Genomic DNA, 230,686 nt, shown 5'->3' on the forward strand with positions numbered 1-230,686 from the left:
AAACCCGACAGACAAATCTGCCGGGTTTTTTCATATTTTATATGCTGGAGATAAACACATCTTATAAGTCAGGATGTTCGTGTTTTGCCTTGAGACGATTCCAACGGCGCTCAACTTCTTCTTCGAAGCTGTGCAAAGCTGGCTCATTCTCAGGTTTCAACAAGTGACGAGTTTTACCCATTGTCTTCAGCCATGCTGAGAGCTCGACACGTTTGCCCTTGTCTTCGGGATTATATGTGATATTCGTAGAACCATGCTCTACTTCATATAACGGGAAGAAGCAAGACTCAACAGCTAATGAAACGATGTTAGTGCCTTCCTTATCATCAGACATCCAGTTTAGCGGACATGCGATCAGGATTTTACCATACACCAAACCTTCGTTTTGTGCGTACCACTGTGCTTTTGCCGCTTTTTTCACCAGATCCTGCGGATAAGCCTCCGAACCCGTGAAGACATAAGGAATGTTAGTAGCCGCCATAATTTGTGCTGTATCTTTATGCTGAGTCACTTTACCTTGCTGCTGCTTGCCGATACTGGAGGTTGAAGTACGGTGACCCAGTGGTGTCGAATAGGACTGCTGTGCTCCAGTATTCATGTAACCCTCGTTATCGTACTCTACAATAATCATTTTGTGACCACGCAGTGCAGCTCCAATTGCCGGTCCCATCCCGATGTCCATGCCGCCATCTCCGGTTACCATAACAAACGTAAAGTCCTCTTTAAGCCCTAGTCCATCCAGCTCACCGCGACGTTTGCGTTCCCAGAACATCTCTACGACACCGGACAAGGTAGCCGCTCCATTTTGGAAAAGATTATGGATAAACGTTGATTTATGGGAGGAATACGGGTACCCCGTAGTCGTTACCATGGCACAGCCTGTATGATAAAGTGCGACGATATCCCCTTCAATCCCTTTGAAGAAAGTCTCTAGTCCTGAGAAAATCCCACAACCCGGACACGCACCATGCCCTGGGGAGAGCCGTTTAGGTTTCTTCGTCAAGCTGCGTAGCGGCGGAATCCGTACGCTTAATTTGCCCGTTGCTTCATCCTGTTTCACAGTGATCAAGCCTGTCTTCAGTGAGTCAAAGTCCATTGGCTTCAGAAGACGTTGTGGAGCTTTATCTGGTGTACCCGGATTGTGGCCGTAATAATCAAATGGTATGTCTACTCGATCTGCAGCAACAGCATCAATTGCTAATTGGAAAAATGCATGACCATCTTCTGCGTAGAAGTCCTTACCACCCAAACCGTAAATACGGCTTATTACTTTAGTCGTAGTGTTGCCATATGTGAACAGGGCTGCCTTGATTTCATTGACCATGTTACCACCGTGTCCGCCAACAGAATCTGCGCGGTCACCAACGGTGATTGCTTTAACGTTTTTCAGCGCTTCAGCAATTTGCTTCTGCGGGAAAGGACGGATCATATTCGGCGAGATTGCACCGGCTTTGATTCCTTGCGAACGAAGCTGATCTACAACATCCTTAATAATCTCAGAGGCAGAATTCATCAAGAATACTGCTACTTCAGCATCTTCCATCCGATATTCCTCGATCATTGGATAATAACGTCCGGTTAACTCAGCAAATTCCTTCGCGATTTCTTCAAAAACTTCACCCGCATTGTACATAGCTACGGACTGTTGATAACGGTTGTTAATATAGTCAGGTTCGTTCATATAAGGGCCAACGGTTACCGGATTATTGCGGTCTAAAGTATCGGTGAAACCTGTTGGAGGTTGTGCTCCAACAAATTTATGAACATCCTCCCGATGAGTAAAGGCCTGTACGCGGCGCTTCTGGTGGGAAGTGAAATATCCATCTGAGGCCACCATTACCGGAAGACGAACTTTAGCATGTTCAGCAAGCTTCAATGCCATTAGATTCATATCATAAACAGATTGTGGATCCCGGCACATTAAAATTGGCCAACCTGTATTCAGGGCAAAATACAAATCAGAATGATCCCCGTGAATATTCAGCGGTCCAGAGATCGAACGGCAGATTAGATTCATAACCATAGGCATACGCGTACCAGCTTGTACAGGCAATTGCTCAAGCATGAACATATAACCTTGGGCACTGGTAGCATTAAATACACGTCCGCCAGCCGTTGAAGCGCCATAACAGATTCCAGCAGAGCTATGCTCGCCATCTGACGGAATCAGCATAATATCATGCTGGCCGTTCGCTTTCATCGTATCAAGAAATTGCGCTACTTCTGTCGATGGAGAAATCGGAAAATACCCCATTACATGATAATTAATCTGATGAGCAGCATAAGCTGCCATTTCATTGCCGGATTCATATAGGAATTTCTGCTCTACTTTAGCAGAGCCTACTTCTTTTTCATAATCTATTGCCACGTGTATTCCACCTTTCCTCCGTTAATTAGGCCTCAGTAACGAGATCAAAAATATGCCGGACCGTATGACTCTCTGCGTAGCCTTCTTCCTCACGTTCGCCAGACAAGGCAGTTGTAGGACAAGCTTCTACACATTTTAAACAGCCTTTACAGTATTGGTAATCAATACCTTGCAGGAACATTTGTGGACGCCCCTTCTTATCAGGCTGCTCATCCCAAACAAAACAGAGATCAGGACACACCGTATCGCACTGCGCACAATGAATACAATCCTCCTGCTTAAAATGAGGCAGCAAACCGGAGCGAGAAATGCTCAAGTTCTTTAAAAAGCTACTGCCAGGATTCGTAATGGTACCGCCGATAGGCTGTGTTTCATAACCCAATGCGGAAATATCAGACCGCACGAATTCAGGCATTGTCACGCCCGCAGGCAGTGGAAAATGCATAAACTTAACTTCATTAAATCCACGGTCGAAAGTAGTCAGCGCTGACTGTACTGCCTGTGGATACTTTTTGCCTAGTGATTTCTCTATAACGCCTTTCATAATTTCAGGGTCCAAGAAATCACACATCCGGAACAACGCGCCCAGCATCGCCATATTAACGCGGTTTTTCTCATCTAAGGCGATAGTTGTAGCATCAACGACTGCAATAGTTCCTGCCATCATATTCAGGGAGGATTTCAATTCCTCCGGCGATTTTGCTGAGTTTACCAATACTGTGCTATGTTCATAAATTCCGCTAATTACGTTAACTGTCTTTGCTAGTGCTTCGTGAAATACCCCAACAACATGCGGGCGCTCAACCGGAGACGTGTCACGAATAGGTGTGTTCAAATCACAAAACCGGATATGCGCTTTTACCGCTGATCCCTTCTTCTCCGAACCATATGACGAAAAGCTGACCCCATTCATTCCAGCACCGACAACGCCTGCTTCCGCAAGCATTTTACCAGCCAGGTTCGCACCCAACCCTCCAATTGACTCCAGACGAATCTCAAAAAATCCGAGCTCGTTCACTTTTGGTAACTGTACCACCGACATAGCCCCTTTCAGAATGTCATCTAGTATAATATCCTTTTGACTTTTTCAACGATTGTAACTTGATTTCGCAAGACGCGAAGTGACAAATCTTGCATTTTCCAAGTGTTGCCTAAGCTTATTTATCTACTTTCATTTAGCAATAAAATTAAAAATTAAGATGTTAAATTCATCACATTGTTCATGATAAATATCACACACCGATGAAAAATCACCTCTATTTCTGCAAATGTGTATCATTTATACTTTTCAACTAGTCCATTTCAGGATAAACTGATTCTTGGTGTAATTTTTTGAACCTACTTAGGAGGCATTAAATGTGAAGTCAAACGAAGCATCATTACAGAAAAAATTGCTTCCACGGCATATCAGCTTTATGGCGATGGGCGGCGTAATCGGTACGGGGATTTTCAAAGGAAGCTCTGAGACGATAAGCATTGCTGGACCAGGGGTTGTTCTCTCCTATGTATTGGCAGGCTTGCTGCTACTAGTCGTTATGGGTGCAATTGCCGAAATGGCCACGGTATACCCGAACAAAAATATGAAGGAATTCATTCGCGAGGCTTTTGGAGAACGGCTCTCCTTTATCGTGGGTTGGCTATATTGCTTCATGTGGTTGACTGTCTGCGTGATCGAAGTGCTGGCGGCAGGAAGCTTCTTGCAATACTGGTTACCGGATGTTCCGTTATGGCTACTGAGTCTAGCAAGTGGTGCTTTAATTATTGGCATCAATATGATGAGTGTAAGCGGTTATGGAGAGACGGAGTTTTGGTTAGCAGGAATCAAAATAGCTATGATTATCATCTTTATTATTCTGGGAGCTGCATTATTGTTTGGGCTATTGCCTATGTCTGAAGGGACACCCTATTTAAGTAATTTTACGGATTATGGCGGATTATTCCCACAAGGCTGGACACCTATCTTCTCTGCCCTTCTGGTCGTCATGTTCTCATATGGCGGATCTGAGCTGATTGGACTAACTTTAACAGAAACTCAAGATGCAGAAAAAGTGTTGCCTAGAGTTGTCAAAAGCTTCATTTTGCGCGTTATTCTGTTCTATACGATTCCAATTCTGATCATCTGTGGGTTAATTCCTTGGAATCAGCTTAACGAGCATACCAGCCCCTTTGTGCAGGTTTTAGCAGCTACAGGACTTAAGGGTGCTGACCATGTTATGAACTTCATACTGATTACAGCTGTGCTCTCTGCTGCTAACTCCGGTATCTATGGCGCCACACGGATGTTGCACTCTTTGGCTTCACAGGGTGAAGCTCCACGTAGCTTAGCAAAGACCTCAGCAAAAGGTGTGCCGATCAACAGTCTTAAACTTTGCGCTATAGTTCTTTTTGTTGGTTCTATGTTAGCGTACTTCGCACAGGATGGACTTTTCCGGCTGCTGATGGCTGTTCCCGGCTTCGTAGTAAGCTTGGTATGGATCAGCATCTGTCTATCACAGCTGAAGCTGCGGAAAACCTATCCTAAAGAGCCAAGCTTTAAAGTCTGGGGCTTTCCTTATATAACGATTTTGACACTTATCTGTTTGTCGGTTATTACGATTTCCTTCCTTTTCGACACTCAGAACCGGATCAGCATAGGCACATGTCTGGGCTTCCTGCTGATGCTTACCATCTGGTCATTCGCGAAATTCCGGAAGAAGAACTAAACTAAATTGCTCGCATTGACATGTAAAAAGGTGTATCCATTGTTCTACGCGATCGCGTAGAATGGGGATACACCTTTTCTTATGGGAACGGTGATTCGCCTACTCGCACCGGATTCGTCCCGTTCTGCGGTATATATACCGTTGATATGCCCACTCACACCGGATTCGGCTCATTCTACGGGATTTATACCGTAGATTTGCCCACTCGCAACGGATTCGGCTCATTCTACGGGATTTATACCGTAGATTTGCCCACTCGTACCGGATTCGCCTCATTCTACGGGATTTATACCGTAGATTTGCCTAATCGCACCGGATGCGCTCCATTCTACGGGATTTATACCGTTGATATATCTACTCGCAACGGATTCACCACATTCTACGGGATTTAAACCGTAGATTTACCTACTCGCAACGGATTCGCCACATTCTGCGGGAGATATACCGTTGATTCGCCTACTCGCAACGGATTCGTCCCGTTCTACGGTATATATACCGTTGATATGCCCACTCACACCGGATTCGGCTCATTCTACGGGATTTATACCGTAGATTTGCCTCCTCGCACCGGATTCGCCCCATTCTGCGGGATTTATACCGTTGATTTGCCCACTCACACCGGGTTCGGCTCATTGTACGGGATTTATACCGTTGATTTGCCCACTCACACCGGATTCGCCTCATTGTACGGGATTTATACCGTTGATTTGCCCCCTCACACCGGATTCGCCTCATTCTACGGGATTTATACCGTTGATTCGCCTACTCGCACCGGACGAGCCACATTCTGCGGGATTTATACCGTAGATTTGCCTACTCGTTCCGCATTCGCCCCGTTCTACGGGATTTATACCGTAGATTTGCTCACTCGCACCGGGTTCGGCTCATTGTACGGGATTTATACCGTTGATTTGCCCACTCAACACCGGATTCGCCTCATTCTGCGGGAGATATACCGTTGATTCGCCCACTCGCACTGGATTCGCCTCATTCTACGGGATTTATACCGTTGATTTGCCTACTCGCACCGGATTCGGCTCATTCTACGGGATTTATACCGTTGATTTGCCTACTCACACGGATTCGCCACATTCTGCGGGAGATATACCGTAGATTTGCCTACTCACACCGGATTCGCCTCATTCTACGGGATTTATACCGTAGATTTGCTCACTCGCACCGGGTTCGGCTCATTGTACGGGATTTATACCGTTGATTCGCCTACTCGCACCGGATGCGCCTCATTCTGCGGGATTTACTTATTCTTTTGGGTTTATGGTAATTTGTCGATATACTTTAACTAGTGTTCTGCTGCACAAAATGCAACGAAAGCCAAATCAGATATACGCAGACAAGCTGGCTTAATATACTTTCAGAAATAAACTCGCGGCGTTCGAAGTTAACAAACGCAAGCTTCACCCAAACGTCGGCTTCATCCAAACGCAAAAAAGCACGGGAATCTAATCCTCCCATGCTTCTTTCCATCGAAACTACAAAATCTACTCGATCTCCGGCTGAATATGCTCCGCGATCAATTGTTGCTTGTTGGTCCAGACCTTCTCACTCAGATTCACCCGGTACACCTCAGGATTGAGCTTACGCAGATATTCCGGCCAGAACAGATCCTTCTGCTCCCGATGGTAACGGCGAACTTCATTCAGATCCGGCAAAGTATAGACCTGGAAGCCGTTCACATAGATCGGCTCAAGCATAGGCAGCGCTTCATAGCGCTCCACATACTTGTGCATGTATGGATGCAGCGGATTAAACAGCTTCACCCGACCGCCGTTGCGCGGAGCTTCCTCTTCCGGGAAGCAGATATAATCTGCTAGCGCTTTGCCATTTTTCCCGATAATCCGGAATACGTCCTTGCTGCCTGGCGTGGATACTTTTTCAGGGTTAGAAGAAATCTTGATCGTCGGTACCATTTCTCCCGTTGCGGACTCAATTTCTACCAGCTTATAGACCCCACCCAAAGAGGGTTGATCCGAAGCCGTAATCAATTGTGTGCCTACGCCCCACGTGTCGATGGCTGCACCTTGCAGCTTCAGATCCATGATTGTATTCTCATCCAAATCATTGGATGCCACAATCTTCACATAATCGAGCCCAGCTTCATCCAGCATGTTCCGCGCCTGCCGGGATAGATAGGCTAAGTCACCGCTGTCTAAGCGGATACCGATCATCTTTTTACCTTGAGCTTCAAGCTTTTTGGCGGTTCTAATCGCATTCGGCACACCACTGCGCAACGTATCGAAGGTATCAACTAATAGTGTAACTTCATCAGGCATCACCTTGGCATAAGCATCAAAAGCTTCCTGCTCGCTGCTGAAGCTCTGAACCCAAGAATGCGCATGTGTACCTTTGGTAGGGATGCCAAACATTTTACCTGCTAGCATGTTAGAGGTTGCATCAAAGCCGCCGATATAAGCCGCTCTAGCGCCCCAGACCGCCGCATCCGCTTCTTGTGCCCGTCGGGTACCAAACTCCAGCAGAATATCATTCGGAGCCACCTGCTTAATTCGGGAAGCCTTCGTAGCGATCAGCGTCTGGTAGTTCATGAAGTTCAGAATGGCGGTCTCCACCAGCTGCGCTTCCATGATCGTCCCTTCCACACGGATTAGTGGCTCATCCGGAAAAATCAACGCCCCTTCTTTCATCGAATAAACATTGCCCTGAAAATGAAATTGCAGCAGTTCTTCCAAAAAAGCGGGAGCGTAATTTTCTTCTTGCTCCGACAAGTAACGGATATCATCTTCGGTGAAACGCAAACCGCCGATGTACCCAACGATACGCTCTAATCCTGCGAACACGGCATAGCCGTTTCCGAAAGGTAACTTGCGGAAATAAGCTTCAAATACAGCTTTTCGCTTATGGCTTCCATTCACCCAGTGAGCATACATCATATTGATCTGATATTTATCTGTATGTAGCGCAAGTTCTCTCTTCAAGTCCTCATCTCCTAATATCCACGTTGCTGTATGTGTATGTTTTTTATAGTATTATGCCTTAACAACGTCTGCTCCTAAACTTCCCCGGAAATGATTTAGTGCCCATTTATGTCCATCCGCGTTGAAGCTGGCGACCGCATCTTCGTGCAAAGTAATAATAAAACCTTTGTTATATGCATCCACCGCAGTGTGCAAAACACATATATCTGTACATACACCAATCAAATGAAGGTCAGTAATGCCACGTTCCCGCAGCTTGATCTCTAGATCGGTTCCACTAAAAGCGCTATATCGAGTTTTGTCCATCCAATAGATGGAATCCTGGTCAGCTTCATAAACAGTTTTCAGACTTCCATAAAGCTCCCGCCCCTCAGTCCCTCGTACATTGTGAGGTGGAAACAGTTTACTCTCAGGATGATAAGGATCATTGTCTTCATGTAAATCTACAGCCATTACAACATAATCGCCATTTTGGACAAACTCAGATGTTAATTGGCTGATTCTTGGCTCGATGTCGATTGCAGGCTGCCCAACCGGTAAATTCCCATTGACAAAATCATTGGTAAAGTCAATTACTATTAGTGCTCTCATGAGAATCGTCCCTCCCCTGATTTAAGACACTACGTATAAATGGACAACAATGGCTCGTGATCTGTAAACATATACAGCTGAGCCGGGCGTTGTGAGTATTGATTGGAGCTGAGTGCATTGCCCTCTTCATCTCTCACTTCTTTTAATATACCCTGACGGCTGCGTGTTGACGTGATTTTACGAATAAAATTTGGCTCTTTAAATTCCGGCACTACTGTCTGAATCACCTGATAAAGCTCACTTAGCGTAAAATGCCTAGGCAAAAACTGTCTTGCTATCGTTGTCTGCAGCATTTGCTGTTGGATACGTACGTATGCATCCTTGATGATTTCATGGTGGTCAAAAGCGAGCTCCAGTTCTTCTAACGCTTCCTGCAACGTAAATAAACCCACTTCACCCGCATCGTCGGAAGCTTGTCTTTGTTCCAGCATCCACTCTTCTACTAAGGCGAAAAAGGCATGGCTGATTATCCATCCCCGAGGGTCGCGGCCAGGTGTACTATAAACTCCAAGATATTCTAAGTGACCTCCATCGACACCGGTCTCTTCTTTCAGCTCACGAGTTGCAGCATCATAAATAGACTCATCTTCCTGACAGAATCCGCCTGGTAGAGCCCACATGCCTGCACATGGCCATTTTTTCCGTCTAATTAACATTACCTTTAATTCACGTAAAGGCAGCGTCTTAGTGACCGTCTTCCGTTCGCGTTTGGTCAGTGTAAACATTACAATGTCGGCCGGAACACCATCCGGTGTACGATATTTTTTGGCGTTATAGGTTAATTCCCCATTGTCGCTCATAATTGCCCCATCCTTTTCCGAAGCTGTAGTTTTACTTATTCGTATCTTTAAATGTACCAAACATGTTCTTCATAAATCAACAGCTAAATTCCATTATTTTACATCATCCTACAAAAAAGACTATATGAGAAACGACCTTGTCGTTGAATTATAAGGATTATGTATATTCTTGAATCTTACTTCTACCTCTTATATTGAAATAAAGGGACGGATCTGCATCCGCCCCCTGAACTGAGTGTGGGTTATCCGCATGTGGTCGGAGGCGCTTCGGTGCCGGCTTCCACATTTATTTTTTCCGAAACGGTATCTCTAATCACGGAAATTACTAGCTGGAGCAAATAATTAATATCGCTCTGGCTTTGCTGAAATTCATTGACGACAGGAATACCGTCGATCTCATCTTGCAGCACTTCAATTTCACGTTCAATTTTGGCGACCATATCTTTATTATTGAAGCTTTCGAAGGCCACGATTTCTTTTTGTTTTTTCTTAATGGTTGCAATCAGTCCTTGCACACGCTCGTGATTAAGAATTTTTTGCTCCGCCTGCTGAAAATGGCGAACCTCTTCGCTGGTTGAGATTAATGACGCTAATTCTTTAGCTTTGCCCATAATATCCTCGCGAACGATCAGATCACGAGTATTATAAGTCTTCATTCCATATTTATTCAACCGTTGTTCTTCCGTACTCATTAGTCATCTCCCCATTCGTATGTGATTAATGAACAGCTGCGGCCTCAACCACAATATCCCCTTTAATGTACCATGTTTTGGTATCTGTAATTCTCACGTTTACAAATGTGCCGATAAGCTCCTTCGGACCTTCAAAATGGACCAGCTTGTTAGCTCGGGAACGGCCAGAAAGGACTTCGGAGTTATTCTTACTCTCCCCTTCAACCAGCACCTCTACAACTTCACCCAGCATCCGGTCATTAATGATCCGGCTGTTCTCTTTGATGAGATCATTTAATCTTTGCAGACGTTCACTCTTCACCGACATCGGTACGTTATCTTCCATCGCCGCTGCTGGTGTGCCTTCCCGTGGAGAATAAATGAACGTATATGCCATATCATACCCAACCTCACGCACAAGCGATAGGGTATCTTCAAATTGCTCATCAGTCTCCCCAGGGAAACCAACGATAATATCAGTACTTAATACAGCATTCGGCACACTTATCTTAATCTTGCGTACTAATTCCAGATAAGCTTCCCGGGTATATTTACGGCTCATTTTCTTAAGAACGGCAGTACTTCCCGATTGAACCGGCAGATGGATATGCTCCACCAAGTTGCCGCCTTTGCCTAAAACCTCAATCAATTTATCGTCAAAATCTCGCGGATGCGATGTCATAAAGCGAATGCGCGGAATATCAATCAGACGCATATCATCCATCAGGTTACCGAAAGTGTAATCAATGTCTGTAAAATCTTTACCGTAAGCATTTACGTTCTGCCCCAGCAACGTTACTTCCTTGAAGCCTTGGCGGGCAAGCTCTCTCACCTCAGCGATAACGTCCTCTGGACGACGACTGCGTTCTTTACCGCGTGTAAACGGTACGATGCAATACGTGCAGAACTTATCACAGCCATACATAATGTTCACCCAAGCGCGCATGCCTTCCCGCTTCTTCGGCAAGTTCTCAATAATGTCGCCTTCTTTAGACCATACCTCAACCACAAGCTCTTTACTAAATACCGCTTCTTTAATGAGGTGTGGCAATCTGTGAATATTATGCGTACCGAAGATCATATCCACGAAGCCATGCTTTGACATAATCCGGTTGACTACGCCTTCCTCTTGGGACATGCAACCGCATACCCCTAACAACAGACCCGGCTTCTCGATCTTCAGGTTCTTAAGATGTCCTAGCTCTCCAAATACCTTATCCTCGGCGTTCTCCCGAATCGCACAAGTATTCAGCAAAATGAGATCCGCGTCATTACGGTCAGCGACACTGCGGTAGCCCATCTGTTCCAATAGGCCCTTCATCGTTTCCGTGTCATGCTCATTCATTTGGCAGCCATAAGTCGTTATATGATAATATTTGCCCACTCCGAAATTCTGCATCTCTTCAGGAATCTCGAAATCATAATGCACTTCTATTTCTTCCTTGCCGCGCCGTTTTCCTTCTTTATAGTCAGGCTGGCTATTAATTTGCACATTTCTTCCTTTAATCCGGTAAGTAACCTTACCTTCTTCTTCACTAATTACCTTTGCATCACTAAAATCAAAATATTTCGAATAATCCTTAGAACCCTTGCCGGATTTTAAGTCCGGTGAGTTGTGGTTCCCCTTTGTCATGCTGTTTTCACGTCCTCTATTGTTCAACAATTATTTTTATACTTTGCTAATTTAAAATTATAACATAATGCTGGCCTAACATAGAAGTGCCCGATCTATTAATGATGTAAAGGAGCGTTGCATATCGACAAAAAAATACCCCGCCAACGTTTGGCAGGGTCAAGTTCTATCATATTAAGGGGGGTATGCTACTATTATAAGCAGATACACTACTCTTGAAACAGTTATACAACCTCTTACCTAAAAAAATAGTCATTGTATATTCTGCTAGTTTTAGTAAAGAGTATTCGTCGCTTCAGGAGTAAATGGGATGATTTCGTCTATCGCTCCGCTTTGTACTTTGGCAGGCCAAGCTGGATCGCTAATAAGCGCTCTGCCCACTGCTACCAAATCAAACTCCTCCCGAGCGAACCTTTCAGTTAACTCATCGATATTATCCGTAGGCTTCTGAGCTTTATCTTCTGCGAAGAAATCGCTTTGCAGGCCAATAGAGCCCACTGTAATACACGGCTTCCCGGTAAACTTCTTAGTCCACCCAGCTAAATTAAGATCAGAGCCAGCAAATTCAGGTTGACTGAAGCGTCGGGTCGAGCAATGAAAAATATCTACACCCGCTTCGCTAAGCGGTGCCAGGAAACTCGCAAGTTCTTCTGAAGTCTTCGCCAGCTTCTCATCATACGCCCCCAACTTCCACTGGGAAAAGCGCAGCACGATTGGGAAGTCTGGTCCAACCGCTTGACGGCATGCTTTAATGATCTCGACAGCGAATGTTGTTCTTCCTACCAAATCGCCACCGTAACGATCGGTACGTTTATTCGTTCTATCCCAGAAGAACTGGTCTATCAGATACCCATGAGCGCCATGCAGCTCGATGCCATCAAAGCCAACGCTTTTGGCATTTGCCGCCGCTTGAGCGAAGGCTGTTACTAAGCTTTCAACCTCTTCTGTGGTCAGCGGCTCTGTCACCGGCTCACCTGCTAAATTCAGACCCGAAGGGCCTACAGGAAGGGCTTCAACGTTAGGATACTCGCCGATTGTACGCGCCATCCCCACATGCCAAAGCTGCGGGATGATCTTGCCCCCAGCTGCGTGAACCTCTTCCACAACCTTCTTCCAGCCTTCTAAAGATGCTTCTTCATGTATATTAGGAATATCTTGGTGACTGACAGCCGCTGGATGATTTACCGCAGTACCCTCAGTAACAATTAATCCCACTCCACCCTCTGCACGTCTACGATAATAAGCGGCAACATTGCTTCCCGGCACACCATTCGGAGACTGCGCGCGTGTCATCGGCGCCATTACAAATCGGTTCGACAGCGAAAGATTCCCCACTTGAAAAGGTGAAAATAGTTGCTCTGTATTCATATGTTACCTCCAATTTATTAATTGATTACTTTAAGTAAGCTTATTATCTACCCAAAAGATGGGAAATGCAAATTTTAAGAAAAAGACAAATAAAACCGGACCTCGCAGAATCTACGAATGCCCGGTTTTCACCTAATTATAATGACTCTCTAGACTTCAAGAATCCCCGCTTTAGGTGTAACTCCAAATGCTTTAGCTAAATCCCATAGCTGTTGGTCTGTGATCTTTTGTTTGATTTCTCTACCGCCAATCAAGTTGTAGATCGTCGCAGCCTTTTCAACCGTTTCTACTAGACCAAAGGTAGCATCCATGGTGGAGCCCGTGCCAAAAATCCCATGCTGCGGCCAGATGACTAAACGGTGATCCTTCATTTTCTTAGCGGTTTCGCGGCCGATCTCACTGCTGCCCGGAACAATCCACGGAATAACGCTGACCCCATCAGGGAAAACAACAAGGCACTCTGTGCACATTTCCCATAGTGTTTTGGTAAACTTCAGTTCGTCCAGATCATGCGTGAAGGTCATCGCGATAACATTTGTAGCATGTGTATGCAGCACGATACGGTGTGTGGGATCTACTTTCAAGCGTTCAATATGACTCATAAAATGCGAAGCGAGCTCACTCGTAGGAACTGCACCATTCCGCAATCCCCACAATACTTCCACACTTTCGCCATTGCCGCTAACCCTTAACACACCCAGATTCGCTTCAGGGTCTTTAATCACATTTCTGAAATATTTGCCCGAACCTGTTACGATAAAATACTTGCCTGCTAATTCTTTTACCGGAAAGGTGAGTTTGATCGTGCGCAACGGCTCCAGTACATTAATATACTTAGCCACCTCATTCTCATCCAGCAAATAGCTGACATTCCCACCATTCAGTTCATCCCAGCCAAGCTCCCACATATGACGGGTGATCTCTGACATTTCCTGAATAAATGGAGCTTCACTGCTGGCAATATAACCTTTTGACTCTAACAAGGAAGTACTCATAGTCTATTCTCTCCTTTGTATTTGCTGCTCTCCGTATCCACTTTTATCTTAAAGACAAAACGTCCTGTTCATAATTTTTCACTTCAGTAAGCCATTGCTCACGCACCGGTGTACCTTGTGATGCACAGTAGTAATCCCAGACCGCTCCAAACGGATACGATTTGAACTCTTCTACCAGAGCAAGACGTGAAGTATAATCCCCGGACTGCTCGATTTGCTTAAGTTCTTCCACTGGTTCCAGCATCGCACGCAGCAACGCCTTAATAGTGTTGCGGGTGCCAATGACCCATGCCGCGAGATGATTGATACTGCCATCAAAGAAATCCAATCCAATATTCGTACGAGGAAGTAAGTCCCCACGAACTAATTCACGGGCGATTTCCAGCAGCTCATCATCCATCGTTACCACATGGTCACTGTCCCAGCGGACAGGTCTGCTAACATGCAGCAGCAGCTGCTCACTGAACATCAGAATCGAAGATAATTTATTCGAAATCACTTCTGTAGGATGAAAATGTCCCGCATCCAGACAGATTGCTTTTCCATTTGTTAAACCATAACCCATATAGAATTCATGAGAACCTACCACATAGCTTTCAGAGCCAATTCCAAACAGTTTACTTTCCAAGGCATCCATATTATAAAGCGGATCTATTTCCTGACTAAAAATCTCATCCAGCGACTCTTTTAAACGTACTCTTGGAGCTAGCCGATCTACTGGCGTATCTTTATATCCGTCTGGAATCCAAAAATTCGTCACACAAGGCTGACCCAGCTCCCGCCCAAAATGCTCAGCGATCGTACGTGAAGCTTTACAGTGTCTGATCCAGAAATTCCGAATCTCCGCGTCCGAATGACTGAGAGTGAATCCATCGGCTGCTTTCGGATGTGAGAAACAAGTAGGGTTAAAATCAAGCCCTAAGCCCTGCTCCTTCGCCCAATCCACCCAGGATTGAAAATGTCGTGGCTCTAGTTCATCCAAATCTACAGGTTCATCTGTATCTGCGTAAATAGCATGCAGGTTAACCTTATGTTTACCAGGAATAAGAGATAACGACTTTTCTAAATCTTGACGTAGTTCATCTGGTGTACCCGCCCGGCCCGGATAACTTCCCGTTACCGCAATGCCCCCGCTTAGTTCTTTTTCCTTAAAAAGAAAACCTTTTACATCATCACCCTGCCAGCAATGTATGGAAATTTTAATTTGCGCGAGTCGCTCCAGCACTTTATCCACATCAATACCGTGGGTGGCGTATAGTTTTTTGGCTTCGTTATAGCTAGTGATAATGCTCTGATCCATACTGTTTATCCTCCTAAAATAGTGCAATGTCTGTTTCGCTTAGATAAGCTCATTCACTCTGGACAGATGAAGGCTTCTCCAGCGATTTAGAATGTTATCAAAATGCTTGATCGGCTGCGGAATGTATGATGTTATTTCAAAAGATTGTTCGATAATAGCTCTTGCCTCAGTTATGTCTGCAATGGAATCTGTGCTAATCATCTGCACTACTATATTTCCTAGAGCAGTCGCTTCCGTTGGTCCAGCCTTTACTTCCCTGCCAATAACGTCAGCTGTTAGTTGGCATAAAAGCCGGTTGTTCGCCCCGCCGCCGACAATTTGCAATCCCTCGATCCGACCTTCTGTCAGCTCCTCCAACTCTTCCAAATAAGTTAGATAGGATAACGCCAAGCTGTCAAAAACACAACGTGCTAACTGTCCAGGTGTCTCCGGAACGGGCTGCCCACTCTCCATACAGGCACTGCGGATTTCTTCTATCATGTTGGATGGATTTAGAAACCTTGGTGCATTACAAGGGATGAGGCTACGAAACCCCTCTTCTCCCTGCGCAAGCTCTGCAAGCTCCGCAAAACTATAACAATTGTTCAGTAATCTGCGAACCTCTTGGATAAGCCATAAGCCCATTACATTTTTGAGGAATCTATAAGTTCCGTAGGCTCCCCACTCATTGGTGTAGTTAGCCTGCATGGCTTGTAGAGAATTTAGAGGCTCCGTTCTTTCTACACCGAGTAAAGACCAAGTTCCACTGCTGATATAAGCTGAACCTTCTTGAAGTGGAGCACCTAGCACTGCTGAGGCCGTATCATGGGAAGCCACACAAATCAGTTGGCATTCAGGCAGGTCATATTGTTGGATTAAAGCTTCGTCAAGAGGACCAACCACTACACCAGGCTCAGTTAATTTTGAAAATTGATCTTTCCTGATATTCAAGAATTCTAATAGGTCATCGTCAAAATCCCGGTTTTCCAGATTCAACAGCTGTGTTGTAGATGCAATAGTAACCTCATTGATCTTGCGGCCAGTCAGTCGGTAATATAGATAATCTGGTACAAGTAAAATTTGATCCGCTTGCGCTAACTCTTCTTCATTATGAACATATAACTGATTCAAGGTATTGATGGATAACTGCTGGATTCCTGTCTTTTCATAGACGGTTTGTGGTGAAAGCTGCTTTGCCACCAGATCCACAGCCAGATCCGTTCTGCGGTCCCGGTAGGCGTATACTTCCTGAACACGATTCCCGTCCGCATCTACCAGCACATAATCTACACCCCATGTATCGATACCGAGCGTACAGGTAGTAATTCCATCGGTTTTAGCCTTCTGAAGCCCGATCATAATCTGCTCTACTAAATAATCAATGTCCCAGAAACAGGAACCCTCTTGTTCCGTAAAGCTATTGCTAAAGCGATGAAGCTCTTCTAAGGAAAGAATACCTTCTTGCAATATTCCGCGCACCAGCCGCCCACTTGAGGCACCGATGTCAACGGCGATGTGATTATTCATAAACAATCTCCTATGATAAGGGGTGATTTATAATATTTTTTTGAACAGTGTAATAACTTCTTCTTTAGTAGGAATAAAAGGGTTCCCTGGTGCACAAGCATCCTTCATCGAATTTTCAGCCAGAAGATCAAGATCTACTTCTTCTACACCAAGCTCGGATAATTTGGCTGGAATCCCTACTTCTTTAGACAACGCCTTGATCGACTCAATTACGAAATCCGCGCATTGTTTATCCGTTTGGTTCTCTACATTAAGTCCAATCGCTTTAGCAATGGATCTGAATTTCTCAGGCACATATTTGGCATTTTCTTCTTCCACAAAAGGCAGCAGCATCGCGTTACATACGCCGTGCGGCAGATCGTATACGCCGCCCAGCTGATGCGCCATCGCATGCACATAACCAAGCCCCGCATTATTGAAAGCCAATCCGCCAAGGAATATCGCGTATACCATCTGTTCACGCGCTTCGATATCATGGCCATTCTTCACAGTACGAGCCAGGTTAGCAAAAATTAGCTCCACTGCGGCTAGTGCCGTAGCATCAGTTACCGGATAAGCTCCTGGCGTCACCAACGCTTCAATCGCATGAGTCAGTGCATCCATACCCGTGGCCGCGGTAAGTGCAGCTGGTTTATCAACCATAAGCTCAGGATCGTTGACTGAAATCGTCGCAAGGCTGTTTTTATCTACCATAACCATCTTCACTTTGCGATCTTCGTCTGTGATTACATAGTTAATGGTCACTTCAGCCGAAGTACCAGCAGTGGTATTTACGGCGACAATCGGCAGTGATTTATGCTTAGACTTGTGTACACCTTCATATTCTTTGATATGACCGCCATTTGTGGCAATGATACCAATGGCTTTGGCAGTATCCTGTGGTGATCCACCGCCGATGGAAATCAGATAATCACAATTCTGCGACTTGAGATAATCTACGCCATCGTGGACATTTTTACAGGTCGGATTGGGTTTCACTTCATCATAGATGGCATATTCAATCCCCGCTTCGTCCAATACCGCCAGCAATTTACCAGCAATGCCACTTTTCATAAGGAATTTGTCCGTAACTACAAGCGCCTTTTTTAATTTAAGCTCTTGGATGTATGGACCAATCTCCTGCAAGCATCCTTTTCCCATAATATTGATCGATGGAACATAATACACATGCGTGCTCATTGCTTAACCAGCCTCCTAAAGTTAATTTATCAACACCAAAGTTTTACACACTGCTCTGCAAGCTAGAGCGTAGTATTCCGGCTGCAGCGCCTCAGGCTGGCCTCTGAATCGCAACCGGGCCGGCTCTGGTATCTTTCAAATCTAATTACCACTACAGGACTTCTTTTCTCCTTCATCGTATGCCCGTGAATCTTTGTTGTCAACATTTTAAATATTATTTATGTTGTTTTTATTTGTTTTATATCCGTTTTGTGAATATTATTGGAAAACAAACATGATTCTACGTTGATTTTATTGCAAAACACAGATATTTGGAGCTATGATTAAGGAATATACAGATTTCGGAAAGGTGATCCCTATGCTTGCAGCTGAAAGACGCAAAAAAATAATAGATCTTGTTCATCAGGATAAACGAGTATTAGTCTCTGATCTAAGCCGGATGTTTGAAGTTACAGAAGAGACGATACGCAGAGACTTGGAGAAGCTGGAGAAGGATGGCATTCTAAGCCGAACCTATGGCGGGGCCATGCTGAATCGTCACACGAACGAGGATTTGCCTTTTGTTACACGCAATGCGCTGAATACAGATATCAAACGGGGAATCGCCCTTAAGGCGCTCGATTTAATCAATGATGGAGATACGTTAATGGTGGATCCTAGCTCCACAGCCTTTGAGTTTCTAAAACTGCTTGGCAATAAAAACAATCTGACCATTATCACGAACTCGATTAATATTTTGCATGAGTTCTCGAATTCAGGGATGGATATCATCTCTACCGGAGGTTCTTTACGTTACCGATCCATGTCACTCGTGGGTCCTGTAGCACATGACACCATTCAAAGATACAATGTGGATACTGCGGTTATCAGTTGTAAAGGAATAGATATGGAGCGGGGCATCACAGATTCTAATGAACCGGAGTGCGAGCTCAAGAAATATATGCTACGTCAAGCTAACAAGGTCATACTCCTGGCCGATCACACCAAATTCGATAAGACCGCCTTTACGAAGCTGATCGAGCTTGGCCAAATCGACTTTTTGATCACAGACCGCCAGCCTTCTGAGGTTTGGTTGAAGCGCCTGAACAAAGAGAATATTGAAATTCTCTATTAATAAAGCAGAAATGTCTTCGACGCCCTATTAAAAATGCCGCTCCCCAATGAGTAATGGGTGACGGCATTTGTTGTTATGGAGATGATTATCTTTTTGTATAAACCTGAGAGATTGAGACTACGTTGACTGTTGATTTGGGATTTTCGCGTTGCACTTGCGTTGTGGTTTTTTTCCTGCAAATATATACAAGCGCTGGTGGAAAATTCAGCAGCACCCACTTCGTGTGTAGGATCTCAAAATGCTGGCTCAACTCTGTTTTCATCCGCGGAAAATATTCATAGGTTATAAACCACCCTCCTTCTTTTAAAGAAGCAATGATCTGTTCCATAAACCTATTGCGGTCTGGCTTCGAGAAATTCATCAAAGACAAACTACTCACGATACAATCCAGCTTCTCCAGACTGCTGTTATGAAGCGCAAGACGCAGCCGGAGACAATCGTTGTTGCAGAAACATCCGGGGAATTCCTCTCTTAATTGACTGCGAAAATCAGGATCTATTTCAAATAGAAGAACATTCATACCGGTCTTTTCTCCACGCGGAATAAACCTTGTGATTGCACCAGTCCCCGCACCTAACTCAGCCATAGAATGCACTTGGTTCCAAGGCACAGGATCAAGCAACGTCTGGGCCAGCCAATGTGAACTGGGAGTCACACTACTATATTGTCGGGGCGCATGCAGAAATTTATTTAGAAAATGAAGTCGCTCACGAATTCCACTTTGCATGAAATCTCCCCCTTGCTTCCTAACTTACCCTTCTACCCCTAAAATATGTAAAATGAATTAAATTCGTACTCCATCTATACTTCCCATTATCTATTCCCCTTAAAATAAAAAGCCCAAATTTCTCCGCAACATAAATTGCGGGAAATTCGAGCTTGTAAACACTCAATTCAGAGTCAGCCAATCTTATTTAGTTTCCACAGCATGTCCGCCGAATTCGTTACGCAGTGCAGCAACTACTTTGCCAGTGAATGTGTCGGTCTCAAGGGAACGGTAACGCATCAATAACGCCATTGCGATAACCGGAGTCGCCGCTTGTAAATCAAAGGCGGTTTCAAGCGTCCATCTGCCTTCACCAGACGAATGCATAATGCCCTTGATCTCATCTAGTTTAGCGTCTTTCGAGAAGGCACGTTCCACCAGTTCCATCAGCCACGAACGGATTACAGAGCCGTGATTCCACACCCGAGCTACTTCCTCAAAGTTGTAGTCAAATTCACTCTTTTCCAGAACCTCAAAACCTTCACCGATCGCAGCCATCATGCCGTATTCGATACCGTTATGCACCATTTTTAGAAAATGGCCGCTACCTGCTTTACCAGCATATAAAAAGCCGCTTTCTACAGCTGTATCACGGAAAATAGGCTCCACAACCTCCCAAGCTTCGGGATCTCCGCCAACCATGTAACAAGCGCCATTACGCGCCCCTTCCATACCACCAGAGGTACCTGCATCCATAAAGTGAATTCCGTGCTCCTTCAATTCCTCATACCGACGAATCGATTCCTTGTAGTGCGAGTTTCCTGCTTCAATAACGATATCACCTTTAGACAATTGTGGAGTGAGTTCAGCGATTACAGAATCAACGACCTGATGCGGAACCATGATCCAAATGATTCTTGGCGTTTCCAATTGCTGCACCAATTCAGGAAGCGTAACTGCTCCACTAGCGCCTTTAGCTTTCATTTCTTCTACAGCAGGTGCATTCAGATCAAAAGCAACAACCTCATGTCCATGATCCAGCAAATTTTGACCCAAATTAAAACCCATTTTTCCTAACCCAACTAATCCTACTTTCATGTAAATTCCCTCCGATTTATAGATTCTTATGATGTATTTTAGCTAAATTGGCAAAAAAAACAGGCAGGGGCTTAAGCCCCTGGCCGTATAGATTCCTGCGCTGCTGCAACTTCTGCTTGAGCGTCGAGAACATCTGACTCCTGATCTGCATCATCAAACCACCAGCGGTCTTCACCCAAAAGCTCCATAGCCGCATTTGGACCATAAGAACCTGAAGCATAGGTATGAAGTGGCATTAGCCCCTCCTCCATAGCTTCCTGGATTGGTGTAACCCATTGCCATGACAGCTCGACTTCTTTCCAGTGAGCGAAGAAAGTGGCGTCACCACGAAGCGCATCAAAGATCAGATTTTCGTAAGCTTCTGGTACGTCTGAAGTTCCGGCTTCATAAGTAGCGAGGACAGGTTCAAGTTTCCCTTTCTGCAACTGATCCTTCGTATTCAACTGAAGCGTAATGGCTTCATTCGGACCGATCTCGATGATGAGTAGATTTGGAACGTCATTCCCTTTATTTTTGTTATTGTTATCATTAAACGGTTCTTTAAATTCTATAACAATTCTTGTTGATTTCTCTTTCATTCTCTTGCCGGTACGGATATAGAACGGAACTTCATTCCACAATGGATCATCTATAAACAATCGCGCTGCAATAAACGTCTCATTTTGTGAGGATTGGCTAATTTCTGGTTCATCTAAGTATCCTGCAACAGATTTACCTTTAATTTCACCTTCAGCATATTGTCCGCGGATAACGTATTGATTAACCTCGTCTTTACTTAACGGAATGAGGCGCTCCATGACATATCTTTTCTTCCCGCGGATCTCTTCAGGTGTACTGCCTTTTGGAAGCTGCATCGCCATCATCATGAGCAATTGCAGCATATGGTTCTGGAACATATCACGAAGTGCCCCAGCTTTATCATAATAGCCTGCCCGTTCTTCAACGCCGACAATCTCACTCGCCGTAATTTGCACATTTGCGATATAACGATTTTTCCACAGTGCTCTAAGTACAGGATTTGAATATTTTAGAACTTCCAGATTCTGAACCATCGGTTTACCCAAGAAATGGTCAATTCGGAAAATCTCTTCTTCTGCAAATACGGCATTCAAGCTGTCATTTAACTCTCTTGCTGTTTGCAAGTCTGTACCAAAAGGCTTCTCAATAATCAGACGCTTCCAGCCCTTCGTCGATCCCAGACCACTGGAGTGAATATTGGCGGCAATTTCCTTGAAAAACTCAGGACCCACCGATAAATAGAACATCCGATTCTCCGGAATGTTAAGCAATTGCTCACGACGTTTAACATGCTCCAGGAGCTTCAAATAATCCTCTGTATTACCTACATCTAGAACGCTATATTCAAAAGCTTCCAAGAAAACCTGCAACTGTGGAGATTCTACTGCCGGCTGTCTAGAAAATGTCTGCAAAGATTGCAGGACTTGCTTACGGAAAGCTTCAGTTGAAACTTCTCTTCTTCCTAATCCAATCACTGAGAGAGGACCTGAAATTTGACCATCTAAAAAGAGGTTATATAGTGCAGGATAGATTTTACGTTTTGCTAAATCTCCTGTAGCGCCAAAAAGCACAAATGTTGATGATTCCACTTTCATTCCTCCCGCTATTATATATTATTTATTAACTTACTTTTAATTACTAGCATACTCAGTAGAATCAATCATACGACTGATATTTTTATTCGTCAACCTCATTTCGACATTTACGAAAAGTTATTATTTTCACAAAGCTTCAAATTGGTAATTATGATTAATGTCACACCAATTATCTTATTGGATTATTCATATTAAATTACTAGGAAATAATCCGCGAGCAAGTTAACAACCCGCTCCCAGCATGGGTTTAGGTGCTCTAACTTTACACACTCTGATTTAAAATTCTTCATACAAAGCTGTTTATAACATGATCAAAATTCCCAGTCGCCTAAATGTGATCATCCTTCCACTGTGTTTCAAACTAACTTTAAGTAATTGACTGGATTGGTCTGGCGCGCCTCGAAGAAGACTATGCGATTTGATTCCAAGTTTGGGAATTAAGCATAAAAAGTGACTACTTCGAGGAATATTATCAGAGAATACTTCGAAGGAATTTTCACTCAGCATTTCGGAATGACTTGGAGTCTCCCAAGAGGACAATATGTTGTAAAGAGTACCTTTGGGAACGAGTTGAGGTTTGCTAGGTGAACCCTGTGAATGTCTTGAAGTTTGCTAGGTGTGCGCTTTGGGGGATCACTTTAAAGTTCGCATAGAGCGTCTTTAGTTTCTGCTTGGAGTAACATTTATGTTTGCCCGCATCTCCGACTGCTGCGAGATCGGACCTAACAAGACCTTATTCGTCGATTCTCACTCGTCTGCGTTGGCTGCATGTCCACACTATGGAGGGGACGGACTCAGGTGGCCTCAAACGTCGATTCGTTCTCATCAACCGAGGCTGTATGCCCACACTAACTATGGGTTCGGACTCAGGTGACATTATACGTCGATGCTTACTCATCTGCCGAGGCTTTATCTCCACACCATGTATGGTCCGGACTCAGGAGACGCTATTTCGCAGATTTAGGTCATTTCGCCATACTATCGGACTCAGATGCAGCTATTCGACCAAATGTACGCCTCTTTGGAGCAAAAACTTGGCAATAAGAGCTATGCGGTCCGATACTCCTGAAAAATGCTCCAAAAACACCAAATAGCTGCAATACAGTCCGTTACGGCGTGTATTATCGTCAATAGTGGCTAGTCGGACTTAGTTGACCTCAAACGTCGATTCGCACGCGTCTGCCGAGGCTTTATCTCCACACCATGTATGGTCCGGACTCAGGAGACGCTATTTCACAGATTTTGGTCATTTCGCCATACTATCGGACTCAGATGCAGCTATTCGACCAAATGTACGCCTCTTTGGAGCAAGAACTTGCCAATAAGAGCTATGCGGTCCGAAACTTCTGAAAAATGTTCCAATAACACTAAATAGCTGCAATACAGTCCGTTACAGTGTGTATTATCGTCAATCTTGGCTAGTCCGGACTCAGATGACCTCAAACGTCGATTCGTACTCTTCAGTTGAGGCTTTATGTCCACACTAACTATGGGTTCGGACTCAGATGACGCTATACGTCGATCTTAATCGTCTGCTGAGGCTACCGTCCTCGCCATCGAAAGTCCGGACTCAGGAGACGCTATTTCGCAGATTTAGCCCATTTCGCCATGCTATCGGACCCAGATGCAGCTATTCGACCAAATATACTCTTCTTTGGAGCAAAAACTTGGCAATAAGAGCTTTGCGGTCCGATACTCCTGAAAAATGCTCCAAAAACACTAAATAGCTGCAATACAGTCCGTTACGGTGTGTATTATCGTCAATCTTGGCTAGTCCGGACTCAGATGACGCTATATGTCGATTCTTAATCGTCTGCTGAGGCTACTCGTCCTCGCCATCGACGGTCCGGACTCAGGAGACGCTATTTCGCAGATTTAGGCCATGTTGCCCTGCTATCGGACTCGGATGCAGCTATTCGACCAAATCCACTCTTCTTTGGAGCAAAAACTTGGCAATAAGAGCTTTGCGGTCCGATACTTCTGAATAATGCTCCAAAAACACCAAATAGCTGCAATACAGTCCGAACGATGATGTAGTATCGTCTATCTTGGCTAATCCGGACTCAGGTGACATTACGCGTAGATACCTCGTCATCCCCATGGATCAATCAGATCCGGAAGTCCTTATATCGCAGATTCAAATCCCCTCACAATAGACTAGTTACCAGCCGAGTTTACAATACCATTTGTTTAGAGCCGCTACATTAAGTGTTATAGTTAATGAACATAAGAATTTTCATTCAGTTCACGAAAGGAAGGAGAATTTTCATGAATATGGAGCAATGGGAACGAATTCGGACGGGACAGGGATTTATAGCTGCCTTGGATCAAAGTGGTGGCAGTACACCAAAAGCGCTGCTGCAATATGGTGTTGCAGAGGACAGTTACTCTAATGAAGATCAAATGTATGGGTTGGTTCACGAGATGAGAACGCGCATTATCAAGAGCCCTGCATTTGATTCTAAGCATATACTGGGTGCAATCTTATTTGAGAACACAATGGATCGTTCTATAGACGGTCAATATACTGCCGATTTTCTATGGGAGAAAAAAGGTATTGTGCCTTTCCTGAAAATCGATAAAGGGCTTGCCGACCCTGAGGACGGAGTACAACTAATGAAGCCTATTCCCGGCTTGAATGATCTTCTGAAGCGGGCCAACGAACGTAACATCTTCGGTACAAAAATGCGCTCGGTGATTAAAGAGGCTAACCCTGCCGGTATAAAAAAGGTGGTAGAACAGCAGTTTGAAATCGGCAAGCAGATTTTAGCAGCGGGACTCGTTCCTATTATCGAACCGGAAGTTGATATCCACACTGCTGATAAAACAGCTTCAGAGAAGCTGCTAAAAGAAGAACTATCGGCCCAATTGTCTACGCTGGGCAAAGACGTGAAGGTCATGCTTAAGCTCTCCATTCCAACGGAGAATAATTTCTACCGCGAATTAATGGATGATCCTCACGTTTTGCGAATTGTCGCTTTATCAGGCGGTTACACACAAGCAGAAGCAAACGATAAGCTCGCCCATAATCAAGGGCTGATTGCCAGCTTCTCACGTGCGTTATCGCAGGGACTAAGCGCTGGACAATCAGAAGAAGAGTTTAACGCGCTCCTCTCCAAATCTGTAGAAGCGATTTATACAGCATCTATTAAATAAGATCCTCATTTAACCAGCACATAAAAAGAGCTGTTTCCCGACAGGTGATCCCTGCTGGGAAGCAGCTCTTTTTTATGATAAGGTTTTACTTTTAAAGTCTAGAACTTTCAGATTAAACGCCATTTCGTCTACTCTTTCAGCCCACACAAGCATGCAATAGGTTTGCTAAAGTCCCCCTTTCATCTTATCTAAAGGCCGCACCTTTACCTAAAACATATTAATCTACCACTTCTTTGCTGTTTCTTTAGTACACCTATTCATAATTTCTGCATTTAAATCAGCGCATATCCTTTCCCAATAATTTCTTGATCTTACGCAAAAAAGGGCTCCACCACGCATGTACGCGAGGTAGAAACCTAATCGATTACTTCTAAGTTATCTTAAATCGAAACCACGAGGATTAATGCAACTAAGGCTGGAAGACCTTGCATAAACAAAATAGACTTTTTCACCGTCAGTCCGCCATATAATGCCGCCACAATAACTGTTGCCAAGAAGAAGATTTCAATTTGATGGCCGAAATTTACATTCGGATGAACCAATCCCCAAATTAAACCTGCCGCCAAAAATCCATTGTATAACCCTTGATTCGCGGCCAGAGTTTTAGAAGCATCCGCAACTTCCTGTGTCATTCCAAAAACTCGAAGCCCTTTTGGCTTTGACCAAGCGAACATTTCTAAATAAACAATATAGATATGTATTAACGCAACAACACCGACCATAATATTAGCTACCCATACCATCAAAATAACCACCTTTATTTAATTTGTGTACAATTTAATTGTATCATACCAAAGTTAAAAAGTGTATACATAATCCCATAAACAATTCGAAACTAAAAAAGAATAGCCATAATCTTCAAAAAAAGACTATCGCTATTCCATACGTAATGTTTATGAAATTCTAAAATATTTTTGCAGCAATATAAACGGTCACGCTATTGTAAAAACCATAGTGAGAGCCATTGCTCCAGACGAAATTGCTAGGATCTGAAATTGCTGTGTTTTGAGAAGGTTGATGTCCATGTTTCTCTGACCATAAACCTGAGCTATTTTGAAGCATGAAGTGGTAATCAACGTTATCCTCAGGAATATCGACTTTACCATTCCCATTTGAGTCGATCCACCCCACTCTAAGTGCAATGCGATGTTCATCGGAATTAATCGCTGCAGTTCGGCCCGGAAGTATCCGCCAACCCGGCTTAAAATATAAAGGATTCGTATTGCCATCTTGAACCACAAGACCAGCAGTATAATACACATTAGTAAAATAGGCAGGATCTCTGACATTTGAGACCCCGTCTCCATCACCAGGGTTGATTGCCCCTGGAAATCTTAAGGCATAACCATAACAGTTAATTCCATAGCTATTTTCGGCTGTATACGGCCATGCATGACCATAAGCGGAAGATAGGGTTGCTTGCGGAGAATCTGGTTCAAAAGTAGGTGTTATTAGCTCCGGTGCCAACAATTCATTATTTATAAGGTTGTCATCTGCTGGGGGCACAAAGCTTGAAGACTCTTTGAGTTCTCCAACAGTAGTAACATTTCCTTGTGTGTCCACAATAATCGTATCGTCGCCTTTCCATTCTCCAACCCAAGCCTTTTCCGGTCCAGAAGTTTGGACTTCTTTCAAATTACTCACGTCGACGTCGATGGATGCGGCCATTGCAGCAGAGGACAGGGCCAGATTCAGCAAGAGTGTGCAGGTTAGTGCGACTTTATAAGTCTTTTTCAAAATCACAAACATCCCTTTCTATGTAAGATAAGTAAAAATTAACATTTTATCCTAAAATAGAATATGAAGAATGTTATGGTTTTTTCGAACACCTATAAAGCTTTATATTCAAAATAGTCAAAATAAGCCGGCTTCGCTTGCTGATCCAAATCCTGAGCACATACCCCGACATAGGAACCGGTAAAGCCGAGCTTACCGCCATATTCATCCGAAAGCGTGCCAAAATCTAAGGGAGTACAGACAGCTGTCCAATTCACCCCATCTGGAGAGGCATAAAACAACAGATCACGTCCATGAATTTCCGCCTTTAGATAATAACGATCCCAATTCTTCACAGATAGCTGCATAGAGGAAATCTCATCGTATTTGCCACCTCTACACAGCACAACGCCCAAACTAGTTCCACGGATCTCATCTGCGGTAACACGCAAATAATAGTAATCACTGTCATCATAATAGAGGACTAATCCAGCCATTTGCAGGAAGCTATCCGGCTCGAATTCCAGACAGGTTGTCGCTGAGCATTCAAAATGTTGAATCGGCCGGGCAATTAAGCTCTGATCATGCAGTGAAGCTAACGACTCTCTACCGCGCAGACGAAGAAACCCTGGGCGTTCCTTCAAGCTAACCCAAGATTCATCAAAGGGCACACGCAAGCTTTGGTATGGAAATCCAAGAACCTCTCCATCAAAATCATCTCTGTTTGGCAGCTCCTCAAAAGTGAATATAGGCAGTTCAGGAGCCACTGTCTCCAATGCAGGCAGCTTCCCTCCGTGGGCCAATCGCAACCAGCCATCCTCTGTCCATTCACAGCGTTGAATAGCAGTTTCCCGGCCTAACGGATTCATCGTTGACGTTCCCGGAATCGGACGTGTGCATAAATGTGCCATGTACCAGTCCCCATTCTGAGTCTCTACGAGCGATCCATGACCTGCTTGCTGAAACGGGTAGGTCAGATCATGCGCCGTGGTCATAATCGGGAAATCCGGATCAGTCTCATAAGGACCTGTGAGGCTTCGGCTTCTAGCTAAGGTAACCATATGGTTGATGCCGGTGCCCCCTTCAGCTGTCAGTAAGTAATAGTACCCATCCTTCTGGTACAATTGCGGACCTTCGGTCACTCCGATAGGTGTCCCTTTATAAATTTCATGGATAGGTCCCGTTAATTTGCCAGTCTCCGGGTCATATTCCTGCATAATGATGCCAGAGAAGTTATTGTGATTTTTACGGAAATCCCAACGCATATTAAGCAGCCATTTGGTCCCGTCCAGATCATGGAACAAAAATGGATCAAACCCGCTGCCATTAAGTCTAACCGGCTCACTCCACGGACCCATGATATCAGTCGCTGTAATTAAATAGTTATGCAGATCTTTATATACACTTTTGCGAGATTTCACATCTGTAAATAGCAGATAGAACACGCCTTGATCATAAGAAAGCGCTGGTGCCCAAATGGAACCAGAACTTACGTTACCACGCAGATCTACTTGTGAGGCTTCTGTCAGAACACGTGAAATGGAATACCAATGGACTAGATCCTTGGAATGATGGATTTCTACACCTGGAAACCATTCAAAAGTAGATGTTGCGATATAATAATCATCCCCTACTCTAATAAAAGACGGATCTGGATGAAAACCTGCCAACACCGGATTAACAATTTTTCGCGTCATAATGTTACCCTCCACTACCGGATTTTTCATAGTTTAACGTATTTATTGTATCGCTTTCATAATAATTAAAGTTATAATGGGATATAAGAAAATGTTTATATTTTGTCATCTTGGAGGGCCTATGAAGCAGCTGTTCGAACCTGTTGTTTTTGAAGAACACAAGACCTTGATTTGGGATTATAAAATATATACCGACGACTATTACAAAGGTTATTATCACTGGCATCAATGCTGCGAAGTCATGTTCGTGTATGGCGGACAGGGAAACGTTGTTGTGAATCAGCAGATGTACGATATTCGCAGGGGAATGTTATTCTTTTTCCAGCCCTATCAGCTGCACCGGATCTATTCTGAGGTTTCTCCCGAGTGTCCTTTTGAACGAACCATCTTCTACATTGATCCACATGTTGCTGAGCACCTGCTGGAGGGTTTTGCGAAAAGAAAGGCTTTATTCACAGCGCTTTGGCAAGGAAAAAATACACATTGTGCCTTTGATCTTAAGGACCACGTTGAGTCTGTGGAGTGGATTCTGGAGCATTATAATCACAATAAAAAAGTCAGTCTGACTGAGGATACCGAAGACATTTCACTGTTAATTCTTCAATTATTGAGCAGTATAGGAACTGAAGATCAGCATGTATTCCAATCAGGAGAACGGCGAACCTTGCGCTATTCTGAGAAAATCATGAGTTTTATCGAAGAGCATTATCATGAGGAGGTTAATCTGGATCAGTTGGCTGAGGAGATTCACTTGTCCAAATCCTATATCTCCAGAATCTTTCATCAGGAAACCGGAGGAAGGCTTGTTGATTATCTGACTGCCCGCCGGATCAAACAGGCCTGCCGCTTGTTAGGAACGACAGACCTGCCTGTGGAGCAAATCGGAATCACTGTTGGTTTTCCAAATGCCTCTTATTTCAATCAACTGTTCAAAAGAGTCCTAGGGACGACTCCATTAAAATATAGAAAAAGTAATTAGATCTAATCTACACAACCGTATTTTTTTCAGTAACGAAGAGTATATTTTTAGCAAAATGATTAATATCTATCAGCTCTGGGCGGGGGGCGTCCATCAGTTCACCATTGATCCTTAAATTGACAAAGGTCACATTTTCAACAGCTCTCTCTTCGTCATATCCATAAATTCGTGAAGGGTTCGCCCTCCCGCTATAGCTGATGTCTCGAAATGTAATGTCCCGGATGCTTGTCCCCGGCTCTGGATTGTAGTCCTTATTATAGACCACTCGCACATCAATTAGCTGCCCCTGCTCAATACGTTCCACACGTATATTTTCATATAGAACATTACACACCTTATTTCGATCCCCGGCATTAATCGCCAGTGCCCCCCAATAATTCTCTTGCGGTTCGTGATGATTCAAGATATCAATATTCGCAAAAACAATAGACTCAATTACGTCACCATTCCGTTCATGGTCACCATGAGTGCCAATCATCAATGGATGAGCAACATCCGCCCACAGAATAGAATCATGAACGCTAATATTGCGGGTATCCCCATAAAAATCCCATCTTGAGCCATAGATAGCAATACAATCATCAGAATTACGCATAAAAACATCCCGGATTCTAATCTCAGAACTAGACATGATATCAATGCCATCAGACCAACCGCGAGTGCTAAACGATTTGAAATTATCAATCACAATCTGCTCAGACTGCCCGATGAAAATGCTATAATGTGGCGGATCAATCACGGTAATACCTTCCACATTTATAGATCGTGAAAAAACAATTCGTATCCCTCGAAAGGCCGAGAATCGATGAAAATCCGCAAGATAAATTACACCGCGACCACGAATGGATACATCATGAACTCCCTCGCATACCAAGGAACCTACAAGCACAGAACCTCCGGCAAGATACACCGTGGTTTCCGAAGGGACCGGCAATACTGTTTCTTCTATATAATGTGTGCCCGGGGCGAAATAAAGCACCTTCCTCTTTTCACGAGGATCAGCAGCGGCATTTTCCAGCAGACGTAAAAGATCAGGTTTCCGGTGTATACCCGGTTGGACTACTAGGACATTAGCATCCTCTGGTTGAGGGGCATCCTTCTCCTTAGGGTTAGCAAATAAATGCAGATTCCGAAAAATATCACCGTTGATCTCAATCGATAACTTTTGCGGACCCGTTAGCTTAAACAAAATGGTATTTCCATGATGTTCGTAAGTGACCTCTCGCGAAGCCGGAGCAATGTTCACACAATCAATCTCCGTATAAAGACAGGTGACTTCAACTTCTACTGTACCTTCCAGATCAAAATAAGCCATGGATGCAGGACGTACCTCATGCATATCTACCTTAACCTCGTAAATAAACAAGCTATGCCATTCTCCTTCAGGCTGCCGTACTCTGACCTTATAATCCTCACGTCCCGGGAAATCTTTAGGTGCTTTATATACTTGTAAATCATCCACTTTACCATCCTCCTGTTCATTTAGATTGTATCGCTTCTAACACCGATAAAGTTTTAATGTGTTATGCAGAAATGTTTGTATTTTGTCAGGTATAGATTAAAAGCCTGTTACAACATGACAATAATCAAACATTTCCTTATATCAAAACACAACTTTCCTGAGCTTTAGAAAGCTATACTCATAACATCCTAAATACACTGGAGGCAGTAACAATGACAAACCCTTATTGGCAAGAGATCATGGGTAGACTCGATACAAAAGTAGAACGTATGATAGAGCAAATCGGTGATAAGTGCCCGCATTTCGCCGGAAAAGATGGCAAATTTGATGATATCGGTTCAGACTGGTGGACTACAGGGTTCTGGCCTGGACTCCTCTGGATCATGCATGATATGACCGGAAAAGACCTTTACAAGGAGGCCGCTTGGCATTGGGACGGTACCTTGGAGGAATGGTTTATTAAACCAACGGTTGAGATGCATCACGATGTGGGATTCCAATTCCTACCGACAGCTGTAATCAAACATACAATTACAGGTGACGAAGATGCCCTGCGCAGAGGAATTGAAGCGGCGAATTTCCTCGCTGCCCGCTATAATCCTGTAGGCAAATTCATCCGCGCATGGAATGAAGATAAATACGGCTGGGTAATTATCGACTGTATGTTAAATATCTCCCTGCTGTTCTGGGCCAGCAAAGTGACAGGTGATCCCCGCTATAAGCATATTGCAATTAACCACGCCGAGACGACGATGCAATATGGCATACGTGAGGATGGATCCACCAAACATATTATTTCTTTTGATGCAGAGACAGGTGCTTATATTGAGAATTTTGGCGGTCAAGGCTACTCGGCTGAATCCTCTTGGAGCCGTGGAACGGCTTGGGGACTGTACGGCTTCATCAATACTTATCGCCACACTGGAGATGAACGTTTCCTGAACACTGCTAAACGGATCGCACATTATTTCATCTCTGCTTTACCCGAGGATCAAGTCCCTTTTTGGGATTTCCGCCTAGAGGATGACACACGGATGTTTCGAGATAGCTCTGCAGCCTCTATAGCCGCTTCAGGATTATCAGAGCTTGCAGATATCGTACCATTAGGCGAAAAAAGTCTATATGCAAATGCAGCGGAGCGAATTCTGCGCTCACTGACTGAAAATTACGCAACCTGGGAGCAGCCGGAGCATGAAGCGATTTTATTGCACGGAACTGGCAGTGGCGATTCCTTCATTGATGTATCCCTGATCTATGGAGACTACTATTATATTGAGGCTATCGCTAAATTAAATGGCTGGAAGCATCGAATCTTCTAATTGTAGATAGTTATTCAAACAACAAAAAGACACCTCTCTTGAGGTGTCTTTATATTTTATATGCTACTCGTTCGCCAGTGCCGCCGCACCCTCCAGCAGCATCAAGCCGCTGAGTTGAATGCTCAGCTGAACCGGAAGCTCCGGTTTCACTTCCCACGATGAACTGCACAGACCCAGTTGTTTATCCAGACCTTTTTCCCATAACTGCATTGCATTGGCCAATACGACCTCGCGAATACGGATATTTTCAGGAGATTCTTTACAGAGCTGAACCAAATAACGAATCAGAATACCCTTGAACAAACCCGTATCATCAATGCCTTCATCAGGCAGTATCAGATTAACCGGATCACATAACCGATCAATACAAGTATTAGCCGTTCGATTCGCATCTTCTAAGTAATGAACATTACCCGTATTCTTGTAAAGCTCTAGGCCAGCGCCTAGAAACACTCCCTGACAGTACGTAAACTCCCAATCGTAATCGATCTGGCCATCCCCGCGTCTATTCATCCCATCCCACACAAAACCAGTCGCAGAATCCACTAAATATGTCTTGTTCCATTCATAGATACGGAATGCCCACTCCAGATCCTCTTGCTTATGAAAAAGTTCATATAACCGGGCTGCAAGGATAACGGCAGGTGCATTGGCAGGAGTGTTTTTATAATCGAGCTGATCCTTCTTCCACGCCAGACCTCCACCCAACTGTTCATTCCAAGCCGTCTTAATATCCTCCCATAGATCAAGCACAGCACTTAAATAGGCTTCATATCCTGTAACCCGATAAGCACGCAGCAACGCCAATGCTGTCCATTCTATATCATCATAGTAATTATGCCTGAAAGTCCCCCCGTTATAAGCTTGCAGACTTTGACTTAGCTCCTTAATTCTCAAGGAATACACAGGATCTCCACTACGCTCATAACCATCTACTAAAATATCAATGACATGAGCCTGCCACCAATAATAAAAGTTTTCCCCCGCAACGTTGTACTCTCTGGGATACCATTGGTTCATGATCCCAGTCTCAGCATTATAATAATTACGTAGTAGACATTGTTGGAACCACTCGGACTTTTCCTGCCAACTGACCCCTTCTATGGCTTCCTTTGCTTGTGTCATTAAGAACTCACCTCAAACCTGTTCCTTAGTTAATTCAGCCATCTTCTCCAGCAGCTTGATCGCACTAAGCTGGGAGCTGAGCTGAATTACACCAGCAGTGGACGAAGTCCAATCTGTGCCAAACAACACTGTGTCCTCTGACTTTCCTTGTTCCCAGAGACATTCTGCATTCGCACGCAGGAAATCAACAGCATCAACTGCTGCAGAATCAGCTTTAACCCATTCAGCTGTATAGCGAATCAGGATCCCTTTAAACAGTCCCGCATCACCATTCCCTTCATCTGGCAGCACACCTCCCTGAGAGTCAGCAAGTTCATGTGCTGCGGCGGCAAAGGTTAGGTGAGCATCTTCTAAATATTCTTGCTCTTTAGTAATACGGTACAGTTCAACTGCTGCGCCAATGAAGACGCCTTGATTGTAGGAGTATTTCCAATCCTTATCGATCTGGCCATTGCCAGTGCGATTCATGCCATCCCATACAAAACCCGTTGCCGGATCTACCAGATGCTCTTTTTGCCATCTGTATATTTTTAACGCCCATTCAAGATTGCTAGCTTCACCAAAAGCTTGATATAAGCGTGCCGCAAGTATAGCTGCCGGTGCGTTGGCTGGTGTATTTTTATAATCCAACTGTGACTTCTGCCAAGCAATCCCACCGCCCATATGCTCGTTCCAGCCTGTCTGAATGTCATTCCATAAAAGAAGGGCTGTATCTTTATAACCTTCCACTCCTGTTGCTTGATATGCACGAAGCCACGCGAGAGCCATCCATTCCATATCATCATACAACTCGTTTGGCCATACTCCACCATTTCGCTGAAGCAGACCTTCATGAAGTGCGGAAAGCCTTTCGGCATACCAGTTCTCTCTAGTCCGCTGTAGTCCATCTACCAATACATCCACAGCATGAGCCATCCACCAATAATGAAAAATCGTGTTGCATTCTCCATTTGGACAAGGTGTTTCTATATTGTACATTTTGATCGCTTCATTCCAGAAGAATGAATCCAGCGCAGCTTGTGCTTGATTCGCCCGTACCTCCCAAATCCCTATCTCCAATTGGTTCATATAGACTCTCTCCCTGGTTCGATTTTTGTTGCATTAACCCTTAATACCACTAAAGGCTATTCCCTGTACAAAATAACGCTGAAGCGCTAAAAACAACACCAATATCGGCAAGATCGCTACTAGCGCACCAGCCATCATTGGACCGTAGTCTGTTTGAAAATTATAAGAAAAAGCTTGAAGTCCCATTTGAATCGTTGCTTTGTTGGGATCATTCAGCACAATCATTGGCCATAAGAAACTGTTCCAGCCCGCTTGGAAGGTAAAGATACTTAAAGTAGCCAACGCTGGTTTAGTCAACGGCAAATAAATCCGCCAAAATATTTTAAACTCTCCACAGCCTTCGATCCGGGCCATTTCCATCATGTCACTAGGCAAGGTGAGAAAGAATTGCCGCATAAAGAACACAGCAAAGGTTCCTGAAGCACCCGGAAGAATAATCCCCCAGAATGAGTTCATCAGCCCGTTACCCCCGCTACCAAAAATATCATTGCCTCCAAAAAGAGGAATATGGCGCATAACATAAACCGTGGGGATCATCGTCACAATGCCTGGTATCATCATCGCCGCAAGCAGCACGCGGAATATTGGCTTATTGAGCTTAAAATTCAACTTTGCAAACGCGTATCCACTGATGGAACCAAAGAACAGATTCGCCAGTACACCCGCTACTGCAAGTACAAGCGAATTCCAGAAATAGAGCGCAAACGGAACCGTAGTAAATGCCTTACGATAGTGTTCTAAGGTCAAATGTGAAGGAAACCACCGGATGGGCATGGCGAATATCTCTTCGTCAGGCTTCAAGGATGTAAGAACACTCCAATAAAAAGGTAGAAACATTACGATGGCAATAACAATGCACACTATATAATAGATAGTTTTACTTAAGCTTCTTTTTAATAACGAACTTCCGCTAGTATCCATACCTCTATCCCCCTTCTGCATGGCAAGCCCGGCTTATACAATGGACTCCTCCGCCTTTGTGATCCGCATGTTTATAAGTGAGAATATGAGAATCGCCACAGCAAGCACAAATGCTTGTGCAGACGCATACCCCATTTGCAATTGATTAAAGCCCTGCTGATAGATCAGATAAACCGGGGTCTTTGTCATATTCGCCGGACCACCCTGCGTCAGCACAAAAGCTTGGTCGAACAACTGCAACGCACCAATGATTGACATCGTACTGACAAGAAAGGTCGTTGGTCGCAGCTGCGGCCAAGTAATAAACCGGAAACAAGCCAGCTTATTAGCACCGTCCAGCCGTGCAGATTCGTACAAATAGTCAGGCACGCCTTGCAGACCTGCCAAGTAGATAATCATATTAGAACCTACCGACTGCCAGAGGGTAAGCATAATAATGGACAACATCGCCGTTCGTGTCTCGGATAACCAAGCCGGACCTGTAATCCCAACATAAGACAACAATCCGTTAACCAAACCAAATTCAGGATGCAAAAGCCAGATCCATACCGTAGCTGCAGCAACAGCGGATGTAAGGGTAGGCAGATAATTCAGTGTGCGGAACAACTTTACCCCACGCCAGGATCGACTAAGTAGAATCCCGAGGAGAAGCGAAATCAGAATATTAAATGGAACGAAAATGATGGAATACAGAAATACATTTCGGAATGTTTTCCATAACAAACTGTCCTCTATCAAACGGCGATAGTTATCAAAACCGATCCAATCGTTTCTACTAAGTACATCGTAGTTGGTAAAGCTTAAATATAGCGCCATTACCACGGGGATGACCGTGAAAACTGTAAACAGCAATACCGTGGGTGTAATAAACAGATAAGCCGTCCGCGCCTGATGTTTCTCTAGCTTTCTGATGGAAGCCATTTCAGCTACCCCCTCCTAAGCAAAAGGGAGGCGAAACCTCCCTTCACTTCAAATGTCTTACTTATTACTTCACTACTTCATTATCCTTCAGCATTTTGTCGCCCTCTTCTTGTGATTTCTTTAAGGTCTCATCAATGCTCATCTTGTTTTGCTGGTTAAGCTGCAAATTAGGGGCCAAAGCATCAGTCTCCATCACGGAATAACCAGGGTGGTTCGGACGAACCTTAGCGAACTCCAGCGTTTCCAGAAACGGCTGCCACTTTGGATCATCCTTGAAAAATGGATCTTCCATCGATGGCTTATAACCCGGCAGATTTAGACTCGTCTTAGCCCAGAGCAACGCGTTATCCTTGTTCGCTGTCCACCATTTGATGAACTCCCATGCCTCTTCTTTATGTTTGGAGCCTTCTGGAATCACTAGACCAAATCCACCCATGACACTGCCTTTATCACCATTTGGTCCGGCCGGAGGAGGAACGATTCCATAATCCAGATCTTTACCATATTTGTTATAGGTGCTGAGCATCCACGGACCGGAATACAGCATAGCCACTTTACCTGTGACAAAAGCATCTTGCCCTTCACCAAGTCCAAGTTCGAACCCTACTTTATATACCTTATCCTTGTTCATCAATCGATCCCAGAACTCAAGCACTTGCTTGCCCTGCTCATTATTAAAATTGGTCTTTCCATCTTCTGTAAGCATGGTGCCGCCAGCCTGTTGGAGATACATATTAAAAAGTCCCAAATCCCCCATAGAAAAACCTGCGGTCTCCAATTTATTTCCATTCCATTTGGTTAGCTTCGTAGCCGCTGCCTCTAGTTCATCCCAAGTTGTTGGAGGCTGAAGTCCAGCCTCTGCGAGCAGCTTCTTATTATAGAAAAGAGCACGTGCATCTACCGTAAGCGGCAGCCCATATAATTTGTCATCGTATGAAAGCTCCCGTAGCGATTCGCTGTAAAAATCATCTTCGGAAATGCCGTCACGCGTTAAGTATTCATCTACCGGATGCAGTACATTTTTCGGAGCATACAGTGAAGTTCTCCAACGGTCCCAAAACAGTACATCAGGAGTGCCGCCATTGGTCGCAGAAGTTAGGAATTTCGTAATCATATCCTGTTGCAGCACATATTTTACGTGAATTTTATCCTGCGATTTATTAAAAGCATCCACCATGGTCTCGAATTGCTTCTGCCCCTCACCGCCCCAATCTCCCCAGAAGGTAAGCTCTGTCTTTTTCCCGGTACTGCTCCCAGCTTTGCTTGTGTTTCCGGTCTCTTTGTCCGCAGATCCGTTATTACCACCGCAGCCCGCAGCAAGTGTAGTAGTCATTACCAAAACAATGGAGGTAACCAGCCATTTTTTCATGTTCTCTATCCCCTTTAGAGTCGATTATAAAAACCTTGTTGGTCTCAACCGCGCTTAATTTGCCTACCACAGCGCATGAGTACAAGCTCACAGAACATCATGTTTGCCCAAGAGAACCATGGACGTGTAAATTCATCAGGATTATCCACATGAAACCCTTCATGCATAAATCCAGTTCCAGCATCCGTCTTCTCCAGCAGATGAAGTAAGACCTCCTGTTCCTCTATGCTGACAGATGTCATTCCCTGTATCGCTAAAGCTATGGGCCAGATATACCGATTTGGCGTATGCGGACTTCCAATGCCAGCAGCCGCTTTTCCAGCGAAAAAATAGGGATTAGTGCTACTTAAAATAAGTTCACGGGTATTTTTATAGATAGGATCATCAGCAGTCACATAACCCAAATAAGGGATGGAGAGAAGACTCGGTACATTTGCATCATCCATAATATTCACCTGTCCCAGACCATCTACTTCATAGGCATAGACCGTCCCAAACTCTGGATGTTCTACAATTCCATACTCACTTATTCCCTTATTGAGCTGGTCAGATAGTTTCCTAGCTTTCTTTTCCAGCTCCTGATCACCTAAAATCTCACGGGCAATTTCACACACATATCGTAAAACAACCACCGCGAACATATTGGCTGGAACCAAATACCCATATTCACAGGCATCGTCACTAGGACGAAATCCAGACCAAGTCATTCCGGTATAAGCCGTCAACGTCCCTTTGCCTTCTCGAGCTAACGTATCCGTGGGCGGACAGTTCATCCGTTGAAAAAGATATTTTGAATCGCGCTCATGGTTCTGTTCGGTAGTCCATAATGTTATGATTCTTTCTATGCCCGTTACAAATGACTCATTAAACTGACTTGTGCGACCCGAATTCTTCCAGAGCAGATAACTCAGTTGGATTGGATAACATAACGAATCAATTTCATATTTTCTTTCCCAGACTCCCGGGCTCATCTCTGTCAGATCCTCTTGGTGACCATGCCCACTTTCTTCTTCATTGAATGCGTTAGCATAAGGATCAAGCAGGATGTAAGTAAATTGTCTACGTACAAGTCCCTCAATCATGTCTGCAATTTCTTCATCTTCGGAGGCAAGGATTAGGAAAGGTCTGACCTGTGCGGCGGAATCCCGTAGCCACATCGCTGGAATATCCCCGGTAATAACAAAAGTGCTTCCGTTTGGCATTCGTTTTAAGGTTGTGTTCCAGGTGTTAGCCATACATTTCTCGAACATGTCGGCTAATTTCGGACGATCACTCAGCTGTGCTTTTACGCTAGATGCCAGTTTTTGCATCGACTCGGGTATTTCTCTAGTTGCTTTCAGTTATAATACCCCCTTTTTCTTTTGAGCTTTGAAGCGCTTTCATTGATTAGTATATTGTCATGTAATTGGTATGTCAATATGTTTATTTATTATAATAATATATCAATACATCTATAAAGATAAATATATTTCTAAAATAAATAAAAAAACCCATCCATAAAGATAGGTTTTCATAACAACTAATATATGTTTAATTTGGATAATAACCCAAATTTCTATTTAGAGATGGATTGTTTAGCAGAGCTTGTTGATTCACCAGAAATCAACTCAGCTTCCAGCATTATCTTATTGGACACACTTTGCCCGTTCATAATTCGCAATACATTTTCTACTGCGAGTCGCCCCATCTCTTCTTCATTTTGCCGTAAATGGGTAAATGCATAACCCGAACCGAGTGGAGTTGGCGGACTATCAAAGCAAATGATCGAAATATCTTCTGGAATCCGTAGCCCAAGTCGTTGGACCGCAGTTCTAGCCAGCAGCGCAATATTATATTCCACAGCAAAAAGCGCTGTTATTGTTGGATTCTTTTGCAAATGAGAAATAAGCCGTGAAATGTCATGTTCAATATTCTCATCGTTGAAGGAATCCGGTAGTGTTGAGGTCAAATCGCTGACCCACAATCCCTTGTCTACAGCTACCCCCCGCTCCGCATGCGCTTGAATAAATCCTTCTACCCGCTCTTCAAGAGCTGTGGTATCCGCTGGAGGTGGAGAGAGAAAGGAGATGTGAGTATGCCCGAGATCAAATAAATACTCCGTACCTTTGAGTGCAGCCTGCATATTATCAGTACTGATCGATGCTGCTGCCACTCCTTTTAAATGGCGATCTACCAGAACTAGCGGGAAGCGCCCTATCACCAATTTTAGAATCTCAGCATTAAAAAATTCGCCTTGAGCCGGAAAAATGATCAGACCATCTACACCTAAGCTGAGCAACTTCTGAATAGACTTCTCTTCGTTCTCCGGGACCCCAAAGGTTCTTCTTAAAACCAGAAAACAATCATTATCACGTGAAGCCTGCTCCATGCCATAAATCAAGCCTGTGCCATAGCTGTTGCCAAAGTCGGTAATAACCAGACCGATCGTCTTTTCCTCATGGTTAAAGGAATTGAAAACAGTTCCGTCGGAGACCGTCCCCGGAGATATCGCTGATTCCATGTAATCGACTGCTGGATCAGCCACAAATGAACCTCTTCCAGGTTTTCTCACAATTAATTGTTCCGCGGCGAGCATTTCCAGAGCTTTTTTACTCGTAATCCGACTAACATTATAGGCTTCAGCCAGTTCTTTCTCAGAGGGAACCCGTTCGCCTTGTCCATAAGATTTATTAAGGATAAGTTGCTTCACTTCATCAAATATTTTTTCATACATCGGTTTGGATGATGTTGTCTCACTCATGACTTTCGTTATCTCCTGACTCTAATTTTTTCATCTTATACATAATAATATATCATGATATATTAAGTTTGTCGACATTTGTGCTGCTGCTGCAAAAAAAGAGGGAGGAAGGATGTATGGTGTAAAGTGGAAAAATACAAATATTCATATATAAACAGAGATAACCCGTATTCAGCGAATGCGGGTTAAATAAAGGCTAAGTAATCGATAAGCTGTTGAAAGGCAACTGCTCCATGTTCAAATTCGTTCCCAATGATCCCTTTGGTCGGGAATCCTAATCCATCCTTGTAAAAAATAAAAGCCTTCTCCAGATCGTCCACACCTAGTGTTATTACTGTAATCCGGGGTTTCATCTATATCGAGCCTCCTATTTTCGTTTCATTACATTGTACGGATGCGCTCATAAATTGCATTTTTACTATATTCTTAGATAATATCAAACCGTATTTCATCTAACAAGTTTTTACACTTTTGTCCATTTGTTCTTTTTTTATTCAAAAACAGCTAACACAGGTCTATCGTAAATTGCTGTTCAGAATATATAATAGAGACTATCTGGTATAGAAAGGAAGTTGAATAGTTAATGAAATTTAATGATTATCGCTATGAGCGCCCGGATGTAGAGAAGTTCAAACAGGATTTTAACAACCTGCTTAAAGATCTCAATGACACCGAGCCATTAGAAGTGCAAAAGGCTTCCGTTACCGCTATTAACAAGCTTCGCAATGAGTTTGACACGCTGCAGACATTGGTTAGCGTTCGCCATTCGATCAATACAACAGATGAATTCTACAAGGCTGAACAGGAATTCATGGACGAAATTGGGCCTATCGTTCAGGAATACATAACGGACTATTACAAAGCACTCGTCAATTCCAAATACAGAGCCGAATTCGAACAAGAATGGGGCACACAGCTGCTTCAGCTTGCAGAAGTAGCTCTGCGTACTTTTAGTCCAGAAATCATCGAAGATTTACAATTGGAGAACAAACTCTCTACAGAATACGCTCAGCTTATCGCGTCCGCTAAGATTCCATTCGAAGGCGAAGAACGCACACTGACTCAGCTTACTCCTTTTGAATTGTCCACGGACCGTGATATGCGTAAACGTGCTTCACAAGCCAGATATGATTTTATGTCTGAACATGAAAGTGAATTTGATCGAATCTATGACGAGCTAGTTAAAGTCCGTGACCGCATTGCTAAAAAGCTTGGTTACAGCAACTTTGTGGAGCTAGGTTATGACCGGATGATGCGGACCGATTATAACGCCGACATGGTAGCCAACTTCCGCAAACAAGTTCTGGAGCATATCGTACCCGTCTCCCAACAGCTTAAGAAACGGCAGACTGAACGTCTAGGCCTGGATGCCTTGAAATTTTATGACGAGAACTTCAGCTTCAAGACTGGCAACGCCACTCCTAAAGGAGATCCTGACTGGATTGTAGCTAACGGATCAAAGATGTACAAAGAGCTCTCTCCGGAAACTGATGAATTTTTTACTTTTATGTTGGATAACAATCTAGTGGATTTAGTAAGTAAAAAAGGAAAGCAAGGCGGCGGCTATTGTACTTACTTCAGCCAATACCAGGCACCTTTTATTTTCTCGAATTTCAATGGAACCTCAGGGGATATTGATGTCTTGACCCATGAAGTGGGGCATGCCTTCCAGGTGTATGAAAGCCGAAATATTAATGTACCCGAATATGCTTTTCCTACTTATGAAGCCTGTGAGATCCATTCCATGAGCATGGAGTTTTTTGCTTGGCCATGGATGGAATTGTTCTTTGAAGAGGATGCAGACAAATACCGTTTCAATCATTTGGCAGATAGCCTTCAGTTTATTCCTTACGGAGTTACTGTAGATGAATTCCAGCATTTTGTTTACAGCAATCCTGAAGCAACCCCTGCTGAACGTAAGCAAGCATGGCGAGAAATCGAGAAAAAATATTTGCCGCACCGCAATTATGAAGGTAATGCTTATCTGGAACAGGGTGGATTTTGGCATAAGCAAGGCCATATCTTCGCTTCCCCGTTCTATTACATTGACTATACACTAGCACAGCTATGTGCCTTCCAGTTCTGGAAACGCTCAAATGAAGATTTCAAATCCGCTTGGAGTGATTATTTGGAGTTATGTCAAGCCGGAGGAAGCAAATCCTTTATCAAGCTAGTTGAACTTGCGGGCCTGACTTCACCTTTTGAAGATGGCTGCATTAGCTCGGTCATTGGGGAGATTGAAAGCTGGTTAAACAGCATTAATGATAAAGAACTTTAATAATACCTTGCAGTACCGATAAAAAAGCAATCCCTGCTTCTTAGCTGGGATTGCTTTTTTTTGCACATCGAGGTTATTTAGCGATAACGAATCAACAAGTCCAGTGGATAACGACCTGCATTACGGCCATACAAAGCTAGCCCGCCGTCCTCTGCTTGCAGCTCCAAACGAAAAACACGATTGCGATCCAGCTTCGCTGCTAACTGCCCCGGTACACTTGCCTTGCATAGGTAGCCGTAAGATCCAGCCTCATCCAGCTTATTCGCTATTGGCTGATAATGCCAAGACAAAATCCCTCTGCTATCAGCCGGATCATCCGGTAAATAGAAAGAACCAATCCGCTGCCCATCCACCAGAACGTTCACTCGGGAAGGATGACGCTCTTCATCCGTCATATAATACGTATTCGGATTATATTCCACCCTCGCATCTGCCCCATGCATAAGATCAAGGCCCATATCATTAAGCTTCGTACCTTCAACATGCCGCGCCAGCAATCGTTTAGCACTTGCTTCGAACATGATCTCAATCTCACCAATCATCGATTTATCTGCTGCATCTGGCAGTGTAACCTCATATACATAATGACCTTGCCCAGCACCATTAATCTTAGATCCTTGGATAGCATCCCATTGATGCTTAAAGTTATGTTCGGTATAAGCTCCCACTGGAATTTTTATAAATTCTCCTTCACCTTTAAACAATACAGTGTTATTACCGCCTCTTACATCGAAAGTAATGAAATTCCGCGTGATCACTTCACCCTTCTCATTAATCAGAGAAACAGCAAGTATTGCAGCCGCCTCCTGACCAGGCATTGTAATGTTCAAAGAAGGAAGTATAGTGTTTCCAAAGTTATCCCATTTCACAGACATATGTCCACTTTGCGCAGTGACCCGAATCCCCAAATTGTCGTACCACAGTTCCCATTTCAGCTTCAAATTATGACCGTGATAGCTGTCCGCGAAGCTGGAACCTAGCAAAGGTACTTTAACACTCTGCCCTGCTTCTACTGTCTGGCATGGAGGAGCATCTATCACGATAAAATCTGGGGAATGCAGATCCGCAATCGTCATCCCGGGAACAAAATCCCCATATCCAAAATCCTTATCGCTCCCGTCTAGCCGGTAATAACCATTGAACTCATTCGTAACATCACGGAATTCTGTAAATACGAATCCACATAGCTTATCATGCCGCCGGAATTCATTCATCATATAGCGGTAATGCCATGCCAAATCACTGTCCCCTGCACCACCTTCGATCCCCCACACGTTGCCGCATTCGCTGTTCATTAGAGGTGCATCAGACTGTACGTTGCCGCCAATACAGTTAAACTCCGACCCTGGGAATGTTTTATCTACAACCTCATTCATGTGGGCTTGCAGCTGCTCGTAACCATTAATGTAAAAGTGCCATGTATTAATATCCGATTCCACATGATCATAATTACAAGGCGAGTTATCCTCAACAATTCTAGTCGGATCAAGCTGCTTCGCCCAGCGATATTTCTCCCGCACCCATTCCTGTGTCTCTTTAAGATAACTACTCTGCTGCTGTACATCACTTGTGAGGCCAGCCTTCTGAGCATCTGTCTTCAAACCCCAGGTCTCATTGAACATAACCCACGAAAAAATAGATGGATGATTATAATCTCGTTCAATCACCTCAAGGGCTTCACTCTCATAGGAGGCTCTGGCTTTGTCATCTGGATTACCCCAGAAACAAGGCATATCTTCCATAACAAGAATGCCAAGCTTATCCGCCCAATACAGCTTACGGGGTTCTTCGGGCTTGATATGAATTCGCACCATGTTTAGTCCCAAACGTTTCATTAGATAAATTTCATCCCGCATGTCTTCATCCGTTGGATAGGTGAAATAACCTGTCTTGTGATAGGACTGATCAAGAGTGCCGTTCAAATATATCGGCTTGCCATTTAAGGTGATCCACCGATAATCACGATCGTCAAAGCGGGCAGTCTGAATTTCGCGAATTCCGAAATAAGTGCTGACTGTATCTGTACCAAACGATCCACTAAGCTGCAGTTCACCTTCGTATAAATAAGGAGTTTCTGGACTCCACAAATGCGGATTGGGAATATCGATAGACAGCTTACATTCGTTCTCCCCTGCTATAAGCTGCAGCTTCTCTGTATGAACAACGGAATGATCAGCGAATTGCAGCGTAAAATCTGCCGAACCCGTTTCATGCGAATTTATTCTTGTAGTTATAATCACCTGTCCATCTATACTGGTCACAAACTTTGCATCTTTCATATAAGTTTCGGGGCGTGCTTCAAGCCATACTGGCTGCCAAATTCCACGGATTTCTCCATATCCTTGTTTGCCCCGCGCTTGATAAGCATGATCGGAATCCTCAGCTCTTACGACAATATTATTCTCACTGTTAGCTGCCCAGTAAGGTGTAACATCAAATTCAAATGAACCATATCCACCTTGATGTGAACCTACATGTTCTCCATTTATCCACACATCACATGAATAATCTACTGCCCCAAAACGTAAAAACAATCGTGTTTGTTGGTCGATAGCCTGCCCATTCACGGTGCGTCGATACCAGCCGATTCCTTGTTGATCGCAGCCAATTCCGGATAAGGGACTTACCCAAGAAAAAGGTACAGTGATCATTGAATCGTAAGCGATTTCAGGATTGGAGTACCATAACGCCTTCATACCTTCGTTGTTCGGATCAAAGTTAAATGACCATTGCCCATTCAAATTCATCCATTCCTGACGTTGCCAATGTGGATGAGGGTGTTCAGATCGAGGAATCTCAAGTGTCTCAGAAGCTAATATAGAAGTTGTCATTTGGCGAGCACAGCCTTTCAAAATAAGAAGTTGAGCCCATTTTAGCACCAGTATATTATTTTCGCAATGTTTATTATGATTTTACAATACTCACTCTTCATTGTACAATAACCTCAACCCATCCTAAACGAAAAGGAACAAATATGATGAATGATATTTCACAAGAAACGATACGTTATCCCGCGTCACGCATTTTAGATGTAGCTAAAGCACTGTCTGGTGACGTCCGCGTCCGCATTCTTGAAGCCCTTGGCGAAAAGCCTATGAGTGTCAGTCAATTAGCTGAGACGTTAGGTGTAGCTCAGCCAACCATATCTATCAATGTGCAGACATTAGAACAGGTTAATCTTATCTCGTCTACGCAAGGAGCAAATCGCGAAAAAATCTGTGCGGTTACCTGTCGCTCTATTCATCTCGATCTCCCTTCGAAACTAGGGGATGGCCTGCATCAAACCGAGGAAATACATATGCCCATCGGCATGTTCTCCCGCTGCTCCATACAACCGTCCTGTGGGATGGCTGGAAAAGATGGTGGCGTCATTGGCTCCCAGGATGATCCAAGAGCATTCTACATGCCTGAACGAGTCGATGCCTCACTCTTATGGTTCGCGGAAGCGGGTTATGTCGAATACTATTTTGCCAACCCCCTGCCTCCAGGCGTCGAGTTGGATGAAATCCGCATTTCGGCAGAAGTATGCTCAGAAGCCCCTTCGTTCCGAGAGGATTGGGCCAGTGATATCAGCTTATCCATCAATGACCAGTTAGTCGGGACTTGGACTTGCCCCTCCGATTTCGGTAACCGCAAAGGGAAGCTGACCCCTGAACGTTGGAGAAGTGGAACTGAATATGGAGCTCTTACTACATGGAGTGTCTCTAAATCGGGCAGCAGTTGTAATGGTTCTCTCTCATCTTCCACTACAATCAGCTCTTTAAAGCTGGCGTTTAATGAACCTATTCGTGTACGTTTTGAAATTCGGGAGGATGCACTCAATAAAAGAGGATTAAATCTGTTCGGAAGTGGGTTTGGGGACTATGCCCAGGATATTATACTGGCATTCGTACGACGTCCGCAATGAGGATAGAAAGGCAAGAAGTGCCTCGTAAGAGGATCCAAATGTTCACTAGCTTCAAGAAGAAGATCAACAATGGATACACACTTCCAGCCCTAGCCAGACGTACAACTCTATTTCATACCAGTAGACGCCTTATTTTGCTTCAACTTTTTTTAGATTCTCAGAGACTCTGAAGGTTACAATCTTGCTAATTAATTCATAAGGCATAGGCTTATCAATGGGGAATTGAACGGAACCTTTAGCACCTTTATAGCCTGATAATTCATCTTTAAAAGCATTAATTCCACTTGGTGTGGGGTAGAATCCAATATGCTTGGGATAAGCAGCGAAATGCACCAAATTTCCGTGTAATGCAAAAGTAGGCATCTGATAGCTTATTTTTTCCTCTGCTTCCGGTGCCGCCTCTTTTATCACCTTTCTTAACGTATTAAGGATTTCCTGAACCTCAAGCGAAAACCCGGAAATATAGGCATCGATCGATTCATATGTGATTTTACTTTCATCCATGATATATCTCCTCTCAAGATCATCTCCACGATTTGCATAAATGAAGGGCTGCTAAAGCCTCAGCTTCAGTACTTTTGAACAACATCTTATCGCCTTGATTGCATTCGTAAAAAAAATCATTCAGACTTTTGCTGTTATAGCTTGTAAATTCTCCTACGATAGCAACTCTCATCTGATAGTTTGTATATTTTTGAGCAATCTCACCAGCAATTCCAGACTTTAGCTCGAAAAAATCATCCGTAATCTGTTCCTTCCTCAGAAGCATTTTATCGCATCCTTGGTATTTCACATTCATCATTAAGTCTAAGGCATCCCTTACATTATTGATAATGATCTCTTCTCCAGAGATTATAGCTACCGTTGAATCATTCTTATCATCCACTGTGATTTTCATTCAAGACTACTCCTTTTCCGCGGAGAAATTCTGCAACATTATGATTACTCTGCTTAATCGCAACCGACCATGCAGATTCACCACTTTTAATTTTAGCAGAAATGTCGGCGCCATGTTCGATTAACAACTCTATTAGTTCTACATTATCCGTATGAAAAGCAGCAGAATGTAAGGAAGTATAACCATCACTATCAAATATATTGGTCTTGGCCTGATGTTGCAAAAGAACCCGGATCACCTCCATATTTCGCTCACCAGCAATTGCCGCATGTAATGCTGTGTTGGATGGAATATAGCTGATTTGGGAATGTGACATTGCATCAATGTCAGCACCATAGTCTAACAAAACCTGAACAGCTTCCACTTTACCAAAATGCGCGGCATAACCAAGCGGTGTAAGACCCTCGTTATTCTCCATATTCGCAAGGTACGGATGAGCTTCCAGGATTTCTTTCAGCCGTTCTACATGGCCTGATTCTGCTGCCTGAAATACATCATTAATGAGTGGATTTATTTCCATAGATTTCGCCTCTTTTCTAATTATCGTATAAACGATCTAAGTTATTTTTTCTGGATAACTAGCCATTCTCCTGCTTGGCTAACCATAAAAAGAAAAGAGGACTCGTTCAATGTTCTTTGAACGAATCCTCTTTCTTCATCACAATTCTGGAGCTTAGTAGATTAAATTAAATCTGACTTTTCAAGTAGCCGCTTCACGATCTCTGCAACCTCAGCTCTTGTCATATCATCTTTTGGAGCAAGCCCTTTACTGCTTCTTCCCATGATAATGCCTGCCTGCAAAGTGTCAGTAACTCCACTGATCGCCCAGTTAGAAACCTCACTACTATCTGTAAATGGAGCTAACAAAACGTCAGCCGATTGAACAGAAAGCTTAGTCTGTAGCGCTGTAATTTTCATCGCTTTGGCGATAATTAACATCGCTTGTTCGCGGGTAATATGTTCATCAGGGCGGAACATACCATCTTCAAAACCATTGATTAATTGATAAGCAAATGCTGTGTTGATCGCACTGTTATACCAATCCGTGGTCTTTACATCTGAGAATGGTGTTGCAGCTTGTTCCATCTCAAGTCCCAGACCGCGTACAACAATCGCCGCAAACTCTGCACGGGTAATGGCTTGATCCGGAGTAAATTGACCATTACCTGTTCCCTCAATGACTAATCGAGAGCCCATATCGTTCACTGCCTCTTTTGCCCAGTGATTAGCCACATCACTAAATTCAAGCGGATGCCAGATTACGGAGTAAGTACCTCCGCTTAAGCTGTTGATAGTAGCAAAATATTTGCCATCAATTACAACCACTTTAGTAGGTACATGGTGTACCGAACCTTCGGAATCAACATACACTCCAGTTGTAATCTTGTTCGGGTCCATCCCCTCAGGAATGGCTATGGTACGTTTAACATACGTATTGAATTGGGAAAGTTCAATACTCTTATCTCCGTAGATACCTCTGGCCGTAAAATTAACTGGCGCGGAAACTAATGAAAAGGATCCTTTTTGCGCAGCTGCTTCTAAAGCTTTAACTTTATCGGCTGTAGGGGCGCTAATTTCAATCTGTATCTTAATATCTTGCAAAGCTACCGACTTGCCGATTTGCTCGTTCAAAGCGTCAATATTAATTTGCTGAGCAGGCAGTGTAAATGTCGCATTTCCTGTTTTGATCTCAAGAATTGCCTGATTACCCTGCATATTTTTAACCATTTGTCCGTTTAGTTCGCCAACTATAACATCAGATTTACTATTTGCAGCGATAGAAACTACCGTACCTTTACCTTCAGTGGCGAGCTTGTCCTCTAGCTTCTTCTGATCTAACACAATGGTGGTTAACGTTTGCTCATTCCGTTTACCATTCGTTGCGGTTCCCACTGTTTCCGCTTTACCATTGATTAGGATGGAAGCATCATTTACCACAGGTGCCGGAGTTGCTGATGGGGTTGGTTGCCACGGAACAACAACATCACCACCAGATGAAGTGCTAGGAACAACTGCATTGGACTCAGCAGAGGATTCGCTGATGCCAGCTTTATTGATTGCCTGTATCGTGAAGGTATAGCTTGTTCCATTCGTCAAACCACTGATTGTCAGCGGACTTCCAGTTCCCGTAACCGTCAAACCTCCCGGATTAGCAGTTACAATATATCCTATGATTTCGCTGCCTCCATCGTTCACCGGCGGTATAAAGGTGATGATTGCTTGACCATTCTCTGCAGTTGCAGTTACAGATGTTGGAATTCCTGGTGCTGTAACTGGCTTAACAGGAGCCTTCACAGTGACGGTTGTAGAAGCCGTATAACTTCCATCTTTCGTCGTTACCGTAATGATGGCTGTTCCCTCACCAATCGGAGTTACTACTCCATAAACAACCTTAGCTACTGTCTCATCGCTGGAGCTCCAGATCACACCTTTATTTGTCGCATTAGCAGGTGCTACTGTAACTTGTAGATTACCGTCGCCTTCACCCACCGTTAAGTTAAGTTCTGTCTGGTCTAAAGTCACCCCAGTTACGATAACGCTAGGTGGCTTAGGAGCGGCTACATTTACTGTGGTTGAAGCCTTAAAACTTCCATCTTTGGTCGTTACCGTAATAACAGCTGTACCCTCACCAACCGGAGTTACCACTCCGTTTATAACGGTCGCGACTGTCTCATCGCTGGAGCTCCAGATCACGTCTTTATCCGTTGCATTGGCAGGCTCTATTGTTGCTTTTAGGATTCCATCAGCTTCTCCAGCTGTTAATTCCAGTGTCTCCTGATCTAGCTTCACTCCAGTTACGTCCACAATGGGAGGGATTGGGGCACTCACACTAACTGTGGTTGAAGCCGTAAAACTTCCATCTTTGGTCGTTACCGTAATAACTGCTGTACCCTCACCAACCGGAGTTACTACTCCGTTCACAACGGTCGCGACTGTCTCATCGCTAGAGCTCCAGATCACGTCTTTATCCGTTGCATTGGCAGGCTCTATTGTTGCTTTTAGGAGTCCATCAGCTTCTCCAGCTGTTAATTCCAGTGTCTCCTGATCTAGCTTCACTCCAGTTACGTCCACAACCGACGGGATTGGAGCACTTACATTTACTGTGGTTGAAGCCTTAAAACTTCCATCTTTCGTCGTTACCGTAATAACAGCTGTACCCTCACCAACCGGAGTTACCACTCCGTTTACAACGGTCGCAACTGTCTCATCGCTGGAGCTCCAGATCACGTCTTTATCCGTTGCATTGGCAGGCTCTATTGTTGCTTTTAGGAGTCCATCAGCTTCTCCAGCTGTTAATTCCAGTGTCTCCTGATCTAGCTTCACACCAGTTACGTTCACAACCGGCGGGATTGGAGAACTTACATTTACTACAGACGAAGCAGTAAAACTTCCATCAGTAGTCGTTACCGTGATGATCGCTGTTCCAACGCCAACTGGAGTTACCACTCCGTTTACAACGGTTGCAACAGTTTCATCACTAGTGCTCCAATTTACTGTTTTGTTCGTGGCATCAGCAGGTGTTATTACGGCACTAAGTGTGTCCCCTGCTTCTCCTTGTGTTAAACTCAGTGATGGTTTATCCAAAGACACTCCGGTTACGATTACATCCCCCGTATTGTTTACCGTCACATTAAAAGTGTAGGTGTTGTTTAATGTTCCATCACTTACTTTGACTGAAATCACACTGGTGCCAAAAGCATTCGCTGCGGGTGTTATTTCTAAAGTTCGTTGCTCACCACTTCCACTTATTTTCAGTCCATTATTCGGAATTAAGAGCGTATTCGAGGAAGTAGCTGATACTTGTAGGTCATCTCCATCCACATCGAGGACCTTAAAGGATCGTGAGACCGACTTGTTTTTATCGGTTGTAGTATTCCCCATAAAACCTGTGTCCTGCTTCCAGGTTGCCCCAGTAATTGTACCGTTCTTAAGGGGAAGACCAGAAGTATTAATAGCGACATTCCCATCATTGCTATTCGCTAATTTATAGTTTAAAGCCAGATTAGGCTCCGAGCCTGTCAAGTCGACATTCATTTCTCGAACAATATCACTTTGGGTCTTGGCTTTACTCCAGAACCTCACGTCTCTCATTCCACCGTTATAATCTCCGTCCTGTCTCCACGTGCTTTTTCCAAGCCAGTTATTCGGACGTGCAACGTTGCCTACAGTACTTAAATCCATAGCCCCTTCTGCCTTAAGTACACCATCCCAATAAATCCGTCCCTTTTTCTGACTGTGATCATAAACAATCGCGACATGAACCCATTTAGAAATCGGGAAATCCTCAGTGACATTAATATCTCCCTTATTAGTGTAGGCAGTGAAATTCATCCGTTTGCCGTTAAAACCCACAAAAATATTGTGGTTCTGCTCTGCGATCGATGATTCAAAAAATCTCATCCAGGTCTGAAAAGCATCTACCTTCAAAAATCCTTCAACTGTAAAAGAATTCCCATAAATCCGTTGATCCGGGAAGGTCACATAATCCCCGTTGCCGTCAAAACTAAGATAGTCCCCACCATTTAGTTCTGTCAGATAAGGTGCATCGTTCACTGGATTTACAGTAATTACGGCTATACCCGGATCTGAGCTGAACGCGGCAGATACTGTGGTATTCGCATTTTTTTGATAATTTTGATAACCTGATGCTGTTGTATCCCATAGCTTAAAGCTAATGGAAGCAGTTCCGTTCCAGTCTTTAGCCGGGACAAAACGGATTTTCTCCGATTTCAGCAGCAGAAAAGCATTACTGTTCGACACCGGCTCGATATTATACCAAATTCTTCCCACCGTGTTGTAATACTGCCAGGCCCCTTTGGTATTATCTAAAGCTACTACAGCAATCCCTGTTGACGCTGGATCCGATACTTTTCCTGTCAAAAAGCTGGCTACCTCAACCCCTGCGTTGGAATAGTCATCTTCATTGATGGACGTTATTATAGCTGGGCTATTCTCGATCCAACCGAAACTAGCTTTTGCACTTATGATTGGAGTTTGCATAGGACCCACCCCCTGCACCACAAGTCCAGTACATAAAGAAATACTAATGCCTATTTTCATAAATGATGGCTTCAAACTCTATTTCCCCCTCTAGCATAAATCATGTCATTAATTCGACAATAATCGAGAGTATTATACAAAATTAAGATAAACAAAAAATAAACAAAAAAAGAACCCTCGATAACCATCCATTCGAAGGTTCCTTCCATTACAATAACTTCTGTTTCATTAACGCTTTGAGTTTAGGATCAGGTGTTGTTCCGAGCTCTTGCTGCAACATCTCTTCCAATTGGCCAAATTTCCGCTGTGCTTCATTCATTCGCCCTAATTCAATTAATAAGTTGATGATTTCATGATAGATGTCCTCTCGCAAGGAATCTAATTTTAATATTTCTCCAAAATAATGTAGTGCTTGATGCTGCTGATTCTGCTCTAAATGAAATCTTGCAGCCAGCTCCAGCAATCCTATATATTCATGCTCGAGTCTCCGGGTCCTGCTACTAGCCCATTCATAGGCTTTTCCTTTGAGTAATGCTCCTGAGTATAAAACTTCTGCTTGAATCATCCATTCAACATGTCTTTCAGAGGTTTGCCTAATTTGCTTTAACAATCGCTCAAATTCATACAGATCACAATAAATGCTGCTCTCTACTACATGAATTTCGTTCCTGCTTGCTTTTATATAATTGGCGCCGATTGCTTTTCGAATATAATACAGCGTCGAGTTCAGATTCTTCCATGCTTTTTCAGGCTCCAATCCGCTCCACAACGTGTCGATAATTTCCTCCCGGCTAACCGTTCCTTTACTAACCAGAAAAGCAAATAATTCTTCTGTTTTTGGACTTCTCAGCTTGATTAGCTCTCTGTTCTGCGTTCTGCGATACACTTTTAAACCATTAAACAAAAAAACTTCTAACGTAGGCTCAGCCGTTGTATTTCGATTCATTTTTTTGAGTTTCTCTAACGTCTTAGACAACCGCTCCGCAGTTACAGGCTTCAAAAGATAATCCACTGCACTTAGGTCAAAAGCCTGCAGCGCATACTCATCAAATCCGGTTACAAAAACCACATCTATCGATTCATCCAATTCATGCAAAAGGCTAGAAAGCTTCATCCCATTCGTCTCAGGCATAGAAATATCCAAAAAAGCTACATCTATCGGATTGGCCTTCGCAAAAGCATAGGCTTCCGCTGGATCCAAAAACGTCTCATAGACTTCAATCTCTCCGCTCTGCGATAAGATCCGCTTCAGGCGTTTTACCGATAACTCCTCATCATCTACAATAATCGCTCGCAGCATGCCTTAACCTCCCATCCGCTTAAGCTGCTGTATTGGAATTTCAAAAGATACCGTTGTGCCTAATCCTTCAGCACTTTGAATATGAATATTTTTTCCATATAATAGCTTGATGCGCTGACTGATATTCCACAGCCCCACCCCTCTTTTATCTACATCTGACTTCATTACTTCTTTCAATTTATGCTCACTCATTCCAGATCCATTATCCTCCACAATAAAGCTAATCACCGAATTCTCTAATTCTTTTACAGATATATTTACCGTGCCACCCCGCAAATTGGACATTAGGCCATGCCTTATTGCATTTTCGACCAAAGGCTGTAGAATCAGCGGAGGAATCCGGTAATCCGTATTAACTCTCACATCATATTCCACATTTAATCTGGCACCGAAGCGTGCTTTTTCAATATTGATATAAGCCTCTACCAGCTCAATCTCATTCTCCAGACTCGTTAGTGAATCCAGTTGTTTGAAATCAAAGCTGCTTCGCAAATACTGTGACAGCTGCAGTGTCAACTCTTCGGCCTTCTCAGGTTCTTCCACACATAGTTCAGCAATTGAATTCAGAGCATTGTATAAGAAATGAGGTTTGATCTGGGATCGTAAAAAAGCTATTTCGGCGTCTTTGGCAGTCTTCACGGAAGCTCTCAATCGGGTCAGACTTTTAACACGTGCCATTAGCTCTTCAGCTTCAAAAGGTTTTCCCACATAGTCATTTGCACCGTTATCCATGGACATCTTCATATCGCTCACCCTGTTCTTGGCCGTCAACATTAACACAGGCAGCTCAAAAGGAGTAAATCTCTCTCTAATCTTTTGCAGAACCTCGTAACCCGAAATGTCCGGCATGGTAATATCCAGTACCACCAGAAAAAAATCTGTGTTTTTCGCTAGCTCCTCAAGTGCCATCTGCCCGCGATTAACAACCACAATAGAATATTTCTCTAGCTTAAACAGATTGATCATAGATTGCAGATTGGCAAAATCATCGTCCACTACTAAAATGGGCTCATCGATCTCGCCTTTGATATAAAGGGGATAACCACCATGGGAGAAACTTAATTCTTTATAAGAATGTACCGCCTTAAGGGTAGGTCTCGTGATTGGCTTAACCGCTTTATCCCACCGTGGAAGTGTAAAAATAAACACCGAACCTTTTCCCACTGTAGATTCCACAGCTATGTTCCCGCCATGCAGTTCTACTAGCTTCTTAGTAATACTTAATCCGAGTCCTGTTCCACCATGACTATGAATCTCCGCCTCATCCACCTGCTCAAAAGCTTTGAAAATACGCTCCTGCATTTCCGGTGAGATTCCCAAACCTGTGTCTGCCACACGTACTTCCACCCACTCCTGAATAACTCTGGCACTAATCTCTATTTCACCCTGTTCCGTAAATTTAATCGCATTATCAACCAAGTTGTGGAAAATTTGAATCAGGCGATTGCCATCTGCATTCACCATAGGGAAATTCGAAGCGACTCTGTTAACGAGCAGGATCGACTTTTCTCCGAGCAGAAAAGAATGAATGCCAATGACGGAATCAACAACGGCTTTCAAATCCAGTTTGCTTTTGTATAATGTGATGTCTCCGTACTTCATTTTGGAATAATCGAGTAGTTCATTTACCATATGTGTTAATCTTCTGCCGCTCCCGATTACGATCGCTAGATTCTGCGCTTGTTTTTCATTAACTGGACCCTCAACCCCATCCAGCAGCGTAGCTGTAATGTTCACTATGGCATTTAGAGGTGTTTTTAGTTCATGTGAGGTGTTGGAAAGGAATTCATCTTTAATTTTATCCAGCCCAATCAACTGGTTTTTCATCTCGTCTATGGTATGGTAGGCTTCAAAAAAACGTAGAACAATCAGCACGATCATGATGATATTAAAAGCCACAATGTAAAACTGTCCGAGCCAAAGGTTCTCTTTTATAGATAGAGCAAACAGAATAATATCTATGGAATATAGATTAATAGCTAGAATCGCCATAAACATCAGCAGCAATTTGATTCTATTTACTTCTGCGCTTCTGATATACAGGGTGGCCACTCTACATAACATCCAAATTAACATCAGCTCATATAAAATAATCACATACGGATAAATGACCGTGTAAGAACGAATCGGCAGGATGGCGACCAGAATTATAAAGCTGCCTAAAACAATCGTTATGGCTTGAGTAAATTTTAAAGATATTATGCTTTTGTGCATTTGGTAAAAAAATATTGCGAGCACAATAAAGCAGGAGATGGAGCTTATATCCTTTACTTTGTAGAGCATTATGAACGAAAGTTTAGGGAAAAAGAGTAAGAGTGAACGCTCACCGATCAACCCATGATATATCGCAAACAGCAAACAAATAGTCGCAAACACAAGTAAAGAGTAATCCTGCTTACGGTATAAGGACGCTGCCCCAAAGCAGATAAAAAAGATAAGGGCAAGTGTGCCTAAAATAGCAACGGTGCTAAATTCACGGGCCGTACTCTTCTGCTGAACCTCCATCATTGCTGCTTCCTCACCAAAGGATAAAGAAACCGGAATGCCCCCATTTACATAATCGAAGTTGGAGACTTGAATTATGATTTCTACATCTCCCTTATCAGACGAAAAAAGCCCAATCTGCGGGATATTTCCTGACCGATAATCAGCTTCATTAGCAGCAGGATTACCATCCTCAATAACTGACTGTCCATTAACAAAAATCCTGCTTGAAAAGCGGATATTTGTTTTTTTCAAGGCGAATACCCCACTTACGGGCAGGTTTTTTAGAACCATCCGATAGGTGGCAGAACCGAAGGCGGGTAAAGGGCTTCCATTAACGATGTTGCCGTTCCACCGGGAGGGCACCTCCATCCAAGCTGAAGAAGCAGGTATATCTGCGCTACCCGCCCTAAAATGCTCAGGAGTTAATAAGTGATTCCAATAAAACTCCCATTCACCGTCTAACTTGATAATCTTATCCTGTTCGTAATCCCAAGCTGCGAGATCCATGACTCCATGCTGCACTTGCAGGTGACTCCCTTGTTTATCGTGACCCATAAGAATGGATAGAGGAATCGCAGATAATAAAATTAAACCAATCAGATAGATAAGTAATGTCCTTTTGAGCATCGTATCGGCCCCTTTTATGGAAGAGTAAAGCTGCAGCAATCACCAGGGCCATCCTGCAACACGTGTTGAAGAGTAAAAAGTTTAGATGAACATAGATAATTCTATAAAATTTTCTAATTTCCTTCACAATTCGACAAAGTAATGGGCCTTTATTAGGATTTTTTTCTGAAAAAGCGGGACTTGTATGAAAAGATGGTCTGATATGACCATGATGAGTAGGATGACGGTGTGAGCACGATGAGTAGGACGACGGTATGAGCATGATGAGTAGGACGACGGTATGAGCATGATGAGTTTAATTGACGAAATGAAAGGACCAGTTGGGCGACTTGTGCTACTTTGGCAACTCGAATGTATCTGCCGGGCGCATGCGGACTCAGGAGACCTTATTTGCTGAAAAATGAGGGTTTTGCCACGCTATCGGACTCAGTTGCAACAATTCGCTCATAACTACCCCATTTTGAGTCGATTTGCAGCTAATAAGAGCTTTGCAGTCCGTAACTTTTGGAATACGAGCGAAAATGTACGAATAGCTACAATACGGTCCGTTCATCCGGAGTTACATGACTTTGGTGACATAGACAACATGGATAATCTGACGACTTGGACTAGATAGACAATTCTGACGTCGTTGGGAACTCTGAATACTTACACCGCGCGCATGCGGACTTAGGAGACCTTATTTGCTGAAAAATGAGGGTTTTGCCACGCTATCGGACTCAGTTGCAACTATTCGCTCATAACTACCCCATTTTGAGTCGATTTGCAGCTAATAAGAGCTATGCAGTCCGTAACTTTTGGAATACGAGCGAAAATGTACGAATAGCTGCAATACGGTCCGCAACGTTCGAAAATGAATAATGATATTGCGCAGAGCACGTAATCCATTTTTGCGGATCAGTAACCACATGATGATCGTCCTAGAAAAGCCATGCGGCCGCGCGGGGGAAGAATCCGCTTTTAGAGTAACTATTAACTTCAGCAAATTCAGCTCGTTCACCCTGCTAGCTTCCTTCATCTAAAACCTATTTGGATTCGTCATCCTTATACACAGTAACTCATTGAAGAAATCCTCAGCACTCGTTATAATAGCAACTATAGGTCGTGAAGAACACGCCGCTTTTATACAATCTCTATCCTGGGTAAGCTCAGGAGGAATTGTATGGGAGCGGCTTTTTCTTTTTTCAAAAAAAATTACTTAAGGAGGATACACAAAATGTCCAGATTCGAACAGCAACTAGAGGAATGGTTACAGATCAACTTGGATAAGGAGAACAATCCCCGCAGACAGGAGCTTCTTGCAAAAGGGTTGGGCTATGGAACAGTCGAATTTCTACGTGCGGTATGGTTTCCTGCTGTAGGAAACTTCAACTACTTGTTCCCGGAATGGGAAGTGCGCGATTTCAACAATGGTTATCGTTATCTTGATCTGGCCTATATGCCAGGTGGAGCAAAGGGCGGAATTGAGATTCAAGGCTACGGTCCGCATGCTAGAGATCTTGATGTACGACGATTCAAAGATTTATGTAGACGCCATTCCTTATTATCGCTAGACGGTTGGACCTTCCTATCCATCGCCTATCCCTCAATCACGGACGAGCCTCAGCTATGTCAACAACTAGTACTCGCATTCATCGGCAAATTCATGGCTTCAGACGTGCCCTCTTCATTAACATGGTTAGAAGCTGAAACACTTCGTTTCGCAAGACGTCTTCTGCGTCCTTTCACACCTGTTGAACTCACCCATCATCTTAGAGTCACTAATCGTCATGCCCGACGTGTTTTACATGAGTTAGTTGAACAGCAGCTACTAGAGATCGTCGGTGGAAAAGAACGGAATCGAAGCTATCAGCTTAGAATGTGATGATTTGATTTGATTAGTTTGTTTTGATTAGTTTGGTTTGATTAACAAAGTTACGTTCGGACCGTATAGCTCTTATTTCCCAATTATCTTCGTTTTCGCCACGCTATCGGACTCAGTTGCAACTATATGCTCATAACCACCCCATTTTGAGTCGATTTGCAGCTAATAAGAGCTATGCAGTCCCTAACTTTTGGAATACGAGCGGAAATGTACGAATAGCTGCATTACGGTCCGTAATGGCAACTCTAAGGTCATACCAGCAAGGCTCATACAAAAAAATGATCATGAATCTAATCCGTTGCACCCCCGCATTGTCCTTCCAAAATCTAAGTCTTTTTCAATACCACCCATTACTATTACTAATCATTATTTAGAAAAAAAGTGCTCTGCTTATCCCGTATTTTAATCGACGCTTGACCTTAGGTCTGACCTAAGGTTTATAGTTATTTTATCAAATAACTTACAGTTAGGAGCACCGCCCTTGAATCCGTACCTTACAATTGGAGAACTATCAAAACTTATGAATGTATCTATCCACCAGATTCGATATTTTGAAGAAAAAGAAATCCTGTTTCCATCCTATATAGACAATAATCAGTACCGGATGTACGGCATCGATGAGATCTATCAATTGGCACATATCCTGTTGCTCCGCAAATTAAACATCCCTGTCAGTACCATTAACCAAAGTATGAATAAATCCGCAACGAATGACTACCAACAGCTGTTAGAGAAATCGCTAAACAAAATCAACTCAGAAATAAACCAATTAATAATGCTGCAACAATTTATACAAAAGGTACTAAAAGAACATGCAGATTATGGCAACATGGAGGGGGATTATCAAATTAAACATGTGGACAATCGTTATCTGAAAAAGTGGTTGGTGCTAGAGGATAACGAAACACTAACTGCGCGAAGTTTATATGAAAAAAGACCGCAGAACCATCATTTATTTGAAACAGATTTGCATTATGTATACGATTCTGAACAAGTAACCTTATGCTTTGAAACCATTGAAACCACTCCCGCCCCTGACATTTTTTTAGAAAAAGGGTGCTATCTCTATAAAGCATTTTTTGTAGCTGACGATCAGGATGTAGATCATGAAATTGCCAAGCTGGAACACTTTTTAAATGGGCATCACTACATGGTATTGGGACCAATCATCATTCTGGAGAAATCGTACCTATCCATGTTTAACAACGACAAGCTTCATTATGAGCTTCAAATTCAAATCGAGCATGCCCTAGCTGATACTACTAAATGAGTACAAACGAGGTTATCATCGCCCATTACCAGGAACAAGATCGTGAGGCTGTAAGCAGGCTATTGGTAGATGCATTTCAGGGGAAATTTCACTCTCTCCTCTCTCTCGAGGACAATGAAATTGCTGATCTACTTATAAGACTTTGGGAACAAGATTCTACTTCCTTATCATCTAAACAAATAATCGCTTATGAAAACGGAGAAGTGGTTGGCACTATCTACTTAAAATGGCAGGATACTCTCTCCCTTAAAAAAGGATCAATTAAACCACTGAATCGGGCTCCCTTTTTGCAGCTATTCAAGAAATTTGGATACTTAAATGTTTGTAAGTTAATCCTTGGGTTATATTTTTTGGATTATCAACCTAGAGCAAAAGAGTGTTATGTGGCTCATTTGGCTGTTCGGTCCAGTCACCGTAATAAGGGAATTGGCAAAGAGTTGCTGGGTTGGGCGGCGGATTTTGTAAACAGTCATTCTGAGGTTGAAAAATTAACACTACATGTTGCTAACAAGAATAAACGAGCCATTAATATGTACCAGCAGTTGAACTTTGAGATCCATAAATCTAACTATAGCGCGGTAAGACATTTACTTTTTAAAGAGCCTATTTGGCATTACATGACAAGAAAAACATCGCTACAATCTGGGGGATCAATGAATGAAAAAGAAAATTAAGCTAACTGTCTGGATGATTACCATTTCGTTGTTAATTGCAGCGGTCTTGTTCGTACTACAGCAACATTCTTTCTCAATGACTGAGCAAAAAATTGAAATTGATACGCCTCAAGGTCAACTAACAGGAACCTTAGTTCTGCCCGAAAGCTACTCTGGAACCGTCGGACTGGTAGTTTTTGTTCATGGGGATGGCCCAGTTAATGATACTTACGATGATGGATATAAACCTTTGTGGGAAAAGCTCGCCTCTGCCGGATATGCTTCCTTATCTCTTAACAAACCAGGTATTGGGGGTTCCTCAGGGAACTGGCTAGAGCAAAGCATGGAGGATAGAGCACAAGAAACTATATATGCGATTAACTGGGCTAAAGCCTTACCTATGATTGATGCTCAAGCTATTGGTTTGTGGGGAGCAAGTCAGGCGGGCTGGGTGATTCCCAAGATTGTTAAAAAAGTGCCTGATCTCGCCTTCAGTATTCTTGTATCCCCCGCCATTCAATGGATTTCTCAAGGACAATACAATACCAGACAAGAGATGATTTTAGAAGGTTTTTCGGAAAAGGAGATAAAAAAGAGAGAAGATTATAACGCGCAAATCCTACTGCTACTTAAGGAACAGGCGTCATATGAAAGTTACTTGCGAATTGCACAATCGGACGATTTAATTTCCAAAGAAAAATGGGGTTTTTTCTCTAAAAATTATCAGTCAGATGCGAGCGAGGATTTAAAAAACTTCACTACTCCTGTCCACTTAGTTCTTGGCGGGCAAGATATAAATGTAGATGTTGAGGAAACCGAACGTATTTACCGTGAAAAAATTCCTAAAAACCTACTCTCCGTCTTCTATCTTCCTGATGCTGATCACTCTATGCTCTCAAAAAAGAATGCCTCATCACCATTAAGAACATATTTGACCGCAGTCTTTTTCCCACGACATATTGTTGTTGAGCAATATTTAGATGATTTGGTTCACTTTGTAAGCCAGTTTTAATCTGTTTGCCATCCATTAATACACTCTCGCCAGTTGAACTCCCTACGTTCGGACCGTATAGCCCCTATCTGCCAATTTTCTTCGTTTTCACCACACTATCGGACTCCGTTGCAGCTATTTAATCTAAAGCACCCCTCAAATCCACTTTTTCAGCTCATTAAGAGCTATGCAGTCCGAAACTCAGGGAAAATGAGCGAATTAGCAGAAATAGCTGCATTACGGTCCGTAACGGCAACCGCGGAAGGAATTACCCACAGCCAAGCCCGTGTGTTGGCTTTGATTTTTCCACAAACTAAGCATTTTGTAGAATACCTAAGTCTGTAACCACTCAACTCCCTACGTTCTGACCGTACAGCCCTTATTTGTTGAATTTCCTCGTTTTCGCCACGCTATCGGACTCAGTTGCAGCTATTTACTCAAAAGCACCCCTCAGATACACTTTTTCAGCTCAATAAGAGCTATACAGTCCGAAACTCAGGGAAAATGAGCGAATTAGCTGAAATAGCTGCATTACGGTCCGTAACTCCAATGGCGGGCGTAATTTTCGCTCAAACGATCGCGGACTTCCACTGCGAACGTACTTATCGGCAGTTTCGGCGCCCGTAACCACCACGCCAGCGTGCTAACCACCAACACCAAGCTCCGAAAACTCCACATAAGTAGCAGAAGCAAAGGCATAAACCGGGTGTCATTAACTCAGATTCTCCCTCTCCTACTGCATAAACAGCGTTATATGGCGTATTGATTATAGCTGTACGCTTTAGTGATAACGTATAATTTCGGATGATCAAGCTTAGCTTTGGTCAAAATCGATCATATAAGGAGAGGTTTTAATCATTGAGAAAACAACAACGTTTGTTAGCCATGCTCGTAACCTTCCTGCTTTTGTGTTCCTCTTTTCCGTTATCGATGTTTGCAGAGGAAGCACCTGATCCTTATGAAGGAATGATTAACATTCAAAGTGAATGGCAAGGCAGCGTATTTGGTGATGTTGGGGGGCAAGACAAGATTACTGCAGCCAACTTTGGCATTACGGAGAACACGGATGGATCAGCTACACTGCGAAGCTCGAACGATAGAGGCAAAGTATCGGGCAGCACGGAAGGTATCGCGTATTACTTTAAAGAGGTTGATCCAAGTGTTAATTTTGAGTTGAAGGCAACGGCTCACGTGGATGCTTGGACAGCCAATAACCAAGTTTCCTTCGGAATAATGCTGCGCGGAAATGTGTGGGATAACCAATTCGGAGCCTACTCTGGAGATTACGTCGCCGTGGGTGCTTTGGATCAAGAAATGAAAGCGCTTCACAAATTGCAAAATACAAGCCTACAGAAACTTGGGTACGTGTTTGATAACGCTAATCGCCCGGCCCAAGGAGAGAATTACGAATTAAGCATCAAAAAGACCGGAAATCTGTATATTGTCCGCATCGGTAATGAAATCAAAATGATCGAAAGCTTTGACGGCTCCATTCAATATGCGGGCCTTTACACCGCTAGAAATACTACGGTTACGTTCCGTAATATTCAATTCAGTCAAGAAGGTCAAATCGAGTTAGGACCTTGGGGCTTCAGCGCCTTCGGAGGCAACACTAGTCCAACTAAGAACCCCGAGCCTATAATTGAAAGTCCAACCTCTGTAACGATGACGACCTACGGCGGCAAAATCTCCAGCAGCGATGAGGGATTATCTTTTTATTCGAAAGAGATTCCGGTGGATGCGAACTTTGAACTGAAAGCGACCGCTTCAGTGATTGCTTTTAATAGCAATAGCACTGTCAGCACACCTAACCAGAAATCCTTCGGTCTTATGCTCCGCGACAGTATTGGGACGAACGGAGATACAAGCACAACTACTTCTAACTATGCGGCGATGGGTGCTTTGGATCAGGTAATGAAAGGTTTTTATAAAAAAGACACCCAAGTGAAGTTAAATCCTTTTAGCGATATCCAAGCCCCGTCCGCAGGAGCTGTATATTCGCTAAGTATTAAAAAATCAGGAGATACTTATCGATTAAGTGTGGGTGATCAGACCGAAATCATAACACTGGACGATACGTTCACAGATACTCTTTTTGCCGGAATCTATGTAGCTAGAGATGCAACTGTTACTTTCAGTGACATAGACATCCAGCTTGAATCCAAAATCGTAACCAGCTTAACCGCTGATACCAGCGCAATGACGAAAACCACTTATCTGGTTGGTGAATCCCTTGATTTGACTGGATTAGTCGTTAAGGCTATTTTTTCTGATGAGAGTGAGGCAGTTTTGTCTTCTACGGATTATATTGTTACAGGCTTTGATAGCAGCAAGGTTGGAGAAAATATCATAACCATTAACTACAACGGTGCTTTCGTGAGCATTCCTTTGCAAATCGTTCCATTATCTATGACCTCATTATCAGTGAAGTATTATCCAGCTAAAACCGTATATTATCCAGGGGATACGTTCGATCCAGAAGGTCTTGTTCTTGTTGCCAATTATAATGACGGCTTCTTGACCAAAGAACTGACCAGTGATCTTTATTCCCTCTCCATTAACGGACAACCGGTCAGCGATTTATTACCGTATCTATTTACGCAATCAGGCTCCACAGCGGTATCCGTTACTTCAACAGAGGCGCCGGCAATCACAACGACCTTTAATGTGGAAGTAAAAGCAGCGACGTTATCCGCTTTAGAAATTCGAAATGAACCTAAACAAACACTCTACTATATCGGTGACTCCCTCAAACTAGAAGGACTTGTAGTTTATGCTCATTACAGTGATGGTACACAGATTCGGCTGTTGAACAATGAATACAAAGTCTCTCCTCTCGACACCACGACATCTGGCGATAAAAAAATCACAATTACGCATAAAGGCTTAACAACCTCTTTTCAAGTTAAGGTCAACGTTAAAAAACTACTTGGCATCGAAGTCACCAGCTATCCTAAAACTACCTTTTTTATTAACGACAACTTTGACAGCAAAAATCTGCTCGTATCCAAAGTGTATGATAATTCAGATAGAGAGAAGCTAAACAGCTATACGCTCGACACTTCCAAGTTCGACAATCAGGCAGCTGGAGTGTATGAAATTGGTATACTCCCTACCGATTCTTCTATTAAGCCCATTACGTATTCCGTTACAGTAAAAGAAAAGATGGATCCCATTTGGAAAAGCATTCAATTCGGTCAGTCCACTTCAGCTGCTAACAATCAGACGATTGTCAACGAGGATGGATCCGCCCAGCTGATCGCTTTGGAAGGCGGCGGTAAAGTCACCGAAGATCATGACGGCATTACCTTCTATTACACCGAGCTAGATGCTTCGGAAGATAATTTCGTGCTGTCTGCGGATGTCCAAGTGTTGGCTTTTGCAAAAAATCCATATGACGGGCAAGAATCTTTTGGCATTATGGCACGTGACGTCATCGGCACACAAGGAAATTCTAGCGTCTTTGCATCCAATATAGCTGCCCTCGGTGGTTATAGCGGTGGGACGAAAAGCGATCTGGGCACACAGCTTTTTGTCCGCACTGGAGTTGAAAAAACGGATGGGACTGGCAGTAAAGGGATTCAAACCATCATGCTTCAAAAAGAACGTCCGGCACCTGCCAATACTGTTCCTGCAGCACCTTACCATTTAACGTTAGCAAAGACGAATAGTGGTTTTACAGGACAGCTCAATAATGGCCAGCAAGCTATTCATTTCACACCAGACATTCTTAGCGTACAGGATTCAAAAATGTACGTCGGATTCTATGCCGCTCGTTTAGCCACAATTAATGTAAGCAATATTCAATTAACAGTCACTTCAGCAGCTACAGATTCTCCTAAAATAGAACCACCTGCGATTCCCGTCACACCTAGCTTAAATATTCTTTCACTAAGTAAAACTTCAGATCCAGCTTACCAAATGATTGTACGCTCTAATGTCAACGGAACGGTGACGTTGAAGCAAGGTTCTACGATCATCGCTCAGGATATCGAGGCAATAGCTGGTAAACGTCTTTCTATTCCCACGAGACTTCTTGATCAAGGAGATACGAACTTTAGCATTACTTTTTTACCAGATGATACTCAGTATTTGACCTCTTATGAGAAGATTATCAGCAACTTTACCGTCACCCTAAAAAGTTATAACGAAGATGATGAGATCTACGTATCGCCCACCGGATCAAGCTCCGGAGATGGAACGATCAATCTCCCACTTTATATCGATACTGCGATTGATTTCGTTAAACCAGGTCAGCATATTATTGTGCTTGAGGGTCGTTATGTGCGGAAATCACCACTTGAGATTAAAAAGTACAATGATGGTAAAGCCTCCGCCAAAAAGTATATAGAAGCAGCACCAGGAGCAAGACCTATCTTTGATTTTGACAAAAAAACAGAAGGCGTTCTCTTGAGCGGAAACTATTGGCATGTGAAGGGACTTGATTTCACTCGCTCAGCTGGGAATACCAAGGGCTTTACAGTGGGAGGCAATTATAACATCGTTGAAAATAGCCGTTTCTATGCGAATGGTGACACTGGTCTACAAATCAGCCGAACAGATGGTACCGCGATAGAACTCAGTGAATGGCCTTCCTACAACTTAATTCTCAACAGTACCTCCTTCGACAACCGTGATCCATCCGACAATAATGCCGATGGCTTTGCGGCGAAATTGACTGCGGGTGTTGGTAATATTTTTAGAGGTTGTCTGGCGCATAATAATATCGACGATGGCTGGGACTTATATACGAAAGCAGGCTCAGGAGCGATAGGTTCAGTGCTGATTGAGCACAGCGCCGCCTTCAACAATGGGTTCTTAACAGACGGAACCGTAGGTGCCGGTGATAAAAATGGCTTCAAGCTTGGTGGCGAAGGCATTCATGTCACACATACCATTCGCGATTCAATCGCCTTTGGTAATGGCGCTTATGGTTTTACAAGCAATAGTAATCCAGGTGTGATCGCCATCAACAACATCGGATTTAACAATATGCGTGGCAATATAAGCTTCACCACTTATGATCACATTACTGCTGACTTTACGATTGACGGTTTCTTATCTTACCGAACTGCCAACATTGCAAAAGACCAATATCCAGCTTCTTTAGCTGCGGACAATAATTTCATGTTTGACGGTACGCGATCGGCGAATAAATCAGGTTTAGAACTGACCGATTCTAACTTTGTCAGCTTAAATCCTGTAGTCAATTACTCTCGGGATGCCGACGGGAATATAATCTGGGGCGATTTCTTGAAGTTCATTCCTTTTGATGGACCGGAACCAAGTCCGACGGCTTCTCCAAGTCCGACGGCTTCTCCGAGTCCGACCGCTTCTCCGAGCCCGACGGCTTCTCCGAGTCCGACGGCTTCTCCGAGCCCGGCGGCTTCTCCGAGTCCGACTGTTTCTCCGAGTCCGACGGCTTCTCCAAGTCCGACGGCTGCCCCGAGCTCAGGCAGTCCCGGATCATCGGTTGGAGATTCGGCCACTACTATACTCCATTTGGACGGTAGCGTAAGGATTGAGATACCTACTACTATGAATGGAGGAAAAACTAGTGCGATATTGACTGAATCTTCCTTACAAAAGATTATCGCTTTAGCCAAACCTAATTCTGCAGGCCATAATATCCTAAGAATTCAGCTTGCAGAGGAACAATCGTCAGATGATAGCTCATTTGAAGTCACTCTCCCTGCCGCTGCATTTCTTGTTGGAACTTCCACATTGCAGCTTGAGATCAATACAACACTAGCTACCTTTGTACTTCCGGATAATCTATTCCCGGCGAAGACACTGGACAATGTGAAGACAGTTACTTTGCTCCTCAAATCTGTCGATACAACAGGAAGTTTAAAGAAGCGATTGGGTGAACGTTTGCTTATTGATTACGAGCTACTTTTGGATGGTACAACAGTTCAATTAGAGAGCTTAAATTCAGCCATACAAATTGGGCTTCCTTATCTAGAAGCTGTACCTCCATTGAGCAACACCTTTATTGTAGTGTGGAACGTCAATGAGTACGGAGTCATCCAACCGGTATTAGGCGGGAATTATGATTCAGATAAGAAGCAAGCTATTTTCTCAACAACAAATTCATCTGGACAATACGCCGCCGTTTACAATCACAAAACGTTCAGGGATATAACAGATTCTCATTGGGCGAAGTTTATTGTAGAAGTACTAACATCAAAAGGTGTCATTAATGGTGTAACGGAAACAGAGTTTAGACCCGAACAGACTATTACACGTGCAGATTTCGCACTTTTATTAGTTAGAGCTTTAGGTCTATCCGCAGCAGAAGGAAATAGCTTTGCTGATGTGTCACCTAACGATTATTTTTATGAGGGACTTATGACTGCTCAGAAATTAGGGGTCGTTACGGGCCAAACCGACGGTCTTTACCACCCTCATGATTCCATCTCCAGACAAGAGATGTTTGTTATGGCAGCTAGGGCATTGAAGGCTGCAGAGGTATGGAAATCGAATACGACCTCTTCCTCTGCATTAGACGGCTACACTGACCATAATCAAATTTCTAATTATGCGGCAAATGATATTGCGGCGCTGGTATCAGCAGGTCTCATTAAAGGAGACTCTCAGCAGCAGCTTACACCAACTGCCCATTCCACACGTGCCGAAGCAGCCATGCTGATTTACAGAATTATGATGCAACAATAAAAAAAGAAGAACTCCAAGACCACTATACTCGTGGTTTTGGAGTTCTTTTTATCCTCTTCCCTACCCTCTTAAAGTCTTCTAGTTCATTTTCTTATCAGGCGGATTGGAAACCCGATACCCTTTCGGCGATTGATGGGTGATTTTCTGAAAATTCCGATGAAATGACCGTAAGTTGCTATAGCCGCAAAGGTTGGCGACTTCACCAATAGTCACATTCGAGTTTTTTAATATATAACATGCGTGTGAGATCCGATAGTGATTCAAGTAATCTGTGAAGGGTATTTTCATCAGCTGGACAAACAGCTTTGATAAATACGGGTAATCATATTGCAGATGTTTTGCTACAGCTTTTAATGTGCAATCGGCAGAATAATTTTGTTCTACAAAAAGCAGGATTTTATAGAGCACCTTTGTTTGCGGGGACTGTTTGACCGGAGCAAATGATGTCTGACAGATCAACCCCGCGCATACACCATACAGGAAACTTTTCTGGCTATAAATCGAATCCAGCTTTGAACAATCAGGTTCATTCACAGCATGGAGGACATTGTCAGTTGGAATAAAGCTTTTATAATTCATGTGAAAATCACCTATCAATTCTGTGGAAAAAAGGATCACCATAATCTCCGAAAAATCAATCGTCTCAAATTCATGCATCTGATTAGGAAAAATAAAAACCAGATCATTTTTCTGCACCTGATAGCTTTTCCCGTCAATGGTGATAGATAACTGCCCGTCGTTGACATAAATAATCTCAAATGCCCGATGAAAATGAAGTGGAAAATGATAGTTTTTCAAGGGAATGAGTTTAAAGTAATCTTTTTCGCCGACACCATGTTTTTCAAAAAAGGGCCACAAGTAGATTCTCCTTCACGAAAACACTAATTTTGTCTTAAAGTGTACTATATAAAGTATAGAACTAACAACGTTATTTCCTATAATATTGGATAAAGTCAACCAAGCGGAGGTTATAGGACAATGGAATATCACGTATCAAAAACTGGTTCAGATCAAGGTCAAGGTACTCAACATGATCCTTTTTTAACCATCAATAAAGCGGCTTCAGCAGCTGTGGCTGGGGATAAGGTTATCGTTCATGAAGGGATATATCGCGAATGGGTAAAACCGAGATACAAAGGATTAAGCGAACAAAGAAGAATTATTTATCAAGCCGCTGAAGACGAGCAGGTTGTCATAAAAGGCTCTGAACATATACAAGATTGGCAGCAGGTTGAGAATCATATTTGGAAAGTGATCTTGCCGAACACGTTTTTTGGCAGCTTTAATCCGTATGTTGAGGAAGTGTCTGGCGATTGGCTCGTCACTATAGAGGAGACAAGACACTTAGGCGATGTATATCTAAATGGCATGTCTTTTTATGAGGTCAGTCAGTATGATCAACTGGCAGCTCCCGTCGAAAAGCTGGAGTTCAAGGATCTCTGGACACATGAGATGGTTCCGGTCCAAAATCCAAAACAGACGACCTATGTTTGGTTTGCCAAAGTAAGCCCTGACCACACCACGATTTACGCTAATTTCCAAGGTGCCAACCCGAACAAAGAACTGGTAGAAATCAATGTACGCAGATCTTGTTTCTACCCTGAAGAAACCGGGATTGATTATATTACTGTAAAAGGTTTTGAAATGGCGCATGCGGCAACACCTTGGGCACCTCCAACGGCAGACCAGCCCGGACTGCTGGGCACTAACTGGAGCAAAGGCTGGATTATTGATAATAATATCATTCACGATGCAAAATGCAGCGCTATCAGTATCGGCAAAGAAGCTTCCACAGGCCATAATTACCGTACCATTCGAAAAGACAAACCCGGATATCAATATCAGCTTGAATCCGTCTTTACTGCTGAGCGTCAGGGCTGGAGCAAAGAATCGATCGGTTCACATCTTATCCGCCATAATACCATTTATGATTGCGGCCAAAATGCCATCGTCGGCCACTTAGGTTGTATTTTCAGCGAAATTCATCATAACCATATTTACAACATTGCGATAAAACGGGAATTCTGGGGCCACGAAATTGCCGGGATCAAGCTTCACGCACCGATCGATACTCACATCCACCATAACCGGATTCACGATTGTACTTTAGGTTTATGGCTGGATTGGCAGACCCAAGGGACAAGAATCAGTAAAAATCTGTTCTATCAAAATCACCGGGATTTGTTTATAGAAGTAAGCCATGGCCCCTACATTGTTGACCATAATATCTTGACAGCTAAACATGCTTTGGAGAATGTAGCCCAAGGTGGAGCCTATATCAACAATCTGATCGGCGGCAGGATGGTTCATCGTAAGGTACTAAATCGGTCCACGCAATATCATCTTCCGCATAGTACAAAAATTGCCGGTTTCTCACTTATTTATGGTGGGGACGATCGGTTCTATAACAATATCATTGTTGGAAAAGACGGATGGACAGGCGTAGGAACATCACATTTCAATAACTACACCACCTCTTTTGCGGAGTATATCGAGAATGTCCATAAGTTACACGGTGATCTTGAGGAGTTTGAACTCGTTGAACAGCCTATGTTTATTAATAACAACGCTTACTTAAACAGTGCTGAACCTTTCGAAAGAGAGAATGTAAAGCTGGTTGAGGAAAGCTTTGATCCAGACTTCTTTATTGTAGATCAAGGAGATGAAGGATTCCTTTCTATTGATCTGCCTGAAAGCTTCGTTAACTTCTTAGGTGAGGTACATTCAACTGAGACTTTGCCGCGGGTGCGCATCGTGGATGCCGAGTTTGAGAATCCGGATGGCAGCAATATAATTCTGGATACAGATTTTCTGGATAACAAGAAAGAGAATAAAAGCACTTTAGGACCTCTTACACTTTTGAATAAGGGCAAAAATTATATTAAAGTGTGGTGATCGGTAAAGCAGGTGGCAAGTCCACCTGCTTTTTCATTGCTATAATTGAGTCTGCTATTTAATATCCTTAATCTTTTGAATAGATACTTCGTTTTGTTCTATTAGGATCTGATATTCAACAATCTCTCCTGCTTTAAATTCTTCCTTAAATTCTTTACTGACCGAGTAATTATCTTTCGGATTGAGTGTAACCTTAAATAAATGCTTTCCATTATCTATGGGGAACTTTGCTACCCCACCATGCTTAATATTACTGTCGATTAAAGAGTTAATTTGAACGTCATTTCCTTCATCAACGGTAACAACTACACTTTTTAAAAATAACGGACTGTTATTCGTAATCAGCAAGTTATATTCTTGATCATCAGTTACATCTACATCTGTATTATTGGATATATCGGCATTGTTTTTTTCGCAACCCGATAACAGGACGATAAACAAAACGAATAAAGATACGTATTTTTTTCTAGACAAAATGTTCTCCTCTCCATTCCTATAATCTTTTCTTGTGAAAATCTTAACATGTTCTAGAAGTTTTATGGGAAATATTTGAAGGCTTTAGCTAAAATGATACACTCTAATAAATAAGGGTAGCCCCGTTGGCTACTCCTTTCTGAATGGCCATTTACCTATATATTGTCGTAACCTTGGAATCGGTTCACTATTTTGCTGTTGACTTTGACCTTAGGGTAAGGTGTTAAGTAGATCTAGAACCAAACATCGATGTTTTAGCTTGGAAGCTTAATTCAAACGAAAAAAGGAGATGACTTTTTGCTGTCGATTGGAGAATTCTCGAAGATATGCGAAGTTTCTACGAAGACGCTTCGATATTATGATGAGATCGGATTAATTCATCCCGATGAGATTAACCCTGAGAACGGTTATAGGTATTACTCCATCAAACAACTTAAAAAAATGCTTTTTATCAATCGTCTAAAAGCTTATTATTTCTCGCTGGAAGAAATCAGAGACATTTTGCAATGGGAACAGGATCATTCAGAAGAGAAGCTCTACTCAGCCCTTAATCTCAAGAAAAAAGAAATACAGGAGAAAATAAGTACTTATGAATACACCTTAAAACAAATCAATAGTGATGTATTAAATTTGGAGAAAGGTATCCCCATGATGTCCTACCTGAATGAGATAAAAGTAGAGCTTGTTGAAACTCAGCCTATGAATATTCTTTTTACGCGTCAGATGTTGAGCAGTGATGACTATGCGCTAGGTTATGGACATTATTTTAGCGGGCTATATGAAAAAATCGCCACTGAAAAACTCACTTTGCTCGGTACGCCAATAACAATTTATCACAGCCATGAATATAATCCAGCCGGAAATGATACAGAGTTTGCTCTCCCCATAGAAGAGGTTGTAAAAGGTACAAGAGATTTGCCTGATGCTCTTTGTGCGAGATCTGTTCTTAAAGGCGCCTATTCAGAATTGACCTCGGTCTATGCAAAGCTGAGAGAATGGATAGAAAATGAAGGTTATGAAATGGTGAATTCGCCCTATGAAATATATGTAACGGACCCGATACAAGCCGCTGTGCCTGAGGATCTGGTTACCGAGGTCTATTTTCCAGTAAAGAAAAAAAATTCATAAAGGAGTTACTTTCATGCTCAAAAACAATTATCCAACTTCAGATTGGCAAATCTCAGCCCCCGCAAACTTGGGAATGGATGCTGATTTGCTTTCAGAACTAGAATCAAGGATCAAATCCGAGTATAGCAATATCAACGGGATTGTTGTGATAAGAAGTGGAACTATCGCTTATGAAAAATATTATAATGGCGCTGGCCCGAATGACACACATCATGTGGCCTCTGTAACAAAAAGTATCATATCCGCGCTCATAGGCATTGCCATAGATGCTGGCTTTATTAACAATGCAGATCAAAAGGTACTGGAGTTTTTCCCGGACTATGTTCCAAACGCTGCTCAAGATCCGCAAAAACAAGAAATCACCTTGCACCATCTCCTTACGATGACCGCACCTTATGCTTTTGCAGATTGGCACGAACCGCTGGAGCAAATGTGTATGCAGCCTGACTGGGTAAAATATACGCTGGATATGCTAGGCCAACAAGGAACAATTGGGGATTTCAAATATTCTACCGCTGGAGCACATCTGCTTTCTGCCATCATCACGCGCAGCACTGGACAAAGTGCCCGTGAGTTCGCCAACGAACGTTTATTTAAACCTATCGGAATGAATGAAATCCCGGATTATGAGATGAGCTCATTTGGGTTCGATGATTTGTTTGGGGTAAATGTGAAGGGGTGGGTGGAAGACCCAAATCGTATCACCACAGGAGGATGGGGACTTACGTTGTCTCCACGCGATATGGCGCGTTTTGGTTTATTATATTTGAACCGTGGACAATGGGAGCAAAATCAGATCATTTCGGAGACATGGATTGAGGAATCAACAGCGATGAACCCTAATCATTACGGTTACTTGTGGTGGCTACGCGAAGAAGACGGGGTTTACACCTACTCAGCGTTAGGTGATGGTGGTAATGTCATTTGCTGCATTCCAGAAAAGGATCTTGTCGTAACCATCGCCTCAGAATTCACACTTCAGCCTCGTGACCGCTGGCCTCTGATTAAGGAGTGTATTATTCCGTCTGTAGTAGAGTAAAGAAGATAAAAAACATGCTGGTTGCCCCTTCATTCACAACTAGGAGAGCAACCAGCTGTCTACACTCTAAATCATATTGCTTCAAGGAAAAATAATATCACCTTCGTTGCTGCTTACATCAAAAAATCCAACTTTATGTTTTATAGCCAACTCCCGCATCGCCGTATAAGCTTCGTCAGCTACGGAATACGCAAAAGCCGCATAGATGACGGATGAGCCAAGCGAGTAGTCAGTTAACCGGTTATCCGTTCCGGCTTCCTCCATCGCCTCAAAAATCTCGTCCTCTACATTCATATTAGGAAATTGCTCAGACAACTCACTATAAAAGCGTTGCAGCGCCTCCGATAAAACCGATGGATCGTTATAGGCATGGTCTTCCGACCACTGCACTTGCTGCTCATACCACTCCATAAACGCTGCTCTCTCTTGCGGCGCTTTAGACGTCTCGAATGCCATCAAATCATAGCTCATTTAAAATCCTCCTCTAACCCACCCTAATCGTGCATTTTCAGTTCCTATAAATTGTTGGGCTGTTTTGATTATATATTAAAAATCATCAGACCCGTACTATAGAATCATGATACTTACTCAACCGTTAAATATCATGTGAGCTCCGGTGTATCTACAAAAGTAACCACTGGCTCCATTACGCCATGTAGTTCGAATAAGATAAGCTCGTTATCACCTTGACGCAGAAGCGGCGCTGGTAAGTATAGTGTTTTAGTTGGACCCTGCTCCCAGTAGCGCCCTAAATTAAAGCCGTTTATGAAAACCTGACCTTTACTCCATCCGTCCAGCCGCAAAAAAGTATCCTCAGGCTTACTGACTTGAAAGCTCCCCCGGTAAAAAGTAGGCTGCTGACGTTGCTCGCAATCTATCGGTGTGAATGATAATCCCTTAAGATTGGTTAAAGGCAAAGAATGAATGGTCCAATCATGCAGGAATTGATAGCCGAGTCTAACGCCACAGGTTATGCCTTTTGGATCACAAAGCAGCGGGCCATAATTTACACGCCCCATATTCTCCACAAGGATGTCGATCTGCAGTCCCTCCGTTGGAACCTCTAATGGAATTCCTCGCGGATCCCAGCGTTCAACTGTACCGACAAAGGCCCCATTCGCGAATACAAGCGCACGATCACGTACTTCTTGAAGGACGAGCTCCATACTGCTGCGGGGTCCACTGATCCTCGTCGAATATAAGATGAACCCATGATTCTGACCCAGTTTCTCCATTGGCTCGGGACATGCTCTATGTTCTGGGGTAGACAAAACGTCTAACTGAGTGAACAGTGGTGCTGCTTCTGTCATCAACACTTTACCATAAGCTTGTGACTTTAATAACGGCGGTAATTCCAGTGGCGGTAACGTTACGTATTTCTCAATTATTTTTCGTGCTGCATAGAATTTTGCAGTTGGCTTACCGGATTCGTCCAGCAGCGTATCATAATCGTAGCTGGTTACGATGGGCTCATATTTGTCAAAAAGATTTGCCCCATTCATAAATCCAAAATTCGTCCCCCCATGGAACATATAGAAGTTAACAGAGGCTCCTAAAGCCAGCATTTCATCCAAAGTCTCCGCTACTTCAGATTCGGGGCGTGTATTATGCGGTTTCATCCAGTGGTCAAACCATCCATTCCAGAATTCCATACACATCAACGGTCCCGTAGGCTGATATTCACGTAGTTTAGCAAAGGCTTCCTTTGCCCGTGAACCAAAATTCACAGTGGCGAACACTCCGTCAATCATACCGCCTTGGAGCATATGATCTTCAGCTCCATCTGAAGTAAACAGCAGAACGTCCATGCCGCGGGCGATCATTCCTGCTTTTAGATCATTCAGGTAAGTCTTATCACTACCAAAGCTTCCATATTCGTTCTCTACTTGAAGGGCAAGCACAGGCCCACCGTTAGTGCTTAACAAGGGCCGCAGACGTGGAAGCAACTCATCGAAATAGGCATCCAACTTAGATAAATAGACGTTATCATTACAACGCAGTTGTATGTTATTGTCCGCAAGTAACCAAGCTGGCAATCCACCGAATTCCCATTCCGCACAAATATAAGGACTTGGCCGCAAAATCACGTGCAAACCAAGCTCTCCGGCAAGTCTAACGAAAGCCTCGATGTCAGCAAATCCAGCAAAATTGAAGTTCCCCTCCTCTGGTTCGTGTAAATTCCAAGGAATATAGGTTTCAACAGTATTCAATCCACAAGCCTTCAGCTTCAGCAAACGATCCTGCCAATATTCCGGAACGATCCGGAAATAATGAAGCGCACCAGAAAGCAACCGGATGGGTTGTTCGTCCAATATAAAATGATCCCCTGATATGGATAACTTCCGCATATAATTTCTCCTCCAACATTGAGATAGACTATTTAATTATAGGTAATAAAAATATCAACCCATATGGACGATTCTAATGAAATATATGGAGAATTCATTGGTTGCTAGGGGCTTTTGTGATGCTATACACTATATTCATAGGGGGTTATTACGGATGTCAAAAAGAACTCATATTTGGTTAATTACCACAGATCAAATGCGCGCGGACGCACTAGGTATCGAAAACGCTTCCGTACTGACACCTGAACTTGACCAGCTTGCTTCGGAAGGCACACTCTTCACTGGCGCTTACTGCGCTAGTCCCGTTTGCACGCCTTCACGTTCTTCCATTTTTACAGGCAGGTATCCGCATGTTCATGGTGCCTGGAACATCGGTACCACACTCAGAGAAGACGAACTTACCTTATGCGATCATTTAAAGAAAGCGGATTATAAAACCATCGGTATAGGAAAGATGCATTTCCGCCCTCAGATGAAGGGGAACTTTTCACAAGAATATGAAGAGCCTGCTTATCGTGACCGCGGAAGAGCTTCCGATGGAACGTACTACGGATTTGATGAACATCATATTACGGAAGACAATTGTATCGGGGAATATATGGAGTGGCTTAGACAGCGTAACCCTGAAGTGGCAGAGCGTTTCAGCAAGGATCATTACAGAGCTTCTAATGCTCAAAACGATGTGTGGGAGAGCGAACTCCCTCCGGAGCTGCATCAGACTTATTGGATTGCTGAACGGAGTATCGATGCTATCCTCGCCCACAAAACCGAGCAACCGCTATTTTTATGGACCAGTTTCGTCGATCCACATCACCCCTTTGACCCTCCAAAAGCTTACGCGGATATGTACGCTGACACTGACATTCCATCTCCAGCCAGAGAAGCAGATGACGTGCATCTTCGTCCTCCACATCTGCTGCGTCAGAGTCAGGGAGGATATTGGCCTGGTGGCGGTGAGGAGCATTCTCTTGATGAAGCGCATATGAAACGGCTCACCCGAAATTATTATGCGATGATTACCTTCATTGATGCGCAGATCGGACGTATTATAAAAGCTTGGCGTCAAAAAGAAATGTACGATGATGTAGTCATCCTCTTTACCAGCGATCATGGAGAACTGCTCGGTGACCATGGACTAATTTACAAGGGGCCGTGGTTTTATGAAGGGTTAACACGAATCCCGATGATCGTACGCGGTCCTGGGATTGCTTCCGGGCAACGGGTCCCTGCTTTGATGGAACATGTTGATATTGTCCCCACACTGCTTGCAGCCGCAGGTCTCAAAACTCCCTACGGAATTCAAGGTGTGTCACAGATGGAGGTGCTGGCTGGAAGAGAGTCCCATGTGCGCAATTCTGCCCTGACCGCTTATATTGCTCATGACCGCGGCATTAACGCTAAGTGTTTGCGTACAACACGTTATAAGCTGGTGATTTTCGCAGGTGAGACCTACGGCGAATTGTATGATTTGAAAGAGGATCCTCATGAAAACTCCAATCGTTTTGAAGATCCCGATTATAGTGATATTCGCCATTCGATGGTTGAATTGCTCGTCCATCGAATGATTCAAGATCAGGACCCTTTGCCTGAACGCCGGAGTAGCTGGTAAATTCACTAACCTTTCTTTATATCCGTAACAGACGTAGGGCAACCTGTGAGTTCTGGTTGCCCTATGTTATGATTATTTCCCCAATTGGGATGCCTTTAGAATATGAGATATTGGGCGTCCGGCAATCCATTCGCCGTTGTTTACAAACCCTTCCTCTCGTCCCTCCAGCTCGTGAATAAGACGCTCTCTCCACTCTTTTATACGCTCAAATTTATCAGTACAGCCTATCGCATTAATCTTCTCTGAGGGGTCTGCCGCTAGATCAAAATACTGCTCTTCCCCTGTCTGAGAATACCAAATAAATTTCTCTCTTCCATCCGTTAAGAAGTGGTGGGACTTTTCTCCATAGGCTTGTTCCCCATGAATATAAGATCGCCATAATGTCTGATCTCCCCTGCACAGCGGCAACACACTTTGCCCTTCTACTGGAACTGGTATTTGGACGCCAGCAGCTTCAAGAAATGTGGGCATAATATCGCGAAGCTCTACAATGGAATCAGGCCGGGAGCCTGCAAGAAGTCCAAGCGTTTCTCCCGGATCAAACACTATGAAAGGAATCTTAGCACTTCCTTCATAAGGAAGAGATTTGCGGAAGTAATGGTGATCCCCCATCATTTCACCATGATCAGAAGTAAATAGAATCAAAGTTTCATTTAAAACTCCATACTCCTGCAGCCCATTGATCAACCTCCCAATTTGGTCGTCAAGATGCGTAATTAGCGCGTAATCGCCGCACGGGCACGATCCAATCTGCGCTTTGGCAAATTAGTGAACGAAGAAGTTGGATCCTTAGCTCCGTTTAAGGCCGCACTCTCGTCCACCCAGTCTCCGATTGGAGGATCGGGAAATTCCAAGTCCTTGTACATATCTAGATAACATTGTGGCGGATCCAATGGGGAATGCGGGCGAACGAAGGAAGACCATAAGAAAAATGGTTTCCCAGGGTCCCTTCTTCGCAAAAAGTCTAGCGACTCGGTCACGCACCAATTCGTGGGATGCATCGCTTCCGGCAAGTGCCAGGGGCGGGCAACCGTTGAGGCGTTGCAATCAAGGCCTAAATCAGTGATATCCGAGTTAGCATTAGTTTGTCTTCGCAGCCACTGCAAATAATCATCCACTTGATCATAGTGTTCATCCTGTAACGTTTTGCTCTTATCCCGATTGTAGTGAAGATATCCATCATGAAGCACCACATTATGGAATCCACATAGATTACGTGCAGGATACACATGCATCTTGCCAACACACTGCGTATGATAACCAGCTTGAGCAAGCTCTCCGGCAATCGTATGGGCGTAATTCCATTCAACCTTATCCCGATAACCAACCCGCCCATGTGATCTTTGCCCCATTCCTGTCATGATAGCAGCCCTGGCGGGAATACAACTGGGGGTAGCCGAGTAAGCGTGCTCAAATAAGATCCCCCTTGATGCCAGAGCGTCCAGGTTGGGTGTCTCAACGACGGGATGTCCCATAATGCTCAGGCAATCAAAACGCATCTGATCTACGGTGATAAGCAAAAGGTTGGGCTGCTTTGTGCCCTTTTGATGGTCCAGATTAGTATCAATCATAACCTCACCCCCTCCTTAAACCCCAGCGATCACGGATGGTGTTGCAATCGTGTGCCATAAATTCGCACTTATCGTCCTGGGGTCGCCCTCGTCAACAAGACCGTCGAACGTCAGAAGCTCCTCTTCTAATTCAGCAATCTGCTCCACGTTCCCTTCGACATAACGATTGATTCGATGAATCGCCGTTCTGATTCTCTCAAGCATTCCTCCCATACGAAGATCAAAAACATCAAGACCAAATACCTTATTTTCCAGCTCCCATTGCACTCGATAGTCGTCCATGAATTGTCTGGCCAAATCAGATAATTGTGGCAAAGTCACCTTGGCAAAGTGAGCCAATTCCTCTAAATTCCCCCGATGATAAGCGTCGCGTATAGAAATCCCGATTTCGCTATTTATTTCGAGCAAGCGACACAAGCTGGCTTGTACAGAGAATAAGGATTGCCAAGGCGAATTGCGAGTGATCGCCTGTTCGAGCTTTTCTGCACTTTGCTGATAATGCTTCGAATACGCGTTAGGAATAACATGTCGATCAAACAAACCACACAAAATATCTTGATAAAGCAAGTATTTAGCCGGATTGATAGAACATCCCCCCGGAGCCGAATTACCCGGAACCAGGTTGGCCGCATCAAGTGCCATAAAGTCATCATAATTGCCTTGCACACAGCTGCTGAATCTTTCTTTGACATGGTTCTCCACGAAACATCCCGTGTAGCTCAGCTCCGCCCAAAGTTGAAGGGTAGGAAGAACCGAGAAAACGGAAGCTTCAGCGCCATTATCTCCCCATGCGGTAATCAACACTACTTGAATTCCATGCTTAACACAGCTATCATGAGCCAGCAGACTGACATGGCGACTGAATTCATTGTTTGGAGCGAAGCCCATCCATTTCCAAGCACCACCTGCAAATCCAATATGATCATTCAGCTGCTTATGTTTGCTTAACATCCCGTCGTATTTCTCCTGCGTTTCCGAATAATAATCCCAGTAGATCAAGGTAACATCTTCAGGAATCAGCTTTACAATATCAGGGCTAATTGGACTTTCAGCATCGTAATATTCTCCGGAACTGGCCAGACGGAAAAACATGTCGCTCCACATCATCGTCTGGAAAGCATATTTTCTGGCGATCTCCATAACAGTGCTAAAGTGTTTTAACATTAATGAAGATCGATCCTGATACCCATGCTTATCCAGGTATTTACCAAGTCCCATCATATGAGCTTCGTCCATCCCGATATTTATGCGGCGACTGCTTACATGAGCCGACATAAAAGCAAACATTCGATCAATTAACTCATAAGTTCTGGGATCATCAATAAGGAGAATATCCTGGAAATCCACAAGCGGTGCATGTGCCTGCCATTTCAATGCTTGGCCGAGATGGGCCAGGGTCTGAATACAAGGAACCAGTTCTATGCCAAATAACGCGGCATACTGATCCAGCTCCCGAATTTGATCTCCAGTATATCGGCCTCGCAAATAGCCGAAATAAGGGTATCCCTCCAGTTCGTAGGTGTCTTCCGAATACAACTGAACCGTTGAATATCCCATAAGCGCTAAACGCCGGATCAATTCCTTATATCCTTGATAGTTAAGAACCGCATTTCGCGAACAGTCTACCATGAAGCCTAACTGTTCATAAACCGGCCGTTCATTAATTTCAACTCGTTCTCCACGGCGTACGTTCTCAAGAAATCGGCTGAGTGCCCGGATCAACTGATGTTCCTGTCCATACGCAATGATGACTTGAGCCTCATCGTAAGATATTCGAAAGCCCTTCCCTTGCTTAATACAATTCACTGGTATCCCTGAGCGTTCCATTCGTATACTCAATATTCCCGCTACTTCTGAAACTGCTGCTAACTGTTTCTCGGTTAACCCGGTCAAGTGAATGCTAAGTTTCATAAACTTTACCCTCCCAATCTTATAAGTATGCGGTTAGTAGCGCCGCACAGTCTAAACCATACTTCAAATAATTAAACGGAAGATCCGGGCTACTTCCGCCCGGATCTTCTCTATCCATCCATTATTCAATACCTTGTTCCTTGGCCTTCTCATTTACTTCCTCTATCATTTTATCAAGGCCTTTAGCCTTATAATCGTTCACAATGCTATTCCAGTAACTCTCAACGGGTTCTTTAGAAAGCATGATCTTAAGCAAATCATCATGGTCAAGCACAGTAAATTTATCCTTTGTTGGGGTGGACATATAAGTTAACCGAATGTCGTATTCTGGCACCTTTGTATTGTTCTGAATCCAGTCGATGTAATCGACAGCTTCTTTGCGGATTCCTTCGTTAGCAATCGTCGGGTTATCCATGTTATAGCTATCTGAAGTTTCATAAGCTACCAAATTCTTCAGAAATCTGCTAGCTGGATACTTCTCATTTAACGAACCCTTTTCAATGACAACCTTCTGCCCATTTTCGAGCTTATAATCTACACCTTCGATGCCATAAGTCAACAGATCCTTGCCTTCAGGAGACAACACATAATCATAGAGTGCCATGATGCGATCCATCTTTTTATCGTCAATCTTATTGCTGAAATAGCTTTCTGACCAGTATGTTTTAAAGATGGAATGTGAACGTTCACCATCAGGACCGATAAGCGGCTTGAGCGCCTTCACGCTCTCCGTCATATCCTTATCCGGATAAGCTGTTTTCCAGCGTTTTTCATACATATCGCTATTTAAATTTATGAAACCTCCACCGCTCAGGAGAGCAGCTGCTTTGCCTGCTACGAAATTGTCATAGGACTCTGCTGGTTTAACAAGCGCGATGTCTGGATCGATCAATCCTTTTTCGTACATATTCTTCATGTTTTGCAGCGCTGGCAGCGCATTTTTAGAGAATACAGCAGGGATAAACTTTCCATCCTCTTTGATCCATTTAAAATCACTGCCGCTTCCATCACTAGTAGCAACCGGGTTGCCATACAACCAGAAGAATCCGCCCAGCATCTTGGTAGTTGTCGTCGTAAGACCAGTAACATGCTTGCCTTCCGGATCCGACTTTACGATTGCATCAAGCATGGCTTCAAACTCTTGCCATGTCTCTGGTTCTTTGGTGATCCCAGCCTTTTGAGCAAGATCCCAACGATAGAAAACCATACGGTCCAGTGCACTCCAATCGACACTCGGGAACATCCGGCGAGGTACAGTATAATACTTTCCATCTACTCCTAATCCTTTAATATCTGGCGATTCGAAGTATTTTGCAAGATTCGGATACTTTGAAAGATCCGGGAGCGCTTTAACAACGCCTTGATTCACCCATTTGCGCTGATATTGTGTACCGACGGCGTCGATCGCGAAAATGTCTGGCAATTGGCCGGAGGCGGCCCACATTTGAATCTTCTGGGTATAGTCATCCCAAGACAAATTGACAGGTTTTAGTGTGATGTTGAATTTCTCCAACACTTGTTTAGCGATCGGGTCCTTTTCGAGGTTAGCAATCTCGGCATCCGCATCCCAAAACCCAAGAGAAATAGTCATTGGATCCTTGTAAGGATTATCCGTAGAGTTAGAAGAATTCGGAGATGTTTCACCGTTTGAACCAGCCTGCCCTTTGCCGTTATTGCCTCCACCGCAAGCCGTGAGTACTGAAGCGAACAAAGTTATACATAATGCCAATGTCATTATTTTCTTTCTATGCATGCTTGAAACCTCCCTTTATACTATTTTAGGATAGAATTAATCTATTTAAAATCTTTCTTATCCTTTTATTGAACCCACCATAATGCCTTTATTAAAATGCTTCTGCAGGAACGGATAAACAACAATAATCGGAATACTCGAAACTACAATCGCTGCCATTTGAAGTGCAGGTGTGTAGACCTTCCCCGTCTGCTCCTGCTCGGCCATCGTTTGTGCCATTTGGCTTAGCAAGGAATTCGAAGTAATAAGTGTCTCCCGTAGATAAATCTGAAGGGGTGCTTTTGCCGCGTCACTGATAAAAATTAATGCATACCACCATTCATTCCATCTTTCCACAGCATAGAACAAAGCAAAAGTCGCCATGAATGGAGCAGATATTGGAATAATGATTTTGAAAAGAATGTACAGATCATTCGCCCCATCCAGCTTAGCCGATTCTTCCAAGCTTTCTGGAATGGTATTGAAATAGTTTTTCATAATGATTAGATAAAACGTATTGAGACCCGCAGGGATGATCATGACGAGTATATTGTTTACGAATCCTAGATCCTTAACGACTAAGTAAAAAGGAATTAAACCGCCATTGAAAAACATAGTGAACAAGATCAAGCTAAGCATTATGTTTCTGCCGGGCATACCCCGCTTGGATAATGCATAAGCTCCCGCCACAGAGATTGTCATGCTGAACAACACGCCAACCACTGTTACGATGACAGAATTAAAGATGGAAGTCCAAAACTTCATATCCTGAAGCAAAAGCTTGTAAGCGGACAGGTCAAACGAAAGCGGAAAAATATAAAAGTCGCTTTTACTAATCGCTTCGAACTTTGCCACAGAGATAATAAGAACATTATAGAAGGGAAAAAATGTTACTATTGCTAGGAGCCCCAGCACCACGAATGCGGCGATATCGAAAACACTCCACTTTTTTCTCTTTTTAAACGTTGTGTCGGTCACTTGCTTCTCCCCTTTTCCTGCAGATTAATACAGTCCTTCCTCGCCCATCTTCTTAGCGAACGTATTGGCCGCCCATAAAAGGATTAGGCTGATAATGGACTTTACGACACCCACGGCGGTCATATATCCAAAGTCTCCTCCAATCGTGAATGAAGTCCGATAAATGTAAGTATCGATCGTGTCGGCAACCGAATATACCGGCGAACTATACAGGTTGAAAATTTGCTCGAAGCTCGAACCTTGGGTTAGTAGTTGTCCAACTTGAAGGATTAGCAGGACTGCGACTGTACTTTTCAAACCCGGCCATGCGATGTTTAGCAAACGGCGAAACCGGTTCGCTCCGTCTACTTCAGCCGCTTCAAACAGCTCAGGATTGATCCCTGCCAGAGCCGCCAGGTAAATGATTGAATCCCAACCGATCTCTCGCCACACATGCGTGATATACAGAACGGGTCTGAATGCACTTTCATCGACAAGAGGAGAATTCGGATCTCCACCAAACAGCATGATGATCTGGTTATAAATCCCGTCTTTGCTTAAAATATTGATAATAATCCCCGACAGTACAACCCACGATATAAAATGCGGGAACGTCAGGATCGTCTGAAAAAACCGCTTCATTTTTGTCCTGGAAAACTCATATAAAACAATCGCCAGGATAATGGGCATCGGGAAATGAGTGACCAGCTTCATCAAGCTGATAATGACCGTATTCCAAAACGCCTTGCGAAAATCGGGGTCGGTCAGCAGCGTTTGAAAATTCTCCAATCCAACCCAAGGACTGCCCAGAATCCCCTCACTGTAATTAAATGTTTTGAACGCTAGCGTTACACCGTACATGGGAGCATAGCTGAAGAGGGCGTACCAGATTAACACCGGTAGAACCATAAGGTAAAAATACTTGTACTGTAAAATCGTTTTCCCTAAACTTTGCTTTGGAGCAAGAGTTTTTAAGCTTCGCTTAGGCGTTCGAGTGGTTACAGAATCAGCCAATCTTCTCCCCACCTTTCTGTATGAGATTGTTATGCTTGTAAGCGATTTATATGGTAAATTATATCGGGAGTGTAAATTCTCTTGTATAGAGAATACAACTCCGGTCATGTGGATTTTTCACACCTTTGCGGGAGACCTTCCTGTAGCACGTAATATCGGACATAGTGAGCGTAAGATAGTCCATACCCCCCATGGTCCACAATCGCTAGGATAAATCTAAGAGCTCTATAAAGAGAGGGGGATTCACTTATGCGTTCAGTAATTATTGCAGATGATGAGAAGTGGATTGTAGAAGGAATTAAAGCAGGAGTGAATTGGAAGAAATACGGCTTTGAAGTGATCGACGATGCCGAAAACGGGCAAGAAGCCCTTCAATTAATTCAATCGCTTCGCCCCACCCTTGTTCTAACAGATATCAAGATGCCTGTTATGAATGGACTAGAGCTCATTCAACGTGGCAAGGCCATCGCGCCTGATACGATCTTTATCGTACTCAGCGGACATGCCGAGTTCGCTTATGCACAAAAAGCAATGAATTATGGTACTTTCGGATATTGTCTCAAACCCTTTGAAATCGAAGAAATTGAAGGTATGCTCAACCGAATAGCCCAGCAACACGATTCCAAGACAGTTAAAGAACAACCTATCCACGACTTCGAACTTTATGAAGCGGTTTGTTCCGGAGATCTTGAACGAATTAACTTATGGTTGGATGAGAAGAAAATACCCTTGTCGAAAGATACCCCTCATATCCCCATTGTTATCCAAGGGTTAAGTTCACCTGTAGATGTCAGGCAGTTCTCTTCCCTGTGTTTCCCAATGAGCCGCCGTCGGTATGGTTACTTATTGGAAGAGTGCCAATACGAAGTCTTCCTCCAGGGTCTTGAACAAACAGAAGTTGTACAAGAATGCGGAGTCGGGATCGGTCCTCCTATTTCGGATATACACCAATTGGATGCGTCTTTAGAGTCCGCCTCTCATGCTGCTTTCAGTATGTTCGCAACGGGGATGCCCGGATGTTACCGGGTGAATCCACAGCAGGAAATAACGATCGACGAGAAACTCAAAGAGATTTCCCGGATTCTTCATAATAAAGACCGGCTCGGTTTCATAGCAGCCATGGAATCGATAAAGAAATTATTCAAAGAGGGAACGTTCACCATTAAAGAAGCCTATTTGCTCTATACATCGATCCTCTACTTATTTCCTCGGGAAGGGACTCGGGTTAGCGGCCGTTTTTTTGAAGGATATGAACAGCTCTATTATCGGTACGGCACGGCTGAAGCTATGATTGATGATCTGATTCTTATGACACTTGATATTTTTATGAACAGAAACGAAACTGATATTTCACGAATCTCAAACCACAAAGTCAAAGAAATCATGTTATACATCCGCAACCATTTCAATCAAGAAATTTCGATCCAGCATTTAGCCAATCAGTTTTTTTTAAGTCCAAATTATTTATGCCAATTATTCAAAAAAGAGGTCGGCGAGACCATCATCGAACATATCAGTCGTTTACGAATTGAATACGCTTGTAAAACGCTGATCAAAACCAACCTTTCCATTTACCAAATCGGTGAGAAATGCGGTTTTCAGGATTATTTCTATTTCACACGAATTTTTAAACGGCATCTCAAAATGACACCTACACAATATAGGGAACAAAACAATGAAGACATTTAAGAGACTATCCATCCGAACTCAGGTTTTGCTATTCGGGTTATTTATTGTTGCCATTATCCCAATCATCGTTTCACGAGTCTACCAACTATCAAGCGAAACTATCATTAATCAAAATACGCAATACAATACAGAGCTGGTCTCCCTCCTCAAGCAACGGATTTCTGACAACTATGCCAACGTTTCTTCCATGATGATGAATGTGGGTTACGATTCGACCGTCCAAAAGTTCCTAGTCGAGAATGATAAGCTTCGAGTCTACGATCTATCCCAAAAAGTTGAAGGATTGTTGAGCATCGCCCGAAATATGAACACGGATATCTTAGATATTATTGTTATCGGCAGCTCAAACACACGTATTTCCTTAGCAGGAAGAACAAAATATGCTATCGATCTTATGAAAACAGCTGAGGAGGATGGAATCGTTCATTATCGCGGATACAGTCCTCCAGACAAAGTCATCGACAAGAGAAAACTGCTTTTCGGGATGAACATCTTCGCTTCAGGTGACACGTCCCTATATGGTGAAAAAATTGGCTATCTCGCAGTTATTGTAGATATGAAGGCCATTCAAACTGAAATTTCTGAGTATCCCCGATTGGTCGGAACCAGCTTTTTTATGATGGATGATAAAGGCATGATCTACTCTAATAGCAATGAGCCGGAGGATATGCTCCAGCAGTTTCAAACTCGGGCAACTGGAAGGGATGGAGAGTCCATCGTCGAGACAGTTCATGGAAAGAAATATGCCATTCAGTCCTTTAGCTTACCGGAGATCTCTGGAAAAATCATAACCGCTGTTCCTGTCCATAATTTAATGAAAGAACTGGAGAAATTGAAGAAGGTCAGCTATGCTCTTCTAGCCTTAATCTTGCTGGTCGTCTCTATTCCTTATTCTGTGCTTATGATGAATCTCTTAAGGCCGTTGTCTAGACTTATGCGCTATATGAATCAATTAAAGGGCGGAAGTCTGGGGATATTGAACAACAAGGTCGATTTAAAGGGCTATGCTGAGATTGAAATCATCTCCCGACAGTTCAACGATATGACCACACGGATCCACGATTTGACGGACCAATTAATCGATGCTTCAACTCAACTTTATCTGACCGATCTGGAAAAGCAGCGGGCGGAATATTCGTATTTACAAAGTCAAATTAATCCGCATTTCTTAAGCAATACTTTAGATACAATCAAGGGCGTTGCGATCGTAAAAGGAAATCGGGATATCTTCGAGATGACTACCGCCTTAAGCACAATGCTCAAGTACAGCATCAAAGGCAAAGAGGAGGTAACTCTTGGGGAAGAGCTGAAAATCGCGGAATCTTGTGTGAGGATTTACCAAGGCCGTTTCCCGGACAAATTTACTTACAAGCTATTGTGTCCCCAGGAATGGTTACACATTCCCGTGCCTAAAATGATCCTTCAACCTATTGTTGAAAATGCGCTTGGTCATGGGCTTGAGGCACAAGGACAAGGAATTTTGCTGATCTCCGTAGAGAAAAACGAAGCGGGGCTACTTGAAATCGTGGTAGAAGATAATGGTGTAGGCATCGATACAACAAGACTGGAACAACTTACGGAGTTGCTGGCTGGTAAGAATATAGAATCAGGAGATCATATCGGTCTCCTAAATGTCAATAATCGTCTAAATCTTAAGTATGGCGATCCTTGCGGCGTTCTGCTGTATAGTAAGGAGGGTAGCGGGACGAAGACCGTTTTGAGGCTTCCCGGATCTTTAATAGATCCACAAAAAGCGAGAACATAAATAGGGAGGTTGCCCATTCAGGGCAACCTCCATTTCGTATGTCTTTCATTCGTCGCATTTACTAGGATATTATTAAGCATCCTATAAGGATGAGCTCAGATACTCTTTGGCATGGTAGGGTCCACCTTCCATAAGTACCGTCCATAATGGATCGATATCACAATCCATGGAGCCCATCATATTATCATGCCATTCATTCAACAGATAGACAGCCTCCATACAAACGTCTTTACGCACTTCGGCAAGATTATGTTGTTCATAAGGATCATGCTTCAAATCAAACAGCATTTCTTGCGCGAATCCATGGTGTCCGTCATGATAGGTACGTATATATAACCAATCCGCAAACCGAACGCTGCGTTGACACACATGCGCACATTGTGAGATTACGAGATACTCACGCCCTCCCAAATCCCCCTCCAGAATGGTACCTGCATAACTTTCACCATCCCAAGAAGCAGCCGCTTTCAAATTCAAAAGGCTTGCTAATGTAGGTCCTAGATCAAGGTGATAATGTAGCCCCTCCTCCACGATTCCCTTCTTGCCCCCTGGCCAGCGAACAATCATCGGAATACGGCAAGTCGCCTCGTCTGCTGTGCCATGTTCGGAGTAAATTCCTAGTTCACCCAGACTCTCTCCATGATCCGCAGAGATCAAGATAGCCGTATCTTCCATCACGCCAAGTTCTCTCAGCTTAGAAAAAACTTTTCCGAGATGCTCGTCCAGATACTTAACTCCAGCATCATAGTTGTCAAAGATAACACGCAGGTCATCACGGTTCTCTATCTCCTGCTGATGCCTGAAATGCAGCTGATAATGCGATTTCGCGAGCGCATTCATATCTTCAATACTATGCTGCCCCTTCTTATTTCGGTGAAGCTCAAACACGTCTTCCGTGATCCAATCGGGTAAAGGCTCCTTCTCGAACGGATTACCGTAGCTCTCAGGTGTACGATAAGGTGTATGCGGATCCCAGAAATTCAGGTGCAGAAACCAATTTTCGGACTCCCCATTATCCTCAAGCCATTTAAGTGCCACTGGAAGCACCTGCTCTGCCGTCTCATGCCCTCTGCCACCAACATTAAATACTTCTAGGAACCCGGCGTTAAAGGTCCAAGCCGAGTGTCGTTCGGAGAAGGTGCTGATCGATGCAGTTTTCATCGCAGCTTGCCTTAATATAGCCGGAAGGCTCTCCATCCCCAACCGGTCATTGAATTCACGTTTTGCTCCTTCTCTACGCATATCAGCAGCGGTTCCGCCATGCCCTACAATCCCATTATGAATGCCAAATCGCCCGGACATTAAAGCAGAACGAGACGGCAGGCAAGGAGCATCTGAACAATAGTAGTTGGTAAAGGTGACACCTTCTTTTGCGATTGAATCGATATTCGGGGAGGTATTCCGATGATAGCCATAACATCCCAGATGGTCCGGGCGAAGCGAATCCAAATCCAAATACAAGATTCTCATGAGTTATTCCCTGCCTTTCCTTTTCATCGAAATGGTTACGCTCGATTCGGGCAGCTTAGAATGATCTGCTCATGCTCATAAGAGTAAATGAATATGGAAAGCTCCGCTATGGAGTAGCGATGTTTGTTTTTGTAAATTCGATACTTTTCCGGTACTCTGCCGGCCCCTTGCCGTATTCGCCACGAAATACCTTGCTGAAGTGTGAAGCATCATAATAACCACATCTCTGGGAGATATGCTCGATTGTAAAATCCGTATATTCCAGCATTTGTTTAGCTTGCTGCAGCCGCAATTTTCGCAGCATTTGCATGGGTGTCAGTTTATATATTTTCTGAAATGCCCGGCTAAAATAAACAGGATTCATATGATAGAGCTTGGAAAGCTCCTCTCTACTAATCTCCTGATCAAGCCTCTCCTCCATGTATTGCAACGCTTCATTAAAGCGGTCCGTGATAAAGGGATCTCGTGAAGAACGTCGCCCGCCAAGCTTGGTACTCTCCATAATTTCATAAAGAAGAAAAAATGCCAATGAACCGACCTGAACATTCCTGAAATCATCTTCCTCCTGCAACCACAGGCTTCGCAACTCGTCAAACCTCCGCTCATATTCGCTTCGATCCCGGACCCGAATCACCTTGCCTAAAGGGAATAACTTAAAGAAGTCATCTCCGTCTTTAACTTTAGCGTTAATATTAAACAGATAATGTACGCCATCCGTTTTGGAGATCACATTAAAAGGCTCGTTAGGACGGTGGATCATCACATCTCCGGCAGAAGCAACATATTCTCCTTCGGAGGATGTCGTCAATACCTCACCTTTTTGGATATAAGAGACGGTATAACAAGACTGGACATAATCGAACAGGATCCGCTTCTGATATTGAATCTTTAGGACGTCCAGCACGTTGATGTCAAACTGACTATGGATGATAGAGGACAAGGAAGTTCCTCCTTCTTATGTAGTAGTCGTAAAAGTGCTTTAACTTGTATAATCAGCCGTACATCGAAAGCCAATATTTCCGGCAGAGCTGTCTGGAGTATTTTTGCTTCTAGCCGCCACCCGATAACGGTTGCAGTAAGATTTATGGCACAAATATGATCCTCCGCGCATCGATCTTGCGACACCACTTACTGGACCTTTCGGATTCACGGATTCGGAAGATAAATGATAGTCCTTAGTAAACCAATCCGCGCACCATTCCCACACGTTTCCTGACATATTATAAAGACCATAGCCGTTAGGCAGATAGGAACTTACAGGTGCGGTACCTGCAAAACCATCGCTGGCATGATTTTTATCGGGAAACTTTCCCTGCCATATATTACAGCGATGCTCTCCGCCTGGTTTTAATTCATCCCCCCAAGGATACCGTTTCTGAACCAGTCCTCCTCGTGCGGCATACTCCCACTCCGCTTCCGTAGGCAGACGTTTACCAGCCCAGCGACAATATGCATCCGCATCATGCCATGATAGGTGAATAGCCGGATGATCAAGTCGTTCATCTACATGGGAATCCGGACCTTCAGGATGACACCAATCCGCTCCCTCCACCACCCACCACCAGGGGGTTTGAGTGGCTACTTGGGTCACCTTTTTCCCTGTCTCCATGGAAACAAAAGAATGAAACACGTAAGACCATCCAAAACGTTCCGCATCTGTAACATAGTTTGTTTCCTTGATAAAAGCAGCAAACTGCTTGTTCGTAACCGCCGTTACATCCATCAAAAAGGAAGATAAGGTAACCTTCCTAGTCGGCCCTTCTCCATCTGCGGGGAACCCTTCCTTATCATCCGTCCCCATAAGAAAAGTGCCTCCAGGGATAAGGATCATGTCCGAGAAATCTTTTTCCCCTGTTACTCCTTGAACCGTTGTGTTCTCCTTACAAACATCAATAGATTCTTGTTTCGCGACTTGATTTCGACTAGCTGAACAACATGCCCGTATATTCTCTGACATGATTTACCTCCAATCTGGAATCGTCCCGGCTCTGTCTAAAAAAAAGCTACCCCAAGAATGCCAGAAGCAACGATAATGGTGAGCGGATGCAGCTTATATTTCATTAAACCATAAAGTGCAGCGAATACAATGATCAACATGCCAAGGGTCTGCCAAGTAATAAAAGCATGTTCCACGCTATTTAAGCCAAAACGAATCGCAGCATAGGCAATCAAGCCTGTAATCACTGGCCGCAAACCATAAAATAACGTTTTAATCCATTGACTATCCCTCACCCGATAAAAGAAGACAGAAATAACAATGATGATTAAAAATGAGGGCAGAACCATGCCTAATGTTGACACAATCGCTCCTTCCATTCCGGCTATACGATATCCGATTAAGGTTGCACTGTTCGTCGCAACAGGACCAGGTGACATCCCTGCGATGGAAACTACCTCTTGAAATTCCCCTTCGGATAACCAACCCCCAGCCATGGCTTCATGCTGAATCATCGGAATGATGGCGTACCCTCCTCCAAAAGACAGAAGACCTATTTTTATAAAAGTGAAAAATAAATTCCAAATCACATCGCTTCCCCCTAAATGTAATACTCCGGATAATTCGATTCTTCATCAGAAGCTTTCAAGGACTCCTTCTCCGTTCGAACTTGGAGCCCTAAGAGCTGTTTAATTTGCAGATATACAAACCCAATACATAAACCAACTGCAATCACGTAAATGGGATTAATTCCGAAAACCAGTAAAACAACCGGTATAACTAACGCCGTAACTGCGGTAGTCTTGTCAATTATAGCGTTCTTGGCCATTCGATATGCAGCTACTAGGATCAAAGCAATAACTGCACCATTAATCCCTTTCATAGCGGCAATGACTTTTGGTTGGTCGGCCAGTTGGGAGTATACGGCGCTAAGCAAACAAACAATGATAAAGGTTGGAATCGTTATCCCTGCGATTGCAGCAATCGCCCCCTTCACACCAGCAAGACGATAACCAATGAATGCCGCTGCATTTACACCTACACCCCCAGGTGCAGCACCAGCTAAAGATAGAATTTCATCCATCTCTTCTTCACCCAGCCATTTTCGTTTAGCGGAAATTTCCCGTTCGATCATAGGGATCATCGCATAACCTCCCCCGAAGGTTACTGGACCAATTCGAACAAATACCCAAAACAACTGAAACAGTAGACTTATCCTCAGGTCTGTATTCGGTATCATATTTGTTTTCATAGTTGTTCTCATGGAATCCACCCTTTTATAATCTGTCGTAATTTCATTATATCACTTTTTCCCAAAATGGAATTAAGTTTTTTGAACGGTAAAATACAACCAAGGGTTTATGAGTTATACTATATTCATGTTAATAAATACAAACTATATAAAAAACGATCTTACAAGTTCATCCTATATATAGCTTGGAGGTATATCGTGGAAAAGCGCTCGACACAAATTCCATCACCAAAAAAACTTCTATACGACCGAATCGCCGAACAAGGCACTGTTTCCAAGTTGGATCTTCTACAGACATTTTCACTTACCAAAAGCACAATGACGCGGATATTGGATGAGATGACCGAAGAAAGCTTGCTGATAGAAAGCGGATTTGGAGAATCTAGCGGAGGCAGAAGACCTATTTTATACCAGATCAATCCTTTCTACGGTTATATAATCGGTTTAGAGATTTCCAGGGTGTATTCTTCTCTTGGTTTATTTGATATGCAAATGAACCCAAAATCAATTGTTCACTGGCGAATGGATCAGGCATTCACACCTGAAAGATTTATAGATCATATCAGTAATCAAATACGCGCTTTCCTTCGGGACCATCAGTTAGTGGACAGTCAAATCATCGGGATAGGAATAGGGGCTGTGGGGCCACTTGATCGGGAACATGGCTTGATCCTAAAGCCGCTGCACTTCCCTTCTTCGGGCTGGAACAATCTTCCGATTTGCAAATTGGTGGAGGAACGGACGGGGTTCAAAGCTTGGTTGGACAACGGTGCCAATTCCGCATTGCTTGGGGAACGATGGTCTATCCGTCACGCAAACATTCAGCATATGCTTTATGTACATGCTGGAGCAGGACTCCGCTATGCGATGATGTCGCATGGAAGTATTGTTCATGGCACAATGGATATGGAAGATGCCATTGGTCAAATGATCATCCAGACAGATGGACCCCGATTAAATCATGACGGGAACTACGGGGCTCTGGAAGCATTTGTATCTGTGCAGGCCATAGAACAAAGTGCACGCTCGGAGGCGAAAATGGACAACGATCTGATCCTCCAAAGATATAAAGTGGCGCCTGAGAAGCTGACTTATGATGTATTGGTACAAGCCTTTAGAGACGGTAATCCACATGCGCGTGAATTATTTACCCAAGCTGCCAGCCATTTCGGGATCGGGCTCGCTAACGTTATCAACCTGTTTCATCCAGAGACCATCATTCTAGGCGGTGCGCTCATTCACTCTCACGAGTTGTTTTTCCAAACAGCGGTGGAGGTGGCACAGAGAAACACTTACCGTTATCCTGAATACCAACCTCACTTCTCCCTAGGTATATTAAAAGAAGAAGCTGTGGTGACTGGTGCGGCAATAATGGCGAGAAATCATATGGTTCTATAGCATAACAAAAAGGTTGTTCCCAATCCTTTGCATGACTGTTGGGACAACCTTATCTAGTCAAAGCTATAATGCCTGACAGCAATTTTTGAATTTCTTCCCGCTTCCGCAGAGACATGGATCATTTCGACCTGGAAGTGGTTTTGCACTTTTCCTGTACTCCAGCATCCGCTCCGATCTAAGTCGGTTCGCCAGTAATAACATGCGTTCATAGGCGTGTGAGTAGAACATTTTGTAACTATGGCAGAAATAATCAACCTCAGTCCGATCATTAACATCAAGCCAATTCCGGTTGCGCGGACATCCCCCATTGCAAAAGCTAAGGTACTCACACTTATAGCATGATTCATTCATATTGGGCTTCATTAACAAAAAATCATCATATACTGGGCTGGTTAGCAGCGCTTTCAGGTCAGTTTGGCCGATATTTCCTAACCTATGCTCTTCATCAATAAAGAAATCGCAAGGGTAGGCATCCCCGTTCGTTTCAAGCACCATCATCTTCGGGCAACATGAGTTGTGAACGCATAACTCTGCCTCACGATGCATGAATACAAGAAGCATATTCTCAAAAATACGAATAGGAAGCTCTGGATACCCACCGTTGTACCAAAGGTCAAATGTACGGCATAAAAAGACTCCGTATTGTTCAGGTGTAATTCGGAAACGTCCCGCTACATCACTTTTCTGAGAAACAAAATCCATGCAGGGGATAAACTGAATATTCGGAAAGGTATGTTCTAGATAAAATGCCATCAACTCCTCTGGTTTCGTCACGTTATCTTCATGAATCACCGTCAGAATACTATACTCCACACCCTCATTCTGTAAATGACGAATCCCACGCATAACTAGACTATAACTGCCTTTCCCCGAACCCGTTACACGATGAGCATCATGAATAGGCTCTGGGCCATCCAGACTAATCCCAACCAAAAAGTTATACCGTTTAAAAAATTTCGCCCATTTCTCATGGATAAGCGTTCCATTGGTCTGCAGTGCATTACTGATCATCGTATGAGGCGGAGCGTACTTAGCTTGAAATGAAATCACTTGTTCAAAATACGAAAGTCCGGCCAATAATGGCTCCCCACCCTGCCAAGAGAAAGTCGCTATCCCTGATGATCTTTTCATGTACTGAGCGATAAACCGCTCCAGAAGCTCCGTATCCATCACCCGGATCGGTTGCTGAGGATGTCCCCCGGCTGTACTGTAATAGCAATAATCACAGGCTAGATTACAATCCTCTGAGACGGTTTTCCACATGACATGAAGGGTCTCCTGCTTAGAGGTTTGTATACATGCAGTCATACGATTCTGCCCCTCCTATGTAATACTATCTTTGTAGAACCTAATTCCTATTTGTTCAATTAAATCATAGATCTGCAAGTCAACGATGAGTAAAACATCATAGCTGGTCGAATAACTGGGCATAAAAAAGCTGCACTCCCCATTGTCCGTTGGAACAAAGCAATAAGGGTGTGCAGTTTCTTTGTGGATGAGTCTAACTAACGGTAGTTAGAGACTAAGTCTTATTAATTACGGACGTATTCTCTATTTGCTGTTTCCAACATGGATTTCCAATCCGCAAACTTCGTCTCCCTAACAACATGACGATCAAAGAGTTCATCAGGTATGTCAGCAACATCTTCTTCTGTCTTTACTTGAAAGTTCCCTTTGGTTACAAACTCATCGAAACTTTTGTAATTGGAATACTTACTCATAAACGCTTCATTAAACAATTTCTCGAAAGAGATGTGATTGGGATCTTCTTGATACGTTTTCTGTCCTTGTAACTCATTCATCAATTCTTCCATGGTCATTGGTTTTTGTCTTCTCAAATTACCACTCCTAATTTTCTGTTATAGTTGTAGAATATCATGTTAATCCATAAATCACACGAATCCTAAGCTTACCATAATTTTGACGATTTCACCTTTCAAATTTCACTTAATATGCAAATAGTCTGCCTCTATACTTAAAATACAACAAAAAACCTTCCTTATTCATAAGGAAGGCTTCTTATTATTAGGACAATTTCACCAGGCTGTAGTTTTTCTTACCCTTACGGATAATGATAAAACGTCCGCCGATGGCTTCGCTGGCTGTAACTTCAAATGCTACATCGCTAACTTTTTCACCGTTCATGGAAATTGCGCCTTTGGTGATGTCTTCACGCGCTTGACGTTTGGATGGCTCAATTCCTAGATCTACCAGCCACTCCACGATATTTTTGGACTCCAATGTCGTTTCGTAGGTCGGCATTTCCTTGAAGCCTTGCTCGATCTCGTCAGCGGTCAGAGATTTAATATCTCCACTGAACAGAGCGGCAGTAATGCGTTTAGCCTGCTCCAGCAATTCCTCACCATGCACGAATCTGGTCATTTCTTCAGCCAGTGTTATTTGCGCTTCACGTTTATGCGGTTCGGTTTGCACCTTTTCTGCTAGTGCATCAATTTGCTCTTTAGAGAGGAATGTAAAGTACTTCAGGTATTTCACAACATCACGGTCATCTGTATTTGCCCAGAACTGGTAGAATTCAAAAGCTGTCGTTTTGTTCGGATCCAACCAAATGGCTCCACCAGCTGTTTTACCGAATTTTGTACCATCGGCTTTCAGCATAAGCGGGATGGTAAGTCCGAATGCCACCGCTTCAGAACCTTCTTTTTTACGAATCAGATCTAAGCCACTTGTGATGTTCCCCCATTGGTCAGAACCACCGATTTGCAGCTGCACATCTTCATGCTGGAACAGGTGCAGGTAGTCCAGGGATTGCAGGATTTGGTAGGAGAATTCCGTAAAGGAAATTCCGCTGTCCAATCTGCTCGCTACAACATCCTTGGCAAGCATCGAATTGATACTGAAGTTTTTACCATAGTCACGCAAAAATTCGATAACATTGATTTTATGCGTCCAATCGTAGTTGTTCACCATGCGGATTTGATTGTCGCCATCAGTCACGAACAATTTTTTCATTTGTGCTGTAAGTGCATCAACGTTGGCTTGGACTTGCTCCAGCGTTTGCAAAGAGCGCTCGGATTGACGTCCACTTGGATCACCGATCGTTCCCGTAGCCCCACCAATTAGAATAACCGGACGATGTCCTGCCAGCTGGAATCTTTTGAGCACCATGAACGGAATCAAGTGGCCAATATGCATACTGTCACCAGTTGGATCTACACCGCAGTACAGGGATACCGATTTTTGATTGGTCAGTTCTCTAAGCCCTTCGGCATCTGTTTGTTGATTGATGGCATCGCGCCATTCTAGTTCGTCGATAATATTCATTGCCTTACACCCCTCAAAATTAGTAGTTATCCTATAATGAAACATCAGTCCGCCAAGCGGAAACGGCTTTGCCCTCCTGATTAGGACGGTACCGTTTCAGCGAGAAATATAAGGATCATTGATGAAGTGAACCCTATAAATCCTTATATTTAAAAACAAAAAAATCGTCCCCTTGTCTATTGTAGACATAGGGACGATTGAATAACCGTGTTACCACCCAGATTGCACCCATGAAACGCTTATGCTCAAGCATACCATTGATACCACTCTTGACGAGATATCGTTCGCCATTCCGCTCGGTGTTACCCGAGATACTCCAAAGTGTAATTCGCAAGCTTAGTGTGTACCGGGTTTCATCAACCCCCGGCTTTCTGGAACAGGGACTAAGTTACTACTGGGCTCCTTCAACGTATATCGTATATAAGATTACAGCCAGTATAGTGAAATAATTCTTTTATGTCAACTATCTTCAGCAGAGAATGCCGTCACACACTTCTACTGTAAAGCGCTACTAGGCATTTCCACTTTTTTTCTGATACAATTACGAAAAAAGAGGTGAACGAATCCGCATGCTAGATCCTATCGATAACCATATTTTGATGCGGCTGGCCCAAAACAGCAGAATTTCCTATACTGATCTAGCTAAAGAAGTCAGTTTATCAAGTGTCGCGGTGAAAGACCGTATTGATCGGCTAGTCAATCAAGGGATTATTGAACAGTTCTCGATTGTCATCAGTGCCGAAAAGTTAGGAAAGAAAATCTCCGCCTACCTGGAACTTGAAGTAGAACCTGCTCATTTGAATCATATCGTCGACGTATTAAAAGAAAACGAACGTGTAGCTGTATTATACGAAATGACAGGACCTTGTATTCTGCATATTCACATCTTAGTTGAGAATCTTGAAGAGATGGAACGGTTTATGCATGAATCAATCTATTGTCTGGATGGACTGGTACGTGTAGAAAACCAAATTTTATTGAAACGCCACAAAAATCAAGACGGCTTAAATATATAAGAAAAAGAACCGCCTATAAAGACGGTTCTTTTCTCATCTGGATTTTTATTAGAATTATCAAATAATTGCTATTTCGTCCTACTCTGTCTTAGCCAGCTTAGCTTTATAAAAGTTCACGAAATATTCGCTGACCACAACCTTCTCATTCACAACACTTAATGGGGCTACAAGCTTCACTGTCTCTCCGTTGTAAATTCCCGTTGTCGCTCCAACCTTCATCTCCAGTACATTGCCATTGTAGCTCAGCGTAACTGTCTTAGTGGCTGGCTGCCAGCCAACCTTTGCTCCAAAGTTCTCAAAGCTGCTCCGTAAAACCACGGGCTTGCGCTCGGAATCGCCGAATTGACCTTTATCAATTAAGGCGTGAACGCCCCAGTTTCCATCCACCACTTGTGTAATTCCAAAATCAGCTGACACCGACATCAGAGAGTATGCTTCATCTTCGCTCAATTCCATTCCAGCCATTAAAAAATCTTTTGTTTTATGAGCGGCATCCTTCATTGCTTTGTCGATGGATGAGTTTTTAAAGATATCCGTCTGAGCACTAGCCCCCAGCTCCTCCAAATAATTAGCGTAGCTGAATCCATGCACGACCCACTCGTTCTCATTTTCAAGTAATGGGAAGTTTAAACCTTTCAGCTTGTTGTTAAGCGATGTTTTTTTATGAAGAATAACTTGTATATCCCCAGTGACCGATGTCTCAATCGCAGTACCGTTAATCTCCGAATCGCCTTGACCGGCATGCGGGTCACCGATCGACAGTAGTGCACCAGCTACGGATACAGGATAATACATCGTTGCACCTTCGGTAATCCGCCAATCATCTACGTTACCGCCGTTGTAAGAAGGTGGAACGGAGTCAACAACATCCGCTTCTTTCGGCGCCACACCCATTGTACCAAAGTGGAGACGCACCGGAATTTTCACACCTTTTAGCACACCGAAATTCTTATCAATCGTTTTATGGTCAACGATAACACCCGGGTAGTCAATTGTCGGGTGCACTTGACCATCCGGATCGGTTTGCACAGACCATTTGTAGTTATATACAGCTGTTGCATAATCTGTTCCACCCTCCGTATCCATCTCATAGATGGTTACTACCTCACGCTTTTTCGGCTCCTCCACCATATCTCCGTATAGATAACCCCAGTTCGCCGCGGCATTCACGCCATATGTTTTTCCAGCGTATTGTTCATTTCCATTAGGTCTCAGCTTCATGTCCAGAATCTTCACTTCCAGCACATCCCCTGGTTCAGCACCTTCTACTGCGATGGGACCCGTCATAATATGTACGCCTGGCCCGCGGAGCGCTTCGTTCTTCTCCCCTTCAATCCAGTGGAAAATATCCTCCACTCCCGCATCTCCTTTAATCATCCGCTCGTAATCATCACCAGAGTGATGTGTAATAGCCTCAACCGTTACGATGTCTCCCGAATGTACAGTCAGAGCTGGATCTCCCTTACCAATATTCCCCCATCGAACAGTCTCCGAATTCGCCTTCAGAACATGGGTTTTTGGCTTATACGCATCATTCGTTGTGTTAGCATACATGACACTGGATAACGAATTCACCACTAAAAACATGGATAACGTGACGCCTACATTACGAATTATTTGTTTTTTCATACGAAAATCCTCCATTCCTTTAATTAGTGTTAGTTTTTGTAACATTCGGTGTTTCTGAGTATAACAGATGACCTGAGGATTAACAATATAAATATTTTCACGAAGTTTGGTTTAAATAATAAATAGGAAGTAGTCTTTCTCTTGAATTATCCAAGTTAACTCCATAATAAAAAAACGCCAACACTTATTAGCCCATAGTGTTTGACGTTTGATTATCCAGTCTAAAGTGATGCACTAATTTTATTTTTGATCAGTAATACTTCTTGTAGCCCGGGTTACAATCCGCTTTGTTTCCTTGGTACCTGATAGGTTCAACCATTCATCACAAATTTGCTGTACCCATGCCGGATTGATTTTGCTAGCATCATTTAACCAATTGCTTACAGAATCCTGAACGTATTTTGCCGGATCAGAGTTAAGCGGTTCTAATAGCGGTAGGGCAATCGCTGGATTTTCTTTGAGCGCTGTAATATGCTTTGCCCATACCCCATGTGGGCGCGTCAATTCGACCGCAAATCTCCTAATATTCGCGTCCTGGTCATGAACCCAAGCCTTTAACGATTCAATGGACGCTTCCAGCTCGGCAATGACTGATTCCCTCAAAGCCATCCAAGAAATCTCACGCACCCCAAAATGACCATCCGCTGCAAAAGGACGGATTGCTGTTAGTTTTTGAACTAGACTCCATTGATGATTCTGCCCCACGATATAAGCAGCCCAGCAGCGAACACTATCGGAGTTATGATGAGCTAACACAGCAAATAGTCGGGAACGTTCCAGCTCTGATTTACAGTCAAATAGAAGCTGCCACTCACGTGAAATCACCGGGATGAGCTTCATGATTTTCTTTTCCGATAACGCATTCAGCCTTTGTAAAATTGGTTTAGCTTCCTGTTCAAAACCTAGCTCATTCAGTACATTTTCCAGCAATATAAGATGATCCACAGCAAGCCATTCCGTTAAATTCACGCTCTGTAAATATCCTTTATTCAGCAGTTCTACAATCTCAACGGGAATTTCAGTAACCTTCCGAGCGCCCTTCCTGCGTTCCATGGAAATCGTCCCTTCACTATGATTTGAAAGCTTAAATCACCTTCATGTCATAGCTAGGATACCGTTGTTTCTAAAAATGAAGCTGTAATCTCGTTTACAACTCGATAGCTATGTTATATTTCTTTCCAAAATCTTGTCTCGCTGGATATAGATAGTTCTGAACCCTGTCCGAATAACTTCCGCTTTCACCAATTCTTGTAATGCCACTGTTACAGCTTCTCTGCTGGCTCCAATTAAATTAGCGATTTCTTGATGCGATAGAGGAACATTAATTTTGTAACAATTATCCTTATGCTCAACCCCATGCTGATCCGCCAGCTTTAAAAGAACACACAATATTTTATCATGCAGATTTCCAATGGCTAGATTTTGAGTTAACTGACTCATACTTTTTATGCGGTCGCTCAATACTTGCAATAATGACATCATAAACCTAGGCCGGTGAGAGATGAATTCTTCAAACCTTCCAGGATCAATTGTGCAGATATGGCTTTCCTCAATCGTTTCAATATAATGTTCCTTCGTTCCAAAAGAAATCACACCCATTTCACCAAAAACATTGCCTTCATTAAGGATATCCGATGTAAATTGCTTACCGTTTGCATTTAATTGGTATAAACGAACCTTCCCTTTTTTCACAAAAAACAGTCCTTCAGAAAAGGTTGACGGTGTTTGGATATATGTATTTTTGGGGACTACTGTTATTCGCGTTAATTCTTCCATTTCAATTAGATCTTCCAGTCCTAACGATTGAAGCAAATTGAATTGAGATAAATAATGAATTTTATCCATTGCCCCTCCTGTATAAAACGTTATTCATTTCTTCAGTATACCTTACAAAAAAAGCCACGTCCTAAGGACGCAGCTTACTAAATTACCGATTACTTGCTTCCCAGCGCGCTACTTCTTCCCGAACACGTGGGGCCACTTCGGTGCCCAGCAGTCTAATCGCCTGCATAACATCCTCATGCGGCATCGTGCCGTGCGGCACATGTAAAAAGAATCGCGTAATTCCCACATGCTTGCGCAGATGAATGATTTTATTAGCAACAGTTTCTGGATCACCTACGTAAAGGGCGCCATCTAAGCTGCACGCTGCATCATAATCTGCACGATGGTACGGAGGTGTTCCTTTTTCCTTCGCCCGCACATTGGTCCGGGCATGCGTTGAAGGGAAAAATTTCTCCAGCGCTAACTGATTAGTCTCCGCTATAAACCCGTGTGAATGCGAAGCGATTGGAAATTTTGAAATATCATGCCCGGCTTCAGCTGCTGCTTTTTTGTAAAGCTGTACATGTGACGCATAATCCAGCGGTAGAACATTCCCTATAATCGCTAAAACAAAAGGCAAACCTAGTGATCCTGTGCGGATCGCAGACTCTGGACTTCCTGCACTCCCGATCCAAATCGGTAAAGGATCTTGAACCGGACGCGGATAAATCCCCAAATTTTCTATAGCTGCTCGGTGTTTGCCTTTCCAGGTCACTTTTTCTGACTTTTGGATGGCTAATAACAATTCCAGCTTCTCATTAAACAGTTCTTCATAATCCTTCAGATCATATCCGAATAGAGGAAAAGACTCTGTAAACGAACCCCGGCCGATCATAATCTCCGCACGTCCGTTCGAAATTCCGTCCAGCGTTGCAAAGTCCTGAAACACACGCACCGGATCGGCTGAAGACAGGATCATTACAGCACTGCTCAACCGGATCTTAGTAGTCAACGAAGCAGCTGCAGCCAGTACAACCGCAGGTGAAGATGCCGCATAATCATGCCGATGATGCTCACCTACTCCGTATACATCTAATCCCACCTCTTCGGCAAGTACAATTTCCTCCACTACTTCACGTAGTCGTTCTGCATGACTTATTGTCTCACCCGTTTGGACATCAGGTGTGGTCTCGACAAATGTGCTTACTCCAAGTTCCACTATTCATTTCCTCCTAATATTCTGCACGATGCATTATTCTCTGGATGTAAAAAACCATAAAGGGACTACCTAATTATTCTAACTAATTTAGTTCCCTTCGACTATAATCGAAGTTCATCTAATTAGATCCCCCTCACTATAGATCGGACTGAGGAGCCGTTATTTTAATAATTTCATTCATTTTGCTAAATTATCGGACTTAGATGCAGCTATTCGTGTAAAGTAGCTTCCATAATGTGTGTTTTTATGGAAATAAGCGCAATACAGTCCGAAACTATCGTAAAATCAACTAAAAAGTGAAAATAGCTGCAATACGGTCCGAACAAACAAAACCTCGTGTGAACTGACTACAATACAACAATTATACTGGGACTTTGCCGCCAATGTGCAAGAGTGTAGCTAATGTTAGGTAACGACGAAGTTAGTTTAATTGCCTCTACCGCAAACGCACAGTGTAGCTAATGCGAGGTTACGACGAAGTTTGTTTAATTGTATTTTGTGCAACTATATACGCTTTGAAGGTAGCCTTTGTGGATTTAGTTGCACTCTGTACACTTAAATACGAGCATTTGCCTCAATATGGCGGGATTCTAGAATAATAGTTGTAAAATATGCAATTAAACTGCCCCAAAGCTGCGAGCATAAGAGCTTAATTGTACTTTTTACAACTATTTTGCTTTTTTAATGAGAATTGAGAGGATGCTGCTAGTGCGATGTAATCGCGATGTAATAGCAATGTAATTAGCAATGTAATTAGCAATGTAATTAGCGAAGTAATCGCAATAAATGCAAAAACAAAAAAAAGACCACTAATCACCTAAACACAGACGATTAGCGGCCGGTCAAATCCAAGCTAGTTTGCATTCCCAATACTCGGAGTTATCGGCTTATCCAGCGATTTCGGTGGTTTGCTTGGGTTTATCCCTACGCCGATCCGACCGAATACATACGCTCCGCCAGGAATTCGATTCGCTAAATTCATTATAAGTGCCGAGCCTACCACACAACCGACAAATTGCAGCAGAACACTAAATAGTCCAAGGTTTTGCAACCCAAATGAAGCTGGAAGCTTGACGAATATAGCCAATAGCAAAGGATGAAGCAAGTATATGCCAAAAGAGTATCTGCTGCTCCATTCCAGTACACGTGGCACTTTCTTCATTTTCGATGCCACGGAGAAGAGCAGCAAAATCATGCTTAAGGCGAATAGAAGCATATCAATTCTTTTGGAGCTATGCGCCGTTATCCAGCCTTGACTATTCACGAACAGCACAAGCGCACCTGTCAGAACCGGGAGCGTGTATACCGCTATGCGGAACTTTTTTAATTTTTCCCGGAACCACAGCTCATTTCGTCCCAAGTAATAGGCTACTGTAAAGTAAAAAATCCAACCTGGTGCGAAAATCCAGTACATTTTATCCCAGAAATAATGGGCGGCAGCCGTATCTGCGGGCGTAGTAAAGTTGAAGAAACCCAAATAGATAACGTTAATAAGGAACGATACGATTAGAATAGTGCGGGGGTTAAGCCGCTTCGCATACGTCTGAAACCAGAGGAATAAAGCATAAAACTGAAAGATAATCAGTATAAAATAGCCATGGAAATCTCCAATCAGCAAATGACGCCAGAGGTAATACCAAAAAGCCTGCAGCAAAGGAATGCCGTCACTACCCGACATCTCCAATCCTTTTAGTCCTGCATACAAGGTCCCGAAAAAAAAGTAAGGCAATAAAATATACTTGATTCTTTTCTCCCAAAATCTCGCTGGAATTTCATTGGGATAGGCAAATGACAACACGAATTGGGAGATAAATACGAATACAGGTGTGCCAAACGTTAGCAGTAAACCCACCGATTCTACCCAAGGTGTATTTCCATCGTCATAAACCCGATAAAGAGCATGCAGCAGGGCTATACTTAAGCAGGCTACACTACGAAGAACGAACATTTCCGAGTTCATTTTGCGTTCCATGCGGAGTGCCCCTTTCAATGGGTGCTTTTAATGATCTACTGCGCTTCCTACACTTAAGCGGTCAGTAATTGTTTTTTCCAGCCCGGTATGAAAGTTATGGTTAGGGAACCAAGACAATAATTCCTGGGCTTTTTGATTGTTTAAATAGCTATGGAGAATATCCCCCGGACGAGGATCCGCATAGGTTGTCAGGAAATCCCGACCCGTGATGTCCCCTAATATCCGAACCATCGTATTTATCGAGGTTGGTATTCCGCAGCTAATATTCATCGTCTCATTATTCACTCTGCCGTCGGTCTGAACCGCATCAACGAACGCCTGCGCCACATCCTCCACATAGACGAAATCTCTAGTCTGCTCACCGTCCCCATAGATAACGAGATCCTCCCCTTGCTTTATACGATCCAGAAAAACGGAAACAACGCCAGCTTCCCCATGTGAACTTTGCCTTGGCCCATATACATTAGCGAGACGCAGTATCGTATATTTTAGCCCATGTAAGCTGGCAAACATCCGAATATATGACTCTGGTACACTTTTGGATACACCATAGCAGGACTCGGGATTTAAGGGATGCTGCTCATCAATGCTCAAATATTCCGGGTTCCCATAAACCGCTGCCGATGAGGCATAAACTAGCTTTTGAACCTGATGGATCTCGCACATGCGCAGTACATTCAGCGTGCCAACAATATTCACATTCGCATCAAATAACGGGTTCCGCTGTGATTCTCTGACGTCGATCTGTGCAGCCAGATGAATGACTGCGTTTGGCTTTTCAAGGCTAAAAACCTCATGCAAAGTCTCATCCCGAATATCGTACTTATACAAAACCGCAGCAGGATTCATATAAGTCAGACCGGAGGCTCCGGATACATTATCTACAATCACAGTTTCTATGCCCTTTTTTATTAGCCGATCAACCACATGGGACCCAATAAAGCCTAACCCCCCAGTTACCAATACCTTCAAAATAAAAAACTCCTTTCGCCCGCTAAGAGTGATCTTTGTACCGTGCATTCCCCGAAAAATTCACATAAAATACAAAATCAAAGTATAAAGGAGTGAAGTATATGGCTACTGCCCCTATTCCAGACAGCTCGGTGACTACGTCCATTCTTTCTGATGGTGCGGTCACATCTATTAAATTAGACCCTGAGACTAACGGTTATGTGAACGTCCGATCGTACGGCGCTGTAGGAAACGGTATCAAGGACGATACAGTAGCGATTCAAAATGCTATCAATGCGGGAAACGCCAAAAACAAAGTAGTAATCTTTCCTCCTGGTGTATATAAGGTATCTTCGGGACGCATGCGTAACCCCTCCGTCCTCGACTGGTGGTGTCTTCGAATTCCGGCCAAAACGAATTTAAGCTTTGAAGCCGGCTCCAAACTTGTGCTTGCCCCGAATCCACCCTCAGACACTAGGGTTCTAGTCATCTTAAATGCCTCAAATATTACAATCGCGGGAACCCTTGAAATTGATGGAAGTGCATCGACTGTTAAAACAGCCGTCAACGATCAGCTTCACGGCTTGTTCATTTCTTCTTCGCAAAATATAACGATAGAGTCAGTGTACTCTCACGATTGCTATGGGGATAATATCTTCATTGGGGGGACAGAAGAAATCCCCTCCGTTAATGTGCACATCGGATATGCACGCTGTGAGACTGCTGGACGAAAGAACTTTGTGGTCCATTTTGTAGACCAGCTTCATGTCAACAGAGCAGTCCTGAATAATAGCCGCGGTGGCGCACCGGGTTTTACTGGCGCTAACTCTCTCGATCTTGAACCCGACGTCTTTAAAGGAACGCGCAGCTTTTATCAGCGATTCGACTCCTTGACAACCATTGGTTTCGGTAACGATCTATCAGCAGGGCTTACAGATGCTATCGCTAGACTCTGGACACTCGACATCGGTTCACTAGATATGCGTGTAAGCGGATCGGTAAGTCCAGCCTTACTGTCCTATGGATTGACGCTGAAAATCAATCATTTGGCTATCCGCTCCACCGATCACAAAGCTAGCTTCGGCCTACAGACGATCTATTCACAATTTATTGATATCGCTAGCGCCAAGTTCGATGGCATCGGAGGCCCTGCGATCTATGCAGCGTTTAATGCTGCCGGAGGTAAACCAAGATTGCATATCGGTTCGTTAGGAATGTACGGCTCGGGTTCCACCTTAGCAAGTGGTGTCCGAATCGACGGAGGAGATCTTTATGTGGGGACGATAGATGCACAGGATTTAACGGGCAATACCTTGCATTTATTCACAACGGAGTCTGACGCAATGGCTACTGTCGACAATATGATCGTCCGCAATAGCGGAACCAATCAGGTAGTGCTAGTCTCTTCTTACGGTGCAGCTAAACCGTCTCTGCGCCTCAATAATGTAGCGGTGTTTGATACCCGAGCAGTGAAGGTAAAGCGAATTCTAGAATTCGAAACACTAATCGGCATGCAAGGCACATCACTAGGCACCTTGTATAATCCTTATTCGCTTCTTGAATGGTTCTCGACCTACGGTAACTTCAAACGGGCCATTCGCCTCACTGGCGGGGCAGTGTTGCCCGCAGTGTTCATAGTGGAAGGTTCGCCCGAGGGAGTCGTAACCGCCCCAGTTGGCAGTCTGGCTATGCGAACGGATGGCACCGCACAAGCCACTTTGTATGTGAAGGAAAGCGGATCAGCTGCGAGTGGATGGAAGGCTAAATAAGATGAATCAACGGTATTGGTTACATGTCTCTATCGCATAAATGACACGTTCCAAATCCTCATCCGATAAAGAGCTTCCAGAAGGCAGACAGACACCTGTTGAAAATAATTTATCCGATACACTGTATTCCTCACTGTAAGGATAGTAGTAATTGCTCTCGAACAACGGTTGTAAATGCAGCGGTTTCCATACAGGTCTAGCTTCTATATTGTGATGTTCCAGACATGACAGAAGTTGTTGTGAAGAGAACCCTGCCACTTCTTCATCAATGGTCAGCGCACTCAACCAGTGCGTGCTGCGACAATTGCGCGCTTCCGGCATAAAATGAAGACCCGGTATGGAACCTAAACGTTCCCTATATCGCCGGCCAATAGATCTGCGACGCTCTACTCGCTCTTCAAGCAGTTCTAATTGACCGCGTCCTATGGCTGCCAACAGGTTGCTTAACCGATAGTTGTATCCCATTTCGGAATGTTGATAATGAGGGGCAGTGTCTCGGGCTTGCGTAGACCAGAAGCGCGCTTGCTCTAGGGCTTCGGTATCGTCAGATACGAGCATGCCCCCACCTGAGGTCGTAATAATCTTATTTCCGTTGAAAGAATAGATTCCGAATTGGCCCCAGGTTCCGCTGGCCTTGCCTTGGTAGAAAGCACCCAGTGATTCGGCAGCATCCTCAATCAAGGTAATTCCATATCGGTTAGCTATTTCTACAATGGGCTCCATGTCTGCGCTTTGTCCGTATAAATTGACGACAACAGCCGCTTTTGGCAGCAGCCCTTTGTCATTCAAATCTTGGCAGGCCCGCTGAAAAGCTAGCGGACACATGTTCCAGGTCTCAGGCTCTGAATCGACAAATACGGGGGTGGCCCCCAAATATAAAATAGGATTGGCGCTAGCTACGAACGTGAGCGTTGAACAGATCACGTAATCTCCTTGTGTGACACCGGCTAGACGAAGTGCGAGATGAATCGCCGCCGTGCCAGAGCTTAACGCTAGTGCACCCTTTGATCCTGTGTAGGCGGCCATCTCCCGCTCGAACGCATCGACTTGCGGACCAATAGGAGCAATCCAACCAGAGTGTATAGCGTCCTCCATGTAGACCTGCTCACGTCCACTAATATGCGGGGGGGATAACAAGATTCGTGGCAAAATGCTCGTTTGACGAATGCTCATGCGAGGCTCCTTTCTCCATTTGGACCGATTTCTCCAGATGGAATACATATCATATCGAGTTCTGGATGCCGATAGAGCGGAAAGTAACTTCCTGATACTCTAGTGTCACAAAAGGATATGATCCGCTCATACAACTCTGGAAAAAAAATTCGTTTACCTAAGTAATAGTCAAGGGGTTCCAGTTGTGTCGCGAATCTATGCTTGAATTGAAATAAGTCGTCATTCCCCTTATATCCCCCGCCAAGATGAAAACGTTCAAAGCCATTTTCCATCCCCCACTTGGCTGCTGCGTGAATTAGCAATTTGGTAGGTGACCACTGCAGATAGGCGCGATCCCAACCACATAGGTGATAATGCATCCACGGTCGTTCATGTAACACGATGCTGGTTGCCACCGTTTTCTCCCCAACCATAGCTTCGAATAGCTCTACTCTCCCCTCAAGTAGATAACTAGTATCTTCTATAAATTTTTTGGGGAAATAATAAAAAGAATCCGCCTGTAAATCATTTAGTGTTCCGTAATACAATTCACTGAAGGACTCAATACGATCTTTCAGATTGGAATTCCGAATTGTAAAGGGCGCAGACTTTATTTTGTGAATATTCCGTTTATGATTGCTGCCATAATGCCGGATGAGCTCTGCCTCCGAACCCACAGTCAAATCAATATATATTGTATTTCTATTCCACTCAGTGGTCAGACCGCTTTGATATTCCGTAGCGTTGCCAATCAAGGGATGAAATCTTACAAACTCGGTCATGATCTTTTTCTCTCTACAGTAATCCGTGAACGTTTCACTGAATTGCCGGTACAGCTCACTTCGTTCGGCTCCTGGAGGGAGATTCGATATCGGTCCCCCGTATCCATAAGGTGTACTAATGTCGTACCAATCACCTTCAAGCCCCAGTTGGATTACAGCAGGAAGATGGCTTATGGAACGAAGCAAGTAAGGATAAATGATGAGCTGGTCTCCCTGCTTGAATACAAACAGCTCTGCCTGCTGGTGCTCTCCGTCCTCAAACAGCCGAAAAAACGCTGAGGAGAAATAGATATCCTTCGTCTCTAACTGGTTCAAATAGGCATCCCATTCCTCTGAACTAGAGCTGCCTAGCACGATGAAGTTACTCATACAACACCTCTTGATTCTCCAATATTTTGATCATACGTATACTTTCAGTGCTTAAGATTAGCTCGGGGTCTCGCTCACGCAAATAAGCATCTGAAGAAAGCAACAGCAGCCTTTTCTCCCGGTCTAAATCCATTAATACGTCTGTCAAAAGATTGCAGCCACTCCACCCTCCACTTTGCAGCTGGATACGATAATACTGTTCACCTAACCGGCCCACTACTGAAGTCTCTTCCTTCGTTCTAATCTTAAGAGAAGAGAATCCATACTTTTGATGATGTGCTTCTGCCATCGGGTAATCATCTATGATGTACGCCAATGCTTCTCTATCCCTATCAATCGCTGGAGCCAAATCTCTTACATACCAGTAAGTCCGGCCTTCCTCTGCAAAACCAAGCCGCAAATACCAAGCATGAGCTTGCTCATTCCACGAAAATACATCAAGTGCCAGCTTCGAAATGCCATCCTTTTGGGCTAACGTCTCCCCGTAGGCCATAAGCTTGCCGCCGATGCCGTCTTTTCGATAAGCTGCGTCCACATTCAAGTTATTCAGAACCAGCATCTGCTCCATTCTTCTCCATTCAGCGAATCCAATAAGAAGATCTTCAGAATAGGCACCAATCAGCAGTGTTGCTGAATGGCTTCCGCATTTACATGCTGCTTTCAAATATTCGGGATAACCGCCACAGGCGAATATGGTTTGATTGTAGACCGACTCTGGCAAGTTGCTCTGTAAGAGCCGGCATGCAAGGTGAATATCATCTTCCTGAAGCGGACTAAACCGCAAATTCATGCCGACCCCTCCTTTTGGTTCATTCTGTACTCATCGAGCGGCAGACTATGCTCACCCGGATTGGCCACAACGTCATCTTGGCGGATAACCTTCAGCACAGTTTTACATAAGATCAACGCATCTAATCTAAAGCTCAGCTTCTCAACATAGGTAACGTCATAGGAGAGCCGCTGTTTCCATTCCGAAGTATTACGTCCAGATACCTGCGCCAATCCCGTGATTCCGGGTCTTACAGTGAATCGCAGCCGCTCCCGTTCAGAGTAATGCGGGCTGTAACGGATGAGCAAAGGTCTTGGTCCGATCAGGCTCATTTCTCCCTTCACAACATTCACTAATTGCGGCAGCTCATCCAGACTCAGCTTTCGAATCAATCCGCCGAATTTGATATAACGCCGAGCATCCGATAACGGCTGGCCTTGCGCATCATACATTTCAGCCATGGTTCGAAACTTGTAGATGTAGAAGGGTCTTTCTCCCATGCCCGGCCGCTGCTGCTTGAACAAAATAGGACTTCCCAACTTTATCCGAATCAGCAACGCCACTACAGCCATGACCGGACTAAACACACCTAACATAAAGATCGCTCCCACCAAATCGAAGCCCCGCTTCATATGGCGATACATGGTAGTCATCCCCCCGCCTTTCTCTTATTCCGTAAAAAGACGTTCTGTGAGTGACTTTACCTCTTCCGAATTAGCACTCCAGTAATACACTTTAGTTCGGACGAGCGGATCTAGAGCAGAGCTGTTATGGCCAGGAATCTGTTCGTAAGCAAAATCCGCGGAATCCATTCCCTTGAATAGCCAAGCTAAGCTCATCAAATCACTGTCACTAAAACTCGTATCAATAATGTCTTTCTTTTCACGCAGTAGCAGTCCAGCTAGATCAGGAATATGCTCCGGACTTAATAGCTTTTTGGCTACAGCCCGAACGATATTGAATTGCTCCCGTTGGCGGCTAAAGTCACCCTCCGGAGTCGAGTAGCGCTCCCTTGCTAAATAAAGCGTGTGGGCACCATCCAGATGCTGCTCACCTTTCTTGATGGTGATCTCCGGAGTGATGGTCACATCCTGATCAATTAGCATATCGATCCCGCCAATCGAATCGATGAAATCACGAACACCGGAGAAGTTCGTCTTGATGTAGTAATGAATAGGAATATTCATAAAATCACTAACGGCTTGAATCAGTGTCAGCGTACCCTGCTGATTCCCACCCTTTGTCTCACCAACGATATGTGCATGATTGATCTTGGTATAGCCGACATTCTGCACATAAACCCGCGTGTCCCGCGGCACAGATACGATATTAACCTTCCGTTGATCCGGCATCACATGGGCAACCATGATCGTATCTGCCCGCGAGCTTTCTCCGCCCCAAGTGTCTGTTCCAATTAGCACTACATTAAAGGATGAGCTTTTCTTGTCTGCTGGGGATATCGCCGCAGCTGGAGTTTGTGTAGGCGTTGTTAGGATAAGCTCATCCGTTTGCGCTTGTGGGGCTGGTGTGCTGAGCGACTGTACCATCTCTTCATTGTCCGTAACCACATTAGAGCTAGGGATCGTCAAGGGGTTAAGAATCGCCTTGTTAAAACGATGCTCTGGATTCAATATCCCTCCAATCCAGATCCCCCCAACTACAACCACAACAAGAATAACAATCAGGCTGTATCGTCCCACCCGCCGCATGCGTGAACGTTTACCTGTAATTGGCTTGTCGCGCTTGCCCCATAATCTTGTCATCCATGAATACTTAGTCGACTTCATAGGTCAGATTCCCGCATGAACTTCGGATTTAATGCGTTCAAGATCATGTGTGCCCACCTGCGTTTCTTCCTGAAAACCCGAATAGCTTGGAATTAGCTGCTTTAGCAGTTTTTTGATCTGATGACTGCTTGGCATCAGTTCATACCGTTTGCACAAGTTCTCCAGAACCCCCAACACCAAATTCAGTTCAGATCTGGAGACACTTTGCGGGCGGCTAATCATAATACGGTAGTTGTTAGTGACCAATAACCCTTCTTCTTCAGTCAAAAGCTCCTCAAACAATTTTTCTCCAGGACGAATGCCAGTGACCACAATGGGAATATCTTTGTCAGGCTCGAGACCCGACAAGCGGATTAAATCCCTCGCTAGATCGTATATACGAACTGGCTTACCCATATCCAGCACAAACACTTCTCCCCCTTGTGCCAGCACACTTGCTTGAATAACCAACTGTACCGCTTCGGGTATCGTCATGAAGTAACGCACCATATCCATATGTGTAACCGTCACCGGGCCGCCGTTTTCGATTTGTCTTTTGAATAACGGAATGACACTTCCCCTACTGCCCAGCACATTACCAAAACGTACAGCAGCAAAAACCGTCTTGCTTAAGGAATTCTGATCATTAATGATCATTTCCGCGGCTCGTTTCGTGGCACCCATAACACTGGTAGGATTAACCGCCTTATCCGATGAGATGAGGATGAACCGTTTAGCGCCATATTTAGCACTCGCTTCCGCTACATTCCTTGTGCCGATCACATTATTTTTAACTGCCTCTACTGGATTCATCTCCATAAGAGGAACATGCTTGTGAGCAGCGGCATGATACACAATGGAGGGGCGGAATTTTTGAAAAACGTTATCAATCCGCGATACATCCTGAATGTCCGCTATAATGGGATGAATGATCTGATCGGGATATAACTGCCGCAATTCTTGTTCAATAAGATAAATGCTATTTTCTCCATGCCCCAAAAGCAGCATTTCCTTCGGACGGTACGCAGCCAATTGCCGGCATAACTCCGAACCAATTGAACCGCCTGCACCGGTGATGAGAATACACTCGCTTCCCAAATTCTCACGAATCTCTTCCGTATTAATTTCTATTGGGCTTCTCCCCAGCAAATCATTTACGGATACTTCACGGATCATGTTAATGGCCATTTTCCCGTCCAAAATATCGGTCATACTGGGCATTAACTTGATCTGAGCTTTGGTAGATTTGCAGATTTCGATGATCTCCAGTAATTCCTTTTGTGGAGCCGTAGGCAAAGCGATGATAATGAACGAAATATCCAGCTGCTCGACTGCCTGGGGAATGAAGTTACGGTTACCGACAATCGGTAACCCCATAAGCTCCAGCTTGCGCTTTGAGATATCATCATCTATGAAAGCGACTGGGTTCATGAATTTAAATCTTGAATGCTTGATATCTTTGGTAACGAGGATGCCTGCTTTCCCTGCCCCTACGATTAGCAGATTGCCTTCGGATGAACCCTTTGCCCCCGCTGTTTCAAATCTATCGTTGATGAGACGGTTTACTAAACGTAAGCCGGCAATGCCGAGAAATACGTATCCCGCTGCAAAATAAATCGAAATCGGCAATCGATAAGAAGGGACGAATACATGCGTAGATACATTGACAGCGACCACTCCACAGAGTGTTAAAGCACTCACTTTTAGCAGCTGCAATAACTCACCTATACCGGTGTATCGCCAGATATTGTTATACACCTTGAATCCAAATGAGAACGTTGCGTACACCATAATGTGAATGAGTATCGCCCACGGAAGCATCCACATGTACTGCTCAGGGATTTGAAAATCAAACCGAAGTAAAAACACAAGCCACACTGAAGCCGCTATAATTCCCGCATCCAACATGACTAAACGTACGATCCGCATTTTCATCACTTCTTTCTCCCTAATTAACTAATTATTCGTTTATTCGTATGTTGTCTTATATGCGAGAATGAATTATCTATCTGCTGTCAGACCCGGTTGTAATTCAGACGGAAATGGCTTTATCCCTGGTTCATTCAGCGCTTCTATATAAATCGAGTCCATTTCACAAAGCACCGCAGGCAATCCATAGCGAATAATCCTGTCCTTATTCGCTTTCCCCATTGCTGCGGTCAAAGCTGCGTCCGCTCGCAGTTGAACCAGTGCTTTTGCCGTAGCAGCAATATCATCTACTGGAACCAACATGCCCGTTGACTCATGCTCAATCAAATCGCGAATGCCCCGAATATGTGTGCCGATCACGGGTTTACCTGCTGCCATCGCCTCCATAATCGCCCGGGGTAACCCCTCGCGATAGGACACGAGTGCCGCAACATCACACGCTTGTAGCAAATCCGGTATATCTCTTCGAAACCCCAGAAAATGCACCTGATCCCTAACCCCTAACCGAGTAGCAAGTTCTATAAGAGTTTGCTCGAAAGGACCTGTACCTGCGAATGCTAGATGAATATCGCTTGCTTGATCACCCAAATGATGTAGTGCTTGGATCAACTGTTTTTGGTTCTTGTTAGCATTTAACTCAGCGACGCAGAGAACAACGAATGAAGGATTATCATTGTATCTCTTAGGTAAATCAAATAGCTGGCGACGACTTTCCCCCTTCATTTTTGCAACTTCATTATCCCTCTCACCGCTACCGTATACCTGAAGATCAAGCCCGACTCCACTCACATAAGTTACTTTTTTTCGCACAGGGAATTTTTGAGCGCGCTCATAATCTTCACTATTGATAGTGATCAGCACATCCGTCCAACGGGCCATCAAATACTCCAACGGATAATAAAGCATCCAGTTCAGAAGAGGAGCACCTTTAAAAAAATGAAAACCATGAGCTGTATACAATAGGCTGGGGACACCTGTTCTATGGGCTGCAATCCGTCCGAGAATCGAAGCCACTGGTGTATGTACATGGACGAACTGAAATTTTTCCGCTTGGAAGCTTTTAGTTAAGATCCGCAGAGCCGTCCAATTCTTCAACTGTAAAGGACTTCGTTGTATAGGTACATCGTGACATACAATTCCCCGCTGTTCCAAGCGCTGTCTGGCTTCGCCCGGCTGAGCGTAAGCATGGACTTCACACCCTTTTTGCTGCAATAACACCATGTAAGGTAAATGAAAACTCTCGAAATGCCCATATATGGAGGCTACAAAAGCAACCTTTGCTTGTAAGCCGCCCTCAGCTGGGATACTCCCGATGTCCTTACTTGAGCTTTTATTGAGGTTGCTCTGCTCGTTGTCGAAGCTTGCGCCCAGTTGGCCTTTCAACGTGTTGGGTTCGATAGGGCATCTCTCCTTTCAGGTTTTTGTCTGTTAACCGGATGCAAGCTCCGTTCATCGCCATCATGAACCACCAATACCGCTGGAATAACGCCTCAATGCCCATCGATAACCCAATCATCGCCGCATGGGACAGCAGCAATGCCATAATAATTGGTCTATGAATCGGATCTGCTGCACGATAAGAACGGATACCCACAATGAAGAACCAAATCATAAATCCGCCATATACAATCAAGCCCAATAAGCCGAATTCAGTCAAAAACCATATAGGGGTGTTGTGGATAATAATGCGCAGTTCGTAATTATAGGAACCAAGCCCAATGCCTAATAACGGACTTTGTGCGATCCAATCCACCGCTTTGTCAATGATGTCAAGACGCGACTGAATCTGCGAAGGTCTGCTGGACATAGACTCCAGTACATTTAGATAAGCGGTGCCTTTATACAGCAGCAGAGCTATAAAAGCCACCCCAAACCCCATACCGATCTTGATCAGTCTGGACGGTTTGGTAATCAGAAGTGTAAGTAATACTAGGAACAGACCAATCCAAGACGAGCGCGAGAAGGTCATTATAATGCCCCCGGCTAAGCTTATCGTCGCTAGTACGCTGACCCATCCCCGCAGCAGCTTTATCTTCTCCCCACTCGTCATGATATGAATGGCAAAAGCCGTCACCAGCAATCCCCCGTATGCATTGGGATCAATTAACATGCCGGACAACCGCCCGTCTTGCACCATGAACGGAACCTTTACTCCGCTGAAAAAAGCGAATAGGGCAACAACATTTAAGAGCAGCACACTGATCAGGAAAAATCGGAGCATTTTATATAACCGTTCCCAGCTATCTGCTGCTTGCACAAGCATGATGTAGGTCAACAAAAGGAGAATAAATCCAATATCTTTTTGCAGCAGGGCGTATTGAGTAATGAAGCCGTTGCGCCAAATGGATACAAAGGAAGCTAAAACAAAAATGAACAGCATGCCCCAATGCCATGAACTGAATATCCTCCGGTCCAATTTGAGATGGAATCCAGCGGCAAATAAACCTAACATTAAGAAGAGATCCGACGGGGCGATACGGAAGGCTCCCCCAAAATCAATCTGCGCCGGAAGGCATATGATGTACCCCATGACCGCAAACAGAAATAAATTGTGCATGGTGTAGGGCTTCCCTACAACAGATACAGATGTCATACAAGTCCCTACTTTCCTACTTTCCTATAAAACAAGAACTTATGCCGCCGCTTCCGATTGTTCCCGTTTTCTCACCTTTCCGATGACACGATACAGCACAACTACACTGCCAATCATCTGTACAAATAACGACGAACTAGCTCCCATCGCAGCACCTACTACCCCGTAATGAGGTACGAAGATCAGACAACACAAGCCATTAGTGAATGCTGTGCACAAAAACAATGGAATCTGGGCTTTGTACCTTCCGGTAGCCGTTATGGCGTACCACAGGTAGGATGAAATAAATACCAGCATGGTGGACGCCAGCAGCCAATGAAACAACCCTAACTCTCCTGCCACGTCTGAACTGAATAATACGGTTAACAGCTTGTGTCCAAACAACCACCCTATCAAACAAGCGACCGCACTAAAACCCAAACCCATCGCTATCATTCGGCTGAGTAAAGTGACAAACTCCTTGTGTCTCCCGCCTGCGTGCCACCTGGCAAGACGTGGTGTTATGGCTTCACCAAGTGCGGTGACGACAACATTGCAGGCAACAATCATATATGAGAGTGAAGCATAAATACCTAAGTCATGCTCCCCTTTAAAATAGGAAATCGCATATAATGGGATATTCGTATTTAACGACATCAACGCCAATACCAGGCCTAGCGGTGAACTGACGATCAGTAAACTCCATAGGCTTCTTTTGTTGAAGAGTGGCCTGAGAGAAGTGTATATTCTCGCTTTACGAGCATCATATCCAATCGTTATCGCTAACCATCCGATAATCATGACTAACAAGGCAAGAACAAGGCTCTGTGTAGGGATAAATACGAGGATGAAGATTAGAATGGAGAATAACCCTTTTGCCATTCTGGAGATTGAGATTTGATCTAATCTCTCCTCCTTTTGAACGATGCCTAATAAAATATCACTGATTGATTCAACGATTCTATACAGACCGATGAAGAAAATAACCAATACTGTATTCCAATCCAAACCACTTATTATGCAAAAACCTGCGGTAATCGTAAACGCAAGGGCGGTTGTTATCAGCCGTAAGCCCAGAAAGTCTCCAAAACTGTATTTCCCCGATGAATCAACGATTAATACGGAACGAAGATGTAGATGCGACAGCATAAAGATCGGAGCAGTAACTGCAAGCCCTAGCGAATATTGCCCCACGATTGCCGATGACCCGAATTTATTCAGCAGGATCACAATCACAAACTGAGCACCAGCGTAAGTGATATTCCCGAGCAAATAACGAAGAGAAGCAAATGACATAGACGTCAGACCATTCCTGAAGAAGAGGCCCACTCGGCAAAATCTTCACCACGAATCTTGGAACGCCTGCTCTTTTTCCGATAATTCAATACGGCTCCCAGCAAATGTGCTCCCTGCTGCTCTAACAAGTGCTTGGCAGAACTCGTGTGCTTTAAGAGCACTTTTCCGGATTTCACAACTAGCAATACCCCCTCAGTCATCGTTGCCAAAATAAGGGCATCCGAAAATGGCATTAATACAGAGGATGAGTCGATGACAATCGTATCAAAACGCACACTCAGCTCTGCGAACAATCGCTTCATCCCTTCAGAGCCTAGTAATTCAGCGGGATTTGGTGAAATCGGACCAGAGGTCAATACTGACAAACCATCTGCTTCCTCAATAGAAATAATGCAATCCTCTAAGCGGGTATGATCCACTAAGATACTGCTAAGCCCGATCCAATTAGGCAGATCAAATGCCTTATGCACCGTTGGCGTACGTAGATCCCCATCAATGAGAAGAACTGTCTTACCAGCTTCTGCCATGGCAATCGCCAGGTTTATGGCTACCGTTGATTTCCCTTCATCCGGAAGCGAGCTTGTGACTAATAAAGAGCGGATCTCTCCACCAACGCGGGTATAACGAATATTGGAGCGTATGCTTCGGAATTGATCTCCGCTAGATGACTTCGGTTGTTCCAGGCAATATAATTTTGGCGTTTTCTTCTTCATAACTGGTGGCTCCTTCTGCTGATTTGGTTTTCGCTTTATTCCGCCGTTTGCGTGGCTTTAATTTGCCCACGGTTCCCAGAAGCGGAAGCTGCAAATCAAGCTGAATATCTTTGGCACTTCTCACGGGTTTCTCCATCAATTCCCGGAGGATAGAGATTGCGATCCCGGTAATCAGCGACAATCCGAAGGCAACAGCCATATTGAAGACGGGCTTAGGTGAGACAGGATCAGAAGGAACCTTGGCACGGTCGAGAAATACAACATTCTCCACTCCCATAATCGATTGAATATTCGCATTAAAGGCCTCTCCGAAGCCATTCGCGATATCTGTTGCCCGTTGAGCTTTTGAATCAGTCACAATTACCGTTGTTACGAGTGACTCGCTATTGGTTCTTGTCTTAACATTTTTGAGTAACTCTTCTGCTGTCATTTTTAGCTGCAGCTTTCTGACGACCTCTTCCGCTATCCTGCTGCTTCGAATGATCTCCCCGTAAGTAGTGACCAGCTTTTGTCCGGCCATAATGTCATTAATTGCTTTCTGCTGCCTGTCCCCTTGAATAAGTATAGAAGCTGTCGCTTCGTATTTCGGCTGTAAAACGTAATAGCTAACACTACCAGCGAGCCCGACTGCAGCGATACATAATACAATAATGAACAGCAGCCTACGTTTTACTAGTTTCAAAATGCTGCCCAGTTCGAATTCCATCGATCATTTCTCCTAACTAGTTAATGTATTGTCGCCTCTTTAACAAGATTATTGTTGTATATTCATATTCTCTTTCTCTCAACATATGTCCAAGTCCGTACTTAAAATTTAAATGTCAAAATATTAAAGAGCTCATTTAGCTCACCTGTTAAAATCCAACAAAAAAAGGTATTCTCCAGCCAAATCTACTGGTAGAATACCTTACATATAGTCTATCTAGTTCAGGAATGTACAAGTGTAGTCAACACCATCAGGAGATATCTTTACGGTTCAGAACATGATTAACATTGCTTAACATGCCGGACAGGATACCCGCAATTGGGAATACTGCCCAATTGATGTCCCAGCGCCCATAGACAAAACCCGTGAACAGAAAAATCGCCGTCGCCAAAGGCCATAACACAGCCCCAACAACTCCAACAAATCGGTTCTCTTCCTGCTTCTCTGCAATGATTTTCGGCTCCTCCAGCAACTTCGTATAAGTACCCTGGATATTCCCGTAATAGATGAACAGAAACACCGCTACAGCCGCAATAAACAGAAAAGCAGCGACTCCATAGGGAGCATAGTCATCGTTGACATAGCTAGTGGTGAAGATAAAAGCCGGCGACAGCACACACAGGCAGACTCCTGTAATCAGAGAAAGACGGTAAGTCGGAGCATAAAGACTTTGGCTCCGTTGAAGCGCCATCTTTAGAGCGTAAGGCAGCTGAAAACCTTGCTCCAGACTCTTAAAGCGATCCAGCTTCATTCCGCTGTGTATAAACATCCCGACCGCGATAGCGACCAGCACGAACATTCCGACTAGCCCCAGCATAGAACCTTTATCACTCATAACAGCCTTATTTTCAAATATTGTATCCAGGGTGATCAAAAACGCCACTCCGCATGCGCAGAGAAAAACGCCGATACCCGTCCATAATCCAGCGCTTCGTCTGGCCGCCGCATAAGCGTAAACCTCTTCTTCCGTCAGCACCGGAATAGCCTGTTCCGGCGCAACTGGATCGATGCCAAGCTCCGCTGTCAGCTCTTCAATATTGCCGAATTCCGATATGACGATACCAATCGCCTCATTCTCCGACTTGCCAGCAAGCTTCAGCTCTAGGTACTTCTCCTCCATCCCGGATAGCAGCTCTTGCTTCAGATGTTCCAGTTCCTGAGTCTTTGGCAGACCCGCAAACATATTATCCAGATATACTATGATCGTCTCCATGCTCTATCACCACTCCTTGATAAATTGGTTTACAACTTGCTGCGTAACCTTCCATTCCTCACATTTTTCTCGGTAATAGGCGAGACCCAACGAGGTAATCCGGTAATACGTACGCCGCTTGCCAAGACTCTCATCCAGATAAAAGGATTCTATATACCCGTTTTTCTCCAGTCGGGTGAAGGCAGAATATAACGTTGTCTCCTTCATGACATATTTCTCCTGCGTTAACTGCCTGATATTTTTGGAAATCTCGTACCCGTAAGATTCCCCGTCCAGCAGCATGTAGAGGATCATCGTATCATTGTAGCCGCGTATAACATCACTGCTGATCAAGAATATCCCCCCATGATTACTTCATCTGTCGTAGTAGTTGCAGTATAGCATAATTACTACGACAGATGAAGTAGTTAATGGAAAAATAGGCCAAAATAATTTGAGGACCGAACCTTCTTTGATTAAATCCAATTGCTTTCTGCGCATGACGTAGCTTCCAATACGGAGTTACGTGTACGAAGGTTCATGCCAGTAGTGTGTTTGCAACGTCGATGGTGTTTACTAGTAGGTTGTTTGCGAGGACGGGGGTGTTTACCTCCCCTTACTTTGGCGGACGAGGTACTATCGGACTCAGTTGACCTTATTCGCAGAAATTCCCCACTTTTCTGATCCTATCGGACCTCAATGCACCTATTGGCGCACAAAACATCATATTTAGAACCCTTTCTAGGGAATAGCTGCACTGGAGTCCGAAACTACGCTGGAACTGCGAAAAACATACTAATAACACCATTGGGGTCCGTACCACAGTGGACAATTATGAGTCGGCGATGTGATTTAGAAGTCGATTGGTAATTTTGTTGATGTTGTTGTTGTAGATGTTGATGATGTTGGTGATGTTGATGTTGATGGTGATGGTGACGTTGATGTTGACGTTGACGTTGATGGTGATGTTGATGGTGACGTTGACGTTGATGTTGTTGTTGGTGTTGGTGTTGGTGATGTTAGTGATGTTGATGTAAATTCAAGCGAACGGAGTCAAAGTCAGCAAGTCAAAACACAAAACAGCGGTTCTCCCATATTGGGGAGAACCGCTGTTTTGTTGTTTTTTTATAATTAAAATAGTTAATCATTGCTAAGGAATACACCAGCTTGAATACGTTGACCCATTAATGTCGCGTACGGAGCATGCGTCCAACAAAATAAAGCATTTGTTTACGTGTGAAAAAACGTGACATTTGAGCTGAAATATAGTTTGTAAATCCTGGGACAGCAAACACTTTTTTAGCTTGAAGCGAACGAATAGCCACTTGAACCACATTTTCTGGAGTATCTCGTTTCCCGACCGAAGCTTCATCGGCTCCTACAACATTAAAAAATTCTGTTTCCGTAGACCCCGGACATAACGCAAGAAATTGTACGCCCCGTTTCCGATTTTCCTCCCATAGCGCTTGTGTAAATGATAATACAAAAGCTTTTGTCGCTCCATATACAGCCATATTAGGAAGAGGTTGAAATGCTGCTGTTGATGCAACGTTTATAATCACTCCGCTTTTTCTTTTTAACATCTCTGGCAAAAACAAATGGGTCAGATCTACAACCGCCAATACATTTAGCATCACTTCTTCATGTTGTCTCGAACCAGATAGTTGTTCAAAAAGCCCATGCGTAGCAAAACCTGCATTATTAATAAGAATATCAACGTTCAAGCCACGTTCTACACATTGTTGATAGAGCCTGTCAGGGGAACCTTCTTGAGATAAATCAGCAACTAGAACCTCCGCTTGAATTTGAAATTCTCGTTGTAATTTTCCCGCTAAAGCAATCAATTTATCTTCAGAACGGGCGACTAAAATTAAGTGACTTCCTTTGGCTGCAAGTTCTCGAGCAAACGCTTCACCTATACCCGAAGAAGCTCCGGTAATCAACGCCCATTTATTTTGAATTGTAATCATTGCTATCATCTCTCCCTTTAATGACCATCTAGAAACACTGTTTCAATATGAATCATTGTATCCAAGTGAGGTTGCGTTGTCAAATAAAGTTCTACACATTTAATTATTGGCTATTTCTCTTCTACATCAGTAAAATAAGGTTTAGAAATAACGGCTATCTAAAAAAAGCTAAAGTAAAGTTCTAAGGAAGTGAAACTACATGCAAAAATCGTCCGAAATATCTTCTATAGATGCTCAATCTGTTACAACCTACCCAAAAGCAAAACAACAGCATGCGGAAACATTAAGACTGAACATTATCGAAGCCGCTGCGGCCATCATGCATGAATCCGGACCCGAAGGTGTAACTATTCGCAAGGTTGCTGAAAAAATGGAATGTCCCACAAAGATCATTTATAACTTGTTTGGAAACAAGGAAGGTTTAGCGAAGGAGCTTTTTTTGCAAGGGTGTAAATTATTAGCTGCTGCCTTTCAAGCGGTTCCAAAACAAGATAATCTAAATTTATATCTTCGCGAACTTGGACAAGCTTATTGGGATTTCTCACGGAATCATACCAGCTATTATATGGTTATGTTCGGAGGGGCCTTTAGTGAATTCAAACCGGAGGAGAAAAGCTTACATGCTATCTTTACGGCACTACAACAAGTGATAGCCCTTATTACAGAAGCGATCGAACAAGGGTTTATTAATGAGAAAGACCCTCTCCTTGTTGTTAACCTGGTATGGGCGTCATTGCATGGCGTCATTCATCTGCATTTGGGTGGACATATTCAAAATGAGGAAACTGCTAAAATATTGTATGATAGATCGGTCTCCAATTTAATTCATACCTTCTTTAAAAAAGATAAGTAATTCTAAAAAGCCTCTTTGCAAGTCCCTCCTCAACAAATTTAAGCCGTAATCTTGGGATATCCTTTGATCACGGCTTTTTCAACATAATAAAAAACACAAAAAAACGGCATTTCTGCCGTTTCTTCATCTCTAATTATGTCCGGCGCATATATGCACGCACAGTAATAGGTGCAAAAATCGCAACAATCACAGCGGCTCCGATAAGTGAGATAGCGAAATCCCAGCCTACGGTTCCAGAGTTAGCAAGCTCACGGACAGCTGACACAAGATGCGAGATTGGATTTACTTTGACAAACCATTGCAGCCAGTTAGGCATCGTATCTACAGGCACGAAGGCGTTGGATAGAAACGTGAGTGGGAACAGCACAATCATTGATATCCCCTGTACGCTGGAAGCGGTTCGGGCAATCACACCAAAGAAAGCGAAAATCCAGCTAATCGACCAGGAGCAGACAATAACCAAAAGCGCAGCAATTGCGACATGCTCCAGACCGCCATCAGGTCGGTAACCCATAATATAGCCCATGACAAAAGTAAGCACAGTAGCGATCGTGTATCGAATCGTATCTGCCAACAAAGCTCCGGCTAATGGGGCTATTCGGGCAATCGGCAATGACTTAAAGCGGTCAAACACCCCTTTATCCATGTCTTCCCGCAGTTGGACACCAGTGACGATGGAGGTCGTAATTACAGTCTGCACTAGAATACCAGGAATAATAACGGGCAAATAGCTCACTACATCTCCTGATATGGCTCCACCAAAAATATAAGTAAACATTAGTGTGAAAATAATTGGCTGCAGCGTTACGTCGAACAATTGCTCAGGTGTGCGACGGATTTTCAATATCCCGCGATAAGCCATCGTTAACGAGTTACGAACAGATTGTTTGAAGCTCGTATGGTTTTTCAATTGTCGGGTCGCACCTGGACTAATAGTAGAAGTTCTCATACTCATGCTCTTGCTGCCTCCTTATTAATTGATTCTTGTGACGCTTGGGACGCCTCATCCGTAACTCCATGGCCAGTGATCGTCAAAAACACTTCATCAAGCGTCGGTTTCTGCACACTCATCTCCGCAAGTGGAATCCCCGCTTCGCGGAGTGCAATAAGCAAATCAGTGACTAAATCAGCGTTCGCCATCGGTGCAGTAATTTTCCCAGCCTCATTCGGCACAATAGACTGGATATGCAGCACATGTTCCACAATCCGGCGCGCTTGAGCGATATCTTTAAGATTTTGGACTTTTAAGTGCAGCGAGGTGGTGCCCACTGAAGCTTTTAGCTCATCCACGGTGCCTTCTGCAACGACATGGCCATGATCAATAACTGCAATGCGATCTGCCAGCTGATCGGCTTCTTCAAGATACTGTGTAGTTAACAGCACTGTTGATCCTGTGTTCACCAACCGACGAATGGTATCCCACATTTGCGAACGTGTCCGTGGGTCCAGGCCTGTTGTTGGTTCATCCAAAAAGATAAGCGGAGGCTGGGCAATCAGACTCGCTGCAAGATCCAGACGTCGGCGCATACCGCCAGAGAAATTTCGAAGTGGCCGTTTCGCCGCCTCCGTCAGACCAAACTCTTCTAACAACTCCGCTGCCTTTTGCCGCGCCTCTACCCGCCCTAACCCTAAAAGACGTGAAAAGATAATCAGATTCTCTGTAGCACTAAGTGACTCATCCACAGAAGCATATTGTCCCGTAACCCCTATCAATTGCCGAACAATCTGCGACTCCTTTACCACATCATGCCCGAAGATTCGCGCCGACCCCGCATCCGGACGAAGTAACGTAGCCAGCATCCGAATTACCGTCGTCTTTCCAGCCCCATTGGGACCAAGAACACCGTAAATTGTGCCTGCCTTAACGTTTAGATTTGCTTCATCAACTGCGCGATTGTCACCAAACGTTTTGACGAGCCCACGCGCTTCGACGGCCCAATCTCCAGGGTTGGGCTCAATTATTTTTTTGCGTTCATTTACCATTACAATTCCTCCAACGTTTTAGTTTGTATTGTGATGGTAACTCCCTTTTATAAACTGAATTTAAACAACACAAAAAACCGGGGAGCGCGATCTCACGCCTCCCGGTTTATCACTTCTCGTCTGAGTCAGCCTCAACATATTCTTTAAGCGCAAATAATTTATTAGCCCAATAACCTTCAAAAAAGGCAAGCCAATCTTGCAGCTCCAGCAAAGGTTCTGGCTGAAGCTTATACCGGGTCTCCCGTCCGACTTTCTGACTGCTAACAAGCTGCGCATCGGACAATACCTGTAAATGCTTATTAACAGCGGTTCGGCTGATCGGGTAGCAATCCGTAATAGATGCTATAGACATTTCCTTATTAGCGAGCAGCTTTAGCAGACTGCGGCGGGTAGGATCTGCTATCGCCTGAAATACATCATGTCCTGCTTCAGCAACCGGCATATTAAGCCTCGATATAAGCAGGAAGTTTTTCTTGGACGATTTTTTCCCAGCCGCTGTTCATAAAGCCGCGTACGATTGGATGTGGTTGTCCAAATTCAGTAACTTTTTCAGGGTCCCATCCAGAATGAATCAAGGTAAATTCAGTTTTCCCTTCGATTTCTTTCAGTTCAAAAGCAAGATGCCAATCCTTCCCCCAATTAAAACCAACACGATTCGGAGGATCAACTTCGGTTACTTTACAAGGAGAATCTCCGAATTGTCCAGCATGCAGGATGAATTCATGCCCAACAACAGGCTCGAATGTACTAGGCATCCACCAGGCTGCCATTCCTTCTGCCGTGGCAACAGCTTTCCAAACCTTTTCTATTGGCGTATCTAGTAAAATCGTTTGACGAATTTCTTGTAAGGGTTCTTGAGTTTGCATAATAAATAGCCTCCAGCATTCAATTAATATAACACCTTTTGGGTTCACTTTTGATTATAACACCTATAGGTGTTATGTCAATTTACAGAATTCCCTAATTCTCCGTTCGTTATTCAACGTCTCAATCCCTCAATAGTATCCTTACAGCTATAAAAAAGCCCCTCCCTCGGTCATCCCGAAGAAAGGGCCTTCCTATTTTATCAGCTCTATGATCAGTTTCTTGGCTTGACAGTTACTGTGATTTTCTTACTAGATGTCTCGCCTGATGCATTGACTAATACTGCGTAATATTCATATACACCTGGTGCTTTATCTTTAAGTTTCGTAACTGTCATCTGAGCCGCAGGGGTAGCCGTGTTTAGTGTCTGGGTGTCGATCACTTCTCCATTCTCATACAAACGGTACTCAGTACCATTGGTTCCCCACCACATATTCATCATAACGTCATAAGTTCCATCCCCGCTCCAGTTGTCGTGGGATACTATAGGCTTACCCGGTGTTGCATCGGTAACAGTAAGGATAAGCGGATCGCAGGTTGTCGAGCCGAAGCTGTTGACCAGCTCGCACGTGTACGTGTAGGTCCCATTTGATTTGCCCACAATATCCGTACTCATGGCTTGCGCATTCGGTGAGCTGTCCGTCAGCATCTGGTTACTGATCAGCACATCGTTTTCATAGAGCTTAAATTCGGTACCGTTGTTCCCCCACCAAAGATTCATGGTGACGGTATATCTGCCATCTCGAAGCCCGGTGTCGTGCCCATTATTGTCAGACAACACTGGCTTTCCAGGGGCTCCACCAGCAAGCGGAGTTGTATTCTGGAGCCATTGTGACCAACGGACTAGAACCTCTGCCTGCTCAGAAGTGAACACCTGATTGCTCTGGAGGTTCACTTCACTATTAAAAGCTTCCAGCAAGCTGTGAACTTCTGCGCCAGCATACTGCTCAGCTTTTTCTTTTGCGTTAGCCAGCTGCTGCAAAAGTGAGTTGGTTACGTTTTCTAAATCTGGAGCACCCGTCTCAGCTGCAAAAGTTTCGGTTAATGCCGACAAGCTGTCAAATGTCGCATATACACTAAACGAATGCTCTGCCAACCCGACATTGCCCGCCGCATCCTCGGCTTTCGCAGTTACACTATGAGTTCCCGGTTCCAGCGTATACGCCTTTACATCTGCGAGCGTTGAATCACATGGCGAATAAGTGATGCCTGATACAGTATCAGCTGCATTACAGGTGATGTTTAATGTCTGCTCTATGGTATAGGAAACCTCTCCGTTAATTACCACCTGTGGTGCGGTTCGATCAATCTTCACCACAGCAACCTTTTGCGGCTGTTCCACATTACCTTCCCGGTCAACGCTCCAATAAACTAACTTATGTGTTCCTTCATGGGACAAAATAACTGAATTCCCGGTTTGCTGCTCGCCATCGTTTACTGTGAAATAGGTTACCGCAACACCAGAGCCCGCATCTGTAGCTGTGAAGGTTACCAACGTATCCTTGTTAGTCCAACCTTGTGGCGCATCATCCATTGTCACCGGAGCTGTATGATCTGCCCCTTTTACTACACCATAAAAGCGTAATTCTGCCATGTTTCCAAACCAATTACTACTATTATAGATCCGGATATAACGATAGGCTTCTGCGTTACTAATACTTAAGGTCTGCCAATCCATCGTTTTTCCTGCAGGTGAGGAGATTGTCGTCCAGCTTGTATTATCATTCGACCCCTGAACCACAGTCCCATTGATTCGTGTAAAATAATTATCTTGCCTGGAAAGCACCTCTGCCTTGGACAGCTGGACCCTATTCCCTTCTTTAAAATCAAACGTTATAAATCCTCCATATCCACTGCCATTTACCCGAAAATCCGTAATTGAGCCTGCATTTCCATCGAATAATGATCCCGCAACATTCCTGAGATCAGTGGATGTTCTCCCACTGGAATCACTTAAATTAGTAATCGCAAGCACATTACTAATCAACTCGGTCTCATCGGGAATGTACAGAGATGAACCATCTGTAGTTGATGTTTTTTCCGGCCCCTCGATTCCCTCCTTTGTCTTGTATTTAATACTAAAGTTCACAGGTCCAGGTTGTACGTTATTGCCCATCACCGCTTCAGCCGTCCAATTGATCTTATCGACAGTAGCAATGGTTGCGACTTGACCCTGAATATTGACATTCACTTGGTTTATTGCATCACTTGCTTTAAAAGACAATTTCACCGTGTTCCCAGACACAATTCGTTTCTGGATACTTTGGTCGGAGCTAATGGACACCGCATCAAGCTTTGAATTGATTTTAACATCACCATACAAACGTAGTTCAGCCATGTTTCCATACCAGTTGTTTCCATTGGTGATGCGGATATAACGATAGGGTTCTGTGCTGTTAATCGTCAACGTCTGCCATTCCGGCGTATTCCAGGCTGCATTAGAGATCGTAGTCCACGTCACATTGTCGTTGGAGCCTTGCACCACTGTTCCATTAATTCTGCCCGCATAATTATCTTGCCTTCCGATTACTTCTACCCTAGACAGCAATGCCTGGCCGCCTTCTTTAAAGTCAAAGGTTAGATATGCACCATAACCACTGCCATTTAAACGAAAATCCGTGATAGAACCTAAATGATTATCAAATAAAACTTTTGCTGTTGCCAAAAGATCAGCCGGATTCCTTCCACTGGAATCGATTAGATTTGCTATCTCAAGCACATTAGCGACAAGCCCTGTCTGATCCGCAATGAATAAAGTAGAACCATCTGTTGTAAAAATAGTCTCTACTGCATCCTCTCCAGCTGCCGTTTTATAATTGATCTTAAATTTCACAGTACCTGACGGAACATTTTCATTCACCACAAGCTTAGCTGTCCAGTTGATATTGTCCACAGAACTGACTGCAACAGGTTGACCCTGTATATTGGCCGTGACATTATGGATCATTTCTGTAGACTTAAAGGATAATTGAATCGTATCCCCTGGAATAATCCGATTTTTTAAGCTTTGATCTGAGTGAATGGACACGGACTCTAATTGATTTACTGTCTCATACCGCTGGCCAAAGATTCTAAATTCAGCAATTTCCAGCATAGTACTCGAAGGCTTTATCATTTCCATTTTCAAAAATCGGAATTTTTCATGCTCCAGGCCTGCTTGAACCTCTAGTCTCTGCATCTCTTCAGTAACTGTTGTCAAACCGGGAGTTAAGCGGGTCCAATTTTCTTTGTCATTCGATCCGAACATTGCAACGCCGCCAATTCTCTCCGGAAAACTAGCTCTTACCTGAAGCTCAAAGCTTTCTGCTGATATTTGAAAATCCGGTCCTAAATCCATGTAATGCGCCCGATCCTGCGCTGTATAATACCCCACAAAACTATCATTTGTGTTGTCCAGCAGGTTCGGGACTGCATTACCAAAGGTTGAGCTGACAAACATATTCGTAAAATTAACACTTCCATCTTTCATTAAAGGCGTCAATTCTTTAAGACTTTGCACTGCAAGATTCAGGTCAAATAACTTCTGATAGAAGACCTCGTCAGTGACATTAGTAATTACATCCATTACCTCAGCATGCACTTGCTTATAGTGAGCTAACGTTGCCGAAATGTAAGGCACATCAGCATGATAAGGAGAAATGACGGCGTTGACGGCAGATTGCCGATCATTCGCTACTACAACAGTAACATCCTTGGTTGTAACCGAAGTTCCGTCTGAGGCACTCACTACAAAGGAATACGTTCCCGCATGTGCTCCAGACCAAGAGAAAACACCTGAAGTTTCATTGAACAGTGCGCCCTCAGGTAATTGATCCGCTTGATAGGCAACAACATCCGTTGCACCTGCGTCTGTCGCAGAGAAATCAAATTGAATTGCCGCTGTAGATCCCTCATAGGTAAATAAAGATACCGGTGCCTTCCCTGATGTAAATACTGGAGGGGTAAGCTGTGCCCCAGCTTTTAAATTAATATGGTCAATATCGACTGTTGTCCCATTTCCTTTCACATTAAAATAGACAAGATCGCTGAAGCCTTGGAACTCATTGAACGCATACTGAATATACCTCCATTGCCCCTTTGTATCAGGCAGCGTAACGGTATCGCCAAACACCTCCATGGTTGCTATGCCAGTAGTCCGAATCTTAAAAGCAATGGTTCGTTCGCCGCTGCTTGCACCCACATAAGCAATTTTACTGCCCTCATCTGTTGCGGTAATCTCAACGTAAGTAGTGTCTCCTTCTTGTTTTGTGGTGGAGTGACTATCAAGCTTCGTGTACCGGTCTTCTAGTTCTCTCAAATCTGGATTCGTTATCCCCTTCGGCAGATTGAGCGTACCCTCGCCCTCTGCTTCTTTAGGGATGTACAGCCAATAATCCCCGCCTCCATCCGGAGACTCCCAATAGAAAGGCAATCTCTTAGTAAACATCTCGCTAAAGTAAGGAGCTTCAACCTCCATATTTATTCCAGCTGTATATTTATAATAATAATAAAGGTCATAGACATTACCGCCAATTCTCCCCCTGTAACCGCCAGCCAAGTGTTTATAGATAATCGTTGGATTTCCATTTACATCTGTATGTGCCGCCACTGGAATCCATGGTGTATCATGGCCAATCATATACTGCGCAAAGTAGTCGGCAGCTTTTAAAATCCGTTGATCTAGAAATTCATACGGACCCACCGCATTTGGCGCACTAGAAACAGTCCCCTCTACCGGATCTACCTTTGTTTCCTGAGCCAATAATAAACGTGATAAAATCTCTACATTCGTTATATCCCCAGCGCCATGCGCCTGATCTCTGCCCATTTCAACATGCTGAACTACGGGAGGATTAACTTTTTCCCCTGTTACAATATTTGTATCAACCCATCTGAATAATGCTTTTATCGCGCCATTTTGCCCCTGATCGACAGCGGTTTTATTGACGGTAAACCATTCAACTCCCTCATTGTACCTATCTTTATTTCCTGTAAAAATATAACCTGACATAGCTCCAAGCAGCGGATAAAGATGCTGGTTCATAAAACGATCATTTGTGTGTTGGAACGTTTCAATAAGCGGATTAATAAGATTATTCGTAAAATCAGCGACATCTTGTTCCGTCCATTTCAGCTCTTCAGTTTGAGTACTTGTGTACCTTAAGATTTCCGCCGCAGTAACCATTCGATTAAGCGGAATTCCTGTATGAATATGTGCATCATTAAAATACACGTATTTCTCAGGGTCCATCTGTGACCAAATCCGGATAATATGCATGGCATTAGCTCTGTAAACCTCATCACCCGATATTACATACAATAGAGCTTGTGTATAAGCCTTCAACCCATCCGCTATAAATCTTGAATTAAAGCCTTGGCTATTAAAAGCATCGCTCGCTGGTTTCAACGGATTCGCACCACTCTGATTGTTGGAAGTGACCGTTCTTGAAGCTGCCGGAGAGAGAAGCATCTGATTATAATAAGTGATCCAGGGTTCTTTTTGCGCCCGTACCTGTGTCCTAATATTCTCAAGAATATCCTTGGTCAGGCCAACACCCGGATGTTTGAATCCGCTTTCATCTATAACCTCATTAATGGCAGGTTGGTAATCCGTAATTATCGACAGCTCTGTCGATTCTACTGCGGCTCCTTCTGCTGATAAAGGCACTAGCGTTACCAACAAACTTAAAGAAACTGTGATCCTAAAAATACGTTTAAGCGATTTTCCAAAAAGTAGCCCTCTAAGTGAATTCATTGTTCTCCTCCATTCATTTACATCCTCTGATTTAATGCAAATAAATACCGCTGGCAAATTCATTCACTACAAAATGTTTGTTATTCAGGTCGACAATAACCTCTCCATTAATCTGGAGATTATAAAAATAAATGTCCTTCACACCTCTTTCCTCGTCATAGCCGAATATACGGGAAGGATGGGTATTCTTCCCATTGTAGTGGATATCGCTAAATTCAATATTTTCGATACAGCGTCCTGGCACCGGATTATAGGTTTTATTCCACACCACGCGGACATCAAACAGCTGACCTAGTTCGAAATCCTCCACCCGGATATTTTTGAAAGTAACCTTACGAATGGTATTGTTGTCCCCTGCACAAATTGCCATAACGCCCCAATAATTTTCCTGCGGCTCGTGATGTTCAAGCACATCGATATTTTCGAACCAAATATTTTCTATAAAATCGCCATTATGTTGGTGATCACCATGAATACCGACATGTATGGCATGAGCGACGTCCGCCCAGAGTATGGAATCTTTAACCGTGATATGGCGTGTGTCTCCATAATACTCTCCACGACTGCCGTAAATGGCAATGCAATCATCAGAAGTTCTCAAGAACACATCATTAATATCCACATTTGAGCTAGCCATCATATCAATTCCATCACACCAGCCGCGTGTACTGAAAGCTTTGAAGTTATGAATGCGAATATGCTTAGACGCTCCGATATATATACTGTAATGCGGAGGATCAAGCGTGATGATCCCTTCGATCTCAATCTGTTCAGAATGCTGGATTTGAACGCCTCTTAAATAAGTGGTTTTCTCCATATCCGCCAAATACAGAACACCTCTGCCACGAACAACAACATTCTCAGCATGGTCAATCATTATGGATCCACAAAGGATCGCGCCTCCGGCAATATAAACGGTGGTCCCAGAAGGGATATGCAGCATTGGATTCTCGAATTGATGAAGCCCGGGCATAAAATATATCGTCTGACGCTCCCCGTTAGCCCTTTCTGACAAATGCTGAACTTGTTCTGCGATAGCCGCAAATTGATGTATTCCTGGTTGGACAAGCACTACATTATCATCGTCATGTCTAGGAGGGGCTGTCTCCAAGGGGTTGGCAAAAAGATGCAAGTTACTAAAACGTTCTCCATTGATTTCAATGGAAAGCTTACACGGGTGCTCCAATGTGAACAAAAGGGTATTCTCTTCGATTTGAAAGGAGATTTGGGATGCCAAAGGGCGAATAACCGCTTGTTCAATCTGTTGTTTTTTACAATGAACAGAGACCTCCACCGTGCCATCCATATCAAAATAAACCATCGATGTCGACCGAACCTGATGCATATCCACCTTTGCTTCAAAAACAAACAGAGATTGCCATACCCCACCAGGCTCTCTTACGCTTACTGTAAAATCGTCTTTCCCCAGGGCTTCATTCGGCTGCTCATAAATAATTAATTCGCTCATTTCAACCTCCGTTATCTTAGAATCAACTCTCTTAAGGGTTTAATAAATAGGCTGGAGCAAGCTTTTGCTCCAGCCTATCATCCAGTACTAATCAGCGGGCAACCGCTCTATTTACGATCCGCCAACACTTTATTTACTTCATCCGTTACTTCCTGACCTCCGGCTTTTAGCCAGCTATCCTTGAAATTATCAAAATCTTTACCCGTGTTCGCTTCTCCTGTAATCGCCTTGATAACAAACGTATCTTGTAACGTCTTCAGATTGCCCCAATACTTGGGTTTGCTTGTCAATACCGCTGGGCCTAGTACATCAAGCAATGGTGTAACACCTGGAGTGATCTTGTCTCTCAAATCTAGCAATTCTTGTTTTACCGTATGTTTTTCCATTGAAGTGTCTGTGGAGCTAAGTGGATTATAGAAATTGCCCGCTCCCATCTTCGGAGCACTAACCTCTTCATCCGCTTTTGGAATGGCAAGGTCCCCTTCCATATCATAGCTCACCCCCAATTGACCGAAACCTGTCAGCAGAAAACCTTCGGAATCCGTAGACACATATTCAAGAATTTCCATAATTTTATGGCGTTTTTTCTCATCCTTTTCGAGTTGAACACCGAACAATACTGGCGCCTGTCTTGCACCATACGCGAATGAATAAGCAACGCCATCTGGAGCTGTAAACGGCTTGCCAGGCACGAATATTTGACCTTTCTCTAGACCAGGTTTTGCGACAAACCCAGATTCTTTATAAAAATTGCCCCACTTCCCGTTATCCACCATACCCACTTTTTGATCAGCAAATTTAATATTGATTTCGTTATTGTCACTAGTTATGAATTCAGGATCAATCAGACCCGCTTTGTACCATTTGCTCAATAACGCCAATGCTGATCGTGTCTCTTCTGTAACGCCTCCATAAACTACGTTCCCGGAAGCATCCTTCTTGAATTGATAAGGGGAAACAGCATAGGCTGAGAACACACTTGTGAACAATTGTTCTGGAAGCTTGCCGCGGCCGATTAAGCCGTAAGTATCTTTCTTCCCATTTTTGTCCGGATCTTCATTAACAAATTTGGTGAGTACATCTTCAAGCTCTTCCAATGTCTTGGGTGGTTCTGAGTAGCCAATATTTTTCAGCCAGGCTTCATTATAGCCCGGAATAAATCCATCAAGACCACCTGGCCAAATTTTCGGGATCCCCCAGTTTTTTTCGTTGTATAAGCCTACGCCCCATGCCCCGGAATCAACGGAATCCAATGCTGCTGCATATTTCGGCATCAGGGATTCAATTTCAGCCTTATCAATTGTCGCAATGATCCCTTGATCTGCCCATTGCACCATATCCGTTTCGTTTGCATCGACCGGGAAGATATCAGGAATATCTCCAGAAGCTAGAAGCACCGAAAATTGTTCTTTCCAAGTTCCACGTTCCAATTTAATATTTTTGATTTTTACATTAAATTTCTTCTCTAGCTCGGTTTGCACATAGTTACCGTCTTCTTCTGGCGTATTAAAGTTGTTCGCCCAAATAATTTCAATCGGAGCTTCAGCTGCTGATGTCCCCCCTTGACCTTGATTCGTAGGCTTAGCTTCGTTAGTGCTATTATTCGCCGCATTCCCGCCACAACCACTCATGACAAGTGAAGCCGATAGGGCTATCGCAGCAATTTCCAACCATTTCTTGGATGTATGCCTCATATTCTTTTATTTCCTCCCTTTTCTTGTTCATCTATATATTTAGACAGCTCGCGGATATAGCGGACTGTTTAAACCATTCTGAGTCTTCTAACCCTTAAGTGATCCAACCATAATTCCTTTGACGAAGAAACGTTGCAGGAATGGATAGATCATTAATATAGGCAGCGCTGTAAACATAATAATAGCTGCTTTGACCATTTCAGGAGCCTGCTCATTAGTAGGAAGTGGTAACATCGGATCTCCTTCGGCTGAAATAACAAGCCGTCTTAAGAAGAGCTGCAGTACAATCTTTGATTGATCCTGCATATATAACATTGCATCAAACCAAGCGTTCCAGTGCCCTACTGCAGTCCATAGGGCTAATGTTGCTAGAACAGGCTTCGACAGCGGAACAACAATCGTAAATAAGATCCGCATATCATTAGCCCCATCTATTTTAGCTGAATCCTCCAGTTCCTCCGGTATACCCATAAAGAAATTTCGCAGGAGCAGAAGATTAAACGTGCTGAGCAGGCCGGGGACAATATAAACCCATAACGAATTTATAAGCCCCAGACTTTTGATTAGCAGATAGGTAGGGATAAGCCCGCCGCCAAAAAACATCGTTACAACAATGAACATTGTATAAAATCCCCGGTGCGGCAAATATTTGCGAGACAGCGGATATGCTCCCAGTGACAGAAACACCAGTGTCAGAGCCGTTCCTACAACTGTGCGAAAAACCGTATTCCCCATCGTTTGCCAGACCGTATCAGTTGTCAGTACACGCTTCCAAGCAAAGAAGGAAACTTCTTTAGGATAGAAATGAATTCCCGGCCGAAGGGCCTCCGCAGGTGTGCTAAATGATATAGAGAGCACATGCAAGAAGGGATAAATCATCGTAATACAAAGAATGATTACAAATAGGATTAGAAAGACTTGGAATACTTTTTCACCAGTGGATAGCTTCAATTGTAGTTACTCCTTCCTTACATTCATTCATTAATAAAGACCTTCCTGCCCCATTTTTTTCGTTATGAAGTTTGCAAATAACACCAGGATAAGACCCACCACATTTTTAAATAATCCAACAGCCGTCGTTAGACTGAACTGAAAGTTTTGCAGACCTATCCGGTACACATAAGTATCTAACGTATCCGCCACTCCATATACTGCTGGTGAATAAAGTGTTAAGACTTGATCGAAGCCAGCATCCAGCACACTCCCTACCCGAAGAATAAGCAGAATAGCAATCACCGGCAGGATCGAAGGAATGGTGATAAATAACGTTTGTTTCCAGCGATTGGCTCCGTCCAGAACTGCAGCTTCGTACATTTGGGAATCAATGCTTGCTAATGCAGCTAAGTATATAATCGTTCCCCAGCCGATTTCCTTCCATATTCCTGACATAACGAGCGTAAAGCGGAAATATTTCTCGCTGCCTAAAAAGTAAATGGGATCAAAGCCGAGCCACTGAATAATATAATTGACCACACCCGAATTCGGAGATAACAAAGTGATCAATATCCCTCCAATAACGATCCAGGATAAGAAATGGGGTAAATAGGATATCGTCTGTGCAACCTTCTTGAAGAAAGAAAACCTAAGTTCGTTAAATAACAGCGCCAATATAATCGGTGCAGGAAAACCAAAGATGATATGGTAAAAACTGATAATAAGCGTGTTCTTAATAATTTTCCAAAAGTCGGGTGAAGCTGTGAACAAATATTCGAAATGCTTAAAGCCGACCCAAGGACTTCCCCAAATTCCATCACGAATAAAATAATCTTTAAAAGCCAGTTGAATGCCATACATCGGGCCATAAGCAAATACGGTATACCAGATGATCACGGGAGCTAGTAATAAGAATAAATATTTGTTTTTTTTGTATTGGCGCCAAGTATGTGTCCACCTCGAGACTTTCGGCTTAAGATTCTCTCCCTGTTTTTGAATGCCAGCAGTGCTTGCCGGGTTCATAGTTGTTTTCTCCTTCCGAATACGATTTTGCGTTAAGACTGTGTCTGAACACCCCTTACGTTAGGGTATTGTAAGCGCTTTTTCTATTGTAAATTCATTAAAATCAGTAAATTATCTTCGTATTGGGGCTATAATTTTTCAAACAAAAGAAAAGACAATCGCGAGACGATTGCCTTTTCCACATGGATTAGAGAATTATGCACTTGAATGGCTCGAATGGTTTGCATTGCCTGCGTTCCTATACTGGACCGGTGTAACTCCGTAACGTGTTTTGAATTTGTTGTGAAAATATTGCGGGTTACGATAACCCACCTGAGCAGAAATCTCAGCCACGGACAGCTGCTTATTTTCTCTTAATAAATCAGCCGCCTTCTCCAACCGCACTCGGGTTACATATTCAGTGAATGATTCATTCATAACGGTTCCGAACAAGGTAGAAATATACGAGGGCGCCAACGAAGCAACCTCAGATAATTTATTTAGCGATAAATCCTCTTGAATATTATCATCGATAAAGATTTTTAATTTATGAATGATCTCCGTATGTGCGTGATTACCTGACTCTTGAATATAAGCTGTAATTTGTGCTGATAAATCACGAATGGAATCAAGTGTTTCGGCCAACGTTTCCTTTTTGAACTCATCGAACAGACTGGAAGGCGAAACGATTTGTTGCAGATCAAGCTCAATAATGGTCTGATACAGAACCGTAACCAACTGAAGCAAGCCTAACTCAACCGTCTCCAATTGGACATCACCTTTCTCCAGGACCCTCTGGAAATCGCCCATAAACCTGTTCATCGTAACGTCATTGCCTGCCTTTAATGCATTTTTATAAAGATCAAAAGAGAATAAGTGTGGCGTAACATCGTTGAGCGGGATATGTGAATACCGCACAATAGCTTCCGAACCATAGATAAACCGATAACGATAGGCATGTAAGGCATTTTGATACGAAAAGGGGATTTCTTCAGGTGCCTGAACCTTCGATCCAAGCGCTGCTCCAAAGTGTAGTTGCTCGGGTAACCCATTTTTTATAAGCTCCAGCTCCTTCAATAATAAAAGCTCCAGCTCTTCGGGATCCTTGTTCAACTCACTGAAATAGATAATCGCCGCTTCCTGCGTATTCAAGCTGACGAATTTATAAAAGCTATAGGCAGCATGCTGTTCATAAAAAGCCCTGAATTCCTCGCAATCTCCCTTGGTTATACGAATATAGCTAGTCATGTAATAACATTGCAAAGGTAAATAATCGTAGTAATCCGAGCCAACACCTGCACCTAATACCAGATTTTTTAGTTCATTCACTTTAGCTTTAGATTCTAAGGTTTCGATTTTTTGACCTAGCTTTGAGATTGTACTACCAATAATAGCAAACTCATTTTGCGAATAGTTTACGGTGCCTGGATGATAAAAGCTGCGAACATTGTTTACAAGCTTCTTCATAGGAACATATACACGTTTGGAGATCAAATAAGCGAATAGAAGCCCAATTAACAATACCAGGATACAGCTGATAAATATTTGACTCTTCAGCTGCTTTGATGAGGATACAAATGAATTCATAGGCCGTATTAATACGTATTTCCATTGATTATTCGAGGTTTGGTCATTTTTAAAAGACAACACATATTTGTCGCGTTTATTATAATGAATTTCCTTATTATTCCCCGCTGACTCCATCCATTGCTTAGCAGTCTTAAGCCCCTCTTCGACGTTCGAGCCCGTATGGATAATAGGGCTGCCCTTTTCATCAAAAGCATATAGCTTTTCCATCGGCGAGCTCATCGTGCTGGAAATCATTTTATTGATGTATTCTAAGCTAACGTCAATATACATGGTTCCGGTTGATGTTTTTGATAAAGCGCCATAGGGAAGGGCGATTGCGTAAGTCAACACCTCTTCTTTATCCGATAACGTTCTATAAGTCCAGCGGTTTAAGGCTGGTGTAACTGATGTTTTTAAGAAGGAAGCATCTGGAGAATTGTCCAGCTTCGAATAAAACTGGCTGTTATCGATGATATAATTACCTTTCTCGAAGTATGTGGATATTTTGTAAACGCCTTCATTAGTAAGCTTGAAAATTTCGAGATCCTTGCGAAAAGCTAATATTCTGCTCGTATTACCTTCCCATTCACTGTCCAGTAAATAATTCAGCATAGATTGATTCTCTAACGACAAGGTAGACACTGCTCGGTTGCGGATACTGTTTTCGTATTTTTGCAGCAGTGTATTTTCCACAAAATCACTTGAAGTCATCAGTCGTTGCTTGCTGTCTCTGGCAATCTCATCCACCATTAAGCGATTAGCCTGAACATACAGATAACTGCCCACAAGTCCGATTAAAACAACGGCTAATAATGTGAATGAAAAAATCAGATGGGTAAACAATGTGCCTCCATTTCTTAGTCTGCCGCCGATCTTCATCACAAGCCCCCCTTTAGTTCATAACCCTATCTCTGTAACTTTCTAAATTGAAAGCATTTATAATTAAAGATACTAAAATACACCAACTTTAGCCATTATAAAATCTTCTGTTTAAAGATAACGCATCTTATAAAACCGAAAAAAACAGGCTTCCCCGAAATTAATCGCTGGAAACCTGTTTATTAACCTATACGAGATAAAAGTAACTTCAATGCCCCCGCTCCCTTTTTAAATATTCCTTCACCCATGTAATCCATTCTAACCTGTGTGTATACACAAGGATTACAAAGCTCCCAAGCCATACCCATAGGATAGGAGCAGACCACTTACTGATGCACAAATAGACAAAAAGGAGCAGCATTCCGCTAACCACTTGCACACCATCCGAGACAAGTGAATTTCCTCTGCTTTTGTACCCGCTGCCGAGCACTTTCAACACTGCAAGGATGACCGCTAACGCTAAAGAGGCTTTGAATCCTGTCAATGCACTCCATACCCCAAAGGTTACGGCAATCGCCTTCCCTCCTTTTCCTTTAAGAAATGGAGAGAAGGCATGACCCGCAACAGGAGCTAAGGCAAGCGGAATAATGAAATAACCCTGACTATAATGGCTTCCCATTACCCATAAAAGAGGCAGATATCCTTTTAAAAAATCCAACAACACCCCAAAAATTCCGAATTTATACCCAGATGACTTCCAGAGATTCAAAGCCCCCGGATTACCGTCGCCTATGACCTTTAAATTATTTTTACGCGCTAACCCAAGCCAATAGGAAAACATAAGAGATCCCGACAAAAATAAACCCGCGACCCACAATATGATCATTAGTCCCTATGTCCTCCCACCTGGATATGCCTTCCTTTCCAGCTTACATGCCTCAGAAAAACGACCTGATATATCGAATAAAGCATAATCAAGATAAAGAAAAGAGTAGCAACCACGTGAAATACTGGAATGACGATGCCAAAAACCCCTACATATTTAATAAAATAAAAGAGCTGGAACATATAAAGGAGATAACCAAAAAGTAACGGCAATCCCCAAGAAGTATTCGCAAAAATAAACACAGTTTCTGAGATGATGAGCCCGACCACCCAAAGTGCAATTGGAATAATCGTCCGCGGGCTTAAGGTTGAGGTGCTTAAGACAGCCCCTTTACTGAAGCCTTCAATTTCACTTTTTATCCCCTTCGGATACATACGAAAAGATACTAAGCCATAACCGATAAAATTCCTAATGGGAACACCTGCCGCGATAAACTTCTCTCCTAAAGACAAATCATCCAGCACTTCAGATTTAATGCTTTGATGTCCATTAACTTTTTCATAATCCTGCCTTAAAGCTAGAATACACGAACCGTATAATCCTTTTTTGGCGTTATTCTTTTCAAAAATAGATGTGAATGTGAAGATCCCCAGCATATTCATAATTAAGGCAAGTTTCTCAAACAGCTTTTCTGTATGATGAAAAGGAACTACCGAAATGACACCTTTCGATAGCTCCCTTGCTTTTAATAATGAGGCCAGAGCGTTAGGCTTTAACCGGATATCTGCATCCAGAAAAGCAAAAATATCGCCCGAGGCTTGCAAATATCCATTCCATACTGCCCAGCTCTTGCCCGTCCATCCCTCAGGGAGACTGCTATTTGCAATAACCTTAACTCCATAGCTTTCGGCAATTTCCTTGGTCCGATCCTCCGAGAAGTCATCCACAACAATAATTTCATAGGGGGTAATGGTTTGGAGCTGGAGTGAGTCGAGCAGAAAACGCAAATTATATTCTTCATTCCTTGCGGGGATGATGATGGACAATTTCTCCGGTCCTTGAAAATATTCTTGATCAGCGGCCAATATATTCTTTCTAAACAATATAAAACCGGAGAGACATCCAACACCTATAATAATTAACAACCACATGTACAGCTCCCCCCTCCTATAGCTATATATATGAAGGGTTAGTCCGTAATATATTCAATTCAAATTTAACCGACATTTACTTTTGCTGAGTAATGATTAAGCTTTTCTGTACACAAGAGCATAACGATGGCAAAAAAAACGATCATCGCAGGAAAAATACCCAGCGTGAATTTCGAAGCTAATAAGCCGATAAAAGGCGGCATCAGCGTGGTGCCGGTATAAGCTGTTGCCATCTGAAAGCCCATAATTGACTGAGCATGTCTCTTCCCGAATCGTACAGGGGTTTCATGTAGCATACACGGAAAAATGGGGGCTAACCCTAAACCTATAATCATAAATCCTACAAGTGAAACTATAGTTGGAAGCGGCAATACTAACAGCACCGTACCGATTAAAGCAATGAGTTGACCATATCGAATTAGCTGTTTATTACTCATTTTAAAAGTAATGAAACCCGTCACCATTCTACCAAAGGTAATCCCTAGATAAAAAAACGATACCCATGTCGCTGCAGTTGATGCAGGAATATCTTTAATGTTTACAAGAAAGCTGCTCCCCCATAACCCCATACTCGTTTCTATGGCAGAATAAAATAAAAAGGTTAACATCGCTAGCTTCACCCCTCTTAATTTCCAAGGTTTTGTGTTCTCTCCGGCATGCTCTAGCTCCGGATGATTGAACTCGGGATCACTTTCAGCATTCGGGTGGTTATTACTCCCAGCCACTCTATCCCATAAAGGCAGTGTAACGAATAGAATAATGACTAAGCTCAATTGTATGTAAGCAACCGTAAGATAACCTTGCCGCCATAGACCTTCACCAGAGATAAAAGAGCCCATAATAATAGGACCCAGCGTGGCGCCCACTCCCCAGAAACAATGTAACCAACTCATATGATGGGCTTTATAGTGCGTAGCAACATAACTATTTAATCCGGCATCTACAGATCCCGCACCTAAACCGAGTGGAATCGCAGCAACAATTAACCACACTAACGAAGGTGACCATGCAAAACCAAGCAACGCTACAGCAGTCATGATGCAGCTAACAAGAGTCACTTTCCCCGTACCAAAACGTTTAAGGATAATGCCACTCATCAAACTGGACACTATTGTGCCTACTGCAATGACCATCGAAAGAATTCCAGCCGTACCTAATGAAGCATTTAAGTCCATTCTCATCACTGGCCAAGCGGATCCAAGCAATGAATCTGGCAAGCCTAAACTAATAAAGGCTAAATAAATAATAATAAGAAAAAAAGTTGCCATAGTTATCTCCTTAATTGTTCTCATCTATTTGTTGTGAAACTAATAATCCTAATCCAAGACTTTGTAATCCATTCAGATAATCACGCTTCAAGTTACTCACCGCTAACGCTGGAAGATGCTCCTTCGGAACGTATGTGGCACTTCGCTCAGCGATTTGATTAAGCATAGCTGGAGCTAATTCATCCTCACAAAAAATAATATAATGCGGATTCAAAATAGAAGTCATAGTAGCCACTAATCGACTAATCGCATCCACGCTTTGATTCGATTGCATATTTGATCCACCAGGATCTCCAGTTAATGCCTCTATGAAATTTCTATTGTCATACTGGGGCAAGAATTGAACTTCCCCTGAAAAAAACGTCTTTCCTCGCACAATTTCACCATTGACCGCGATCCCAGCTCCCGGACCATTTTTCCCTAAATACAGATACATTAGAGAAGTATTCTCTTTCAAATTTCGTTGCGTCATATAGCCGATTACAGCCGCATTCATATCATTTTCCACGATTGTCGGAATGGATAGTTGATCTTCTATGTGTTTTCTCAAATCTAAATTCTGATATTTCTCATAACCCGGAATCAGAAAAATCTGCCCATGATTCACCGCACCTGGAACTCCAATAGCCACAGAATGGATTTTAGGATTGGCCTTTTTTTCATCTTCAATAAGCGTGACCAGTTTACTAACATCTTCCTCAAGAATACTGGGCAAACTCCCTTCTTTGATTACCTCACCAATGCAATTATAGATGGTATAATTCGTTTCATTTTTTTCCAAAAAAATAGCCATACCTAACCGATAATTCGGATTGTAGGCATATCTTATTGCCCTTCTTCCACCACTTGACTCATCCAGACCGCTGACCGTTATTTCCCCTGCCTCTTCCATCTGCATTAGAAATTTACTTATCGTCGGGAAACTATATTGTAATTTATGGCTTAACTCTGCCTTCGTTGCTTTTCCTAGTTCTAATAATGCTGTTCGAATATTTCGGATAATTTCAGATTTCATTTGCAGTGAAGGAAGTCGTTTCTCACTCGCCATGGCTCTCCCACCTATAGTCATACTGACTTATTAAACGCATTTAATAAGTCAGTATGACTATAGCAGCAATTAGATCTATCGACAAGTTAATTCTTGAATGAAGACCCTTCAGTAGGGGGTAGATTGAATCAAGGAGGGAGCGTCGACACAGCAAAAAAGAGGGGTAGCCCCCTCTTAGTATTTTTGCATATTCCGTTTCTACTTATTGAAACTATCTACTCTTATTTCTCATCTAACCACAAAATCGCTGTAACGCCACGCGGATAATATTTACTGCCCGTGATCTCACCGGAAATAATCTGATCGCTCCAGCTCCAAATCGACAACTCCGGATGGGTAAGCCAAGCTACGTGAGCACGATCCGCTGCCGCTCCCCGTTCCTCCCATTCCAATCCCAGAATGCTGCGGGCGATGAACTGGGAGAGATAGATTTTGCTGAGCCAGCTATTGTTGCTAGTTGAGGAGATTTTCCAGCCTCCGTCTTCGAATAAGCATACTCCCGGCTGTAACACCGCATGCAGATGCTTGTCGAGTGCGCCAATATAGGCGGCGAACCGTCCATTACGATCAAGAGCTTCTTTGCAGCCTGTAAAGTAAGGGAACACAAGGCCTTCGATAGCCGGAATGATCTTAGAGTCATTGCCTTCTCCAATGACAGCCGGAATATACCCGTCTGCTGTAACACTTGCCACCATTGTTGCGGCGCATTTTTCAGCCTGATCACCTGCTGTTTTGGACTGTTCCGCACGCCCAAGCTCTGCAAATATTTTCTCCATAGCCAAGTAAGCAGCCCAGCATTTTCCTGCCAGATAAATATTGTTACGAGCCTGACCTAAAGACACATCCAGACTGTCATACGTAGTAATTTCTGCTCCGCCCATCGTACGTGAGCTATCAAGCCCCATGACACCATTTCTTTGTTCAGGATCTGGATGATCGCGATTTACCATGCTATTCAGGCATTTCTCCATAATACTGAGATTACGTTCCATCCAACCCCGGTCGCCTGTATGCTCTACATAAGTTGCTGCACTCAGCACCCAGTTAACCAATTGTTCATGTGTCATATGTGAGAAACAACCATCAATGCCATAGACCTCATAAGCAGAATATCCCGGACGTGAAACTACGTTGGCTACACCCATATCATGTGTGAAGCTAATTCCACCCGGATACTCTGTATCATCACCCGGGAAACGCACCGTATCTTCGTAGCTGAATCTTTCCACGAACATATCCAGTTCATTACGTACAGTCCAAGGATTCAAACGCAGCTCATAAAATAACTGATCGACGGTAAGATCGAAGGTATTCATCATCCGGTATTCGCCTTCGTTGACGATCCAAAATGGCTTATTCTTGTAGTCCAGCAATTGCGTGGAGCCATAATAACTACGAATCGCATGCGCTAACATAAAGGTTTGATCTGCGGATAGGTCATCATGAGTAAATCTATCGTTAGCTTGCTCCGCTTCTTGCTTAAGGATATCAAATCTGGATAATGCATATTCAGCCACTGCCTCTATATTGTTGAAATAATGATTGTAGTAATAAGAAGCATCAATTCCTGAGGTGACATAACCTGAACGGTGAAAACAGATAGCAAAGCGGTAAGTTTCTTTTACTCTGGCTGGAACATCCATGATCAAAGCACCGACTCGTCCCAGCCCAAAGGTCCAATTCTCCTGCAGCTCCTCCGTTAGAATATCCTCCATTGTGAAGTGCAGTGCGGACTTTGCAGTTCCTTTTTCCGCAGCAATTGCAATAAATCTTCCTTGGCCAACGCCAGTAATCTCCGATGATACATCATCCAGTCTTCTCATTCCGCTATACACATCTGTTCCCTGAAAACCAAAGAATGCACGGCGCGAGGTTGCGGATGAGGTGTTGTCCACTTCGAGTTCAATTAGCACTGCAGGCAGCAGTACATCCTTCATTTCTTCTATAGAGGCAGTTTCTGGATCGGGTACAGAACGAACGGGGGACAGAATCCGGAAGGTCAAATCACCCGAACTCCAGCTGTCTGTGGCTATATGAAAATCTCTAGAAATCTCACGCTCTTGAAAAGGGAACAGAATATTCTCCTTGTCAGGATTAGGATCCGGATTCTCGATATCATAGCGTTTGCTCTCGTCCTCTCCTCCGATCTCATGAAATGGCAGTGTGTCATATCCCTTCCCATCAGCACGTTCTAATCCTATGAATATATTTTGTCTAGGTGGTTTTCCAATCTCCAGATCGAAACCTCCACTAGCTCCTTTGAATCCTAAAGTGAAACTCGCAAATGCACCGATCGGTGAATGATGGGCATTAAAAAATTGATTATGCGACATTAATAATAACACTCCTTCCAGCATGGTCCCGGATACTACCGGGCTATATCTCCATGTTATCGATCTTTCCGGAAGTGCAACAGGGTTAAAGCCTTCTATTATTTGGGCAAATCAAACATCAACAAAAACCTATGTTATAATGAAGCCAAACTTTACAGTAAAAGAGGATTGAAATGATCTCGAATGATCCCGCTTTTCATAATTCTATTGATGGCCAGATGGCTCCAGACATTCAAGCGGCTTTCCATATCTTCGCCGCGCATTGGAGAAAAGTAAATCCGGATTGGCAATATCCCGTACACACTCATCCCATGTTTGAGATTAACGTTGTACTGCAGGGTGAGCAACATATGACGGTCGGCAATAAATCTTTTATCCAGCAAAGCGGTGATATTTTATTCATTCGTCCCGGTGTAGAACATAGCAGCCTCGGTTCGAATGCTAGTCGTGACATGACTTATTACTGCCTGCATTTTGATATTGATGATCTGATTTTACGGCGAGCATTATTAACAGCAGACGCTGTTAGTCTAAGTGGGAATACCCCGGAGCTGCGAGCCATTCGTTCCGCTCTAGATGTGATCATTAATTCTTCCATTCTGTCAGAGTCAAAGGACACACACAGAAATCGTCTGATTACATTGCATGCTTCGCTGCAACTTCTAACCGCGCTCAGCGGCTGGGTACTTTCGGAAATGCCCCTTCTGACAGATACTGAGGCTACGGAAAATACCGTCGCTCTAGCTAACGCGATCGAAGGACTGCTGCAAGAATCTGTCTCCACCGCTGCAAGCACAGGCGAAAGAGGCGGCGGTATTGAGCACATTGCGGCAAAGCTTGGATACAGTACAACTCACTGCAATCGTGTTTTTCACCAAATTTATGGCATGTCGCCAAGACAATATTTATCCCGCTTGATCATTCGTCACGCCAAACTGCTGCTAATGGATAATAACCTATCTGTCGAATCGGTCGCCCACCGGCTGGGGTACCGGGATGTGTCCCATTTCAGCAAGCAATTCAAACGCTGGACAGGTCTCCCGCCAATGGGCTACCGCCGTTTAACCGCGAATCCAAATACGCTTTAGTGATTGTTTCGCTTACAAAAAAAGGGATGTACCCCGCAGCCCACTAAGTGATTACAGGATATATCCCTTTTATGAATTAACCCTTCGTTGCACCAGACGCAATCCCCTTAACAAAATACTTCTGCAAAGCGATAAACACAATCAGCACAGGTACAACCGACATTGCTGTTCCTGCAAAAATCATATCCCAACGTGAGGAGAATTCTCCGATATAACGGTAAATTTCCACGACCATAGTTTTAGCCTGTCCTGAAGGCAATACCAGCATCGGCATCAGGAAATCATTCCAGATTCCAAGTCCGTTTAAGACCACCATACTGGCTGTGACGGGTCCTAGCAGCGGGAAAACAATTTTCCAGAATATCGCATAACGAGAACATCCGTCGATCTCCGCCGCTTCTTCAATTTCTCTAGGAATGCCTTTGACAAAGCTTGTATACAGCAGGCATCCAAACCCCACCGCACCGGCTACATAAATTAGAATTGGACCGGCAAGGCTGCCGTATAACCCCAGCATTCTAAGCTCTTTAAACAGAGGAATCATATACGCCTGAAAAGGGATCATCATTCCTGCTAAAAAGTAAACGAATATGAACCGAGTCCATCTGGCATTTCTGCGTTCAATTGCGTAGCCCGCCATCGGAATAATCAAGACCTGTGCCGCAATAGAAACTGCTGTCAAAATCAGACTATTCAGAATAGCCCGTGGAAACTCTGTTTCGGTTAACAGATATTTAAAGCTGTCCAGATAAAGGGTTTTCGGAAAAGCGATTGCATCCTTCATAATCTCTGCATTACTCTTGAAGGCTGACATTAAATTAAAGAAAATAGGAAAGAAAAAGATAATAGCCACTAATAATGTAACAATGAAAAGTGCGATTTGCCCAACTCTTTTGCGTGTCTGCATCGTCATCTTAGAGCTGCACCTCCCGCTTCTGGAGAACCTTCACTTGGAAGACTGTAATGATGAGTATGATTAAGAACAAGACCATCGCCAGTGCAGTACCAAAACCTTGTCTTAATTCACCAAACCCGACTTTATAAATAATATAAGTTAATGTCTCCGTCTCAAAGCCCGGACCACCATCGGTCATGACGGCAATCTGATCAAAAATCTTCAAGGCGCTGATCATCGATAATACCATACATACAGTCATTGACCCCGCAAGCAGCGGAAAGGTAATATGCCGGAACTGTTGCCAGCCCCCTGCCCCATCAATACTGGCCGCCTCATTTAATTCCTGCGGAATGCCTTGCAATCCAGCGAGGTAAATGATCATATAATAACCCGCGCCTTTCCAAACGGTAGACAAAATAATCGACAGCATCGCATATTTAGGATTGCCCAACCAATCCACAATCCAGCTTCCGAGTCCAACAGACTCCAGGATCTGATTAAATACACCAAAGTTGTAATTCAGGATCATCGCCCAGACGAAACCCATTACGATCCCACTAAGCAACGTAGGGAAATAAAATACACTTCTGAATAAATTCCGGAACCAGCGTACCTTATCGACCATCATAGCCATTGCAATTGCTGCAATATTCTCTAGAACAACAAGTGAAATGGTCATGATCATCGTATTTTTCAGTGCGTTATGCACCCTTGGACTATTCCAAATTTCCACAAAGTTAGCGAAGCCGATATACCTTACGTTTTCGCTAATGCCATCCCATGAGGTGAAGCTTAAATAGACACTCCCAACCGTTGGGACGATAACGAACAAGGTGTACAAAATAAATGATGGTAATATGAACAGCAGAGCGTAGGACTGCCATTTTTTCCTTTTCTTTTTCTGCTGCACAGTGCCTATCAATGACTTGTCAGCATTTACTGCGGATGTAGCCATGGCTACTCTCCCTCCCTTAAAGACCGCGCTTGTTAAAAAGAGAACCTCTGCAGCAGCAGAGGTTGCTCGATCAGGCGCTGCTCTTACATCTGATTAGCTTTCACTTGGTTGTCATACTCTGTATCCGCATCTTTCATGTACTTCGCTACATCTCCATCTTTTACCACGAGATCCTGCAACAGCTTGTAGTACCAGTTACGGAACTGTGGAGGGATTAGATTGTCTCCCCACCAGTTATTGATCGCCAAGGATTTCACTACATTCGGGTCAGCAATAAGATCCAAAGCCACTTGCATTTGTTCACTTGTGTCATAGGTTACTTTCTCTTTTGTTGAAGGAATCGCATTTATGGTTGCTAAATAGTTCGAATACTGTTCTGGGGCGAAGAAGAAACGGATAAAGTCTTTGATGGCTTCTGTTTTGTCTGCATCCTTAGCGGCTTCAGCCGATAAAGACCAGCCTGCAGGTGACGGAAGACCTATGACATTGATTTTCCCTTCACGGTCAGGAAGAGCATAGAAGCCAAATTCAAAGTTCGGGTCCGCTTCAGCGATTTGTGTAAACATCCACGTACCGGAGTACAATTGTGCTGCTTTGCCAGAAACAAGAATCGAAGCGGTCTGATTGTCGCCCGTGCTGAGCCAACCTTTATCTACATAATTCTTGAACAATTCTTTGAAGTCCGTTATGCCTTGAACTACATTAGCATCTGTGAAGCTGACCGTTTTAGCGGTACGTTTGGAATTCCAATCTGCATCTTTCGAGTAGACCTCATCAATCAGGAATTTGTTAACCCAGAAACCCATATGGAAAATATCTTTTCCACCTACTACAATCGGAGTAATGCCCGATGTTTTCAATTTCTCTTGGATGGCGATGAATTCGTCATAGGTTTTTGGAAGCTCGGTGATCCCTGCATCCGCATATGCTTTTTTGCTGTAGATAATCCCTTGGGGAGCGTTCACTTGCAGCGGTGCGTTCCACACCTTACCATCCACTTGTGGTGGGGCTTCGAACAAATCTAGCAGATCGGAAGGCAGCTCTACAATCTTACCCGCATCGGCAAAAACTTCTGTATCACGCATTTCCACCAGGTCCGGGAATTCACCCACAGCATCCTTTGTTTTAAGCCAATCAAGATAGGCAGCGGATGAAGTTTCGCTCAAATCTTTAATAGTGACATTCGGATTAGCTGCTGTAAACTTTTTGACCGTATCTGAGATTGCTTTTTTGGTGGCCGGATCTCCGGAGGCGTAACCTATCGTAAAGCTAACCTCTTTTTTGGTCTCTTGCGGTGTATTTGAAGGCGTTTCGGATGCTGGCGTATCGGTTGCCTTACTCCCTGCATTATTATTATTTCCACCGCAAGCAGTCAAAACTGTTGTAGTGGCGAGTAACAATACGGATAGTTTCATCATTGTTTTTTTGTACATATCATAATAGCCTCCCCTTTTAGTGAACCGTGGAAACTGAAGCAAGATGTGCGCATCATCTCTCGAAAGCGTTTCCGTTGCTAATAGAATAGCATTCCTTATAAATAGTTAGAATGAACTTTTTTAAGCGGGATATGCGGTGAATTTAAGAATAAGTAAAAAAAGAACGGAAGACCGCAGTCTTCCGTTCATCGTCCATCCTTTACGCATTCACCGAATCTGAGATTTTATAAGGGTCCTCTACAATCGGAAGCAACAATAGAATCGATGTCCCAATATGCTCCCGGCTGCTGATGGATAATCCGTATTCTGCACCGTACACTGTACGAATTCGTTCATGTACATTTTTTAGTCCAACATTTTTGCTAGGCGAACTAGGCTCTTCCAAGGTTTCAGCCAACTGCTGTACCTTTTCCTTGCTCATACCGATTCCATCATCATAGATCGTAACCAACAACATTTCATCTTTCTTTTCGATCGTCAATCCAACTGTCCCTCTGCCTTGACTGCGCAAGCCATGCTGGATAGCATTTTCAACTATCGGCTGAAGTGACAATTTCAGAATGTACCAGTTCAGATCCACTTCGGGTGAGAGATCGACTACAAGCTCAAATTTATTCTCATACCGCACAGAGATAATATAGAAATAATCCCGTAGATGCTCCAGCTCCTGTCGTATGCTTACCCTATCCTCTCCATAGTCGATTACATATTTCAACTGGTTAGAGAGCGATAAAATCATATCTGCGACCTCATCATTATCTTTATCCACCGCATTCATTCGAATGACTTCCAGGGTGTTGTATAAATAATGCGGACGAATCTGGCTTTTCAGAGCATTTAACTCCGTTTGCTTCTGCTTGATCTGGGCAACGTAAGCTTCATCGATATAGGCTTGTAAACGCTCGACCATTCGGTTAAAACCATGGCTAAGTCTACCCATTTCATCATTGCTGTTCACGACCATCTGGGTATCCAAATTACCGGATTCTACGATAGCCATTTGCTTAATTAAGTTCCGAATCGGAGCAGCCAGCCGCCTAGAGAACCAGACGCCCATGATGATCATTGCAATCGCACAAATAAACATCGCTATAAACACCGTCGTACGGGCTGAAAAAAGCTGATCGAATAAATTCGCCCGATGAATTCTGGCAGTCACCGTGCCTTTAAGAAAAGGAATCTCTTCACTGAGAACAATCATCTCCTCGTCCTTTTTAGCCCGAAAAGATTCTCCATTCGCTGACCTTGTCTCATTCGTGAAATATACATTTCCGTCGCCATCCAGCAGAAATAATTCATCCTGTCCCCCCAGATTTAATTCTCTGAAGAACTGATTAAATAACGAAACATCCACGTCCATAAACAAGGTCCCTACTATCTTGGGATCTTTGGTAACACGCCCAGAAATATCAATTAAAGTACGGCCGATAGTGAACACACTGCGCTTTGAACCTGTGTAATATTCTTCGGAATGGGTAGGGAAAATTGCCACTTGTGAAGGATTTGGAGCCATTTTAGTTAACCACTCTTGATAAGGCAGCAGATCAAAGTTGACCCCTCTGTTTTCTTTTTCCTGATAGTAGAGCTTATCGTCTGACTCCCTATGAAAATAAACACTGGTGATGTAGGAATCACTGTAGAGAACTGTTTTTAGAAAGGTTTCAATAGGAATCGTATTGATCTGCTCCAGCTCATTTACATTATAGGTTTGATTCTGTGAATAACTCTCGATAAAACCTTCATATCGTCCCGTATACATCAGCTTAGAGACCTCATTGTACTGATTGAAGGCAGAATTCAGATTATAGCTCATATATAGTACCATTTGCTGCAAATTACTTGTTGTGTAACGCTCGACATATCCGGAAAAAGTCTGCACAGAAATGTAACTAAGTGCAAAAAGCGGAATTAAGCCGACTAATAAAAAGGAAGCGGAGAATTTAACAAATATACTTTTGGATCTTCGGCCCCAGATAAACATGAATGAAGGCATCCCCTTTGCTATCCATCTGACTATTGGCTTTTGAAGGATTGCTTATATTCTTGTGGCAGCTTGCCATATTTCTTCTTAAACATATCGCTAAAATGCCGGGCATTGTTGTAGCCTACACTATCGGCAATCTCATAAACCATCATATCGCTTTGCAGCAATAAACGAAGGGCATGATTCATCCTCACCTCAGTGACATAATTCTTAAAGTTCTGTCCGGTATGTTTTTTGAAAAAGCTGCTGAAATAATAGGAATTCATAAACATCATCCCTGCCATAGATTCCAGTGTAATATTTTCTGGATAATGCTCCTCAATATAAGCCTTCACCTGGGAAAGCTGCTTCAGTTCCTTATTGCCCATGCGACTGGCAATTTGCCCAGACATTTTGCTCAAAAGCACACGGAAATCTTCCTCCACCTCTTGAAAGGTAGAATAATTAGCCAATCGTTCAAGAATCGGATTTGTATCCTGAAGTGAGGGCCCTGCCTCCACACCAAATTGAATAAGCTCCTGTTCAAGCTGCAAAAATGTATTGTATACGGTAGAAACGGCTTGGTTTCTATTTCCGTCTGCCATCTGCCGGATCGTCTGAAATAATCGCAGGCACTCCTGCTCAATTTGTTCTTTATGTTGTGATTTCATGGCAATCCCAAGGGCGGACTGGATTTCATGCAGCGGAGTTTGAATCAATGATTCACTCTCATACCTGCTCTCTTTAACAGAAATCACACGATTAGGCCCTGTAAAATATTTATAATTTAGCGCTTTCAAAGCTTGACGATAAGATTCATCAGCATCATCCATACCGTCAACAGGATTGCCTACTCCAAGGGTCACCTTTAATTTCAGAAAACTTGTGATTTTGTCATGTAGATCTAAGGCAATTCCCGCTGGTTCCTCAGCATGCTCATGCTGGAGCAGGATACAAAAACGTTCCCCTTTACGGAACATATAACTATTATCGCTTTGCTCCACGGTTTCTTTAATAATGTTAGACAGTGCAAAATCAATCAGCTTACGTTCGCGTTCTTCCCATCTGGAAGGCTGCCCCGACGATTCGTCCGTCTCTACCAAACAAATACTGACGTAGCGACTTAGCGCAATAATCCCCATATCAAGCAAGGTGTCTGCTGTCCCCTTATTGCCGTCCGTCAGCTTGTCGAGCAATTCTTCGATCGTTAATCTGCGGTTTCTCTGTTCATAATGGTTCAGCTTCTCTTTGTTGCGCTCGCCTTCTGTTTCTTGACGAATAAGGGAAACGGCTTTGCTCACAACCTGTTCCAGCTGGTTTTTGTTCACGGGCTTCACCAAATAATCCAGCGCACCATATTGCAGTGCTTGACGGGCATACGTAAACTCTTGATAAGCGCTTATAAAAATAACCTTCACTGCTCTGCCAGCTTCATGAATCTCGCGGATGATATCAATCCCTGTATATCCTGGCATGCTTATATCACTAATAATCAGATCAGGACCACAATCCTCGATCTGTTGTTTTAGCTCGATTCCATCACTGGCCTCTCCAACAATGGTGAGTCCAAGCTTCTCCCATGAAATCAGTTTTTTTAGGCCTCGCAAAATCACCGGTTCATCATCTGCGAGCAGTACCCGGATACTCTTCATTATGCAGTCCTCCTACCTTCGAGAAATCATCCCACAGCTGTCCAATCATCTTAATCTTATGATAACAGACAAACAATCTTTGGTGCAGCTTCAAGCGGATGAACTTTCTTAAGAAGAAACCGCAGTTTCTTAAGATTAATTTATCTAAGCTTAAAAAGGTGGTGGGCGTAACTGCGGGGAATGTTTGAACTTCCTCCGTTACTGCTCACCTGTTATTTTTATCTAAAGTTCAATAAAACAAACTATCCTCTACTTTAATATTGTTGAAATAGAAACAAAAAATCAATATAATTTGTTAATGTAAGAGCGCTGGGAGGACAGGCCATGAACAAAGAAGATCAGGTCATGATGGGTTTCAGGGACGTATATAACAAGATGGTTTGGCTTAATAAGGATAAGATGGAAGACAGTCTTAAGGGTTATAAACCTTCTGAAGTACATTGCATCGAATACATTGAAAAAAATGCAGAGTCCAACGTCACAAAACTTGCAGAGTCCTTTTATATGACTCGCGGTGCCATAAGTAAATTAACTAAGAAGCTCATCCAAAAGGGCCTCATCGAAAGCTACCAAAAATCGGATAACAAAAAAGAAATCTATTTTAAGCTTACTGAGCAAGGGAAAGTAATTTATAAAATCCATGAGGACCTGCACAAAGAGTTCCAAGAGCGGGATAAAGCCGTATTTGAGCAGGTAACTGAGGAGCAATTTGACAGTATGCTTAGCTTCGTAGAAAAGTATAGTAGGCATTTGGATGCAGAAATAAAGAAACAGGGTATAGATTTTAATCCGAATAAATTCGAATAATGAAAATGAAACTCCATGCAGCCGGGCTCTTATGAGTAAGGCTGCATTTTTATGTTCAATATTTTGTTGACACGGAAACAAAACCGTGATAAAAATGGTGATGTATCAAATTTGTTTCCAAGGAATCAAAACATCAACTTTTGAGGAGAGAATTTAATGTTCAAATTCAGATCACATAATAAACAGAACATAGATCAATCCGTAGATAAACACGCTCTAATCTTCGGTTTGATCTCTGTGTTTCTGTGCGGAATAGGCTTCAGTATCATCATGCCCGTTGTCCCCTTTTTAGTGCAGCCTTATATAAGCAATCCGGGAGAACAGGCTATAGTTGTCACACTGCTGACCTCTGTTTATGCAGTCTGCGTATTTTTTGCAGCCCCTGCACTTGGAGCTTTGAGTGACAAATACGGGCGTCGTCCATTACTTTTGGTATGCCTTTTAGGTTCCGCAATTGGGTACTTTGTTTTTGGGATAGGAGGAGCGTTATGGGTACTTTTTGTTGGACGCATAATAGAAGGTATAACAGGCGGAAGCATAGGTACTATCTTCGCCTATTTTGCTGATATCATTCCTCCAGAACAGAGAACTAAATACTTTGGCTGGGTGAGTGCGGTAGTAGGTGTAGGTACCGTCATTGGTCCAACGCTAGGCGGATTACTTGCCAAGTTTGGTTATTCTGTACCCATGTATTTTGGAGCCATAATAACCTTATTGAATGTTCTTTACGGATTCTTTTTTATGCCTGAGAGCCTTGACAAGAACAATAGACTGAAAGAAATTACCTTGGTAAGACTGAATCCATTTACACAGCTTGCAAGCATATTGTCCATAAAAAACTTAAAAAGGCTACTGGTCTCAGCATTCTTACTTTGGATACCCAACGGATCTTTACAGGCTGTTTTTTCACAATTCACAATGGATACTTTCAGCTGGAAGCCTGCACTAATCGGACTGATGTTTTCAATTATGGGCTTCCAAGACATCCTTTCACAGGGTTTCATCATGCCTAAGCTTTTGCTGAAACTTAGTGATAAACAGATCGCAATTCTTGGAATGGTTTCGGAGATTATAGGCTACAGTCTCATTGCGCTATCTGCTTTGTTCTCATACTATCCGCTTTTTATCGCTGGAATGTTTATATTTGGTTTTGGGGATTCGATTTTTGGGCCTTCATTCAATGGGATGCTCTCCAAGTCTGTCGATTCTAGTGAACAAGGAAGGATTCAAGGAGGTAGCCAATCTATTCAGGCTTTAGCCAGAATGATTGGACCTGTCATTGGAGGTCAAATTTATGTATCACTTGGTCATGCCGCACCCGCTTTTATGGGGATGATCCTGATAGCTGCGGCAATATCCGTTTTGTATAAGGATACGCGTGTAAATATGTAATCTTGCAATCTCATGTTACAATACAACCTGAACTTATATTTTTAGAAGGCGGTTGATACTGTTGATTTACATCATCAAATTTGTATACAGCTTTGTGCTTCCTCCCGGTCTGTTTATCGTGCTTCTGCTAGGTCTAGTCATTTGGTTATGGAAAAAAAACCGCCGGCCAGCACTAGTTCTACTCGGGGTTACACTATTAATGTATTTCTCCATGACACCCTTAGTCAGCGATGCGCTGATCGGCAGTCTAGAACGGAAATATCCGCAGCCGGATACTTTGCAAGGAGATGTCATCGTCGTACTCGGCGGGGGCGCCAGCTCTGGCACACCGGATATAGATGGCGAGGGCAATTTATACGGATCAGCAGCAAATCGCCTGCTTACTGCTGTTCGCCTCCATCGGCAGACAGGTCTGCCAATCTTATTTTCTGGCGGACAAGTATTCTCCGACAGTGGTAATGAAGCGGATATCGCGCAAAGACAACTACTGGGTCTCGGCATACCCGAAGAGGATATCCTGATCGAGAATCAATCCCTCAACACGGAGCAAAACGCTGTAAATACCGCAGCCATCCTGCAACAAACCGGACTTAAAAAACCTATACTAGTTACTTCAGGTTTTCATATGTCCCGAGCGATGTTGCACTTTAAGAATGCGGGGCTAACAGCGCAAGCCTATCCTACGGATTATATCGCCAGCGCTGATATTGCACTGCAGCCCGCCAAGTTCAGTCCCTCCCCAGGAGCGATCTCCACAACAGGGTTAGCATTGAAGGAATATTTAGGCCAGCTTGCTGCTCGGCTATTTGATTAGTTCTGTAAACTTCGCATGCACAACCTCAGCGAGTAACTGTGGGGCTACGTCCATTTGCTGGCCAATCTTCCCAGCGCTGACAGCCATCGTGTCCAGCCCTTCTGCACTGCTGTCAATGAACGTAGGGTACAGCTTTTTCATTCCAACAGGTGAACAACCACCGCGGATATAGCCTGTCCATTTCTGCAGATCCTTTACTGGTAGCATCTCAATTTTTTTCTCTCCGGCGGCTTTGGCCGCCTTTTTGAGATCCAGCTCTTCGGCAACCGGGATAACAAATACATAAAGATTCGCACCGCTATGAGCGACCAACGTTTTAAAAACCGTCTCTGCCGCCTTTCCAATCTTCTCAGCCACAGCCGTGCCATGGATGAGTCCATCTTCATTGTCATAAGCGAACACTTTATAGCCGATTTTTTTGGCATCCAGCATTCGCATTGCGTTGGTTTTGGTTACTTGCATTGTTGACCTACCTTTCAATATCCTCTATTCCTTAACTTTATGATCAAAGAGGCCCCAAAGCTAATATAGCTTTCAGGACCTCCTGTTGCTGCCGTGCCCATTAATCTCTGGGATAATTAACCTGCATGATATCCATAAAAGGAACTTTTATGATTTCTTCATGGTTACTGAGGTGTACTTTCCCGGTTCGCGAATCCATTTCCACGATCATGCCGCGTACCTCTTCTTCTTTTCCCCATACGGTCAATAAAATCTCAGAACCTTCTTGCTTAGCTTCAACTAACTGATTACCTAACTCCTCAAGCACAAATTCATCTCTTGTGGGCCGCTTGGCCACCTTTGCTTTTGCCACACTAATCCTCCAATAAGCTATTACGGATATTAAGTATATTAAATACTAAGTATGAATGCTCTCATTTATTATACCATGTTTCAGATTAAGGCTCGAACCCCTTCTGGCTCAAGAATAGCTCCTCTTCGGAAAAAACTTGCTGAAGTCCTTCATACACTCTGCGATAGGCTGCAGGATCATACCAATCTTCCAGTTGCAGCTCTTCATATAGGGAATAAATCCCTAATCTCCGTGTGCGTTTGCCGCCGCTGCCGTCGCCCATAAAATAGTCATCCACACAGACTCTATCCACCAAAGCCCTTAAGGTCGCTGGAAAAGCTGGACTGCTTGGCAGTACTGGCGCTATAGTAGCTTGAACAGGGATGCCAGCTTCACGTAGAAGCTGTAACGTCTTCAGTCTTGCCGCAATGGGTGGAGCGCTTGGTGTGAATTTTTGCCGAATATCTTCACGGTCTGTTTCTATAGTTATACTTACTCGAACCTTATCCTCTAAACGTATTAATAAATCTATATCTCTGCGAACCAGCGGACTACGGGTCTGCACGAATAGGAAATCGGGCGGGTCTTGTACCATAACCTCCAGTAAAGATCTCGTCACCTGTTCCTTGTGCTCTACCGGTTGATAGGGATCTGTGCTTGACGACATAAAAATAGAGACGGGACCTTTCGCCTTCGCTTTGTGCAGTTCTTTTTGTAAAATCACAGCCGCTTCTTGTTTAACATCTACCCACGTCCCCCACTCCTCTTTGCGGAACAGCGAGACAGGCATCTGGCGCACATAACAATAGGAACAGCCGTAAGTGCAGCCCGTATATGGATTTAAGGAATGACTGTAGCCTGACAGATAACCTGTTCCTTTATTCAGCAAGGTTTTTGGGGAGGTGTAATTGGACTCTATTTTCATATATCTGCTGTATACTCTCCTCTCTCCAATTGGAGTAGCTTGGTCTTCATATCCAAACCACCCCGGTATCCTGTTAATGTCCCATTCTTACCAATAACCCGGTGGCAGGGCACCGTAATCAGAATCGGATTCGCACCAATGGCAGTCCCTACCGCGCGCACCGCAGCTGGTTTTTGAATATGTGTAGCAATATCCGAATAGGACCAGGTTTGCCCATATGGAATTTCACATAACGCCTTCCATACCGCAAGCTGAAAAGGAGTACCCTGATAATCAAAAGGAATGCCGAAGCTCTGCCGGTTCCCTTGCAAATATTCACTAAGCTCCCTCACATAAGGCGCCATCTTCTCATCGTCCTGCACCAGTTCACTCCCCGGAAAACGACGTCTAACCCATTCACTTAATTCCTCAAAGGGTTGCTGCTGCGAACCCACATAACTTAACCCCTTCTCTGTGGCAGCAATATAAAAACTCCAGTCCTTATCGGTTAATAATGTCCAGTATAGAATAGCATTTGTTTTATTCTCCATGATTCGGTCCCTCCAAAATAAAATCAGAAGCCAACGTTACTTTCTGTTTGTTAAGCTGACGAAACTGTGTGGGCGTATACCCCGTTTTTTTCTTATATAAAGTAATAAAATATGACGTATTGGGCAGACCCACGCGTAATGCAATCTCAGCAACTGCCTGCTCTGTAGTAAGCAAATAATCAGATGCCTTAGCGATTCTCTTTTGCTGTATATAATCCACGGGAGTGATTCCTGTTACTTTTTTAAAGGTTCGATGTAAATGATAAGGACTGCCATGACATACCTCAGCTAACGTTTCAAGGGAGAGGGGGGCCATATAATTATGATCAATGTATTCCGTCATCACAGCTACCCATTCCTTATCAGGAAGACGCTCACCTGTCGGTTTACATCTTTTGCAAGGACGAAATCCGGCAGCCAGCGCTTGTTCAGCATTCTGAAAAACACACGCATTCTCCCGATTGGGTGCTTTGGATTTGCAAGAGGGTCGACAAAAAATTCCTGTAGTCTTCACCGCATAAAAAAATATGTCGTTATAAGCAACATCGTTTTGCAAAATAGCCTGCCATTGCTCCTCAGTCATTTGTTCCTCATCTTCAATCCTGTTCATCGCCTTCACCTCTAATGCAATTATACCCCTGAGCAGGCTCATCTGTACTCAATTTGGAATGGAAAAGCAAGATAGTGAAATCCAAAAGGGTGAGATTGCTCGTAATTACACTTTGTTTAGCGAATACGCACTACCTTTGTCAACCGTGCAGGGAGCCGCTGCTGGACAACGAATATTACTCATAACATGACTACGTGAACTGGAGGAATCGAAATGGATATTCTAAAAACAAAAGATGCCGCAGAGCTGATGTCAGTTAGTATAACAACAATTAAACGTTGGGCTGCCATGTTCCCTGATTTTTTTCCAAAAGACCGATTTGGCCATTATGTTTTCTCAGAGCAGCAAATCGACCTGCTCAATCATATTAAAGACCGTATTAATCACGGAGAAGCCTTGGAATGTATACAACTCACACTCACGAATGAGCAGCAAATTGCCACATCACAACAGGAAAATCCACTACAGCACACAGATGCTGAGCCTATGAAGGATATCTTGTCTCGTATCAACAATGTTGAACGTGCACTCGATCAAAAAGCCGACGAAGTAGTATTGATACAACTGCTACAGCAGCGTGAGGAGCTTGAGGATCTACGAATAATGATCAAGCAAATAGCGGCATCCATAGAACCGTTGCAAGTGTCTAACGGCAAACCGCTCACCTCTTATGAAAATTCCCAGTCCACTACCACTACCAGGCTAACGGCTCCGCCAAGAAAACGCGGCCTATTACGTTCTTTATTTTTCTTTTAAGCCTGAAATGTAAAAAAAGAACCTACTTCAGACAATCCCGAAGTAGATTCATATAAGTAAAAACATATTTAGGATCTCCCCCTGTCACCCTAAACGGTGGCGAGGGGTTTGCTTTTTCCTAACAATAAGCTCGATCCTCCGGAACATTCTACTCTTTATGCAATAAAGCTGCTCCTGCAATCCCCGGATGTGTCATTTCGTAAGGATCCAGAATCAGATTAAGCTCTTCTTCGGTTAGCACATTATATTTAATGCACAATTCCCGTACAGATTCCCCAGTCAAAATCGCCTCTCTAGCAATCCGCGATACCACTTCATACCCCAGATGCGGGTTCACAGCCGTAATGATTCCGACACTCCGCTCCACGTCCCGCTCAAGCTTTTCCTTATTGGCTTCAATCCCAGCCAGACAGAAGTCTGTGAAGACTTGGAAGGAATTGTTCATGATACTGATGGACTGAATGAGATTGAACACAAGCACAGGCTCCATAACATTCAGCTCCAGTTGACCCGCTTGGGAAGCCAGACAGATCGTATGATCGTTCCCTATGACTTGAAAAGCCACCTGATTGATGACCTCTGCCATAACCGGGTTAACTTTACCCGGCATAATTGAAGATCCAGGCTGGCGTGCAGGCAATGAAATCTCATTAAACCCAGTACGCGGACCGGAGGCCATCAATCGCAGATCATTAGCGATCTTGGACATGTTCATCATGCATACTTTTAGGGCAGCAGACACTTCTGTATATGCATCTGTATTTTGGGTGGCATCGACGAGATGATCTGCCGTTACGAGCGGCAATTCACTGATCTCAGCTAAGTGCTCTACAACCAATTCAATATAACGAGGATCAGCATTTAATCCTGTACCTACTGCTGTTGCCCCCATATTGACTTCATACAGATGATGGCGTGTATGTTCAATACGTTTGATATCTCTTTCCAGCACTCTGCGATAAGCCTCGAATTCTTGACCCAGACGAATCGGCACTGCATCTTGAAGATGTGTCCGGCCCATTTTTATCACAGGATCGAATTCATCCGCTTTTACCGCAAACACATCATGCATTCTGTGCATCGTTACAAGCAGCTGCTCCAGCAGTGAAAGTGTGGCAATATGAATTGCCGTCGGGAACGCATCATTTGTAGACTGCGCCATATTTACATGTGAATTGGGGCTTAAGTGACGATAGTCTCCTTTTTCATGGCCAAGCAGTTCTAAAGCACGGTTAGCAATAACCTCATTCGCATTCATATTTAACGAGGTACCCGCACCACCCTGAATAGGATCTACAATAAATTGCTCATGCCATTGACCCTCGATGATTTCTTCTGCTGCTTTCACTACAACCTCTCCAAGCCCTCCATAGAGACGGCCAACTTCCATATTTGCAAGCGCAGCGGCTTTTTTTACAATCCCCATCGCTTTGATTAACTCTTTGTGAACCCGATAGCCCGTAATAGGAAAGTTCTCGACTGCGCGTAGTGTCTGAATCCCATAATAAGCGTTCTTATCTACCTGTTTACTGCCTAGAAAGTCATTTTCTACACGAAATTCAGTTTCAATCACTGTTATATCCCTCGCATTCATTATGATTAGGTTTATTAGAAAATAAGTAAGCGCAATCATTTCTATCTCACTTAGATATTAACCTTTATTGTGACAAATGTCTCTCAGAAAAATAGGGTCTAATGTAATTAATTACTATTTAGTAACCTAACACCGCTATTCTAAAGGGAAATGTGCTTAGGGAGGATTGAATTACCAAATCGTTAGGTCTAGTTTATCCAGATAAATTGTCGCTCACCCCAATTATAAGTATTTTGGACAAAATCACGTTTACGGATACTTAGGTATCTATTGCGGGCTGTGCAATGGGGCATCACATCCTTTCATGTACCTCCTTATTAAAGAAGCCGGCCAAAAAGGCCGACTCGGATTACTATTTATCACAGCAATTGTGTATTTTTTATACTGAATAATGATCTAATGAGATCTGAATTCCATTAAGCTGAGCTTGCGGTAACTCTGACTCCCTACTAATACTCAGAACTAAGCTTTCACCATCCATGTTGATATAATTCGCTGCTAATACCTCTCCCACTTCGAAATTCCTTTCTTTATGAGCCATAGCTGCGGCAAAAGCCTCTAAACCAATAATACCACATTCGGCAGCTTTCTTAATGCCCAATGCTTCAACGATCACACCACCCGGCATCCCTGCGACTGATACCTCTATGAATCTGGACCGTTCCTGCAGCTGATAAGAGTGAGATAAATAAATAACAACATACGTCTCACCAACCTGCCCGTACAATGTGTTAGGCTCTTGTTTCCATTCCCCTTGGGGAAGTACACCGATGATCGTATTCTTTTCACCCTGGGGGATTGGGAATAGAGAAATGATGACATTCTTGTGATAGAGAACCTCCATATAACGGCTTTGATGGCGGGGATCTCCCTCATTGTAGCCTTGTCCCGGGTGGAAGAAATACAGCTGATTTGCGCCTCCCTCTCCACTCACAGGTAACGAAAAAGCCCAGCGAAGCTGCTCATTATCGAATTCCTCAACCCGCTCCCACATCCCGCCTGCTGCAAACTCTTCTGTAATATAAGCATAGGAATGAAGCAAAGGCTGCGGCTGTGGATCCGTTGGGACAACCTTCTGAGTAATCTTCCTTACTTCCACTGGTGACTGGTGATTCATGGCTGCGGCTAATATTTCATCGGATGCTTGATAGAATAATAAACCGGCATACTCCGTGCGCGGCATCATCTCAGGCAGCTGGAAATCTCCAAACTGAACATAATCATGAAGCACATTAGCATCGCCGGGAACATCATGCGGCCAGCCTCTAGAATGCGCACCAACCCAAGCGCCACGCAGATAGAATTCAGCTCGTACATTCCATAAATGGTCAAGCATTTCTTTAAGGCTTGTAGTAAGCTCCGTATCCTCAGGCGGGACAAGTTCCAACGCACAGGTGAATGCCTGCACCCAATGCCAAAACCACGGAAGACTGCCGTATTCCGGCATCCCTTTAGTACGAATATAAGCCAGTGTATCCTTCAGACTCTGCCGGCCATCCTCAAGCAATATTTCATCCGCAAACATGGTGCCAAAAATCAGCTTAGCAGCTGTATATTTAGCTTCATGATGCCCAAAAGTAACCACCGGCTTACGGTAGAAATCACTGCGATAAATATGTCCAAACGCTGTATTCAGAACTATGCGAAGTTGAGCGTTTAATGCTCCTCCGTATCTTTTGCAAAAATACGCCAGCAGGTTGCCCATAAGCTCCACTGGTAACTCATGCGGTGACGCATCTCGCGGCACTGGATTTAATCCGAGTGGCCAATGGCCGTATAACTCCGTGCCAGGCTGCCGGTTCTGAAGCATTAAGATCTCCAGCAGCACATCCTGTGCTTTCTGTTTCGCTTGCTCACGATCAAAAGGCAGCTCAAATGAATCATCAACAGCCGCTGCAAAAAGATACGAAGCATAATAAAAGTTATTTCGCACATCATCATGGAACCAGAGTCCACTTTCCAATAAAGAGCGTTGCTCCGCTTCCAGTGCTATATTAAAAATAATTTCTTGCTGACGTTCCTTATAAGTACTCTGGATATTTTTCAACCCCGGCATTACTTTTCAACCTCCATCATTTCAGTTTTATATCATCTTCCGGCATTCATGAAAATCGAGCATAATAGCTCTATTGTGCACACTTTCCGTTCATTTTGCAATTGGAAAAACCAATAAATAAACATAAATAAACGAAAGAGAAAAGATTAGTACTTGTAAAATGAACATAAATGGACTAAAGTGTACCTATACGAACGATAATATGTACACAAAGGAGATTGAACATTCAATGGAAAGACGTTTCGCATCCCATCCTAATGAAGTAAAACAATTTGACACTGAGCGCCTCCGTAAGGAATTCCACATTCCCGTTATTTTTGCACCAGATGAGCTAAAGCTTGTCCTAACCCATGAAGATCGTATGATCGTTGGTGGAGCTAATCCTGTAAAAGAAGAGGTTGCGCTTACTACTGACCTTAAAGAACTTGGGGTTACTTATTTCTTGGAACGCCGTGAACTGGGCATCATCAATGTCGGTGGTAAAGGCTCCGTGGTTGTAGATGGCACAGAATATGAAGTAGATTTCAAAGAATGTCTTTATGTAGGTCAAGGTTCTAAAGATGTAGTCTTCAAAAGTGCAGACGCTTCCAAACCTGCTAAATTCTATTTGAATTCTGCTCCTGCCCATCAGTCCTACCCTACTACCAAAACCACACTGGCCGATTCTGAATCCGGTGCGATGGGTGGTCTGGAGAACTCTAACGAGCGGACAATCCACCGCTTCATTCACACAAATGGTGTGCAAAGTGCCCAACTGGTTATGGGTATGACCCAACTGAAACCAGGCAGCATGTGGAACACAATGCCAGCACATACCCATCCACGCCGGATGGAAGCCTATTTCTATTTTGATCTTCCGGACGATTCCGTTGTATTCCACTTGATGGGAGAACCTGACGAAACCCGCCATATCGTAATGCATAACGAACAAGCGGTTATTTCTCCAAGCTGGTCCATCCACAGTGGTGTCGGCACTCATAACTATACTTTTATCTGGAGTATGGCTGGCGATAATAAAAGATATGATGATATGGACCCCGTATCCATGAAAGAATTACAATAGAGATAAATCAATTACGGAAAGATGAGGCAGGCGGATGAACCCGATACGACGACACGAGATGATTATGGAAGTTATGCTGAACCAAAAAGATGTAACGGTGAATGAACTGAGCGATAAGCTTCAGGTTACTGGAAAAACAATACGTGAGGATTTAAGTAGGCTGGAGGAACAAGGACTGATCGTACGTGTACATGGCGGAGCTGTGCTGGCACAAAGCGACCAGTTTGGTATTTTGCCCTCCAAGGACCCGCTGGATAAATACTCTGACGAGAAGACGGAGATTGCCTTGCGTGCGCTTGCTCATATTGAACCGGACGATATTATCGCTCTTGACGGCGGTAGCACCACGCTTGAAATTGCTCGGCGTCTGGACAATATGCCACTAACGGTAGTCACCAATGATGTATACATCATCAGCGAACTGGTTCCCAAAGATAACATCCGTCTGGTCGTTCCCGGTGGTTATCGTGTCCGTAATATGTTGGCTGGTCCTGAAGCCGTCTCCTATGTACAAAAGCTTAATATTCAAAAAGCATTCCTTTCTTCGACTGCTATTCATATAGAGCATGGACTCTCCATTTATACAGGAGATTTAATTGAGTTCAAGCAAGCCCTTGTATCTACAGCCCGTAAGGTATTCGCGGTTGTAGATCATCATAAATTCGGCCATACTGCACTGCGTACCTTCGCTTCCCTACAAGAAGTTGACGTGATCCTGACGGACAAAGGGCTCTCCCCCGAAACGGCAGAACAGTTCCGCAGTGCAGGCGTTACAATTGAATGCGGGTAAAAACCCGGAATAACAATCCATTTACAATAAAGGGGCGTAATTTATATGTCATCATTATTCAGCTTGGCAGGTAAAACAGCTATTGTAACAGGCGCAGCTCAAGGTCTTGGACAAGGAATCGCGCTTGCATTTGCAGAAGCCGGTGCAGATGTTGCATCAGTCTCCCTTAATTCGAGTGAAGAAACTGTAAATGCAGCAAAAGCTTTTGGAGTAAAAGCAGTTAGTATCGAATCTGACTTAAGTGATCATAGCAAGCTGCAAAGCACTTTTGACCAAGCGTTAGAGCTGACCGGACATGTTGACATTCTCGTAAACTGCGCCGGAATGATCCGCCGTGCACCGGCAAAAGATCATAGTGAAAAAGACTGGTTTGATGTAATCAATTTGAACCTGAACACAGTGTTCCTTCTGTCGCAAATTGCAGGCCGCCACTTCCTGGAAAGAGGATCCGGCAAAATCATTAACATCGCCTCCATGCTCTCCTATCAAGGCGGAATCAATGTCCCTGGTTACACTGCGAGTAAACACGGGGTTGCTGGTCTTACTAAAGCTTTTGCCAATGAATGGGCAGGCTCCGGTCTGAACATCAATGCAATTGCACCAGGTTATATGGCTACTGAAAATACCGCTCCAATCCGTGCCGACCAAAGTCGTTCGGACTCTATCTTAGACCGTATCCCTGCAGCACGTTGGGGAACGCCTGATGATGTTAAAGGTCCTGCCGTATTCTTGGCTTCCGCAGCATCTGACTACTTGAACGGTCACGTTCTTAATGTGGATGGCGGATGGATGGCTAGATAATCCATACAAAAATGGGTGTCCCATAGGGGCACCCATTTTTGTGTGTGGATATGAAGCACTATCGGACTCAACTGACTGTTCTGCACACGAAATAGCTAAAAGACTCAACTGAGCGATCTGCACATGCAGCACCTAAAGGACTCAGCTGACCGATCTCCATACGCAGCAGCTAAAGGACTCAACTGAACAATCTGCACATGCAGAAGCTAAAGGACTCAGCTGACCTTATACCCCGTTTTATCCGCTATTTGGATAGCTATCGGACCTCATAGCCGCTATTGGTGCAAAAAAAGCTAATTATAAGCTCCTTCCTGAGCAATAGCGACGCTGGAGTCCGAAAACCTGCTTAATAGGCGTTAAATTCGCAAATAGGGGCATCTGGGTCCGAAAATCTCAGTACCAGTGGTGGTTGATCCTTCTGCGTCATTTAAATAAGCTTGCAATGGAATTCACATCAAAATCACTAGTCATTCTAAAGTTTCCCGAACTGTATTTGTCCTTCTTATCAAGATCCGTCACATACAGGAAGTTAGTATCCGTAAGATTCATGCCAAACCTCAAGCTGTTATTCACAATAATACTTATCCAGTAGGTCTCCGTAGATTTGTCCAAAGCACTACTTCTTCTCAATTTTACATCTGAAAAAGCATAAATGATCTTTTCAATTTCCTTCGGATCTTCAATCACTACCTTTTCATCCACTGAGTATTTCTCAATCTCGATAGAGGTGATTTCTGTTTCGTCGATTTGATCCAACACTAAATTCTCAAATGAATTATAACTATGGTAGAGATTAATGATTACTGGGATTTCGATCAATAAAAAAATAAGTACGAGAAATACATAACGTTTCTTCATATTCATAATTATGAACACCCTATTTCTACAAACTCCTCTGGATGAGAGCGAATATATTCGCCAATTATTCTATGCGTATTTGGTGTCAGGTTCTTATATCGTTCGAATAACCCAGTAATTACTTCTAACAGCTGAGGGTCTCGATCCAAATCCGTGATGGCAGCATCCGCCCACTCTTTACCCAGTCGATGATTTCTTTCCTCGAGAAATGTCTTTGTTTCCTGAAGCAAAAGAATCATGGGTGAATCGTCAAAAAATCGTATGCCTCCTATCACCCCTGTCCAATACCCTGGCAGGTCTTGCATGTAGGAAATCCATGCATAATACTCCCCTTCGGAATTACAGCTGTGACCATATAGCACTCTGTACATACATAATGCTTGTTGCCCCTCTGTGAGCTTCGAGATCACTTCTGATTTGGTCGATGGCGATTTTCCGCGAATCAGCTGAAAGGTAGGCTCCATACAGGCCCATCCTAACCTTTCATCACTTAAAGTGTCCAAGTCTTCCTGCTTCATGGCTACTAAATTCATTTAACTCCTCCTTTGATTAACATCCAAAAATATACATATCTTTCTTAACGATGTCAATAAAAATCACTTAGGCACATGAAGCAATTCGATCGTTTTTATGATAGGCTTTAGGCAGTATATTTTTTCACAAAGGAGCTTTTCTATGCATAATGAGATACTTACTATATTTGATGAAGGCGGTCACCGAATCGGTACAGCTCCACGGGAAGAAGTACACCGGTTAGGACATTGGCACGAGACCTTCCACTGCTGGTTTATAAACAAAACCCAAGAAATCCCCTATATTTATTTACAGCTTCGTAGTGAGCAGAAACAAGATTATGCAGGATTGCTGGACATCACGGCCGCTGGACATTTGCTGACACACGAAACGGTAGAGGACGGGATTCGCGAAGTTCAAGAAGAACTCGGTTTGGAGCTAGCTTTTGATGAGCTGATTCCCTTAGGTACAATTCCTTACTGTATGATCAAAGAAAATCTAATCGATAAAGAACGAGCGCATGTTTTTGTTTATAACAATCCTTATCCACTGGACGATTTTAAGCTGCAAGAAGAAGAGGTCGCAGGAATTGTTATCACAAAGTTTGCGGACTTCCGAAGCTTTTGGCAGGGAGAAATACATAGTCTACAAATCAATGGTTTCAAAGTCGATTCAAACGGGCAGAAAATCAACATTCAACAGAGTGTGGATCGGACTCATTTTGTGCCTCATGAAGCAGCTTATTTCACTCGGATCATTGAGGGCATCGAAGCAATAATTCTAACATCAACCATCGTCACGGAGGACATATGATCATTAATCCTCAAACATCTACAGTGAATGGAATCCAATACAGCATTAGATCTGCTGCCTCAAAAGACGCTAAGATGTTGTCTGAATTAAGAGTACGTATCGATGGAGAGACTGAGAATTTAGATCGGGAACCAGGCGAAGCCTTTATTGACGAAGAAGGATTTGAACAGCTTATTCAAGCCGATTCAGAGAAAAATAATAACCTCTTTCTAGTCGCAGTAGTGGATGATCAAATCGTTGCGTTCTCCAGATGCGAAGGTTATCCCTTAAAAAGATTCGCTCATAAAGTAGAATTCGGAGTATGTGTGCTGCAGGAGTATTGGGGATATGGTATTGGAAAAAATCTTCTTGGCGAATCGATTGCCTGGGCTGACACTAACGGTATTCAAAAGATCACCCTAAATGTGCTGGAAACGAACACCAATGCTATTAAGCTTTATCAAAAGCTTGGCTTTGAAATCGAAGGGATTTTAAAGAAAGATAAACTTCTATCGGACGGCAAATTGTATAACACCATTATGATGGGAAGAGTTAAGAACTGATTCTATTCAAAAAAAAGGCAGAACCTGAAACTCAGGTCCTGCCTCTTTATTATACTAATGCTTTACGCTTCAACATCGCAAGTCCATTCACCGCTAGATTCAATAGGGCCGGAGCTGAAAGACCTGTTTCCAAGTCTGTGTATTCCGCTCCATCCAGCTCTACCGTTTGCGGACTGCCGCTGAAATTTTGCACAAAAACATAATCACTTTCGCCATCTGTGCGAAGTTGTGCAGTCACACCTGCTGGAAGCTCACTATCCATCGCACGGGTAATTCCTGCCTTAGATGTGATCGCTGCGTATAGCTCAACATAGAATGAAGTCTCTTTCACCCGGGTAGCAAGATGGTACGCATTTCCTTCACCGAAACGATTGACTGTAAGCGCTGGACGGCCTGCGTAGAAATCGTTGCGATAATGCCCCAAAGCCTCTGCACCTTCCAAATGAATCAGCTCAGCAATCTCATGCGCATCGTAGTCACCGCTTAGCTTAAGTTTATTACCTGCCTCCATTACTATCCCGTTCAGATCACGGCTGTGCAGCCCTTCTGTCTCCTCTGCCCAAATCCCCAGTGTTCTGCGCAGTGGACCAGGGAATCCTCCCAGATGACATAAATCCGTTTCGTTAACTACTCCTGACCAATAGGTTGCGAGGAATGTGCCGCCTTGCTCCACATATTTCTCAATTCGCTTTCCATTCTCTTCACTAATCAGATATAACATAGGTGCAACAACCAGCTTGTAGGCAGACAAATCATCTCCAGAGCCTATAATATCAACTGGAATGCCCAGCTCCCAAAGTGCACGATAATGCTGCAGCACCGTCTCCTCATAACGTAATCCGGAATTACGGATGCCTTGCGCATCCTTTATCGCCCAGCGGTTGTCCCAATCGAAAATAATCGCCGTCTGCGCCGGAGTGGACGTACCCACTACTTCCGTCATTCCCGCAAGCGTCTTTCCTACTTCCGCTACATCTTGGAATACTCGAGTCTCGGAATGGCCACTGTGGTCTACAACTGCACCATGGAACTTCTCACTTGATCCGCGGCTTTTGCGCCATTGGAAATACTGCACAGAATCCGAACCATGCGCTACCGCTTGCAAGGAAGACAGCTTGTGCATTCCGGGACGTTTTAGCTTACTGACCGATTGCCAGTTCGTAAGGGATGGCGTGCTTTCCATCAGCAAGAACGGTTTCTTTTTAAAAGAGCGCATTAAGTCGTAGTGCATCGCCGCCCATGCTGCCAATCTAGTATCGTCACCGTCTTCGGTATAATGCCAGTCTGGATAAGCGTCCCATGAGACCACATCCAAGATTTTGGCCAGCTCGCGGTAATCAATACCATCGATCATATGCATATTCGTCGTAATAGGCAGCTCTAGATTGTACGGACGAACCGTATTGATCTCGTGCTGGCAGAAGTCAATCGTCCGTTCACTAACAAAACGCCGCCAGTCAAGATTCAAGCCGTGTACTTGTGTCTCACCATGTGGAGCTGGGGATTCAATCTGTGACCATGAAGTATAGGTATGGCTCCAAAAAGTAGCCCACCAAGCATGATTCACCTCATCCAAACTGTTATTATATTTCACCTTCAGCCATTCTCTAAAAGCATCCTGGCAGAGCTCACAGTGACACTCCCCACCGAACTCATTCGAAATATGCCACCCGATAATGGCTGGATGCTGGCTGTACCGTTCCGCTAGCTTTGCATTCAGAATTGCAGTTTTCTCACGGTACACTGGTGAGGTAAAGCAATGGTTATGACGGAAGCCATGCAAATTGTGAACACGGTTACGCTCCACTCTTAAGACTTCTGGATATTTTTGCGACATCCATGCTGGGCGGGCACCACTTGGCGTTGCCAAGATAGCGTAAATCCCATTCTCTGCAAAAGAATCAAGTACACCATCCAACCATTCGAAAGTGAACACACCCTCTTCTGGTTCAAGAGATACCCACGAGAAAATGCCTACGGACATGACATTGCAGCCCGCCAGCTTCATTAATCGGATATCCTCACGCAATACTTCCGGATATTTCAGCCATTGTTCAGGATTATAATCAGCACCGTGCAGCATGACACCAGCTTTACTGCTTATCGGGGAATGTTTTTTATTCATTGTGTACGATCATCCTCTCAATTCTGCCCATTTATAGAATGGGACTATTCTCTGATGATAGGCTAGAAGCGTAAGCTATCTTATTCAGGAATCATCATTTATACTATTTATAATATAAGAAAAGTCATTTCAATCAGTAGGAATATAGTCTCGAAGTGATAGCACAAAATGAAGATGAGGTGATAAACCTGCTGCCTTTTTCTCTGATTGAATTACCACGCGACTCTGGAACGTTGCCCCTATCCCCCTACTCTGTAGGTCGTCATATCCAATTCCATCATGTGCGCCCAGCAGGATTTCCTGTGTATCAAATCTTTTTGATCCGGACTGGAACCGGGTTATTTCGTGATCTGGAAAGTGGCACAGAAATCATACTGGAACCGGGGATGGCTTTTGCCTTCCCGCCCGATCGAGGTCATGAATATTATCCTACCTCTCATGAACCGTGGCATGTTGGCTTTATCGGCTTTCAAGGCAGTCAAGCTCATGGATTGCTGGAAGCGCTTGAACTGCTCCCTTCTGTTCCTTATAGAACGGATCGTTTTGAACAATGCTGGGAAGAAATCGGCCAAATCTGGCATACGGTGAATTCTCCTGCCCCCAATCGGCAGGACGAGATGTGGATGCAGGAGTTGTCTATCACGCTCTATAGACTGCTCTTAATGCTGCGCCCTGCCAAGAGTTCAGAAGGCTCCGGTAATCGTCTAGCCTTCGAGTCGGTCCGAAATGAAGCCCTAACTACAGCCGTCGGGCTGATCAACGAGCATTACACAGAACCGCTTCTGATCTCCAATCTTGCAGCAGCAGTCGGCTACTCCGTGCAGCATTTCCAGCGTTTATTCGTGCAGGAATATGGGGTCACTCCGCATAAATATTTGCAGAATCTGCGGCTGGAGCGGGCGCTGCAATTAATGACGGAGGATGTGGAGATCCCCGTTCAAGATATTGCGCTTCAGCTGGGCATGGAGACTAATTATTTTATACGTGTCTTCCGAAAAAACTACGGCTGTACACCAGGCGTAATGAAAATACGTTTGCTACTAGGCGAGCAAATGAAGTAACGCTTCCAAGCCTAATGAAGATATTGTAAAATTAAGCAGATGATAGCTTGTGAATTGGGGGCACCACAGATGGCCTAACAGCTTGGAGTGGCACACCTCACGGCTTCGATGTATATATCAGCTCAGATCTTCAGGAATGGTCCGAACCCATTGCTGCCTTTCGTCCAGATCCTAATTTTTGGGCTGATCATCATTTCTGGGCACCAGAGGTTCACCGCTACAACGGAAAATATTATATGTTCGCTTCTTTTAAAAGACATGGGGTTCCACGGGGGACACAAATATTAAGCGCGGAAACACCTGAGGGTCCTTATCTCCCTATCAGCAATCATCCGATTACCCCTGCTTCTTGGGAGTGCCTTGACGGAACGTTATATGTAGATAAAGAAGACAAACCTTGGATGATCTTTTGCCGTGAATGGATTGAAGTGACGGATGGAGAAATGTATGCCGTTCGGCTGAAGGAGGATTTAAGCGCTAGTATTGGTGAACCCGTGCTGCTTTTCCAGGCTTCACAAGCTCCTTGGACGGTAGGTGGCAAAGAAGGGCAGTACGTAACTGACGGTCCTTTTATGCATCAGACTAGCAGTGGTGAGCTGCTTATGTTGTGGTCTAGCAGTGGAGCCGGTGGTTATGCCATGGGTTTAGCCCGATCCATCAGCGGTGACATTAGTGGACCTTGGCAACATGATCCTGAGCCTCTTTATGCCAAAGATGGCGGACCTGGGATGTTGTTTCGTGATTTGACGGGCAGACTTATGCTGGCTATTCATGCCCCAAATCTCAACCCACAAGAACGGCCGCTGCTTATTGAGATCCAGGAAAGCTCCAGAACGATTTCGATAAAATCATTGTAATGTAGAACGGAGTAGAACCCTTGGAACAAAAGATTAAGTCCTTATTTAATGACCAGATTGTAAGTGCCGCCTGTACGAAATATGGTATCCCCATAGATGAGCTAACGTTCATTGGCGGATTTCAAAATTTTGTTTATGAATACCAACTTAGTAACCATCAATATATTCTAAGATTTACTCATAGCTCGCTACGTAGTAAGGATTTGTTGGCGGCTGAACTTGAATGGATTCTATACATAGCAGATCATGGCGTTTCAGTATCAAGACCCGTATGTTCTCTTCAGGGTAATTTAGTTGAGCAAATAGAGATCGGTGATTCGTGCTTTAGGGTATCTTCCTTTGAAAAAGCACAAGGGAAACGAATAGGTTACCCAGACTGCCTGAAAGATGTAGAGCTCTATGAGCAGTGTGGCATGATCACTGGACAAATGCACAGATTAGCAAAATCTTATAAACCACACACCAAAAGACATGCGTGGCATCAGAACTACTACCTGCAGAATGTAACCAGGTTTATTCCTTCATCCCAAAGTGGCGTTTTAGAAAGCTGTAAGGCGCTTATGGATCGGCTAAAGCATCTCGACGCTGATATAAATACCTATGGTCTCATCCATGGGGATATCAATGTAGGCAACTTTTTGGTCGACAATGGTAAGCTGACCTTGTTTGATTTTGATGAAGCTCAGTACAGCTGGTTTGTAGAAGATATCGCCATTCAACTGTATTATCTAGTCTACGTTTACGGGGATGATAGTATGGAGGACAGGCAGCTTCAATGTCAGCGTTTTATGGAGCACTTTCTAAAAGGCTACGTTAAAGAGAACAGTATTTCAGAAAATGAGCTGAAGCTAATTCCTCTTTTTCTTCGATTAAGAGAGATTATTGTTTATACAGGGATGTACCGGAGTTTTGATATGTCTAACCTAGATGATTGGACCAAAGATTATTTAACGCAGAGTAAGGCGAGAATTGAGAATGGTATTTCCATCATTGAGTCTTATTTCTGAACAAACATCCAAAGCGTTTCATATGATGTGTCTCTCTTACAAAACCCACAGCTATCACTGTGGGTTTTGTGTTCTCTAAACAAGTCCATTTTGCTTTTAAGAGGTTGATATGCCGTGACTCTATCCTAACTTGGACATATCGTATAAATGAGACTTTTCCCAAAAATGCATATGAGGGGTTGGTTAAATGAGTGCTGTACCTCACTACAAGGCGAACCAACAAGGTATTTCCATTATTACCTGTACCAATCGCCATAATTATTTAAACAACCTATTTCAAAATTACAGCAGACAAAAATATGCAAATAAAGAACTTATCATTATTATCAATAATAATAAAATTCCACTATCCCCCTACCTAACCTTAGCTAAAAAACACAAAAATATTAAGATATTTCGTAAACCTGAACATCAATCTCTCGGTTCATGCTTAAACTATGCCGTAACAAAATGCAAATATCATACCATCGCCAAATTTGATGACGACGATTATTATGCCCCTCATTATTTGACGGAAAGTAATCTGACCTTACAAAGAACTAAAGCTGATATCCTTGGAAAACGGGCTCACTATATGTATTTACTAGGTTCAAAGACTTTGATTCTTCGTTTTGCAAATGATGAACACCGGACGGTTACCCATCTCCCTGGCGCTACGCTCGTCTTCAAACGAAAAGTATTCGATCATGTGAAATTTCCTAATAAAAACGTAGGTGAGGATGATCTCTTTTGCAGCAGAAGCAGAAAGAAAGGTTATAAGGTTTATTCTGCGAGTAAAAATAACTTCGTTGCCATACGTAGAAAAAACTCTTCAAAACATACATGGATTATCAGTGATAGTACGTTAATAGCTAACCATAAGATCATCCGGAATATTAAAAACTACAGGAATTTTGTTGGACGCAGTCCAAAGATTCCGTTATGAAGTTAACTGCTGAATCTACTTCATCTGCTGTGTCTATTCTAACTTGTACGAAACGACTTGATTGTATTAAAACCATGTTTGATAACTATCAACGACAGAATTTCAAATCTAAAGAACTTATCGTGATCATAAATAATGATAGCTTGAGAATTGAAGATTATATACATGCTGCAAAAAAACATAAAAACGTACGGATCTATAAACTACCAGAATATCGTTCACTCGGGTTTTGTCTGAATTTTGGTGTGCACTTAGCGAATTATAGTTGTATCGCTAAATTTGATGACGACGATTATTACTCTGCCAACTATTTAACGGATAGTATGAACATCCTCCATAAAACTAAAGCTGATATCGTTGGAAAACGAGCTCACTATATGTATTTAAATGATAAGAAGCTACTTTTGCTTCGTTATCTTCATATGGAAAATAAACAGGTAACCAATGTTCAGGGTGCCACCCTACTCGTAAAACGAAATGTCTTCCAGCAGATTTCTTTTCCAGATTGGAATAAAGGTGAATGTGTTAAGTTTTGTGCGGATTGCGCTGCACAGGGCTTTAAGATTTATGCAGGAAATAAGTATAACTTCGCTGCGGTTCGTAGAAAAAACTCCAAAGATCACACATGGATCGTTAGTGACAAGAAACTTCTAGCTCAAAATGTTAAAGTTCTAAAGGTAAAAAACTTCAAAAAATACGTAACTCGAGGCTGATTTAATCAAACTCATTCTAGCAGTTGCGACTTAGTAACCCAATAAAAAGACTGGACAGCAATTAGCTAAGCGGCTATTCGCATCCAGTCTTTCATATTTTTAAAAAGTGTAATCGAAAAATTTCTCTGCATTCCTTAAACTAGCCCATATATCAGAGCTTTCTCCGCCTATATACCAATAAGCTACTCCAGCTAGTTTTTTAGTAACCGCTAAGTTGTATTTAGTTATTAATGAACGCCCATCCTCAATCCAAATCGTATGTTTTATAGCTTGTTTCGAGTAGCTCGCGACATATTGTCCCAGAGTAGAATTCCACACAGGTTTCGATGCATAGCTGCTGATGATCTGATTTTGCTCCGGAAGCGTAATATATTCAGAGGATAAAACCGTTCCCTTCTGGTTCAGTGTCCAATCCCGATTATATAAGGGCAATGCCAATATAACTTTTTGACTAGGTACAACTTTTAGGATTGTATTCACAGCCTTTTGATCATAAGAAAGCGAAGCATTGGACCCCGGAACTTGACTCCCGTCATAATGCTCATCATACCCCATCATCACCATGTAATTCACTTGCTTGCCTAGGGCAGCATAGTCAAAAGCTTCTGTCCAATCCGTTCCAAGATCAGGGGATACATCCATCGACAGAATAACATTGAGCGAATGCATTTTCTCGGCCAATAAAGTAATAAACGAAGTCAAATACACACGATCTTCGGCCGCTACATTTTCAAAATCTATATTTAGTCCATCTAATCCATATTTACTCACTAAAGCAGCTAATTGTTTGACTGCCGTATTCCTTGCGGTTGTACTCAACAGCATTTGATGCGTCGCTTCTTGATCCGATCGATTGCCAACCATCGCCCAGACTTGCCTTTTATTCTTTTTTGCCCAAGTTACCAGCGAGACATCTGTCGAATCCGTTACTGTCCCTGTTTTTCCAACATAATACCAACGTGGTGAGAGTGTGTTGACGTTCGATTGCAAAACATGATTCTCAAATTGTGACGTCGTGAGACCATACTGCCAGCCTATAACAATACGTTTGTCCGGATCACTTTCCAGCTCTGCCGCCCAGCTTGTATGTTGCAGCACCCGATCCATCAGCACTGCCGTCTCTTGCCTGGTTATCGGGTCCGTGGGTCGAAAATTTCCGCTATTATCGCCCTTCATTAATCCGCGATCATTAACCTTGGCTACAGCAGCACTTGCCCAGCTAGCAATTTGTTGCCGATCTTTAAAATTGGTTTGTGCGGTAGTTGCAGTGTTTGTTTGCTTTAGCGCTTTGGCTATCCACACAGCCGCTTCCTGCCGAGTAACTGCTTTTGCGGGTGCAAAAGTAGTTGCCGAAGTGCCGTTCGCCAGTTCAAGCTGAATTGCTGCCTGTATCCAGCCGTAATACCAAGCGCTTTTGGCTACGTCGGTATAAGGAGATACCGGACTCAACGCTGGATCAAGCTTCAACAGACGATCAAGAACTGTAATAAATTCAGCTCTAGTAATCGATTGAGTAGGTGAAAATTTAGTATTCGAGGTGCCAGTTAATATATTCCGGTTATATAAATCTATGATTTCTTTTTTTGCATAACTAGTGTTTATATCCTCAAAAGGAACCCCGTTATCGGCCGATATATGCTGAATAAATCCTCCGGCGTATAGCACGACAGCGAGGGTCATTATAGTAAATCTAGCAAATATATTCTTCACGGGTTAAGAGATTCCCCCTTGGTTATCAATCTTTGAATTATACCAAGGATACAATCCATAAACATCGCTAAAATATTGGTAGAGTACGATAGGATCAGCTCTTCGGATTATGCAAAAAGAGACTAAGAACCACACCACACAGCACCAAGCCCAATGAAACTAGGAACGTGTCGTGGAATCCTGCAACCATAGCCTCTAAAGGTAGCTTCTAATTTCCTTGACTCATTTGAGTAGCTATATTCGAAGTCAATAAGCCCGACATTATAGCGACAGCAAAGGAACCCACAATTTGTTGTGCAGAGGCAGTAAGTGGGGTCACACGGCTGATCAAATCCTTCGGAGCGGCCTTAAGCACATGTGTACCGAGCTGCATAGTAGTTAATCCTTGGCCAAGTCCCATAATGGCAAAATAACTGATCATAACGTATACACTTGTATCATTTTGTAAACGTGACAAAAGAAAGAGTCCGGTGGACAGCAGCACAAGTCCAGAGAACACAACGGGCCGAGCTCCATACTTATCAAATAATTTTCCTCCAATAATCATGCCAGCAAAGGATATTAAAGCTTGAGGAATAACTAAAAGTCCCGATTCAAAGGAAGAAAAACCTCTGACCTGCTGCAAAAAAATTGGAATTAACAGAATCGAACCAAATAAGGCGAACTGATTAATCCAGGTCAAAATCATACCTTTACTAAATTCTAGAGATCGAAAAGAGCGAAGTTCCAATAACGGTTCTTTTTGGCGCAATTCCACGAAAATAAACAAGGCTAAAGCAATGAAGCTGAACGCAAGAGATATAATCGTTATACGATCCCCCCAGCCATCCACTCCCCCTCTATGCACCCCAAATACCAAGCTGGAGAAAGCGAGTGGTGATAAAATCACACCCCAAATATCCAATTTAGCTTTATTCCCCTTCTCTATTACCGGAAGAAATTTCACTCCAACAATCATTGCAATAATACCAATGGGGACATTAATCAGAAAAATCCAGTGCCAGCTTGCATATTCCAACAGCCATCCTGACAGTACAGGACCAAGAACAGGCGCAATTAACATCGGTAGGCCAAGCAATCCCATGATTGAACCTCTTTTATCGGGAGGTGCGATTTTGAATGACATAGCCATACCAATTGGAGCAATCATCCCTCCGCCTAATCCCTGCAAAATACGAAAGATTATCAGCTCTGTTGTGGATTGTGCCATTGAGCATAATAAAGAACCTATGGTAAACAATACGATCGAAGCTAAAAAAACACGTTTGGCAGTAAACTTATCCGAGAACCATCCGGCCAATGGGATAATTACGGATAAAGCCAGCGTATAACCCGTGATGGCCCACTGTATTGTTTTTAGGCTGGCATCAAAGGTTTTTTCAAGCTGCGGGATCGCTACATTCATAATTGTACTGTCGAGCATAACCAGCAACATTCCTGTTATAAGTGCCAGTATTACGGGAAGTATTGCTTTTATAGAAAATTCTTTGGTGACTGGTTGGGATTGTTCCACTTGTAGATTACTCATGGGTCTATACACATCCTTTTTAATTTTTACTAATAAAATAGCTAACCGCTGCCTCCTTTTTAAAAAATCGCACCGTTAAACTAACAGTGTAAGATTAATATAGCACCCGTTTATTTGCTTGTAAATAAAAATATCTAACAGTGTAAGATAAACCGGTAATCTAACGATGGTAGACCAGCCATCCATCTTCGCTTATGATAAAAGAAGACAGTAACAGGAGGTCGTTTCGATGAGAATCAAAAATCTGCAAATCACTGAACAAGATATAATAAAAGCTTCTTGGGAGCTGCTAGATGATATCGGCATAGAGGCATTTAGTATGCGTAAATTAGCAGAACTATTAAATATACAAGCCGCCTCTCTCTATTGGCATTTTAAGAGTAAACAGAGTATTTTCCAGACACTGGCTAATGAGATCGCCAAAGAAGCCCTCGAAACTGCGAATCTCGAAGGTGATTGGCAAGAACAGCTTTTTCATTTTGCAGATCGAATCCGCGGGGTTTTACATAAGTATCCTTGCTCGGCTCAGCTGATGATGAGAACCTTGCCTTCTGAACCTAATTATCTATCTTTACTGAATACTTTGCTTCAGATCGTGGATCATCTTCCTTTAAGCGATAGTGACAAATTCTCCTTAATTGCTTGCGTGTTAAACTATGTAATCTCTTTCGAATTGGACAAATATGAGCAGGATCGAATTGACTTAGCCATGAAAAATGAACCTAATGGAGATGCTAGAGAGGTATTTAAACAATCGCTTGAGCACTTATCAGGGGATGGACCTAATGTTATAAAACGAATGTACGAAAACAATATCTTTAATGAAATTGGCTCCGATAAGATGTTCTATACAGGTCTAAAAATAATGGTGAGTGGAATTGAACAGTTAGCTAATGAGCGACAGTAGAGCTTAGGGGATTTTTCACGAAAATAAATCTTGGCACAAAAAAAGGGCATCCCAGCAGCCGATTTCGGCTTTTGGAATGCCCTTTTTTAAAGAGCCCGAAATAAAAGTTCTCCTTTGGACTGAATATATCTATACATCACTCCACATGCCACAAATATCACCACACCAATACCTAACATAACGAGATTACCATTTAGATCGGATAAAAGAAAACTCAAACCAAATGGAATCAGCAAGCTGATAAATCCTATAATCATCGCTACAAGGACCGAAGCACTTTGTTTAATTACTGAGACTTCGTTAGTCCACTCCAGTTTAGGAAGCTTCAAGTTAACGATCACACCTACCATTGCAGTAAGACAAGCGTATAGGACGGGGATTATTAGCAATAACAAGCTCTCCATCCAGCCTGTGCCCAGAGAAATCATTAGAAGCACACTACTAACAATCACAATCGGTACTGTAATGGTGAGATTCACTACGATTTTACTTAATAATATGGTTTTTGTCGGAACGGGGGCGCTTTTTAAAATCCAAATATGGTTACCTTCAAGCGAAATCGAACTCGATGTCGTACAGCTTAATGCAACAAAGAGGGAAACAAATAGTGGCGCCAATCTGCTTAGATAGTTAGAGAGTTCAGGTATCTCAATAATTTGTCCTAATTGCTCTGAGCTAACAAACAGTAAGGTAATCGCCATGACAAGTAACATAACCATACCGATACTCGTATTTAGCACATATATAGAAGAACTGAAATAGCGGCGCAGCTCTTTTTTATACAATGTGTAAAGCGGTGAAGAGACTGCAAGTGACCTCATTTGATACTTATTCTTTGAGTAAGAAGTCGTAAGGCCTGTGTGTATTGCTTTATATTTGCTGCCAAGAATAAGGGTAAACAACATAAAAGAAAGTAACGAAATCCCTATAAATAATAGTAAAGGAGCTACCTGATACGAGCAGACAGCATCTACATACATAACCGTCAAAGGATATAAGTTGAAGATTTGATCGGCAATTTGTGTGCTCATATCCGCAAGTAACTGCGGGTCATTCCCATTCATTTGGCCTGAACCCAAAATAATAACAATGATTACGGCAAAAGTCAGAATGAGACTTATTAAACGACTTCCTTTAAAACGTGAGGAAATCCAACTAATCAATGCCCCTATAATTGTTGCAGCAATGATCGGCACTAATGGGATAAATAGCAGCGTTATCATGAAAAATAAATAATATACTACTGCCGGATTTACCTTTATAGCATAAACTACACCTGCTGGCACCATCACCATCAATGAGAACAGTATATTCAGCACATAGAGCTGAACTACACGGCTTGCTACGATATGGCTCGTTTTGATAGGCAACGACATTACGAGATCGTAATCTTTGGAGCCAAATAATACCCCACTCGCCTTATAGATCGTTGTAAAAAATCCAATCAAGCAAGTAACAGCCATCATAATCGCAAGCAGCAGCTCTGGCCTGCCTATCTGTTCAAGGGTCTCTGCTATCATGAAGCTATATCCAAACGAAACTACTGCCATCATGACAATCCCTATTAAGATACCGATGCTCAGCAAAAGCATTTTTCGTCTTTCTTTCATATTCCTTGTATGCAAAGCTTTATTTAACCCAAACGATGAGATCAGCTGAATTTTCGTCAATCGCCAGATATTAATCATGTTTAATCAACTCCAAAAACACATCTTCAAGGCTGCTGTCACCCTTCACCTCTTCTGTTTTCCCATGAGTGATCAATTCACCCGCTTTGATAATGGCAATCTTATTGCAGAGCTTCTCGGCCACATCCAGTACATGCGTCGAAAAAAAGATCGCACTGCCTTGGCTGCAAATCTCCGCCATGATTCTCTTGAGCGTGTGTGCCGCTTTTGGATCAAGTCCCACAAAGGGTTCATCCAGAACGAGCAGCTTCGGTTTATGAATAAGCGCGGAGATAATCGCGAGTTTCTGTTTCATACCATGAGAATATGCGGAGATTAAATCCCCCAGATTAGAGGTAATCTCAAATTCATCGCTATACTTCTTTATCAATAACTCCCGATCCGCTTTCGATACACTAAAAAGATCACCAATAAAATTCAAGTACTGAATGCCCGTCAGATGATCGTATAGATCCGGATTATCTGGAATATATGCAGTAATCGCTTTGCAGGCTAAGGGATCTTTTTTAATGGAGTACCCACCAATCTCGATATCCCCCTCCTCAAAATCTAAAACTCCGACCACTGCTCGGATAGTTGTTGTTTTCCCCGCACCGTTATGACCGATAAAGCCATAGATGTCACCTTTTTCGACCACCAAATTCAGATCATTTACCGCCTTCTTGCCACCCTTGTAGCTCTTGGTAAAATGTTTGATTGTCAACATCTTGCCACTCCCCTTCCAATCTCATAACACTCTCGACAAGCCATATTTACTATAGTTTCGTCGTCTTCAATATACGTTTCTTATAATACGTTTAGCCCGTCCAGATAGTTCATTCATTCACAAATATTTTTATCGGAAATTCCCACCCTATAGCGCGCGAGGTGAATAGTAACCGGGTCCGTAAGGGTAAGCAATTTACTTTTGAACGCTAAACAGTCGACTTCGTTGGTGCCACGGTGTATAGGACCGAGGCGCCCTTATTTCACAAAATCATGCCTTTTTCCACTCCGTTCGGACTCAGATGCAGCTATTGTGCCATATCCACTGCATTTTGCTGCAAAATCAGCCGAATAAGTGCTATGCAGTCCGTTACTTTGAAATAAGGCGCCAAAAACACTATTTAGCTGCAATACGGTCCGCAAGGGTAAACTAACTACTTTGGAACGTTAAGCCAACTACTTTGGTGACGATGAGCTAACTACTTTAGGACGCTAAGCAAACGAATTTCTAAGCATTCTACTCCGGAACAGAAGCAATCTACCTTTGGCGATGGCTGCCATTCCTACGTATAGGACCGAGGCGCCCTTATTTCACAAAATCATGCCTTTTTCCACTCCGTTCGGACTCAGATGCAGCTATTGTGCCATATCCACTGCATTTTGCTGCAAAATCAGCCGAATAAGTGCTTTACAGTCCGTTACTTTGAAAAAAGGCGCCAAAAACACTATTTAGCTGCAATACGGTCCGCAAGGGTAAACAAACTACTTTGCTGACGATGTGATAGCTACTTTGGAACGCTAAGCAAATTACTTTGGGGATGGTGAGATAACTAACTTTGGAACGCTATCCAAACTACTTTGGGGACGATGAGTTAGCTCCTTTGGAACGTTAAGCAAATTACTTTGGGGACGCTAAGCTAACTACTTTGGAACGCTAAGCAATCGAATTTCTAAGCATTCTACTCTGGAACAGAAGCAATCTACTTTTGGCGGTTGCCGCCATTGCAACGTATTGGACCGAGGCGCCCTTATTTCACAAAATCATGCCTTTTTCCACTCCGTTCGGACTCAGATGCAGCTATTGTGCCATATCCGCTCCTTTTTGCTGCAAAATCAGCCGAATAAGTGCTATGCAGTCCGTTACTTTGAAAAAAGGCGCCAAAAACACTATTTAGCTGCAATACGGTCCGCAACAGTAAGGTAAGGTAAGGTAAGGTAAGGTAAGGTAAGGTAAGGTAAGGTAAGGTAAGGTAAGGTAAGGTAAGGTAAGGTAAGGTAAGGTAAGGTAAGGTAAGGTAAGGTAAGGTAAGGTAAGCCAAGCCAAGCTTAGCCAAACTAACTATCCACCCGACAAAAAGAGCATTCACCCCCAAATTCGGGATTGAATGCTCTTTTTTCTAAATGCAAAGTCTACGCTGATGCGAACTGACTGTTATATAATCTGGCGTAATATCCACCGCTGGCTAGGAGCTGGTCATGCGTACCACTCTCCACAATGTCTCCGTCCTTCATGAAAAGAATGAGATCCGATTCTCGAATCGTTGACAAACGGTGGGCAATTACAAAGCTGGTCCGGCCTGCGATCATTTTTAGAAAAGCCTTCTGAATCCGTACCTCAGTCAGCGTATCAATACTGCTGGTGGCTTCATCCAAAATGAGCATAGGTGGATCTACGAGCATCACTCGTGCTATGGTTAGCAGCTGCTTTTGTCCTTGCGACAAATTATCTCCTGAGCCACTGATCTTCGTATCATATCCCTCAGGCAGGCGTTTAATGAAGCTATGAGCATTAGCAGCCTTTGCAGCAGCGATGACCTCTTCTTCGGTAGCCTCAGGTTTGCCGTAGGCAATATTTTCTCTAATTGTGCCGCCAAACAGCCAAGTGTCCTGCAACACCATCCCGAAATTACGCCGCAGACTGTCCCGGGTAATCGTCTTGATATCCACGCCGTCAATCTTGATGGAACCCCTATCCACATCATAAAAACGCATAAGCAGATTTACCAGCGTTGTCTTCCCCGCTCCCGTCTGCCCTACAATTGCAACCCGGGTACCTGGTTTCACTTCCAGACTGAAATCATTAATCAGAGGACGTTCAGGATTATAAGCAAAGGATACTTTTTCAAAGGTAATCGTTCCTTGACTTGTATTCATAATTTTGGCGTCTGTTGCATCAGCTGGTTCTGGCGATAGGTCTAGAATGGCGAAAATTCGCTGCGCTGATGCTGTTGCCGATTGAAGCTGCGTAATCACACCTGTAATTTCATTAAACGGCTTAGCAAACAAGTTGGAGAAGATCAAAAAGCTGGACAAATCCCCTACCGTCACAAGCCCGCGAATCACCATAACACTTCCGATCATCGCGATAACAGAGAAGGTAATATTATTTACTAACCGTGTTGTCGGATTAGACAAAGAACCGTAAAATTGTGATTTCACGCCAGTCTGGTACAAAGTCTCGTTTCGTTCTTCAAACTGGGTCAGTGCACGGTCTTCATAATGATAAGCAGTGACCACTTTTTGTCCGCCGATCATTTCCTCCACGTATCCGTTGAGACCGCCCAGAATTTTAGCCTGCTCCTTAAACATCTTCTGGGAGCGCATCGTAATGAATCTTGCCACAAAAAATGTAACGGGTGCTGACAGAAGAACAACTAAGGTCATTAAAGGACTAATGTACAACATGAGTGCAATTGCCCCCACGATGGTGATGATCCCCGTGAGCAGTGTTGAGAAGCCTTGCAGCAGTCCATCAGAGACCGCATCCATGTCATTAACAAACCGGCTGATGCTGTCCCCTTGCGGGTGGTTATCATGAAATTTTAACGGCAAAACATTTAATTTATCAAAAAGCTCCCGCCGTAAGTCATATACAGTCCGGTAGGCAATTCGATTAGTCAGGTAGGTAAGAAGCCATCCGAAAAAGCTGCCGACAATATACACCCCTGCCAGAATCAAAAGCAGTCTAAGTACGGCGTCAAAATCAACCTCTCCCGGCCCGATCATAAAATCGATGGCGCTGCCGATAAGCAACGGGCCAATTAGACTGGCAATCACACTGAGTATTGCGCAGATTACTGCACCTATAGCTATTTTTTTATAATGCCCTGTGTATACAATAAGTCTTTTCCAAATGTTGTTTTTGTTCATTGGCCCGACTCCTCACTTGATAGCTGGGACAGGCAGATTTCTTTATACTCTTCACAACCCCGCATCAGCTCCTCATGGGTTCCGACACCGGCGATCCGCCCTTCCTCAAATACCATTATTTTATCCGCTTGTCTTACAGTGCTTACCCTCTGCGAGACAAGGAGCACGGTCATTTCCTGGCTGCTCTCTTTGAGAGCCTTACGAAGTGCCGCATCTGTGGAGAAATCCAGCGCACTGGAGGAGTCATCCAAAATAAGAATCGATGGCTTACCTACTACTGCACGAGCTATGGTTAAGCGCTGCTTTTGTCCACCGGATAAATTTAATCCCCCACGAGATACTTGCGTATTCAAGCCTTCGGGTAATTTACGTATAAACTCCTCCGCTTGAGCGATAGAGGCTGCCTGCATGATTTCTTCCTCAGTTGCATCTTCCTTGCCCCAACGTATATTCTCAGCGATTGTTCCTGTAAACAACACAGCTTTTTGCGGTACAATCCCTATTTTCTCACGAAGCTGGTGCAGCTTGTAATCTCTGACATCCACACCATCCACTTTCACTTCACCTTGCACCACATCATAAAAACGGGGGATCAAATTCACAAAAGTAGACTTACCTGAACCCGTACTGCCAATCAGGCCCACGGTCTCTCCGCGATTAATTACTAAAGATATATCCTCTAATGCCGATTCACCTGTCGTATTATACCCAAAGGATACGTGATCGAATTGTATAGCAGGGGCAGCAGGGTCAGGTTCTGCAATCAATGCATTTCCTTCCTCGGACACGGATACCTTAACACCAAGCACTTCATTCACACGATTCGCTGAGGATGAGGCTTTTGTAAAAATAATAACCAAGTTGGAGACTACTATCAGCGCCAGCAAGATCTGAGTGATGTAATTGATGAAGGCAATGATCTCCCCTTGAGACAATCGGCCCCCATCGATATGAATTCCGCCTACCCACAAAATAGCTATGATCGCCGCATTTACTACAAGTGTAGTCATCGGCCCAAGCAAAGCAGAAATCCGCGAAACCCGGATCGCTGTAGTAGTCAAATCATCGGATGAGGCATCAAAACGGTCTTTTTCTGTACGTCTTTTGGCAAAAGCACGAATCACTCGAATCCCCGATAAATTCTCACTCAGTACGAGCGCAAGGGCATCCAGCTTCTGCTGGTATTTTCGGTACAAAGGAGCACTGCGGGTGATAATAAAATATAAAATAATGCCGAAAACCGGTGTTGCCGCTATTAGAATCAGCGATAATCTAAAATCCAAAATCATGGACATTAGGATAGCCCCGATGCAGATAAACGGTGCACGAATAACTAGACGAATCAGCATGGCCACAGCAATTTGCAGCTGGTTTACGTCATTGGTAATCCGATTAATCAGTGTAGGCGTACCTAAGGTATCCAGTTCAGCATACGACAAGGATGTAATATGTCTAAACATCTTATTGCGTAGTGTCGTACCGAATCCCTGTGAAGCCCGGGCTGCATAGTATTGGCATACCATGGAGCAGCCGAAGCCAAGCAGTGACATCAGAACCATTAGGCCACCCATGCGGTAAACATAGGCGCTGTCATGATTGCCAACCCCGTTGTTGATGATCAATGCGACAATGGTAGGCAAAATCAGCTCCAGAATCGCTTCCATCAGTTTGAAGATCGGTCCAATGATCGCTTCTTTTTTGTACGGCTTTAAATATACTGCAATTTTGAACAAATTTATCCACACCCAACATAAGAAGTATTTAACCACTTGAAATATGTATAAGAACAGTTATGATTATGGCATATCTACTCACATATTAATAATATTGGATTCGTATCGCTCCCATACGATTAGCATATCTCAAGTTCGGAGGATTTTTATATGGATATTAGACAGCTTAAATATTTTATGGCGATAGCTGAGGAAGGACAGATCACATCTGCAGCCAAAAAACTGCAAATGGCCCAGCCTCCACTGAGCCAGCAGCTAAAGCTCCTGGAGGAAGAACTCGGTGTAAAGCTAGTGGAACGAGGTCCACGCAGCGTGCAGCTCACTGAAGCTGGAGCCATTTTGCGGGACCGTGCCCAACAAATTCTGGAGCTGGCAGATTCCACTGCCCGTGAGCTCACTGATTTTGTCAAAGGTTTAAAAGGAACCCTAGCCATTGGTACAGTTTCTTCCTCTGGAGCTACGTTGCTTCAAGATCGGCTATGTGAATTTCACAAAACCTATAAAGGTGTGAAGTTTGAGATTCATGAAGGAAATACCTTTAGAATCATTGACCTCTTGAATAAAGGCATTGTCGAAGTCGGGATTGTTAGGACACCCTTTAATGGTACAAATTTAGAATGTCTTTACACACAAGCTGAACCTATGATTGCCGTAATGACACCTGAGTATGACTGGAAAACGGATGAAAACTTTATTGAGATCGGTGAGCTAAAGGATAAGCCGCTTATTATCTACCGCCGTTTTGAGCAGCTTATCCGGGAAACATGTCTTGAGAACGGCTTTGATCCGCTGATTTTCTGTATGAATGATGATGCTAGAACAACACTGCTCTGGGCAAACGCTGGTCTTGGCATCGGAATCATCCCCAAATCCGCTTTCGAATTAACGAGTAATAGTAATTTGATCTATAAAGAAATTAGTAGTGAATCACTACGCACGCGGGTCGCCGCCGTCTGGATTAAGGATAAATACTTGTCATCATTGGCTTCAAAGTTTATTGAGAGTTTCAAGAATGGATAATACCAGCTCTATTTATTCACTTGCTGTTGAACGAGCCTATCCTCTTCTTCTTTAATACGGTTAATATCAATTCGTTCAAACAATAATTGTAAATCAGTAACCTGTTGGTAAGGGGGTACCGAGCAAGGCTGCCAATTCGGTAGTTCTAACGACAGGAACCCCCTGATCTTGTCACAAGAGAACGGCAGAAACGGATGTAACAAATTCGCTAGGTTCGCAATAATCTGCACACATGTGTATATTGCAGAATCACAAGAAACCTGATCCTCTTTTATCTGTATCCATGGTTTTTGCAGGTCGAAATACTGGTTTGCCTTGCGCACATAAGAAAAAATATACTCCAGCGCATCTTTTAGATTCCCAGCCTCAATAAGCCGCCCTGATTCGAGATACAAGAGGTCAATGTTGTCATTCCACCCCTTATCCAATTGCCCATTCGGCACTTTCCCTTCATAAAACTTATCTACAAAAGCCAATGAACGGTTCACAAAGTTACCAAATGCTCCAAGCAGCTCTCCATTATGGCTATAAATAAACTCTCTCCAGGAAAAATCCGTGTCCCGCTTCTCGGGTCCATTAGCAATTAAGAAATAACGAATAGAATCTGGCTGATACCGCTCTAAAATATCAGGTACCCAGACCGCCCAGTTTCGGCTAGTGGAGAACTTCTGCCCTTCAAGGGTTAAATATTCGCTAGATATAATCCTGTCCGGTAAATGCAGACCTCCAGCTCCTAATAACACAGCCGGCCATATTAAAGTGTGAAAAGGAATATTGTCTTTACCATGCACATAATAAGCAGTAATCTCCCCTTTTTCCTCTAACCAAAAATCCTCCCAGCTTCCTCCGGACTGTGCAGCCCACTGCTTACTGGCTGATAAATAACCACTTACCGCCTCAATCCAAACATAAATTTTTTTATCTTCAAATCCAGCCACAGGAACATCTACACCCCAAGACAAGTCTCTTGTTACCGCGCGGTCCTGCAGCTCTTCTTGTAAATAACGTTTGGTCAGTTTTATAGCGTTTTCTCTCCAAAATTGTGCTTCCTCTACATATTCCGTTAATTCAGACTGAAAATTAGATAAGCTAAGATAATAATGTTCTGTCGGCCTTTCTGATGGTGTATTACCACATAATTTGCAGACTCTGTCTAACAAATCGGCAGGATCTAGAATCGTAGAACAATAATCACATTGATCCCCTCGCGCCCGCTGGCCACATACCGGACAAGTCCCTTCCACATATCTGTCTGGCAAAAAGCGCTGATCCACCTCGCAGTAACATTGCGCAATGGTTTTTTTATATAAATGACCATTCTCTAGTAGCTTTGTAAACAACTCTTGCACGACCTTATGATGCTGCGGTTGATCCGTTCGAGTATATAGATCATAACTAAATCCCAGCTGTTTAAAACACTTCAGAAACTCCTCATGATATCTGCTTGCAAAAGCTCCGGGTGTAATCCCTTCATTCGCAGCCTGAACCGCTACGGGTGTGCCATGGCAATCACTGCCTGATACATATAATACGTTATCCCCTTTGGAGCGAAAATATCGTGCCAGCACATCCCCAGGCAACACACTTGATAATCTCCCAAGATGTAAAGATCCATTCGCATACGGCCAAGCGCCACCTATAAACACATTACTCATTAACCTTTTCCTCCTTTTTTTGACAACAAAAAAACTCCCATCCACAAAGGACGAGAGTTCTACTCACGTGTTACCACCTAATTTTATAAATGCCTCATGACATTTACCTCTTCAGGTACGACGTTAATTAACGTTTATACCCTAGCACTGTAACGGATGCAGGTTCCGGCGCAGCCTACAACCCATAAGGTTTCGATGCGCAGCTCTGAGACCATATTCCCAAGGGTTTTCTTTACTCCTTTTCAGCGACCGGAGCTCTCTGTTGAAAGAATTGCCGTGGTACTCTTTCTCTTCTTTGCTTTTACATATTCAAGTTAGAGAAAATAATAATCAATTTGTTGTTTATTGTCAATGTGAAAAATCAAGCTCACTGTAACTTTTCCAGTTAATCTCCGTCTTTTATATAAATACGTTACAAGGAGGTCCCTCAGTGAAAAAGGTAAATTTGCTTACACTCTCTGTTCTTTTACTAGCAGGGGTATGGGGTTGCTCCGATAATCAAGTCAATTCTGTACCTAAAAGTGAGCCCTATACTTCCAAAGAAGCCATCAGTAGAGGGGATATTGTTTCTTGGGAAAAAGTGTACAACCTCGATAAATTCGAGCAATTTATAACGAATCTCTCCAGCAAAAAAGCAGACAATATACGCGTTACAAGTTACACAGATGAAGGCGATCCTATATTTAAGGATTTGAAATTTGACGGTAACGTGATTAATTATAGCTATGATACCTCTAATGATGCATTCGGTGGAAGCAACACAGGAGTCAGAACCGATACCTGCTCCGAAGTGACGAGTAAAAAAAGCACACAAGGTGAAATTATCTATTCGATCAGCGGTTGCACAAATAATGACTCTGAAATTGATTACTACCTTTTTCGCACAACAAAATGAAATGCTGAAATAAAAAAGACCACCCAATCATAATACAATTGGATGGTCTCTGTACTTCATATTATTTCATGATTTTGCAAATATCATTGGTGAATTGAACAGGATCACTAACCTGTAGACCTTCGATCAACAGGGCTTGGTTGTACAGCAGGTTCGTGTATAAACCGAGCTTTTCTTTGTCGTTCTCTGCTGCCGCCTTCAAGGACTGGAATACTTCGTGATGGATGTTGATTTCAAGTACCTTATCCGCTTGCACCTCTTGGCCATTCGGCATCGATTTCAGAATTTTCTCCATCTCGATCGTCAGCTCACCTTCTGCAGAGAGACATACCGGATGAGTCTTTAAACGTTTGGAAGCTTTAACATTTTTCACTTTGCCGGACAGGATGTCCTTCATCGCTTCAAAAAGCTCCTTGTTTTCGTTCTCTTCCGCTTCCGTTGGCTTGTCCGCTTCGTCGGCTTCGATCCCCAGATCTCCGCTGGATACGGATTTAAATTCTTTTTCCTTATAAGACTGAATCATCTTGATCGCAAATTCATCAATATCATCAGTGAAGTAGAGAATTTCATACCCTTTATCCGATACAAGCTCGGTTTGCGGGAGCTTCTCGATTCTGTCGATCGACTCTCCGGAAGCATAGTAGATATACTTCTGATCTTCTGGCATTCTTGAGACGTATTCGTCCAGCGTAACCAGCTTCTTCTCCTTGGAGGAGTAGAACATCAACAAATCTTGAAGGGTGTCTTTGTGCATCCCATAATCGTTATAAACACCAAACTTAAGCTGTCTGCCAAAAGCATTATAGAACTGCTCATATTTCTCTCTTTCATCCTTCAGCAGGCTTTGCAGTTGGCTTTTCACTTTATTCTTAATGTTCTTAGCGATCAGAGTCAGCTGACGGTCATGCTGGAGCATCTCTCTGGAAATGTTCAAGGAAAGATCCTCTGAGTCCACCATACCTTTTACAAAACTGAAGTAATCAGGCAGCAGATCCGCACATTTGTTCATGATCAACACACCGTTGGAATAGAGCTCAAGACCTTTTTCATATTCCTTTGTGTAATAGTCAAACGGTGTATTTTCTGGGATGAACAAAATCGCATTGTACACTACAGCACCATCAGCACTGATATGAATATGTTTAAGCGGCTTATCGAAGCCGTAACGTTTCTCTGCATAGAAGTTATCGTAATCTTCTGTAGTCAGCTCGCTTTTGTTCTTGCGCCAGATTGGCACCATGCTGTTTACGGTTTGTTCTTGAACAACTTCTTCGAACTCATTCTCCGTGCCTTCTTTTGGCTTTTGTTCCTTCAAGTCCATTTTGATTGGGAAACGGATGAAGTCGGAGTATTTTTTAATGATGGATTTCAGGCGATATTCTTCCAAATATTCATCATATTGATCTTCTTCAGTATTCTCTTTAATCTTCAAAATCACATCAGTGCCGACAGAATCCTTCTCAACAGTCTCGATGGTATAGCCGTCAGCGCCCTTAGACTCCCATTTAAAGGCCTCGTCGCTGCCTAATGCCTTACTGATCACTATAACGTCATCAGCCACCATAAACGCAGCGTAGAAGCCCACTCCGAACTGTCCGATGATATTGTGGCCATCTTTAGCTTCGTTCTCTTTCTTAAAAGCAAGAGATCCACTCTTCGCGATTGTACCTAAGTTATTCTCCAGCTCCTCTTGTGTCATCCCGATACCTGTATCGGAAATCGTCAAGGTTCTGTTCGCCTTATCGGCGGTCACTTTAATATAATAATCCTCTTTATTGAAGACCAGGCCTTCATCAGCTAAGGCTTTGTAATAGATCTTATCAATCGCATCACTTGCATTGGAAATCAGTTCACGCAGGAAAATTTCCCGTTGAGTATAAATGGAGTTAATCATCATTTCCAGCAATCTTTTCGATTCGGCTTTAAACTCTTTTTTGGCCATGAATAAATAAATCTCCTTTCAAAATAACCTTATTATTCATCATTCCGTGATTAGCACTCTTCTTAGATGAGTGCTAATTCTTCTTTTTATATAACATAAACTGATTTTCAATGTCAAATTTTTTGGCTACTTTCATATGAAAATATAACCATTTACAATTCCCTTGCAATCCTATTGATTGTATGATTTAAATAGATTAGATACATAATTTCCAAATAAAGGTTTATCCATTTCGGATTTGGGAGGTCTTTAAATGAATGAACAAGCAATGTCCGCTTTAAATTCCACAATAAAAAGCCCCGTAAAGAACTTAATTGGCAGTGTATTCATTCCCGTACATGATATTGAAAAATCCCGTCGCTGGTATTGCCAAGTCCTGGGGCTTCCAGAGACAGATTGTAAGATCATGAACGGTCATTTATGCCCGCTGCCTATGCAGGGAAACACTGGAATCATACTGGATACCATGCCGTTGTGGGGCGGCTTAGAACCTGAAGGAACACCGCCCATTACAACACCAGCTTTTTTGTTACTGACCGATGATTTGCAAGCCTCTTTCAATTATGTGAAGGCTCTCGGTGTAGAGCTAGTAACTGAAATTCAAGATGAGCATTGGTTTGTTGTGAAAGATCCTGATGGGAATAAATTAATGATTTGCAAGCAACATTTGGATTAAAAATTGAAGCGGTTGTGATTTCCACTTCTTAGGGTGCATCAGAAGCTGCAGATCAAAGTGAATTTCGGGATGAATAAAGGACAGCTCCGCCAAGCTTCCTCGTTCAATTTCTTCCTCTGCCACGATTTTTGGTAACAAAGCAATTCCAAGGCCATTCATTACACAACGTTTGATGGCCTCCAGATTCGAAAGCTCAAAACCTATGCGGAATATGATCCCGTGCTCTTTTAACAAATTCTCGAACAGACTGCGGTAAATACAGCTTTCCTCCGAGACTATTAGCTCACAGTTATTCAGATCGTTTAGGGTTACCGTATCCATCTGGGCAAGCGGATGATGAATGGGGGCTATCAATACAAGCGGCTCATCTCTGACGATCGTACGCTCAAGGATGGAATCCGCAGTGGTGCGATCCAACATTAAGCCTAGATCTACTTCGCCATCTTTTATTTTGGCAAGAAGATTAGCTTCCTGCATCGTTTGCAGATGAATATCCAGCTTCGGAAATTTAGTCCTTAGCTGCTGCAGGTAAGGAGGTAAATAAAAGGCCGCTAAAGAATCTATCGTCCCAATAGTTATCGTTCCTCCGATTTGCTGGGCGATGGTTTCTTTTGAACGATCATACAAATCCAAAATCTCCACGAACAGCTTCAATAACTCTTCTCCTGGCGGGGTAAGCCGCAGCTGACGGCCATGCCTCTCTATTAAAGGTACTCCATATTCCTTCTCTATCTTCTGTATTTGCATCGTCACACTTGATTGTGCATATCCCAATTCTTCAGCAGCTCGCGTAAAGCTCTGACGTTTAGCCACCTCGCGGAAGGTTCGTAAATAGGTTAAATCCATTACCTCACCCTAACATCAATATTTTTGATGATCCATATCATTTATTATAGCTAACGACGATGCTACTTTCCATGGTAAAGTGTATGTAGAGGAATTAAAATATTTTGGAGGCCGATAATTTATGCTTACAGAACAACAGATTTATGGAGTTTATGTCCCCGTGGTCACCCCGTTCAATGCTGCTGGTGAAGTTGATTTGGATTCGTATCAGCGTTATGTAAAGAACATTATTAACAACAGCATACAAGGTCTGGTCGTTAATGGAACCACCGGAGAATCGCCCACTGTAACCGTAAATGAAATGCAGCTTCTAGTAAACACTTCCCGTGAGCTTCTACAATCCACATCAATCCCCTTAGTAGTTGGTACAGGTACCAATGATACAGCCTCTACGGTTGCACGCACGGAAATTGCTGCAAACCTTGGTGCTGATTGTGCACTAGTAGTCGTACCTTATTATAGTCGTCCTTCACAAGAGGGTATCATTGCCCATTTCCGCAAAGCAGCAGAAGTAGGCATACCTATCATGGCTTATGATATTCCAAGTCGTACAGGTACCGCCATGACGGTAGATACTGCACGTACAATCCTAGAAATGAATAATGTTGTCGGTTTAAAAGACTGCTCAGGCAGTACAAAAATGGTTACAGAGTTAGTCCGTACAGGTGCTAAACCTGTGCTTGGCGGCGATGATTCCCTCTTTTATGAAATGCTTAGCTGCGGAGCAGCTGGGGGTATGCTCGCTACTGCCAACGTTTATCCGGCAGAATGCCTTCGTATCTTTGAAGCCTTTACATCTGGTCAAGTGGACTTCGCTAAAGAAAGCTTTGAACAACTACTGCCGATCATCCGCCTATTGTTCAAGGAATCGAATCCCGCTCCAATTAAATGGATGCTTAACCAAAACGGCCTACTATCCTCGGATACGCTTCGCCTCCCTATGACTTCCATCAGCACAGGACTTCAGCAAGAACTGAGCCCCTATGTTCAGGACAATACAATTGAAGCAACCGCATAAATGAAATAACAACAGCCGTTGTACAGTGAGGAACTGTTTAGCGGCTGTTTTTTGTTGTAAATCATCAGGACATAAAACATAAAAAACTGCACCTCCAAATGTTAGTTGTGTCTAACAATTGGGGTGCAGTTCAATTTACTCTGACGTTTTTTTATTTTGCTATAGAAACGATACGCATTCAAACTTACTTATCTGCTGCTCGTTTTTTGTCTTCCTTTTGTGAACCACTCGGACTTTGGCTTCAATGGAGGGTTAGACTTAGGTTTTGCTTTAGCTGGTTTGGATGCCGCTGATTTTGTTGCTGCCGGTTTTGTTGCCCCAGGTTTAGCAGTTGCTGGTTTGGAATTCGACGGTCTGGAAGACGATGGTCTCGAAGCTGCTGCTTTCGAACCTGACGGTTTCGCCGAACGATCTGTCTTCATTTGCGTTTTACGAGACATCGGATAAGGATGATCCTTAACTTCCGGAATCGATTTTCCAATCAATTTTTCAATATCTTTAAGGAAAGGAAGCTCTTCAGCTTCGCAAAAAGAAATTGCCGTTCCGCTCAATCCCGCTCTGCCTGTACGACCGATCCGGTGCACATAGGTTTCCGGAATGTTCGGTAAGTTGAAGTTAATTACGTGAGACAGCTCATCAATATCAATTCCCCGGGCAGCTATATCCGTAGCTACGAGAACACGAGTCGCACCGCTTTTAAAATTCCGCAAGGCGTTCTGGCGATCATTTTGAGATTTATTGCCGTGTATGGCTTGAGCAGCAATGTTCACTTTAGCCAGATCGCGGGTAACACGGTCTGCACCACGTTTGGTACGAGTAAACACCAAAGCTGAGACAATGGATTTATCCTGTAACAGCAGGTTCAATTGGTTTTGCTTATTTCCATTCTCTAATAAATAGATCGATTGATTGATTCTATCCGCAGTAGATGACACAGGTGTGATTTCTACCTTGACTGGATTCACAAGCAATGTTTTGATCAATTTAGAAATTTCAGTTGGCATCGTTGCCGAGAAAAACAGAGTTTGCTTCTTCGTAGGCATTTTGGCGATGATTCGTTTCACATCATGGATAAAGCCCATATCCAGCATCCGGTCAGCTTCATCCAGAACTAAAATTTGTACATATTGCAGATCTACACGTTTCTGATTGATCAGGTCGATAAGTCTACCAGGGGTAGCAATAAGAATATCGGCACCTTGATTCAGTGCACGTTCTTGCACTTTCTGTGACACACCGCCAACAATGGCAGCAGAGCGGATATCTGTATATTGGCTATACGCTTTTATGTTATCAGCAATTTGAATCGCTAGTTCTCTTGTCGGTGTTAAAATCAACGAGCGAATGCGTCGCACATTATTGGATTTGTTTGGGTTGGATTGTTCGCTTAACAATTGAATAATAGGCACGGAAAATGCAGCTGTTTTTCCTGTTCCCGTTTGCGCGCATCCAAGTAAATCTCTACCCGCTAATACAGCTGGAATCGACTGCTCCTGTATTGGTGTAGGTGATGTATAGTTTTCTTTGCTTAAAGCCTTCAAAATTGCAGGCACAATATTCAGTTCATTAAATGTCATTGGGTCTCCTTAATTTCTAATACATATATTCTTAACAATAAATCCTTTTGTCACGTCATAAACCATAATCATAACACAATAAGTTACATAATAATAGATTTTCTTTATCATCACACCAATTTTCATTAAAAATCCATTTCAGGATACTATTCGTTCTGCTCGTACAGAAATATTTTGCTAACCGTAAAATACTCCTCCTCAATTTATCCTGGGGCGTATCTTTTGTTGATCCTGTTGATCCTGTTGAGCAATCGGACTCAGACGCCCTTATTTTGAGGATTCATGGTTTTTGGCGATGCTATCGGACTCAGATGCACTTATTCACACCTTCGAAGCCCAATTCAGTACAAATATAAGGCAATAAGAGCTATGCGGTCCGATACCTTGGCAAAATAGATCAAAATGCTGAAATAGCTGCGATACAGTCCGATACGTACAAGCGGTCGGGTAAACCACGCAAACTTTACAGCACGCGGATCAGACACGCAATCCTTACAGCACGCAGATCAGACACGCAATCCTTACAGCACGCGGATCAGACACGCAATCCTTACAGCACGCGGATCAGACACGCAATCCTTACAGCACGCGGATCAGACACGCACAAAAAAGCGGAGGATTTCTCCCCCGCTTCTTATCTTTGCTATAACTATGATGACTATTCTACGATTTCAGCAGTATCGCCGTTGTTGGCACCTGCAGCGTTAGCTTCGTCAGTGTCAATATGCATATCCAGTTTAAAGCTGTCTGATACGCGTGCAATTACGTTCTCCAATACGAGACCACGATCGCCTCCGAGACGAACTTTAAGCAATTGCTTATCAGCAATGCCCCAAGCTTCAGCTTCAGAAGTATGGAAGTGAATGTGACGAGCGGCGATGATAACGCCTTGTTCCAATTCTACTTCGCCAGCAGGTCCTTTAAGCGTAATGCCAGGTGTTCCATCAATATTTCCAGATTCGCGAACTGGAGCTTTCACGCCAAGTGCGAAGGAGTCAGTACGGGAAATTTCTAATTGGGAAGCCGGACGAGCAGGTCCCAAAATTCTTACTTTGTCAAATTTACCTTTGCTGCCGATAACTGCTACTTGCTCATTTGCTGCAAACTGTCCTGGTTGAGAGAGGGGTTTGAACTCCGTTAGTTGATATCCTGGGCCAAACAAAGCCTCCACATGCTCTTGCGTAAGGTGAATATGTCTAGCCGACACACCTACGGGTACAGTCTTACTCATAGTAAAGTCACTCCTTGTATTTTCTCTAGTATCTGTACAAGCCATTAACCATTATACATCTTCTTAACCAAAAATAAAAAGCCCCACATCATAACGAGGGCCTTTTTTTCGACAATTCATACTTTTAGAACAGGATTGTCATGATTTAGACACCTGTGAAGGTAAGTTTGTACGCAAGTAGGAGACCGCATTCTCATATAACCAACCTTTAACGGAAGCTTCTGGATAGTAACGAAGCAGGTGCTCGGCAAGCTCAGGGTATTTTCCCGGATGTTCCATATTCTCTACCCAAGTGTCAATGCCGTCAAAGTCCGAACCAAACATCATATGTTTCTCCCCACCTAGACTACATACATGATCAATATGCTTTAACAAATCATCTATACGAGCTTTTCCATCATCACATACAAACCACGGATAAAAGGTCAGGCCCATTCTTCCGTCCATTGCAATTAATGCTTTAATCTGTTCATCATTTAAATTTCTAACATGCCCACAGATTGCTGCGGCGTTCGAATGGGAAGCTATAAACGGACGTGTGCTTAAGTCGGCTAGCTCCCAAAAACCTGCCTGAGACAAATGCGACACATCAAGCAGCATTCCACTGTCGTTGCACCATTCGATCAGCTTTCGCCCTTTTTCCGTAAATCCGCCGTTGCGCTGCTCCAATACTCCGTCCGCTGCCCAATTGGCATAATTCCATGTGATCCCCAAAAACCGCACGCCAAGCTCAAAGCAGAGCTGTGCATAAAATAGGTTCCCTTCTAGACCGTCTACACCCTCCAGAGAGAGCATTCCCCATGGTGATGCTCCAGCTGCTCGTTTACCTACCTCCTCCTTCCAACGCAGCCACTGAAGGCTCTCTGCGCCTAATATTTTTTGCCGGTACAAATCAATTTGTCCTAAAACATTCTCAAAGCTAGGTCTACCTCTACTTGCCGAAAGGTAGATCGCAAAAATCTGCAATTCTACACCGCCCGCTACCAACCGCTCTCCGGTAACATCCAACCGGGGATCATTCTTAAAATCCATATCCGGTGATGCTTGCATTTTACTCAGCACATCACAATGAAAATCCGCAACCTGTAGCTTATCGGTTCTCATCCCAAGCCCTCGCTTTCATGCAGCCCTATTCCAGATTCTATGCTTAAAAACGCCAGACTATATACCAAAAGCAAAAAACCTGTTTACATAAGTAAACAGGTTCATCGTTCTATGCTTCTATTATCTGGGTTCTACAATCAATTTAATCGCGGTTCGATCCTCTCCATCAATCACAATGTCTGTAAATGCCGGAATGCAGATCAAATCTACTCCGCTTGGTGCAACAAATCCCCGGGCAATGGCAACTGCTTTGACTGCTTGATTCAGTGCTCCAGCTCCAATAGCTTGTAATTCGGCCGATCCACGTTCACGAAGAACACCTGCTAAAGCGCCGGCGACGGAATTTGGATTGGATTTAGCTGATACTTTTAATACATCCATAGTAAGTACCTCCCCTGGGAAAATAATGGTGTTCTTCCACTACTTTAGATGTTATTCGCGAGAGAAGAAATAATTCCTTCTTTTTGCGGACTACTCTGGAGAAAATGGTACAATAGATACTCTTTTTCGATATAATAAATATCACACTTTACCCTTATTCGGCGAAATTACCCAGAAAATCACTTATCTTATCCTACTACTAGCTCATTACCCATTCATCTTCACGTAGCCGTATTTTCTCCAGACGGGTAGCCACGCCAGTATTCTCGTCTAATTCTGCAAATAAACCGTGAAGCTGCCATTTGCCTTCATCAACAACAAATCGTGCTGGAAGCTGTGTAGTGAACTTATAAAGTACTGCATCTCTTTCCATACCCAGAATCCCTTCGCTTGAACCAACCATACCCGCATCGGTCAAGTAAGCCGTTCCACCTGGCAAAATCACATCATCATTCGTCTGCACGTGAGTGTGGGTCCCAACTACAATTGATGCGCGACCATCCATGAAATAGCCCATGGCGATTTTTTCAGAGGTAACCTCTGCATGGAAATCAACGAGAATGCATTTATGATCTCTACGTAGCTCTTCCACAATTTCTTCACCCACACGGAAAGGGCAATCAATCGCAGGCAAAAATGTACGGCCTTGCAGGTTAACTATAGCCAGCTCTTTCCCGTTACCTTTAACAACCGTATATCCTCTTCCTGGTGTTCCTGGAGGAAAATTAGCAGGACGGATAATCCGGGCCTCATCGTCGATAAACTCGAAGATATCCTTGTTGTCCCATGTGTGATTACCCATGGTGATTCCGTGAACGCCCCAGTTAAAAAATTCATTTGCGATCGCTTTAGTAATCCCTCTACCGGCAGCAGAATTTTCACCGTTAACTATGATTATATGTGGTTGATATTTGCTTTTTAATGAGGGCAACATCTCCCGAAGTGCCTTCCTACCTACACTACCTACGATATCTCCAATGAATAGTACTTTAATGTTTCTCTCCTCCTAATCTTAACCTCTTCATCTAACGGATAAGTCTTCATATTTAAAAGAAAAAAGGCCCCGCTTAGGGGCCAATTTTCATCAAATATAAGAAAGTATAAGTTAAATCTTATCCTTTAACCTTATATTCCTAGCAGAAACATGTACCAGGAAACAATCATAAATATCGTTATTTCCGAAGTGTATGTTATCTACTTATTGCCTATTTAGCGTATTCAACAGCCCGTGTCTCACGAATAACGGTAACCTTGATATGTCCTGGATAATCCAGTTCACTTTCAATCATCTTCGTAATATCGCGAGCAAGACGGAATGCCTCTGCATCGTCAATCTTCTCTGGCTGTACCATCACGCGCACCTCACGGCCCGCTTGAATAGCAAATGATTTCTCAACGCCTTCGAATGACTCTGAGATTTCTTCCAGTTTCTCTAGACGTTTAATATACGTTTCCAGTGTTTCACGGCGAGCACCAGGTCTAGCAGCCGACAATGCGTCAGCGGCGCCAACCAACATAGCAATAACCGAGGTAGCTTCGCAGTCTCCATGATGAGATGCGATACTGTTGATAACAACCGGATGTTCCTTATATTTCTTCGCTAGTTCAACGCCGATCTCAACGTGCGAACCTTCCACTTCATGATCCAGCGCTTTGCCGATATCATGGAGTAATCCTGCACGTTTTGCAAGCACGATGTCTTCCCCAAGCTCACCGGCCATCAGTCCTGTTAAATAAGCAACCTCCATGGAGTGCTTCAATACATTTTGACCATAGCTTGTACGGAATTTCAGACGCCCCAGAATCTTGATCAAATCTGGATGCAAACCGTGAACGCCCACTTCGAAAGTAGCTTGCTCACCATATTCCCGAATCCGTTCGTCCACTTCTTTGCGGGATTTCTCCACCATCTCTTCAATACGAGCGGGGTGAATACGTCCATCAGCCACCAATTTCTCAAGTGCCGTACGGGCCACTTCACGGCGGATTGGATCAAATCCCGACAAAATAACTGCTTCCGGCGTATCATCAATAATGAGGTCGATACCTGTAAGAGTTTCCAACGCACGAATATTACGGCCTTCACGACCGATAATCCGACCCTTCATCTCTTCATTCGGCAACGTAACAACTGAAACCGTTGTTTCCGCCACGTGATCAGCTGCACAGCGTTGGATAGCGAGTGTAATGATTTCACGGGATTTCTTATCCGCTTCTTCTTTCGCCTGCTGTTCAATTTCTTTGATCATTTGTGCCGTTTCATGGCGAACTTCTTGCTCAACATTGCTAAGAATGATACTTCTTGCATCTTCGATGCTTAAATTGGAGATACGTTCCAATTCAGTGACTTGGTTTTTGTAAATAACATCAATTTGCTGTTGGGTTTCATCAATTCGTTTCTCTTTGTTAGCTACTTGTTCTTCTTTTCTTTCAAGCGATTCCATTTTTTTATCCAGAGATTCTTCCTTTTGCAGCAAACGTCTCTCTTGCCGTTGGATTTCATTCCGACGTTCACGAGTTTCTTTCTCAGCTTCAGTACGGATTCTATGGACTTCGTCCTTAGCTTCCAATACTGTTTCTTTCTTCAGCGCCTCAGCGTCCTTCTTCGCATTCTCAACGATGACAACGGCTTCTCTTTCTGCGCTTTGGATTTTAGCTTCTGCAAGGGATTTACGAATAAAATAACCGAACCCAAAGAATATTGCAGCTACAACGAGAACGATAATGACCCAGATCCATGATTCCAGCATCTGTTCACCTCCTCGTTGGTTCCTCTCCAAGGTATATCCCTGGGAATTGTGCAGTTGTTTAACTATCCGTTCATCACCATACAAAAAACCGGTAAACAACCGATTGCCATACTGCACATGCTGCACATGCACACTGCCCGCCTTATCCGGCGATTACATTTCATATGAGTTGTACGTGAACCGTTTAAAACAGTCTCCTTTTTGGGAAGGAAAAAGGATTCTAATTTTATGCCGATTCATGTTATATTTTATTATTTATAAAAAGACATTGTCAAGAGAGTCGATATACGCATTAATGTCAAGAGAATCAGTGATTCTAGTAAAACTCCTCATCTTCACCTTCATAATTGTCTTCCGCAAGTAAAGTATTGATCACTTGGCGAACCATATCGCCCGAGAATCCACGGCGCATAAGGAAGGCTCCAGTCTTTCTTCGCTTATCTGAAGCGTCTCCACGGATGAGATTCCATTTCTTGCGCCCTGTTTCGAGTGCACTCTCCAGCTCTTGTTCAGGAGTAATATTCTCCAAAGCTTCCGATATAAGGGTTTTGTCAATCCCCTTCTCACGTAGCTCTTGTCGAATCCACATCTTCCCTTTCCGCTGGTTCGCTATTCGTTGCTCCGCCCATTGCTTAGCATATAAAGGGTCATCAAGAAATCTTTCCTGCTGTAGCCGCTGCACCACTTCCGCAATAATAGTCTCTCCTATTTCCTTCTGGCGTAAACGGCGAGTCATTTCCATAGCGGTGCGTGGTTTACGTTCAAGATAACGGAGGCCTTCCACATAAGCTCGTTGACGCTCATCAGCTACAACAATTTCTTCCAAATCAGCCTTCATAAAAGAATTACCAGTAATCATTCGATATTTAATCATGACGTCCTCGTGCACAGTCATGTTATATGCTCCGAAATGTATGATATAACGGTGGTCAGATTTCTTTTGACGTTCTACTTTAGTGATCTCTAAGAGTTCTCCTTCAGGAAAATCAGATAACACCTGCTCATCTTGTTCTTCTGCTTCAAAATCCAGTTGTATTACCATAGTTGTTTGTCACCTCATAGCAATAGATCAGTTATCGTCTTACTTTCAATACTTGTTAAGAAAAGACACCCTGCAACAATCAATCACAGGGCGTCCTATTGTTTAATATACTATTCGATTTCGAGGAGCAATTTTTCTTCTTCCTCTTGCTCTGCAACAATCTCATCATTATTCGGCGCAGCAACAATAGTGGATAAATTACTTGCTTCACGGATCTTATTCTCAATAATAAGGGCAATATCCTGATGTTCCTTCAAAAACTGCTTAGCATTCTCACGACCTTGGCCGAGACGCTCGCCTTCGTAGGAATACCATGCACCACTCTTATTCACGATATCCATTTCAGTACCGATATCTACAAGACTTCCCTCTTTGGAAATCCCTTCACCATACATGATATCAACATCAGCCTGTTTAAATGGAGGGGCTACTTTATTCTTCACAATCTTGATCTTAGTACGGTTACCAACCACATCGTTCCCCATCTTGATGCTCTCTACGCGACGTACATCTAAACGTACAGAGGAGTAGAATTTCAATGCACGACCACCCGGAGTTGTCTCAGGGTTACCGAACATAACACCGATCTTCTCACGAAGCTGGTTGATAAAGATAGCAATCGTATTCGATTTGCTAATGGCACCAGAAAGCTTACGAAGTGCTTGAGACATCAAGCGAGCTTGCAGTCCGACGTGGGAATCACCCATATCGCCTTCAATTTCAGCCTTAGGTACCAAAGCAGCAACGGAGTCAACGACAATAATGTCAACGGCTCCACTACGAACAAGTGCTTCGGCGATTTCCAGCGCTTGTTCACCCGTATCTGGCTGAGAAAGCAGCAATTCATCGATATTTACGCCCAAGTTACGTGCATATTTCGGATCAAGCGCATGCTCGGCATCGATAAAAGCAGCTTGTCCGCCTTGTCTTTGCACTTCTGCAATAGCATGAAGAGCAACTGTTGTTTTACCTGAAGATTCCGGTCCATATACTTCAATAATACGTCCCTTTGGAAGTCCGCCTATACCTAACGCAATATCAAGTGCCAAAGATCCGCTAGGTACAACTTCCACTTGCATATGCGTGGATTCTCCCAGTTTCATTACCGAACCTTTACCAAATTGTTTTTCTATTTGACGAAGCGCCATATCAAGCGCTGCACGACGATCTGACAATCAGACCACTTCCTTCACTGTTTATAGTAATATAATAACGTGTTTTTAAGGTCTTGCCAAGCTTTTTTTCGAACATACATTCGTTTTTTTTGTCTTGGGCGTTATTTATCCCTTTTATTGTAAGCCTCCCTCCGGAGATAGAAGTTAATTAAATTCTCCACTTCACCGGACATCAACGACTTATGATCATGAGAAAGCATCGTGATCAAAATCTCTGCAAATATACAAAAAACCGCAGCAAAGAAATCTCAGTGCCACGGTTCTTCCGTATGTGTTTATTATAACTGGGCTAATCTCCCATTACAAGTCTGAACCCTCAAGAGGTGTCTCCACCTTGCGTTCCTCAAGTCTCCGCCAGAGACGATACAGCAAAGCCTTAACTGTTCGTAAGCGGATATTTTCCCGCGTACCTTTAAGATTAAGCTCATAAACCTCTGTCTTACGTCCCCGTTCAGCCAAGCCGATAAATACAAGTCCAACAGGCTTTCGTTCAGAATAACCCGGTCCAGCTACACCTGTAACAGATAAGCCGAAATCGCTGTCTGCAATCATTCTCACTTGGTCAGCCAACACCTCGGCAACTTCTCGGCTTACGGCTCCAGGGGCATTGGGTCCCTCCAAATAAGCACTTGGCACATTCAGCAGCTTTTTCTTTAAGTCATTTGAATAGCAGACGATTCCGCCGGCAAACATCGAAGCACTGCCTGGAATATTTGTTATACTCTCCATCAGCAAACCTCCGGTGCAGCTCTCTGCCGCACTTAAGGTCAGGCCGGCATCCGCCATCCAATCCACTATCAATTGCTCTAGCGGCACATCAATGTTCGCATACAAATGTTCCGGCAAAATCTCCTTGATTTGTTGTTCCAGTATCTCCAGCTTTTTTGTAGCTTCATGCTCAGAAGGGGCCTTTGTCGAAATACGAACAGTTACCTCTCCCTCTTTGGCATACGGAGCAATCGTTGGATCAGTCTGACTGCGAATCAGCTCAATGAGCTTGTCCTCCAGCAGTGATTCTCCGATGCCGGCAAATTTGAGCATTTTTGAATAAAGCGGTGTTTCGTTCGTCAAGGCGTGCTGCTGTAGCCACGGTACTGCTTTATCTACGAACATCGGTTTCATCTCACGAGGTGGACCTGGAAGCACAATATAATATTTCTTCTCATGCTCAAAAGCAATCCCAACCGCAAGACCGATTTCATTCGGCAACGGTGTAGTTCCTTCAATTATAAGTGCCTGTTTGCGGTTATTTTCGGTCATAACGATCTTACGATCATCAAAGAAACGTTGTACATGATCCATCGCCAAACGATCAATGTGGAGCGTTCTACCTAGCGATGCAGCCAGTGCGTCTTTAGTCAGATCATCCTCAGTGGGGCCAATTCCGCCTGTAAAGATAATAACGTCGGCCCGACTCTGAGCGATCTCGATGGCTTGCTGCAGGCGGCTGCTGTTATCACCGACAACAGTTTGAAAGTATACATCGATCCCGATGGCAGCTAGCTCTATAGACAAAAACTGGGCATTACTATTCACGATTTGACCGAGCAAAAGCTCTGTCCCTACTGCAATAATCTCCGCTTTCATACCTGGCTTTCGCCTCCTAGTTATAATGTAGGTACACTGCTTTTAGATTTCAAAAAAGGTAATAGGTGCTTCACCTATTACCTTTCCTTGTATGTCCAGCTTACATTCTTACGCATTATGCAGCTGTAGCAGATCCTTATTCTTCACAAAATAATCAATTCCAGAATAAATAGTGATCAGCGCTGCGGCCCAAATAGCAATATCGTCTACAGGAATACTGACAAATTGAAATGGGAAATTATTCAACAACAGCAGTGAGATCGCAACAATTTGTACAACCGTCTTTATCTTGCCCCATTTGCTGGCGGCAACCACTTTTCCCTCTAGCAATGCAATCTGGCGAAGTCCGGTGACTGCAAACTCACGACTGATGATTACAATAGCAATCCATGAATCGCATCTGCCCAGCTCCACAAGTGAAATCAGAACTGCAGATACCAGCAGTTTGTCCGCAAGTGGATCAAGGAGTTTACCGAGATTGGTGACCATATTATATTTCCTAGCAATGTAGCCGTCTATTCCATCCGTGCTGGCCGCAAGCAAAAAGATTACAGCTGCTACCAAATGATTAACAGATAGCTGAAACGAGCCCCAATGTATCGGTTCTGGATAAAAACTGAAATCCACCAGTAAAAAAAACATCATAATCGGGATCAGGCAAATACGAGCTAGCGTGATGCGGTTGGGCAAATTCACTGAAGTTTTCCTCCCCTAAATCGTTCATACAAATTGCCTAAATCAGGCTAATCCATTTCTACTTAAGCAAGTATATTATAGCAATAAATAGGTGTCAAAAAAACAGAAAGCACCCCGCGTTGTTAGTGCTAATAAGCACTGCGGGGCACAAAATTCTATTTCATGTTCATGAATTGTAGATCCAGCGGCAAATCAGCTTTACGCAAAATCTGAATAATCTGCTGCAAATCATCGCGGCTCTTGCCGGTTACACGAATTTGATCCCCTTGGATCTGGCTCTTCACCTTTAATTTTGAATCACGGATCAGAATATTAATCTTTTTCGCATTCTCCTGATCAATGCCTTGCTTAAGCCCTAAACGTTGACGTACAGATCCCAGGGAAGCCGGTTCTACTTTACCAAAGTCCAGATTCTTTAGGGTGATGCCTCTTTTCACCATCTTTGATTGTAAAATATCAATAACAGCGTTTAGCTTATATTCGTCTTCAGAGGCGATTATAAGTGCGTCTTTCTCCATCTTCAGACTGCTTTTGCTGTTCTTAAAATCAAAGCGGTTGTCGATCTCTTTCTCTGTTTGGTGAATAGCATTCGTTAACTCCTGCATATCCATTTTGGATACAATATCAAATGAACATTCTGAACTCATTAAACTCCACGTCCTTTATACAATTAGTCTGCTACTATTATAAGAGAATGGTACTATTAAGTCTAATTTTGGATAAATCATTATGTAGCTCACCCGACATAGAAAACAGCCCCACTAAGTGGAGCTTTTCCTTCGAGTGAGTTTGATTCAAAGGGTAGAAACACGTCTCCACCGGAAGTACGCCGTTGGAGACGTTCATTTCTACAGCTTCTATCTGCTTCGGACCGGATTACGAAACATATCCAGAATTCCTAGCACAATATGTGCAATACCGAATCCGAGAATTCCGTATCCCCAAGCACCTGGTGTCAAATAGTATCCGATGAGACTGACAACAACCCCAAGGCCAGCTACAATCCAGCTAACTGTCATAAGATGTACACCTCACTTTGGCTAAAACTGAAAACAGTCTTATGTTCTCCCTAAAGCCAAAGTCTATACATCCTATTTGTTATTCGCCTGTCCCTTCACTTTGGGTACCTTCACTTCCAGAACCGTCGTCAAGATTAAGCAGGAGACGTGAAGAAGTCTTCTCATCCGTGATTACTTGACCATTTACGGTAATCTCAGTTGCTGGGGAATACCCAGACTTAATATACATGCCCTCACTACCAAGAACGAAGCTCATAGTTTCTCCTGCAGCTGTATTTCCGAAGGAGAGTTTTTCACCTTTAGAGTTCTCGCCTTTGTAAACTTCAAGCCAGCTTACTCCGGATGCAACAATCTCAACCTTAACTTCGCTTCCGGCAGGAGCTGTGACCTTAAATTTCGTTGTTTTGCCTGACTTCCCATCTGGTGTAACCGTGATAGATTGAGGAGTCGGCGTTGGCGTCGGTGTTGGCGTAGGCTCCGTAGTTGGCTCTGTAGTTGCTTCAGCACCTGCCGAGGAAGTAGGCGCTACAACACCGCCTCCTGATGCGGGTGGAGAAGTTTGTGCTGTATTAGGATCCTGCACATTATTGGTGATATTTGTTTGATCAACTTGATCAGGGTCTGCTTTGTTTAAACTAGAAGCATAAATGTAAATCACTACAATAATCAATATAGGGAATGTCCACATTAGCACCGTTGGCAGCCATTTTGCATTCCGTTCGGTTTCGGGTCTACGGCTGCGCTTTTGAATCACCGTCTCCATGGTCGTGTCTGCGGGTGGTGCAGGTACGTTCCCATGCTCCTCGAGCAGTTCGTCAGGACTCATGCCTACTGCTTCTGCATACGTTTTGATAAACGCCCTCACATAAAAACTTCCTGGAAGCACCTTGTAGTCTCCAGACTCGATGGCTTCCAAATACTTTTTGCGAATTTTTGTTACTTCCTGGACATCGTCAAGACTCATCCCTTTTTGCAGACGTGCCTCTTTCAATTGCCGGCCCAGTTCCGACATACCATCACCTCCTGTAAGTTCTATGAATGTAAACTTCCTTAACCAGCTTTATAAATAAACATGCTCGGAAGTGTATTCTTCATTGTTTGTGTTCTATAAATCATCACTGTAGCTCGTCGTAAACGACTCGTACAAGATTTCTTCAGTTGGATTATTCCGCAGCTCAATAATAATATCAAAGTCATCATAACTGTACTCAGATTCGCGTACGAAAATATCTGGATGCTCTATAACCTTTGTGCTTGGCATGCTCATAACATTTTGTAATAAATTATAATGTTTCTCATTAGAGCGGATCGTACTAACTATACCATCAATAATAAATACATTATGTGGGTTCATCTCATCTTCAGCCAATTGACTCCGCACCGTCTGCCGCAACAGTGTGGACGAGACAAATGTCCAGCGTTTCATAGCACAGACACTGCCAGCTATAATGGATTCCGTCTTTCCTACACGGGGCATACCACGCAGTCCTACAACCTGATTCCCATCTTTTTTAAACAGCTCACCGAGAAAATCAACCAATAGACCTAACTCATCGCGGGTGAAACGAAACGTCTTCCGATCATCTGAATCCCGTTCAATATATCGCCCATGGCGCACAGCCAGCTTGTCCACGAGCCTAGGAGACCGCAGAGCTGAAACTGTAATATTATCAACTTTTTTGAGCATTTCGCCCATCAGCATAATTTTCTCATCATCATTGGTCTCCAGCAACATTCCGCGAGTTTTTCCTTCAACTCCATTAATCGTCAGAATGTTAACTTCCAGCATCCCTAACATTGAAGCGATATCACCAAGCAGACCGGGTCTGTTCTTGTGAATCTTGTATTCCATATACCACTGTTTATATTCCACTTGTACACCTCATAGATTCCTTTTCCCTACCCTTTGCCAATACAGCAAAAAAAGCTGCCCCGGCAAAGCGGTCTTTTACACGGGTCATGTTAATGATATATAAAATAAAAATGAAAGGCAAGGTCAGTCCTGTAATAATTGCAGAAAAGCTCCCACAGGGGGAGCTTTTCCGCAAGCTTAGGCGTTGTCTTTCGCCAACTTGACCATGAGTTTAGCAATCGTTTGCTTTTCTTCATCGTTGCCGACATCCCATAGCTCTTTGATCGCACGGTTTTGAGTGTTTGCTGGATCCACTTTTTCATCAAGGAATTCCCCGATTTCAAAAGCCAGCTTTGAGATTGTGTCTTGACTCATCCCAAGTTTCTCTGCCTGTACAACCCGTTTACCTAAGAATTTCTTCCAGGTGTCAAAATTTTTGATTACGCTATCGTCTTGTGTCATCTTAAATCCTCCTTCATGTTTACGGTCGAACACCTGCATACAGGCTGTAAGCCGCCTTACGAGAGATTAAAAAACAACACTTATAATATGTCTCAGACGATAGCTTCTTATGCTGGAGCTTTTCTCCAAGTTAAGCATTACGTAATCCAGCCACCGTTAGGGCTAATGATCTGCCCAGTAATATACCCGGATTCTGGCAGTGCCAAAAAGTAAATCAATGAGGAGATTTCGTTCGGAGTAGCCAAACGTCCCGCCGGAATCTCATCCTCCAGCATCCGGACCTCATCCTCCTGTAGGTTAGACAACATATTCGTATTAACCGCTCCTGGAGCTACCGCGTTCACAGTTACGCCAGAAGGTGCTAATTCTTTGGCTAACGCCTTAGTAAAAGCATTTACTCCGCCTTTACTGGCTGAATAAGCGACCTCACAAGAGGCTCCCGATATTCCCCACACGGAAGAAACGTTGATGATTCGGCCATAACGCTGGGATACCATGTACGGCATAAAAATCTGGCTGCACATAAAGGTACCTTTCAAGTTAATGGCCATAATATCGTCCCATTCCTCTTCGCTCACATCAGCGAGCATCCCGTAATGAGATTTACCGGCATTGTTAACAAGGATATCCGGCTGCATTCCATTGCTTTCAAGCTTCTCCGCCATTCGTACAATCTGACTGCGATCCTTCATATCCGCATTTACAGTCATTACCTTTGCTCCAAGGGCCATACAACGCCGAGCGACATCATTAGCAGCTTCATGTGAGTGCTTGTAGTGTATAACAATATTCATGCCCACAGAGGCAAACCGTTCTGCAATGGCGCCACCGATTCCCCCGCTGCCCCCTGTCACCAGAACTGTCATTTCTCCTAATGGTTTGTTGCTCTCTCCCAAAAGCGCCATTTAAGGACTCACCACTAGTGAAACAGCGAGCTGCTCCCAATTTACATGGGCATGTAAACGCTCATTCACTTCAGCTAAAGTAATCGATTCGTAAATAGGCAGAACTTCAAACAGGTCACCACCGCGGAATTGGTAACGTGTAAATTCATGTGCGATACTTTCAGGGGAGTTCAGCATGCGCAAATATCCGCCTATTTTCTTTTTCCGTGCCCGCTCGAAATCCTTCTCAGCAAAGCCAGACTTTAAGATCTGATCCACTTCTTCTTTTATTCGTTTTAGAAGCAAATCAGGGTCCTTGGTATCTCCACCCATAGCTGAAAAAGCATATTGTTCTGAACTATTAAATTCATGGCCAAAGCTGTCTGAGATCAGTTCTTCATCATAGAGCTTTTGGTACAACGCTGTGCTGCTGCCAACCAGCAAATCAAGCATAAGCTTAGTGGCCAGATCACGCTTAAGCGCAGCTTCACCTGTAAGACCATCAACTTTTTCCTTAAATCCAAACATAATCTTAGGCATCGAAACGGCGAGTTTACTTTCCAAGCGCTTCGTAGCGACTTGTTCCGGCTCCTCTTCAAAAATACGCTTAATCTCACCTTGTTTACCATAAGATTTCCCCTGCTGATTGCTGCGAATCAAGGAGAATACCTTCTCCGGATCCACACCACCCACTACGAACAACAGCATATTGCTGGGATGATAAAAAGAATTGTAACAAGTGTACAGTGTTTCTTTCGTAATCGTACTAATCGACTCTATAGTTCCGGCAATATCAATCCGAACCGGATGTTTCGAATACATCGCCTCAATAAGGCCAAAGTACACACGCCAGTCTGGATTATCTGCATACATATTGATTTCTTGACCAATGATCCCTTTTTCCTTTTCTACATTCTCATCCGTAAAATAAGGTCGTTGCACAAAATCAACGAGTGTACTAAGGTTGGTCTCTATGTTTTCTGTTGCCGAGAAAAGATAAACCGTCTGATCGAAACTTGTAAAAGCGTTAGCTGAAGCTCCATTTGAGGCAAAAGTGGCAAAAATATCGCCTTCTGGCTCTTCAAACATTTTGTGCTCCAAAAAGTGAGCTATACCATCAGGAACAGTGGTCTCTTCTCCACCTGCGACATGAAAATGGTTATCTACAGAACCGTATTTAGTTGCAAATGTGGCGTAAGTTTTTTTGAATGTTGGTTTTGGCAATACATAAACCTGAAGCCCATTATCCATCACCTCATGATAAAGGGTCTCTTGAAGTCTGTCGTATTGAATCTGTTCCATCTCTATTCCTCCTTCCCTGTCAAGAAATAAATCGTATCCAGCTGAAAGGTCTCCGCTGCGGCTTTTACTTCCCCTGCACCGATTTGTTCCACCTCTTCTAGCAGCTGATCCGCTGTCCGTTCTTTTCCTGACAACTGGCGGTTGAAGTCGTAAGAGATCATCTCAAAAGCAGAATCCGGAATCTCGGAAAGCTGATTGCGGATCATGGCTTTGGTCTGGCTTAACTCCAGATCACTGATGTTGCCAGCTTTCATCTCTTCCAGTTGTTTCTCTATAATTTCAACAGCTTTGTTGTAATTTTGCGTTTCGATGCCTGATTGTATCGTTCCAATCCCCTTGTGACCGTCATAGCGTGAAGAAGCATAATATGCAAGACTGGCCTTCTCCCGTACATTGACGAAGAGTTTGGAGTGTGGATACCCTCCTAATATTCCGTTGTACATAAGTGCGGACGCATATGTATCGTCCTTATACGTAATTGATGTGCGCAGACCCATGTTCAACTTGCCCTGACTGACATCCAGCTTCTCCTCTACCGTCCTTACCTCGCTGACGGATACTGGGACAAACTTGGAACTATATAAGCCCACCTCCGACTGAATGCGTCCGAAGTGATGCTTTACAAGCTTTTCAACTTCCTCAGTAGTCGTATCTCCCACTACATAGAGATCCAAAATAGCTCCATCCAGCCATGAATTATAGGATTCGTACAAACTTTTTGGGGTAATCCGGTCCAAATCCGCTCTTTGACCCAGTGGATGAAGACGATAGGGCTCGTTACGGCACATTTCTTCGATACAGCGCTCCGCTGCATAACGAATCTTATCATTTACGATAGATTCCAGCTTCTTGCGCACTGTTTCACGCTCTGTTGCAACATAGGAAGGACGGAAGCTTCCATCCTCCACCAATGGACGGGTCAGGACTTCTCCTAGAAAAGCAAAGGATTGTTCAAGCAAGCTCTCCTGACTCTGCACGAAGGAGTCATTAATGGTGTCCATGCGAAACTGAACAATCTGATAATCGCCTCTTTTATAAATATCAAAACCAAATCCAGCGCCATACAGCTCCTCCAAACGCTCGCGGAATTGAGTAGTCTCTGGATAAGAAGCGGTACCTCTGCGGAGCACAAATGGAGCAAGTGCTGTAGGGGTGACCATATCCTCATTAAGTGGGACGCCGGCATAAAGTGAGATGGCGTAGGTCTTGAACGCCTTGGTAGGCATCACGTGAATACGCATACCTGCAACGTTGCCATGCTGAAATACATTATTAGTCAAGTCCAAAACTCCTTTACCGCGTGGATAGTTGCTCATTAACATGTTTATGAATTAATAACCATTCTAAACCATTCCAAAGTAAGGAAGCAACCGGATGCCTCTTCCCGGTTGCTCTCTGGATTTACTTCTTTACTTATCTACATACAGAAAATATGCTGGCCGATAGTCTTGACCTGTGGACGAGTCCAAATCCATTTGGAGGTCGCCGTTTTAGGGTTGAAATAATACAAACATCCACCCGAAGGGTCCCAGCCATTCAGCGCTTGCTGCACTGCTTTTCGTGCCTGCTCATTTGGCTCCAAATAAATCTGCCCGTCAGCTACAGCTGTAAAAGCTCCCGGCTGAAAAATAACGCCAGACGGTGTATTAGGAAAGCTCGGAGATTTTACCCGGTTCAAGATTACTGCAGCAACAGCAACTTGACCTTCGAAAGGTTCACCTCTTGATTCACCATAGACGGCATTAGCCATAATTTTGAGATCATTTTCTGATAATCCCATCGTATTCCCTGAAGACAGAGACGCTGAATCCGAATTATTGGTTGTATTTGTTTTGTTACCGGTGTTGTTGTTTGCTGTATTATTTCCGGTTGCTGAAGCCGACTCTGTCGGCTTCCAGTTCTTAGTTGCGTTATACAATTTCAACTTAGTCTTAGCGCCTACGATGCCATCAGACTTCATTCCAAACTTCCATTGAAACCACGTTACTGAATTTTTCGTTTTCGGACCAAACTGACTGTCTATTTTCCCTTCATAAAAGCCCAGATGTTTTAAACGTCCTTGCAACTCATAAACATCCTGACCAGAAGAACCTAGTTTAATCGGAGTCGTGCTGAAGGCAGGCAAGGCCTCTTCTTCAGGATGATTTAGTTCATGGACAAATGACGCAGCAGCACTTTGCTTGGTCTGTACTATGCCATTACCCTGGAGCAACATTCCTGCAAACGGTGCGGCAGCAAGTGCAAGGGTTAAAGAAGCAAAGATCCACAACTTATGTTTCTTCATAGGGGTTCGCTCTACCTTTCTTTTGTGAGTTCTGCATGAATGGCTAAAGTTATTATGACGACTGTCAGGACATCCTATGCATTACTAAAAAAGAAGTAATAGCATTTCATTGTAATTGAGAATGATTATCAACTATAATCGAAATAAGAAAACGTTGGAGTTGATATTAATCATGAATTTAAAGGACCACATGTTATTGTGGAACCACGCATTAATAGAAATTATTGATATACGCCATACTTTTCAACGATCAGGTGATCTGAATTCACATTATCAGCTGCCCTCAAGTGCATTCTTGTTGATCATAAACGGCAAGGCCGAAATACTAATTGACGAGGTCCCGCACGAGATCAGCAACTTTCATATCCTTCATGGTGGAAAAGGAATGAACATTCAATTTTTACGCATGGATGAACTACTGGAGTATTACTTAATTTTATATAAAGCAAACCTTTCACTCGCCTCACGCAACAATCTAAAAGCAATCATGGAACACAATAATCCCTTTAATCTCCAATATGGATTTACGCCTACTAGTCCACTGCCCTTATTTGATAAGATGGAGAACATGTTTACTGATTGGAGCAAAACAGGGATTTTGGATCGGCTGTATGTCAAAACACTTTTTTATCAATGGATTTATGAGATGCTTAGGCAGCTGCATACGCTGGAAACACAGTTAATTCAACCTGATCCGCTAGATCAAGCAATTCGCTATATGCAGACTTATTATAAGGAAACCTTCTCTCTTGAAAAATTAGCTAAAGCGGTAAACAGCAGCCCTAGAACATTATCCAGATTATTCAGAACACAGCTGCAGACTAGCCCTGCTCAGTACTTAATCAACATCCGCATGGAAAAATCGAAAATATTGCTCCTGAACACAGAGGCTAGCTTGCATGACATCGCAATTGCAGTAGGTTATCCTGATGGCTATTATCTAGGAAAAATGTTTAAAAAATATTACGGAATCTCCCCTGTCCGATACAAAAATAAAGTTATCACCCACTCCAGTTGGCGTGATATGCCATCTCAAGGTGCACAAATTGACATTGCCCGAACACAACCTCTCCGTTATATTGATTATGATAATCATTATCAATATAACGGAGAAGGGGAATTACCAATGTTTAGAAATGCCAAACCATCATTACTGCTCACCCTGTTATTATGCTTTACCATAGTGTTAAGCGCTTGTTCCACGGGAACCACAAATTCAAATGCATCAAGCAATGGGAAACCCACCCCCTCAGCAGAAACAAGTACAGGGGCAAATACAGACAAAGCTGCTGTCGAAGCACAAACCCGGATAATTTCCACAGTTAAAGGAGACATTGCCGTTCCCACTAGTCCACAAAGAGTTGTAGTTCTTTATTTGCTCGGTGATGTACTGGCTCTCGGCATTAAACCTATAGGTGTATCCGATGTATCCGAGGGTGCAGCATTTGAAGATGAGCTAAAAGATGTGCAAAAGCTTGGCACCTGGTTTGAGGCTAGCCCTGAAGCAATCCTTGCTCTTAATCCCGATCTTATCATTGTGCCGTCAGAGGAAACTTATGAAGCCCTTCACCAAATTGCGCCAACAGTCTTAGTTCCGTATGAAAAAATGTCAACAGAAGAACGGGTGTCCTTTATTGGACAAGTCGTAGGCAAAGAAGATCAAGCAAAAGAATTATTTACTGATTTCCATAAAAAAGTTGAGGTCAGCAAACAAAAGCTGCAAGAAGCTGGTATTCTTGATCACACAATATCCATCATGGAAGGTGGAAAAGACAACAGCATGGCTGTTGTGGCGAGCAAACAATTCGGACGTGGTTCACAAATCATTTATGAATATTTAGGCATGAAGGCGCCGGACATCATTCAACAGAAAATAGATACGGCGACTGGTGCGGATGGGGAATCCGTATCCTTTGAAGTCCTTGGCAAATACAGTGGTGACTATATCTTCCGCTCCTCTTATGATGGTATGGCTGATCTGACCCAAAACCCAATTTGGAACAATATCCCTGCCGTGAAAGAAGGCCGTTTGATGGAGATCGATTTTGGCTTAGGTTATTACAGTGATATCTATTCTCTAAATGTGCAACTGGATTATATTGTTGAAGCTTTGCTTGCTGCGCCAAGAGTCAAATAAGTACTCAAGATACAAAAAAAGAGATGGTCCACTTCATAAAGTGGCCATCTCTTTTACTGTCTATTGAAGGTTTCGACGGGCTTCTCCAGCTTAGGAGCTGATCTTGTTATGCTGATATTGCTCAAGTGACATCAGCACCTCACGCGGCTTACTGCCCTCATAAGGACCGATGACCCCACGAGCCTCCATAGAGTCAATCAACCGGGCTGCACGGGTATAACCGACCCGCATACGACGCTGCAGCAGCGACACTGAAGCCTGCTTAGCCTCTAGTACAATTTGTACGGCTTGCTCGTATAATTCATCCTGTGGCTCCTGATCCTCAGTGATTGTATCATCCACTTCAGGAACGATGGACTCATCGTATTCGGCTTCACCTTGACTGCTGACATATTGAACAATAGTCTCTACTTCTTGGTCACTCATAAAAGCTCCCTGTACACGAATAGGCTTAGATGCGCCCATTGGTAAGAACAACATATCACCTCGGCCTAACAACTTCTCTGCACCGGGCATATCCAGAATGGTACGTGAATCCACATTGGACGATACGCCAAAAGCGATCCGGGATGGAATATTAGCTTTAATTAAACCTGTGATGACATCTACTGAAGGACGTTGTGTAGCGATAATTAGATGAATCCCTGCCGCCCGCGCCATTTGTGCAAGTCGGCAAATCGCATCCTCAACATCATTGGCTGCAACCATCATCAAATCCGCAAGCTCGTCCACAATAACAACGATATACGGTAGAATAGCCGCTGGATTCTCAGCCATTAGCTTATTATAACCTTCCATATTCCGTGTTCCCGATTTGGAGAATAGCTCATAACGCTTCTCCATTTCGACTACGATCTTCTTCAAGGCTAGGCTTGCCCGCTTTGGATCTGTGACAACCGGAGCCAAAAGATGGGGAATTCCGTTATACACATTCAGCTCGACCATCTTAGGATCGACCATGAGGAATTTGACCTCATCAGGTTTAGCTTTGTATAAGATGCTTGTTATAATCCCGTTGATACAGACTGATTTACCGGAGCCAGTTGCACCGGCCACCAATAAATGGGGCATCTTAGCCAGATTGCCGATAATGGTCTGGCCGGAAATATCACGGCCAAAAGCAATCGATAATCTGGATTCAGCCTCCTGAAAAATCTGTGTTTCCATAACTTCGCGCATGGTAACAATAGACACTTCAGAGTTCGGAACTTCTATCCCGATCGCAGATTTACCCGGAATCGGTGCTTCCATCCGAATGTCTTTGGCTGCAAGTGCAAGGGCAATGTCATCCGTCAGATTTACAATACGGCTAACCTTAACCCCAATATCCGGTTGTATCTCATATCTTGTAACAGCTGGGCCTCTTACTACCTCCAGCACTTTAGCTCGTACCCCAAAGCTTTCAAGTGTTGCTTCTAATTTACGGGCTGTCTGCATATAATCATTCTGATCTCCAGCTTTGCCACCATTGTTAGGTTTGGCTAAAAGACGGAACGATGGCAGCTTATATGGCTTCGGTGGCGGTGGTGCTGGAGGAGCGGGAATAATCTCTCCATCTGGAGAAGCACCTAGCAGGCCTTCCAAGTCAATACTTACATTCTCCTCAGACTCATCCGTAGGCTGCTGCTTAACGGCATTAGCTCCGGCTACAGCAGGTTTAGCTGCTTCACCACGAGCTGCGGGTGAGAATTCACTCCACTCTTCCCGATCTTCTTCGTTTAAACCTTCTGAACGGATATGTTCAAAGAAATCTCGAATAATAGGCGTCACAGGTTCAATATCCAGATCCGCATCGTCAAAATCATGATCGATATCCTCTAATGGAATTACACGGCTATCTGGTGTTAATCCCGAAATAATCGGACCGCTCGAAGCACTTGTCACAATTGGACCCTGATCGTCATCCTCAGGATCTGCTTCCACCTGTGAACGCGTGGAACCTGAGAACCAGCCAGATATTTTTTTCAAAAGGACAGGTTGTTTGCGATTAGGCAGATACCGATCGTCTTCGTCTTCTTCATCCTCGTCATCATAGACAGGCTGCTTCACCTGCCGAGCTTTAGCTGGAGCAGCGGCTCTAGATGGTCTCGCCGCTACTGGGACCGCCTTCGGGCGATTTGCAGCATGGAGACGAATCCCCTCCACAAACTTAACCGAGCGCACTCGCAAAAGCGTAAAAATCTCCACATATGACAAGTTGGTAATTAGCATAAAGCTGATCGCCAGCATGACGATCATAAGCAGCTTAGCGCCCAGACTGCCAAAAAGCCATAACAGCGCTGCATACTCCAACCCGCCGATGTAACCTCCGCTTATATCCTTACCCAGCATATAGACATTGCTGTCGTTCGAGCCAGGTGAAAGTGATCCCGAAAGATCATTATGTATTTGTGTCATTACATTGCCAGGATGTAACAAAGACAACGGGCCAAGCTTCTGCTCCATTGCAGATATTGTGCTCATAAGGCACATAGACAACAGAAGCAGAAGCACGCCAGTATGCCTGCTGTTCCACGAGGAAGGCCATCTTCGATGGATCATAACCATAAGTCCATAAAAAATGCCGACAAGCGGCAACACAAAATAAAATCTCCCTAATAAGTAACCCGCCATACTTGAAAGTGAGCGCCCTACGGCTGCTTCACCAGACAGTGCAATGACGGAAATAGTTATTAATAAAATTCCATATATTTCATATTTTAAAACGCTGCCGAGCAGCGCTTTTTTCTTCTTCTTTTTTCGTTTAGCCACGCCAGCCACCCCCGGAACAACATTATACCATATAATGGCGTGGCGTACCTATGTTCTCTTTTGTCAGAAATTGAATCTTTATGTTATTGTAATTATCGAACCTGGAGAGAACGCCGGATCTAGATAACGGTTCAGTGGACAATCCAATAATCTCACGATCCGCGCACGCCCTTCCTCCATCGGTTCAACCTGCATCAGCATGCCCTGCACACTCACTTCTCGGGTTGTTGCATAATTGTTAAATGCCCCCTCCCACACCTGTTCCATTGCAACTACTGTGTACAGTGTCATTGCGTAATCCCTCCTGGAGTCGATGCAGAGAAATCCCCGCCAATCATTCGGTTGAGATGCGCTAGAGCCGCTCCGATCCCGCCGACCTCATCCATAAGGCCATATTTAACGGCATCCAAGCCCCCCACAGCCGTCCCGATATCACGATTGAGCTCACCTGTCTTAAACATGAGATCACGGAACTGTTCTTCAGAAATACGCGAATGGGAAGTCACAAATTTAACGACACGTTCCTGCATTTTCTCCATATACTCGAACGTTTGCGGCACTCCGATCACTAAACCATTCATACGAATCGGATGAATCGTCATCGTTGCACTTTCGGCAATGATCGAATAAGTGGAGGAAACTGCAATCGGCACCCCGATACTATGCCCGCCTCCAATGACCACGGTTACCGTTGGCTTGGAGAGGGATGCAATCATTTCCGCAATTGCTAATCCCGCTTCTACATCTCCACCTACCGTATTTAAAATGATAAGCAGACCTTTGATGTTTTTATTCTGCTCAGCAGCCACCAGCTGTGGAATGATATGCTCATACTTTGTTGTTTTGTTCTGTGGAGGCATTACAATATGTCCTTCAATCTGACCAATAATCGTTAAGCAAAAAATATCAGGCTCTCCACTTGGGATTACCGTTTGTCCAAGCTCCTTAATCGCTCCCATTGCAGTGGGCGGCATATTTTCATTAGGATTCGGATTAGTTTCTCCTGGGATAACTTCCTCATTTTTTGCTCCATTTGATCCTTCGATGTAGTTCATCTTCGCAGCTCTCCCTTGTCATATGCAGCTCTAGTCTGCTGTTGCCTTACTAACAATCCTTAGTATGACATTTCAGGGTGCTGCCTTATGCAATTTTCAGCTTATGAAGTAATTATGACATGCAAAAACCCCTTCTCCCAAGGAAACCGTCCAATATTTCCGGGGAAAAGGGGCTCAGCCCTAGCTATATATTCATTGAAGGAGAAACTCTCCTTACACTTCCATGATAATTGGCAAAATCATCGGTCTGCGGCGCGTTTGTTCATATAAGAAACGGCCCAGCGAATCTTTTACGCTTGTTTTAAGGGAAGCCCACTCATTTACTTTTTCACTCATCAGGCGTTGCAATGTACTGGATACAATTCGGTTAGCTTCGTCGAGCAGTCCTTCGGACTCCCGAACATAAACGAAACCACGTGAAATGATGTCAGGTCCAGAAACAATGGCACCATTCTGTTTGCTAAGTGTAACCACGACAACCAAGATACCGTCTTGAGACAGCAGCTTACGGTCACGCAATACAATGTTACCCACATCGCCTACACCTAGTCCGTCAATCAATACGTTACCAGCCGTTACTTTACCAGCTTTACGAGCGGCACCGCCTTGGATCTCAACAATTTCACCGATTTCAGTGATGAAAATGTTCTGTGGATCTACGCCAACGGATTCTGCCAGCAAAGCATGTTTGCGTTGCATGCGGAATTCACCGTGGATCGGAATGAAGAATTTCGGCTTCATGAGGTTGAGCATAAGCTTAAGTTCTTCTTGGCTACCGTGACCGGATACGTGAACGCCGGAGTTGGAACCGCTGTAAATCACATCAGCGCCAAGACGGAACAATTCATCGATGGTACGGCCTACATATTTCTCATTACCTGGTACAGGTGTTGCCGCAATAATAACGGTATCACCTGGCAGGATATCTACTTTACGATGACTGGAACGCGCCATACGTGTCAATGCAGACATTGGCTCGCCTTGGCTGCCTGTGCAAAGAACAACGACACGATTAGCTGCCATTCTATTCATTTCTTCTGGTTCGATCAGCATACCGTCAGGTACGTTCAGATACCCAAGCTCAGAAGCGATGGATACAACGTTAACCATACTACGGCCAATTACTGTAATCTTACGACCCGTGGATTCTGCTGCATTAACCACTTGCTGAATACGGTGCACATTGGAAGCAAAAGTTGCTACAACGACACGTTGCTCAGCTTTGCGGAAAATATCTTCCAGCACAATACCGACATTCTTCTCAGAAGGGGTAAAGCCTGGTTTCTCAGCATTCGTACTATCCGACAAAAGAGCAAGCACGCCCTTTTGGCCAATCTCTGCCATCCGATGCAGATTTGCAAATTGACCGTTGACTGGGGTGTGGTCAAATTTGAAATCGCCCGTATGAACAACATTTCCTTCCGGAGTCTCAATGCATACACCCACGGAATCAGGAATGCTGTGATTGGTTCTAAAGAAAGTTACCTTAAGTGAGTTCCCCAATTGAATTTCTGAATCTTCGTTGATCAGAATCCGTTTGGTGTCACCCAGCAGGTTCGCTTCCTTCAATTTGTTCTCTACAAGGCCTAAAGTTAATCTTGTTCCATAGACTGGAACATTCAAATTCTTCAGGACATAAGGCAGACCACCGATGTGATCCTCGTGTCCGTGAGTAAGCACAATACCTCTTACCTTGTCACGGTTCTCTGTCAAATACGAGATATCAGGAATTACGATGTCAATACCGAGCATATCCTCTTCCGGAAACTTGAGTCCCGAATCCACGACTACAATGTCAGCTCCGTATTGAATAACATACATGTTTTTCCCGATTTCTCCGACTCCGCCCAATGCGAAAATCGTCAATTTATCGTTGTTGTTTTTTTTGGACAAATGAATCTAACCCTCCTATGATGTTGGACGTCATACTTTTATTGGTAAATATCGAACTTCGATTATTTCAGCGGCGCTGAACACATTTCTTTCAAACAGCCAATAACTTCCAATCGACGAGGAAATTCCTGAAATCTGTAAAATGCGCAATGCGAAAGCTCCCGATTCCGGGCAGTAAAGTTCATATTGAAGCGGACAAACGCCGTCAAAATTCACCGTCGCGCCCCTCGCGCGAAGACATGTCATTTATTTAAACAGACTCATCTTGGGACCTATCCTGTCTCACAATGTATTACATTGACGGAAGATTACCGCATATTTAATTTTAACCGCACCCAGTCACTTAAGATCATTATACATGATTTTTTTGGCAAAAGACAAGTCATCCGCCTCGTATCCAAATTCTTTCCTTAAATTCGCCTCAATATTTCAGAAAAAAAATATAAATGCAAAAACCGGCTCCCCCAATAGAGTAGCCGGTTTAGAACGTTCATCATCAATGATTAATTCTTAGTGAAATAGTCCTTCAATAAAAGCCGCTTCCGCTTCCGTTGGCGAAATAAGTGGCAATCTGACTCCGCCCACAGGGATCCCCTTGAGTCCTAAAGCATATTTTACTGCTGATGGATTGGGCAGCGGTTGTGGGCATTCAAACATTCCTTTAAAAATCGGGAACAGCTGGCGATGAATCTCTCCAGCAAGCTGAACATTGCCGGAGGTATAAGCGTAAATCATTTCTGACATCTGCGCACCAACCACATGGCTAGATACACTTATAATTCCGTATCCACCAACAGCCAGACTGGCAAGACCCGAGGCATCATCACCTGTATATACACGGAAATCATCTGAACAAGCAGAGGCAATAAGTGTTACCTGATCCACAGACGCGCATTCTTTCGTAGCAATGATGTTCGGAATCTCAGCAAGTCGCAGGGTAGTGGCCACGCTCATACTTACACCTGTTCGACCTGGAACATTATATAGAATCACTGGTAATGAAGTCTCTGAAGCAATCGTGGAAAAATGCTGATAAAGACCTTCCTGATTCGGTTTATTATAATAAGGAACGACCAAAAGCACTCCATCTACACCTATTTTCTCTGCTTCCTTCGTCAGATGAATGGAATGTTTCGTGTTATTGCTGCCAGTTCCAGCAATAACTTTACAACGTCCATTCGCCTTTTCCAGCACAAAAGAAAACAGCTGCAGCTTTTCCTCATCGCTTAACGTAGGCGATTCCCCTGTCGTTCCGCAGACAACCAAAGCCTCTGATTTCTGTACCTCAATTAAATAATCGACAAGCTGTGAAGTTACATCCCAGTTGATTTCTCCATCCCCATCAAAAGGGGTTACCATGGCTGTTATTAATCTTCCGAAATCCACTTTGAATTCCTCCTTGTCAGCGGTGCAATTCAAACATAGCATGCAGCGAACGCAAGGACTGCACCATATCTTCTTTTTTCACAAGCACCCATATCGTTGTATTCGAATCTGCGGATTGTAGAATTTGAATGTTTTGCGAGCTAAGCGCCTCAACGATGCGCGCCATAATACCAGGCACACCGTTAATTCCTCCCCCGATAACAGAAACTTTGGCACAACCCGATAAACTCTTAGGTCGCAAACCCAGCTGTTGCAGAGCAGAAATAGCCTTCTCTGATTTGTCATCAAAAACCGTATAAAGAGCTTCCGTAGGTGTTACATTAATAAAATCAACGCTTATCCCGTTATCTGCCATACTCTTAAAGATTTGCAATTGCACTCCGGTTCCGTTACCGTCCGGGCATTCCACAGAAATCTGTGTAACATTGCTGACATAAGCAATCCCTGTAACGAATCGATCCACAATACCCCCTGCTTGGATATCGTTAAATCCTTCTGGATTCGTAACCAGCGTACCTTCAGCTTCTGAAAAGGTTGAACGAACACGAACTGGAATCTGTGCCTGCATAGCAATCTCAACCGCACGTGGATGAATGACTTTTGCTCCCTGATGAGCCATATTGCAAATTTCTGTATAACTAACGTAAGTTAATGGCTTAGCATCTTCAACGATCCGTGGATCAGCTGTAAGTATCCCGTTAACATCCGTATAAATATCCACCATATCAGCATGAAGAGCAGCACCAAGTGCTGTAGCAGAGGTATCACTACCGCCACGGCCTAAAGTTGTTAAATCACCCGCTTCAGTCTGGCCCTGGAACCCGGTAACAATAACCACTTTATCCTCACGCAGCTCACGGAGAATGCGTTCCGGACGTACATCCAGAATTCTGGCATTGCCATAGTTGCTGTCTGTCAGAAATCCTGCCTGAGCTCCCGTTAATACTGTAGAAGCGATACCTTCATTCTCCAACAGCCCACATAGAGTAGTAGCTGAAATAATTTCACCGCAGCACATCAGGAGATCTTTTTCCCGGTCAGGAAGTGCATCTCCGTTCTGCACGGCCCAATCCAGCAAAGTGTCTGTTGCGTAAGGCTCTCCGCGACGGCCCATGGCCGATACAACAATAACAAGACTGTAGCCACTTGCCAGCTCTCTTTTGACATTGCGGATTACGTGTTCTCTAGCTTGCGGTGTGGATAGCGATGTTCCTCCGAATTTTTGTACCAGAATACCCATGTATAATTCCCCCATTATTATCAAAGCAAACACACTAATCATTCGTGAAAAGATTACGGTACGTGAGCTTATTCGTTAAGTAAGTTGTTAAATGGCTGTACCGCCCTCGAACCTGAGGACGGTAGCAATATTGCTTATATTTTTTTGATAGCAATGAACTTAGCTGTTTCCACTACGTTATCTTGGCACTTCTCATTGCTCATTTGGTGCATCTCCCCTTTTATTGTCCACAACAAAATCAGCCGAGCTCTGTTAATTTTCTATGCTGAATGAAACCGTTCGATGATCATCGGCTGTAGTTGTTTACCTTGCAAAGCGGCATAGCAAGCTTCCGGGATAAGATCCATGCGTGCCACGAGCGAGTTAGGTTTACCCTCAGGGTTATCTTGACCGAATGGTACAAAATAAATATGTTTAGCCACCAGAAGCTTAGCAATATTTGCGGCATTTAGGCCCAATCCATCATTTGTAGATATCGCTAGAACTAGTGGACGTCCGTTGCGCATCTGCGATTTAGCTGCCATTAGCACGGGACTATCCGTCATGGCATTAGCCAGTTTACTCGTTGTATTTCCTGTGCAAGGTGCTATTGTCAGCACATCCAGCAGCTTGGAAGGACCCAGCGGCTCCGCTTCAACAATTGTAGAAATGATATCATTCCCTGTTATATCTTTCAACTGTTTTAACCAATTTTGCGATGTCCCAAAGCGGGTGTCTGTTCCTAGTACAGATGCTGAAACTATAGGTACTACGTTTGCTCCCCCGTCTACGAAGCGCTGAATTTGTGGCATTACCTCAGCAAAAGTGCAATGAGATCCAGTGATCGCATACCCTACTGTTTTTCCGTGCCAATCCATTTTATTCGTCCCCCTTGATTAAAGCCTCGTCCGAAATCGACTGTACCAGCGCATTTGCCATAATAATCCCAGCGCTTTTTGGAGCTACAATGCCAGGGAGTCCTGGAGCCAGCATCGCCTTAATCCCACGTTTTTCAGCATAACGAAAGTCACAACCGCCTGGTGCAGATGCCAGATCAATAATTACGCAATGCGGCGCAAGCCGCGAGAGCACCTGAGCGGTGATGATCATACTTGGTATCGTATTAAATATAAGATCCACATCCGGTACGTGAAGCAGCAGCTCACTGGTCATAAAAGGCTTCCAGCCCATTTCCTCAGCACGTGCATAATGTTCTTGTTTTCTGACACCAACCTTTACACTAGCCCCCAGTCCCTGTAGACTTCGAGCCATTGTAAATCCAGTTCTACCTAAACCAAGCACCATTGATTTCGAGCTGTGAATCGTAAAATCCGTGTTCTGAATGGCCATTACCAGCGCTCCCTCCGCTGTCGGGATAGAGTTGTAAATAGCCACATCATCACGATTAAGCAGTTCGATTAACTTTAGTGAGTGCTTGGTACACATCCCGCGCAAGTAACTTTTAGCCATACCGGTATACACTAAACAATCGGATGGCAGCGCAGTGAAATGCTCCTCCAGAATCGTTAAACGCTCAGAAGAAAATAGAGCACTAATATTTCCTTCATCATCACAGCCTACCGTAGGCAACACTAATACATCTGCATTACTTAGCAGCTCTACCGTCAATTGTTCCAGGCTCACCCCTGGGCTAGGGGTCTCCCACTTATCGAACCCGGCAGCGCTTACCGTCGCATCCAATTCCACACATTTCCGAATCACTTCAAGCTGTCTCGCGTCCCCGCCCAGGAACACGATCCTGACGCCAGTAAGCATAGGGATGACGCTCCTTTCAACATACACTATCGACTATAAAGCATCTTATGCTGGGCATAGTTAATGGGTGAAGAGCGGAAATGAAATCCCCGGCACGCATGGCTGATGGCTGATGAGCAGATGGCTTACGGCTGATGAGTTACGGACCGAGATGCAACTATTTGTGTATTTTTTGTCTTTTAGGAGGAGTTTCGGACTGGAGAGCTCTTATTCGACATAAACAGGTTCGATATCAGGTGTTTTTGATCCAATAGTGACACTGGGGTCCGAAAACAGCCGAATTAAGCAGAATTGTTGTAAATAAGAGCGCTGAGGTCCGATAGGGGCTTCGTTTTTAATTTGACAGTAGGGTTAGAGTTGTGGCAGAGCGCCAATGAAAATGCTGAGTTTATTCGATGGGGAAATCGGATGTAGTTGGAGTAGCAGATAGCACTTTATAAAATGCTATCTGCATAACAATCGAAGAAAATAATGTTTAATGATAATTAACTCTGCATAACAAAAAAAGCTCACGAATCATGCCTTGGGCATGAATTCGTAAGCTTTTTAAATGAATTATATCAACAATCTTATTTGCCAGTATGACCAAAGCCTCCGGCTCCGCGTTGTGTTTCGGACAACTCTTCCACTTCCACCAAATTAACCACTGGAACAGCTTGAAATACCATTTGGGCAATCCGCTCATTGCGAGCGATAGCAAACGGCTCCTGCCCCAGATTGATCAAGAGTACTTTGATCTCTCCGCGGTAATCAGCGTCTATAGTTCCAGGTGTATTTAAGCAGGTAATCCCGTGCTTCAAGGCCAGTCCACTACGCGGACGGATCTGCGCTTCAAGCCCCTCTGGCATAGCCAGTGAAATCCCTGTTGGAATTAAAGCACGCTCTCCTGGTGCAAGTACAATTTCACCCGCAACTGCAGCATAAAGATCATAACCGGAAGCTTGCTCCGACATTTTACAAGGAAGATTTACATCCTCGTTTCCAGTAAGTTTATTGATTTGTACGTAATAAGACAAGATCATCTCTCCTAACATTTGCAATAGCTTTATCTGATGAGCCTACCATCGCTAAAGAAAGCGGCTCCGCGAACATATGGTCCAGCACACTGTTGATATTGTCCATCGTCACTAGCTGAATTTTGGCGATCATATCGTCCAATGTATTATGTCTTCCGAGCATAAGTTCATTTTTTCCGATACGGTTCATTCGGCTGCTAGTGCTTTCGAGACTAAGAATGAGACTGCCTTTAAGCTGCTCCTTGCCTTTTCTCAGCTCATCTTCACTGAGGCCGTTAGTAGCAAGTTCGTACATCATTTCCTTGATTAACTCCATGACATCTTTTGTTTGCTTGGGCGCTGTACCAGCATAGACCGTAAACAGACCAGAATCTGCCTGGGAGCTGTGATAGGAATACACCGAATAAGCTAATCCGCGTTTTTCACGAATTTCCTGGAACATACGGGAGCTCATCCCTCCGCCTACGGCATTATTGATCAGCACCATAGCATATTGCAAGGGATCGCCAGAACGTACGCCAGGCAAGGAAAGACAGATGTGATTCTGCTCTGTTTTCTTGCGGTGAAATAAGAGTTCTCCATAGTAATCTGGTGGAGTCAGCGGCGCACTTGTACCATGATTATCAAAAGAACCAAAATGCTGTTCCAGCAGTTCGATCAATCCATCACTAATGTTGCCGGCTACACTTATAACCGTATTCTCAATCGTGTATTGTTCCTT

190 protein-coding genes, 1 pseudogene and 2 other annotated features (1 of these 193 cut by a window edge) are annotated in these 230,686 nt (G+C 43.5%); of the genes and pseudogenes, 48 read left to right on the forward strand and 143 right to left on the reverse strand.

Annotation, left to right across the window (positions count from 1 at the left end; translation table 11 throughout):
• Nucleotides 1-61: 61 nt before the first annotated feature.
• On the reverse strand, nt 62-2,368 hold the full coding sequence (locus PODO_RS16815) for a thiamine pyrophosphate-dependent enzyme (RefSeq protein ID WP_038571640.1): 2,307 nt from the start codon (nt 2,366-2,368) through the stop codon (nt 62-64).
• Between the two features lie 25 nt (nt 2,369-2,393).
• Complete coding sequence (locus tag PODO_RS16820; protein WP_038571642.1) at nt 2,394-3,404, reverse strand: 2-oxoacid:acceptor oxidoreductase family protein; 1,011 nt, start codon at nt 3,402-3,404, stop codon at nt 2,394-2,396.
• Between the two features lie 322 nt (nt 3,405-3,726).
• On the opposite strand from PODO_RS16820, the gene PODO_RS16825 reads away from it, so the two are divergent.
• From PODO_RS16825 to PODO_RS31140, 3 genes are all read left to right on the forward strand, one after another.
• Complete coding sequence (locus PODO_RS16825; RefSeq protein ID WP_036688050.1) at nt 3,727-5,070, forward strand: amino acid permease; 1,344 nt, start codon at nt 3,727-3,729, stop codon at nt 5,068-5,070.
• A 146-nt stretch (nt 5,071-5,216) separates the two neighbouring features.
• On the forward strand, nt 5,217-5,462 hold the full coding sequence (locus tag PODO_RS31135) for a hypothetical protein (RefSeq protein ID WP_155288138.1): 246 nt from the start codon (nt 5,217-5,219) through the stop codon (nt 5,460-5,462).
• Between the two features lie 111 nt (nt 5,463-5,573).
• Nucleotides 5,574-6,032, forward strand: coding sequence for a hypothetical protein (locus PODO_RS31140; RefSeq protein ID WP_155288139.1), 459 nt, complete (start codon nt 5,574-5,576; stop codon nt 6,030-6,032).
• 334 nt (nt 6,033-6,366) lie between these two features.
• Here the strand turns inward: PODO_RS31140 and PODO_RS16830 are convergent, their stop codons facing one another.
• The 11 genes from PODO_RS16830 to PODO_RS16880 all read right to left on the reverse strand — a co-directional run bounded on the left by PODO_RS16830 (nt 6,367) and on the right by PODO_RS16880 (nt 18,064).
• A complete protein-coding gene (locus tag PODO_RS16830; RefSeq protein ID WP_038571645.1) occupies nt 6,367-6,555 on the reverse strand; it encodes a hypothetical protein in 189 nt (62 codons plus the stop codon).
• Nucleotides 6,556-6,569: 14 nt separating this feature from the next.
• On the reverse strand, nt 6,570-8,021 hold the full coding sequence (locus PODO_RS16835; RefSeq protein WP_036688051.1) for a nicotinate phosphoribosyltransferase: 1,452 nt from the start codon (nt 8,019-8,021) through the stop codon (nt 6,570-6,572).
• A 51-nt stretch (nt 8,022-8,072) separates the two neighbouring features.
• Nucleotides 8,073-8,612: a cysteine hydrolase family protein gene (locus PODO_RS16840; protein WP_038571647.1), complete on the reverse strand. Its 540-nt coding sequence runs from the start codon at nt 8,610-8,612 to the stop codon at nt 8,073-8,075.
• Nucleotides 8,613-8,641: 29 nt separating this feature from the next.
• Nucleotides 8,642-9,412, reverse strand: coding sequence for an NUDIX domain-containing protein (locus PODO_RS16845; RefSeq protein WP_036688055.1), 771 nt, complete (start codon nt 9,410-9,412; stop codon nt 8,642-8,644).
• A gap of 242 nt (nt 9,413-9,654) precedes the next feature.
• The gene (locus PODO_RS16850) at nt 9,655-10,104 is read right to left on the reverse strand and encodes a YlbF/YmcA family competence regulator (protein ID WP_036688057.1); all 450 of its coding nucleotides are present in this window, start codon (nt 10,102-10,104) and stop codon (nt 9,655-9,657) included.
• Nucleotides 10,105-10,129: 25 nt separating this feature from the next.
• A complete protein-coding gene (gene miaB, locus PODO_RS16855; protein ID WP_038571650.1) occupies nt 10,130-11,716 on the reverse strand; it encodes a tRNA (N6-isopentenyl adenosine(37)-C2)-methylthiotransferase MiaB in 1,587 nt (528 codons plus the stop codon).
• Between the two features lie 273 nt (nt 11,717-11,989).
• Complete coding sequence (locus tag PODO_RS16860) at nt 11,990-13,084, reverse strand: NADH:flavin oxidoreductase (protein WP_038571652.1); 1,095 nt, start codon at nt 13,082-13,084, stop codon at nt 11,990-11,992.
• 149 nt (nt 13,085-13,233) lie between these two features.
• Nucleotides 13,234-14,079 (reverse strand): rhamnulose-1-phosphate aldolase, encoded by an 846-nt coding sequence (gene rhaD / locus PODO_RS16865; protein ID WP_036688060.1) that lies wholly within the window; start codon nt 14,077-14,079, stop codon nt 13,234-13,236.
• A 43-nt stretch (nt 14,080-14,122) separates the two neighbouring features.
• Entirely contained in the window at nt 14,123-15,379 is a 1,257-nt protein-coding gene (gene rhaA / locus PODO_RS16870; RefSeq protein ID WP_038571656.1) for an L-rhamnose isomerase, read from the reverse strand.
• A gap of 39 nt (nt 15,380-15,418) precedes the next feature.
• Entirely contained in the window at nt 15,419-16,885 is a 1,467-nt protein-coding gene (gene rhaB / locus PODO_RS16875) for a rhamnulokinase (protein ID WP_038571658.1), read from the reverse strand.
• A gap of 27 nt (nt 16,886-16,912) precedes the next feature.
• Nucleotides 16,913-18,064, reverse strand: a complete 1,152-nt coding sequence (locus PODO_RS16880; RefSeq protein ID WP_036688067.1) for an iron-containing alcohol dehydrogenase — start codon at nt 18,062-18,064, stop codon at nt 16,913-16,915.
• Between the two features lie 358 nt (nt 18,065-18,422).
• Here PODO_RS16880 and PODO_RS16885 point away from each other — a divergent pair, with 358 nt between their 5' ends.
• A complete protein-coding gene (locus PODO_RS16885) occupies nt 18,423-19,178 on the forward strand; it encodes a DeoR/GlpR family DNA-binding transcription regulator (protein ID WP_038574551.1) in 756 nt (251 codons plus the stop codon).
• An 85-nt stretch (nt 19,179-19,263) separates the two neighbouring features.
• Here PODO_RS16885 and PODO_RS16890 read toward each other — a convergent pair whose 3' ends face one another.
• The 4 genes from PODO_RS16890 to PODO_RS31145 form a co-directional block, all read right to left on the reverse strand.
• Entirely contained in the window at nt 19,264-19,905 is a 642-nt protein-coding gene (locus tag PODO_RS16890) for a class I SAM-dependent methyltransferase (protein ID WP_052097097.1), read from the reverse strand.
• A 183-nt stretch (nt 19,906-20,088) separates the two neighbouring features.
• Nucleotides 20,089-20,982, reverse strand: a complete 894-nt coding sequence (gene gnd, locus PODO_RS16895; protein WP_036688068.1) for a phosphogluconate dehydrogenase (NAD(+)-dependent, decarboxylating) — start codon at nt 20,980-20,982, stop codon at nt 20,089-20,091.
• Between the two features lie 71 nt (nt 20,983-21,053).
• Nucleotides 21,054-22,589, reverse strand: a complete 1,536-nt coding sequence (gene zwf, locus PODO_RS16900; RefSeq protein WP_038571661.1) for a glucose-6-phosphate dehydrogenase — start codon at nt 22,587-22,589, stop codon at nt 21,054-21,056.
• 1,918 nt (nt 22,590-24,507) lie between these two features.
• The gene (locus PODO_RS31145) at nt 24,508-24,669 is read right to left on the reverse strand and encodes a hypothetical protein (protein WP_155288140.1); all 162 of its coding nucleotides are present in this window, start codon (nt 24,667-24,669) and stop codon (nt 24,508-24,510) included.
• 194 nt (nt 24,670-24,863) lie between these two features.
• Between PODO_RS31145 and PODO_RS16905 the strand changes: the two genes are divergently transcribed.
• Nucleotides 24,864-25,751 (forward strand): fructose bisphosphate aldolase, encoded by an 888-nt coding sequence (locus tag PODO_RS16905; RefSeq protein ID WP_036688071.1) that lies wholly within the window; start codon nt 24,864-24,866, stop codon nt 25,749-25,751.
• Between the two features lie 380 nt (nt 25,752-26,131).
• Here PODO_RS16905 and PODO_RS16910 read toward each other — a convergent pair whose 3' ends face one another.
• The 3 genes from PODO_RS16910 to PODO_RS16920 form a co-directional block, all read right to left on the reverse strand.
• Nucleotides 26,132-26,494 carry a DUF1304 domain-containing protein gene (locus tag PODO_RS16910; RefSeq protein WP_036688073.1) on the reverse strand — a complete coding sequence of 121 codons (363 nt, stop codon included), beginning with the start codon at nt 26,492-26,494 and terminating at the stop codon, nt 26,132-26,134.
• 160 nt (nt 26,495-26,654) lie between these two features.
• Nucleotides 26,655-27,488 (reverse strand): hypothetical protein, encoded by an 834-nt coding sequence (locus PODO_RS16915; RefSeq protein WP_038571664.1) that lies wholly within the window; start codon nt 27,486-27,488, stop codon nt 26,655-26,657.
• A 92-nt stretch (nt 27,489-27,580) separates the two neighbouring features.
• On the reverse strand, nt 27,581-29,164 hold the full coding sequence (locus tag PODO_RS16920) for a glycoside hydrolase family 43 protein (RefSeq protein ID WP_038571667.1): 1,584 nt from the start codon (nt 29,162-29,164) through the stop codon (nt 27,581-27,583).
• 121 nt (nt 29,165-29,285) lie between these two features.
• Here PODO_RS16920 and PODO_RS16925 point away from each other — a divergent pair, with 121 nt between their 5' ends.
• Nucleotides 29,286-30,143, forward strand: a complete 858-nt coding sequence (locus tag PODO_RS16925; protein ID WP_051491556.1) for an AraC family transcriptional regulator — start codon at nt 29,286-29,288, stop codon at nt 30,141-30,143.
• A 7-nt stretch (nt 30,144-30,150) separates the two neighbouring features.
• Here the strand turns inward: PODO_RS16925 and PODO_RS16930 are convergent, their stop codons facing one another.
• Nucleotides 30,151-31,605, reverse strand: coding sequence for a glycosyl hydrolase family 28 protein (locus tag PODO_RS16930; protein ID WP_038571670.1), 1,455 nt, complete (start codon nt 31,603-31,605; stop codon nt 30,151-30,153).
• A 212-nt stretch (nt 31,606-31,817) separates the two neighbouring features.
• Between PODO_RS16930 and PODO_RS16935 the strand changes: the two genes are divergently transcribed.
• Nucleotides 31,818-32,924, forward strand: coding sequence for a glycoside hydrolase family 88 protein (locus tag PODO_RS16935; RefSeq protein ID WP_052097098.1), 1,107 nt, complete (start codon nt 31,818-31,820; stop codon nt 32,922-32,924).
• A gap of 63 nt (nt 32,925-32,987) precedes the next feature.
• Here PODO_RS16935 and PODO_RS31965 read toward each other — a convergent pair whose 3' ends face one another.
• From PODO_RS31965 to PODO_RS16975, 8 genes and pseudogenes are all read right to left on the reverse strand, one after another.
• Nucleotides 32,988-34,049 (reverse strand): glycoside hydrolase family 76 protein, encoded by a 1,062-nt coding sequence (locus PODO_RS31965; protein WP_038571673.1) that lies wholly within the window; start codon nt 34,047-34,049, stop codon nt 32,988-32,990.
• 12 nt (nt 34,050-34,061) lie between these two features.
• Nucleotides 34,062-35,117 (reverse strand): glycoside hydrolase family 76 protein, encoded by a 1,056-nt coding sequence (locus PODO_RS31970; protein WP_038571676.1) that lies wholly within the window; start codon nt 35,115-35,117, stop codon nt 34,062-34,064.
• A gap of 33 nt (nt 35,118-35,150) precedes the next feature.
• The gene (locus PODO_RS16950; protein WP_038571680.1) at nt 35,151-36,038 is read right to left on the reverse strand and encodes a carbohydrate ABC transporter permease; all 888 of its coding nucleotides are present in this window, start codon (nt 36,036-36,038) and stop codon (nt 35,151-35,153) included.
• A 33-nt stretch (nt 36,039-36,071) separates the two neighbouring features.
• Nucleotides 36,072-36,959, reverse strand: coding sequence for a carbohydrate ABC transporter permease (locus PODO_RS16955; protein ID WP_036688088.1), 888 nt, complete (start codon nt 36,957-36,959; stop codon nt 36,072-36,074).
• Between the two features lie 64 nt (nt 36,960-37,023).
• Nucleotides 37,024-38,328: an ABC transporter substrate-binding protein gene (locus PODO_RS16960; protein WP_036688089.1), complete on the reverse strand. Its 1,305-nt coding sequence runs from the start codon at nt 38,326-38,328 to the stop codon at nt 37,024-37,026.
• Between the two features lie 44 nt (nt 38,329-38,372).
• Nucleotides 38,373-39,638: a glycoside hydrolase family 125 protein gene (locus PODO_RS16965; protein WP_038571683.1), complete on the reverse strand. Its 1,266-nt coding sequence runs from the start codon at nt 39,636-39,638 to the stop codon at nt 38,373-38,375.
• Nucleotides 39,639-39,883: 245 nt separating this feature from the next.
• Entirely contained in the window at nt 39,884-41,068 is a 1,185-nt protein-coding gene (locus PODO_RS16970; protein ID WP_038571686.1) for a GntR family transcriptional regulator, read from the reverse strand.
• Between the two features lie 209 nt (nt 41,069-41,277).
• Nucleotides 41,278-41,421 (reverse strand): annotated as a pseudogene (locus PODO_RS16975) (VOC family protein); the annotation flags it as partial.
• Between the two features lie 230 nt (nt 41,422-41,651).
• Between PODO_RS16975 and PODO_RS16980 the strand changes: the two are divergent.
• The gene (locus tag PODO_RS16980) at nt 41,652-43,346 is read left to right on the forward strand and encodes a M3 family oligoendopeptidase (protein ID WP_036688094.1); all 1,695 of its coding nucleotides are present in this window, start codon (nt 41,652-41,654) and stop codon (nt 43,344-43,346) included.
• A gap of 77 nt (nt 43,347-43,423) precedes the next feature.
• On the opposite strand, the gene PODO_RS16985 is transcribed toward PODO_RS16980, so the two are convergent.
• Nucleotides 43,424-46,177 (reverse strand): glycoside hydrolase family 2 protein, encoded by a 2,754-nt coding sequence (locus PODO_RS16985; RefSeq protein WP_038571688.1) that lies wholly within the window; start codon nt 46,175-46,177, stop codon nt 43,424-43,426.
• Nucleotides 46,178-46,320: 143 nt separating this feature from the next.
• Between PODO_RS16985 and PODO_RS16990 the strand changes: the two genes are divergently transcribed.
• A complete protein-coding gene (locus PODO_RS16990; RefSeq protein ID WP_235219558.1) occupies nt 46,321-47,253 on the forward strand; it encodes an ArsR/SmtB family transcription factor in 933 nt (310 codons plus the stop codon).
• A 129-nt stretch (nt 47,254-47,382) separates the two neighbouring features.
• Here PODO_RS16990 and PODO_RS16995 read toward each other — a convergent pair whose 3' ends face one another.
• The 7 genes from PODO_RS16995 to PODO_RS17040 all read right to left on the reverse strand — a co-directional run bounded on the left by PODO_RS16995 (nt 47,383) and on the right by PODO_RS17040 (nt 58,566).
• Nucleotides 47,383-47,757: an iron chaperone gene (locus PODO_RS16995; protein WP_036688098.1), complete on the reverse strand. Its 375-nt coding sequence runs from the start codon at nt 47,755-47,757 to the stop codon at nt 47,383-47,385.
• Between the two features lie 19 nt (nt 47,758-47,776).
• On the reverse strand, nt 47,777-48,151 hold the full coding sequence (locus tag PODO_RS17000) for a DUF4180 domain-containing protein (protein WP_038571690.1): 375 nt from the start codon (nt 48,149-48,151) through the stop codon (nt 47,777-47,779).
• Nucleotides 48,132-48,671: an ankyrin repeat domain-containing protein gene (locus tag PODO_RS17005; protein WP_038571694.1), complete on the reverse strand. Its 540-nt coding sequence runs from the start codon at nt 48,669-48,671 to the stop codon at nt 48,132-48,134. Before PODO_RS17005 ends, PODO_RS17000 begins: the two co-directional genes overlap by 20 nt.
• 161 nt (nt 48,672-48,832) lie before the next feature.
• Nucleotides 48,833-53,152 (reverse strand): Ig-like domain-containing protein, encoded by a 4,320-nt coding sequence (locus PODO_RS30090; RefSeq protein WP_169744780.1) that lies wholly within the window; start codon nt 53,150-53,152, stop codon nt 48,833-48,835.
• A gap of 208 nt (nt 53,153-53,360) precedes the next feature.
• The gene (locus PODO_RS17030) at nt 53,361-54,452 is read right to left on the reverse strand and encodes a response regulator (RefSeq protein ID WP_036688106.1); all 1,092 of its coding nucleotides are present in this window, start codon (nt 54,450-54,452) and stop codon (nt 53,361-53,363) included.
• A 3-nt stretch (nt 54,453-54,455) separates the two neighbouring features.
• A complete protein-coding gene (locus tag PODO_RS17035) occupies nt 54,456-57,566 on the reverse strand; it encodes an ATP-binding protein (protein WP_143758582.1) in 3,111 nt (1,036 codons plus the stop codon).
• A 769-nt stretch (nt 57,567-58,335) separates the two neighbouring features.
• Nucleotides 58,336-58,566, reverse strand: coding sequence for a hypothetical protein (locus PODO_RS17040; protein ID WP_038571697.1), 231 nt, complete (start codon nt 58,564-58,566; stop codon nt 58,336-58,338).
• 216 nt (nt 58,567-58,782) lie between these two features.
• On the opposite strand from PODO_RS17040, the gene PODO_RS17045 reads away from it, so the two are divergent.
• The 6 genes from PODO_RS17045 (at nt 58,783) to PODO_RS17065 (ending at nt 69,022) form a co-directional block, all read left to right on the forward strand.
• Nucleotides 58,783-59,430, forward strand: a complete 648-nt coding sequence (locus PODO_RS17045) for a hypothetical protein (protein WP_036688165.1) — start codon at nt 58,783-58,785, stop codon at nt 59,428-59,430.
• A 481-nt stretch (nt 59,431-59,911) separates the two neighbouring features.
• Complete coding sequence (locus tag PODO_RS17050) at nt 59,912-60,700, forward strand: MerR family transcriptional regulator (RefSeq protein WP_038571700.1); 789 nt, start codon at nt 59,912-59,914, stop codon at nt 60,698-60,700.
• The gene (locus PODO_RS17055; protein WP_038571702.1) at nt 60,697-61,374 is read left to right on the forward strand and encodes a GNAT family N-acetyltransferase; all 678 of its coding nucleotides are present in this window, start codon (nt 60,697-60,699) and stop codon (nt 61,372-61,374) included. The genes PODO_RS17050 and PODO_RS17055 overlap by 4 nt, the downstream gene beginning before the upstream one ends.
• Complete coding sequence (locus tag PODO_RS17060) at nt 61,358-62,365, forward strand: alpha/beta hydrolase family protein (protein ID WP_036688171.1); 1,008 nt, start codon at nt 61,358-61,360, stop codon at nt 62,363-62,365. The genes PODO_RS17055 and PODO_RS17060 overlap by 17 nt, the downstream gene beginning before the upstream one ends.
• Before the next feature lie 189 nt (nt 62,366-62,554).
• A complete protein-coding gene (locus PODO_RS32170; protein WP_256719494.1) occupies nt 62,555-62,689 on the forward strand; it encodes a hypothetical protein in 135 nt (44 codons plus the stop codon).
• A 513-nt stretch (nt 62,690-63,202) separates the two neighbouring features.
• Entirely contained in the window at nt 63,203-69,022 is a 5,820-nt protein-coding gene (locus PODO_RS17065) for a right-handed parallel beta-helix repeat-containing protein (protein ID WP_052097102.1), read from the forward strand.
• 78 nt (nt 69,023-69,100) lie between these two features.
• Here PODO_RS17065 and PODO_RS17070 read toward each other — a convergent pair whose 3' ends face one another.
• Entirely contained in the window at nt 69,101-69,880 is a 780-nt protein-coding gene (locus PODO_RS17070; protein WP_038571704.1) for an AraC family transcriptional regulator, read from the reverse strand.
• A 120-nt stretch (nt 69,881-70,000) separates the two neighbouring features.
• On the opposite strand from PODO_RS17070, the gene PODO_RS17075 reads away from it, so the two are divergent.
• Nucleotides 70,001-71,917 (forward strand): right-handed parallel beta-helix repeat-containing protein, encoded by a 1,917-nt coding sequence (locus PODO_RS17075; protein WP_038571706.1) that lies wholly within the window; start codon nt 70,001-70,003, stop codon nt 71,915-71,917.
• 54 nt (nt 71,918-71,971) lie between these two features.
• On the opposite strand, the gene PODO_RS17080 is transcribed toward PODO_RS17075, so the two are convergent.
• The gene (locus PODO_RS17080) at nt 71,972-72,391 is read right to left on the reverse strand and encodes a hypothetical protein (RefSeq protein ID WP_036688177.1); all 420 of its coding nucleotides are present in this window, start codon (nt 72,389-72,391) and stop codon (nt 71,972-71,974) included.
• A gap of 297 nt (nt 72,392-72,688) precedes the next feature.
• Here PODO_RS17080 and PODO_RS17085 point away from each other — a divergent pair, with 297 nt between their 5' ends.
• Nucleotides 72,689-73,519 (forward strand): MerR family transcriptional regulator, encoded by an 831-nt coding sequence (locus PODO_RS17085; protein ID WP_038571708.1) that lies wholly within the window; start codon nt 72,689-72,691, stop codon nt 73,517-73,519.
• 13 nt (nt 73,520-73,532) lie between these two features.
• The gene (locus PODO_RS17090) at nt 73,533-74,558 is read left to right on the forward strand and encodes a serine hydrolase domain-containing protein (RefSeq protein ID WP_038571710.1); all 1,026 of its coding nucleotides are present in this window, start codon (nt 73,533-73,535) and stop codon (nt 74,556-74,558) included.
• Nucleotides 74,559-74,639: 81 nt separating this feature from the next.
• Here PODO_RS17090 and PODO_RS17095 read toward each other — a convergent pair whose 3' ends face one another.
• The gene (locus PODO_RS17095; protein WP_036688183.1) at nt 74,640-75,029 is read right to left on the reverse strand and encodes a hypothetical protein; all 390 of its coding nucleotides are present in this window, start codon (nt 75,027-75,029) and stop codon (nt 74,640-74,642) included.
• Nucleotides 75,030-75,160: 131 nt separating this feature from the next.
• On the reverse strand, nt 75,161-76,906 hold the full coding sequence (locus tag PODO_RS17100) for a glycoside hydrolase family 35 protein (protein ID WP_038571713.1): 1,746 nt from the start codon (nt 76,904-76,906) through the stop codon (nt 75,161-75,163).
• A 154-nt stretch (nt 76,907-77,060) separates the two neighbouring features.
• On the opposite strand from PODO_RS17100, the gene PODO_RS17105 reads away from it, so the two are divergent.
• Nucleotides 77,061-78,515, forward strand: a complete 1,455-nt coding sequence (locus tag PODO_RS17105) for a sulfatase family protein (protein ID WP_038571715.1) — start codon at nt 77,061-77,063, stop codon at nt 78,513-78,515.
• A gap of 72 nt (nt 78,516-78,587) precedes the next feature.
• Here PODO_RS17105 and PODO_RS32220 read toward each other — a convergent pair whose 3' ends face one another.
• From PODO_RS32220 to PODO_RS17130, 6 genes are all read right to left on the reverse strand, one after another.
• Nucleotides 78,588-79,202 (reverse strand): sulfatase/phosphatase domain-containing protein, encoded by a 615-nt coding sequence (locus tag PODO_RS32220; RefSeq protein WP_342342219.1) that lies wholly within the window; start codon nt 79,200-79,202, stop codon nt 78,588-78,590.
• A gap of 29 nt (nt 79,203-79,231) precedes the next feature.
• Complete coding sequence (locus PODO_RS32225; protein ID WP_342342220.1) at nt 79,232-80,086, reverse strand: sulfatase-like hydrolase/transferase; 855 nt, start codon at nt 80,084-80,086, stop codon at nt 79,232-79,234.
• Between the two features lie 15 nt (nt 80,087-80,101).
• Nucleotides 80,102-81,997, reverse strand: coding sequence for a beta-N-acetylhexosaminidase (locus PODO_RS17115; protein WP_038571719.1), 1,896 nt, complete (start codon nt 81,995-81,997; stop codon nt 80,102-80,104).
• Nucleotides 81,998-82,118: 121 nt separating this feature from the next.
• Complete coding sequence (locus PODO_RS17120; protein ID WP_038571722.1) at nt 82,119-83,750, reverse strand: extracellular solute-binding protein; 1,632 nt, start codon at nt 83,748-83,750, stop codon at nt 82,119-82,121.
• 57 nt (nt 83,751-83,807) lie between these two features.
• Nucleotides 83,808-84,707 carry a carbohydrate ABC transporter permease gene (locus tag PODO_RS17125; protein WP_038571724.1) on the reverse strand — a complete coding sequence of 300 codons (900 nt, stop codon included), beginning with the start codon at nt 84,705-84,707 and terminating at the stop codon, nt 83,808-83,810.
• 24 nt (nt 84,708-84,731) lie between these two features.
• A complete protein-coding gene (locus tag PODO_RS17130; RefSeq protein ID WP_038571727.1) occupies nt 84,732-85,700 on the reverse strand; it encodes an ABC transporter permease in 969 nt (322 codons plus the stop codon).
• A gap of 249 nt (nt 85,701-85,949) precedes the next feature.
• Here PODO_RS17130 and PODO_RS17135 point away from each other — a divergent pair, with 249 nt between their 5' ends.
• Both PODO_RS17135 and PODO_RS17140 read left to right on the forward strand, forming a co-directional pair.
• Entirely contained in the window at nt 85,950-87,389 is a 1,440-nt protein-coding gene (locus PODO_RS17135; RefSeq protein WP_038571730.1) for a response regulator, read from the forward strand.
• The gene (locus PODO_RS17140; protein ID WP_036688197.1) at nt 87,376-89,154 is read left to right on the forward strand and encodes a cache domain-containing sensor histidine kinase; all 1,779 of its coding nucleotides are present in this window, start codon (nt 87,376-87,378) and stop codon (nt 89,152-89,154) included. Before PODO_RS17135 ends, PODO_RS17140 begins: the two co-directional genes overlap by 14 nt.
• An 81-nt stretch (nt 89,155-89,235) precedes the next feature.
• On the opposite strand, the gene PODO_RS17145 is transcribed toward PODO_RS17140, so the two are convergent.
• The 5 genes from PODO_RS17145 to PODO_RS17165 form a co-directional block, all read right to left on the reverse strand.
• Nucleotides 89,236-90,624 carry a sulfatase family protein gene (locus tag PODO_RS17145; RefSeq protein ID WP_038571733.1) on the reverse strand — a complete coding sequence of 463 codons (1,389 nt, stop codon included), beginning with the start codon at nt 90,622-90,624 and terminating at the stop codon, nt 89,236-89,238.
• Between the two features lie 106 nt (nt 90,625-90,730).
• Nucleotides 90,731-91,564 (reverse strand): helix-turn-helix domain-containing protein, encoded by an 834-nt coding sequence (locus PODO_RS17150; RefSeq protein WP_038571736.1) that lies wholly within the window; start codon nt 91,562-91,564, stop codon nt 90,731-90,733.
• A 39-nt stretch (nt 91,565-91,603) separates the two neighbouring features.
• The gene (locus PODO_RS17155; RefSeq protein ID WP_038571739.1) at nt 91,604-92,581 is read right to left on the reverse strand and encodes a formylglycine-generating enzyme family protein; all 978 of its coding nucleotides are present in this window, start codon (nt 92,579-92,581) and stop codon (nt 91,604-91,606) included.
• Between the two features lie 35 nt (nt 92,582-92,616).
• A complete protein-coding gene (locus PODO_RS17160; RefSeq protein ID WP_036688207.1) occupies nt 92,617-93,150 on the reverse strand; it encodes a chromate transporter in 534 nt (177 codons plus the stop codon).
• Between the two features lie 11 nt (nt 93,151-93,161).
• Entirely contained in the window at nt 93,162-93,812 is a 651-nt protein-coding gene (locus PODO_RS17165) for a chromate transporter (RefSeq protein WP_038571743.1), read from the reverse strand.
• 198 nt (nt 93,813-94,010) lie between these two features.
• Between PODO_RS17165 and PODO_RS17170 the strand changes: the two genes are divergently transcribed.
• On the forward strand, nt 94,011-95,210 hold the full coding sequence (locus PODO_RS17170) for an ROK family protein (protein ID WP_036688209.1): 1,200 nt from the start codon (nt 94,011-94,013) through the stop codon (nt 95,208-95,210).
• 63 nt (nt 95,211-95,273) lie between these two features.
• Here PODO_RS17170 and PODO_RS17175 read toward each other — a convergent pair whose 3' ends face one another.
• The 3 genes from PODO_RS17175 to tyrS form a co-directional block, all read right to left on the reverse strand.
• Nucleotides 95,274-96,518: an anaerobic sulfatase maturase gene (locus PODO_RS17175; RefSeq protein WP_038571746.1), complete on the reverse strand. Its 1,245-nt coding sequence runs from the start codon at nt 96,516-96,518 to the stop codon at nt 95,274-95,276.
• 224 nt (nt 96,519-96,742) lie between these two features.
• Complete coding sequence (locus PODO_RS17180; RefSeq protein ID WP_036688213.1) at nt 96,743-97,030, reverse strand: hypothetical protein; 288 nt, start codon at nt 97,028-97,030, stop codon at nt 96,743-96,745.
• A 205-nt stretch (nt 97,031-97,235) separates the two neighbouring features.
• Nucleotides 97,236-98,495 (reverse strand): tyrosine--tRNA ligase, encoded by a 1,260-nt coding sequence (gene tyrS, locus PODO_RS17185; RefSeq protein WP_036688216.1) that lies wholly within the window; start codon nt 98,493-98,495, stop codon nt 97,236-97,238.
• Between the two features lie 186 nt (nt 98,496-98,681).
• Nucleotides 98,682-98,912: a binding site (T-box leader), on the reverse strand.
• 152 nt (nt 98,913-99,064) lie between these two features.
• On the opposite strand from tyrS, the gene PODO_RS17190 reads away from it, so the two are divergent.
• Nucleotides 99,065-99,511 carry an Lrp/AsnC family transcriptional regulator gene (locus PODO_RS17190; RefSeq protein ID WP_038571749.1) on the forward strand — a complete coding sequence of 149 codons (447 nt, stop codon included), beginning with the start codon at nt 99,065-99,067 and terminating at the stop codon, nt 99,509-99,511.
• A gap of 78 nt (nt 99,512-99,589) precedes the next feature.
• Here the strand turns inward: PODO_RS17190 and PODO_RS17195 are convergent, their stop codons facing one another.
• The 6 genes from PODO_RS17195 to PODO_RS17220 all read right to left on the reverse strand — a co-directional run bounded on the left by PODO_RS17195 (nt 99,590) and on the right by PODO_RS17220 (nt 107,067).
• Nucleotides 99,590-101,140 (reverse strand): acetamidase/formamidase family protein, encoded by a 1,551-nt coding sequence (locus PODO_RS17195; RefSeq protein ID WP_051491568.1) that lies wholly within the window; start codon nt 101,138-101,140, stop codon nt 99,590-99,592.
• Between the two features lie 240 nt (nt 101,141-101,380).
• The gene (locus tag PODO_RS17200; protein ID WP_038571752.1) at nt 101,381-102,193 is read right to left on the reverse strand and encodes a DNA alkylation repair protein; all 813 of its coding nucleotides are present in this window, start codon (nt 102,191-102,193) and stop codon (nt 101,381-101,383) included.
• Between the two features lie 108 nt (nt 102,194-102,301).
• On the reverse strand, nt 102,302-102,985 hold the full coding sequence (locus tag PODO_RS17205; protein ID WP_038571755.1) for a Crp/Fnr family transcriptional regulator: 684 nt from the start codon (nt 102,983-102,985) through the stop codon (nt 102,302-102,304).
• An 82-nt stretch (nt 102,986-103,067) separates the two neighbouring features.
• A complete protein-coding gene (locus tag PODO_RS17210; protein WP_038571758.1) occupies nt 103,068-104,123 on the reverse strand; it encodes an LLM class flavin-dependent oxidoreductase in 1,056 nt (351 codons plus the stop codon).
• 853 nt (nt 104,124-104,976) lie between these two features.
• Complete coding sequence (locus PODO_RS17215) at nt 104,977-106,095, reverse strand: acyltransferase family protein (protein ID WP_052097105.1); 1,119 nt, start codon at nt 106,093-106,095, stop codon at nt 104,977-104,979.
• 27 nt (nt 106,096-106,122) lie between these two features.
• Nucleotides 106,123-107,067: an NAD-dependent epimerase/dehydratase family protein gene (locus PODO_RS17220; RefSeq protein WP_036688229.1), complete on the reverse strand. Its 945-nt coding sequence runs from the start codon at nt 107,065-107,067 to the stop codon at nt 106,123-106,125.
• A 101-nt stretch (nt 107,068-107,168) separates the two neighbouring features.
• Between PODO_RS17220 and PODO_RS17225 the strand changes: the two genes are divergently transcribed.
• Nucleotides 107,169-108,815, forward strand: coding sequence for a glycosyl hydrolase family 28-related protein (locus PODO_RS17225; RefSeq protein WP_038571769.1), 1,647 nt, complete (start codon nt 107,169-107,171; stop codon nt 108,813-108,815).
• A gap of 6 nt (nt 108,816-108,821) precedes the next feature.
• Here the strand turns inward: PODO_RS17225 and PODO_RS17230 are convergent, their stop codons facing one another.
• The 13 genes from PODO_RS17230 to PODO_RS17290 form a co-directional block, all read right to left on the reverse strand.
• Complete coding sequence (locus PODO_RS17230) at nt 108,822-109,988, reverse strand: DegT/DnrJ/EryC1/StrS family aminotransferase (RefSeq protein WP_038571770.1); 1,167 nt, start codon at nt 109,986-109,988, stop codon at nt 108,822-108,824.
• A complete protein-coding gene (locus PODO_RS17235; protein ID WP_038571771.1) occupies nt 109,985-111,118 on the reverse strand; it encodes a GNAT family N-acetyltransferase in 1,134 nt (377 codons plus the stop codon). The genes PODO_RS17230 and PODO_RS17235 overlap by 4 nt, the downstream gene beginning before the upstream one ends.
• A complete protein-coding gene (locus PODO_RS30095) occupies nt 111,111-111,908 on the reverse strand; it encodes a GNAT family N-acetyltransferase (RefSeq protein WP_051491570.1) in 798 nt (265 codons plus the stop codon). Before PODO_RS30095 ends, PODO_RS17235 begins: the two co-directional genes overlap by 8 nt.
• Nucleotides 111,905-112,519, reverse strand: coding sequence for a sugar transferase (locus PODO_RS17245; RefSeq protein ID WP_036689052.1), 615 nt, complete (start codon nt 112,517-112,519; stop codon nt 111,905-111,907). Before PODO_RS17245 ends, PODO_RS30095 begins: the two co-directional genes overlap by 4 nt.
• A gap of 36 nt (nt 112,520-112,555) precedes the next feature.
• Nucleotides 112,556-113,674 carry an LCP family protein gene (locus PODO_RS31975; protein WP_244886348.1) on the reverse strand — a complete coding sequence of 373 codons (1,119 nt, stop codon included), beginning with the start codon at nt 113,672-113,674 and terminating at the stop codon, nt 112,556-112,558.
• A gap of 3 nt (nt 113,675-113,677) precedes the next feature.
• On the reverse strand, nt 113,678-115,588 hold the full coding sequence (locus PODO_RS17255) for a polysaccharide biosynthesis protein (protein ID WP_051491571.1): 1,911 nt from the start codon (nt 115,586-115,588) through the stop codon (nt 113,678-113,680).
• 66 nt (nt 115,589-115,654) lie between these two features.
• Nucleotides 115,655-116,965 (reverse strand): glycosyltransferase family 4 protein, encoded by a 1,311-nt coding sequence (locus PODO_RS17260; protein WP_052097107.1) that lies wholly within the window; start codon nt 116,963-116,965, stop codon nt 115,655-115,657.
• Nucleotides 116,913-118,139 (reverse strand): O-antigen ligase family protein, encoded by a 1,227-nt coding sequence (locus tag PODO_RS17265; protein ID WP_038571772.1) that lies wholly within the window; start codon nt 118,137-118,139, stop codon nt 116,913-116,915. The genes PODO_RS17260 and PODO_RS17265 overlap by 53 nt, the downstream gene beginning before the upstream one ends.
• 75 nt (nt 118,140-118,214) lie before the next feature.
• Nucleotides 118,215-119,450, reverse strand: coding sequence for an oligosaccharide flippase family protein (locus PODO_RS17270; RefSeq protein ID WP_038571773.1), 1,236 nt, complete (start codon nt 119,448-119,450; stop codon nt 118,215-118,217).
• 5 nt (nt 119,451-119,455) lie between these two features.
• On the reverse strand, nt 119,456-120,163 hold the full coding sequence (locus tag PODO_RS17275; protein ID WP_038571774.1) for a CpsD/CapB family tyrosine-protein kinase: 708 nt from the start codon (nt 120,161-120,163) through the stop codon (nt 119,456-119,458).
• A complete protein-coding gene (locus tag PODO_RS17280; protein ID WP_038571777.1) occupies nt 120,111-120,869 on the reverse strand; it encodes a YveK family protein in 759 nt (252 codons plus the stop codon). The genes PODO_RS17275 and PODO_RS17280 overlap by 53 nt, the downstream gene beginning before the upstream one ends.
• A gap of 250 nt (nt 120,870-121,119) precedes the next feature.
• Nucleotides 121,120-122,082 carry a permease prefix domain 1-containing protein gene (locus PODO_RS17285; RefSeq protein ID WP_038571780.1) on the reverse strand — a complete coding sequence of 321 codons (963 nt, stop codon included), beginning with the start codon at nt 122,080-122,082 and terminating at the stop codon, nt 121,120-121,122.
• A gap of 6 nt (nt 122,083-122,088) precedes the next feature.
• On the reverse strand, nt 122,089-122,415 hold the full coding sequence (locus tag PODO_RS17290; protein ID WP_036688249.1) for a PadR family transcriptional regulator: 327 nt from the start codon (nt 122,413-122,415) through the stop codon (nt 122,089-122,091).
• 539 nt (nt 122,416-122,954) lie between these two features.
• On the opposite strand from PODO_RS17290, the gene PODO_RS31150 reads away from it, so the two are divergent.
• Nucleotides 122,955-123,098, forward strand: coding sequence for a hypothetical protein (locus tag PODO_RS31150; protein ID WP_155288141.1), 144 nt, complete (start codon nt 122,955-122,957; stop codon nt 123,096-123,098).
• A gap of 147 nt (nt 123,099-123,245) precedes the next feature.
• Here the strand turns inward: PODO_RS31150 and PODO_RS17295 are convergent, their stop codons facing one another.
• Nucleotides 123,246-124,031: an SDR family NAD(P)-dependent oxidoreductase gene (locus tag PODO_RS17295; RefSeq protein WP_038571784.1), complete on the reverse strand. Its 786-nt coding sequence runs from the start codon at nt 124,029-124,031 to the stop codon at nt 123,246-123,248.
• Nucleotides 124,032-124,230: 199 nt separating this feature from the next.
• Here PODO_RS17295 and PODO_RS17300 point away from each other — a divergent pair, with 199 nt between their 5' ends.
• Nucleotides 124,231-124,884 (forward strand): TetR/AcrR family transcriptional regulator, encoded by a 654-nt coding sequence (locus PODO_RS17300; RefSeq protein ID WP_038571786.1) that lies wholly within the window; start codon nt 124,231-124,233, stop codon nt 124,882-124,884.
• 133 nt (nt 124,885-125,017) lie between these two features.
• Here PODO_RS17300 and PODO_RS17305 read toward each other — a convergent pair whose 3' ends face one another.
• From PODO_RS17305 to PODO_RS17380, 15 genes are all read right to left on the reverse strand, one after another.
• The gene (locus PODO_RS17305; protein WP_038574573.1) at nt 125,018-125,833 is read right to left on the reverse strand and encodes an ABC transporter permease; all 816 of its coding nucleotides are present in this window, start codon (nt 125,831-125,833) and stop codon (nt 125,018-125,020) included.
• Nucleotides 125,834-125,835: 2 nt separating this feature from the next.
• The gene (locus tag PODO_RS17310) at nt 125,836-126,867 is read right to left on the reverse strand and encodes a daunorubicin resistance protein DrrA family ABC transporter ATP-binding protein (RefSeq protein ID WP_038571796.1); all 1,032 of its coding nucleotides are present in this window, start codon (nt 126,865-126,867) and stop codon (nt 125,836-125,838) included.
• 109 nt (nt 126,868-126,976) lie between these two features.
• Nucleotides 126,977-127,309, reverse strand: a complete 333-nt coding sequence (locus PODO_RS17315; RefSeq protein WP_038571799.1) for an ArsR/SmtB family transcription factor — start codon at nt 127,307-127,309, stop codon at nt 126,977-126,979.
• Nucleotide 127,310: 1 nt separating this feature from the next.
• Nucleotides 127,311-127,733 carry an SRPBCC family protein gene (locus tag PODO_RS17320; RefSeq protein ID WP_038571802.1) on the reverse strand — a complete coding sequence of 141 codons (423 nt, stop codon included), beginning with the start codon at nt 127,731-127,733 and terminating at the stop codon, nt 127,311-127,313.
• Nucleotides 127,734-127,945: 212 nt separating this feature from the next.
• Nucleotides 127,946-133,465: a discoidin domain-containing protein gene (locus tag PODO_RS30615; protein ID WP_080742519.1), complete on the reverse strand. Its 5,520-nt coding sequence runs from the start codon at nt 133,463-133,465 to the stop codon at nt 127,946-127,948.
• Nucleotides 133,466-133,496: 31 nt separating this feature from the next.
• A complete protein-coding gene (locus tag PODO_RS17335; RefSeq protein ID WP_038571805.1) occupies nt 133,497-134,933 on the reverse strand; it encodes a glycosyl hydrolase family 28 protein in 1,437 nt (478 codons plus the stop codon).
• A gap of 107 nt (nt 134,934-135,040) precedes the next feature.
• On the reverse strand, nt 135,041-136,627 hold the full coding sequence (locus PODO_RS17340; protein WP_036688263.1) for an extracellular solute-binding protein: 1,587 nt from the start codon (nt 136,625-136,627) through the stop codon (nt 135,041-135,043).
• A gap of 87 nt (nt 136,628-136,714) precedes the next feature.
• Complete coding sequence (locus PODO_RS17345) at nt 136,715-137,578, reverse strand: carbohydrate ABC transporter permease (protein WP_038571808.1); 864 nt, start codon at nt 137,576-137,578, stop codon at nt 136,715-136,717.
• A gap of 30 nt (nt 137,579-137,608) precedes the next feature.
• The gene (locus PODO_RS17350) at nt 137,609-138,583 is read right to left on the reverse strand and encodes an ABC transporter permease (RefSeq protein WP_036688267.1); all 975 of its coding nucleotides are present in this window, start codon (nt 138,581-138,583) and stop codon (nt 137,609-137,611) included.
• Between the two features lie 195 nt (nt 138,584-138,778).
• On the reverse strand, nt 138,779-141,010 hold the full coding sequence (locus PODO_RS17355; protein WP_038571811.1) for an AraC family transcriptional regulator: 2,232 nt from the start codon (nt 141,008-141,010) through the stop codon (nt 138,779-138,781).
• Between the two features lie 208 nt (nt 141,011-141,218).
• Nucleotides 141,219-141,836 (reverse strand): glycerol-3-phosphate acyltransferase, encoded by a 618-nt coding sequence (locus tag PODO_RS17360; protein ID WP_038571813.1) that lies wholly within the window; start codon nt 141,834-141,836, stop codon nt 141,219-141,221.
• Nucleotides 141,836-142,927 carry a glycosyltransferase family 2 protein gene (locus PODO_RS17365; RefSeq protein ID WP_038571814.1) on the reverse strand — a complete coding sequence of 364 codons (1,092 nt, stop codon included), beginning with the start codon at nt 142,925-142,927 and terminating at the stop codon, nt 141,836-141,838. Before PODO_RS17365 ends, PODO_RS17360 begins: the two co-directional genes overlap by 1 nt.
• A gap of 65 nt (nt 142,928-142,992) precedes the next feature.
• Complete coding sequence (locus PODO_RS17370) at nt 142,993-144,195, reverse strand: MFS transporter (protein WP_038571815.1); 1,203 nt, start codon at nt 144,193-144,195, stop codon at nt 142,993-142,995.
• 10 nt (nt 144,196-144,205) lie between these two features.
• Nucleotides 144,206-145,243: an ROK family transcriptional regulator gene (locus tag PODO_RS17375; RefSeq protein WP_038571816.1), complete on the reverse strand. Its 1,038-nt coding sequence runs from the start codon at nt 145,241-145,243 to the stop codon at nt 144,206-144,208.
• A 221-nt stretch (nt 145,244-145,464) separates the two neighbouring features.
• Nucleotides 145,465-147,576 carry a glycoside hydrolase family 52 protein gene (locus PODO_RS17380; RefSeq protein WP_038571817.1) on the reverse strand — a complete coding sequence of 704 codons (2,112 nt, stop codon included), beginning with the start codon at nt 147,574-147,576 and terminating at the stop codon, nt 145,465-145,467.
• Nucleotides 147,577-147,749: 173 nt separating this feature from the next.
• Here PODO_RS17380 and PODO_RS17385 point away from each other — a divergent pair, with 173 nt between their 5' ends.
• Nucleotides 147,750-148,664 carry a helix-turn-helix domain-containing protein gene (locus tag PODO_RS17385; protein WP_038571818.1) on the forward strand — a complete coding sequence of 305 codons (915 nt, stop codon included), beginning with the start codon at nt 147,750-147,752 and terminating at the stop codon, nt 148,662-148,664.
• Nucleotides 148,665-148,740: 76 nt separating this feature from the next.
• On the opposite strand, the gene PODO_RS17390 is transcribed toward PODO_RS17385, so the two are convergent.
• From PODO_RS17390 to PODO_RS17410, 5 genes are all read right to left on the reverse strand, one after another.
• Nucleotides 148,741-149,577, reverse strand: coding sequence for a carbohydrate ABC transporter permease (locus tag PODO_RS17390; RefSeq protein ID WP_174890042.1), 837 nt, complete (start codon nt 149,575-149,577; stop codon nt 148,741-148,743).
• A gap of 1 nt (nt 149,578) precedes the next feature.
• Nucleotides 149,579-150,517, reverse strand: coding sequence for a carbohydrate ABC transporter permease (locus PODO_RS17395; RefSeq protein WP_038571821.1), 939 nt, complete (start codon nt 150,515-150,517; stop codon nt 149,579-149,581).
• A gap of 83 nt (nt 150,518-150,600) precedes the next feature.
• Complete coding sequence (locus tag PODO_RS17400) at nt 150,601-151,950, reverse strand: ABC transporter substrate-binding protein (protein ID WP_036688291.1); 1,350 nt, start codon at nt 151,948-151,950, stop codon at nt 150,601-150,603.
• Nucleotides 151,951-152,152: 202 nt separating this feature from the next.
• Entirely contained in the window at nt 152,153-153,934 is a 1,782-nt protein-coding gene (locus tag PODO_RS17405) for a cache domain-containing sensor histidine kinase (protein WP_038571825.1), read from the reverse strand.
• A gap of 32 nt (nt 153,935-153,966) precedes the next feature.
• On the reverse strand, nt 153,967-155,568 hold the full coding sequence (locus PODO_RS17410) for a response regulator (protein ID WP_038571828.1): 1,602 nt from the start codon (nt 155,566-155,568) through the stop codon (nt 153,967-153,969).
• Nucleotides 155,569-155,892: 324 nt separating this feature from the next.
• On the opposite strand from PODO_RS17410, the gene PODO_RS17415 reads away from it, so the two are divergent.
• The 3 genes from PODO_RS17415 (at nt 155,893) to PODO_RS17425 (ending at nt 158,581) form a co-directional block, all read left to right on the forward strand.
• A complete protein-coding gene (locus PODO_RS17415; RefSeq protein ID WP_036688298.1) occupies nt 155,893-156,375 on the forward strand; it encodes a MarR family transcriptional regulator in 483 nt (160 codons plus the stop codon).
• Nucleotides 156,376-156,531: 156 nt separating this feature from the next.
• Complete coding sequence (locus PODO_RS17420) at nt 156,532-157,767, forward strand: MFS transporter (protein ID WP_038571831.1); 1,236 nt, start codon at nt 156,532-156,534, stop codon at nt 157,765-157,767.
• 61 nt (nt 157,768-157,828) lie between these two features.
• Nucleotides 157,829-158,581 (forward strand): YdcF family protein, encoded by a 753-nt coding sequence (locus tag PODO_RS17425; protein ID WP_036688302.1) that lies wholly within the window; start codon nt 157,829-157,831, stop codon nt 158,579-158,581.
• Here the strand turns inward: PODO_RS17425 and ybaK are convergent.
• The 5 genes from ybaK to PODO_RS17450 form a co-directional block, all read right to left on the reverse strand.
• On the reverse strand, nt 158,570-159,043 hold the full coding sequence (gene ybaK, locus PODO_RS17430; protein WP_036688304.1) for a Cys-tRNA(Pro) deacylase: 474 nt from the start codon (nt 159,041-159,043) through the stop codon (nt 158,570-158,572). The two genes, PODO_RS17425 and ybaK, sit on opposite strands and share 12 nt — an antisense overlap.
• A 100-nt stretch (nt 159,044-159,143) precedes the next feature.
• Nucleotides 159,144-159,395: a YolD-like family protein gene (locus PODO_RS17435; protein ID WP_036688306.1), complete on the reverse strand. Its 252-nt coding sequence runs from the start codon at nt 159,393-159,395 to the stop codon at nt 159,144-159,146.
• Between the two features lie 85 nt (nt 159,396-159,480).
• Nucleotides 159,481-160,299 carry an SPL family radical SAM protein gene (locus PODO_RS17440; protein WP_036688309.1) on the reverse strand — a complete coding sequence of 273 codons (819 nt, stop codon included), beginning with the start codon at nt 160,297-160,299 and terminating at the stop codon, nt 159,481-159,483.
• Nucleotides 160,296-160,829 (reverse strand): methylated-DNA--[protein]-cysteine S-methyltransferase, encoded by a 534-nt coding sequence (locus PODO_RS17445; RefSeq protein ID WP_036688312.1) that lies wholly within the window; start codon nt 160,827-160,829, stop codon nt 160,296-160,298. The genes PODO_RS17440 and PODO_RS17445 overlap by 4 nt, the downstream gene beginning before the upstream one ends.
• The gene (locus PODO_RS17450; protein WP_036688314.1) at nt 160,819-161,439 is read right to left on the reverse strand and encodes a bifunctional transcriptional activator/DNA repair enzyme AdaA; all 621 of its coding nucleotides are present in this window, start codon (nt 161,437-161,439) and stop codon (nt 160,819-160,821) included. Before PODO_RS17450 ends, PODO_RS17445 begins: the two co-directional genes overlap by 11 nt.
• Before the next feature lie 58 nt (nt 161,440-161,497).
• Here PODO_RS17450 and PODO_RS32175 point away from each other — a divergent pair, with 58 nt between their 5' ends.
• On the forward strand, nt 161,498-161,629 hold the full coding sequence (locus tag PODO_RS32175) for a hypothetical protein (RefSeq protein ID WP_256716016.1): 132 nt from the start codon (nt 161,498-161,500) through the stop codon (nt 161,627-161,629).
• A gap of 23 nt (nt 161,630-161,652) precedes the next feature.
• Entirely contained in the window at nt 161,653-162,195 is a 543-nt protein-coding gene (locus PODO_RS17455; RefSeq protein WP_038571837.1) for a MerR family transcriptional regulator, read from the forward strand.
• Nucleotides 162,196-162,343: 148 nt separating this feature from the next.
• On the opposite strand, the gene aspA is transcribed toward PODO_RS17455, so the two are convergent.
• Together aspA and PODO_RS17465 are read right to left on the reverse strand one after the other, a co-directional pair.
• Entirely contained in the window at nt 162,344-163,768 is a 1,425-nt protein-coding gene (aspA, locus tag PODO_RS17460) for an aspartate ammonia-lyase (protein ID WP_038574580.1), read from the reverse strand.
• Nucleotides 163,769-164,168: 400 nt separating this feature from the next.
• Complete coding sequence (locus tag PODO_RS17465; protein ID WP_038571840.1) at nt 164,169-165,845, reverse strand: hypothetical protein; 1,677 nt, start codon at nt 165,843-165,845, stop codon at nt 164,169-164,171.
• A 229-nt stretch (nt 165,846-166,074) separates the two neighbouring features.
• On the opposite strand from PODO_RS17465, the gene kduI reads away from it, so the two are divergent.
• From kduI to kduD, 3 genes are read left to right on the forward strand one after another with little or no spacing between them, the layout of a single operon-like run.
• Nucleotides 166,075-166,908, forward strand: coding sequence for a 5-dehydro-4-deoxy-D-glucuronate isomerase (kduI, locus tag PODO_RS17470; protein WP_036688322.1), 834 nt, complete (start codon nt 166,075-166,077; stop codon nt 166,906-166,908).
• 34 nt (nt 166,909-166,942) lie between these two features.
• Nucleotides 166,943-167,698: a DeoR/GlpR family DNA-binding transcription regulator gene (locus PODO_RS17475; RefSeq protein ID WP_038571843.1), complete on the forward strand. Its 756-nt coding sequence runs from the start codon at nt 166,943-166,945 to the stop codon at nt 167,696-167,698.
• A gap of 45 nt (nt 167,699-167,743) precedes the next feature.
• A complete protein-coding gene (gene kduD, locus PODO_RS17480) occupies nt 167,744-168,499 on the forward strand; it encodes a 2-dehydro-3-deoxy-D-gluconate 5-dehydrogenase KduD (protein ID WP_036688326.1) in 756 nt (251 codons plus the stop codon).
• Nucleotides 168,500-168,922: 423 nt separating this feature from the next.
• On the opposite strand, the gene PODO_RS17485 is transcribed toward kduD, so the two are convergent.
• Both PODO_RS17485 and PODO_RS17490 read right to left on the reverse strand, forming a co-directional pair.
• Complete coding sequence (locus PODO_RS17485) at nt 168,923-169,363, reverse strand: hypothetical protein (RefSeq protein WP_038571845.1); 441 nt, start codon at nt 169,361-169,363, stop codon at nt 168,923-168,925.
• Between the two features lie 2 nt (nt 169,364-169,365).
• Entirely contained in the window at nt 169,366-169,890 is a 525-nt protein-coding gene (locus PODO_RS17490; protein ID WP_038571847.1) for a hypothetical protein, read from the reverse strand.
• 142 nt (nt 169,891-170,032) lie between these two features.
• Between PODO_RS17490 and PODO_RS17495 the strand changes: the two genes are divergently transcribed.
• Both PODO_RS17495 and PODO_RS17500 read left to right on the forward strand, forming a co-directional pair.
• Nucleotides 170,033-170,683: an NUDIX hydrolase gene (locus PODO_RS17495; RefSeq protein ID WP_038571849.1), complete on the forward strand. Its 651-nt coding sequence runs from the start codon at nt 170,033-170,035 to the stop codon at nt 170,681-170,683.
• Nucleotides 170,680-171,225, forward strand: a complete 546-nt coding sequence (locus PODO_RS17500) for a GNAT family N-acetyltransferase (RefSeq protein WP_038571853.1) — start codon at nt 170,680-170,682, stop codon at nt 171,223-171,225. The genes PODO_RS17495 and PODO_RS17500 overlap by 4 nt, the downstream gene beginning before the upstream one ends.
• A 49-nt stretch (nt 171,226-171,274) precedes the next feature.
• Here the strand turns inward: PODO_RS17500 and PODO_RS17505 are convergent, their stop codons facing one another.
• Nucleotides 171,275-173,350, reverse strand: a complete 2,076-nt coding sequence (locus tag PODO_RS17505; RefSeq protein WP_038571856.1) for a beta-galactosidase — start codon at nt 173,348-173,350, stop codon at nt 171,275-171,277.
• A gap of 155 nt (nt 173,351-173,505) precedes the next feature.
• Here PODO_RS17505 and PODO_RS17510 point away from each other — a divergent pair, with 155 nt between their 5' ends.
• The 5 genes from PODO_RS17510 to PODO_RS17530 all read left to right on the forward strand — a co-directional run bounded on the left by PODO_RS17510 (nt 173,506) and on the right by PODO_RS17530 (nt 177,913).
• Nucleotides 173,506-174,411: a helix-turn-helix transcriptional regulator gene (locus tag PODO_RS17510; RefSeq protein ID WP_244886350.1), complete on the forward strand. Its 906-nt coding sequence runs from the start codon at nt 173,506-173,508 to the stop codon at nt 174,409-174,411.
• Nucleotides 174,412-174,464: 53 nt separating this feature from the next.
• Entirely contained in the window at nt 174,465-175,268 is an 804-nt protein-coding gene (locus PODO_RS17515; RefSeq protein ID WP_155288144.1) for a glycoside hydrolase family 43 protein, read from the forward strand.
• A 20-nt stretch (nt 175,269-175,288) separates the two neighbouring features.
• Nucleotides 175,289-176,275 (forward strand): phosphotransferase enzyme family protein, encoded by a 987-nt coding sequence (locus PODO_RS17520; RefSeq protein ID WP_038571862.1) that lies wholly within the window; start codon nt 175,289-175,291, stop codon nt 176,273-176,275.
• Nucleotides 176,276-176,462: 187 nt separating this feature from the next.
• A complete protein-coding gene (locus PODO_RS17525; protein ID WP_036688350.1) occupies nt 176,463-177,200 on the forward strand; it encodes a glycosyltransferase family 2 protein in 738 nt (245 codons plus the stop codon).
• Nucleotides 177,197-177,913: a glycosyltransferase family 2 protein gene (locus PODO_RS17530; RefSeq protein WP_038571866.1), complete on the forward strand. Its 717-nt coding sequence runs from the start codon at nt 177,197-177,199 to the stop codon at nt 177,911-177,913. Before PODO_RS17525 ends, PODO_RS17530 begins: the two co-directional genes overlap by 4 nt.
• Before the next feature lie 99 nt (nt 177,914-178,012).
• Here the strand turns inward: PODO_RS17530 and PODO_RS17535 are convergent, their stop codons facing one another.
• Together PODO_RS17535 and PODO_RS17540 are read right to left on the reverse strand one after the other, a co-directional pair.
• On the reverse strand, nt 178,013-179,623 hold the full coding sequence (locus tag PODO_RS17535; RefSeq protein WP_038571869.1) for an S-layer homology domain-containing protein: 1,611 nt from the start codon (nt 179,621-179,623) through the stop codon (nt 178,013-178,015).
• A gap of 208 nt (nt 179,624-179,831) precedes the next feature.
• The gene (locus PODO_RS17540; protein WP_244886351.1) at nt 179,832-181,151 is read right to left on the reverse strand and encodes an MDR family MFS transporter; all 1,320 of its coding nucleotides are present in this window, start codon (nt 181,149-181,151) and stop codon (nt 179,832-179,834) included.
• Nucleotides 181,152-181,380: 229 nt separating this feature from the next.
• Here PODO_RS17540 and PODO_RS17545 point away from each other — a divergent pair, with 229 nt between their 5' ends.
• Complete coding sequence (locus PODO_RS17545) at nt 181,381-182,058, forward strand: TetR/AcrR family transcriptional regulator (RefSeq protein ID WP_038571872.1); 678 nt, start codon at nt 181,381-181,383, stop codon at nt 182,056-182,058.
• Between the two features lie 86 nt (nt 182,059-182,144).
• Here PODO_RS17545 and PODO_RS17550 read toward each other — a convergent pair whose 3' ends face one another.
• From PODO_RS17550 to PODO_RS17570, 4 genes are all read right to left on the reverse strand, one after another.
• Nucleotides 182,145-183,746: a hypothetical protein gene (locus PODO_RS17550; protein WP_038571874.1), complete on the reverse strand. Its 1,602-nt coding sequence runs from the start codon at nt 183,744-183,746 to the stop codon at nt 182,145-182,147.
• The gene (locus tag PODO_RS17555; protein ID WP_036688363.1) at nt 183,739-184,452 is read right to left on the reverse strand and encodes an ABC transporter ATP-binding protein; all 714 of its coding nucleotides are present in this window, start codon (nt 184,450-184,452) and stop codon (nt 183,739-183,741) included. The genes PODO_RS17550 and PODO_RS17555 overlap by 8 nt, the downstream gene beginning before the upstream one ends.
• 1,409 nt (nt 184,453-185,861) lie before the next feature.
• Nucleotides 185,862-187,601 carry an ABC transporter ATP-binding protein gene (locus tag PODO_RS17565; RefSeq protein ID WP_038571881.1) on the reverse strand — a complete coding sequence of 580 codons (1,740 nt, stop codon included), beginning with the start codon at nt 187,599-187,601 and terminating at the stop codon, nt 185,862-185,864.
• On the reverse strand, nt 187,598-189,334 hold the full coding sequence (locus PODO_RS17570) for an ABC transporter ATP-binding protein (RefSeq protein ID WP_038571884.1): 1,737 nt from the start codon (nt 189,332-189,334) through the stop codon (nt 187,598-187,600). Before PODO_RS17570 ends, PODO_RS17565 begins: the two co-directional genes overlap by 4 nt.
• Nucleotides 189,335-189,484: 150 nt before the next feature.
• Here PODO_RS17570 and PODO_RS17575 point away from each other — a divergent pair, with 150 nt between their 5' ends.
• Complete coding sequence (locus PODO_RS17575; protein ID WP_036688370.1) at nt 189,485-190,354, forward strand: LysR family transcriptional regulator; 870 nt, start codon at nt 189,485-189,487, stop codon at nt 190,352-190,354.
• 8 nt (nt 190,355-190,362) lie between these two features.
• On the opposite strand, the gene metG is transcribed toward PODO_RS17575, so the two are convergent.
• Nucleotides 190,363-192,009, reverse strand: a complete 1,647-nt coding sequence (gene metG, locus PODO_RS17580) for a methionine--tRNA ligase (RefSeq protein ID WP_038571885.1) — start codon at nt 192,007-192,009, stop codon at nt 190,363-190,365.
• 43 nt (nt 192,010-192,052) lie between these two features.
• Nucleotides 192,053-192,314 (reverse strand) — a binding site (T-box leader).
• A 125-nt stretch (nt 192,315-192,439) separates the two neighbouring features.
• On the opposite strand from metG, the gene PODO_RS17585 reads away from it, so the two are divergent.
• Entirely contained in the window at nt 192,440-192,904 is a 465-nt protein-coding gene (locus PODO_RS17585) for a DUF4362 domain-containing protein (RefSeq protein WP_051491574.1), read from the forward strand.
• 61 nt (nt 192,905-192,965) lie between these two features.
• Here PODO_RS17585 and htpG read toward each other — a convergent pair whose 3' ends face one another.
• Nucleotides 192,966-194,846, reverse strand: coding sequence for a molecular chaperone HtpG (gene htpG, locus PODO_RS17590; protein ID WP_038571886.1), 1,881 nt, complete (start codon nt 194,844-194,846; stop codon nt 192,966-192,968).
• Between the two features lie 253 nt (nt 194,847-195,099).
• Between htpG and PODO_RS17595 the strand changes: the two genes are divergently transcribed.
• Nucleotides 195,100-195,522: a VOC family protein gene (locus PODO_RS17595; RefSeq protein ID WP_051491575.1), complete on the forward strand. Its 423-nt coding sequence runs from the start codon at nt 195,100-195,102 to the stop codon at nt 195,520-195,522.
• On the opposite strand, the gene PODO_RS17600 is transcribed toward PODO_RS17595, so the two are convergent.
• Nucleotides 195,493-196,368, reverse strand: coding sequence for a LysR family transcriptional regulator (locus tag PODO_RS17600; RefSeq protein WP_036688377.1), 876 nt, complete (start codon nt 196,366-196,368; stop codon nt 195,493-195,495). The genes PODO_RS17595 and PODO_RS17600 overlap by 30 nt on opposite strands.
• 121 nt (nt 196,369-196,489) lie before the next feature.
• Here PODO_RS17600 and dapA (PODO_RS17605) point away from each other — a divergent pair, with 121 nt between their 5' ends.
• Nucleotides 196,490-197,386 (forward strand): 4-hydroxy-tetrahydrodipicolinate synthase, encoded by an 897-nt coding sequence (gene dapA, locus PODO_RS17605; protein WP_036688378.1) that lies wholly within the window; start codon nt 196,490-196,492, stop codon nt 197,384-197,386.
• A gap of 188 nt (nt 197,387-197,574) precedes the next feature.
• On the opposite strand, the gene PODO_RS17610 is transcribed toward dapA (PODO_RS17605), so the two are convergent.
• The 19 genes from PODO_RS17610 to sleB form a co-directional block, all read right to left on the reverse strand.
• Nucleotides 197,575-198,963 (reverse strand): DEAD/DEAH box helicase, encoded by a 1,389-nt coding sequence (locus PODO_RS17610; RefSeq protein ID WP_038571889.1) that lies wholly within the window; start codon nt 198,961-198,963, stop codon nt 197,575-197,577.
• Between the two features lie 658 nt (nt 198,964-199,621).
• A complete protein-coding gene (gene pduL / locus PODO_RS17615; RefSeq protein ID WP_036688383.1) occupies nt 199,622-200,194 on the reverse strand; it encodes a phosphate propanoyltransferase in 573 nt (190 codons plus the stop codon).
• A 138-nt stretch (nt 200,195-200,332) separates the two neighbouring features.
• Nucleotides 200,333-201,298 (reverse strand): dipeptidase, encoded by a 966-nt coding sequence (locus PODO_RS17620; RefSeq protein ID WP_038571893.1) that lies wholly within the window; start codon nt 201,296-201,298, stop codon nt 200,333-200,335.
• A gap of 120 nt (nt 201,299-201,418) precedes the next feature.
• The gene (locus tag PODO_RS17625; protein WP_019910496.1) at nt 201,419-201,679 is read right to left on the reverse strand and encodes a stage V sporulation protein S; all 261 of its coding nucleotides are present in this window, start codon (nt 201,677-201,679) and stop codon (nt 201,419-201,421) included.
• 199 nt (nt 201,680-201,878) lie between these two features.
• On the reverse strand, nt 201,879-202,673 hold the full coding sequence (locus PODO_RS17630; protein WP_038571896.1) for a TIGR00282 family metallophosphoesterase: 795 nt from the start codon (nt 202,671-202,673) through the stop codon (nt 201,879-201,881).
• 211 nt (nt 202,674-202,884) lie between these two features.
• Entirely contained in the window at nt 202,885-204,429 is a 1,545-nt protein-coding gene (gene rny, locus PODO_RS17635; protein WP_370510565.1) for a ribonuclease Y, read from the reverse strand.
• A 316-nt stretch (nt 204,430-204,745) separates the two neighbouring features.
• On the reverse strand, nt 204,746-205,471 hold the full coding sequence (locus tag PODO_RS17640; protein WP_051491576.1) for a regulatory protein RecX: 726 nt from the start codon (nt 205,469-205,471) through the stop codon (nt 204,746-204,748).
• Nucleotides 205,472-205,581: 110 nt separating this feature from the next.
• Nucleotides 205,582-206,646: a recombinase RecA gene (gene recA / locus PODO_RS17645; RefSeq protein ID WP_036688391.1), complete on the reverse strand. Its 1,065-nt coding sequence runs from the start codon at nt 206,644-206,646 to the stop codon at nt 205,582-205,584.
• A 300-nt stretch (nt 206,647-206,946) separates the two neighbouring features.
• Complete coding sequence (locus PODO_RS17650) at nt 206,947-208,233, reverse strand: competence/damage-inducible protein A (protein WP_036688393.1); 1,287 nt, start codon at nt 208,231-208,233, stop codon at nt 206,947-206,949.
• Between the two features lie 108 nt (nt 208,234-208,341).
• A complete protein-coding gene (gene pgsA, locus PODO_RS17655; RefSeq protein ID WP_036688397.1) occupies nt 208,342-208,929 on the reverse strand; it encodes a CDP-diacylglycerol--glycerol-3-phosphate 3-phosphatidyltransferase in 588 nt (195 codons plus the stop codon).
• 155 nt (nt 208,930-209,084) lie between these two features.
• Entirely contained in the window at nt 209,085-209,576 is a 492-nt protein-coding gene (locus PODO_RS17660; RefSeq protein WP_036688400.1) for a YajQ family cyclic di-GMP-binding protein, read from the reverse strand.
• A gap of 210 nt (nt 209,577-209,786) precedes the next feature.
• Nucleotides 209,787-209,948, reverse strand: a complete 162-nt coding sequence (locus PODO_RS31525) for a hypothetical protein (protein WP_169744781.1) — start codon at nt 209,946-209,948, stop codon at nt 209,787-209,789.
• 79 nt (nt 209,949-210,027) lie between these two features.
• On the reverse strand, nt 210,028-210,960 hold the full coding sequence (locus PODO_RS17665; protein ID WP_036688403.1) for a helix-turn-helix domain-containing protein: 933 nt from the start codon (nt 210,958-210,960) through the stop codon (nt 210,028-210,030).
• 93 nt (nt 210,961-211,053) lie between these two features.
• Complete coding sequence (locus PODO_RS17670; protein ID WP_038571900.1) at nt 211,054-211,821, reverse strand: DUF3388 domain-containing protein; 768 nt, start codon at nt 211,819-211,821, stop codon at nt 211,054-211,056.
• A 177-nt stretch (nt 211,822-211,998) separates the two neighbouring features.
• Nucleotides 211,999-212,262 carry a DUF3243 domain-containing protein gene (locus tag PODO_RS17675; RefSeq protein WP_036688409.1) on the reverse strand — a complete coding sequence of 88 codons (264 nt, stop codon included), beginning with the start codon at nt 212,260-212,262 and terminating at the stop codon, nt 211,999-212,001.
• A 137-nt stretch (nt 212,263-212,399) separates the two neighbouring features.
• Nucleotides 212,400-213,167 carry an elongation factor P 5-aminopentanone reductase gene (ymfI, locus tag PODO_RS17680; RefSeq protein ID WP_036688412.1) on the reverse strand — a complete coding sequence of 256 codons (768 nt, stop codon included), beginning with the start codon at nt 213,165-213,167 and terminating at the stop codon, nt 212,400-212,402.
• The gene (yfmH, locus tag PODO_RS17685; protein ID WP_038571902.1) at nt 213,168-214,448 is read right to left on the reverse strand and encodes an EF-P 5-aminopentanol modification-associated protein YfmH; all 1,281 of its coding nucleotides are present in this window, start codon (nt 214,446-214,448) and stop codon (nt 213,168-213,170) included.
• A 2-nt stretch (nt 214,449-214,450) separates the two neighbouring features.
• On the reverse strand, nt 214,451-215,689 hold the full coding sequence (yfmF, locus tag PODO_RS17690; protein WP_244886521.1) for an EF-P 5-aminopentanol modification-associated protein YfmF: 1,239 nt from the start codon (nt 215,687-215,689) through the stop codon (nt 214,451-214,453).
• A 176-nt stretch (nt 215,690-215,865) separates the two neighbouring features.
• Nucleotides 215,866-216,732 (reverse strand): spore cortex-lytic enzyme, encoded by an 867-nt coding sequence (gene sleB / locus PODO_RS17695; protein WP_036688421.1) that lies wholly within the window; start codon nt 216,730-216,732, stop codon nt 215,866-215,868.
• 154 nt (nt 216,733-216,886) lie between these two features.
• Between sleB and PODO_RS17700 the strand changes: the two genes are divergently transcribed.
• The gene (locus tag PODO_RS17700; protein ID WP_244886352.1) at nt 216,887-218,869 is read left to right on the forward strand and encodes an AraC family transcriptional regulator; all 1,983 of its coding nucleotides are present in this window, start codon (nt 216,887-216,889) and stop codon (nt 218,867-218,869) included.
• Nucleotides 218,870-218,959: 90 nt separating this feature from the next.
• Here PODO_RS17700 and PODO_RS17705 read toward each other — a convergent pair whose 3' ends face one another.
• From PODO_RS17705 to PODO_RS17750, 10 genes are all read right to left on the reverse strand, one after another.
• The gene (locus PODO_RS17705; protein WP_038571908.1) at nt 218,960-221,620 is read right to left on the reverse strand and encodes an FtsK/SpoIIIE family DNA translocase; all 2,661 of its coding nucleotides are present in this window, start codon (nt 221,618-221,620) and stop codon (nt 218,960-218,962) included.
• A gap of 78 nt (nt 221,621-221,698) precedes the next feature.
• The gene (locus PODO_RS17710; RefSeq protein ID WP_038571911.1) at nt 221,699-221,911 is read right to left on the reverse strand and encodes a YlzJ-like family protein; all 213 of its coding nucleotides are present in this window, start codon (nt 221,909-221,911) and stop codon (nt 221,699-221,701) included.
• Nucleotides 221,908-222,675, reverse strand: coding sequence for a ClpP family protease (locus tag PODO_RS17715; protein WP_038571914.1), 768 nt, complete (start codon nt 222,673-222,675; stop codon nt 221,908-221,910). The genes PODO_RS17710 and PODO_RS17715 overlap by 4 nt, the downstream gene beginning before the upstream one ends.
• A gap of 213 nt (nt 222,676-222,888) precedes the next feature.
• Nucleotides 222,889-224,568 carry a ribonuclease J gene (locus PODO_RS17720; protein ID WP_036688436.1) on the reverse strand — a complete coding sequence of 560 codons (1,680 nt, stop codon included), beginning with the start codon at nt 224,566-224,568 and terminating at the stop codon, nt 222,889-222,891.
• Nucleotides 224,569-225,078: 510 nt separating this feature from the next.
• Complete coding sequence (gene dapA / locus PODO_RS17725) at nt 225,079-225,954, reverse strand: 4-hydroxy-tetrahydrodipicolinate synthase (RefSeq protein WP_036688439.1); 876 nt, start codon at nt 225,952-225,954, stop codon at nt 225,079-225,081.
• 16 nt (nt 225,955-225,970) lie between these two features.
• Entirely contained in the window at nt 225,971-227,194 is a 1,224-nt protein-coding gene (gene dapG, locus PODO_RS17730; protein ID WP_036688442.1) for an aspartate kinase, read from the reverse strand.
• Nucleotides 227,195-227,454: 260 nt separating this feature from the next.
• Entirely contained in the window at nt 227,455-228,051 is a 597-nt protein-coding gene (locus PODO_RS17735) for a dipicolinate synthase subunit B (RefSeq protein WP_036688443.1), read from the reverse strand.
• Between the two features lies 1 nt (nt 228,052).
• The gene (gene dpsA, locus PODO_RS17740; RefSeq protein ID WP_036688445.1) at nt 228,053-228,949 is read right to left on the reverse strand and encodes a dipicolinate synthase subunit DpsA; all 897 of its coding nucleotides are present in this window, start codon (nt 228,947-228,949) and stop codon (nt 228,053-228,055) included.
• Nucleotides 228,950-229,518: 569 nt separating this feature from the next.
• The gene (gene dut / locus PODO_RS17745; RefSeq protein ID WP_170914171.1) at nt 229,519-229,965 is read right to left on the reverse strand and encodes a dUTP diphosphatase; all 447 of its coding nucleotides are present in this window, start codon (nt 229,963-229,965) and stop codon (nt 229,519-229,521) included.
• A protein-coding gene (locus tag PODO_RS17750; protein WP_036688449.1) for a M16 family metallopeptidase crosses the window boundary here: on the reverse strand, nt 229,940-230,686 show its 3' portion. The gene runs 522 nt beyond the window's last position; only the last 747 of its 1,269 coding nucleotides appear in the window; the start codon falls outside the window, past its right edge — the gene reads right to left on this strand; its stop codon occupies nt 229,940-229,942. The genes dut and PODO_RS17750 overlap by 26 nt, the downstream gene beginning before the upstream one ends.

It is taken from the genome of Paenibacillus odorifer, assembly GCF_000758725.1.
Lineage (GTDB): Bacteria > Bacillota > Bacilli > Paenibacillales > Paenibacillaceae > Paenibacillus_AQ > Paenibacillus_AQ odorifer.

Coding starts and splice junctions, on each gene's coding strand:
- PODO_RS17310 (WP_038571796.1), bottom strand. CDS start 126,867: ATGGTAAATGAACGCAAAAAAATAATTGAGCCCAACCCTGGAGATTGG.
- PODO_RS17235 (WP_038571771.1), bottom strand. CDS start 111,118: ATGAGTAACTTCATCGTGCTAGGCAGCTCTAGTTCAGAGGAATGGGAT.
- PODO_RS17225 (WP_038571769.1), top strand. CDS start 107,169: ATGGCTACTGCCCCTATTCCAGACAGCTCGGTGACTACGTCCATTCTT.
- PODO_RS17405 (WP_038571825.1), bottom strand. CDS start 153,934: ATGTTTATCTGGGGCCGAAGATCCAAAAGTATATTTGTTAAATTCTCC.
- PODO_RS16935 (WP_052097098.1), top strand. CDS start 31,818: ATGACAAACCCTTATTGGCAAGAGATCATGGGTAGACTCGATACAAAA.
- PODO_RS17305 (WP_038574573.1), bottom strand. CDS start 125,833: ATGAGAACTTCTACTATTAGTCCAGGTGCGACCCGACAATTGAAAAAC.
- PODO_RS17340 (WP_036688263.1), bottom strand. CDS start 136,627: ATGAGGCATACATCCAAGAAATGGTTGGAAATTGCTGCGATAGCCCTA.
- PODO_RS17355 (WP_038571811.1), bottom strand. CDS start 141,010: ATGAAGATCGGCGGCAGACTAAGAAATGGAGGCACATTGTTTACCCAT.
- PODO_RS16960 (WP_036688089.1), bottom strand. CDS start 38,328: ATGAAAAAATGGCTGGTTACCTCCATTGTTTTGGTAATGACTACTACA.
- PODO_RS16885 (WP_038574551.1), top strand. CDS start 18,423: ATGCTTGCAGCTGAAAGACGCAAAAAAATAATAGATCTTGTTCATCAG.
- PODO_RS17625 (WP_019910496.1), bottom strand. CDS start 201,679: ATGGATGTATTAAAAGTATCAGCTAAATCCAATCCAAATTCCGTCGCC.
- PODO_RS16990 (WP_235219558.1), top strand. CDS start 46,321: ATGATGAATGATATTTCACAAGAAACGATACGTTATCCCGCGTCACGC.
- PODO_RS16830 (WP_038571645.1), bottom strand. CDS start 6,555: ATGGAAAGAAGCATGGGAGGATTAGATTCCCGTGCTTTTTTGCGTTTG.
- PODO_RS17540 (WP_244886351.1), bottom strand. CDS start 181,151: ATGAGTAATCTACAAGTGGAACAATCCCAACCAGTCACCAAAGAATTT.
- PODO_RS17060 (WP_036688171.1), top strand. CDS start 61,358: ATGAAAAAGAAAATTAAGCTAACTGTCTGGATGATTACCATTTCGTTG.
- PODO_RS17105 (WP_038571715.1), top strand. CDS start 77,061: ATGTCAAAAAGAACTCATATTTGGTTAATTACCACAGATCAAATGCGC.
- PODO_RS16905 (WP_036688071.1), top strand. CDS start 24,864: ATGAATATGGAGCAATGGGAACGAATTCGGACGGGACAGGGATTTATA.
- PODO_RS17575 (WP_036688370.1), top strand. CDS start 189,485: ATGGATATTAGACAGCTTAAATATTTTATGGCGATAGCTGAGGAAGGA.
- htpG (WP_038571886.1), bottom strand. CDS start 194,846: ATGGCCAAAAAAGAGTTTAAAGCCGAATCGAAAAGATTGCTGGAAATG.
- PODO_RS17090 (WP_038571710.1), top strand. CDS start 73,533: ATGCTCAAAAACAATTATCCAACTTCAGATTGGCAAATCTCAGCCCCC.
- PODO_RS17565 (WP_038571881.1), bottom strand. CDS start 187,601: ATGAACAAAAACAACATTTGGAAAAGACTTATTGTATACACAGGGCAT.
- PODO_RS17375 (WP_038571816.1), bottom strand. CDS start 145,243: ATGGCGAGTGAGAAACGACTTCCTTCACTGCAAATGAAATCTGAAATT.
- PODO_RS31975 (WP_244886348.1), bottom strand. CDS start 113,674: ATGAAGTCGACTAAGTATTCATGGATGACAAGATTATGGGGCAAGCGC.
- PODO_RS17525 (WP_036688350.1), top strand. CDS start 176,463: ATGAGTGCTGTACCTCACTACAAGGCGAACCAACAAGGTATTTCCATT.
- PODO_RS16920 (WP_038571667.1), bottom strand. CDS start 29,164: ATGACGCGAAAAATTGTTAATCCGGTGTTGGCAGGTTTTCATCCAGAT.
- PODO_RS17555 (WP_036688363.1), bottom strand. CDS start 184,452: ATGTTGACAATCAAACATTTTACCAAGAGCTACAAGGGTGGCAAGAAG.
- dpsA (WP_036688445.1), bottom strand. CDS start 228,949: ATGCTTACTGGCGTCAGGATCGTGTTCCTGGGCGGGGACGCGAGACAG.
- PODO_RS30095 (WP_051491570.1), bottom strand. CDS start 111,908: ATGAATTTGCGGTTTAGTCCGCTTCAGGAAGATGATATTCACCTTGCA.
- PODO_RS17400 (WP_036688291.1), bottom strand. CDS start 151,950: ATGTACAAAAAAACAATGATGAAACTATCCGTATTGTTACTCGCCACT.
- PODO_RS16860 (WP_038571652.1), bottom strand. CDS start 13,084: ATGAATACAGAGCAACTATTTTCACCTTTTCAAGTGGGGAATCTTTCG.
- ybaK (WP_036688304.1), bottom strand. CDS start 159,043: ATGCAAGTAACCAAAACCAACGCAATGCGAATGCTGGATGCCAAAAAA.
- PODO_RS17735 (WP_036688443.1), bottom strand. CDS start 228,051: ATGGATTGGCACGGAAAAACAGTAGGGTATGCGATCACTGGATCTCAT.
- rhaB (WP_038571658.1), bottom strand. CDS start 16,885: ATGAATAATCACATCGCCGTTGACATCGGTGCCTCAAGTGGGCGGCTG.
- yfmH (WP_038571902.1), bottom strand. CDS start 214,448: ATGGAACAGATTCAATACGACAGACTTCAAGAGACCCTTTATCATGAG.
- PODO_RS17380 (WP_038571817.1), bottom strand. CDS start 147,576: ATGTCGCATAATCAATTTTTTAATGCCCATCATTCACCGATCGGTGCA.
- PODO_RS17100 (WP_038571713.1), bottom strand. CDS start 76,906: ATGCGGAAGTTATCCATATCAGGGGATCATTTTATATTGGACGAACAA.
- PODO_RS17335 (WP_038571805.1), bottom strand. CDS start 134,933: ATGAGCGAATTAATTATTTATGAGCAGCCGAATGAAGCCCTGGGGAAA.
- PODO_RS17200 (WP_038571752.1), bottom strand. CDS start 102,193: ATGGAACGCAGGAAGGGCGCTCGGAAGGTTACTGAAATTCCCGTTGAG.
- PODO_RS31145 (WP_155288140.1), bottom strand. CDS start 24,669: ATGTCACCTGAGTCCGGATTAGCCAAGATAGACGATACTACATCATCG.
- PODO_RS16910 (WP_036688073.1), bottom strand. CDS start 26,494: ATGGTATGGGTAGCTAATATTATGGTCGGTGTTGTTGCGTTAATACAT.
- PODO_RS17255 (WP_051491571.1), bottom strand. CDS start 115,588: ATGAAAATGCGGATCGTACGTTTAGTCATGTTGGATGCGGGAATTATA.
- PODO_RS17190 (WP_038571749.1), top strand. CDS start 99,065: ATGCTAGATCCTATCGATAACCATATTTTGATGCGGCTGGCCCAAAAC.
- PODO_RS17285 (WP_038571780.1), bottom strand. CDS start 122,082: ATGGAGACGATCATAGTATATCTGGATAATATGTTTGCGGGTCTGCCA.
- PODO_RS17315 (WP_038571799.1), bottom strand. CDS start 127,309: ATGCCGGTTGCTGAAGCAGGACATGATGTATTTCAGGCGATAGCAGAT.
- PODO_RS16950 (WP_038571680.1), bottom strand. CDS start 36,038: ATGGATACTAGCGGAAGTTCGTTATTAAAAAGAAGCTTAAGTAAAACT.
- PODO_RS16955 (WP_036688088.1), bottom strand. CDS start 36,959: ATGGCTTCCATCAGAAAGCTAGAGAAACATCAGGCGCGGACGGCTTAT.
- miaB (WP_038571650.1), bottom strand. CDS start 11,716: ATGACAAAGGGGAACCACAACTCACCGGACTTAAAATCCGGCAAGGGT.
- PODO_RS32170 (WP_256719494.1), top strand. CDS start 62,555: ATGAGCGAATTAGCAGAAATAGCTGCATTACGGTCCGTAACGGCAACC.
- PODO_RS17095 (WP_036688183.1), bottom strand. CDS start 75,029: ATGAGCTATGATTTGATGGCATTCGAGACGTCTAAAGCGCCGCAAGAG.
- PODO_RS17075 (WP_038571706.1), top strand. CDS start 70,001: ATGGAATATCACGTATCAAAAACTGGTTCAGATCAAGGTCAAGGTACT.
- PODO_RS16840 (WP_038571647.1), bottom strand. CDS start 8,612: ATGAGAGCACTAATAGTAATTGACTTTACCAATGATTTTGTCAATGGG.
- PODO_RS16970 (WP_038571686.1), bottom strand. CDS start 41,068: ATGAGTGAGACAACATCATCCAAACCGATGTATGAAAAAATATTTGAT.
- PODO_RS16890 (WP_052097097.1), bottom strand. CDS start 19,905: ATGCAAAGTGGAATTCGTGAGCGACTTCATTTTCTAAATAAATTTCTG.
- PODO_RS17610 (WP_038571889.1), bottom strand. CDS start 198,963: ATGACATTTAATGAACTGAATATTGTGCCTGCAATTTTGAAGGCTTTA.
- PODO_RS17475 (WP_038571843.1), top strand. CDS start 166,943: ATGAACCCGATACGACGACACGAGATGATTATGGAAGTTATGCTGAAC.
- PODO_RS17390 (WP_174890042.1), bottom strand. CDS start 149,577: ATGACGATGCAGACACGCAAAAGAGTTGGGCAAATCGCACTTTTCATT.
- PODO_RS17000 (WP_038571690.1), bottom strand. CDS start 48,151: ATGAAAATCACAGTGGATGATAAGAATGATTCAACGGTAGCTATAATC.
- PODO_RS17600 (WP_036688377.1), bottom strand. CDS start 196,368: ATGGATTTAACCTATTTACGAACCTTCCGCGAGGTGGCTAAACGTCAG.
- PODO_RS17650 (WP_036688393.1), bottom strand. CDS start 208,233: ATGAAAGCGGAGATTATTGCAGTAGGGACAGAGCTTTTGCTCGGTCAA.
- PODO_RS17295 (WP_038571784.1), bottom strand. CDS start 124,031: ATGATTACAATTCAAAATAAATGGGCGTTGATTACCGGAGCTTCTTCG.
- rhaD (WP_036688060.1), bottom strand. CDS start 14,079: ATGAGTACTTCCTTGTTAGAGTCAAAAGGTTATATTGCCAGCAGTGAA.
- PODO_RS16850 (WP_036688057.1), bottom strand. CDS start 10,104: ATGAGTACGGAAGAACAACGGTTGAATAAATATGGAATGAAGACTTAT.
- PODO_RS30615 (WP_080742519.1), bottom strand. CDS start 133,465: ATGAATTCACTTAGAGGGCTACTTTTTGGAAAATCGCTTAAACGTATT.
- PODO_RS17455 (WP_038571837.1), top strand. CDS start 161,653: ATGGATATTCTAAAAACAAAAGATGCCGCAGAGCTGATGTCAGTTAGT.
- PODO_RS17370 (WP_038571815.1), bottom strand. CDS start 144,195: ATGGCAACTTTTTTTCTTATTATTATTTATTTAGCCTTTATTAGTTTA.
- PODO_RS17030 (WP_036688106.1), bottom strand. CDS start 54,452: ATGCTGCGAGCGATTATTGTAGATGATGAGGAGTTATCGGTAAAACGC.
- PODO_RS16845 (WP_036688055.1), bottom strand. CDS start 9,412: ATGAGCGACAATGGGGAATTAACCTATAACGCCAAAAAATATCGTACA.
- PODO_RS17660 (WP_036688400.1), bottom strand. CDS start 209,576: ATGAGTTCAGAATGTTCATTTGATATTGTATCCAAAATGGATATGCAG.
- PODO_RS31525 (WP_169744781.1), bottom strand. CDS start 209,948: ATGACAGTTAGCTGGATTGTAGCTGGCCTTGGGGTTGTTGTCAGTCTC.
- PODO_RS17385 (WP_038571818.1), top strand. CDS start 147,750: ATGATCTCGAATGATCCCGCTTTTCATAATTCTATTGATGGCCAGATG.
- PODO_RS17350 (WP_036688267.1), bottom strand. CDS start 138,583: ATGAACCCGGCAAGCACTGCTGGCATTCAAAAACAGGGAGAGAATCTT.
- PODO_RS31150 (WP_155288141.1), top strand. CDS start 122,955: ATGTTGATGATGTTGGTGATGTTGATGTTGATGGTGATGGTGACGTTG.
- PODO_RS17140 (WP_036688197.1), top strand. CDS start 87,376: ATGAAGACATTTAAGAGACTATCCATCCGAACTCAGGTTTTGCTATTC.
- tyrS (WP_036688216.1), bottom strand. CDS start 98,495: ATGAATATTATCGACGAACTAGAATGGCGCGATGCCATCAATCAACAA.
- PODO_RS31140 (WP_155288139.1), top strand. CDS start 5,574: ATGCCCACTCACACCGGATTCGGCTCATTCTACGGGATTTATACCGTA.
- kduD (WP_036688326.1), top strand. CDS start 167,744: ATGTCATCATTATTCAGCTTGGCAGGTAAAACAGCTATTGTAACAGGC.
- PODO_RS17715 (WP_038571914.1), bottom strand. CDS start 222,675: ATGAACTACATCGAAGGATCAAATGGAGCAAAAAATGAGGAAGTTATC.
- PODO_RS17500 (WP_038571853.1), top strand. CDS start 170,680: ATGATCATTAATCCTCAAACATCTACAGTGAATGGAATCCAATACAGC.
- PODO_RS17485 (WP_038571845.1), bottom strand. CDS start 169,363: ATGAATATGAAGAAACGTTATGTATTTCTCGTACTTATTTTTTTATTG.
- PODO_RS17115 (WP_038571719.1), bottom strand. CDS start 81,997: ATGAAACTTAGCATTCACTTGACCGGGTTAACCGAGAAACAGTTAGCA.
- PODO_RS17270 (WP_038571773.1), bottom strand. CDS start 119,450: ATGTCATTTGCTTCTCTTCGTTATTTGCTCGGGAATATCACTTACGCT.
- PODO_RS17395 (WP_038571821.1), bottom strand. CDS start 150,517: ATGGCTACATCCGCAGTAAATGCTGACAAGTCATTGATAGGCACTGTG.
- rny (WP_370510565.1), bottom strand. CDS start 204,429: ATGCTGGAATCATGGATCTGGGTCATTATCGTTCTCGTTGTAGCTGCA.
- yfmF (WP_244886521.1), bottom strand. CDS start 215,689: ATGCGTATTCACGTGATGCCTACCAAGGCGTTCAAGACCTACGCCATC.
- PODO_RS16965 (WP_038571683.1), bottom strand. CDS start 39,638: ATGCAAAAACTGGCATCTAGCGTAAAAGCACAGCTGAGTGATCGTCCG.
- PODO_RS17445 (WP_036688312.1), bottom strand. CDS start 160,829: ATGGAGAATAAAACAAATGCTATTCTATACTGGACATTATTAACCGAT.
- PODO_RS17035 (WP_143758582.1), bottom strand. CDS start 57,566: ATGCTCAAAAGGACATTACTTATCTATCTGATTGGTTTAATTTTATTA.
- PODO_RS17215 (WP_052097105.1), bottom strand. CDS start 106,095: ATGGAACGCAAAATGAACTCGGAAATGTTCGTTCTTCGTAGTGTAGCC.
- PODO_RS17205 (WP_038571755.1), bottom strand. CDS start 102,985: ATGGATAAAATTCATTATTTATCTCAATTCAATTTGCTTCAATCGTTA.
- dapG (WP_036688442.1), bottom strand. CDS start 227,194: ATGGGTATTCTGGTACAAAAATTCGGAGGAACATCGCTATCCACACCG.
- PODO_RS17675 (WP_036688409.1), bottom strand. CDS start 212,262: ATGACACAAGACGATAGCGTAATCAAAAATTTTGACACCTGGAAGAAA.
- PODO_RS17165 (WP_038571743.1), bottom strand. CDS start 93,812: ATGAAAACAAATATGATACCGAATACAGACCTGAGGATAAGTCTACTG.
- kduI (WP_036688322.1), top strand. CDS start 166,075: ATGGAAAGACGTTTCGCATCCCATCCTAATGAAGTAAAACAATTTGAC.
- ymfI (WP_036688412.1), bottom strand. CDS start 213,167: ATGGCGCTTTTGGGAGAGAGCAACAAACCATTAGGAGAAATGACAGTT.
- PODO_RS16985 (WP_038571688.1), bottom strand. CDS start 46,177: ATGACAACTTCTATATTAGCTTCTGAGACACTTGAGATTCCTCGATCT.
- PODO_RS17280 (WP_038571777.1), bottom strand. CDS start 120,869: ATGGAATTCGAACTGGGCAGCATTTTGAAACTAGTAAAACGTAGGCTG.
- PODO_RS17440 (WP_036688309.1), bottom strand. CDS start 160,299: ATGAAAATAGAGTCCAATTACACCTCCCCAAAAACCTTGCTGAATAAA.
- PODO_RS17300 (WP_038571786.1), top strand. CDS start 124,231: ATGCAAAAATCGTCCGAAATATCTTCTATAGATGCTCAATCTGTTACA.
- PODO_RS16880 (WP_036688067.1), bottom strand. CDS start 18,064: ATGAGCACGCATGTGTATTATGTTCCATCGATCAATATTATGGGAAAA.
- PODO_RS17245 (WP_036689052.1), bottom strand. CDS start 112,519: ATGAAGCGGGGCTTCGATTTGGTGGGAGCGATCTTTATGTTAGGTGTG.
- PODO_RS32175 (WP_256716016.1), top strand. CDS start 161,498: ATGGAAAAGCAAGATAGTGAAATCCAAAAGGGTGAGATTGCTCGTAAT.
- PODO_RS16980 (WP_036688094.1), top strand. CDS start 41,652: ATGAAATTTAATGATTATCGCTATGAGCGCCCGGATGTAGAGAAGTTC.
- metG (WP_038571885.1), bottom strand. CDS start 192,009: ATGAGTAATGTGTTTATAGGTGGCGCTTGGCCGTATGCGAATGGATCT.
- PODO_RS17665 (WP_036688403.1), bottom strand. CDS start 210,960: ATGTCGGAACTGGGCCGGCAATTGAAAGAGGCACGTCTGCAAAAAGGG.
- PODO_RS17415 (WP_036688298.1), top strand. CDS start 155,893: ATGAACAAAGAAGATCAGGTCATGATGGGTTTCAGGGACGTATATAAC.
- PODO_RS16995 (WP_036688098.1), bottom strand. CDS start 47,757: ATGGATGAAAGTAAAATCACATATGAATCGATCGATGCCTATATTTCC.
- PODO_RS30090 (WP_169744780.1), bottom strand. CDS start 53,152: ATGCAAACTCCAATCATAAGTGCAAAAGCTAGTTTCGGTTGGATCGAG.
- PODO_RS17055 (WP_038571702.1), top strand. CDS start 60,697: ATGAGTACAAACGAGGTTATCATCGCCCATTACCAGGAACAAGATCGT.
- PODO_RS17145 (WP_038571733.1), bottom strand. CDS start 90,624: ATGAGAATCTTGTATTTGGATTTGGATTCGCTTCGCCCGGACCATCTG.
- PODO_RS17365 (WP_038571814.1), bottom strand. CDS start 142,927: ATGTGGTTGTTAATTATTATAGGTGTTGGATGTCTCTCCGGTTTTATA.
- PODO_RS17420 (WP_038571831.1), top strand. CDS start 156,532: ATGTTCAAATTCAGATCACATAATAAACAGAACATAGATCAATCCGTA.
- PODO_RS17230 (WP_038571770.1), bottom strand. CDS start 109,988: ATGAGCATTCGTCAAACGAGCATTTTGCCACGAATCTTGTTATCCCCC.
- PODO_RS17180 (WP_036688213.1), bottom strand. CDS start 97,030: ATGACCATGGAAGAATTGATGAATGAGTTACAAGGACAGAAAACGTAT.
- PODO_RS17275 (WP_038571774.1), bottom strand. CDS start 120,163: ATGAAGAAGAAAACGCCAAAATTATATTGCCTGGAACAACCGAAGTCA.
- PODO_RS17410 (WP_038571828.1), bottom strand. CDS start 155,568: ATGAAGAGTATCCGGGTACTGCTCGCAGATGATGAACCGGTGATTTTG.
- PODO_RS17195 (WP_051491568.1), bottom strand. CDS start 101,140: ATGAAAAAACAAATAATTCGTAATGTAGGCGTCACGTTATCCATGTTT.
- dapA (WP_036688378.1), top strand. CDS start 196,490: ATGCTTACAGAACAACAGATTTATGGAGTTTATGTCCCCGTGGTCACC.
- PODO_RS32225 (WP_342342220.1), bottom strand. CDS start 80,086: ATGATTGATACTAATCTGGACCATCAAAAGGGCACAAAGCAGCCCAAC.
- PODO_RS17465 (WP_038571840.1), bottom strand. CDS start 165,845: ATGCCGGGGTTGAAAAATATCCAGAGTACTTATAAGGAACGTCAGCAA.
- rhaA (WP_038571656.1), bottom strand. CDS start 15,379: ATGGATCAGAGCATTATCACTAGCTATAACGAAGCCAAAAAACTATAC.
- gnd (WP_036688068.1), bottom strand. CDS start 20,982: ATGAAAGTAGGATTAGTTGGGTTAGGAAAAATGGGTTTTAATTTGGGT.
- PODO_RS17490 (WP_038571847.1), bottom strand. CDS start 169,890: ATGAATTTAGTAGCCATGAAGCAGGAAGACTTGGACACTTTAAGTGAT.
- PODO_RS17045 (WP_036688165.1), top strand. CDS start 58,783: ATGTCCAGATTCGAACAGCAACTAGAGGAATGGTTACAGATCAACTTG.
- PODO_RS31970 (WP_038571676.1), bottom strand. CDS start 35,117: ATGAACCAATTGGAGATAGGGATTTGGGAGGTACGGGCGAATCAAGCA.
- PODO_RS17505 (WP_038571856.1), bottom strand. CDS start 173,350: ATGAATAAAAAACATTCCCCGATAAGCAGTAAAGCTGGTGTCATGCTG.
- PODO_RS17005 (WP_038571694.1), bottom strand. CDS start 48,671: ATGGAAATAAATCCACTCATTAATGATGTATTTCAGGCAGCAGAATCA.
- pduL (WP_036688383.1), bottom strand. CDS start 200,194: ATGAGTAAGACTGTACCCGTAGGTGTGTCGGCTAGACATATTCACCTT.
- PODO_RS17120 (WP_038571722.1), bottom strand. CDS start 83,750: ATGCATAGAAAGAAAATAATGACATTGGCATTATGTATAACTTTGTTC.
- sleB (WP_036688421.1), bottom strand. CDS start 216,732: ATGAAGAAACATAAGTTGTGGATCTTTGCTTCTTTAACCCTTGCACTT.
- PODO_RS17360 (WP_038571813.1), bottom strand. CDS start 141,836: ATGATCATATTGTGGGTCGCGGGTTTATTTTTGTCGGGATCTCTTATG.
- PODO_RS17175 (WP_038571746.1), bottom strand. CDS start 96,518: ATGACTGCATGTATACAAACCTCTAAGCAGGAGACCCTTCATGTCATG.
- PODO_RS17265 (WP_038571772.1), bottom strand. CDS start 118,139: ATGCACAATTTATTTCTGTTTGCGGTCATGGGGTACATCATATGCCTT.
- PODO_RS17640 (WP_051491576.1), bottom strand. CDS start 205,471: ATGGTAATACAACTGGATTTTGAAGCAGAAGAACAAGATGAGCAGGTG.
- PODO_RS17545 (WP_038571872.1), top strand. CDS start 181,381: ATGAGAATCAAAAATCTGCAAATCACTGAACAAGATATAATAAAAGCT.
- PODO_RS31135 (WP_155288138.1), top strand. CDS start 5,217: ATGCCCACTCACACCGGATTCGGCTCATTCTACGGGATTTATACCGTA.
- PODO_RS17710 (WP_038571911.1), bottom strand. CDS start 221,911: ATGACACTGTACACAGTAGTTGCAATGGAACAGGTGTGGGAGGGGGCA.
- PODO_RS17530 (WP_038571866.1), top strand. CDS start 177,197: ATGAAGTTAACTGCTGAATCTACTTCATCTGCTGTGTCTATTCTAACT.
- PODO_RS17450 (WP_036688314.1), bottom strand. CDS start 161,439: ATGAACAGGATTGAAGATGAGGAACAAATGACTGAGGAGCAATGGCAG.
- PODO_RS17620 (WP_038571893.1), bottom strand. CDS start 201,298: ATGAGAACCGATAAGCTACAGGTTGCGGATTTTCATTGTGATGTGCTG.
- PODO_RS17135 (WP_038571730.1), top strand. CDS start 85,950: ATGCGTTCAGTAATTATTGCAGATGATGAGAAGTGGATTGTAGAAGGA.
- PODO_RS16925 (WP_051491556.1), top strand. CDS start 29,286: ATGAAGCAGCTGTTCGAACCTGTTGTTTTTGAAGAACACAAGACCTTG.
- PODO_RS17595 (WP_051491575.1), top strand. CDS start 195,100: ATGAATGAACAAGCAATGTCCGCTTTAAATTCCACAATAAAAAGCCCC.
- PODO_RS17320 (WP_038571802.1), bottom strand. CDS start 127,733: ATGCAAACTCAAGAACCCTTACAAGAAATTCGTCAAACGATTTTACTA.
- PODO_RS31965 (WP_038571673.1), bottom strand. CDS start 34,049: ATGACACAAGCAAAGGAAGCCATAGAAGGGGTCAGTTGGCAGGAAAAG.
- PODO_RS17495 (WP_038571849.1), top strand. CDS start 170,033: ATGCATAATGAGATACTTACTATATTTGATGAAGGCGGTCACCGAATC.
- PODO_RS17550 (WP_038571874.1), bottom strand. CDS start 183,746: ATGATTAATATCTGGCGATTGACGAAAATTCAGCTGATCTCATCGTTT.
- PODO_RS17155 (WP_038571739.1), bottom strand. CDS start 92,581: ATGTCAGAGAATATACGGGCATGTTGTTCAGCTAGTCGAAATCAAGTC.